Raw genomic sequence first — 222,572 nt, 5'->3', positions numbered from 1 at the left:
ATCACCGGCAAGGGCTTCGTGCCGAACGCGCCGCACGCCCAGCACTTCCACGGGTCCTTCGACGTCAACAAGGACTTCACCTGCCCGACGCCCGCGGCCGACGCGGACGGCGACGGCCAGGTGACGACGGAGGAGGGCCTGCCGACGTACGGCGACATCATCATCTCGCTGACGACGGAGGGCGACACGAGCCCGAAGAGCGGTCTGGCCGTCGACCGGATGCCCGTCGCGGACGCCAAGGGGCGTCTCACCTACGAGCGCACATTCCCGCTGCCGAACGGCTCGGGCCGCAAGCTGCGCAACCTCCACGTCGTCCAGCACGGCCTCGACGCCAACGGCAACGGGAAGTACGACCTCGCGGCCCTCGGCGAGTCGAGCTTCGCGCGCTCGGCCGGGGTGAAGGGAATCCCCGAGGAGGCGACGAACCCCGCGACGTGCGGCACCGTGAGCGGCGCCGCGGTCGGGGCGGCCCCGAGCGGTGGCGTCGACACCGGCAGCGGGTCGAGCGACGGGCTCGAGGCGAAGGGGGCCCTGGGCGGGGGCGCCGTCGCGATCCTCGCGGCCGGCGCGCTCGTCGCCTGCCGCCGGCGCCTCACCGGGGAGGGCTGAGCAGGCCCGGGCGGGCCCCCTTCGCGTCCCGTTGCTGCGGGGTGCTCAAGAAAAGATGCAACCTGTCCCATCCGACCTCGTGAGGACTCCGAACCCCTGTCACGACCGACCGACCCCAGGGGCCGGTCGACACCACGACAAGGGAGTCACGATGCGTACCCTGACCAAGGCCAGCATGGTCGTCCCGGCAGCGGCTGCGATGCTGCTCGCCAGCGCCACGGGCGCGAGCGCCGAGGACCGCTACTCGATGAAGCTGCTCGACACGATGGGCAACAACAGCGGGTCGTCCTCGACCGCCGAGGTCACCGTCGACGGTGACGAGATGACGATCAAGATCCAGGGCAGCGGCTTCACCCCCAACTCGCCCCACGCCCAGCACTTCCACGGGTCCTTCGACGCCAACAAGGACTTCACCTGCCCCACCGCCGCGGACGACGCGGACGGCGACGGCCAGGTGAACACCGAGGAGGGTCTTCCCCGCTACGGCGACGTCATGATCTCGCTGACGACGAAGGGCGACACGAGCGCCAAGAGCGGCCTGGCCGTCGACCGCATGCCGGTCGCCGACGCCGACGGCAACCTCAGCTACGAGCGCACCATCGCGCTGCCGGCCGGTGCCGGCGCGAAGCTGAAGAACCTCCACGTCGTCCAGCACGGCCTGGACGCGAACGGCAACGACAAGTACGACATGGAGGCGCTCGGCGAGTCCAGCTTCGCCAAGTCGCTCGGCGTCGACGGCATCCCGGAGGAGGCCACGAACCCGGCCACCTGCGGCACCGTGAGCGGCGCTGCGGTCGGCGCGGCCCCGACCGGTGGTGTCGACACCGGTGGCGGCACGACCGACGGCGTGGAGTCGAAGGGGGCGCTCGGCGCCGGTGCCTTCGCGATCCTCGCCGCGGGCGCGATCGTCGCCACGCGTCGTCGTCCGGCCACGGAGCGCTGAGCGAGCCGTGTCGAAGCACGCCACTGACCGCAGTCGCCGCGCCACCGGCGTGGCGGCTGCGGTCGCGGCCCTCACCCTCGGTGGCGGGGGGCTGGTCGCCTACGGTCTGAGCCAGCAGGAGACGCGTGACCCCGCCTGGGTCGCCTCGTCCGGCGGGTCGCACGAGGGTCATGGGATGTCGTCCTCGGCCGCCGAGCCGAGCGGCGCGAGCACCTCTGGGTCCTCGTCCGGCTCCGCGGGCTCCGCCGACCCCCACGCCGGGCACATGGGCATGGGCGGGTCCAGCTCGTCGGGCTCCTCGAGCCCCACCGCGGCGAAGAAGCCGGCCGCACGCTACGTCCGCCCCAGCGGCGAGACCCTCGCGCGCTCCCAGCCGACGAAGGTCCGCGTCCCCTCCCTCGACGTCTCGAGCACGATCGGCGAGCTCGGTCTGCAGCAGGACAAGCGGATGGAGGTGCCGCAGGACGGCACGAGCACCGGGTGGTACACGGGCAGCCCCACCCCGGGCGAGCTCGGCCCGTCGGTCCTCGCCGCCCACGTCACGTGGGACAAGAAGCCCGCGGTCTTCTTCGACCTCGGGGCGATGAAGAAGGGCCAGAAGATCGAGGTCGACCGCAAGGACGGCACGACCGCGATCTTCTCCGTCGAGGACGTCGGGCAGTACCCGAAGTCCGACTTCCCGACCGACGACGTCTACGGCACCGTCGACCACGCCGCGCTGCGGCTCATCACGTGCGGCGGGTTCTTCGACGGCGAGACCGGCCATCACGTCGACAACGTCGTCGTCTACGCGAAGCTCGTCGGCTCGCGCTGACGACGCAGGGACTCAGCCCCGGGGGGAGGCTGAGCCGGAGGGGACTGAGCCGCAGGGGGGCTCAGCCGGCAACCGGTCGAGATAGCTGTCGATCTCGGCCGCGGTGGGGGCGGTCGCCGGTCCGCGGCGGGTGACCTTGATGGCACCCGCGGCGTTGGACCGGCGGCACGCCTCGACCCAGTCGGTGCCCCGGGCGCGCTCCGCGACAAGGACACCGGTGTGGCAGTCGCCGGCGCCGTTGGTGTCCACCGCCCGCTCCGGGTAGCCCGCCACGAGGGTCGCCGGCAGGTCGCCCGAGGCGACGGCGCACCCCTTCGCCCCGTCACGCACGACCGCCACCGCTCCCGGCGCGAGGTGCGCGAGAGCCGCCTGAGCGGCCATCGTCATCTCGACCTCGCCGGTGAGCGCCTCGCCCTCCTCGGCGTTCGAGGTCCACACGTCGGTGAGCGCCAGCGCACGACGCCGCACCGGCTCCTCGAGCTCGGCGAAGATCGCCCCCGGGTCGAGCACGACGTGCACCTGCGCGGGCAGGCTCTCCAGCCAGCCGAGCAGCGGGTCGCGGGTGCGCCCGACGAGGCTGTAGCCGCTGACGCACACGAGGTCCCCCGCGACGGGCTGCGAGGTCTGGAGGGACTCGACGGTGATCTCGCGCTCGGCGAGCTGCGTCGTGACGAAGGTCCGCTCGCCGCTCGGCTCGAGCATGACGACGCAGATGCCGGTGTCCTCGCCGCGCACGACGGGCGCCGACACGCTCACCCCCTCGGCGGCGAGCGCCTCGCGCACGAGGTCGCCGTTGGGGCCCTCGCCGTGCGCGCCGGCGTGGACGCACGTCGCGCCCGAGCGGGCGGCCGCGAGCAGGATGTTGACCGCTCCCCCGGCGTAGCGCTCGTAGCCCGACGCCATGGAGTTCGCGCCCCGGCGCGGCAGCGCGGGCACCTCGAGCACGGCGTCGACGAGCGCCTGGGCGGTGTGGATGACACGCGGCGCCGTCATGACCTGCCTCCTCCGTCGGGGTGCCGCCACCGTAGCCGGGAGCGCGAGCCGCTCCGGTCACGACGTGCCGTGCCCTACCCTGGCGTGCGAGCGAAGGGGGATGTCGTGCGCACGATCGTGCTGGCCGGTGCCGTGGGGATGCTGCTGTGCCTCCCCCTGGCCGCTCCGTCGACCGCGGCCGAGGGCGACCCCGCGGGGGTGGCCTCCACCGCGGCGCCCACGCCCTCGACGACGACGCCCTCGTCACCCGTGGCGACCCCGTCCGCGTCGGGCACCGACGCGCAGAGCTCGACCCGGCTGCTCCTCGTCCTCGACGGGTCGCGCTCGATGCGCGGCAAGGACCCCGGTGGCGGCACCCGCATCGAGGCGGCGAAGAAGGCGCTGACGACGATGGTCGACCAGCTGCCCGACTCGGCCGTCGTCGGGCTGCGCGTCTACGGGGCGACCGCGAGCTCGAAGGACCCGCGCACGACCCAGTGCACCGATTCGCAGCTCACCGTGCCCGTCGGCCCCCTCGACCGCGACGCGATGAAGACCTCGATCGGCGGCTTCACCGGGCAGGCCGCGACGCCCATCGGGTACGCGCTGCAGGAGGGTGCCAAGGACCTCGGCGACACCGGCAAGCGCAACATCGTCCTCGTGAGCGACGGCCGCTCGAACTGCTCGCCGCCCCCGTGCCCGACCGTGCGCACGCTCGTGCGGGGCGGGGTGAGCATCCAGGTCGACACCGTCGGGTACGGCCTGGGCACCGAGGACGACGCCGCGCGCAGCGACCTGCAGTGCATCGCCGACGAGACCGGTGGCACGTACTACGACGCGAAGGACGCCGACGCGCTCAACGCCAGCCTCGTGCGCATCTCGCAGCGGGCCCTGCGCCCGTACTCCTTCTCCGGCACGCCCGTCGACGGGGCCGACGCCTACGACCAGGCCCCCGAGATCGGCCCCGGCCAGTACCTCGACACGTACACGAAGGACCAGGGCACGCGGTACTACGCGATCAAGCGCACGCCCGGCTCGACGCTCTCCTTCGCGCTGACCAACCTCGCCCGCGACGGGGCGGACGACGACGAGTACGTCTCCGAGGGCTACGAGGTCGAGCTGCAGACCCCCGACGCGCAGACCTGCGAGTCCGCCCGGCTGGGCTCCTCACGGCTCAACTACCGCTCCCGGCTCGCGGTCGGCGCCGACGCGCTGACGATCGTCGGTCCCGACCCCGCCGACGTCGCGTCGAGCTCGTCCTCCTACAGCTCGGCCATCTCCTCGAGCTCCTCGTCGTGGAGCTCGTCGACCTCGCAGGACGCGGCCTCCGCGAGCTCGGCCGGCTCGCCCGCACCCACCCCGAGCCCGCTCTCCCCGTCACCCTCACCGACCGACAGCGACGCGTGCCGGACCTCCGACCGGATCATCGCGGCGGTCGACCGGGTGGACGACGAGACCGACGAGGCCCAGGTCGAGCTGCTCGTCACCGAGGAGCCCGCGGCGCCCGACGCCCTCTCGCTGCCCGAGGCGCAGGACGAGCAGGCCCCGGCGCTCGTCCCCGCGACCACCCCGGAGCAGCCCGTCGTCGGCGGCCCGTCCTTCACGACCGCCACCGAGATCTCCCCCGGGACGTACACCGACGCGCTGCTGCCCGGCGAGCAGGTCTTCTACAAGATCAAGGCCGACCACGGCCAGCAGCCGGTGATCACCGTCGACATCCCCGCGCCGGGCACCCGTCTCACCCCCGACGTGACGACCGCGGTCGACCTCAAGGCGTGGTCGCCGACCCGACGCTGGCTCGAGATGAACTTCCCCGACCCGCCCGTGTCCGACTCCGTCTCCGAGGGCGACCGGGTCGTGCTGCACCGCTACGCCCCGCGCGTGCGCTACCGCAACCACTGGGCCTCCGGCTCCTCGGGCGCCATCTCCTCCTCCGTCGTGCGCGCGAGCGGCCAGCCGGGCTACTACTACTTCTCGCTCACCGCCGGCGCCTACAGCCCGGACGACGAGGGGCTCCAGGGACCGGTCGCGGTGCGGCTGCGCGCCGCGGTCGACGGCCAGGTCGAGGCCGGGCCCGCCCCGGTCGTCGACGAGAGCGCCGACGGCGGGGGCGAGGGCGCCACCGGGGAGCGGGCCGACGGCTCGGACGACGGCATCTCCTCCGGCACGATCGTGCTCGTCGGTGGCCTCGTGGCCATGCTCGGCGCCGCCGGGGTGCTCGCGGCGCTCGTCATCGGTCGCCGTCGCCGCTGACGACCTCGGGAGGCATCGTCCCCGCGGGCTCCCGACGCGTCAGTCGCGCTGCCAGGCGTAGGCCTGCTCGTCGGCGTCCCACCGGCAGGTGACCGGCACCGAGCCCTCGAGCGTCGTCGCCCGCTCGTCCTCCTGGGCCAGCGAGCAGCGCTGGCCGACGCGCTGCACGACGGTCCCGACCGTGTAGTTGCCCGTCGACGAGGTCGGCGTCGGGCTCGTCGAGGTCGCGGAGGAGGACGAGGACGTCGGCGACGAGGACGACGAGGTCGTCGAGGAGGTGCTCGGCGAGCCCGACGACGTGGGGTCGGCCTGGCCGCCGCGCATCCCGGCCAGCCCCACCCCGACCGCGGCGAGACCGCCGACGAGCACGAGCACCGAGGCGGCGACGAGCCACCCGCGGCGTCGGCCGGGCCGGGTCGGCGTCGCCGACGCACCTGTCGAGCCACCGCTCGAGGCACCGACGGGAGACGCCTCCGCTGCGCCGGCCGTCGGGGGCAGCGGCGGCAGCCGCACCGGCACCGACAGGCCGGCCATCCCCCCTTCGCCCCAGGCCAGTGCCGGGTCGTCGAGCAGCGCCCGGGCCTCGGCGGCCGAGGCCGGCCGACGCTGCGGGTCGACGGCCGTGAGGGCGGTGACGACGCGCGAGAGGGCGGGCGGGGTACCGCCGAGGAGCGTGGCCGCCTCGCCCCGGTCGTCGCCGCGCCGCCCGGTGAGCAGGACGGCGGCGACCATGCCCGCGGCGTAGAGGTCGCTGGCCACCGACGGGACCGCGCCGCGCTCGAGCTCGGGCGCGATGAAGCCCGGTGTGCCGACGACGACCTCGGTCGTCGTCAGCCGGGGCGCGCCCTCCTCGACGGCGATGCCGAAGTCTCCGAGGTAGAGGTGCGGGCGCGCGCTCCCGGTGGCGGCGAGCAGGAGGTTCGCGGGCTTGACGTCGCGGTGGACGATGCCCGCGGCATGGACCGCCTCGAGGCCCTCGAGCAGCTGGCGGAGCAGCTCGGCGACGAGGAGCGGGGGGAGCGGCCCGGCACCGACGACGAGGTCGCGCACCGACCCGCCGTCGACGACCGGCATCGTGAAGAGGACCTTGTCGTCCTCGCCGGCCCAGGCGATCGGGGCGAGCACGTGGGGGTGGCAGACCCGTACCGCGGTCTCGCGCACGAAGCGCAGCAGGCTCACGGCGTCGGACTGACGCAGCACCTTCGCGGCGAGGACCTCGCCGGTGCGGTGGTCGCGCACGCGCCACACCGTGCCCATGCCGCCGTCGCCGATGGCGTCGAGCAGCTCGTAGCGCCCACCGAAGAGCTCGCCCACCGTGCCCCCTTCGCCCGCGACCTGACCGACGTCACACTAGCCGCGGCAGCCCCCGGCGGACCGGCGAGGCACACTGATCGGCATGACCGACGCCCGCCGTTTCACCTCCGTCGAGCACGCCGCGAGCGCCCTCGCGGACGCCGGCTACATCGCCTCCGACGCCATCGCGACGACCGTCTACCTCGCGGACGCGCTCGGCAAGCCGCTCCTCGTCGAGGGGCCCGCCGGCGTCGGCAAGACCGAGCTGAGCAAGGCGGTCGCGACGGCGACCGGGGCCGAGCTCATCCGGCTCCAGTGCTACGAAGGGGTCGACGAGGCGCGCGCGCTCTACGAGTGGAACCACGCGAAGCAGCTGCTGCGCATCACCGCCGCCGGCGCGCACCACGACAGCACCGGCGCGGACGAGGCCGACTGGCAGCACGTGCGCGACGACATCTTCACCGACGAGTTCCTCCTCGACCGCCCGCTCCTCAAGGCGGTCCGCTCCGCGCACCCCACCGTGCTGCTCGTCGACGAGCTCGACAAGGCCGACGTCGAGATCGAGGGGCTGCTCCTGGAGATCCTCTCCGACTTCGCCGTCACGGTGCCCGAGCTCGGCACGATCACCGCACGGCACACCCCCTTCGTCGTCCTCACCTCGAACGCGACGCGAGAGCTCTCCGAGGCGCTGCGGCGCCGGTGCCTCTACCTGCACATCGACTACCCCGAGGCCGCGCTCGAGCAGCGCATCGTCTCGCTCAAGGTCCCCGAGCTCGACGCGACGCTCGCCGAGTCGGTCGTGCGGCTCGTCGGGGCGCTGCGCGAGATGCGGCTGCGCAAGTCGCCGTCGGTCGCCGAGACCATCGACTGGGCGCGCACCCTCATCGCCCTCGGCGGCGACAGCCTCGACCCCGAGCTCGTGCGCTCCAGCCTCGGCGTCCTGCTCAAGCACCAGGAGGACATCGACACCGCGACCGCGCGGCTGGACCTCACCCGTGCCCTCGCCTGACCTCGACGCGACGACGGGCGACCCGCTGACCCGGCGGGTCGTCGACCTCGCCCGCGCGCTGCGCCAGCACGGCGTCTCCGTCGGACCGTCCGAGAGCGTCGACGCGGCCGCCGCGTGCGCCGCCCTCGGCGTCACCGACCGCGAGCGTCTGCGCGCCGGGGTGGCCGCCGCGATGATGCGGCGCGAGGGCGACCGGGCGGTCTTCGACCAGCTCTTCGACATCTACTTCCCGGCGGCCGTCGGTGACCGGACCGAGGTCGGCGAGGTCGAGGCGGCCCGCGACCCCGCGAGCGCGCGCGAGGCGGCCGCCCGCCTGCGCGACGAGCTCGCCGACGCGCTGGCCGCCGACGACACGGCCGCCCTTGACCGGCTCGCCGCCCGCACGGTCGCCGAGCTCGGCGCCCTCGCCAACGAGGCGACGACCGGCAGCTACTCCGCGGCCCAGGCGCTCGAGCGGCTCGCCCCCCAGACCGCGATCGCGGCCGCCCTCCAGCGTGCCCGCGACGTCGGCCGGGTCGTCTCGGGCTCGGGCGAAGGGGGCGGTGGCGGCGGCTCCGGCAGCGGCGGCACGCAGGGCGGCGGGTCCGGTGGTGGGTCCGGCACGGGCGAGCAGGTGGAGTCGCTGACCGACCGCTTCGACCGCGACGAGATCCGCGGGCGGGTCGCGGGCTTCCGCCGACGGGTGGAGCGCGAGGCGACCCGGCGCAACGCCGAGGTCCGCGGGGCGGAGCGGATCAGCCGCTACGGCGTGCGAGACCCCCTGGCGCGCAAGGACTTCCTGCTCACCGGGACGACCGAGGCCGGCGAGCTGCAGGCGGCGATCCGACCGCTCGCCCGCAAGATCGCGGCGCGGCTCGCGGCCCGGCAGCGCCGCGCGTCGCGGGGGTCGGTCGACATCCGGCGCACCCTGCGGCGGGCGATGTCGACCGGTGGGGTGCCGGTGCGCCCGGCCTACAAGCACCGTCACCGCTCGCGCGCCGACGTCGTGCTCGTGTGCGACATGTCCGGCTCGGTGTCGGGCTTCTCGCGCTTCACGATGCTGCTGCTGCAGGCGCTGTCGACGCAGTTCCGGCGGGTGCGCTTCTTCGGCTTCGTCAACATCTGCGACGACATCACCGAGATCGTCACGAGCGCGCGGGTCGGCGAGGACATCCGCACCGAGGTCGCGCAGCGCGCGAGCATGTCGCGCTGGCACGGCAGCAGCGACTACGGCAGCGCGCTCACGGACTTCGTCGACCGCTGGCTCGACGCCGTCGGCCCCCGCAGCACGGTGCTCGTCCTCGGCGACGCCCGGACCAACGGCACCGAGCCGCACGTCGAGGCGCTGCGCACCATCGCCGCGCAGGCCCGCCACGTCGTGTGGCTCAACCCCGAGCCGCGGGCCCAGTGGGACAGCGGGGACTCCGTCGCCGGCCGCTACGGGCAGGTCGTCGACATGCACGAGGTCCGCAACCTCGACCAGCTGCGCCAGTTCGTCGCCCGCGCCCTCCCGGTCTGACCCGCCCCTCCCCCGTCGCCGACCCCTCCCCCTTCGCCGACCCCTCCCCCTTCGCCCCGGCCTCCCCCGTCGCCCGCCCCCCTCGCCCGGCCTCCGACAAAACCCTGCCAGCAGCCTTTCGACGTGGCGGGACCCTGTCGAAGGGGTCCTGGCACGTCAAGACCCAGCCAGCAGGGTTTTGTCGGAGGGGGGCAGGATCTCCACGAGATCTCCAGATCGACCTCCGAAGGCCTGCAGGTGGGGCTCCCTAGCCTGGGCTCATGCCGCTCGATCCTGTCCCCGCGCCACGTCGCGTCCTCGTCGTCGAGGACGACCCGACGATCAACCAGGCCCTGTGCGACCGCTTCGCCGCGGAGGGCTTCGCCGTCGAGCGGGCGGTCGACGGACCGGGCGCGGTCGACACCTTCGAGCGCACCGCGCCCGACGTCGTCGTCCTCGACCTCATGCTCCCCGGCTTCGACGGCCTCGAGGTGATGCGCCGGATCCAGCCGCTGCGCCCCGTGCCGGTGCTCGTGCTCACCGCCCGCGACGAGGAGGCCGACGTCGTCCTCGGTCTCGGGCTCGGTGCGGACGACTACCTCACCAAGCCCTTCCGGATGCGCGAGGTGCTCGCCCGCGTGCACGCCCTGCTGCGCCGGGTCGACCGCGCCCGCGAGCTCGCCGACCCGGGTACGCCGGTGCTGCGGCACGACGGCCTCGAGCTCGACCCGCGGACCCGTCGCTGCACCGTCGAGGGCACGGAGGTGCACCTCACGCCCACGGAGTTCGACCTGCTCGCGCTGCTCTGCGCCGACCCCGGCACCGTCGTGCGGCGCGAGCGGATCGTCGCCGAGCTGTGGGGCTGGGACGAGAGCCTGGGCAGCCGCACCCTCGACAGCCACGTCAAGGCGGTCCGGGCGAAGGTGGGCGCGCACCGTCTGCGCACCGTCCACGGCGTCGGGTACGCCCTGGCCGACGAGACGCCGTGATGGACCGTCACGAGCCCCTCGCGGGCGTCACCTCCATCCGGACCCGGCTCGCCGTGCTCGTCGGCGCGAGCGTCATCGTCGCCGCGCTCGTCGGTGCGCTGGGCACCGACGTCGGTGTGCCGCTGTGGATCTCGCTCCCGGTCACGATCGCCCTCGCGCTCGTCGTGACGCGCTGGCTCGCCACGGGGATGACGACGCCGCTGCGCGAGATGACGGCGGCGGCGAGCCGTGTCGCGGCCGGTGACTACGACGTGCGGGTCACCGACTCGGGGACCGCCGAGATCGGTGCCCTGTCGCGCGCGCTGTCATCGATGGCCCACGACCTCGGCGCCGCGGACGAGCACCGGCGTCGTCTCGTCGCGACCGTCGCCCACGAGCTGCGGACCCCCCTCGCGGCGCAGCAGGCCCTCCTGGAGAACCTCGTCGACGGCGTCACGGCACCCGACGACGCCGCGCTGCAGCAGGCGCTGCACCAGTCCGAGCGGCTCGGGGCGCTCGTCGCCGACCTGCTCGACCTCTCCCGCGACGACGGGCGCGGCGCGCCGATGACCCCGCAGCGCCTCCCCGTCCGCGAGCTCCTCGACCGCGCCGTCGGTGAGGCCGCGCTCCAGAGCCGCTCGGTCGAGCTCGTCGCGCGTGTCGACCCCGAGGACCTCGTCGTCACCGCCGACCGCGGTCGCCTGCAGCAGGTGCTCGCCAACCTCGTCGACAACGCCCTGCGCCACTCCCCCGAGGCGGGCACGGTCACCCTTCGTGCGGCGCTGGCCGGACCCGACCACTGGTCGCTCACCGTGGAGGACGAGGGGCCCGGCCTCGCGCCCGACCGCGCGGAGCGCCTCTTCGACCGCTTCGGCAGCGGTGGCGACGCGGCCGGCGGCACCGGGCTCGGCCTGGCCATCGTCGGCTGGGTCGCGGCGATGCACGGCGGCCGGGTCGAGGCCCTCCCGCCCCGAGAGGGCTGCTCCCCCGGCGCCCGGTTGCGCATGACCCTGCCCCTCGACCCCTCCGCCCGACTCCAGGAGCCCGTGATGAGCACACCCGACCCCGCCCTGCCCGCACCGACGGTGCCGACCGTCGCACCGCTGCCCGACGTGCTCGACCAGCCCCGCGGCTGGGTCCGCCGGTGGTGGCCGGAGCGCGACGAGCGCCCGCAGACGCAGGCCGTCGGGGTGGCGCTGGCCGTCGGCGCGCTCGCCGCCGTCGTGCTCCCGGGGCACGACCCCGGCCTCGGGCTGCTCCTCGTCCTCGTGGCGGGCGGGGTGAGCCTGTGGGTCGCCTCGCCGCGCCGGTCGCGCCCGCTCTCCTTCGTCGTCGCCGCGCTCGCGGTGCCGCTCGCCCTGACGACGGTGCTGCGGGCCGACTTCGGGCTCGTCGTCCTCGCCCTGCTCACCGCCGCGGTGCTCGCGATGCTCGCGTGCACCGGCGCCCGCTCCCTGCCGGGTGTCGCCGCGGGTGTCCTCGCCTGGCCGGCCGCCGCGCTGCGCGGCCTGCCCCTGCTCGACCGGACCCTGCGGGCGAGCGCACGCCGAGGACAGGTGTGGTCGACGGTGCGGGTGGCCGCGATCTCGCTCGTGCTGCTCCTCGTCTTCGGCGGGCTGCTCGCCAGCTCCGACGCCGTGCTCGGCTCCTGGGTCGACGCCGCGCTGCCGGAGATCGGGGACGACGCCGTCTTCCGGGTCTTCACCTTCGTCTTCTTCGCCGGCGTCACGCTGTGCGGTCTCTACGTCGCGATCAACCCGCCGGCCGTCGACGCGGTCGAGCCCAGCGCGGTCGTCGGCTACCGGGTGCCACCGCGGGAGTGGCAGGTGCCGCTCGCCGTCGTCATCGCCGTCTTCGTCGCCTGGCTCGCGGCCCAGGCCGCCTCGCTCGTCGGCGGCCACGAGTACGTGCTGCGCACGACCGGAGTCACCTACGCCGAGTCCGCCCGCGAGGGGTTCGCCCAGCTCGCCCTCGTCACCGCGCTGACGATCGGGCTCGTCAGCCTCGTACGCACGTGGGGTCGCGCGGAGCGCGCGGCCGACCGGCGCCTGCGCACCGGGCTCTGCACCGCCCTGTGCGTGCTCGCCCTGCTCGTCGTCGGCTCGGCCCTGCGCCGCATGGCGCTCTACCAGGAGGCCTACGGGTGGACCGTCACGCGGGTGGCCGCGGACCTGCTCGAGATCTGGTTCGGCGTCGTGCTCCTCGGCGTCCTCGTCTCGCTCTACGTGCCCTGGCGGCGGTGGTCGGGCCGCTTCGTCGTCCTCACCGGTGCGGCGACGATGCTCGTCCTCACGGTCGGCGACGTCTCCGCCTTCGTCGCCGGGCGCAACATCGCGCGCTACGAGGCGACGGGGCGGATCGACACCGAGTACCTCACGTCGATGAGCGCGGACGCCGCGCCGACGATCCACGCGAGCTCGCTGCCCCGAGACGTCAAGGCCTGCGCGCTGGCTCGGTGGTCCGACCCGGACGAGGGGGTGCCGGCGTGGAACCTCTCGCGGCACCGCGCCCAGGAGATCGCCCGCGTCTACGTCGGTGACCCGGCCGCCGCGACCTGCCCGTCCGGACCCCGCTGGTCCTAGTCCCCCACGGCCGTCGCACGTCGGGCGTAGCCTGACGCCGATGCGTCCAGCGACCTCGTCACTGGCGACCCTGAGCCGCCTCGTGCGCCCCACGCACGCCTCCGCGTGCGTGGGGTGGTCCGCGCACGCGGAGGGGGTCGACCGTCTCCTCGCCTCCTTCGCAGCGGTCCCCGCCGAGCAGCAGGTGCGGCTGGCCAAGAGCACCTCGAACCTCTTCCGCGAGCGCTCGCGCGCACGCGGGCCCGGCCTGGACACGAGCGGTCTCACCGGGGTCGTCGAGGTCGACCCGGCGACCCGCACCGCCGAGGTCCAGGGGATGTGCACCTACGAGACGCTCGTCGACGCGACCCTCGCGCACGGGCTCCTGCCGCTCGTCGTCCCGCAGCTGAAGACGATCACCCTCGGTGGTGCCGTCACCGGGCTCGGCATCGAGTCGACCTCCTTCCGCCACGGCCTGCCGCACGAGTCGGTGCGCTCGATGGACGTGCTCACCGGGACCGGCGAGGTCGTCACCGCCTCCCCCGACGGGACCGCCGACGAGCAGGCCCTGTGGCGCGGCTTCCCCAACTCCTACGGCAGCCTCGGCTACGCGGTGCGGCTGCGCATCGAGCTCGAGGAGGCACCCCCCTTCGTCGCCCTGCGCTCGGTGCGCCTGGACGACCTCGACGCCCTGCAGGACACCCTCGCCCGGGTGGCGGAGACCGGCGCGCACGACGGCGAACGGGTGGACGCGGTCGACGCCGTCGTCTTCGCCGCGGACGAGTGCTACGTCGTCCTCGCCCGGTGGAGCGACGAGCCGGGGCCGACGAGCGACTACACGGGTCGGCAGGTCTACTACCGCTCGCTCCAGCACCCGAGCGGCACGACCCACGACCGCCTCACGATCCGTGACTACGTGTGGCGCTGGGACACCGACTGGTTCTGGTGCTCGCGCGCCTTCGGCGCCCAGGACCCACGCGTACGGCGGCTGTGGCCGAGACGATGGCTGCGCAGCAGCGTCTACTGGCGTCTCGTCGCCCTCGACCGCCGGTTCGCGGTCGCCGACCGGCTCGAGCGCCGCGCCGGCCGCCCGCCCCGCGAGCGCGTGGTCCAGGACGTCGAGGTCGAGGTCGGTCGCACCGCGGACTTCCTGCGGTGGTTCGTCGCCGAGGTGCCGGTCGAGCCGGTCTGGCTGTGCCCGCTGCGGCTGCGCGAGAGCTCCGACGCCCCCGGCGCCGACCGCCCGTGGCCGCTCTACCCCCTTCGTCCCGGGCGCACCTACGTCAACATCGGCTTCTGGTCGACGGTGCCCGCCACCCCCGGCGACCCCAGCGCCTGCAACCGCGCCGTCGAGCAGGCCGTGGGGCGCATGGGCGGGCACAAGTCCCTCTACTCCGAGGCCTTCTACGACGAGGCGACCTTCGCCGCCCTCTACGGCGGTGATCACGCGCAGCGCCTCAAGACCCGCTTCGACCCCGGGTCCCGCTTCCCGACCCTCTACGACAAGGCGGTCCGACGACGATGACGACGCAGACGACGACCCGCGACCGGATGAGCGTCGCCGAGATCCTCCAGGCCTTCCTGCCCGCCGACGCACCGCTGCGGGTGTGCGCCTACGACGGCTCGGTCTTCGGCTCCCCGGACGCTCGCCTCGAGATCGAGGTCCTCTCCCCGCGCGCGGTGCAGCACGTCGTCACCGCACCGGGCGACCTCGGGCTGGCCCGGGCCTACCTCTCCGGCGAGCTGCGGCTCGGGGGCGTGCACCCCGGAGCCCCGCACGACCTCTTCGCCGTCCTCGAGCACCTGCGCAAGGAGGTCGCCCGCCGGCCCGACGCCCGCACCCTGGCCCGGGTGGCCCGCTCGCTCGGGCCGTCCGCCGTGCGACGCCCACCGGTCCCGGACCTCGAGGCACCGCCCGGCTGGCAGCGGGCCCTGCACGGGCTGCGCCGGCACACCCGGGCCCGCGACCTCGAGGCCGTCTCCTCCCACTACGACGTGTCGAACCGCTTCTACGAGCTCGTCCTCGGGCCGTCGATGACGTACACGTGCGCCGTCTACCCCGACGAGGGGGCGACCCTCGAGCAGGCGCAGGAGCACAAGTACCGCCTCGTGCACGACAAGCTCTCGCTCGCCCCGGGTGACCGGCTCCTCGACCTCGGCTGCGGGTGGGGCGGCATGGTGCGCCATGCCGCCCGTCGTGGGGTGCGCGCGCTCGGCGTCACCCTCAGCGCCGAGCAGGCCGCGTGGGCGCAGCGCGAGATCGAGCGCGAGGGTCTGGGCGATCTCGCCGAGGTGCGCCTGCAGGACTACCGCGACGTGCCCGAGCGGGACTTCGACGCCGTGAGCTCGATCGGGATGACCGAGCACATCGGGCGCGACCACTGCGGCGAGTACTTCGGCGAGGTCCGCGAGCTGCTGCGCCCCGGCGGGCTCTTCCTCAACCACTGCATCACCCGGCCGGTCACCGTCGGGCCGGCCCGCGCCGGCCGCTTCATCGACCGCTACGTCTTCCCCGACGGCGAGCTGAGCGCCGGGGGCACGGTCCTCGCGGCGATCCAGGACGCCGGCCTCGAGGTGCACCACGCCGAGAACCTGCGCCAGCACTACGCACGCACCCTCGCGGGCTGGTGCGCGAACCTCGTCGAGCACTGGGAGGAGTGCGTCGCCGAGGTCGGCGAGCCGAAGGCCCGGCTGTGGGGCCTGTACATGGGCGCCTGCCAGTACGGCTTCGAGACCGATGTCACCGAGCTCTTCCACGTCCTCGCCCAGCGGCCGCTGGCACCCCGTCGGCCGGCGCCGGTCCCCCTTCGCCCGTGGTGGGGCGGGTAGCCCGGCCTCGACGCGACGAAGGACCCGACCAGCCGGCCGGGTCCTTCGTCGTCGAGCCGTCGCTCAGGCGTCCTTGCCGAAGGTGGTGGGGTCCGGGCCGATCCGCCCGTCCGAGCGGTCGAGGCCCTCGATCGCCTTGAGGTCGTCGTCGTCGAGCGTCACCTCGGTCGCCGCGAAGTTCTCCGCGATGCGCGAAGGGGTGACCGACTTGGGGATGACGACGTGGTCGAGGGCGAGGTGCCAGGCGATGACGACCTGCGCCGGGGTCGCGTCGTGCTTGCGGGCGAGGTCGAGGATCACCTCGTCCTGGAGCAGCTCGCCGCCCTGGCCGAGCGGGCTCCACGCCTGCGTGACGACCGCGTGCGAGCGGTGGAAGTCGCGCAGCTCGCGCTGCTGGAAGTACGGGTGCAGCTCGACCTGGTTGATCGCCGGCATGATGCCGGTGAGGTCGCTGGCGCGCTGGAGGTGCTCGGGCTCGAAGTTGCACACGCCGACGGCCCGGGTCAGTCCCTCCTCGCGGACCGCGAGCAGCGAGCGCCACGCCTGCGCGTAGCGGTCGGCCGCCGGCACCGGCCAGTGCATGAGGTAGAGGTCGACCTGCGTCAGGCCGAGGCGCTCGAGCGAGCCGCGCAGCGCGGTGCGCACGGTGTCGACGTCGCCCTGGTCGTCGTTCCACAGCTTCGTCGTGACGAAGATGTCCTCGCGCGGGTAGGGCGCGTGCTCGAGCGCGCGGCCCACGCCGGCCTCGTTGCCGTAGATCCGCGCGGTGTCGATGTGCCGGTAGCCGGCACCGAGCGCGGCCGCGACCGGCGCCTCGACCTGGTCGTCGTCGACCTGGAAGACGCCGAAGCCGAGCTGGGGGATGTCGACGCCGCCGGAGGAGGGGTCGAGGTGCACGTTCTTCACATCAGCCATGTCCTCGACCCTAGGCGCTGGAGCCCCGGCCCGGCCCCCTCGCGCGGGCCGTTGTCCAGGTCATAGTCACCTCACGACCGGCGCCCGCACGACCCCGCTACAGTCCCCCTCATGGCCATCAGCAAAGTCCTCATCGCCAACCGTGGCGAGATCGCAGTCCGTATCGCCCGCGCGTGCAAGGACCACGGCATCGGCTCGGTCGCCGTCTACGCAGACCCCGACCGGGAGTCGCTGCACGTCACGGTGGCCGACGAGGCCTACGCCCTCGGCGGCACGACGCCCGGCGACTCCTACCTGCTGCAGGACAAGCTCATCGAGGTCGCCCGTCAGGCAGGCGCCGACGCGGTCCACCCCGGCTACGGGTTCCTCGCCGAGAACGCCGAGTTCGCCCAGGCCGTCATCGACGCCGGGCTGACCTGGATCGGCCCCTCCCCCGAGGCCATCGACGCGCTCGGCGACAAGGCCAAGGCCAAGCACATCGCCGTCAGGGCGGAGGCGCCTCTCGCGCCCGGCACGAAGGACCCGGTCAAGGACGCCGACGAGGTCGTCGCGCTCGCCCAGGAGTTCGGGCTGCCGGTCGCCATCAAGGCGGTCTACGGCGGTGGCGGGCGCGGCCTCAAGGTCGCCCGCACCCTCGAGGAGATCCCCGAGCTCTACGAGTCCGCGGTGCGCGAGGCGGTCACCGCCTTCGGCCGCGGCGAGTGTCTCGTCGAGAAGTTCCTCGACCGCCCGCGCCACGTCGAGACCCAGTGCCTGGCCGACCAGCACGGCAACGTCGTCGTCGTCTCGACCCGCGACTGCTCGCTGCAGCGCCGCAACCAGAAGCTCGTCGAGGAGGCGCCCGCGCCCTTCCTCACCGACGAGCAGAACGCCGAGCTCGTCCGCGCCTCGAAGGCCATCCTGCGCGAGGCCGGCTACGTCGGCGCCGGGACCTGCGAGTACCTCGTCGCCCAGGACGGCACGATCAGCTTCCTCGAGGTCAACACCCGCCTGCAGGTCGAGCACCCGGTGACCGAGGAGGTCACCGGCATCGACCTCGTGCGCGAGCAGTTCCGCATCGCCGACGGCGAGGAGCTCGGCTTCGACGACCCCGCGCCGCGCGCCCACTCCTTCGAGTTCCGGATCAACGGCGAGGACGCCGGCCGCGGCTTCATCCCAGCCCCGGGCACCGTCTCGGCGATGACGATCCCGCAGGGCCCGGGCGTGCGCTGGGACGCCGGCATCGTCGCCGGCGACACCGTCGCCGGCGCCTTCGACTCGATGATCGCCAAGCTCGTCGTCACCGGCAGCACCCGTGAGCAGGCCCTCGCGCGCTCCCGCCGTGCGCTCGACGAGCTGCAGGTCGAGGGCATGCCGACCGTCCTGCCCTTCCACCGCAAGGTCGTCTCCGACCCCGCCTTCGCCCCCGCGGACCCGCAGGAGGCCTTCTCCGTGCACACGCGCTGGATCGAGGAGGAGATGGTCAACGACATCGCCCCCTACGGCGGAGAGGTCGCCGAGGGCGAGGAGACCGGTGAGCGCCAGCGCGTCACCGTCGAGGTCGGCGGCAAGCGCCTCGAGGTCGTCCTGCCCGCCGGGCTCGCGCTCGGCGGCGGTGGCGGTGCCACCGCCAAGAAGAAGGCCCCCCGCCGCAGCGGCGGCAAGAGCGGCGGCGCCGCCGCCTCCGGCGACTCCCTCACCGCACCCATGCAGGGCACGATCGTCAAGGTCGCCGTCGAGGAGGGGCAGAGCGTCGCCGAGGGCGAGCTCGTCCTCGTGCTCGAGGCGATGAAGATGGAGCAGCCGATCACCGCGCACAAGGCCGGCACCATCACCGGCCTCGCCGCCGAGGTCGGGGCCACCGTGAGCAACGGCGCCGTCCTCGCCGAGATCAAGGATGCCGAGGGCGCCTGACCCTCCGCGGACGACGAAGGGGGGCGGTCACCGGATCGGTGACCGCCCCCCTTCGTCGTGCGGTGGTGCGACGGGCGCTCGCGCGCCGCCCGCTCAGCCGCGCAGCTCCTCGCCACCGGGCGGGGTGCCGTCGGTCTGCGTCTGGGGGTCGAACTCAGGCTGGGTGCCCGGCAGCGGGTCGGGGTCGCTCTGCGGCGGCGGCCCCGGGGTCGGCGTGCCGCCCGGCTGGGGCTCGGGGGTGACACCGGGCAGCGGGCTCGGCTCGCCGCCCGGGGTCTCGCCGGGCACCGCGGGGGCGTTCGGGTCGCCGGGCTGGGCATCGCCCTGCGCGGGCGGGACGGGGTTGGGTGCGGGGATCTGCTGGTCGCTCATCCGGGCCTCCTCATCGGTCCCGGCGGACGCTCCGCCGGGCCGCTCCCGACGCTACGCCGCGATCAGGCCTCGGTGGGGTGCAGGCGCCGGGCCGCCTCGGCGAGCGTGCCGCTCAGCGAGGGGTAGACGGTGAAGGTGGCGGCGACCTGGTCGACGCTCAGCCTGTTCTGGACCGCGAGGGAGAGCGGGAAGATCAGCTCCGAGGCGCGCGGGGCGACGACGACGCCCCCGAGCACGGTGCCCGCGCCGCGCATCGAGAACATCTTGACGAAGCCCTCCGAGATGCCGAGCATCTTCGCCCGCGGGTTGCGCGCGAGCGGCATCGTCACGGCCTCGACCTCCTCGCTGGCCTCGGCCTGCGCCGCGGTCATGCCGACCGTGGCGATCTCGGGGTCGGTGAAGACGTTGGCGCTCACGGCGCCGAGACGAAGGGGGGCCACCGCGTCGCCGAGCGCGTGGGACATGGCGATCCGGCCCTGCATGGCCGCGACGGAGGCGAGCGCGAAGACGCCGGTGCAGTCGCCGGCGGCGTAGACGCCGCGCACCGACGTGCGCGAGACGCGGTCGACGGCGACGTGCCCGGACTCGCTGAGCTCGACCCCGGCCTCCTCGAGCCCGAGGCCCGAGGTCTGCGGCACGGCACCGACGGCGATGAGCACGTGGCTGCCCTCGACCTCGCGGCCGTCGGTGAGGGTGACGACGACGCCGTCCCCGCGGCGCTCGGCGGAGGCCATCCGCGACCGGTTGAGCACAGTCATCCCGCGCCTGCGGAAGACGTCCTCGATGACGGCCGCGGCGTCCTGGTCCTCCCCGGGCAGGACGAGGTCGCGCGAGGAGACGAGGGTGACGCGGGCGCCCAGGCCGAGGAAGCCCTGCGCGAGCTCGGCACCGGTGACGCCCGAGCCGACGACGACGAGGTGCTCGGGCAGCTCGGTGAGCCCGTAGATCTGCTGCCACGTGAGGATCCGCTCGCCGTCGGGCTGCGCCGTGGGCAGCACGCGCGGGGTGGCACCGGTCGAGACGAGCACGACGTCGGCCTCGAGCCGCTCGTCCCCCTCGTCGGTCGTCGCGACGACGACGCCGGGCGACTCGAGACGGCCCGTGCCGGAGACGACCCGCACCCCGACCTCGTCGAGACGGGCCGAGATGTCGCTGGACTGGTGGGCGGCGAGGTCGAGCACGCGGCGGTTGACCTCGCCCAGGGCGGCGACCGTGTCGGTGACGGCGTCGCCCTCGCCGTCCTCGAGGTGGACGCCGAGGTCAGCCGCGGTCTCGAAGGCCGACATGTAGTCGGCGGTGGCGATGAGGGTCTTGCTCGGCACGCAGTCGGTGAGCACCGCCGCGCCGCCGATGCCGTCGCGGTCGACGATGGTCACCCGCGCACCGAGGTGCGCGGCGACGAGGGCCGCCTCGTACCCGCCGGGGCCGCCGCCGATGATCACCACAGAGCTGTCGCGCGTCGTCACGGCCCCCATCCAACCACCCCGGCCGGGGCGCGGCGGTGGCCGCTCAGCCCGCGATAGCCTGCCCCCCGTGCATGACGACCCCGCCGCCCTCGACCTCGACGACCCCGCGACCGACCCGATGGACGTGGCCCGTGCCGCAGCAGCGGTGATCGCGGAGCGCACCGGGGCGCCGCGTCACGACGTCGCCCTCGTCCTCGGCTCGGGGTGGGGCCAGGCCGGCGACCTCGTCGGCGAGACCCTCGCGAGCATCGAGCAGGACGAGGTGCCGGGCTTCGCCCGGGCCAGCGTCGCGGGGCACTCGGGCGTCATGCGCTCGGTCGCCATCGGCGAGACGGGGCGTCGCGCCCTCGTCTACGGCACCCGCACGCACTACTACGAGGGTCGCGGCGTCCGGGCTGTCGTGCACGCGATCCGCACCGCGGCCGCCGCCGGGTGCTCGACCGTCGTGCTCACCAACGGCTGCGGCGGGCTGCGCCCCGAGTGGGGCCCGGGCACCCCGGTCCTCATCAGCGACCACATCAACCTCACGGCGACCTCGCCGATCGAGGGCGCGACCTTCGTCGACCTCACCGACCTGTACTCGAGCCGGCTGCGCGCCGTGGCTCGCGAGGTCGACCCGGGTCTGGACGAAGGGGTCTACGTCCAGTTCCGCGGTCCGCACTACGAGACCCCGGCCGAGGTGCGCATGGCCGGCACCCTCGGCGGCGACCTCGTCGGCATGTCGACCTCGCTCGAGGCGATCGCCGCCCGCCAGGCCGGTCTCGAGGTCCTCGGCATCTCGCTCGTCACCAACCACGCCGCCGGTGTGAGCGACCAGCCGCTCTCGCACGACGAGGTCGTCGCCGCGGGGCAGGCCGCCGCGCAGCGCTGCGGCCGGCTGCTCGCCGACATCGTCGGCCGGATCTGACCGGGCCCGCCATGAGCTACACCGGGCGACACTCCGACGCCGCGTCCGCGGACTCCGACCTGCTCGACGCGGCCCGCGACTGGGCCGCCGACGACCCCGACCCCCAGACCCGCGCCGAGCTGCTCGACGTCGTCGACGTCGCCGCGTCCGGCGGTCCCGGCGCGGAGGCGGCCCTGGCCGACCTCGCCGACCGCTTCAGCGGGATGCTCGAGTTCGGCACCGCCGGGCTGCGCGGCGCCATCGGCGCCGGGCCCAGCCGGATGAACCGCTCGGTCGTCATCCGTGCGGCCGCGGGGCTCACCGCGACGATCGCCGCCGACCAGGCGACCCGTGCCGGCGCCGAGGAGGGGGGCTCCCCCTTCGCCCCGGCGGACGTGCCCGTCGTCGTCATCGGCTACGACGCCCGCCACGGCTCCGACGTCTTCGCGCGCGACACGGCCGCCGTCGTCACCGCCGCCGGCGGGCGCGCGATGGTGCTGCCGCGCACCCTGCCCACGCCCGTCCTCGCCTTCGCGACGCCGTGGACCGGGGCCGACGCCGGCGTCATGGTCACCGCGAGCCACAACCCGCCGCAGGACAACGGCTACAAGGTCTACCTCCACGACGGCAGCCAGATCGTGCCCCCCGTCGACGCCGAGATCGCCGGGCACATCGCCGCGATCCGCCGCACCGCCGACGTGCCGCTCGCGAGGGACGGGTGGGTGACCCTCGACGACGGGGTCGTCGACGCCTACCTCGACGCGATCACCTCGCTCGTGCCCGCCGGCTCGCCGCGGGACGTGCGCATCGTCCACACCGCGCTGCACGGCGTGGGCACCGAGACGGTCACCGCGGCGCTCGCCCGGGCCGGCTTCCCCGAGCCGGTCCTCGTCGCCGAGCAGGCCGAGCCCGACCCCGACTTCCCCACCGTCGCATTCCCCAACCCCGAGGAGGACGGCGCGCTCGACCTCGCGCTCGCCGCTGCCCGGGGTGCCGACGCCGACGTGCTCATCGCCAACGACCCCGACGCCGACCGGTGCGCGGTGGCGGTGCCGAGCCCCGACGTCGAGGGCGGCTGGCGGCTGCTGCGCGGCGACGAGCTCGGCGCGCTGCTCGGCAGCCACCTCATCATGCGTGGGGTGCCTCAGGGGCACGCCTTCGCCTGCTCGATCGTCAGCTCGCGCCTGCTCGCCGCCATGTGCGACGGGGTGGGCGTGCGCCACGAGGAGACGCTCACCGGCTTCAAGTGGATCAGCAAGGTCGACCGGCTCGCGTACGGCTACGAGGAGGCCCTCGGCTACTGCGTCGCACCGCAGTGGGTCAAGGACAAGGACGGCGTGAGCGCCGCGCTGCTCGTCGCCGAGCACGTCGCGATCCTCAAGTCGCACGGGCGCACCCTGCTCGACGTCCTCGACGACCTGCACCGGGAGTACGGCGTGCACGCGACCGACAGCTTCTCCGTGCGGGTCGAGCGGGTCGAGCAGGTCGCCCCGATCATGGAGCGGCTGCGCACCGCTCCCCCGGCCGCCGTCGCCGGTGTCGAGGTGACGCGGTGCGACGACCTCGCCGAGGGCGTCGACGGGCTGCCCCCGACCGACGCGCTGCGCTGGTACCTCGCCGACGGGTCGCGCGTCATCGTGCGTCCGTCGGGCACCGAGCCCAAGCTCAAGGTCTACCTCGAGGCGGTCGAGCAGGTGCGGGGCGACGACCTCGTCGGTGCGCGGTCGGTCGCGGACGAGCGGCTCGCCGCCCTGCGCGCGGACCTCACCGCCCTCACGGCGCTGTGACCGGCCGGGCCCACCACCCACCGCGCCGCCACGACGAGCCCGTGCGGCGCGGCCGCGTCGTCGTGCTCGCCGGCCCCTCGGGCAGCGGCAAGTCGCGCCTGGCCGACCGGCTCGCCGAGCGCTTCGGCTGGCCCGTCGTCCGGCTCGACGACTTCTACCTGCCCGAGGACCACCCGGACCTGCCCCGCAGCGCCGAGCTCGGCATCGCCGACTGGGACGACCCGCGGTCGTGGGACGGCGAGGCCGCGGCGGAGTGCATCGACCGGCTGCTGCGCGAGGGCTACGCCGAGGCGCCGGTCTACGACATCTCGACCTCGTCGGTCGTCGGGCGTCACGAGCTGCGCAGCCGCCCGGGCGACCTCGTGGTCACCGAGGGGATCTTCGCCGCCGAGATCATCCCCGAGCTGCGCGCCCGCGGCCTGCTCCACTCGGCGTGGTGCGTGCGGCACCGACGACTCGTGACCTTCGCGCTGCGGCTCGTGCGCGATCTCGCCGAGCGGCGCAAGCCGCCGCTCACGCTCGTGCGTCGCGGGCTCGTGCTGCTGCGCGAGGAGCCGGCGGTCGTCGCCGGGCACGTCGCCGCCGGCGCCCGGGCGGCCAGCCCCCGCACCGTCGAGCGGCTCCTCGTGTCGACCGCGCAGCGGTCGCGCTGAGCCCGCCCGCACGCGCCGTACCCTGGTGCGCATGAAGGCCTACTCCCCCGGCGACACCCTCACCGTCCAGGACGTCGCCGATCTCGTCGACCACGCCCTGCTCAAGCCCGAGCTGACGCCGCAGGAGGTCTCCGCGGCCGTCTCCGAGCTCGCCGCCCAGCGCATCTGGAGCGTCTGCGTGCGCCCGAGCGACGTCGCCCTCGCCGCGCAGACGATCGCGGCGGTCGAGGGCTCCCCCACGCGGGTGTGCACGGTCATCGGCTTCCCCCACGGCACGACGACGACGGCGACGAAGGTCGCCGAGTCGCAGCAGGCCCTCGCCGACGGCGCCACCGAGCTCGACATGGTGCTCAACATCGGCCGCCTGCGCGGCGGAGACGTCCAGGCCGTGCGCGACGACATCGCCGCGGTCGTCGAGGTCGGCCATGCCGCCGGCGTGCTCGTCAAGGTGATCTTCGAGACCGCGCTGCTCGACGAGCGGGCGAAGATCGACGCCTGCCGGGCGAGCGCCGACGCCGGCGCCGACTTCACGAAGACCTCGACCGGGTTCGCCGGCGGAGGGGCGACCCTCGCCGACGTGCGCCTCATGCGCGAGCACACCCCCGAGGGCATGGAGGTCAAGGCGTCCGGCGGCGTGCGCGACATCCCGACCCTGCTCGCGATGCTCGCCGAGGGAGTCACCCGGATCGGCACGTCGAGCACGCAGACCTTGCTCGCCGAGGCCGAGCGCTACGCCGCCTCGGGCGACCTCGTCGTGCCCCACCCGGGCCAGGACTGCGCCGTCCCCGCCGTCACCGGGTACTGACCGTCGCTGGTCGAGGTGCGAGCGCCCGCCAGGGCGTGAGCCTCGAGACCGTCGACCGAGCGACCACGGTCACCGCGCTCCCCTCGAGGCGCGGTGACCGTGCCCGCGCTCAGCGGCGGGCGGCGCGGATGGCGTCGCGGGCGCGGTCCACGAGCGCGACGGCAGGACCGAGCGCGAGATTGGCCGTCGCCGACTCCACCCCGGCGTGCGGGTGGGTGGGCGCGGCCAGCTCGGCCGCCTGCACGAGCGTGAGCATGCCCCGGCGCTCGCTCTCGGAGCAGTACTGGCGCACCCGGTTGAACTCGTAGCGCTGCTCGGCGAGCGCGTGGGTGATCACCGCGGTGCGCAGCAGCGCGAAGAGCGGGTCGAAGCGCGGGTCGTCGACATCCATCCCGTCGAGCTCTCCGAGCACCTGCTTCGCGGCGTTCTCCTCGTCGAGGCGGTCCTCGACGACCCCGTGCTCACCGGCGATCCGGCGAGCGACCGGGTGGAGCACCTCTTCCTCGACGGTCTCGTGCACCGAGAGCATCCGCACCACCGTCTCGAAGGCGTCGCGCTTGGCCTCTCCGGTGCTCGTCATCACCACGTGCATGAGGTCACGGACCTGCATGTGCTGCGCGACGAGCCGGTCGACGACGTCGGGCTTCGGCAAGACCCCGAAGGGCATGGCGACGTGCCCGTCTGCGTGCTCCTGGGGCGCCATCACAGACCGCCCAGGCGCTCGGCGCGCTGCGCGGCGTCCTGCGGGTACGGACCGGCCTGCGTCGACCGGTAGTCCTCGCCGCCGAACATCTCCCGATGCCGCTCGACGACGAGGTCGGAGGCGGGCGTCGTGCCGCTGTGCAGCGTCTCCTGCATCTTCACGAAGCGCTCGTGCTGGTCTCCGACGTACCCCGTGCCGAGCGTCGTGAGATCCATCTGCGTGTCGAGCAGGTGGCGCAGGTACTCCTTGTTCGGTTCGAAGGTCAGCACGTCCGGCAGCTCCGTCGGCAGCAGCTCCTCGGGGTCGCGGTCCTCGTGGGTGCGCACGAGGTCGCACGCGGCGTGCAGCTGGCCGATCTCCATCTGCAGGTGCAGCTCCCAGATCGCCTTGATCTTCGGGTCGACCTCCTGCTCGAAGAACGAGTGGTAGAGGTAGCACTCGTTGTACTCGTGCAGGAGCAGCTGCTCGAACCAGCTGAGGCTGCCGTCCCCGAGCGACTCGTAGTGCGTGACGTGCTCCTCCTCGACCATCCCGATCTCCTGGTAGAGCTGGCGGGCGATCGGCTCCATGTACTGCGGGCCGACGTTGGCGTAGAAGTTCAGCGTCTGCTGCTCGGCCGAGAGGATCGTCAGCTGGTGCAGCTTCGACAACGCGGCGGCGGTCTGGCCGTCCATGTTCTCGCGGACGTTGTCGAAGGGGTGACGGTGGTGCGCCCGCGTCGGCCGCCCCGGCATGACCTCGGTGAGCTCGTCGACGAGCTTCTCGGCCTTGCGGTGCTCGATCATCTCGTAGAGGTTCGCGTACCGGTAGAGGTGGTCGAAGTCCTCGAGGACGCCGAACTCGTAGGCCTGGCGCAGGTACGCGTCGGGCTCGTTGCGGGCCACCCACGACGTGAGGTCGGTCGCGACCTGCTCGTAGGCGATCGTCGTCTCGAGCACCGAGGACCACCCGGGCAGGAGCCAGTTGACGACCTTCTGCTGCTGGTGGTCGACGTAGCGCGACAGGGCGAGCTGGCGCTGCAGCTCCTTGTCGTTCGTGTGCCGGGTCATCTGGTGGCTGAAGCTCAGGGCCTCGACCTCGATGCCGTTCATGACGATGACGCGGCAGCGCGTGTACGGGTGGACGGTGTCGGGGTCGAAGGGCTCGACGTTGAGCTCTTGCCAGCTGCGGATCGAGTCCTCGGGCGCGATGCCCTTCTCGGCCAACGGGTTGAACGCCATGGGTCTCTCCAGTGACTTCGGGGGGCCCCGACCGTGCGATCGGGTTCCTTCGTCACCGTAGGAGCGGGCAGCCGGGCCGGGCCGCCCCGAGCTGGGCGCCCTTAGGGGTGGAATCCCTCGGCGGCGCGGGCGTAGGCCGGCTTGACCGTGCCCTCGATGAGCTCGAGACGCTCGTCGAAGGGGAGGAAGGCGGACTTCATCGCGTTGGTCGTCACCCAGCGCAGGTCGTCCAGGCCCCAGCCGGCCTGCTCGACGAGCGTGGTCATCTCCTTGGTCATCGACGTGTCGGACATGAGCCGGTTGTCGGTGTTGAGGGTGACGCGGTAGCGCAGGCGGGCGAGCGCGGTGATCGGGTGGGCGGCGATGCTCGGCGCGGCCCCCGTCTGCACGTTGCTGTGGGGGCACATCTCGAGCGGCACACGGGTGTCGCGCACGTACGCGGCGAGCCGGCCGAGACGCAACGAGGAGGGGTCCTCGACGGCAGCGCGGTTGGCCGCCTCCGGGTCGTCGGTGACCGTCCCGTCGCCGAGCGCGATGTCGTCGACGACGCGCACGCCGTGACCCAGACGGTCCGCGCCGCAGACCTGCAGCGCCTCCCAGATCGAGGGCAGCCCGAAGGCCTCGCCCGCGTGGATCGTGAAGTGGGCGTTGTGGGCCTTGAGGTGCTCGAAGGCGGCGAGGTGGCGGCTCGGCGGGAAGCCGGCCTCTGCTCCGGCGATGTCGAAGCCGGCGACGCCCTCGTCGCGGTAGCGCACGGCGAGCTCGGCGATCTCCAGCGAGCGTGCCGCGTGTCGCATCGCCGTGAGCAGCGAGCGCACGACGACCGGACGACCGGCGGAGGCGGCCTCGGCCTCACCGGCGCGCAGCCCGGCGTTGACGGCCTCGACGACCTCCTCGAGGGTCAGCCCACGCTCGAGGTGCTGCTCGGGGGCGTAGCGGGACTCGGCGTAGACGACGCCGTCGGCGGCCAGGTCGAGCACGCACTCCTTGGCGACCCGGAAGAGGTGCTCCCGGGTCTGCATGACGGCGACGGTGTGCTCGAAGGTCTCGAGGTAGCGCACGAGCGAGCCGGAGTCGGCGCTCGCGCGGAACCACTCGGCCAGACCCTCGACGGTGCCGTCGGTGACCGGCAGGTCGTGGCCGATCTCCGCGGCCAGCTCGAGGACGGTGGCGGGGCGCACGCCCCCGTCCAGGTGGTCGTGCAGGAGCACCTTGGGCAGCCCGTGGATGACCTCACGGGTCAGCGACGCGCTCACGCCTCGTCCTCGCGGTGCACCGAGCCCGGGCCGAAGGCCGGGGTGCAGATGGCGACGTACTCGGCGCCCTCGGGACCCACGGAGTAGCGCACGCGGCGTCCGGCCGGCGTGCGGACCGACTGCCCGGCGTGCACCTCCACCCGGCCGCCGTCGTGATCGACGACGACGGTCCCGGCGACGACGAGGGTGACCTCGTCGAAGTCCGGCGTCTGCGCGGGCTCCTCCCAGCCCGCCGGCGCCTTCATGTGGGCGACGGACATGCCCTCGTCCCCGGTGGCGACCCGGCCGACGTGCTCGGCGATGACCTTGCCGCCGGGCACGTCGATGACGGCCGGCTGCGTCGTGACGACGACCTCGCTCATCGGGTCACCCCGTCGGCGTCGACGCGGTCGAGGACGACGGACCCGCTCGCTGCGGCTGTGTCGCCGACCCGCCAGGCGCCCGCGAGGGCCTCCTGGGCACGCGCGAAGCGCTCAGGGGTGTCGGTGTGCAGGGTGAGCAGCGGCTGCCCCGCGCGCACCTGGTCACCGGGCCGGGCGTGCAGCTCGACGCCGGCGCCGGCCTGCACCGGGTCCTCCTTGCGCGCGCGACCGGCACCGAGGCGCCAGGCGGCCACGCCGACGGCGAGCGCGTCGAGCGACTCGAGGACGCCGTCGCGGTCGGCGACGACCTGCTCGGTCTCGCGGGCCCGCGGCAGCTCGGCCTGCGGGTCGCCGCCCTGGGCGGAGATCATCGCGCGCCACACGTCCATGGCGCGTCCGTCGCAGAGCGCGGCGCGGACCTCGACCTCGTCCTGCGGGCGCCCCGCCCCGGCGAGCATCTCGACGGCGAGGGCGACGGTGAGGTCGACGACGTCGGCGGGACCGCCGCCGGCGAGCACCTCGACGGACTCTCGTACCTCGAGCGCGTTGCCGGCCGTGAGGCCGAGCGGGGTCGACATGTCGGTGAGCAGCGCGACGGTGCGCACCCCGGCGTCCGTGCCGAGCGCGACCATCGTCTCGGCGAGCTCGCGGGCGTCCCCTTCGGTCTTCATGAAGGCGCCGCTGCCGACCTTGACGTCGAGGACGAGCGCCCCGGTGCCCTCGGCGATCTTCTTGCTCATGATCGAGCTGGCGATGAGCGGGATCGCCTCGACGGTGCCGGTGACGTCACGCAGCGCGTAGAGCTTCTTGTCCGCGGGGGCCAGCCCGGACCCGGCCGCGCAGATCACCGCGCCGACCTCCTCGAGCTGACGCATCATCGCCTCGTTGGTGAGGTCGGCGCGCCAGCCGGGGATCGACTCGAGCTTGTCGAGCGTGCCCCCGGTGTGGCCCAGGCCGCGCCCGGAGAGCTGGGGCACGGCGACGCCGAAGACGGCGACGAGGGGGGCGAGCGGGAGGGTGATCTTGTCTCCGACTCCCCCGGTCGAGTGCTTGTCGGCCGTCGGGCGGGAGAGCCCGGCGAAGTCCATCCGCTCGCCCGAGGCGATCATCGCGCCGGTCCAGCGGCTGATCTCGCGGCGGTCCATGCCGTTGAGCAGGATCGCCATCGCGAGGGCGCTCATCTGCTCGTCGGCGACGACCCCGCGTGTGTAGGCGTCGACGACCCAGTCGATCTGCGCGTCGCTGAGCTCGGCGCGGTCCCGCTTGGCCCGGATGACGTCGACGACGTCGTGCTGCTCGGTCATGGCTCTCCCTTCGCGTCCCGGCCCGTGCGGGCGGTGCGCTGGTCCTCGGCACCCCGCGGGCGCCCTGTCGTGCGATGCAGGTGTGGTCAGGTCGCGCGCTGCGCGGCGGCCTCGAGGTCGGCGGCGCCGAAGGCCTGCGGCAGCACCTGGGCCATCGTCAGGTCGCCCTCGGGCGTGCGCAGGACGCACTGCTCGCCGCCGTGCTCCCACAGCAGCTGCCGGCAGCGGCCGCAGGGCATGAGCGTGGACTCGTCGCCACCGACGCACCACACGGCGACCAGCCGGCCGCCGCCGCCGCGCACGAGGTCACCGACCATGCCGCACTCGGCGCACAGGCCGACGCCGTAGGACGCGTTCTCGACGTTGCACCCGGAGACGACGCGCCCGTCGTCGACGAGCCCGGCGACCCCGACGGCGAAGCCGCTGTAGGGCGCGTAGGCGCGACGCATCGCGGCGACGGCCTCCTCGTGCAGGCGCCCCCAGTCGACCTCGAGGGCCACTAGTGCCCCTCGCCGCGGCGGTAGATCATGCCGTCCGCCTTGGGCATCCGCAGCCGTTGGCTGGCGAAGGCGAGGACGAGCAGCGTCGTGAGGTGCGGGGCGAAGGGGGTGATGTCGGACGGCACCGAGTCGGTGACGAACCACAGCACGAAGACGACGACGGCGACGACGACGGCGATGCCGCCCTGGATCATCCGGCCGTTGCGCAGGACCTGCCACAGGCCGATGGCGAGCAGCAGCATCGTGATGAGGAGCAGCAGCCCGTGCAGGGCGGTGCCGCCGCCGCGCAGCTGCAGCGCGTCCATGAAGCCGAAGAGACCGGAGCCGGCGAGCAGGCCGCCGGGCCGCCAGTTGCCGAAGATCATCGCGGCGAGACCGATGTAGCCACGTCCGTCGACCTGCGACTCGCGGTAGATGTTCGTCGCGACCATCGACAGGAAGCCACCGCCGAGACCGGCGAGGGCGCCGGAGATGACGACGGCGACGTACTTGTGGAGGTAGACGTTGACGCCGAGCGTCTCGGCGGCCACCGGCGACTCACCACAGCTGCGCACGCGCAGGCCGAAGGGGGTGCGCCACAGCACGTAGAAGGTGATGACGAAGAGGGCCAGGCCGATGACTGTGAGGACCGACAGACCGGTCGTCAGCGCCTTGAGGATCGCCGCGACCTCGGAGACGAAGAACCACCCCTTCGTCTCGACCGCCGACAACGCGTCGCCGGCGCCCGGGATGCCGATCTTCGGCAGCTGTGGCAGGGGCGGGGACTGGACGTCGCTGCCGCCCTCGAGCTCGCCGAAGAAGCGGGCGGCCAGATAGCTTGCGGCGCCGACGGAGACGATGTTGAGGGCGACACCGGAGACGATGTGGTCGACGCCGAAGGTCACCGTCGCGAGGGCGTGGATGAGGCCCCCGACCGCGCCGCACAGGGCGGCGCCGACGATGCCCATCCACGGGCCGCCGTGGAGGGAGCCGAAGGCCCCGCCCCACGTGCCGAGGACCATCATCCCCTCGAGACCGATGTTGACGACGCCGGCCCGCTCGGACCACAGGCCGCCGAGACCGGCGAAGGCGATGGGCATCGCGAGCGCCAGCGCGGCGCTCAGGGTGCCCGAGGAGGCGATGTCGTTGCGGCCGGTGACGACGCGCACGACGGAGAGGGCGAGGACGAGGGCGAGGGCCATCGCGCCCCAGGCCCACAGGGGCAGACGGCGCTTCGGGGTCGCCTCCGGGACGACCTCGGTGCCGACGCTGAGGTCGCTGCTCACGCTGCGGCTCCTTCGGGGACGGAGGATGCGTCGAGGTCTCGCGCCACCTGGCGCTGCTCCATCCGCCGCTCGACGCGGTGGACGACCTCGTAGGCGATGACGACGGCCAGGAGGATCGAGCCCTGGATGATGTAGACGAGGGCCGGCGAGACCTGGGCCTCGAGCTGCAGGCCGTCGGAGGCCTTCTCGAGCCAGGACCACAGCAGCGCGGCGAAGGCGATGCCGACCGGGTGGTTGCGCCCGAGGAGCGCGACGCCGATGCCGACGAAGCCGACGCCGTCCTGGAAGCTGCTGCCGTAGGCGTGGTCGGCGCCGAAGAAGGCCGGCATCCCGACGAGACCGGCGACGGCACCGGACAGGACGATGGAGATGAGGACCATCCGCTTGACCTTGACGCCCGAGGCGACGGCCGCCGACTCGGACTGCCCCGTCGCCCGCAGGTCGAAGCCGAAGCGGGTCTTGTTGATGACGAACCAGTACAGGACGCCGACGAGCACGGCGAGGGCGACGAGGGTGTAGACCGTGTTCGCCGCCCCGGGCACGAGGGCGAAGCCGTCGAGCTGGTTGGACTCGGGGATCGGCGTCGTCGAGCGGGCGTTGCTGCCCTCGGCGCGCTGGCCCCAGCTGCGCAGCCCCCAGCCGACGAGACCGGCCGAGATCGTGTTGAGCATGATCGTCGAGATGACCTCGGACACCCCGCGGGTGACCTTGAGCCAGCCGGCGATGCCCGCCCAGATGCCACCGGTCACCATCGCGACGAGCATCGCCACGATGATGTTGAGCCAGCTCGGGAGCCACCCGTAGCCGGCGAAGATCGCGGCGGCGAAGGAGGCGATCCGGTACTGCCCGTCGACGCCGATGTTGAAGAGGTTCATCTTGAAGCCGATGGCGACGGCCACCGCGGCGATGTAGTACGTCGTCGCGCTGTTGATGATGTTGACCGTCGTGCGCGGACGCGGCTCCTTGAGCAGCGTCGACCACACCTGGCCGACGGGGTCGCCCACGGCAAGCAGCACGAGGCTGGTGATGACGAAGGCGACGACGACGGCGAGCGCCGGTGCGGCCAGGGTGAGCGCCAGACGACGCGGGTTGAGACTCATCGGGGCTCCTCGCCGGCTCCGGTCATGGCGCTGCCGAGCTCCTGGCTGGTGACGGTGTCGGGGTCGAAGGTGCCGGTCATGCGGCCGCGCAGGATGACCTGGATCGTGTCGGAGAGCCCGATGAGCTCCTCGAGGTCGGCGCTGATGAGGAGCACGGCGAGCCCCTCGCGACGGGCGGCGCGGATCTGGTCCCAGATCGCGGCCTGCGCGCCGACGTCGACGCCGCGGGTCGGGTGCGAGGCGACGAGCACCCGCGGGCTGTGGCTCATCTCGCGGCCGATGATGAGCTTCTGCTGGTTGCCGCCGGACAGCGAGCCGGAGGTGACGTTGATGCTCGGGGTGCGCACGTCGTACTCGCGCACGATCCGCTCGGTGTCCTTCTTCGCCGCGCGGGCGTCGACGAGACCGCCGCGGACGTTCGGTCGCTCGGTCTGGTGGCCGAGGACGCGGTTCTCCCACAGCGGCGAGTCCAGGAGCAGGCCGTGGCGGTGGCGGTCCTCGGGGACGTAGCCGACGCCGGCCTCGCGGATCCGGCGCACGTCCCAGTCCGAGATGTCCTCGCCGCCGAGGTGCACCTGGCCGGAGGTGGGCTCGCGCATCCCCATGATGACCTCGACGAGCTCGGCCTGGCCGTTGCCCTCGACGCCGGCGATGCCGAGGACCTCGCCGGCGTGGATCTCGAGGTCGACGTCGTCGAGCAGCGCCCGGCCGGTGCCCTGGGCCCCGGCGAGGCTCACGCCGCGGCAGGACAGGACCACCTCGTCGGTGACCGTGGACTCCTCGGTCGCGGGGGTCGGCAGCTCGGAGCCGACCATCATCTCGGCGAGCTCGCGCGAGGTGATCGAGCTCGGGTCGTCGACGGAGCCGACGGTGGTGCCGCGCCGGATGACGGTGATCGCGTCGGCGACCGAGAGCACCTCGTCGAGCTTGTGGGAGATGAAGATGACGGCCAGGCCCTCGTTCTTCAGCTCGCGCAGGTTGTCGAACAGCTCGTCGACCTCCTGGGGCACGAGGACGGCGGTCGGCTCGTCGAGGATGATCGTGCGCGCCCCGCGGTAGAGGACCTTGAGGATCTCGACGCGCTGGCGCGAGCCGACGCCGAGGTCCTCGACGAGGGCGTCGGGGTCGACCCCGAGGCCGTACTCGTCGCTGATCCGCCGGATCTCCGCCCGCGCCCGGCCGCCGATGCCGTGGAGCTTCTCTGCCCCGAGCACGACGTTCTCGAGCACGGTGAGGTTGTCGGCGAGCATGAAGTGCTGGAAGACCATGCCGATGCCGTGCTTGATGGCGTCGCTCGGCGAGCGCAGGTCGACGACCTGGCCGTCGACCTCGATGGTCCCCTCGTCGGGACGCTGCACGCCGTAGAGGATCTTCATGAGCGTGGACTTGCCCGCGCCGTTCTCGCCGACGACGGCGTGCACGGTGCCCCGGCGCACCGAGAAGGCGATGTCCTTGTTGGCCACCACGCCCGGGAAGCGCTTGGTGATGCCCTCGAGCCGGACCGCGACGTCGCCCGCTGCGGGCGCCGAGGGGGTCGGGCTGGTCGTCGTGGTGCTGATCGGGTGCCTCCTGATGACGAAGGGCCGCACGTGGGGTGGTCGTGGGCGGAGCAAGAGTAGCCGCTGCGTGGTGAGCGGACGGCCCGCCCCTCGCTGGTGCGCGAGGGGCGGGCCGGGTGCGTCAGGCGGGTCGCCCGACGGTGATCACTTGGTCGGGACCGTGACCTTGCCGTCGACGATCTCCTGCTTGTAGCCGTCGAGCTTGTCCTTGATGTCGTCGACCTTGCCACCGGTGGTCGAGTAGTCGACACCGCCGGCCTTGAGGTCGAAGATGACGTTGCCGGACTGCATGTCGCCCTCGGTCACGGCCTTGATGTGGTCGAAGACCGCGACGTCGACGTTCTTGACCATCGAGGTGAGGATGACGTCGCGGACGTCCTCCTCGGCGGTGAGCGCCTGGTCGGAGTCGACGCCGATCGCCATCTTCTTGGCGGCCTTGGCCGCCTTGAAGACGCCGGAGCCCGACCCGCCGGCGGCGTGGTAGACCACGTCGGCGCCGTTGTCGTACATGCCCTCGGCAGCGGTCTGGCCCTTGGCCGGGTCGGCGAAGCCGGAGCCGTCCTCGGCGAGGTACTTCGTGCTCACCTCGATGTCGGGGTTGACGGCCTTGGCGCCGGCCTCGAAGCCCGCCTGGAACTTGTTGATGAGCGGCACGTCGACACCGCCGATGAAGCCGACCTTGTTGCTCTTGGACTTCAGCGCCGCGGCGGCACCGACGAGGTAGGAGCCCTGCTCCTCCGCGAAGGTCAGCTGCGCGACGTTCTCGCCCGCGGAGTCCTCCGACGCGTCGTCGATGATCGCGAACTGGATGTCGGAGTTCTCCTTGGCGGCGCCGCCGACGGCCTTCGCGTAGATGTAGCCGACCGCGATGATGTCGGTGCAGCCGCTCTCGATGAGCTGGTTGAGGCGGTCCTCTCGGGCGGCGTCGTTCTCGCCCTGGGAGGCCTCGACCTCGGCGGTCTCGACCTTGAGCTCGTCCTTGGCCTTGTCCAGGCCCTTGGCGGCCGAGTCGTTGAAGGACTGGTCGCCGCGGCCGCCCACGTCGTAGGCCAGGCAGGCCTTGACGTCGGAACCGCTGCCGCCCTCGGCCGAGGTCGAGTCCCCGGTGGAGTCGGAGCCGCCGCAGGCGGCGAGGGACAGGGCGGCGACCGACGAGACCGCGGCAGCCTTGATCAGGGAGTGGCGCACAGTTGCTCTCCTTCGTCGAAACTCGTGCACTGACCGACAGGGGGCGGTCATCGGCGCCATGCTAGGTGCGGAACCTCACGAGCCCGACCGATCCGTCGAAACCGGCGGAGGTTGTTACCGAGTCGCGACGCAGGCGTGACCCGCGGGTGTCCTCAGTCCGGGTCCTCGACCCGGGTCCACTCCCCCGCCGCGGAGAGCGCGAGCAGCGCCGTCCCGGCGCGCACCGCGGCCTCGTCGACGACGAGGTCGCCCTGGTGCAGGTCGTACGTCGTGCCGCCCGGGGTGCGGGTGCCCAGGCGCGCCATCGCGCCGCTGCTCGCGTGGATGAGCCAGCCGAAGTCCTCGCCGCCGAGCGACTGGGGGGTCGGCACCGGGCGCAGCCCCGCGGTCATCGCCGCCCGTCCGAGCGAGGCGACGGCGCGGGGGTCGTTGACGACCGGGGGCACGCCGCGGACGTAGTCGACACGGGCGCGCACGCCGTACGGGTCGACGACCTCGTGGACGACCTGCGTGAGCAGCTCCTCCATGTCGTCCCACACCGCGACGTCGAGCATCCGCAGGGTGCCCTCCGCGTGACCGGTCGAGGGGATGACGTTGGCGGCGCCGCCGGCGTGGAGCTGGCCCCACACGAGCGCGACGCCCGAGCGCGGGTCCATCCGGCGCGAGAGGATCGCCGGCACCTCGGTGACGACCTTGGCCAGGGCGAAGGTGAGGTCCTCGGTGAGGTGGGGGCGCGAGGTGTGCCCGCCGCGTCCGCCGAGCGTGATCCGCACCTTGTCGGCGGCCGCCGTGAGCGGCCCCTCCTTGAGCCCGACCTCGCCGACGTCGATCGAGGGGTCGCAGTGCACCGCGTAGGCGATGTCGACACCCTCCATGACGCCGAGCTCGACGAAGCGCTCGGCACCGCCGGGCATCGCCTCCTCCGCGGGCTGGAAGACGAGCCGGACGCCCACGCGGCGCTCGGCCAGCTCGTCGGCGACGCTCGCCAGGGCCAGGCCCGCGCCGAGCAGGACGGTTGTGTGGACGTCGTGGCCGCAGGCGTGGCACACCCCGTCGACGGTCGAGGCCCAGTCCAGACCGGTCCGCTCTCGGATCGGCAGTGCGTCGATGTCGCCGCGCAGGGCGACCCGTCGTGCCGGGTCCGGGTCACCGAGGTCGACGACGACGCCGGTCGGACCGACGTCCTGGGGGACAAGACCGCTCGCGGCGAGACGCTCGCGCAGACGCTGCGTCGTGCGGTGCTCGGCGAAGCCCAGCTCGGGGTGGGCGTGGAGGTCTCGCCGGAAGGTGAGGAGCTCGGGGACGAGGTCGTCGACGACACGCAGCAGCGTCGGGGCGAGAGGTGCGGTCATGTCGGCTCACCACCCTACTCGGGGTGTGCGCGACGCCTCGGCGACCCCGCCCGCCGTGGACACCCCTGTCACACGAGCTCGTCGCGGCCGGCGGCCTTGAGCGACTCGACGACGCGCTTGACGTCCTGGGCGCGGGCCCGGGTCGTCACGAGGAGGGCGTCGTCGGTCTCGACGACGACGATGTCGTGCACCCCGACGAGCGCGACCATCCGCCCCGACTCGCTGACGACGATGCCGCTGGAGTCGACGGACTGCACCTGCCCCGGGTCGCCGACGACCGTCGTCCCGTCGTGCGCGCCGGGCAGGATCCCCGACAACGACCCGAAGTCACCGATGTCGTCCCACCCGAAGGTGCCGGGCACGACGGCGACGAGGCCCTCGTCGGCGGCCGGCTCGGCCACGGCGTGGTCGATGGCGATCTTCTCCAGGTCCGGCCAGAGCTCGTCGAGCCGCGCCGGGTCGGCGGCGAGCGCACGGGCGCCCGCGGCGAGCCCGGGGTGCCAGCGGCCGAGCAGGTCGAGCAGGGTGCCCGCCCGCACGACGAACATGCCGGCGTTCCACCGGAACTCACCGGTGGCGAGGTAGCGGGCCGCACGCTCGGCGTCGGGCTTCTCGACGAACTGGCGCACCCGGCAGGCGGTGCTGAAGCCGCGCAGCGGCCGGCCGGTCTGGATGTACCCGAAGCCCGTCGCGGGGTAGGTGGGGTCGATGCCGATCGTCACGACGTAGCCCTCACGCGCGACGTCGACCGCCTCGGCGACCGCACCGGCGAAGGCACCCTCCCCGGTGATGACGTGGTCGGCGGCGAAGGACCCGAGCACGGCCTCGGGGTCGCGCGCCTCGAGGACCGCGGCCGCCCAGGCGATGGCCGCCATGGAGTCGCGCGGGCTGGGCTCGGCGAGGAGCTGGTCCGGCGCGAGGTCGGGCAGCTGCGCGGAGACCGCCGCGGTGTGGGCGGCGCCGGTGACGACGACGACCCGCTGGCCGGCGAGGGGACGCAGCCGGTCGACCGTGGCCTGGAGGAGGGTGCGCCCGCTGCCGGTGAGGTCGTGGAGGAACTTCGGCGAGCCGGCCCGCGAGACCGGCCACAGCCGGGTGCCGGCACCGCCCGCGGGGACGACGGCCCAGAAGCCCGGGATCGGTCCGGTGGCGGTCTGCGGCTGCGCGTCCGGCGTGGCGCCGGTCTCCTCGGTCATGGCCGCGACGGTACCGGCTCCCCCTTCGCCCCCCGGCGGCGCCGACACGTCACCCGCCCGTCACCCGACACCTCCCCCGACGTCACCCCCTGGGCGCGCACGCCGAGGACCGTGGTCGGCGTGAGAGTGGCGATCGCGACCGAGTCCTTCCTGCCGAGCCTCAACGGCGTGACGACGAGCGTGTGCCGGGTGAGCGAGGAGCTCGCCGCCCAGGGCCACGAGACCCTCGTCATCGCGCCCGGCCCGGGCCCGGCGACCTACGCGGGGCGGCCCGTGCACCGGCTGCCCGGTGTCACCGTCCGCGGCTTCCGGGCCGGGGTGCCGACGACGGCGGTGCGACGAGCCCTCGACAACTTCGAGCCGGACGTGCTCCACCTCGCCTCGCCCTTCCTCGTCGGTGCCCGCGGGGTGCGCGACGCCGCGCTGACGCAGGTGCCGACCGTCGCGATCTACCAGACCGACATGCCCTCGTACGTCGAGCAGCACGGCCCGGGCGCGATCGGCCGCGGGGCCGGCTCCCTCGTCTGGCGGTGGCTGCGGCGCCTCCACGACCAGGTCGACCTCACCCTCGCCCCCTCCCGCCCCACCCTCGAGGACCTGCGCGCGCACGGGATCCCGCGCACCGACCTGTGGGGTCGCGGCGTCGACACCCGGCTCTTCGCCCCGAGGTGGCGCGAGGAGGAGGGCACGCTCGCGCTGCGCCAGGCGCTGGCCCCCGGCGGCGAGGTGCTCCTCGGCTACGTCGGACGGCTCGCCCCGGAGAAGGAGCTGCACCGGCTCGTCGAGCTGGCGCACCTGCCCGGCACCCGTCTCGTCCTCGTCGGCGAGGGGCCGAGCCGTAACGAGCTCGGGGCACGGCTCAGCGAGGCGGTCGCGAGCAGCGGGCGTCGCCCCAACCTGCCGCCCGCCTTCCTCGGACCGCGCACCGGCGACGCCCTCGCCCGGGCCTACGCGGCGCTCGACGTCTTCGTGCACACGGGGACGAAGGAGACCTTCGGCCAGACCCTGCAGGAGGCGGCGGCGACCGGTCTGCCGGTCGTCGCCCCGGCCGCGGGCGGCCCGCTGGACCTCGTCGCCGACGGGGTGAGCGGTGCCCTGTACGACCCGGCGGTGCCGGGCGCCCTCCGGGCAGCCGCCGCGCCGATCGTCGGGGACGCCTTGCTGCGGTCCCGGATGGGACGGGCCGGCGCCGAGCGCGTCGCGGACCGGTCGTGGTCGGCCCTCACCGGCCAGCTCGTCGGTCACTACGAGCGCGTGCTCGCCGGCGCAGAGGAGTCGGTCAGGTCCCGGTGAGCGCGAAGTCGGCGACCGGGCGCCACACCGAGTCCTCGCCGTGCCGGTAGAGGTGGAAGTCGGCGACCTCGAAACGGGCCTCGAAGTGCGCGAGCCCGTCGAAGGCCTCGTCGAGGTGGTGCTCGGCGACGGCGTGGGCGACGGTGACGTGCGGGTGGTAGGGGAAGTCGAGCTCGCGCTCGACGGGCCCGGAGCGCACGGCCTGCTCGAGCATCTCGCACCACGGGATGCCCGAGGCGACCTGGACGAAGACGACGGGGCTGATCGGGCGGAAGGTCCCCGTGCCGCGCAGCAGCATCTCGAAGGGGGCGAAGCGCTCGCCGACGAGCCGGAGGTGCTCCTCGAAGGCCGGCAGGGCCTCGTCCTCGACCTGCGTCGGGGGCAGCAGGGTCACGTGCGGCGGGATCGCGTAGGCGAGCGGGTCGCCGTAGTCCTCACGACGTGACTGCAGCTCGTCTCCCCAGGGCGGGGGGATCGAGATCGAGACGCCGTAGGTCGCCACCGCCCGGCCTCAGCGCTGCGCCGGGAGGACGCCGACCGCGTCGTACACGGCGTCACGGGTCGGACGGGCGATCTCGGTGGCCCGTGCGGCCCCCTTCGCGAGGATCCGGTCGAGCTCGGCCGGGTCGTCCATGAGCTCGCTCATCCGGGCCTGGAAGGGCTCGACCGCGGCGACGACCGCCTCGGCGACGGCCTTCTTGAGGTCGCCGTAACCGCGTCCGGCGTACTCCGCGACGAGCTCGGCGACCGGCCGGCGCGACATCGCCGAGTGGATCGTCAGCAGGTTCGACACCCCGGCCTTGGTCTCGGGGTCGAAGCGGATCTCGCCGTCGGTGTCGGTGACGGCCGAGCGCACCTTCTTGGCCAGGCGGGCCGGCTCGTCGCTCAGCAGGAGCAGGCCCTTGTCCGGCGAGGTCGAGCCCGACATCTTGTTCTGCGGCTCCTGGAGGTCCATGATCCGCGCCGACTCCTTGAGGATGTACGGCTCGGGCACGGTGAAGGTCTCGCCGAAGCGCGAGTTGAAGCGGGTCGCGAGATCGCGGGTGATCTCGAGGTGCTGGCGCTGGTCGTCGCCCACCGGCACGAAGTCGGGCCGGTAGAGCAGGATGTCGCTCGCCATGAGGACCGGGTAGGTGAAGAGCCCGACGTTGGCGTTCTGCCCCTTCGTCGTCTTGTCCTTGAACTGCGTCATCCGGCTCATCTCGCCGAAGCCGGTCTGGCAGGCGAGGATCCAGGCGACCTCGGTGTGCTCGCGCACGTGGCTCTGGCAGAAGAGCGCCGAGCGCTCGGGGTCGACCCCGCCGGCGATGAACTGGGCGGCCGTCACCCGCGTGCGACGACGGATGACCTCGGGGTCGGTCGGCACGGTCTGCGCGTGGAGGTCCGCGACGAAGTAGAAGGCGTCGGTGCGCTCCTGCAGCTCGACCCAGTTGACGAGCGCCCCGAGGTAGTTGCCGAGGTGGAGCGAGTCGCTCGTCGGCTGCATCCCTGACAGGGAGCGCGGCGGGGTGGCGGGAGTGGCGTCCGGCATGCGCTCATCATGTCAGGCCGCCCCCCGTGCACCGCCGCGGCTCCCGCCGGGTGGGTAGCGTCAGCGCGTGGACGTCGCCCAGAGCCTGCAGCAGCGCACCGGATCTCCCGCCGAGGGGGTGTGGTCGGCCCCCGGCCGGGTCAACCTCATCGGCGAGCACACCGACTACAACGACGGCCTGTGCCTGCCGATGGCGCTGCCGCTGCGCACGCGTGTCGCGGCCTCGCGTCGCGACGACGACCTCGTCGTCGCCTCGTCGCAGGGTTTCGGCCGGGTCGTCAGCACCTCGATCGGCGACGTCGGGCCGGGTCGGCCGAAGGGGTGGGCGGCCTACGTCCTCGGTGTCCTCTGGGCGCTGCGCGAGGCCGGTCACGACGTGCGCGGCCTCGAGCTGAGCATCGACTCCGACGTCCCCTCCGGCGCCGGGCTGTCGAGCTCGGCCGCCCTCGAGTGCGCGGTCGGCGCCGCCGCGAGCGACCTCTTCGACCTCGGGCTCCTCGGCTCCGACGAGCGCCGGGTCGAGCTCGCAGCGGCCTGCGTCCGCGCCGAGAACGACATCGCGATGGCCGCCACGGGCGGCATGGACCAGGCCGTCGCGCTCCGCTCGCGCGAGGGCGCCCTGCTGCTCCTGGACTGCCAGGACGGCTCCGTCGAGCACGTGAGGGCCGAGCTCGACAGCCACGTCGTGCTCGTCACCGACACCCGCAGCCCGCACCAGCTCGTCGACGGGCAGTACGAGGCACGGCGACGCGACTGCGAGGCCGCCGCCGCGGCGGCGGGCGTCGCGAGCCTGCGCGAGGTCGAGCCCGAGGACCTGCCCGCGCTGCTGGGTCGGGTCGACGAGGTCGTCGGCCGCCGCGCCCGCCACGTCGTCACGGAGAACGCCCGCGTGCGTCTCGTCGTCGACGCGCTGCGCTCCGGCGACCTCGACGCCGTCGGTGCTGCGCTGAGCGCCGGTCACGCCTCGCTGCGCGACGACTTCGAGGTGACCGTGCCCCATCTCGACGTGGCCGTCGAGGCGGCGGTCGCCGCCGGCGCGCTCGGCGCCCGGATGACGGGGGGCGGCTTCGGCGGGTCGACCGTCGCGCTCGTGCCCTCCGAGCTCGTCGAGCCGGTCCAGGCCCGTATCCGCGAGGACTACGTCTCCCGCGGGTGGGAGGAGCCGGCCTTCCACGTCGCCACCCCGTCCGGGCCGGCGACGCGGGAGGCCTGACTCCCCCCGGTCCCCCTGCTCTCCCCTTCCCCCGGGGTCCTAGTACGCCCCTCGGCCGCCGACGACGGCCTTGACGGTGCGCAGCAAGATCATCGCGTCCTGGGTGATCGACCAGTTGTCGGCGTAGTACAGGTCGAGCCGCACGGTGTCCTCCCACGACAGGTCGGAGCGGCCGGAGACCTGCCACAGGCCCGTCATCCCGGGGCGCACGCGCAGCCGCTGGACGATGTCTCCCTCGTAGGCGTCGACCTCCCGCGGCAGCGGGGGCCGGGGGCCGACGAGGCTCATGTGCCCGGCGAAGACGTTGAGCAGCTGGGGCAGCTCGTCGAGCGAGTAACGGCGCAGCACCCGACCGACGCGGGTGATCCGCGGGTCGGCCTTCATCTTGAAGAGGACCCCGCTGCCCTCGTTGCTCTCGGTGAGGCGCTGCAGAACGGCGTCCGCGTCCTGGCACATCGAGCGGAACTTGAAGCAGTCGAAGTGCTGCCCGGCGATGCCCACCCGCCGCTGCCGGAAGAGCACCGGGCCGCGGTCGTCGAGGACGATCGCGAGGGCGACGAGCAGCGTCACCGGTGACAGGAGCAGGAGCAGCAGGCCCGAGCCGACGACGTCGAAGATGCGCTTGCACACCCGCATCGGCAGGTCGCGCTGCGGCCGCTCGACGTGGACGAAGGGCAGACCGGCGACCGGTCGCACGTCGAGCCGCTGGCGCGAGATGTCCGACAGCGAGGGCACGACGATCATCTGCACGTTGCGGGACTCCAGGTCCCAGGCGGTGCGCCGGAAGTCGTCGGCGCACGGCAGCGCGCCGTCGGCGAAGACGATGGCGTCGACGTCGGTGCGCTCGAGGACCGCCGAGACCGCGGACGGGTCCCCGACGACCTCGACGCCGCCGAGGGTCTCCCCGCTCGGCGGGGGCGTCGGCGACAGGCCGCCGACGACCTCGTAGCCGAGCCACGACTCGCGGCGCAGGACCCGGGCGACGTCGTCGATGTGCCGGTCGGTGCCGGCGACGAGGACCCGGCTGCGGAAGTGACCGCGCACGTGCGCCCGCTGGATCGCCCGGCGCAGCGCGAGCCGGCCGACGAGCAGCAGCGTCGTGCCGATGCCGAAGAAGATGACGAAGAAGCCGCGCGAGAGCTCGGTCTGCACCATGTAGGCACCGATGCCGACGAAGGCCGCGGTCCCCAGGGACGCGGTGAGCACCCGCTGGTACTCCCACGAGCCGACCCCGGTGCGTCGTGGCGACTGCGCACCGAAGGCCCACAGGGCGAGCAACCACAGCAGGCTGAGCTGGGGCGCCACCTCTCGGGGGAAGTCACCGAGCTGCTCGGTGACGCCGATCGACGCCAGCCACTGCGTCTGCGAGCGCAGCACGAGAGCGGCCAGGGCGGCGATGCTGATCATCATGGTGTCGGCGGCGATCATCGCCGCGCGCGTCTTGACGAAGGCGTTGGTGCCCGCCCGAGGGACGGTCGTGCTCGCTGTGCCGGCCGGGGCGCTCGCGCGCCCCAGGACACCCAGGACGTCTGATCCGCCCTGGTCCAAGGTATGGCTCATCCAGGTCTCCCCACCCCAAGTCGCCTGGTCAGACCCCCCTGACCATGAATGACGACCTCTGTGCTGGCGCGATCAGCGCCGTGCTCGCCACACTAGGGCGGGCGAGCGGACCCGCGCCGGTCTTTGCAAAAATTTGGTCAACGTCATCCCCCGTAGCGGTCAAGGATCTGTTAGCGCAAGCCCCCCCTCGGGGTGCAGCCGGGTGATCAGACCGCCCGCAGCCGCCGCTGCAGCGGGGCGGGGAGGGCGAAGAGCCAGCCCATCCTCGCCCGGCCCGCCAGCCACCAGATCCCGAGCGGCGCGAGCACCCCGACGGCCGTGCCGACGACGAGGTGGGCACCGTCGGTCTGCACGCCCTCGTCGACGAGGACGGCCCGCACGAGCACCCCGACGAGGATGTGCGCGAGGTAGATCTCCATGCTGCGCTGCCCGACGAAGGCCAGCCAGCCCAGACCGGGCAGCCGGGCGAGCAGCGCGCTCGCCGCGAGCACGAGCACGAGGCCGCTCGTCGAGCCCAGGACGCCCCAGACGAGCGGGATCGCCGAGCGGTCCGGGCTCGCCGCGGTCGGCATGGCGAAGTTCCCGACCGCGACGACGCCGAGGTACACCACGCCGGCCGCCAGCGCCAGGACGCCCAGCCGCAGGACCGTCGACCCGCTGACGAGGTCGACGACGCGATCGCCCCGGACGAGCACCCCCGCGACGAAGAAGGGCGTGAGCGCGAGCCCCTGGACGACCACGGCGTTGGGCTCCCAGCCCCACACGACGAGCGCAAGGGCTGCGGTGGCCCCGAGCAGGGCGAGCCCGCGTCGCCGCGAGCGCCAGGGGTGGACGAGCGCGACGAGCACCGTGGCCGCGAGCAACCACGGGAGGAACCACAGCTGCCCCTCTGGCCGCCACAGGCGCAGCAGCTCGACCGGCGAGGCGGCCGTGCTCGCGAAGGGGCCGCCGAGCACCCTCGACCCGCGCTGCAGCAGGGTCCACAGCAGGTAGAGCCAGACGAAGAGCGCGCCCCGCTCGGCGAGGTAGCGCGCCGCGCCCCGACGGCTCACCCCCCGCTCGACGAAGAGCCCGGCGAGGAAGGCGAAGACGACGATGTGCACGAGGTAGAGCGCCGGCATGAGCGGCCCCTTCGCCCCCGTCTCGATGGCGTCGGACTGCCACACGCCGACGATGACGTGCGAGAGGACGATGAGGACGATGGAGATGCCGCGCGCGATGTCGACGGTGCGGTCGCGTCGCAGGCCGGCCGGGGGTCCCGTGGGGTAGGTGCTCGACATCGCCCGCCAGTATGGGGCACCCCGCGCGGCTCCTCCCACGACCTGTCCAGGCCCGGGCGGACGGGTCGGCCCGGGCCGCCGCCGCGACAGAGCCGAACGCCCCGGCGGCCCGCGAGGGGTCCGTGGGAAGATCGGGACGAGCCACCCATCACGACCCCGACGGAGGAGTCACATGAGCACGTCCAAGATCGTCTGGACGCAGATCGACGAGGCGCCGGCGCTCGCCAGCTACTCGTTGCTGCCGATCGTCCAGGCCTTCACCAGGGGCACCGGAGTCGAGGTCGAGACGAGCGACATCTCCCTCTCCGGTCGCATCCTCGCGCAGTTCCCGGAGCGCCTGCAGGAGGACCAGCGCGTCGAGGACAACCTCGCGCGCCTCGGCGAGCTGACGCAGGACCCGTCCGCCAACATCATCAAGCTGCCGAACATCTCGGCGTCGGTCCCCCAGCTCAAGGCCGCCATCCGCGAGCTGCAGGGCCAGGGCTACGACATCCCCGACTACCCCTCCGACCCGAGCACCGACGAGGAGCGCGAGACCCAGTCCCGCTACGCGACCGTCCTGGGCTCTGCGGTCAACCCCGTGCTCCGCGAGGGCAACTCCGACCGCCGGGCGCCCCAGTCGGTGAAGAACTTCGCCAAGAAGCACCCGCACCGCCTCGGCCCGTGGACCGCCGAGAACAGGGCGCGCGTCGTCTCGATGAGCGAGGGCGACTTCTACGGCCACGAGCAGTCGGTCGTCATGACCGCCGACGACACGCTGACGATCACCCTCATGACCCCGCAGGGCGACACCGTGCTCAAGGACGGCGTCTCGGTGCTCGAGGGCGAGATCGTCGACGGCACCTTCATGTCCGTCTCCGCGCTGCGCGCCTTCTACGCCGAGCAGATCGAGGCCGCGAAGAGCGAGGACCTCCTGCTCTCGCTGCACCTCAAGGCGACGATGATGAAGGTCTCCGACCCGGTGCTCTTCGGGCACGCCGTCTCGGTGTGGCTCGGCGAGGTCATGGACACCCACGCCGACGCCTTCCGTGAGGCCGGCGTCAACCCCAACCTCGGCCTCGGCGCGCTGCACTCCTCCATCGAGTCGCTCCCGCAGGAGACGCAGGAGGCGATCCGCGCCGACATCGACGCCGTCTTCGCGCAGCGCCCCGCGCTCGCCATGGTCGACTCCGACAAGGGCATCACGAACCTCCACGTGCCGAGCGACGTCATCATCGACGCCTCGATGCCGGTCGTCATCCGCGACAGCGGTCAGATGTGGGACGCGAAGGGGGGTCAGCGCGAGACCCTCGCGATGGTCCCGGACCGCAGCTACGGCCCGATGTACCAGGCCGTCGTCGAGGAGCACAAGAAGAACGGCGCGCTCGACCCGGCGACGATCGGCTCGGTGCCCAACGTCGGTCTCATGGCCCAGAAGGCCGAGGAGTACGGCTCGCACCCGACGACCTTCGTCGTCCCCGCCGCCGGCACCGTGCGCGTCTCGACGGCCGACGGCACCGTGCTCATGGAGCACGAGGTCGAGACCGGTGACATCTGGCGGATGGCGCGCGTGCGCGACATCCCCGTCCAGGACTGGGTCAAGCTCGCCGTCACCCGCGCCCGCGCGACCGGCGCCCCCGCGGTCTTCTACCTCGACGACGCGCGCGCGCACGACCGCAACGTCATCGCCAAGGTCGAGCGCTACCTGCTCGACCACGACACCGAGGGCCTTGAGATCGTCGTGCTCCCCCCGGTGGAGGCCATCACGTACTGCCTCGAGCAGATCCGGGCCGGCAAGGACGCGATCTCGGTCACCGGCAACGTCCTGCGCGACTACCTCACCGACCTCTTCCCGATCCTCGAGCTCGGCACGAGCGCGAAGATGCTCTCGGTCGTGCCGCTGCTCAACGGCGGCGGGCTCTTCGAGACCGGTGCGGGCGGCTCGGCCCCGAAGCACGTCCAGCAGTTCGTCAAGGAGAACTACCTGCGCTGGGACAGCCTCGGCGAGTTCTCCGCGCTCGGCGCCTCGCTCGAGCACCTCGCGACGACGCAGGACAACGCCAAGGCGCAGGTCCTCGCCGACACGCTCGACCAGGCCATCGCGACCTTCCTCGACGAGAACAAGTCGCCGGCGCGCAAGCTCGGCAGCATCGACAACCGCGGCAGCCACTACTACCTCGCCCTGTACTGGGCGCGGGCCCTGGCCGCCCAGGACGCCGACGCCGAGCTGCGCGAGCGCTTCACCCCGGTCGCGCAGGCGTTGGGCGACGGCGAGGAGCAGATCACCTCCGAGCTCATCGGCGCGCAGGGCGAACCGGTCGACCTCGGCGGGTACTACCGCCCCGACCCGCAGCGCGCGAGCGCCGCGATGCGTCCGAGCCCGACGCTCAACGCGGTCGTCGACGGGATGTGACCCGCACGCCCATCCGGACGGCGGGTCTGCGACGAACCTCCACCATGGAGAGATCTCAGACCCCCGTCCGGGTGGGCGCCCTGCACGGGCTGCTCGCAGCCGCCCTGGGCACCGGCGCGGCGCACCTCGTCGCCGCGCTCGTCGACCCCGCCGCCTCGCCGGTCCTCGCCGTCGGGTCCACGGTCATCGACGCCACCCCCACCCCCGTCAAGGAGTGGGCGGTCTCGACCTTCGGCACCGCCGACAAACCGATCCTCGTCGGATCCGTCGCCGTCGTCACCCTGCTGCTGGCCGCCCTGGCCGGCGTCCTGCACCGCACCCGGCCGGTGCTGGGCCTCGGGCTGCTCGCCGCGCTCACCGCGCTCGCGGGTGCTGCTGCGCTCAGCCGGCCCGCTGCCGGCCCCGCCGCCGTGCTCCCGTCGGTCGTCGCCGGAGTCCTCGGCTGCGCCACCCTCGCCTGGCTCGCCGGCCGTCGTGAGGCCGACACCTGGGCGGCCCCCGGCCAGCCAGCCCGCCGCGGGGTCCTCGCCGCCGGTGGCGCGGGCGTCGCCGCCGCGGCGCTCGGCGGCGGCGGTCAGGTCATCACCGCTCGCCGCCGCGTCCCCGAGATCGCGCTGCCGGAGCCCACGACCTCTCCCCGGCCGCTCCCCGCCGGCATCGAGGGCACGCACGAGGGGGTCTCCCCCTTCGTCACCCCGCGGGACGCCTTCTACCGGGTCGACACCGCCCTCACCGTGCCGCGGGTGGACCCGAAGGACTGGCAGCTCGTCATCGACGGCGACGTCGAGCGGCCCCTCACCCTCTCCTTCGACGAGCTGCTCGAGCTGCCGATGATCGAGAAGGACATCACGATGACCTGCGTGAGCAACGAGGTCGGCGGCGGCTACGTGGGCTCCGCCCGCTGGCTCGGCGTGCCCACCCGCACCCTGCTCGAGCGCGTCGGTGTGCGCCCCGGGGCCGACCAGGTGCTCAGCACGAGCGTCGAGGGGATGACGATCTCGACCCCCGTGCAGGCGCTCATGGACGACCGGGACTCGCTCGTCGTCGTCGGCATGGACGGGGCACCGCTCCCCCGCGAGCACGGCTTCCCCGTGCGCCTCGTCACGCCTGGGCTCTACGGATTCGTCGGCGCGACGAAGTGGCTGACGAAGATGACCCTGACGACCTACGCCGCCCAGAGCGCCTACTGGACCGACCGCGACTGGGCGACCGACGCCCCGGTGCTCACCCAGTCGCGCATCGACACCCCGAAGCCGCTCGACCCCATCCCGTCCGGGAGCACGGTCATCGGCGGTGTCGCCTGGGCCCAGCAGCGCGGCATCGAGCGCGTCGAGGTGAGGATCGACGACGGCGAGTGGCAGCGCGCCACCCTGGGTCCCGATGCAGGCATCGACTACTGGCGTCAGTGGTACATGCCGTGGAAGGCCACGTCCGGCCGTCACGACATCTCGGTCCGCGCGACCGACGAGACCGGCTACACCCAGACCACCCAGCGGGCCACGCCCTTCCCGAAGGGGGCCACCGGCCTGCACACGATCGCCGTCGTCGTCACCTGAGAGGGCTGGTCCGAAAAAGGTTGTGCCGCAGACCCATCCGATCCGCGCGCAGCGACGAAGACCAGGTGTCAGCTTGATCCCCTCAGAGAGGACCGCTCCCATGCGTCGCATCACCCGCACCACCGCCCTGGCCACCCTCGCCGCCCTCCCCCTCGCGCTCACCGCGTGCGGTGGCGGCGACACCGACACCGCCAGCGGCTCGAGCACCAGCTCCGGCATGAGCTCCTCGTCCTCCTCCCCCATGGAGTCCAGCTCCAGCTCGAGCGACGACATGGCCATGGGCGACGAGCCCTTCGGCCCCGGCTGCGAGTCGGTCCCGGCCGACGGCGCGGGCTCCTTCGCCGGCATGGCCAAGGACCCGGTCGCGACCGCCGCGAGCAACAACCCCGACCTCAAGACGCTCGTCGGCGCGGTCAAGGAGGCCGGCCTCGTCGACACGCTCAACAGCTCCGAGGACATCACCGTCTTCGCCCCGACGAACGACGCCTTCGACGCGGTCGACAAGGACACCCTCGACTCGGCGATGGCCGACCCGAAGGGTCTGCTCACCACCGTCCTCACGCACCACGTCGTCAAGGGCAAGCTCACCCCCGAGGACCTCGCGGGCACGCACAAGACGCTCGCCGGTGACGAGATCACCGTCGAGGGCTCCGGCGAGGACTTCACCGTCGGCGACGCGAAGGTCGTCTGCGGCAACGTCCAGACCTCCAACGCCACCGTCTACATCATCGACGGCGTCCTCATGCCCGAGATGAAGAAGTAAGAAAGCACGACCACGGCGGGGGATGAGTGATCATGGGTGCATGCGGGCGTTGTCGAGCGATGATGAGTCACCGGTCGACGACGCCCGCGCACCTGTGGTCCCCGACCTCGCCGCCCTCCTGCGTCGCTCCGCGACCGGTGACGAGTCCGCTTTCGCCGAGCTCTACGACGCGACGGCCTCACGGGTCTACGGCCTCGTCGTGCGCGTCCTGCGCAACCCGGCGCAGTCCGAGGAGGTCGCCCAGGAGGTCTTCCTCGACATCTGGCGCACCGCGAGCCGCTTCGACCCCGCGCGGGGCAGCGCGCTCGGGTGGATGCTCACCATCGCCCACCGCCGCGCCGTCGACCGGGTCCGGGCCAGCGAGGCGGCCGACCACCGCGACCACCGCTACGAGGTCGAGACTCACAGCCCGGCCTACGACTCGACCGCCGAGGTCGCCGCGGCCCGCCTCGAGGCGGCCCGTGTGCACCGCGCGCTGGGGGACCTCACCGAGGTCCAGCGCGAGGCCGTCACACTGGCCTACCTCGGGGGCTACACGCACACCGAGGTGGCCGCACTGCTGGACCTGCCGCTCGGCACCGCGAAGACGCGCATCCGAGACGGCCTGATACGACTACGAGACACGCTGGGGGTGACCGCATGAACGCCGAGCTGCACACGCTGACCGGGGCCTACGCCCTGGGCGCGCTCGACGACGCCGAGCGGTCCGCCTTCGAGGAGCACCTGCGCGACTGCGCGGCCTGCCGCGAGGAGGTCGCCTCCTTCGCCGAGCTCGGCCCGCTGCTCGCCTCCGACGAGGCCGTCTCCCCGCCGCCGAGCATGCGTGCCTCGGTCCTCTCCGGCATCACCCAGACCCGTCAGCTGCCCCCGCTCGTCGGCGACCAGGACGGTCGCGGCGACGACGAGACCACCTCCGACGACATCGGCCCGCAGCCGGCTCGGCACGCCGACGTCGTGCCGATCACCGCGACGCGTCGGTGGGGCCGCCGCGTCAGCGTCCTGGCCGCCGCAGCCGCGCTCGCCGTCGGTGGCACCGTCGCCTGGCAGGTCACCCAGACCGAGCAGAGCAGCCAGACCGACATGGCCCAGCTCGTCATGGACGCGCCCGACGCGCGGACCGCACGGGCGCAGGTCACGGGCGGGGGCACCGTCGAGGTCGTGCGCAGCGCGTCGATGGACGCCGCAGTCCTCGTGCCCACGGACCTGCCCGAGACGGACGCCGACAAGCGCTACCAGGCCTGGCTCGCCGACGACTCCGGCACGATGCACGCCTCGACGGTCTTCGCGTCGGGCTCTGCCCCGGTCCTGCTCACCGGCGACGCGTCCGGCGCCACCGGCGTCGGTCTGACGATCGAGCCGAGCAGCGGCTCGAAGCAGCCGACGAGCGACCCGATCGCCGTCGTCGCGCTCTAGGCGACCGGCTCCCACGAGGAGAGGTCGGCGCTGCTCCACGAGCTCGTGCCGACGAGCCACCCACCCTGCTCGCCCAGGACGACGGCGGCGGTGCGGGCGCCCGAGACGCACGTCGCGTCCTCGAGGTCGGCCTGCGAGGTGGTGCCGGACGCCACGGAGAGCCCGTCGCACCCGGTGACGACCGAGCCCACGAGGAGCCGCTCGCCGCTCACGGCGAGCGAGGTCACCCCCTTCGCCCGGCCGACGCCCTCCCAGCTGGCCCCGGTGTCGGTGGTGCGCCGCAGGGTGCCGTCCGAGCAGGCCGCCCACGCGCTCGTCTCGTCGACGGGCGCGAGGCCGACGGCCCGGGCCGACCCGCACGCGTCGACCTCCTCGCCACCGGGGACGAGGACATTCCCGTCACGCAGAGGGGCCCAGGTCTGGCCCGCCGACGTCTCCTGCCAGGTCTGACCGCCGTCGCCGGTGCTCTTGACGACCGTCTCGGGGCACCCGCGGTCGGCACCGACGGCGAAGCCCACCGAGGGCTCGGTGAGGCGCAGGCGGTAGACGACCTGCCCGTCGTAGCGGGTGCGCTCCCAGCTCGCGCCGCCGTCCTGCGAGCGCTCGACGACCGCCGCGTCACCGGTGCACCGGGCGACCGAGGCCCGCCAGAGGGTGTCGCCGACGGAGGTCGCGACGTACCGGGCCGCCGGTGCCGCGGGCTTCGAGGTCGTGCTCGGCGAGACAGAGGGCGAGGCCGACGTCGCGGTCGGCGCAGCCGCGGGCTCGGGCACCGCCGCGTCCGCCCCGCTGCCGGGCAGCAGCCCGAAGACCCAGGCGAGGAGCACGGCGTCGGCGAGGAGCATGACGACGAGGGCGAGCACGCCGAGCCGGCGCTGGGTCATGACCGGCCTCCGGCCACCGCTGGAGCCACGGCGCTCCCCCTTCGAGTCGGGCGCGGCGGGTCGCCGCGCAGGTGCCTGACGGCACCACCAGATCTCACCACATCCGGGCTCCCCCGGTCCTCGCAGCGTGACCCGGCTGCCCGTCCGGCCGCGCGAGCGGGCTAGAGTCGAGGGACATCCGACACCCACGACGAAGGGGTAGAAGTCCCAGTGAGCACCACGCCCGTCAAGGTCGCCGTCACCGGCGCCGCCGGTCAGATCGGCTACAGCCTCCTCTTCCGCATCGCGAGCGGCTCCCTCTTCGGCCCGGACACCCCGGTCGAGCTGCGCCTGCTCGAGATCACCCCCGCCCTCAAGGCCCTCGAGGGCGTCGTCATGGAGCTCGACGACTGCGCCTTCCCGACCCTGGCCGGCGTCGAGATCGGCGACGACCCCGAGGTCGTCTTCGACGGCGTCAACCACGCCCTGCTCGTCGGCGCGCGGCCCCGCGGCCCGGGCATGGAGCGCGGCGACCTCCTCGAGGCCAACGGCGGCATCTTCGCCCCGCAGGGCCAGGCGCTCAACAAGGTCGCGGCCGACGACGTGCGCGTCACGGTCACCGGCAACCCGGCGAACACCAACGCGCTCATCGCGATGAGCAACGCCCCCGACATCCCGCGCGAGCGCTTCGCGGCGCTGACCCGTCTCGACCACAACCGCGCGATCAGCCAGCTCGCGGCGAAGCTGTCGGTCCCGGTCACCGAGATCCGCAAGATGACGATCTGGGGCAACCACTCGGCGACCCAGTACCCCGACCTCTTCCACGCCGAGGTCGGCGGCCGCAACGCCGCCGAGGCCGTCGGCGACCAGGAGTGGCTGGAGTCGACCTTCATCCCCACCGTCGCCAAGCGCGGCGCGGCGATCATCGAGGCGCGCGGCGCGTCCTCCGCGGCGTCCGCGGCGAGCGCCACCGTCGACCACGCCCGCGACTGGGCGCTCGGCACGCCCGAGGGCGACTGGGTCTCGATGTCGGTCGCGTCCGACGGCTCGTACGGCGTGCCGGAGGGCCTCATCTCCTCCTTCCCCGTCACCGTCTCCGGTGGCGACTGGAGCATCGTCCAGGGCCTGGAGATCGACGACTTCTCGCGCGGCCGGATCGACGCGTCCGTCGCCGAGCTCGAGGAGGAGCGCGAGGCGGTCAAGGGCCTGGGTCTCATCCAGGGCTGACCGCCCCTCCCCATGACGAAGGGGGGTCCCCACCGGTGGTGGGGACCCCCCTTCGTCGTGCCTGCGGGTCAGGTGCGACGCAGCGCCAGGCCGACGACGAGGACGGCAGCGCCGAGCGCGACGAGCACGAGGACGTCGAAGCCGCGGGAGCGCACGACGAGCCCGCCGGCGACCGTCTCGGGCACGACGGCGCGGATCGCCGCGCCGAGCCACAGGCCGGAGGCGACGAGGATGACCGCCCAGCGCAGCTGACCGAGGGCGAGGACGACGAGCGCGACCGCCCCGACGGCCACGACGAGCCACCACGCGGACAGGCGCGGGGTCGCCGGGGGCCGCTGCTCGGGGGCGACGACACGAGGCTGGGTCTCGACCTCGATCTCGCGGGGCTCCTCGCTCACGACGGGCCGGTCAGAGCTGGCGCTCGGCGGCGGCGACGACGTTCGACAGCAGCATCGCGCGGGTCATCGGGCCGACGCCCCCGGGGTTGGGGCTGACCCACCCGGCCACCTCGGCGACGTCGTCCGCGACGTCTCCGGCGACCTTCGAGCGGCCGTCCTCGGCGACGACGCGGCTCACGCCGACGTCGAGCACCGCGGCACCCGGCTTGACCATGTCGGCGGTGATGATGCCCGGCACGCCCGCGGCGGCGACGACGACGTCGGCCTGGCGGACCTCTGCGGCGAGGTCACGGGTGCCGGTGTGGCACAGCGTCACCGTCGCGTTCTCGGAGCGCCGGGTGAGGATGAGGCCGAGCGGGCGGCCGACGGTGATGCCTCGGCCGACGACGACGACCTTCGCGCCGGCGATCGGCACGTCGTGGCGCCGCAGCAGCTCGACGCAGCCGACGGGCGTGCACGGCAGCGGTGCCTCGTGACCGAGGACCAGCCAGCCGAGGTTCGTCGGGTGCAGCCCGTCGACGTCCTTCGTCGGGTCGACGGCGGAGAGGATGGCGTTCTCGTCGAGCCCGGTGGGCTGCTGGACGATGAAGCCGGTGCACGCGGGGTCCTCGTTGAGCTCGTGGACGACGGCGAGGACCTCCTCGAGGGTCGAGCTCGCCGGCAGGTCGCGCCGGATGCTCGTCACGCCGATCTCGGCGCAGTCCTTGTGCTTGGCGCCGACGTACCACTGGCTGCCGGGGTCGTCGCCGACGAGCACGGTGCCGAGGCCGGGGACGACGCCGCGCTCGCGCAGGGCGGCGACCCGTCCGGTGAGCTCGCGCTTGATGTCGGCGAGCACGGCCTTGCCGTCGAGGAGAGTGGCGGTCACGGGGAGCATCCTTCCATCGCAGGGGTGTGGTCGGGGCAGGGCGTCATCGAGCGGCCACCACCCTAGGGCGGCGGCGCGGACGGGCCGCCCAGCCGGCGAGCGCCGCGGCGCCGAAGGTGATGAGCACGCCGAGGATCATCACGGCGCTCACCTCGTGACCGGCGCTGGGCCAGACGACGTCGATGAGCACGGCGGAGCCGAGCTGGCCGGTGAGCAGGGCGAGCCCGAAGAGCAGGACGCCGACGTGGGCGACCGCCCACGCGGCGATGGCGATGAAGGCGATGCCGGCGAGACCCCCGAACCACGCCCACCACGGCACGCCCTCGAAGCTCGTGGGCCGATAGCTGCCCCGCGAGTACTGGACGAGGGCGAGCAGGAGGAGCAGGGTCGTCCCGGCGACGAAGTTCTGACCGGTCGTGGCGAGGACGTGACGGCTCTCGAGGTTGACCCGGGCGTTGACGCCCTGCTGGAAGGCAACTCCCCCGCCGGCGAGGAGCGCGAGCACCACGGCGAGCACCGAGATGCCTCCGTCGCCGAAGGACCCGCTCACCGTCACGGCCACGCCGACGACGGCGAGGAGGGCTGCGAGCACCCGGACCGGCTGGACCGGACGACGGCCGCCGGGACCGACACCGAGCCGGTCGACGGCCAGGGCGTTGCTCGTCTGCCCGGCGACGGTCGCGACCGTGAAGATCGCGACGCCGACGAGCGGCACCGCGTACGTCTGCACGGCGACGAAGACCGCGCCGAGGGTCCCGCCGATGCACTGCCACCAGCGCAGCCGGCCGGCGCGCAGGGCCGCGGCGATCCGGCCGATGCCCGAGCGGACGGCGGGCAGGAGGGCGAGGAGGAGCAGGAGGGCCAGCCCGGATCCGAAGCTCCACAGCGCCGCCTGCACCGGCGCCCCGATCGTCGCGGAGATCTCGCCGTTCATCCGGGCCTGCAGGGTCGTCAGCAGGCCGCCGAGGCAGGCGAGGACGAGGGCGAGCGCGTGCTGGCGCCCGCCCTCCTCAGTGGGCAAAGTGCCGGGTCCCGGTGAAGTACATCGTCACGCCGGCGGCCTGGGCGGCCTCGACGACCTCGGGGTCGCGCATCGACCCGCCGGGGGCGACGACAGCCCGCACGCCGGCGTCGAGGAGGACCTGGAGCCCGTCGGCGAAGGGGAAGAAGGCGTCGGAGGCGGCGACAGCGCCGGAGGCGCGCTGCTCGCCCGCGCGGTCCACGGCGAGGTGGCAGGAGTCGACACGGTTGACCTGGCCCATCCCGATACCGACGGACGCGCCGCCGCGGGCGAGGAGGATCGCGTTGGACTTCACCGCGCGCACGGAGCGCCACGCGAAGTGCAGGTCGGCCAGGGTGGCGTCGTCGGCGGGCTCGCCGGACACGAGGGTCCACCGCGAGGGGTCGTCGCCGTGGCCCTGGGTCGGGCGGTCGCCCTCGGCCGGCTCGAGCACCGCGTCGATCGCGTCGCGCTGCTGCACGAGCAGGCCGCCGCCGATCGGGCGCACCTCGACGCCGCCGGTGCGCGGCGGCGGGCAGGTGAGCAGGCGGATGTTCTTCTTCGCCGTGAGGATCTCGAGCGCCTCGTCCTCGAAGGCCGGGGCGAGGACGACCTCGGTGAAGATGTCGGCGACGGTGCGGGCCATCTCGGCGCTCACCGGACGGTTCGTCGCGATGATGCCGCCGAAGGCGCTCACGGGGTCGCACTCGTGGGCCTTGCGGTGGGCGTCGGCGATGTCGTCGCCGACGGCGATGCCGCAGGGGTTCGCGTGCTTGATGACGGCGACCGTCGGCTGGTCGCCGTGGTCGTAGGCGGCGCGCACGGCCGCGTCGGCGTCGACGAAGTTGTTGTACGACATCGCCTTGCCGTGGAGCTGCTCGGCCTGGGCGAGCGCCGGGGCCGCTCCCCCTTCGATGCGGTAGATCGCGGCGGCCTGGTGGGGGTTCTCGCCGTAGCGCAGGACGTCGGAGCGGCGCCACGTCGCGCCGAGCCACGACGGGAAGCCGGTGCCCTCGCTGCTGTCGGTGACGACCGAGCCCATCCACGACGCGACGGCGACGTCGTAGGTCGCCGTGTGGACGAAGGCGTCAGCGGCCAGCCGCTGACGCTGCTCGAGGGTGAAGCCGCCCTCGGCGACCGTGCGCAGGACCTCGGCATAGCTCGTCGGGTCGGTGACGACGGCGACGCTCGCGTGGTTCTTCGCGGCGGCGCGCACCATCGTCGGCCCGCCGATGTCGATCTTCTCGATGCAGTCCTGGACGCCTGCCCCGGACGCGACGGTGTCGGCGAAGGGGTAGAGGTTGACGACGACGAGGTCGAAGGGGGCGATGTCCAGCTCTTCGAGCTGGGCCTGGTGCTCCGGCAGGCGGGTGTCGGCGAGGATGCCGGCGTGCACCCGCGGGTGCAGGGTCTTCACGCGGCCGTCGAGGCACTCCGGGAAGCCGGTGAGCGCCTCGACCTGCGTCACGGGCAGCCCGAGGCGCTCGATGGTCGCGGCGGAGCCGCCGGTGGAGACGAGCTCGACACCCGCGGCCACGAGACCGGCGACGAGCTCTTCGAGGCCGTCCTTGTCGTAGACGGAGACGAGGGCGCGGCGGACCGGGCGGCGGTCCTGCGCGGCCTGGTCGAAGGGGACCTCGGGCGTGGCGGTGGTGGACTCGGGCATGGCGTGCTCCTCGCGGTCGACGTCGGTGGTCCTGTCAGGTGTCCCTGTCAGCAGGAGGCGCACCCAGGCGGGCGATGCACCCCGACGTCACTCCCCGGTGGTGACCCACCTGCGCCAGTCGTGTCCGGCCAGGGTATCGCTCAGCGCGCGCCCCACCGAACCGAGCGGCCGTCGACGACGTAGCCCTCGGTGATGGCGCGGGCGAGCGTCGCGACGAGCATCTCGCGCTCGACGAGCTTGATCCGCTCGTGCAGCGAGGCCTCGTCGTCGCCCTCCTCGACCCGCACGGCGACCTGCTCGAGGATCGGACCGGTGTCCACGCCGCCGTCGACGAGGTGGCAGGTCGCGCCGGTGACGCGCGCACCGCCCGCCAGGGCGTCACGGACGCCGTGGGCACCCGGGTAGCTCGGCAGCAGCGCGGGGTGGGTGTTGACGACCCGGTCGGCGAAGTGCTCGACGAAGGTCGGGCCGAGGATCTTCATGAAGCCCGCGGTGACGACGAGGTCGGGGTCGTGCTCCTGCACGGCCTGGGTGAGGGCGCGGTCCCACTCCCCCCGGTCGGCGTGGTCACCGACCCTCAGCACGAAGGTGGGCACGCCCGCGCGCTCGGCGCGGCGCAGCCCCTCGACGTCGGGGCGGTCGGACCCGACGGCGACGACCTGCGCGCCGTAGGCGGGGTCGGCGCAGGCGTCGAGGAGGGCCTGCAGGGTGGTGCCGGAGCCGGAGACGAGGACGACGAGACGCACCTGACCAACCTAGCGGGGCCGGCATGCGCGCCCTTCACGCCGTCTCAGCGGCGCAGCCGCCGTGCCGTCTCAGCGGCGCAGCCGCCACCAGTCGTGGGCGAGGACGAGCGCCGCCCCGATGCCGAGGTCGACGACGAGCGCCAGGGCCAGGCGCGGCGCCGGCACCCCGATGCGGGCGAGGCGCTCGGAGCCGAGCGAGCCACCGGCGACGGCGTCGAGCAGCGCGACCGCGACGGCCGCGACGACGACGGCGCAGCCGACGACGGCGGCCTTGTCCACGGTCCGCGACAGCCGGGAGATCCGGGCGAGCGACTGACGGGCGAGCCAGGCGCCGAGGAGGACGGGGACGAGCACCGAGAGGCGCGCGACCCACGGCAGGGCACCGGGCTCGGGGTGGGCTGCGAGGACCGGCACCATCGGCAGCAGCGCGGTCTGCGACTCGGCCCACGTCGTCTCGGCGCCGAGCGAGACGGAGAAGCCGGGCCCGGCGAGCCAACCGAGGCCCCACAGGCCGAGGTTCGGCAGCGCGAGGACCTGGAGGGCGGCGAGGAGCGCTCCCCCGGCCACCCCGGCGTCGAGCTCGGAGTGCACGTGGAGCACCCGGCTGAGGTGCACGACGACCATGACGACGACGAGGAGAGAACCGGCGAGCACGAGCGCGCCGGCCGTGCGCAGACCAGGCACGACGGCGCGGCGCAGCGCGACCGGGAGCACCCCGAGCAGCCCCGCGCCGACCTCGTCGTCGCCGAGGACGAGACCGAGGAGCGGCACGAGCAGGACGGGCAGGAGCAGCGAGAGCAGTCGCACGTCGAAGGGGCCGGTCAGGCTCGCGCCCCACGCCGCGAGCGCGGCGAGGGCGTAGCCGGCCAGCCAGGCGCCGGCGACGCGGGTCCGGGGCTGCACGACCCGCTCGCGCCAGGTGAGCTCGGGGGCGAAGGGGGACCCCTCCACCTCCCGCAGCGCCCGGCGGGCCCCGGTCCGGGCCGCCCAGACGAGCAGGGCGAGCGCGAGGAGCGGCACGAGGGCGATCGTCGCGGTGCCGAGGCCGAGGCGGGCGCCGCCGAGGGCGAGCCACACGGCCGAGCCGGCACCGATGCTGCCGCCGACGGGAGCGGCGCCGCCCGAGAGCAGCACCGCCGTGAGGACGAGAGCGGTGACGACGACCCAGGTCGCGGCGGCCGTCAGGGCACCACGACCGAGCGCGGCGAGCTCGGGGCGCTGGTCGCCCGTCTCGTCGGCGGTGGCCGAGCGGATGCGGTCGATGACGGTCATCGCCCACATCGTCGGTCACGGTGCGCGTCGCACCGTGGAGGCAACGCCGGGCGCGGCGAAACACGGCGAAGGTTTCTCGTCGGGCGGCACGAGACCCGGCCCGGACATGAGGCAGCGCCGACCCGGGAGCAGGGGGGTGTCGACCGGGTCGGCGCTGGTGAGAGCAACACTAGGGCCTCTTGCCCGCTTGCGCCACGCAGACGCGAAATCTGCCGTTGAAAGATGGATCACCCTGCTCGACCGAGGTCAGAGGAGCGCCCTCGTTGCCGGTCGAGGTGCGACGAGCAGCCTCGAGACCACCCCTTGACTGGTCGAGGTGCGACGACGGTGCTCATTCGCTGGTCGAGGTGCGACGAAGGAGCCTCGAGACCACCCCTTCGCTGGTCGAGTTGCGACGAAGGTGCTCATTCGCTGGTCGAGGTGCGACGAAGGAGCCTCGAGACCACCCCTTCGCTGGTCGAGGTGCGACGAAGGAGCCTCGAGACCACCCCTTCGCTGGTCGAGGTGCGACGAAGGAGCCTCGAGACCACCCCTCGTGGCCTCGAGGCTCAGGCCTGGCGGCCTTTGCACCTCGACCACCAAAGCCCCCCTCGTCGGTCAAGGTGCGACGAAGGAGCCTCGAGACCACCGCACGTGGCCTCGAGGCTCAGGCCTGGGGGCCTTCGCACCTCGACCAGCAAAGCCCCCCTCGTCGGTCGAGGTGCGACGAAGGAGCCTCGAGATCACCGCAACCCCCTTCGCTGGTCGAGGTGCCCGTGCGCACGACGAAGGGGGACCACCCTCGCGGTGGTCCCCCTTCGGCAGAGGTGGTGCGGGAGGTCAGGCGCTGATCTGGGCCATGATCTCGCGCATGAGGGCCGCGGTCTCGGACGGCGTCTTGCCGACCTTGACCCCGGCGGCCTCGAGGGCCTCCTTCTTCGCGGCCGCCGTGCCCGAGGAGCCCGAGACGATGGCGCCGGCGTGGCCCATCGTCTTGCCCTCGGGAGCGGTGAAGCCCGCGACGTAGCCGACGACGGGCTTGGTGACGTGCTCGGCGATGTAGGCCGCGGCACGCTCCTCTGCGTCGCCGCCGATCTCGCCGATCATGACGATCGCGTCGGTGTCGGGGTCGGCCTCGAAGGCCTCGAGGCAGTCGATGTGCGTCGTCCCGATGACCGGGTCGCCGCCGATGCCGACCGCCGAGGAGAAGCCGAACTCCTTGAGCTCGTACATCATCTGGTAGGTCAGCGTGCCCGACTTCGAGACCAGGCCGATGCGGCCCGGGCCGGCGATGTCGGCCGGGATGATGCCGGCGTTGGACTGACCGGGGCTGATCAGGCCGGGGCAGTTCGGGCCGATGATCCGGGTGCCCTTGCCGAGGCTGTAGTTGTAGAACTCCGCGGAGTCCTTGACCGCGATGCCCTCGGTGATGACGACGGCCAGGCCGATGCCGGCGTCGATCGCCTCGACGACGGCGGACTTGGCGAAGGCCGGGGGCACGAAGACGACGGTGACGTCGGCGCCGGTGGCCTCCATCGCCTCGGCGACGGAGCCGAAGACGGGGACCTGCTTGCCCTCGGGGAAGTCGACGGTCTGGCCGGCCTTGCGCGGGTTGACGCCGCCGACGACGTTCGTGCCGGAGGCGAGCATGCGCGTCGTGTGCTTCATGCCCTCGGAGCCGGTCATGCCCTGGACGACGACCTTGGAGTCAGCGGTGAGGAAGATTGCCATTTGAGTCTCTTCGTCCTTACTTGGCGGCCAGCTCGGCGGCCTTGCGGGCCGCGCCGTCCATGGTCTCTTCGATGGTCACGAGGGGGTGGTCGAAGTCGGCGAGGATCTGCCGACCCTCGACGACGTTGTTGCCGTCCAGACGCACGACGAGCGGCTTGGTCGCCGAGTCGCCGAGGGTCTTCAGCGCGCCGACGATGCCGTTGGCGACCGCGTCGCACGCGGTGATGCCGCCGAAGACGTTGACGAAGACGGACTTGACCTGCTCGTCGCCGAGGATGACGTCGAGGCCGTTGGCCATGACCTCCGCGGAGGCGCCGCCGCCGATGTCGAGGAAGTTGGCCGGCTTGCTCGCGCCGCCGGTGTGGTCCTCCCCGGCGTAGGCGACGACGTCGAGGGTCGACATGACCAGGCCCGCGCCGTTGCCGATGATGCCGACGTTGCCGTCGAGCTTGACGTAGTTGAGACCCATCGCCGCGGCCTTGGCTTCGAGCGGGTCGGCGGCGTCCTTGTCCTCGAGCTCGGCGTGGCCGGGCTGGCGGAAGTCGGCGTTGCCGTCGAGGGTCACCTTGCCGTCGAGGGCGACGATGTTGCCGTCCTCGTCCTTGACGAGGGGGTTGACCTCGACGAGGGTCGCGTCCTCCTCGCGGTAGACGGTCCACAGCGACTTGAGGACCTCGGCGACCTTGGGGGCCGTCTCGGCGTCGAAGCCGGCGGCCTGCACGATCTCGGTGGCCTTCGCGTCGTCGATGCCGACGTTGGGGTCGACGGCGATCTTCGCCAGCGCCTCGGGGCGCTCCTCGGCGAGCTGCTCGATCTCCATGCCGCCCTCGACGGAGCACATGGCGAGGTAGCGGCGGTTCGCGCGGTCGAGCAGGATCGAGAAGTAGTACTCCTCGGCGATCTTCGCGCCCTGGGCGATCATCACCTTCTTCACGGTGTGGCCCTTGATGTCCATCCCGAGGATCGCCTGCGCGTGGACCTCGGCCTCCTGCGCGGTCTTGGCGACCTTGACGCCACCGGCCTTGCCTCGGCCACCGGTCTTGACCTGGGCCTTGACCACGGTGACGCCGCCGCTGCGGGCGCCGATCTGCTCGGCCGCGGCCAGGGCCTCCGCCGGGGTGGTGGCCACGGCGCCGGCCAGGACCGGGACACCGTGCTTCTCGAACACGTCACGTGCTTGGTACTCGAAGAGATCCACGAGCGTTATCCGTCCTCTTTCTCGGGCACAGGGGCATGGCTGTCGCACATGCCCCACGGGTGTAGTCCCGGAGCCTAGACCTCCCGCCGTCACCCGGGCACGCCCGGTCCTGCGGGTGGGACGCAGGCCCCGGCGAAGGGGGCGCCCACCCCCGTCGTCGGCCCGACCGCACGAGGACGCACGAAAACCCTCGACACACAAGGCCATCGGGGCAGGTCAGACGGTTACTGTCGATCTCGTCATGGAGCCGCAGCCACGCCTCGTCACGCACGAGTCGAGCACCCCGCCGACATCCGGGGATCTCGGGTCGTACGTCGTCGAGCGTGCCCGCGCCCTGGCCAGCCCGCACGCCGTCCTGGGGTCGATGGTCGAGGCGATGTGGGGACTGAGTCATCTCGCGGTATACCCGCTCGGGGCGCTCGCGCCGCGGCGGGGCGGAGCCGGTCATCGCTACCGCATGGAGCACCTCACCCCGCTCCAGCGCGGCATGGTCGTCTCCGGTGTGGCCGAGAGCGGCACGCCGATCCTCCTCATCCACGGGATGGTCGACAACCACTCGATCTTCGCGCTGCTGCGACGGGGTCTGCAGCGGCGCGGCTTCAGCCGGGTCTACTCGATGAACTACTCGGTGCGCACGTCCGACGTGCGCACCGCCGCGGCACAGCTGGCCGCGGAGATCGAGCAGATCTGCGAGGAGACCGGGTACGAGCGGATCCACGTCGTCGCGCACAGCCTCGGTGGGCTGATCGCGCGCTACTACGTGACCCGTCTCGGTGGTGACGACCGAGTGCACACGGTCGTCACCCTCGGCTCCCCCCACCAGGGCACGCACATGGCCCGCCTGCTCCCGCTGCGGATCGCCCGCCAGCTGCGGCCGGGCAGCCCCCTCTTCGAGGAGCTCGACCGACCGGTCCCGGGGTGCACGACGCGCTTCGTGTGCTTCTGGTCCGACACCGACGAGGCCGTGCTCCCGGCCCACCACGCCCAGCTGCGACACCCCGACCTCGCGGTGACCGACGTCCCCCTCACCGGCGTCGGCCACCTGTCCCTGCCGATCCTGCCCAGCGTGGCCCACCGGATCTCCACGACCCTGACCCAGCTCGACAACGACGGAGCGCCCACCGCGTCAGTGACCTCGATCACCCCGGCCTAGCGCCGACAACCGCATATCGCCACACGCACGGGTCCTCGCGGACTCGGGCGAGCCGCTGTCCACAGCCCGAGTTTTGTGTAACGAAGTGGTCACGCTAGGCTCGCCGAGATTTGTCCGCGACCCCCTGCGAGGACTTTCTCGATGTCAAGCTATTCCGGGCGCCACCGCACGCCCACCCGCGCCGAGCGACGCGCCGCCACCGGCCGTCGTCGCCTCCCCAAGGCCTTCGGTGCCGGATACGCCCTGCCCACCGCCGCTGCCGCGACGCTCGTCGTGACCGCCGGCGGGGCGACCGCAGCCCAGAGCACCGCGCTCGCCTCGGGCACGGCCGTCAGCGCCTTCACGGCCCCGGCTGCCCAGCACAGCGAGGCGCTCGCCGACCCGGCGCTCGCCGAGCGCTCGAAGGGCGAGGTCGCCCAGACCGTCGCCGGCTACACCGACCTGGCGCAGCGACGCCAGGAGAGCAGCCAGTCCGTGGCCGAGGGCCAGGGGCGGGCGCAGGAGCGCCAGCGCGTCGCCCGCGACAAGAAGCGCAAGGAGCTGGCCGCGCAGAAGCGCGAGGCCGCGAAGCAGCGTGCCGCAGAGAAGAAGGCCGCGGCCAAGGAGCTCGGCGTCTCCACCGAGGACGTCACGGTCGACGCCGCGGGCACCCCCGCCGTGGCCGACGGCGCCTGGGTCCTGCCGCTGACCAACCCCGTCTTCACCTCCGGCTTCGGCCCCCGCTGGGGTCGCATGCACGCTGGTGACGACTTCGGCGTGCCGATCGGCACCCCGCTGCGCGCGATGAGCAACGGCGAGGTCGTCTTCGCCGGGCAGCAGAGCGGCTACGGCACGATGGTCGACATCCGCTACACCGACGGCACGATCTCGCGCTACGGCCACATGAGCAGCCTCCAGGTCACCGTGGGCCAGAAGGTCTCCGCGGGCGAGCAGGTCGGCCTGTCCGGCAACTCGGGCCGCTCGACCGGGCCCCACCTGCACCTCGAGATCCACCCGGGCGGTGGCGAGCCCGTCGCGCCGCGCTCCTGGCTGGCCGCCAAGGGTCTGACCTACTGATCCGACCCGTCCACGGGGTCGTGGGCATGAGAGAGGGCCGCACCGATGACCGGTGCGGCCCTCTCTCGCGCCCAGGGACGGACGTGCCCGTCGCAGGTCTCAGGCGGGGCTCGACGCCGCCGCCGCGATGACGGCGGCGAGCTCGTCCGGGCGGCTCCACATCGGCCAGTGACCGGTCGGCAGGTCGACGACGTCGACGGTCGTCAGCCGGGCGACGTCGGCGAACATCGGGTGCCCGCCACGTGCCAGCTCGAGCACCTGCGCGCTCGGGATCGAGCAGCACACGAGGGTGGTCGGCACGTCGTGCCGGTCGTCGTGCGTGAGCTCGACCGCCTGGCGGAGCACCGGGGCCGGCTCGGGGACCGCCCTGGCCCGGAAGGTCTCGAGCACCTCCGGGCTCAGGCCCTCGAGGCTCGCCTGCTCGGCGAGGACGGCGAAGGGGGGCAGCTCCAGCTCCTCGACCCCCGGCGGCAGGTCCGGCGCGGCGGCGCTCCCGGACGTCGCCGGGCCGGAGTCGACCCACACGACCCGGCGCACGAGCTGCGGGTGCCGGTCGAGCACGCGGCTGACCGGCGCGTTCGCCCCGCTGTGGGCGACGACCACGGCAGCGTCCTGCGACGAGCCGCCGAGCCGTCCCAGCGCCGTGCAGATCGCGTCGACCTGGTCCTCGAGGGTCCGGGTGCGGCGCAGCGGGTCGCCGGGGTCGAGGCCGGGCAGCGTCAGCGCATGCGCCCGGGCCGCGGCCGGCCCCAGGTGCTCGAGCACGTCGTCCCAGGCCCAGGCGCCCAGCCAGTGGCCGGCGAGGAGGAGGACGGGGCTGGGTGTCGTCGGTGTCATGACCCCATCGTCTCGGGTGCAGTGGTCAACGGCATGTCACCATCTGTGTCATGGATCTGCGGCGGGTGACGCGATGAGGCGTGCCGAGCGGCTGCACGCCGTCTCGGAGATGCTGCGGCGGGCCGGACCGTCGGGCGTCTCCGCCGAGCGACTGGCCGAGGAGCTCGGGGTCTCTGTCCGCACCGTCAAGCGAGACGTGGCTGCGCTCGAGCGCAGCGGCGCGCCCGTCTGGTCACGTCCGGGCCCCGGGGGCGGGTACGGCATGGCCGCCGGCGCGTCGCTCGCGCCCGTCAGCCTGTCGCCGGCACAGGCGGTGGCGCTCATGGCCGCCGTGTCCGCCGCCCCGGACGCCCCGTACGCAGATCTCGCCGCGGCGGGGGTCCGCAAGATCGTCGACGTGCTCGACCCCCGGACCCGGGCACGGTCCCTCGAGCTGGCCGGCCGCGTGTGGGTCGACGCGCCCCCCTCCCCCGCCCGGCGGGTCAGGTCGGCACTGGAGGAGGCGATGGCCGAGCAGCGGGTCGTCCGCATCCGGTACACGTCGGCGCAGGGGGTCACGACGACGCGTGACGTCGAGCCCGTGCTCTTCGCATCCACGGCCGGCCGGTGGCACCTCGTGGCCTGGTGCCGGACCCGCGACGCGATGCGGTGGTTCACCGTGTCGCGGGTCGAGTCGGCCACCGTGACGCGGACCCCGTGCACCGGCCACACCGTCGCCGAGATCGGCGAGCCCCCGCCGCACGCCCGTCCGGTCCACGGCGGCGGGTGAGAGCCGCTGGGGCGACCCCGTCGTCCTCGACGCCCGGGTCTAGAGCTTGGTGAGCGGCGCGTAGCGCAGGAGCAGGCGCTTGACGCCGGTCTCGCCCCCGAAGTCGACGTGCGCCATCGACTTCTCGCCCTCGCCCTCGACGCGCACGACGGTGCCGAGCCCGAAGGCGTCGTGCGTCACCCGGTCGCCGGCGTCGAGCGCGATGACCGGCCGGTTGCCCGGCGAGCGCACGCCGGGACGGGCTGCGAGCCGGGCCACGGCGGGCTCGCCGCGGCGCGCGACCGGCGAGGTCGGCCCCGTGCGCTCCCACTCGAGGAGCTCCTCGGGGATCTCGGCGAGGAATCGGGAGGCGGGGTTGTACTGCGGGGTCCCGAAGGCAGAGCGGACGCTCGCCCGCGACAGGTGGAGCCGCTCCCGGGCGCGGGTGATGCCGACGTAGGCCAGGCGCCGCTCCTCCTCGAGCTCGCTCGCCTTGCCCAGGCTGCGCATGTGCGGGAAGGTCCCGTCCTCCATGCCGGTGAGGAAGACGACGGGGAACTCGAGCCCCTTCGCCGTGTGGAGGGTCATGAGGGTGATGACCCCTCGGTCCTCCACCTCGCCGTCGGGCTGGTCGGGGATCTCGTCGGCGTCGGCGACGAGGCTGACCTGCTCGAGGAAGTCGTCGAGGCTGATCTCCTCGCCGGTGGCGACCCGGGTCGCGTCGAACTCGCGGGCGACGGCGACGAGCTCGGCGAGGTTCTCCAGCCGGGTCTCGTCCTGCGGGTCACGGCTGGCGCGCAGCTCGTCGACGTAGCCGGAGCGCTCGAGGACCTCCGTCAGCAGGTCGCCGACTCCCTCACCGCTCTCGCGCACGCCCTGCAGCCCCTCGAGCAGCGAGGTGAAGCCACGGATCGCGGTGAGCGAGCGGGTGACGAGCCCCGGCGCGTCCTCGGCGCGGCCGAGGGCGGCGACGAAGGGGATCCGCTCGCGCTCGGCGAGCTGGGAGACCGCGGCCTCGGCCCGGTCGCCGATGCCGCGCTTGGGCACGTTGAGGATGCGGCGCAGGTTGACGGTGTCGGTCGGGTTGGCGATGACACGCAGGTAGGCGAGCGCGTCCTTGATCTCGCGCCGCTCGTAGAAGCGCGTGCCGCCGACGACCTTGTAGGGCAGGCCGACGCGGACGAAGACCTCCTCGATGGCGCGCGACTGCGCGTTGGTGCGGTAGAAGACCGCGACGTCGCCGGGCTTGACCCCATGCTCGTCGGAGAGGGTGTCGATCCGCGTCGCGATGAAGGACGCCTCGTCGTGCTCGTTGTCCGCGACGTAGCCGACGATCGCGTCGCCCGCACCGGACTCGGTCCACAGCCGCTTCGGGCGGCGCGACTCGTTGCGCTCGATGACGGCGTTCGCCGCGCGCAGGATCGTCTCGGTCGAGCGGTAGTTCTGCTCGAGCAGGATCGTGCGGGCGTCGGGGTAGTCCTGCTCGAACTCGGCGATGTTGCGGATCGTCGCGCCGCGGAAGGCGTAGATGGACTGGTCGGCATCGCCGACGACGACGAGCTCGCTCGGGCCGACCGCGTGCTCGGCCGGCTCGTGGTCGGGGCTGCCGCCGACGAGGGTGCGGATGAGCATGTACTGCGCGTGGTTGGTGTCCTGGTACTCGTCGACCATGACGTGGCGGAAGCGACGCCGGTAGTGCTCGGCGACGTCGGGGAAGGCCTGGAGGATGCCGACCGTCGTCATGATGATGTCGTCGAAGTCGAGCGCGTTGGCCTCGCGCAGGCGCCGCTGGTAGGCGGTGTAGACCTCGGAGAGCACCTGCTCCTGGTGCGTGCCGCCGGGCGCCTCGTCGTGCTCGCTGCCGACCCGGCGGGCGAAGTCCTCCTCGTCGACGAGCTCGTTCTTGAGGTTGCTGATCTGGTGGCCGAAGGAGCGCGGCGGGTAGCGCTTGGAGTCGAGGTCGAGGTCGCGCATGACGAGCGCGATGAGGCGCTGGCTGTCGGCGGCGTCGTAGATCGAGAAGCTGCTTCGCATCCCGACCTTCGTCGCCTCGCGGCGCAGGATGCGCACGCACGCCGAGTGGAAGGTCATGACCCACATCGCCTTGGCACGCGGGCCGACGAGGTCCTCGACCCGCTCGCGCATCTCGGCGGCGGCCTTGTTGGTGAAGGTGATGGCGAGGACCTGGCCCGGCTGGACCCCGCGGGCTGCCAGCAGATGGGCGATGCGGTGCGTGAGCACGCGGGTCTTGCCCGAGCCGGCGCCGGCGATGATGAGCAGCGGGGAGCCCTCGTGGAGCACGGCCTCACGCTGCTGCGGGTTGAGCCCCTCGAGCAGCTCGTCGGGGTCGCGCCCGCCGGGGTGGGCGGGGTGCGTCCCCGCCCGGGCCGGGCCCTCGTCGGTCATCGCCCAGGTGGGCACGCCGGAGTCGGTCACGGCGGTGGACCAGTCGCCGGGCATCGCGTCGGGGAGGTCGTCGAAGAGGCTGCTCATCTCGGGTCCAACCCTACGTCGCGGCGCGGACAGCCCCGCCCACCGCGGGCGGGCGGGGCTCCCCCTTCGCCCTACGGCCTGCGGACGGGCAGGCCCGCCTCGAGCCACGCGTCGAAGCCGCCGACGACATCGGCCGCACGGTGGATGCCGACCTCGCGCAGGGTCTGCGCGGCCAGCGAGGACGCGTAGCCCTGCTGGCACAGGACGAGCACCCGCAGGTCGGTCGACGCGATCGGCAGGCTGGCGCCCGAGGTGGGGTCGAGACGCCACTCGAGGACGTTGCGGTCGATGACGACCGAGCCCGGCCCCTCCGGCAGCTCGCCGGTGGTCTCGCGCTGCGAGACCGGCCGGATGTCGACGACGACGGCGCCGTCCTCGACCTCGCGCCAGGCCTCCTCGGGAGTCACCCGGTCGATCTGGGCCCGGGCGGCCTCGAGCCGCCCCTCGATGCCGGGAGTGCTCACCACGCCTCCCGGCGCTCGACACCGGCCGGGCGCAGCCGGCCGTCGACGAGGTCGTAGTGGGTCATCTGCTCCAGGGACGGCGAGTACGCGTGGATGCTCACGGCCTCGTCCTCGCCGAGGTTGACGACGTCGTGGACGTGAGAGGCCCCGAAGGCGCGCCCGTCTCCGGCGCCGAGGCGCTCCTCCTGCACCTGGGCGACGCGGGTGCGCTCGGTGAGCGCGCCCCGCACGACGGTGAAGGCGCCGACCGCGCTGCCGTGGTCGTGCCAGCCGGTCGAGGTGCCGGGGGGCCAGCGGATGAGCCAGACCTGCAGGTGCGGGGCGCCCGCGAGCTGGAGCCAGGTGCGCTCGTGGGGGTCGGCGTCGGGGCGCGCGGTCGCCTCGTCGGCGATGCCGGGGCGGCCGGCGAAGAGCCGCGCGAGGCGCAGCAGCTGGACGGGGGTGAGGTCGCGGGCGTCGGCCGCGAGATCAGCGGTGCTGCTGGGGACGGGCATGGTCTCTCCTGGGGTGCGAGGTGTGCGGGCGGGGGCGAGGCCCCGGACACATCGCGGCGGAGAGGCGCATGAGGTCGACGTGCCGGCGTCGGTGCAGCGGCGTCGTCGAGGTCATGCCCCGATCCCACCACCCATCTCCTACCAAGTCAGTAGGCGTTTCGCATCGTGGACGCACCCTTCGCCGCCACCGAGCACGCCGCGGCTCCTACGCTGCCCCCATGGCCAAGGGAGAGCACGGCGAGGACGTCCATCTCGAGGTCGGCGGGCGCGACGTGCGCATCTCCTCGCCGCAACGGGTGTACTTCCCCGAGACGGGCGCGACGAAGCTCGACCTCGCGCAGTACTACGTCGCGGTCGGCGACGGCATCCTGCGGGCGCTGCGGGAGCGGCCGACGATGCTCCACCGCTTCCCGAAGGGGGTGTCGGGCGCGAAGGTGCACCAGAAGCGGCTGCCCCAGGGGGCGCCGCCGTGGGTGGAGACCGTGCGCCTGCACTTCCCGCGCTACGGCCTGCACGCCGACGAGCTGTGCCCGACCGAGCTGGCGCAGATCGTCTGGGCGGTGCAGATGAGCACCGTCGAGCTGCACCCGTGGAACGTGCGCCGCGCCGACGTCGACCGTCCTGACGAGTGGCGCATCGACCTCGACCCGATGCCCGAGGCCGGGCTGGACCGGGTGCGCGAGGTGGCCGGCGTCGTCCACGAGGTGCTCGACGAGCTCGGCATCGTCGGCTACCCGAAGACCTCGGGCGGCGGCGGGCTGCACGTCTACGTGCGCGTCGAGCCGCGGTGGGTGTTCGGCGAGGTGCGGCGCGCGGCGCTCGCCTTCGCCCGCGAGGTCGAGCGGCGCGCGCCCCAGCTCGTGACGACGACGTGGTGGCGCAAGGACCGCGACCCCTCCGCCGTCTTCGTCGACTACAACCAGAACGCGCGGGACCACACGATCGCCGCCGCGTACTCCGTGCGCGGCAACGCACGGGCGACGGTCTCGACCCCGATCACGTGGGACGAGATCACCGACGTGGAGCCGCAGGAGTGCACCATCGCGACCGTGCCGGCCCGCTTCGCCGAGCTCGGCGACCTCCACGCCGGCATCGACGACGTCGCCTACGACCTCACCCCGCTCCTCGAGTGGGCCGAGCGCGACGAGGACGCGGGCGAGCAGGTGCCGCCCGACCCGGACGAGGACGACGCGTGACCCTCCTCCCCCACCCGGTGACGGGTGCCCCCTTCGCCAGCCCGGTCCCGCCGGGCACGGGCTGGCCCGGCGACCCGGCCACCGACCGGACGCCGGTCGCACGCACGCCCGCCGGCGTGCGCCGGCTCGCGGCGACGCCCGACCCGGCCGAGCTGGCTGCACGGATCACCGTGTGCCGTGCGTGCCCCCGGCTCGTCGACTGGCGCGAGGAGGTCGCGACGACCAAGCGCGCCGCCTTCGCCGACCAGCCGTACTGGGGCCGTCCGGTGCCCGGGCTCGGCCCGCTCGACGCCCGGGTGCTCGTCGTCGGGCTCGCGCCCGCGGCGCACGGCGCCAACCGCACGGGGCGCAACTTCACCGGGGACCGCTCCGGCGACTGGCTCTACGCGGCGCTGCACCGCGCGGGCTACGCGAGCCAGCCGCAGTCGTGGGCCGCCGGGGACGGCCTCGAGCTCACCGGCGTGCGCATCGTCGCGCCCGTGCGCTGCGCCCCGCCGGCGAACAAGCCGACCGGCGAGGAGCGGGCGACCTGCGCGCCGTGGTTCGAGGCCAGCCTGCGCATCAGCGAGCCGCACGTCGAGGCGATCCTGTGCCTCGGCTCGATCGGCTGGGACGCGACCGTCACCGCGCTGCGCGGCGCCGGGTGGCAGGTGCCGCGGCCCAAGCCACGCTTCGGGCACGGCGCCCGCGCGGCCGTCGCGACGCCGTCCGGCCGACCCGTCGAGCTCGTCGGCTGCTACCACGTGAGCCAGCAGAACACCTTCACCGGGAGGCTGACGCAGGACATGCTCGACGACGTCCTCGCGTCTCTGCCAGGGTGAGCCGCATGACCGACATCCGTGCCCTCGTCGCCACGTCCACCGGTGGGGGCGACGTCCTCGCCGTCGAGTCCCGGCTCGAGCCCTCCCCCGGACCCGGCGAGGTCGCGGTGCAGGTCGCGGCCGTCGGGGTGAACTTCATCGACGTCTACCAGCGCGAAGGGGTCTACCCGACGCAGACCCCCTTCGTCATCGGCAACGAGGGGGCGGGAGTCGTGCGCTCCGTCGGCGAGGGGGTCCACGACCTCACCCCCGGCGACCGGGTCGCGTGGCCCTTCACCCTCGGCTCGGCCGCCGAGGTCACCGTGCTCCCGGCGGCGCGGGTCGTCCCGGTGCCCGACGGCGTCGACCTCGAGATCGCCGCCGCCGCCCTGCTCCAGGGGCTCACCGCGCACTTCCTCACCCGCTCGACCTTCGAGGTCCGGCCGGGCACGCTCGCTCTCGTGCACGCCGCGGCCGGCGGCGTCGGCCGCCTGCTCGTGCAGATGATCACCGACCTCGGCGGCACGGTCATCGCCACCGCGGGCGGTCCGGAGAAGTGCGAGATCGCCCGCGACCTCGGCGCGCGGGAGGTCATCGACTACCGCGAGGCGAAGGGGGACGACCTCGCCTCCGAGATCGAGGGCGCCGCCCACCGCCTCGGTCGGGAGGACGGCGTCGACGTCGCCTACGACGGGGTCGGGGCCGCGACCTTCGACGCCTCGCTGGCCTCGCTGCGACCGCGAGGGCTCATGGTGCTCTTCGGCGGGGCGAGCGGCCAGGTGCCCCCCTTCGACATCCAGCGCCTCAACTCCGGCGGCTCGCTCTTCCTCACCCGCCCGACGCTCGCCCACCACATCGCGACGACCGAGGAGCTGCGCGGCCGCGCCGCCGAGCTGCTCGGCGCCGTCGCCGAGGGCCGGCTCGACGTGCACGTCGGCGGCCGCTACTCCTGGGACGACGCCGCGAGCGCCTACGCCGACCTCGAGGGCCGGCGCAGCACCGGCAAGCTGCTCCTGCTCCCCTGAGTCCCAGCACGCAGACGGGGACGAGATGCCGGGGGCGTCAGCGCTCCCCGATGACGAGGCACAGTCCGACGCGCGCGGTCACCAGAGGAAGGCGACGAGCGCGTTGACCACGGTGAGACCGGCCGCGGCGAGCATGAGCGGGCGGTGGCTCTCGCCACGGCGGGCGCGCGCGTTCGCGATCTCGGCGCAGGCGACGACGGCGAGCGCCACGAGCAGCTTCACGCCGATCTTCGTGTGGTTCAGGCTCGCGTCCTGCATCTCGAGGACGCCGACGAGCAGGAGCCCGATGAGCAGCTGGACCCGGGCAGCCCACACCTGGGTCGTGCGCCCGAGGGCCGCGACGAAGGGGGAGAGCACGATCGCCACCATCGCGATCATGTGCAGGACGTAGAGGACGAGGCGCAGGGCTTCCATACCGCGGAGTTTACGGGCCGGGGGTATCGCCGAGGTGCCCGGCCTCGCGCAGCAGGCGCACCGTAGGGACGAGCGGCAGCGCGTCGATCTCGTCGAGCGGCACCCAACGCGCCGCGGCCGTCGAGCCGCCCACGTCGTGCACGACCGGGGCGCTGGGCGCGGCCACCCGGGCCCGGTAGATCAGCCGCACGGCGTGGAAGTCCTCGAGCGCACCGCTCGGCGCCCGCCCCACCCAGTGCTGCGTCTGCACGTCGAGCAGCCCGCCGATCTCGGCGTCCTGGCCGCTCTCCTCCCACACCTCGCGCACGAGCCCGGCGACCGGGTCCTCGCCGGGGTCGAGCCCGCCGCCGGGCAGGGTCCAGCGGCCGGGGGCGGCGTGCACCCGAGAGGAGAGCTGGGTGAGCAGGAGCGCACCCCCCTCGACGACGACGGCGTAGGCGGCGACCCGCTGGTGCGGCACGACCTCCTCGCCCGGTGCGAGGTCGAGACCGGCGTCGAGCGGCGCGACCGCCGGCACGAAGGGGGTGACCTCGCCACGACGGGCGGCCACCTCGATCTCGACGGTCTCGGGCTCGCCCGCCGGTCGGCTCGCGCCGAGCCAGCGCGGGTCGTGCCACCCCACCGCTGCGAGCGCGGCCCGCGGGTCCTCGCCGTGGCGAAGGGAAACGAGCGCGGTCGGGTCGCACTCGTCGAGCAGACCGGCCGCTCCCCCGGCGTCGGCGCAGACCCGCAGCAGCACCCTGCTCATCGCGCCCCAGCCCGCTCGTACTCCGCGAGCACCTCGGGCAGGACGTGCGACCACACCTGCCGCGGCGGGACGGTCCGGTTGTGCGCCGCCATCCGTGCGCGCAGGGCGTCGTCGGTGACGAAGCGGGCGACGGCACGCGTCAGCCCCGCGTCGTCGGGCACGAGCAGACCGGACACGCCGTCGTCGACGACGTCGTCCACCCCCGAGCCACCCATGGCGACGACGGGCAGCCCGGCGGCGCGGGCCTCGAGCACCGCGATGCCGAAGGCCTCGAGCCGGGTCGGCGCGAGGTAGCCGTCGGCGTCGGCGTAGAGCGCGCGCAGGTCCTCGCGGGGCAGCCGCCCGCGCACGACGACCTGCCCGGTGGGCAGCTCCGCGACCCGGTGCTCGAGCCGGGCGCGCAGCGGGCCGTCACCGACGACCTCGAGCCGCGCCCGGTCCCCCAGCCCCGCCGCGACGAAGGCGTCGACGAGCTCGAGGGGGCGCTTGCGCGGAGCCAGCCGCATCGTCGAGACGAGCCGGATCGGCCCCCCGTCGCCCGGCGTCGACCCCCCTTCGCCGCCGGCTACCACGCCGTACTGGTCGTCAACGCGACCAGTACGGCGTGGTAGGTGGGTGCGCCACCGGTCGAGGTCGATCGCGTTGGGGAGCACCGACACCTGCGTGCCCGCGGGGGCGGCGGCGCGCACCTGGCCCGCGGCGAAGGTCGACACCGCCGACAGCGCCGCGCCCCGCCCGGTCCACCGCGCGAGCACCCCCGACGCGCGGTACAGCGCCGCCGCCCGGTGCAGCACGCAGTGCCACGTGATCGCCGTCGGCAGCCCGAGACCTGTGCTCACCCGAGCCGCGTCCCACGCGAAGGGGCTGACCACCCCCACGTGCACGTGCGCCACGTCGAAGCTCCCCGCCGCCAGCCGGCGGCGCAGCTCGGGCACCGCGAAGGGGTTGACCGGCACCCGCAGCAGCGGCTCGGCGAGGCGGTGCACCCGCACCGGGCCCTCCTCGACGTCGCCGCGGGACTGACCCGCCGCACCCGTCGTCGCCGTGAAGACCTCGACCTCGTGACCGTCGTCGACGAGATGCGCGGCGAGGTCGGCGACCTGCGACTCGATGCCCCCGACACGCGGGGGGTAGCAGTCGGTGAGCAGGGCGACCTTCACGGGTGCCAGGGTGCCACGGCCGGGTGTGGGAGGGTGTGGCCGATGACCTCGCAGCCCGCAGGCGGGGGCGGCCGCACGATCGTCGCCCTCCACGCCCATCCCGACGACGAGGCCCTCCTCACCGCCGGCACGATGGCCCGCGCGGCCGCCGAGGGCCACCGCGTCGTCCTCGTCGTCGCCACCGACGGGGCGCAGGGGCTGGCCGACGCCTCGGCCTACGGCGCGAAGGGGGACCACCTCGCCGCCACCCGGAGCCGCGAGCTCGCCGCGAGCGCCCGCGCGCTGGGCGTCGCCCGTGTCGTCGAGCTCGGCTACGCCGACTCCGGCAGCGACCCGCAGATGGAGCCCGACCCCGCGGGGGCCACCCGCTTCGCCCGGGTGCCCGTCGAGGAGGCCGCCGAGCGTGTGGCCGAGGTGCTGCTCGAGGAGCGCGCCGACGTCCTGCTCACCTACGACTGCCACGGCGGCTACGGCCACCGCGACCACGTCCACGTCCACCACGTCGGTGCCGCCGCGGCGCAGCGCTACCGAGAGGCGAGCGGGCTCCCCCTTCGCGTCCTCGAGGCGACGGTGCCCCGCGACACGATCTGCCGGGCCCTCGACCTCGTCGGGCGCGTCTACCGCTTCCCCGACGCCTTCGACCGCGCGTCCTTCGACCGGGCCTACTCGGCGCGCTCCGAGATCACCCACCGCATCTCCGTGCGCTCCCACATCCGCGCGAAGCGGGCCTCCATGCGCGCCCACGCGAGCCAGACGAGCGGCTCCGCGGGCGACGCCCGGACGCTCGGGATGCTGCTGCGCATCCCCCGCCCGCTCTACGACCTCGTCTTCGGCCGCGAGTGGTACCGCGACCCGGCCCTGCCCGCGGGCTCCCCCGTGCGCCGCGACCTCCTCGCCGACGTCGAGGCCGGCTCATGACGACCCAGGCCCCCGACCGCCGCCGCGTCCTCGTGCGCCGCGGGCTGCAGGTCACCCTCGGTCTCGGGCTCGCCGCCGTCATGCTCGTGTGGGGCCTGCCCTACTTCGCCAAGACGAGCTGGTCGGAGGTCTTCTCGGTGCTCGGCACCGTGCCGGCGACCTCCGCCCTGATCTACGTCGCCCTCGTCCTCGCCGGCCTGTACTGCTACACCTTCGTCATGGTCGGCGCCATGCCCGGCCTGAGCCACGGGCGAGCGCTCGTGCTCAACCTGTGCGGCTCGTCGGTGAGCAACCTCCTGCCCGGCGGCGGCGCCGTCGGCCTCGCCGCGACGTACACGATCGCGAAGTCGTGGGGCTTCTCCGCCGCCCGCGTCACGACGATGGCCGTCGTCACGGGCGTCTGGAACGTCCTCACCCGCGCCGCGCTGCCCGTCGTCGCGATCGCCGGGCTGTCCGTCGGCGCCACCGACCTGCCGACCTCGATGCGCGAGGCGTCGTGGGCGGCGATCGTCACCGGCGTCGTCGTGCTCGCGGTCTTCGCCCTCGCCGTCGCGACCGACCGAGGGGCCGCGCTCGTCGGCTCGGCCGTCGACCGCGCCATCCGCGTCGTGCGGCGTCGGCACGCCGACCAGGTCGAGCGGGCCGCGCGCGACCTGCGCTCGCGCATCGCCGAGACCTTGCGCACCGGCTGGCTGTCGATGACCCTCGGCATGGTCGGCTTCTTCGGGCTGTACTACGTGCTCTTCCTGCTCGTCACGCGCGCGACGGGCGTCGACCTGCCCTTCGGCCAGCTCTTCGCCGCGTACGCGATCGGGCGTCTGCTCACGGCCGTCGGCGTCACCCCGGGCGGGCTCGGGGTCACCGAGACCGGCACGGCCGCCGCCCTCGTCGCGTGGGGCGCCGACCCCGCCGCCGCGATGGCCGGCGTCGTGCTCTTCTCCGTCTTCACCCACCTCATGGAGGTGCCGCTCGGGGCCATCGGGTGGCTCGCGTGGACGGTCATGCCGCGCCGGGCGAGCACCGCCGACGACGACCTCGAGCCGGTCGCCTAGCCGACGAGGCGGCGGACCTGGCGCTGCTGGGCCTCGCGCGCCGTCGAGTCGTCGAGCGTCTCTGGCACGAAGGGGGACCCCGTCGCGTGCTCGGCCGCCCACCCGACGAGCGTGTCGGCGAGGACCGGGTTCGCGGGCAGGATCGGCCCGTGGAGGTAGGAGCCGATGACGTGACCGGTGATCGCGCCCTCGGTGCCGTCGGAGCCGTTGTTGCCCAGACCGCTGCGCACCCGCCCGAAGGGGGCCTGGCCGGGCCCGAGGGTCGTCGAGCCGGAGTGGTTCTCGTAGCCGACGACGTCACCGTGGTCGGTGCTCAGCACGACGGGGCCGATCATCCGCTTCGCGTTGCCCTGGGTCGTGACGTCGAGGATGCCCAGCCCGGGCAGGCGCTGCCCGTCGACGGTGATGAAGGCGTTGCCGAAGAGCTGGTACATGCCGCAGATCATGAGCATCGGCACGCCCTGGTCGGCGAGCTCGCGCAGCCGGTCGGCGATCCGCTCGAGGTCGTCCTCGACGGTCACCTGACCGGAGTCCTGCCCGCCGCCGCCGACGACGAGGTCGACGCGCTCCGGGAAGGGCCGGCCCGGGTGGTGCTGGTGGACGACCGGCACGTAGCCGTGCCGCCGGATCCGGGCGGCGAGGCAGCGGGTGTTGCCGAGGTCGCCGTAGATGCTCATCTCGCGCGGGTAGAGGTGGACGAGGTGGATCTCGCCCTTGCCCTCCCCGCCGGGGTCCGCCGGCAGCGACGAGCCGAGGGGCTCGCCGAGGATGGTGACGTCGAGATCGCTCATGCCTGACCTGCCTCGGGTGCGTCGGTGCCCATCTCGGGCACGTCGTAGCGCTCGCCGAGCATCCGGCGCAGGGCGAGCATCGCCGTGTATGTGCAGAAGACCCGCTTGGGCTCGTCGCGGTGCTCGGCGAGGAAGGTGCTCAGCCCCGCCTCGAGATCCGTGAGGGTGCGGCCCACCGCGACGTCGTCGTACTCGAGGCGCAGGGCCATGTCCCAGCCGCGCACGCCCGAGGTGAGCGCCACCCCCTTCGCCCGCAGCGGGGTGAAGTCGACGTCGTAGAGCCACGAGACGTCGCGGCCGTCGGCGTAGTCGTCGTTGATCGCGATCATCGACGCGACGGGCGTCGAGCCGTACGTGCCGAGCGCGACGGTGAAGCCCGCGGGGTTCTTGACGAGCACGAGCTCGAGCGGCTGGCCGTCGGCGTCGATGACCTCGCCCCGGCCGAAGGGGGGAGCCACGGTGCGCAGCGCGTGCAGGGTCGCGTCCTCGCGGAAGTCGTCGCCGAGGAGCATCCGGGCGGTCGTCGTCGCGGCGGTCGCGTTGATCATCGCGGCGAGCCCGCGCTGCTTGAGGGTGACCGGTCCGAGGACGCCGCCCTCGTGCTCCTCGCCCCAGCGCACGAGCAGCTGCTGCTCGTCGATCGGGGCGAGCAGGCCGTCGAGCGGCCCGGCCGGCGGCGGGGTGTAGGCGTCCTGCGCCCGGACGTCCTGCTCCTGCAGCTCGCCGAGCCGCGCGGCGATGCTCTCGTCGAGCCCGAACCACCTCACCTGCACGCCGTCGGCGAGCTCGGCGGCGATCCGGTTGACGTAGGAGTCGTCGCGGTTGAGCACGACGCCGGTCGTCGTCATGCCGGCGAGCTCGGTGAGCAGCCGCGCGGTGTGGTCGATCTCGGCGAAGCGGTCGAGCTGGTCGCGGGCGACGTTGAGCAGCAGGGCGTGGCTCGGGGCGACCGCCCGCGCGAAGTGCAGCGCGTGGGCCTCGTCGAGCTCGAGCACGGCGAGGTCGGCCTCGAGCCGGCCGCGCAGGGGCAGCTCCTCGAGCATCGCCGAGATGACGCCGCGGGTGAAGTTCGAGCCGGTGGGGTTGGTGAAGACGGTGCGCCCGTGGGCCCGCAGGAGCGCTACGAGCATCTTCGTCGTCGTCGTCTTGCCGTTCGTCCCGCTGACGACGACGACGCCGTCGCGCACCCCGGCGAGGGCGTGAGCGAGGAAGCCGGGGTCGACCCGCTCGGCGACGAGGCCGGGCAGCGCCGAGCCCCCGGACCCACCGCCCCTGATGCGGGCGGCGGTACGCGCGGCCTTGCCGGCGATGACGGCGGCGGTCGTCCTCAGCACGCGGTCAGTCTAGGAGGCGGGCCGGACGCCCGTGCGGCGCACCGGGGTCCGCGCGCCCGTGTCGCGCCCGGCAGGGTCAGGACGCACTGCGGTCGGAGAAGCCGTCGGAGCGCTCCTGCGGCGAGCGCTGCGCGATCTCCTCCATCACCGCGTCCGTGATCGCCCGGTAGAGCCGGGTCTTCACATGCTGGCGCTTGAGGCTCGCGACGTCGACCGGCGGGCCGAAGCGGACCGTCACCCGGTGCGGACGCAGCCCGCGCGCGCCGACGGGCTGCACGCGGTCGGTCCCGACGAGCGTGCACGGCACGACGACGGCGTCGGTCGCGTCCGCGAGCCGGCCGACCCCGGTCTTGCCCTTGTGCAGGCGGCCGTCGCGGCTGCGCGTGCCCTCGGGGTAGATGCCGAAGGCCCCGCCGGAGCGCAGGTGCTCCTCGGCGACCTCGAGCGACCGGGCGGCAGCCCGGGGGTCGTCCCGGTCGACCGGGATCATCCCGGCGAACTCGCTGAACCACAGCCGCTTGAGCCACCCCTTCGCCCCGGTGCCCTCGACGTACTCGGCCTTGCCGAGGAAGCCGACCTTACGGCCCGCGGCGAGCGGGATGACCATCGAGTCGACGAAGCTGAGGTGGTTGCTCGCGATGATGACGGCGCCGGTGGCGGGCACGTGCTCGCGCCCCTCGACGCGCATCCGCAGGTAGGCCTTGAGCGGCGGCCCGACGAGCACCTTGCGCAGGATCACCTCGGCGACATGGGTCGGCAGGTTGGCGGGCATGCGGCCAGGGTAGTCACCTAGGGTCGGCCGCATGTCGAGCCTTCCGCCTGTGGGACCGCCCCCGCCGCAGCAGCCCCCGCACCACCACCCCGGACCGCCCGCCCCGCCGCCCCAGCACCACCAGGCCCCGCACCACTCGTCCGGGTCGCCCGCACCGCAGCCGCCGCAGGGCGGCGCGATCATGCCCGTGCACGGCGAGCACTCCCGGACCATGGCGCCCCCTCCCGGCCACGGCGCGATCCTGCTCACCCTCCAGGGCAACGCCCTGACGACCGGTCTGACCCCCGCGGTCCATCTCGACGGGCATCGCGTGAGCGGCGCCTTCGGGCCCACGCTGTACCCCCTTCGCCCGGGCCGTCACCGCGTCGACGTGCACACCCAGTGGCTGCGTCGCTACGGCCAGGCCGGCATGGAGGTCGACGTCCGCGAGGGCCAGGTCGTCCCCGTCTTCTACGCCGTGCCGTGGCACCAGTTCACGACGGGCTCCATCGGGCACGAGACGCAGAAGCGCAAGGGCGTCGGCGTCCTCGTCGCGATGCTCGCCGTCGTCGTCCTCGTCGTCGCGCTCTGCGTTGGCGGCCCGATCCTGCTCAGCTGAGCGAAGGGGGACCCGCCTCGCCCGTCGGGTCGGCGGGCGGGGCGTCGAGCCCGGCCGCGCTGCGCGCGACCCAGCCGTCCCAGTCGGTGCCGAGGTCGGCGCCCACTCCCCCGCGGTAGCGCACGGCTCCCCCGCCGATGTCGCCGACGACGACCGACCCCTCGGGCTGCACGTGCACCATGAGCGACTCGGTCTCGCCGTCCGGGCCCGGGAAGCGCACGAGGTTGCCGATGTGGCGGGTCCGGGTGAGGAAGCCCAGCTCGTCGCCGTCGCGGCGGGCCGCGGCCCCCAGCTCGGCCTCGGTGAGGAGCACGTCGACGTCGGGCGCGGCGGCCTGCGCCGCCCCGTCGGGCAGCTGGAAGCGGCCGAGGTAGACCTCGCGCTCCGCGGCGTCGAGACGCACGAGGCTTACGAGGTGGAAGCCGTGCGTCGTGACGACCTCGCGGCACCACAGGTCGTCCTCGACGTGCCGCAGGAGGTACCACGTCTCGCCCATCGACCCCACGACACGCAGCGACAGACGGATCTCGCGCGAGCGCAGGGCCAGGGCCGCGACCACCTGGTCGTCGAGCACGACGTGACCGACCGCGTCCTCGCCCGTCGTGTCGAGCTCGACGTCGACCGCGTCCCGAGCAGCGGCGGAGCGCAGCGCCCCGAGCGCGGCCGCCTGCTGTGCCTCCTCGGTGAGGTTGGCGAACCACAGCCCGTGCGGCGTGGAGTCGGCCGGCTCGTCGCAGTAGGCGTAGAGCTCCTCGTCGGTGAGCACCGCGAGGTCGACCGGCTCGTCACCGGCCCGGGCGAGCGCGACCACCGCCGCCACGGCCTCGTCGGTGCTGGTGGTCTCGCTGGTGAGCGTCATGGCGTCCTTCGGGTCGGTCACGGCCACGGCAGGGGGTTGGGCAGGGAGGGGAGCGGGATCGGGTTCTTCGCGACGTCCTTGATCGTGTCCCACGTGCCGCTGGCGATCTCCGACGGCGACGGCCCGGGCAGGTCGAAGTCGGTGTCGGGCAGCAGGTCGGCGAGGACGAGCGGGTTCATCGGTGCCATGAGGCCGACCCGACCGATCCGGATGACGTCCTCGGAGATGCCCGTCTGCTCCGCGAGCCAGCCGTCGAGCGTGGGCATGTGCTCGTGGCGCAGCTGCTCGAGCGTCAGCCCGACCGAGACGAGCGTGCCGTAGGGCGGGAAGAAGGCGGCGACCGACGAGCCGCCGCCGAGGATCACCTTGTTCCAGATCTCGTGGGGGTTGGCCCTGCCGTTCCACGCGTCGGAGAAGACGCCCTTCATCTCCCACAGCGCGACACCGGCGCCGACATAGGGCAGCGCCTTGAGGAACTTCGCACCGATGCCGAGCACGGGGAGCAGCGAGCGACCGAGCGGCACGAGCTTCGGCGCCCACTTCGCGACGAAGCGGCTGATGACGCCACCGGTCGCGGCGAGCCAGGCCTTGAACTTCGGGGAGATCTCGCGGAAGGCGTCGACGAGATCGGCGGCGATCATCGAGAACTTCACCGCGAGGTTGTTGAAGACGCCGGTGATGCCGTCGAGCACCCCGGTGACGAGGTCGCGGACCGGCTGGGTGACGCGGTCCAGCGCGTCCCAGATGCGGTCGAGGAGCGACTGGCCCTGCCCGGTGCGACCCGGCGGGAGGGGCGGCAGCGGGACCGGCGGCGTCGGCGCACCGGGGGCGCGCCCCCCGACCGAGGCGGACGCGTCGTCCTGGTCCTCGGCCTGGTCGTCGAGGCGCTGCCCGTAGTCGCGCATCGCCTGACCCGCGTGGGTGAGGCGCGGCACGGTCGCGCGCCAGGAGCGCTGGAAGTGCTCGAGGTCGGGCCCGGCCCACACGTCGTCGAGGACGTCGACCCGGGCCTGGCCCTCCTGGCGCACGTCCTCGACCCTCGACCCGAGATCCATGAGCTGCGTGGCGATCGAGCGCACCCGCTCGACGTCCATCCCCTCGGTGACCGTCATCTGCATCCCCCTGCCCGTCGCGTCGGCGGCTCCGCCCCTGTCTGCTCGAAGACTAGGGGCGCGACGAGCCGCCCGACCATGGGGAGTACTGCCCTCCTGCCCCGATACGCTCACCGCCCATGACAGCTCATCCGCGACCGGGCAGCGCCGTCGTCGTGCATGCCGTGAGCGGGGCGAGCGGGGGCCAGGTGCGCTGCCGCGTCGACGGCCACGAGGTGCAGCTGCTGCCGAGCGTCGGCAGCGGGTCGAGCACCCTCGTGCCGGTCACGCCGGGTCGGCACACGATCGCCTGCTACGGCATCTACCAGCTCGTCGCGCGCTACGGCGAGGCCGAGCTCGTCGTCGACGTCCCGCCGGGCGGGCAGGTCGACGTGCACTACGCGCTGCCCCGGACCTCGGAGGCGAAGGGGATGATCGGCCTGGTCCCGCAGCAGCGCTCGGCGGCACCGCACGCGCGGACGGTCCTGACGAACGTCGCGATGGCGGTCGTCGTCGTCCTCGTGTGCGGCGGCGGCGCCGCGCTGTGGCAGCTGCTGCAGGACCGGGCCTAGACCCGGCGCAGCGCCGCGCTCACTCCCACTCGATGGTGCCCGGCGGCTTGCTCGTGACGTCGAGGACGACTCGGTTGACCTCTTCGACCTCGTTGGTGATGCGGGTGGAGATCTGGGCGAGCACGTCGTAGGGGACGCGGGTCCAGTCCGCGGTCATCGCATCCTCGGAGGAGACCGGACGCAGGACGACCGGGTGGCCGTAGGTCCGGCCGTCGCCCTGGACGCCGACGGAGCGCACGTCGGCGAGCAGCACGACGGGGCACTGCCAGATCTCCTTGTCGAGACCGGCCTGCGTGAGCTCCTCGCGGGCGATCGCGTCGGCGCGACGCAGGATGTCGAGGTTGGTCTCGGTGACCTCGCCGATGATGCGGATGCCCAGACCGGGCCCGGGGAAGGGCTGGCGGTCGACGATCGGGTCGGGGACGCCGAGCTCGCGGCCGACCTGGCGCACCTCGTCCTTGAAGAGCGCGCGCAGCGGCTCGACGAGGCTGAACTGCAGGTCGTCGGGCAGCCCGCCGACGTTGTGGTGGCTCTTGATGTTCGCCGCGCCCGAGCCGCCGCCGGACTCGACGACGTCGGGGTAGAGCGTGCCCTGGACGAGCCACTTCACGGGGTGCTCGGCGTCTCCGCGGTCCTCGACGACGTCGCGGGCGGCCTGCTCGAAGACCCGGATGAACTCTCGGCCGATGATCTTGCGCTTCGCCTCGGGCTCGGTGACCCCGGCGAGGGCACCGAGGAACTGCTCCTTGGCGTCGACGACGACGAGGTCGACCCCCGTCGCCGCGACGAACTCCTGCTCGACCTGCTCGGCCTCGCCCTGGCGCAGCAGGCCGTGGTCGACGAAGACGCACGTCAGCTGGTCGCCGACGGCGCGCTGGACGAGCGCGGCCGCGACGGAGGAGTCGACACCACCGGAGAGCGCGCACAGGACGCGGTCCTCGCCGACCTGCTCGCGGATCGCCGCGACCTGGTCGTCGACGACGTTGCTCGCGGTCCAGTCGGCGGAGAGACCGGCGCCGCGGAGCAGGAAGTTCTCGAGGACCCGCTGCCCGAAGGTCGAGTGCATGACCTCGGGGTGCCACTGCACGCCGTAGAGACGACGCTCGTCGTCCTCGAAGGCGGCGACGGGGGCGCCGGAGGTCGTCGCGGTGACCCGCATGCCCTCAGGCGCCTCGATGACCGAGTCGCCGTGGCTCATCCACACCGACTGGTCCTCGGGCTGGCCGTTGAAGAGGGTCGACTCACGGTCGGCGATGCGCGCCCGGGTGCTGCCGTACTCGCGCAGCCCGGTGCGCTCGACGGTCCCGCCGAGGGCCTGGACCATCGACTGGAAGCCGTAGCACATGCCGAAGACGGGGACCCCGGCCTCGAGCAGCTCGGCCTGCAGCTCGGGCGCGCCCTCCTCGTACACCGAGCTCGGGCCGCCCGAGAGGATGATCGCGGCCGGCTCCTTCGCGAGCAGGTCGGCGGCGCTCGTCTCGTGGGGGACGACCTCGCTGTAGACCTTCGCCTCACGCACCCGACGGGCGATGAGCTGGGCGTACTGGGCGCCGAAGTCGACGACGAGGACAGGGTGCTGCTTCAGCGATTCCGTCACGCGCCCAGGCTACCGGGGCGCGAGGGCGCTCCTCGCTCCCCCTTCGCCCGCCCCGCGGAGAGCTGCTCAGCTGGTGAGCGGCGCGACCTCGCGCACGACGCGGCGCTCCTCGACGAAGGCGACGAAGGGGATGCACGCGAGGAGGAGGATCGCGACCATCCGCCCGATCCCCCAGCCCACCTTGAGGCCGAGGTTGGCCGTCGCGGCGGCGAAGACCATGAAGATCAGGCCGTGGACGGGGCTCCACCACGTGAGCACGTCGTTGCCCATGCCGTACTTGAGGACCATCTCGAGGATGAGGACGAACATCGCCAGACCGGCGACGATCGCGCTCACCCGGAAGAAGGACAGCGCGCTCGCGACCTGGCGGGGGCTCGCCCCGGTGCCGGTCCTGCTCGTCTGGGTCATAACTCTCCTGTCTGCACGACCGCGCGCTCCTGCGCGGGCGTCTCGTCGCGTCGGGCCTCCTGACGCATCATCCGCCACCACATCCAGATGACGAAGGCGGCGATGACGTACCACTGGGCCGCGTAGCTGGCGTTGCGCCAGTCCAGCGAGGTGTCGGGCAGGGGCGGGGGCACCCGCTCCAGCCCGTCGGGCGGGGTGGCGCCGGACCCGCCGCGCTCGTCGACGACGAAGCCGAAGCCGTTGTACAGCTCGCCCGGCCAGTCGTTGACGAGGGCGGCGAGGTCGACGGTCGAGGCGGTGCCGGGGGCGAGCCCGGTCGCGGTGTCGGGGGCCTCGCCCGGCGCGAGCGAGGCGACGACGTCGACGGTGCCGGTCGGGGGCGCCGGGGGCTCCTCCCCCTTCGGCAGCCAGCCGCGCACGACGGGCAGGTTGGCCCCGGTCTGCTCGACGACGAGCCGCTCGACGGCCCAGCCGCCCTCGCGCCCGTCGAGCAGCCGGCCGACGACGACGAAGCCGCTGCCGGGCTCGTACTCGCCGGTGACGTCGACGCGCTGGCCGGACCCGTCGTCGGGGAAGCCCTCGTGGGGCGCGATGACGTCGGCGATCGGCTCGACGGGACGCTCCTGCACCTCGCGCACGGCCTCCTCGCGGGCCCGGTCGTGGGCGACGGCCCACTGCCAGCGCCCGGCGGTCACGGCGAGCGCGGCACCGAGGAGCGCGAGGACCAGCAGACCCAGCCACTTCGGGCGGGTCGCGGTCCTGAGCACCCGCCCAGGTTACGTCCCGCCCCTGAGGGCTCCCTGCACGGGCTCAGACGCTCGCGGTGCGCCAGTCGTCGGCGGGGCCGACGACGTCGACCTCCTCCGGCGGGGGCGCGACCCGGGGCATGCCGAGGTCGACCTGGCGCGACTCGACGTGGGTGAAGGCGGTGACGGCCGGGGTGCGCGCGGGCACCGGGTCGAGCCGGCGGTAGCCCTCGCCCTGGGCCGGTCGCGGGTCGTCCTCGCCGCGGTTGGGCCACAGCGCGAAGGCCCGCTCGGCCTGCGCCGTGATCGTCAGCGAGGGGTTGACCCCGAGGTTGGCGCTCACCGCGGAGCCGTCGACGACGCTGATCCCGGGGTAGCCCCACAGCCGGTGGTAAGGGTCGAGGCCGCCCGACTGCGCCGTGTCGCCGATCGGTGCCCCGCCGAGGAAGTGCGCGGTGAGCGGGATGTCGAAGGCCTCGCTCCACGTGCCCCCCGGGTAGAAGGGGATGCCGATGCGCTCGGAGAGGCGGTGAGCCAGCGCCCGGATGCCGCGATGCCCGGCCTCGATGTACGTCGGGTTGGGCTCTCCGTGACCCTGCGTCGAGGTGAGCCGGCGACGGCCCCCCTTCGTCGTCAGCGAGGTCGTCAGCGAGTTGTCGAGCGACTGCATGACGAGACCGATGACCGTCGAGTCGGCGAAGTGGGTGCCGGGCGGCGCCCAGGCCCGCAGCGCGGGCAGGTTGCGGGGCAGCTCGGCGAGCAGCCGCAGCCACCGGGGCGTGCGCCCGGTGCGCGGCGGGGCGAGGAGGGTGGTCAGCAGACCCATCGCGTCCGAGCCCCGCCCGTAGCGGCAGTTCTCGACGTGCGTGTCCGCGTCGGGGTGGAAGGAGCTCGTGATCGCGACGCCGCGGGTGAGGTCGTGCTCGCCCGTCGGCGGGGTCGCCGCGAGCGCCCCGACGAGGGCCTCGGAGTTCGTGCGGGTCAGCTCGCCGACCCGGTCGCTCGTCGCGCTCAGCTCGCCCTCGGCGCGCATCTCGTGCAGCAGGTGCTGGGTCCCCCACGTGCCCGCCGCGAGGACGACGTGGCGGGCGGTGGTGACCCGCGCCGAGCGGTCGCCCCGGTCGTCGGTCGCCTCGTGGCGCACGCGGTAGGTGGGGGTCCCCCCTTCGCTCCCGGGCACGAGACCGAGCCGGGTCACCGTGCGAAGGGGGGTCACCCGCGCCCCGAGACCCTCGGCGAGGGCGAGGTAGTTCTTCACGAGGGTGTTCTTCGCGCCCACCCGGCAGCCGACCATGCAGTTGCCGCACTCGGTGCACGTCGTGCGCTGCGGCCCGGCCCCGCCGAAGTATGGGTCGGGGATCGTGCGGCCCTGCTCCTCGGGGCGGTTGCCCTCGCCGAAGAGGACGCCGACGGGGGTCTTGCGGAAGGTGTCGCCGACCCCGAGGTCGTGCGCGGCGTCACGCATCGCCTGCTCGACCGGGCCGTCGCACGGGTTGGTGACGACGCCGAGCATGCTCTGGCCGGTCGCGTAGTGCGGCGCGAGCTCGGCCTCCCAGTCGGTGATGTGCCCCCACTGCCGGTCCTCGAAGAAGGCCCGCGGCGGCACGTAGAGGGTGTTGGCGTAGTTGAGCGAGCCGCCCCCGACGCCTGCCCCGGCGAGGATCATCACGTCCTTGAGCAGGTGGATGCGCTGCACCCCGTAGCACCCGAGGCGGGGCGCCCAGAGGAAGTTCTTCAGGTCCCAGCTCGTGCGGGCGAAGTCCTCGTCGGCGAAGCGGCGTCCGGCCTCGAGGACGAGGACGGAGTAGCCCTTCTCGGCGAGCCGCAGCGCGGCGACGGACCCGCCGAAGCCGGACCCGACGACGAGGACGTCGACATCGGGCTCGACGGCGGGGCCGGCCGCGCTCTCGAGGGCGCTCACGACAGCCCCACCGACTTCAGCGCGCGCAGCCCGAGCGTCATGACCTTCGCGTACCGGCGCTGGTCCAGCCCCATCGACGGCGCGATCGGCAGGACGTGCTGGGCCGTGACGTTCTGGCTCTCGGTGTACTTGAGGATCCCCTCGGCGCCGTGCCGGCGGCCGACCCCGGAGTCCTTCATGCCGCCCATCGGGGCGCCCATCGACGCCCAGGCGGCGGCGTAGGCCTCGTTGACGTTGACCGTGCCGGTGCGGATCCGCGCGGCGACCGCGCGCCCGCGCCGCACGTCACGCGTCCACACCGAGGCGTTGAGGCCGTAGTCGGTGTCGTTGGCGAGCGCGACCGCCGCGTCGTCGTCGGCCACGCGGTAGAGCGAGACGAGCGGCCCGAAGGTCTCCTCGTCGCGGCAGGTCATCGCCGAGGTCACCCCGTCGAGGACGGTCGGCTCGAAGACGAAGGGGCCGACGTCGGGCCGGGCGGACCCGCCGGCGAGGACGCGAGCCCCCTTCGCCACGGCGTCGCGCACGTGCTCGGTGACGGTGTCGAGCTGGGCCTGCGAGACGAGGCTGCCCATGTCGTAGCCGTACTCGAGCGAGGTGCCGAGGCGCAGCGCGCGGACCGCCTCCACGAAGGCGGGCACGAAACGGTCGTAGATGCCGTCGTGGACGAGGACGCGCTCGGCCGAGATGCACAGCTGGCCGGCGGAGGAGAAGCACGCCCGCACCGCTCCCTCGACGGCCCGGTCGAGATCGGCGTCGTCGGCGACGTAGACGGAGTTCTTGCCGCCCAGCTCGAGGCTGTAGGACACGAGGCGCTCGGCGGCCGAGCGCGCGACGGAGCGACCGGTCGCCGTCGACCCGGTGAAGCAGACGTAGTCGCCGGCGTCGACGACGGCCTGCCCGGTCGACCCGCCCGGCCCGAGGACGACCTGGAGGACGCCGTCGGGCAGCCCGGCCTCGCGGAGCAGCTCGACGCCGGCGAGCGCGGTGAGCGAGCCCTGCTCGTCAGGGCGCAGGACGACGGCGTTGCCCGCCATGAGCGCGGGGATCGCGTCGGTGACGGCCAGGCTCAGCGGGTAGTTCCACGGCGAGACGATGCCGACGACGCCCTTCGGGTGGTGCAGGGTGCGCGCCTGGCTGAGCAGCGGCAGGGCGCCGAGGTGGCGGGTCGGCGCGAGGTAGCTCTCCGCCCGCGCGGCGTAGTGACGGGCGGCGATCGCGCAGTCGAGGACCTCCTCGAAGGCGTGGAGGCGCGCCTTGCCCGCCTCGAGCTGGACGAGGTCGAGCAGCTCGACCTGACGCTCGAGGACGAGGTCGTGGAAGCGGCGCATGACCCGCCGGCGGTCGTCGTGCGTCGTCGCCGCCCACCGCGGCTGGGCCGCGCGCGCGGACGCGAAGGCCCGGGCGACGTCCTCGGGGGTCGAGATCGGCAGGGCCGCCAGCGGCGCACCGGTCATCGGCGAGGTCCGCGTGAAGGTCTGCGCGCGCGGCGCCGCGACGACGCGTGCGGAGAGGCAGCGGGCTCGTGCCGGGTCGACGGCGTAGGCCGCGGTGGGGTCGAGCTCGGGATCGGCGATGATCTCGGACGTCATTACTCCACGGTAATGCCGTCGCCGCGCTTGCGCCTGTGCTCTGCTCACCCGCACCGGCCCGAGGACGACAAAACCCTGCTGGCTGCCTCTTGATGTGCCAGGACCCTGTCGAGAGGGTCCTGCCACGCCGAAGGGCAGCCAGCAGGGTTTTGTACGCCAGCCGGCATGGGCCGGGGCGAAGGGGGTCAGCTCGGCTGGTGCGGGGCGACGACGACGCCGATCCGCTGCAGCTCCTTGACGTCGGTGTACCCGGTCGTCGCCATCGCGCGGCGCAGGGCGCCCATGAGGTTCGTCGTGCCGTCGGAGTGGCGGCTCGGCCCGAAGAGGACCTCTTCGAGGTTCGCGACGGAGCCGACCTCGACCCGCGAGCCGCGGGGCAGCTCGCCGTGGTGGGCCTCGGCGCCCCAGTGGTAGCCGCGGCCGGGGGCGTCGGTCGCGCGCGCCAGCGCGGCGCCGAGCATGACGGCGTCGGCGCCCACGGCGATCGCCTTGACGATGTCGCCGCTCGTGCCCAGGCCGCCGTCGGCGATGACGTGCACGTACCGGCCGCCGGACTCGTCGAGGTAGTCGCGGCGGGCAGCAGCGACGTCGGCGACCGCGCTGGCCATCGGCGCGTGGATGCCGAGGGTCTGCCGGGTCGTGTGGGCCGCTCCCCCGCCGAAGCCGACGAGCACGCCGGCCGCACCGGTGCGCATGAGGTGCAGGGCCGCCGTGTAGCTGCCCGCGCCGCCGACGATGACGGGGACGTCGAGCTCGTAGATGAAGCGCTTGAGGTTGAGCGGCTCGGCCCGGCTGCTCACGTGCTCGGCCGAGACGGTCGTGCCGCGGATGACGAAGAGGTCGACCCCGGCCTCGACGACGGTCCGCCAGTGCTGCTGGGTGCGCTGCGGGCTGAGCGCGCCGGCGACGGTCACGCCGGCCTCGCGGATCTCGCGCAGCCGCTCGGTGATGAGCTCGGGGACGATCTCGGCGGAGTAGATCTCCTGCATCCGCGCCGTCGCGACGGCGGGGTCGAGGGTGGCGATCTCGGCGAGGACCGGCTCCGGGTCCTCGTAGCGGGTCCACACCCCTTCGAGGTCGAGGACGGGCAGCCCGCCGTGCTTGCCGAGGGCGATCGCGGTGGCCGGCGACATCACCGAGTCCATCGGCGCTGCGATGACCGGCATCTCGAAGTGGTAGGCGTCGATCTGCCAGTCCAGCGAGACCTCCTCCGGGTCGCGCGTGCGCCGCGTGGGGGTCACCGCGATGTCGTCGAAGGAGTAGGCCCGACGGCCGCGCTTGCCTCGCCCGATCTCGATCTCGTTCACCCGGTCAGCGTACGGGTAGCCCGATGGGCGGGTGCGCGGGGAGCAATCGGGCGCACCGCTGCGTTACACATGGACGAAGCGTCCTCGACCCGAAGGAGAAGACCATGGCCAGGCTCGGCAGGATCACAGTGCTCGCCACGGCGGCAGAGGCCGCCCGTCAGTGGGCGAAGAACAACCCCGACAAGGCCGGCGCCTACATCGACAAGGCGGGCGCCGCCGTCGACAGGGGCACCAAGGGCAAGTACTCGCGCCAGATCACCTCGGCGACCGGCAAGGCGAAGGGCGCGGTCGGCGGCGGGCACCGCGGTGGCACCACCACCGCACCTCCCGCCCCGGGCACGACGCCCCCGCCCTCCTCGCAGACGCCGCCGCCCCCGGTGAGCTGACGCCACGTCCGACGAAGGGGCGACGCACCACGGTGCGTCGCCCCTTCGTCGTGCGTGGTGACCCGTCAGCAACAGGACCCGTGAGTGCCTGGCCCTCCCCATGCCGGGGCAACCGCACCAGGAGTCCCGTTACTGCCGAGTAGCTGCGTCAGGCCTGCGCGCACGACCGCGCCCCGCGTCAGACCTCGGTGTCGCGCAGGACGCGCAGGGCGTTGCCGTGGGCGAGCGCCTCGAGGTCGGCCCGTGACCACCCGCGCTCGGCGAGCGCACCGAGCAGGTGGGGGTAGCGCGCGACGTCGTCGAGATCGGCGGGCAGCACGTCGACGCCGTCGAAGTCGCCGCCGAGACCGACGTGCTCGATGCCGACGACCTCGCGCAGGTGCTCGAGGTGCGCGACGACGTCCGCCGCGGTCGCCGGCGCCGGCGCCTCGCCCTGAAAGCCCCCGAGCCGCCACTGCGCCCAGTCCTCGCGCAGGAAGTACGGCACGAAGTTCGCCATGACGACCCCGCCGTTGTCGGGCATCCGCTCGAGGACGTCGTCGGGCACGTTGCGAGGGTGGGAGCACAGCGCGCGCGCGTTGCTGTGGCTGAAGAGGACCGGCCGGCTCGTCTCGTCGAGCGCGTGGTGCATGGTCTCGGCGCTCACGTGGCTGAGGTCGACGGCGACGCCGAGGGCGTTCATCGTGCGCACGACCTCGCGCCCGAAGTCGGTGAGGCCGCCGTGGACGCGCTCGTCGGTCGCGGAGTCCGCCCACGCGGTGTTGTCGTTGTGCGTGAGGGTCATGTAGCGCACGCCGCGGGCGGCGAAGGCCGCGAGGTGCTCGAGCGACCCGTCGATGCTGTGCCCGCCCTCCATGCCAAGCAGCGCCGCGTGACGCCCCTGCTCCCACACCCGCTCGACGTCGGCGGCCGTGCGGGCGAGCTCCATCTCCTCGTAGCGCGCGCACATGGCCTCGACGAAGTCGACCTGCTCGTGGGTCGCGGTCACCGCGGCCTCGCCCGGCAGCTCGCAGGGCACCCAGACCGACCACAGCTGGGCCGCGAGCCCGCCCGCGCGCATGCGCGGCAGGTCCGTGTGCAGCTCGGGCTGGTCGAGCGCGATGTCGCAGCGGTCGAGGTCGTACCCGGCGATCTCGCGGTGGTGCCACGGGAGGTCGTTGTGACCGTCGAGGACGCGGATGCCGGTGATGTCGGGGCTCTCCATGCCCGGCAGTCAACCAGCCGTCGAGCATGCTGGGCGCATGGACCTCGCCCCCGCCGGACCGCTCGACGCCATCACCGACGTGCCCGGCGTGCGCGTCGGCCACGCGACCCGTGACGAGCCGGGCTGGCTCACCGGCACGACCGTCGTCGTGCCCCCGATCGGCACCGTCGGCGGGGTCGACGTGCGCGGCGGCGGTCCGGGCACCCGTGAGACCGACCTGCTCGACCCCCGCCACACGGTCGACCTCGTCGACGCGGTCGTCCTCGGCGGGGGCAGCGCCCTCGGGCTGGCCGCCTGCGACGGCGTGAGCGCCGGCCTGCTCGCCGACGGGCGGGGGTGGCCGGCCGGCCCGGGCCCCGGCGAGGTCGTGCCGATCGTGCCCGGCGCCATCGTCTTCGACCTCGGCCGCGGGGGCGTGTGGGGTCATCACCCGGGGGCCGCCGAGGGCCGGGCCGCGTACGACGCGGCGACCACCGGCCCTGTCGACGAAGGGGTCGTCGGCGCCGGCACCGGGGCCCGCGCCGGGGGTCTCAAGGGCGGGGTGGGCACGGCGAGCGCCGTCCTCGCCGACGGCTCGACCGTGGCCGCTCTCGTCGTCGTCAACGCCGTCGGCTCCCCCGTCGCCCCCGACGGCCGGCTCCTCGGCGCGCGCCTGCTCGGGCCGCAGGAGGCGGCCGAGCTCCCCGAGCCCGACCCGGCGCGGGTCGACGCCTACTGGGCGGCGCTCGAGCAGGAGCAGACCGCTCTGCGGGCCGGCACCGCGACGACGATCGCGGTCGTCGCGACGGACGCGAGGCTCACCAAGCCCGCGGCCTCGATGCTCGCCCGGGTCGCCCACGACGGCATGGCCCGGGCGATCTCACCGGTGCACACCGCCTTCGACGGCGACACGGTCTTCGCCCTCGCCACCGGCGAGGGGCCCACCCCCTCGCCGCTCGACCTCGTCGTCCTGCAGACCGAGGCGGCCCGTTGCGTGACCCGGGCGATCGTGTCCGCGATGCTCGCGGCGACCTCGGTCGACCGCAGCGCCGACGGCGGCGCGGTCCTGCGCTCCTACCGGGACGCCCTCGTCGGCTGAGCCGCGCTCAGCGCGCCCGGCTCAGCGGGCGGAGTAGTTCGGCGCCTCGACGATGCCCTGGAGGTTGTGCGGGTGGCTCTCCTTGAGCGAGGCGGAGGTGATCCGGACGAACTTCCCCTTCGCCTGCAGCTCGGAGACCGTGCGGGCGCCGACGTAGAACATCGACTGGCGCAGCCCGCCGAGCATCTGGTGGGTGACCGCCGAGACGGCGCCGCGGTAGGCGACACGCCCCTCGACACCCTCGGGGACGAGCTTGTCGTCGCTGTCGACCTCGGCCTGGAAGTACCGGTCCTTGGAGAAGGACTTCTTGCCGCGGCTGCTCATCGCGCCGAGGCTGCCCATGCCCCGGTAGGACTTGTACTGCTTGCCGTTGACGAAGATCAGCTCGCCGGGGCTCTCCTCGCAGCCGGCGAGCATCGAGCCCACCATGACCGAGTCGGCGCCGGCGACGATCGCCTTGGCGATCTCGCCGCTGTGCTGCATGCCGCCGTCGGCGATGACCGGCACGCCGGCGGGCTTGCACGCGAGCGAGGCGTCGTAGACCGCGGTGATCTGCGGGGCGCCGACGCCGGTGACGATGCGGGTGGTGCAGATCGAGCCCGGCCCGACGCCGACCTTGACCGCGTCGACGCCCGCGTCGACGAAGGCCTGGGCGCCCTCACGGGTCGCGACGTTGCCGCCGATGACCTGCACGTGACGGGTCGCCGGGTCGGACTTCAGGCGGCCGACCATCTCGAGCAGCATCCGCACGTGGCCGTGGGCGGTGTCGGCGACGAGCACGTCGGCCCCGGCCTCGATGAGCGTCGTCGCGCGCTCCCACGCGTCGCCGAAGTAGCCGATGGCGGCACCGACGAGCAGACGGCCGTCGGCGTCCTTGCTCGCGAGGGGGAACTGCTCGCTCTTGACGAAGTCCTTGACGGTGATGAGACCGGCGAGACGACCCTCGTCGTCGACGATCGGCAGGCGCTCGCGCTTGTGCTGGCGCAGCAGGGTCGTCGCGTCCTCCTGCGAGATGCCGACGGGGGCGGTGATGAGCGGCATCTTCGTCATGACGTCGCGCACGAGCGTCGTGGCCCACTCGGCGACGGGGGTGAAGCGCAGGTCGCGGTTGGTGATGATGCCGATGAGGTGCTCGCCCTCGTCGACGACCGGCAGCCCGGAGACGCGGTACTCGCCGCAGCGCTGGTCGAGCTCCTCGAGCGTCGCGTCGGGCCCGATGACGACGGGGTTGGAGATCATCCCGGTCTGGGTCCGCTTGACGAGGTCGACCTGGTAGGCCTGGTCCTCGATGGAGAGGTTGCGGTGCAGCACGCCGATGCCGCCCTGCCGCGCCATCGCGATCGCCATCCGCGACTCGGTGACGGTGTCCATCGCGGCGGAGAGCAGCGGCGCGTTGAGCGAGAGCTCACGGGTCAGCCGCGTCGTCGTGTCGAGCTCGTCGGGCGCCAGGTCGCTGAAGCCGGGCAGGAGGAGCACGTCGTCGTAGGTGAGCCCCACCTTGGCGAAGGGGTCCGCCTGCGCCGCCGCCTGGGCGGCGAAGTCGTCGTGGCGAGGGTCGGAGGAGGAGCCGAGAGCCATTGGACAAGTCTAGGCCGCATCGGCAGGTGGTCCGGACACCCCCACGACCGGGCTCGACCACGTCCGCGGGGCGGTCCCGTGACGTCCGCGAGGCGGTCGCCCCTAGCGCGATCGCGCCGACCCGCAACCCGGCATGACCATCTCTTGACGAAGACCCCCGATTTCTTGGGCGAATCCTGACGTCGAGGGGTGTTGGACCTGGGCGCCCTCTCCGTAGCGTTCCGTGCCACGAGGGCAGCCCGCCCAGGGGTCGACATGACCAGGGCCGCCCTAGATCAGCAGAGCAGAACGGGGTACCGCGATGGCCGACCTAGGACACCTGCCAGGACCGGTGGCGGACCTGTGGGAGTGGCAGTACGAGGGCCGGTGCCGCAGCATCGACACCGACGTCTTCTACCACCCGGAGGGCGAGCGAGGGGCTGCCCGCCGGCTGCGCGAGACGGCGGCCAAGGAGATCTGCGCGACCTGCCCGGTCATCGCGGCCTGCCGCGCGCATGCCCTCGCCACCCGCGAGACCTTCGGCGTGTGGGGCGGCATGACCGAGGACGAGCGCGAGCACCAGCTCGCCCGCGCCGCCCTCGCCGGCTGACCCGGCGGCGACCGCGGCACGCGCCGACCCGCCTACGCTGGTCCGCGTGAGCACGCACGAGTCCGTCTACATCCGCGACGACGTCATCCGGCTCGGCCAGCTGCTCAAGCTCGCCGGGCTCGTCGACGACGGCGCCACCGCCCGCGAAGTCATCAGCGAGGGCCGGGTGAGCGTCGACGGCGAGGTCGACACGCGACGCGGCGCCCAGATCCGCCCCGGCCAGGTCGTCGCGCTCGACGGCCAGGAGGTCACCGTCGTCCAGGGCGAGCCGGAGATCGACGTCCCCTGGTGACGCCACCGACCCGGTCGAGGTGATGGGGCGAGCCCTGGCTCATGGGATCATCTCGACGCGGTGCGGGTCGCTCAGGAGCCGGCGAGCATCCAGTCGAGCGCGTCCGCGACGTGGATCTCCGTCGTGTCGTGCAGGGGCACCGGGCAGTCGTCGGGCTCGATGAGCAGCCCGAGCTCGGTGCCGGCGAGGACGACGGCCTCGGCGCCGCGGTCGACCATGCCCTCCATGACCTGACGCACCCGCTTGCGCGAGGCGTCCTTGATGACGCCGTGCACGAGCTCGTCGTAGATGAGCGCGTCGACCTCGGGGCGCTCGCTCTCCTCGGGGAGGATCACCTCGAGCCCGCGGGCCGACAGCGGCCCCGTGTAGAAGTCGGCGCCCATCGTCGTCGCCGTGGCGAGCAGGCCCACGCGGCTCTGGCGCTGCTCCTCGACCCGCCGGGCGGCGGACTCGGCGATGTGGAGCAGCGGGATGTCGACCGCGGCCGAGACCCGGTCGGCGACGGCGTGCATCGTGTTCGCCGCGATGAGCAGGCCCTCCGCTCCCCCGCGCTCGAGCGAGCGGGCCGCGTCGACGAGGACCTCGGCCATGCCGTCCCAGTCGCCGGCGTGCTCGAAGTCCGTCACCGGCGCGAAGTCGACGCTGTGCAGGAGCACCCGCGCGCTGTGCAGACCACCCAGGCGCGCCTCCACCCCTTCGTTGAGCAGCCGGTAGTACTCAGCCGTCGCGGACCAACCCATGCCGCCGATGACACCCAGGAGCCTCATAGCGCTCACCCTAACCACGGGTGCGCGCGTCCGAGTGGCGTACACCCTGCGCACCGTCCTCGCCAGGCGATCTAGGCTCGTGCGACGTGAAGGTCCTGCTCCTCGAGAACATCCACGAGTGCGCCACCGCCGCGCTCACCGACGCCGGCTTCGAGGTCGAGACGCGCTCCGGCGCCCTCGACGAGGCCGAGCTGATCTCCGCGCTGGAGGGCGTGGAGATGCTCGGCATCCGCAGCAAGACGCAGGTCACCCGGGAGGTGCTCCAGGCCCGGCCGGAGCTGCGGGCCATCGGCGCCTTCTGCATCGGCACCAACCAGGTCGACCTCGACGCGGCCGCCGCGCACGGCACCGTCGTCTTCAACGCGCCCTTCTCCAACACGCGCAGCGTCGTCGAGCTCGCCATGGCGGAGATCATCGCGATGGCCCGTCACCTCACCGACAAGAACTCCGCGCTCCACGCGGGCGTCTGGGACAAGTCGGCGAAGGGGGCGCACGAGGTCCGCGGGCGCAGCCTGGGGATCGTCGGCTACGGCAACATCGGCAGCCAGCTCTCCGTCATCGCCGAGGCCTTCGGCATGCACGTCAGCTACTACGACGTCGACGACAAGCTGCCGCTCGGAAACGCGCGTCGCTGCGACAGCCTCGAGGAGCTGCTCGAGACCTGCGAGACGGTCTCGCTCCACGTCGACGGACGCGACGGCAACGCCGGGGTCTTCGGCGCCGAGCAGTTCGCCCAGATGCGACCGCGCAGCCTCTTCCTCAACCTGTGCCGCGGCTTCGTCGTCGACCTCGAGGCCCTGCGCGAGCATCTCGTGAGCGGTCACATCGCAGGCGCGGCGGTCGACGTCTTCCCCGAGGAGCCGAAGAAAGCGGGCGACCCCTTCGTCTCGATCCTCCAGGGTCTGCCGAACGTCATCCTCACCCCGCACGTCGGCGGGTCCACCGAGGAGGCGCAGTACGACATCGGGCGCTATGTCAGCGGCAAGCTGCGCGACTACGCCCACACCGGTGCGACGACGATGTCGGTCAACGTGCCCTCCGTCGCGCTCACGCAGTCGCCCGGAGACACCCGCATCCTCCACCTGCACCGCAACGTCCCCGGCGTCCTCGCCCGGGTCAACACGCTGCTCTCCGAGGGCGGGGCAAACATCGACAGCCAGCAGCTCTCGACGCGGGGCGAGTACGGCTACGCCGTCACCGACCTCGCCGGCTCCCTGCCCGGAGACGTCGAGCAGCGGCTGCGCGAGCTCGACGAGACCATCGAGGTCCGCGTCATCACCTCCTGAGGCCTGCCCGTCCGGCGCGTCGGACGGCGCCTCGACAGGGCGAAGGGGTGAGACCCGCCAGATCTCGTCGGGTCGGGACCCACCCGCAGTCCGACGCGCGGAGCCGCTCAGCGAGCGGCAGAGACGGGCTCGGGCAGCACCGGGGCGCGGCGCGCGCGGGCCTGGAGCAGCTGGGCCGCGGCCAGGCCGGTCATCGCGATGCCGGCACCGACGAGGTCGGTCGCCGAGGGCTGGTCGCCCTGCAGCACCCAGGCGAGCAGGATCGCCAGCGGCGGCACCGCGAGCACCCACGAGACGACGGTCGCGCTGGGGTTGCGGTGGAGCAGCGAGTAGAAGATCCCGTAGCCGACGAGCGTCGAGACGACCGCCGTCCATGCCGTCGACAGCAGCGGGCGCCAGCCGAGCCCGGAGAGGGCGTCGACGACGGTCGCCGGGCCGTCGACGAGCAGGGACAGCGCGAGCAGCGGCAGCGGCACGACGAGCGAGGACCAGACCGTCAGACCGAGGCCACCGGGCACCCCCTTCGCCCGCACGACGACGTTGCCGACCGCCCAGGACAGGCCGGCGAGCAGGGTGACGGCGAAGGGGAGCAGGCCGGCCGCTCCCCGGCCGAGGGCGACGACGGCGAGTCCGACGACGGCCACGCCCACACCGATCGCCACCGCCGGGGCGACCCGCTCGTGGAGGACGACGGCCGCGATGACGAGGGTGAGGGGCACCTGAACCTGCAGGACGAGCGCGGCCATCCCGCTCGGCATCCCGAGGTGCAGCGCGAGGTAGAGCATCGAGAACTGGCCCAGGCTCACGGTGAGCCCGACCGTGGCGAGCACCCGCCACGACACCGCCGGGCGCGGGACGAGGAAGATCGCCGGCAGCAGCACGAGGACGAAGCGCATCGCGGCGAAGAGCAGCGGCGGGACGTCCTGCAGACCCCACTCGATGACGACGAAGTTGCTCCCCCAGATGAGGGCCATGAGGGCGGCGAGCCCGGTGTCACGAGGGGTCATGGGTGCCAGTCTGCGCGCGACGACCTCGTAGCACCAGCAAATGATCTGTGTGCTGACCGTGTACCGTCGCTGCATGATCGATCTCGACGCCGTCCGCGCGCTGCGCGCCGTCCGGGACCACGGCACCGTCGTCGCCGCGGCGGAGGCGACCGGCTACACGACGAGCGCGGTGTCGCAGCAGGTCAAGCGGCTCGAGCGGGCCGTCGGCCTGCCGCTCCTCGAGCGCGTGGGGCGCGGCGTCATCCTCACCGAGCACGGCCGACGGCTCTGCGACTCGGGCGGTGAGGTCCTTCGCGCCGTCGAGCAGGTCGAGGCCGGGCTGCAGGCCGCCGCCGACCGCGTCGTCGGCGAGCTGAGCGTCGCGGCCTTCTCGACGGCGCTGCGCGGGCTCGTGGCCCCGGTCGTCCGCGACGTCCTGCGCACCTGGCCCGACCTGCGCCTGCGCCTCAGCGAGAGCGAGCCGTGGCAGACCGTCGAGCTCGTCGCCGCCGGTCGGGTCGACCTCGGCATCACCCACTCGTGGGGGACGGTGCCGCTGTCGATCCCCGAGCACGTCGACGTCCGCCCGCTCCGCGTGGACCGGGCCGACCTCGTCGTCCCGGCGGGTCATCCCCTCGCCACGGCCCATGAGGTCCGCGCCGCCGACCTCGTCGACGAGGGCTGGGTGGCGACGCCCGAGGGGACGATCTGCCGCGAGTGGCTCGTCCACATGCATGCGCTGCACCGGGCTCGCCCGCGGGTCGTGCACGAGTCGGCCGAGTTCGACGCCCAGCTGGCGCTCGTGCGCGCCGGTCTCGGGGTCGCCCTCGTGCCGCGCATGGGCCGCTCCGAGCTCACGGCGGACCTCGTCGCGGTGCCCGTCGTCGACCCCGTGCCGACCCGCGAGGTGCTCGCGCTCTCGCGGGTGTCGATGCGCGAGTCCCCCGCCGTCCGCGTGCTCCTCGACGCCCTGACCTGCTGAGCCGGGCTCTCCTGCCCGCTGCGCGGCGACGAGCGGGGAGGTGCCGGAGCCGGTAGGTTCCGCACACGCGGGTGCAGGGCCCGCGATGTCGGCAGGGGGTCGTCATGAGCAGGTCCGTCCGTGCGCTGCAGGTGCTGCTCGCCGCGCTGCTGCCCCTGCTCGTCCTGGCGCCCGCCGCTGCGGCCGAGCGCGTGCCGGTGCCGCCGGCGCCCTCCTCGGCCACCCGCTTCGCCGACCCGGACGACGTGCTGACCTCGGGTCAGCGCAGCCGGCTCGCACGCTCGCTGCGCGAGACCGCCCGCTCCGAGCCGCAGGTCGTCGTCCGGGCACTCGTCGTGCGCACGACCGGTGACGAGGGCGTCGAGGCGTATGCCCGTCGGGTGGGGACGAGCTGGCGGGCCGGCGTCGGACGCGGGGTGCTCGTCGTCGTCGCGACCCAGGACCGCCGCATCCGGGTCCAGGTCGGCAGCCGCGAGCGGGCCCGGCTCACCGACCGCGAGGCCGCGCGCATCATCGGGCAGGTCCGACCTGCTCTGCGTGACGGGCGCTGGGAGACCGCGGTGGCCCGGGCCGTCGAGCTCGCCGCGGCCGAGGCCGGCAGCCCCGCCCAGCGCACCGGCGCCGACACCGAGAGCGACTGGGTCGAGCACGACGAGATGCTCGGCGGGCCGTGGGACGTCGGCGACGACGGGGTCGCGACGGGGCAGGACCTCTTCGGCGTCCCCTTCGCCTTCGTCGGGGGCCTCGTCGTCGTCCTCGGGCTCGTGGCCGTGGTGACAGGCGGTCGCGGGTCCTCGCGGCACCGCTCGAGCGCGGCCGGCGTCGCGCTCGGCATGTCGCACCACCATCACCATCACGGCGGGCACATGGGTGGCGGCTTCGACAGCGGGAGCGGCTTCGGCGGGGGCGGCGGAGGGGGCGACGGCGGGTCCTCGGGGTCCTTCTGACGAGGCGGGAGGGCCCGAACCCTCCCCCGCGCGGTCTCGGCCCCGAGATCCCAGCTCTCCCCGGAGCTACCCGGCAGTAACTGGACCCCTGGTGCGGTTGACCCCGTATATGCGGGCCAGCACCCCCACGGGTCCCGTTGCTGCCGGGTCACCGGGACGACGAAGGGGGCGACGCACCGTGGTGCGTCGCCCCCTTCGTCCGGGGTGAGGTCGGGTCAGTGGTGGTGACCGTGACCCGCGGCAGCGGGCTCCTCGTCCTCGGGCTTGTCGACGACGAGCGTGTCGGTGGTGAGGACCATCGACGCGATCGACGCGGCGTTGACGAGCGCGGAGCGGGTGACCTTGACCGGGTCGATGACGCCGGCGCCGACGAGGTCGCCGTACTCACCGGTCGCGGCGTTGAGGCCCTGACCCGGCTCGAGCTCGGAGACCTTCGAGACCGCGACGTAGCCCTGGAGGCCGGCGTTCTCGGCGATCCAGCGCAGCGGCTCGACGGCGGCCTTGCGCACGATGCTCGCGCCGGTCGCCTCGTCGCCCTCGAGGGTGAGGGTGTCGATGACGGAGACGGCGTGCACGAGGGCGGAGCCGCCACCGGCGACGATGCCCTCCTCGATCGCGGCGCGCGTCGCGGAGATCGCGTCCTCGATCCGGTGCTTCTTCTCCTTGAGCTCGACCTCGGTGTGGGCACCGACCTGGATGACGCAGACGCCACCGGCGAGCTTGGCGAGGCGCTCCTGGAGCTTCTCGCGGTCCCAGTCGGAGTCGGTGCGCTCGATCTCGGCCTTGATCTGGTTGACCCGGCCCTCGACCTGCGAGCTCTCGCCCTGGCCGTCGATGATCGTCGTGGCGTCCTTGGTGATGACGACGCGACGGGCCTGGCCGAGGTCCTCGAGACCGGCCTGGTCGAGCTTGAGGCCGACCTCCTCGGCGATGACCTGGGCACCCGTGAGGATGGCCATGTCCTGCAGCATCGCCTTGCGGCGGTCGCCGAAGCCGGGGGCCTTGACGGCCGCGACGTTGAAGGTGCCGCGCATCTTGTTGACGACGAGCGTCGACAGCGCCTCGCCCTCGATGTCCTCGGCGATGATGAGCAGCGGCTTGCCCGACTGCACGACCTTCTCGAGGACGGGGAGGATGTCGGCGACCGTCGAGATCTTGCCCTGGTTGATGAGGACGTAGGCGTCCTCGAGGACGGCCTCCATGCGCTCGGCGTCGGAGACGAAGTAGGGGCTGATGTAGCCCTTGTCGAACTGCATGCCCTCGGTGAAGTCGAGCGAGGTCTCGGCGGTCGAGGACTCCTCGACCGTGATGACGCCGTCCTTGCCGACCTTGTCGAAGGCCTCGGCGATGATCCCGCCGATGGTCTGGTCCTGCGCGGAGAGCGAGGCGACCTGGGCGATCTCGTCCTTGCCCTCGACCTCGCGGGCGGTCTCGAGCAGACGCCCGGAGACGGCCTCGACCGCCTTGTCGATGCCGCGCTTGAGGCCGGACGGGGCGGCGCCCGCGGCGACGTTGCGCAGGCCCTCCTTGACCATGGCCTGGGCGAGGACGGTCGCGGTCGTCGTGCCGTCACCGGCGACGTCGTTGGTCTTGGTGGCGACCTCCTTCGCGAGCTGGGCGCCGAGGTTCTCGTAGGGGTCCTCGAGCTCGATCTCGCGGGCGATCGTCACACCGTCGTTGGTGATCGTGGGGGCGCCCCACGACTTGTTGATGACGACGTTGCGACCCTTGGGGCCGAGCGTCACCTTCACCGCGTTGGCGAGCTGGTCGACGCCACGCTGGAGGGCGTCACGGGCGGAGTCGTTGAACGCCAGTTCCTTGGCCATGTCAGTCCTTACTGTTGATCGAAGGGGGGAGGTCAGCGCGACGCCCCGGGGAGCCCGGGCGGGCCCGCACCCGGGGCGTCAGCGTGCTGAGAGGTGGGTCAGCCGACGATCGCGAGGACGTCGCGCGCCGAGAGGATGAGGTACTCGGTCCCGCCGTGCTTGACCTCGGTGCCGCCGTACTTGCTGTAGATGACGCGGTCGCCGACGGAGATGTCCATGGCGACGCGCTCACCGGCGTCGGACACGCGGCCCGGACCGACGGCGACGACCTCGCCCTCCTGGGGCTTCTCCTTGGCGGTGTCCGGGATGACCAGGCCGGAGGCCGTGGTCTGCTCGGCCTCGAGCGACTTGACGATGATGCGGTCCTCGAGCGGCTTGAGCGAAACCGACACGTTGGCTCCTTCGATGGAAGTTACTTCGCTTGTCTTCAGTGGTCAGAGCCGCTCGCCGTCGCGGGGGTCGACCGGCTCTGGTCCTGGCACTCACCAGTGGAGAGTGCCAAGCAGAAATCTAGGCCGCTCGTTAGCACTCGGTCAACCTGAGTGCCAGCAGGCGGTCAGCGCGGGCCGTGGTGGTGGGAGCTGAGGACCTGGCGGCCCGTCGCGGTCGGTGCGTAGTAGACGCTGCTCCCCCGCCGGCTCGGCTCGAGCAGGCCGGCCCTCGTGAGCCACCGCAGGTGCTGGCCGGCGGCCGAGGTGGAGACGCCCAGGTGGCGACCGAGGGCGGTGCTCGTCGTCTCCAGGCCCACCGAGGACAGCGCCGCCGCGCGGGCCGGCCCGAGCAGGGCGGAGAGGTCGGGGCGGTGCGGTGCGGCCCCGAGCGGCACCGGACGCGCCGGGTAGAGGACGTAGGGCTGCGCCCCCTCGTGCACCGGGCAGGCCGGGAAGGGCGCGAAGAGGGTCGGCACGAAGACGAGCCCTCGCCCGTCGACGTCGGCCTCGAAGTTCGGCCCGTTGGGGTTGCGGCAGACGACCTGCGTCGCCGTGACCTCGAGATGGGGGCTCAGCTGGTCGAGAGCCGGCAGCAGCCCCGCGGTCACCGCGACGTCGGAGCGCACGGCGATGTCCTCGCGCAGCGCGGCGCTGATCCGCTCCCACCACGGCGCGAAGCTGTGGGTCCAGTACGCCTGCATCGCGGCGACGACCTGGCGGTGCACGGCGACGTCCGAGCCCTGCAGCGCCACGGGGCGACGGTCGGGGAAGAGCACGTCGAGCTCGGCCCCGACGACCGCTGGGTCCATGCGGGCCAGCTCGCGCATCTCGGCGGTGAAGTCCGGTGCACCCGCGTGCGGCCGCGGGTTGAGGAACTCCGGGGTCGACATGTCGTCGGAGACGAGCGCGGCGAGGGTCTGCAGCACGGGCAGCGGCGTCGTCGCGAGCACGTGCCGACGCCACTCGCGCAGGTGCGGGTAGTCCTCCGGCCGACGGATGACGCGCAGCGAGAGGCAGGCCTCGGTGAGGGCGGAGATGCCGAAGCGCGACGTCATGAGCTCGGTCGGCGTGAGCCGGTACACGAGCTCGTCCGGCGCGGGCAAGGCCTTCAAGGGATTCACTTCATCTCTGCACGAAGGGGTGTGCTCCGTCAGAGCATGTCACCTGGACGAATCGCACCGAGACCACAGCCAGATCCGGGCGTGACCACATCACGACGTCACGCCGGTCTGCGCGGAAGGAGCCTCCCGAGCTGAGCTCGACGGCGTGACCCCGCTGGTGCGGGCGCGCGCAGGAGATCAGCCACCCGTCTGCCCGGCGCAGGGACCGTTGGCAGCCCCCGGAGGGACGAAGGGGGACCTCACTGGCGAAGGGGCCAGAGGGGTCCCCCTTCGCATGGGGTCTGGCCGATCGGAGGAGGTCCCAGGGGGCCGCGCCGACGACGGGTCCCCTTCGCGCAGCGCGCACGACCACGGCACGGCCTGGGGAGGCCGGGCCGAGCGACGCACCGCGCGAAGGGGGGTGAGAGGGTGGGGCGGTGGACGTCACGACGGTCAAGGCCCTCGCGGGTCCCCAGGGGCACGAGCTGCTGAGCTCGCTCCCCCCGTACGACGAGTCGCAGGTGCTCGCGGTGCAGGGCCGGCTGCGGGCGCAGGGGCACTCCCCCGAGCTCGTCGCCGCGGCGCTCACCCAGCACCGGCTGCGCCACCGCGCCCGGGACAAGTTCGGCGAGTTCGCCGACGGCATGCTCTTCACCCCCGACGGCCTCGAGCAGGCCACCCGGCTCGAGGTGGCCGCCACCCACGCCGCCCGCTTCGCCGCCGCCTCGCTCGCGACCGTCCACGACCTCGGCTGCGGCATCGGCTCGGACGCGATGGCGATGAGCTCGCTCGGCGTCACCGTCCAAGGCCTGGACCGGGACCCCGTGACCGCCGCCGTCGCCGACAGCAACCTGCGACCGTGGCCGGACAGCCGCGCACGCGTCGGCCTGGCCGAGGACCTGCAGCCCCCGGCGGACCCGATCCACGCCCGGGTCGGCATCTGGCTCGACCCCGCGCGGCGCACCCCCGGGGTCGCCGACGCGCAGGGGCGCACCCGTCGGGTCTTCCGGCTCGAGGAGCTCTCGCCGTCGTGGGACCTCGTCCTCGAGCTGGCCACCGCCGTGCCGGCGACCGGGGTGAAGATGTCGCCCTCTCTGCCGCACGACGTGCCCCCGCTGGGCACCGAGGCGCAGTGGGTCTCCTACGACGGCACGGTCCTCGAGTGCTCTGTGTGGTGGGGCCCCCTCGTGCGCACCGCCGGGCGCAGCGCGCTCGTCATGCGGCACGGGGCGCCGAGCGTGCGGGTCGACCAGTCGCACGCCGACGAGGACCCGCCCGCCGTCGCCTCGCTCGGGGGGCTCGGCGCGCACCTCTACGAGGCCGACCGCGCGGTGGTGCGGGCCGGTCTCGTCGGCGCGCTGACCCGAGAGGTCGGCGGGGCGGAGGTCGAGCCCGGTCTGGGGCTCGTGACGAGCGAGAGCGCGCACGACGTCCCCTTCGCCCGCGGCTACCGGGTCGTCGAGGCGATGCCCTACAACGTCAAGGTGCTGCGCGCCTGGCTGCGCGAGCGCGGCATCACCGGTCTGACCATCAAGAAGCGCGGGATCCGGGTCGACGACGAGCAGCTGCGACGCGGGCTGCGCATCGGCCGCGGGGCCGGCGACGGGGCCCAGGCGGTCGTCGTGCTGACGCGAGTGGCCGGCGAGAGCGCGGCGGTCGTCGTCGAGCCGCTCGCGTAGCGTGACCCGGGTGACGCACCGCTACCTCCTCACCCCCGCGACCCTGGCGGTCTTCGCCCTCGCCGCGTGCTCGGGGGACTCCCCCGTCTCGAGCAGCACCGGCACGAGCAGCACGTCCTCCAGCAGCGCGTCCTCCAGCGGCACCTCGAGCAGCACCTCCCCCAGCAGCGCCTCGAGCCCGAGCAGCAGCACCACCTCGAGCCCCTCGAGCGCCACGAGCAGCACGTCGAGCACCCCGGTCGTCTCGTCCTGCGTGAGCCGCACCGTCGCGGCGATGACGCCGACCCAGCACGCCGGCCAGCTGCTCATGGTCGCGCTCACCCCCCAGATGGGCACGAACGGCCTCGACGCACAGCTCGCCGACGGGCTCGGCAGCATGCTCTACCTCGGCGGCTGGACCGGCCGGGCGAACGTCGCCGCGACGAGCGAGCACCTGCAGGACTCCGCGGTGCGCGTCGGCGGCACCCGCGTCGGTGTCCTCGTCGCGGCCGACCAGGAGGGCGGCGAGGTCCAGCAGCTCACCGGCGAGGGCTTCTCGACCATCCCTTCCGGGCGTGAGCAGGGTGCCCTCGCACCGGCCGAGCTCACCCGGCAGGCGAAGGGGTGGGGAGCCGAGCTCGAGCAGGCGGGGGTCAACGTCAACCTCGCCCCGACGACCGACACCGTCCCCGCCGAGATCGGCCGGGGCAACGCCCCCATCGGGCAGTACGGGCGCGAGTACGGCTCGACCCCCGCGGCCGTGACGCGGGGCGCGACGGCCTTCGCGAAGGGGATGCACGCGGCGGGTGTCATGCCGACGACGAAGCACTTCCCCGGTATCGGCCGGATCACCGGCAACACCGACGCGACGGCCTCGGGCATCACCGACTCCACGGCGACGACGTCGGACCCGCACCTCGCCCCCTTCGCCGCCGCGATGCGGGCTACGCCGACGCTCGTCATGGTCGGGTCGGCCCGCTACCCGAAGATCGACGCCGACAACCAGGCGCCCTTCAGCCGGGCGGTCGTCACCGACCTGCTCCGCGAGCAGATGGGCTTCGACGGCGTCGTCGTCACCGACGACGTCGGGGTGGCCAAGGCGGTCGCGGACGTGCCCGTCGGCCAGCGCGCGACCCGCTTCATCGCCGCCGGGGGCGACGTCGTCCTCACCGCCGACGCGACCCAGACGCAGACGATGACCTCCGCGATCGTGCGCCGGGCGGCGTCCGACGAGGACTTCGCCGAGCAGGTGCAGGCCTCGGTGACGCGCGTCCTCACTCTGAAGGAGGACATGGGCCTGCTGCGCTGCGGCTGACCCCGTCCGCGCTCGCCCCTCCGCCGGCCCCCCCCTTCGCCGCCGGCTGCCGACCCGGCTACCACGCCGTACTGGTCGTGATCACCCCACCTACGGCGTGGTAGGTGGGGGCGCAGCCGAGCACGAAGGGGGCGCGGCGGGGCGCGAAGGGGGTGGCGGCCTCAGTGGGCGTGGTCGTGGTCGACGTGCACCGGCAGCCCGGACTGCACGTCGGTCACCGGCATCGAGGAGTCCGCGGGGAGCGAGAGGTCGCTCGCCGGGCGGCCCTTGATCATCATCTGCGCGCCGAGGCTGGCGACCATCGCGCCGTTGTCGGTGCACAGCCCCGGGCGCGGGATGCGCAGCTCGATGCCGGCCGCGTCGCAGCGCTCCTGGGCCATCGCGCGCAGCCGCGAGTTGGCGGCGACACCTCCGCCGACCTGCAGCGCGGCGACGTCGTGCTCGGTGCACGCGAGGACGGCCTTGCGGGTGAGCACGTCGACGACCGCCTCCTGGAAGGACGCGGCGACGTCGGGCACGGAGATCGCGACGCCGTCGGCGCGCTGGTGCTCGACCCACCGCGAGACGGCGGTCTTGAGACCGGAGAAGGAGAAGTCGAAGCGGTGGCGCTGCATGTCGCGGCCGGTCGTCAGCCCGCGGGGGAAGTCGATGACGACCTGCCCGTCGCGCGCGGCCCGGTCGACGTGCGGCCCGCCGGGGAAGGGCAGCCCGAGCACCCGTGCGACCTTGTCGAAGGCCTCGCCGGCCGCGTCGTCGATCGTCGACCCGAGGCTGCGGATGTCGTGCGTGACGTCGGGGACGAGCAGCAACGAGGAGTGCCCGCCCGACACGAGCATCGCGAGGGTCGGCTCGGGCAGCGGCCCGTGCTCGACGATGTCGACGGCGACGTGGCTGGCGAGGTGGTTGACCCCGTACAGCGGGATGCCGAGGGCGACGGACAGGGCCTTCGCCGAGGCGACGCCGACCATGAGCGCGCCGGCCAGACCGGGCCCGGAGGTCACGGAGATGCCGTCGAGGTCCTGCAGGCGCACACCGGCCTGGGCGCACGCACGCTCGAGGGTCGGGACCATCGCCTCGAGATGGGCGCGGCTGGCGACCTCGGGCACGACGCCGCCGAAGCGGGCGTGCTCCTCGACCGAGCTGGCGATCGCGTCGACGAGCAGCTCCTCGCCGCAGACGATCCCGATGCCGGTCTCGTCGCACGACGTCTCGATGCCGAGGACGAGCGGGGTGGAGGTGGTGGGCGGGGTCATCGGCTCTCCGGTCCGTCGGGCGGCGAAGGGGTGTCGAGGTCGAGCCCGAGGACGAGCGCGTCGACTCCCCCGGGGTAGTAGCCGCGTCGGCTGCTCAGCAGCCTCATCCCGGCGGCCTCGTACATGGCACGGGCCGCGACGTTGTCGGCGCGCACCTCGAGCAGCAGGCGGGCGGCGCCGCCGGCCCGCGCCCGGGCGACGAGCTCGTCGAGCAGCGACCGACCGAGCCCGCGGCGGCGGCCGCGCGGCGCGACGGCGATCGTCATGACGTCACCCACCTCGCCGCCGTGGTCCAGACCGGCGTAGCCGAGCACGCCCTCGTCGTCCTCGACGATGACGTAGTCGCGCCGCGGACGCGCGGCGAGCTCGCCCCACCAGGACTGCTCGGACCACGCGTCGTCGGGGTAGATCTGCTGCTCGAGCGCGGCGAGCGCGGGGATGTCTCGCCACCCGACCGCGCGCCACGTCGGCGTCGTCGCGGTCGCGCTCACTGCTGGGTCGCCCCCGCGGGCCCGGCGGAGGGGGTGCCGGGCGTCTGCTCGTCCTGGCGCTGGGCGCCGATCGCCGAGCGTGGCACCGACGGGGTGGCGTCGGGGCGGCGGAGGTACAGCGGGTCGGTGGGCTGGTCGAGACCGAGGCGGTGGCGGGCCAGGGCGACCCCGCCGAGCGCTGCGGCGGAGACGTCGAGCGGGCCGTCGGCGTTCGCCAGCGCCTCGGGGTAGAGCGAGGGACCACGACCGGCGGTGGGCAGGACGCGCTCGCCCTCGGGCAGGTCGACGGCGCGGCTGACGAGCGGACCGCGCGTCAGCTGCCAGGGCAGCGCGCTCTCGTCGCCCGCGGCCTGCGCGTAGACGCTCGCGTAGACCTCCTTGCGTCGGGCGTCGGTCGCGACGAGCAGCGGGCCCCGCCCCCCGGCGAGGTACCACTCGTGGGCGATCGCGTCGTGCGAGGGGACCCCGAGGACGGGCACCGAGCGGGCGAGGGCGAAGGTCCGCGCGGTGACGATGCCGACCCGCAGGCTCGTGAAGGGACCGGGCCCGGTGCCGACGGCGACGAGCTCGACGTCGGCCGGCGTCGCACCGGCGGCGGCGAGCGCCCGCTGCACGAGCGGCGCGAGGAGCTCGGTCGTCCCCCGGGGGTCGACGACGTGCTCCTGCGCCAGCAGGCCGCCGTCGAGGTCGAGCAGGGCGACGGCGACGGCCGAGGTCGAGGTGTCGAGCGCGAGGAGCATCAGACCTCCGCGGTGAGGGATCGGACGAGGGCGTCGGCGGGCGCGCCTGCCCACCGGCCACGGCCGGTGAGGGTCAGCGTGCGCGCCTCGGTCTCGGAGTCGGCGGCGAGGGTGATCTCGAGACGGTCCTCGCTGAGGTCCTCGACGAGGCCGCTGCCCCACTCGACGACGGTGACGCTGTCGGTGAGGTCGGTGTCGAGGTCGAGGTCGTCGAGCTCGGCGGCGCCCCCGAGCCGGTAGGCGTCGACGTGCACGAGAGCCGGCCCGCCGACGAGGCTCGGGTGCACACGGGCGATGACGAAGGTCGGCGAGGTGATCGGCCCGCGCACGCCCACCCCGTCGGCCAGGCCCTGGGTCATCGTCGTCTTGCCGGCACCGAGGCCGCCGGTGAGCACGACGAGGTCGCCGGCACGCAGCGACTCGCCGAGGCGTCGGCCGGCCTCTCGGGTGCTCTGCGGGGTCGGCAGCGAGATCGAGGTCATGCGCTCGCCTCGACGCCCGCCCCGGTGTCGCGCACCTCGACCCCCGAGGCCGAGCGGCCGCTGCGGGCCCGGGCGGCGACGCCCCGCTCGACGAGCGCGAGGAGCTCGCCCGTCACGACGTCGGGCCGCTCCATCGGCAGGAGGTGACCCGCGCCGGGCACGACGACGTGCACGCTCCGCGGCACGAGGTCGACGATGGCCTCGCTGTGCGAGGGAGGAGTCAGCTGGTCACGGCTGCCGCCGAGCACGAGCACCTCCGTGCGCGCCAGCCCGGGGAGCGCGTCGCGGACGTCGAGCTCGTCGAGCTGGGGCAAGAAGGCCGCGATCGTCGCCAGCGGGGTCGAGAAGATGACGTCGGAGAAGTACGACAGCGTCTCGTCGTCGGCCCGCTCGCCGAAGCCGTAGCGTTGGACCGCCGTGCGCTCGGCGTCACGCCCGACGCGCCGCAGACCGCCCCAGACGCCGTCGCGCGAACCGAGGCGGCGCAGCAGGCCCGGGCCGAGGCGCACGACGAGGCCGTCGAGCAGGGGCCCGAAGCCGACGCTCACGAGTCCGCCGCCGCCCGCGCTCGTCGACACCAGCCCGACCGCGCGCACCCGCTCCTCGACGAGCGCGGGCTGCTGCTGGGCCAGGCTCATGATCGTCATGCCGCCCATGGAGTGCCCGACGAGCACGACCGGGCCGCTCGGCACGACGGCCTCCAGGACGCTGCGCAGGTCGCGGCCGAGCTGCTCGATCGTGCAGTCCGAGAGGTCGCCCTGCCCGGACAGCCCGTGGTTGCGCTGGTCGTAGGTGACGACGCGGTAGCCCTCGAGCACGAGGCGCCGGCGCTGGTGCGCCCACGTCGTGAGGTCGATCGTGAATCCGTGGACGAGGACGACGGTGGGACGACCGCGGCGGGTCGACCCCTTCGGCTCGTCGACCTCGACGTGCAGGACGGTGCCGTCGGTCGCGAGGACCGACTCGACCCGACCGGGGGTGAAGCCCCACGGGTGGGTGCCGTCGGGGTGCGAGGTGCGGACCGGGCCGTGGCCACGGCGAGCGGCGATCGCCCCGGCGCCCGCGGCGATGACACCGGCGCCCAGCGAGGCCCCGAGCGCGGTCTTCGTGCGTCGCGAGGCCATCACGACCGCTCCCCCGAGCCGGCCCCGCCGAGGTAGACCCGCGGCACGCGGGCGCCGATGCGGGTGACGACCTCGTAGTTGATCGTGCCGGCCGCCTCCGCCCAGTCCTGCGCGGTCGGCTCGCCGTCGACGCCGCGGCCGAGGAGCACGACCTCGTCACCGGGCTGCGCGTCGCTGCCCGGGCCGAGGTCGACGACGACCTGGTCCATGCACACGCGTCCGGCGATGCGCAGGCGGTCTCCCCCGACCTGGATCGGGCCGGCGTTGCCCGCGTGGCGCGGGATGCCGTCGGAGTAGCCGAGCGGCACGAGGCCGAGGCGGGTCGCCCGCGAGGTCGTGTACTCGTGGCCGTAGGAGACGCCCTGGCCGGCCGGGGCGTCCTTGACCGACACGAGGCGGGCGGTCAGCCGCATCGCCTCGCGCAGCCCGAAGTCCTCGGGCGACCCGAGGTCGGGCACCGGCGACAGCCCGTAGACCGCCAGACCGGGACGCACGAGGTCGAAGGCGGCGGAGGGGTTGGTGAGGGTCGCCGCGGAGTTCGCGAGATGACGAAGGGGGATCCGCAGCCCGAGCCGCTCGGCCCGCGCGCACGTCGTCTCGAAGACCTCCTGCTGCGCGCGCACCGTCGGGTGCTCGGGGGCGTCGGCCCAGGCGAAGTGCGACCAGATGCCCTCGACCTCGACGACCTGCTCGGTCGCGAGCTCGGCCGCCCGGCGCAGGACGTGCTCGAGGTCCTCGCCCCACGACCCGCCGCGGCCCAGGCCGGTGTCGACCTTGAGGTGGGTGCGGGCGGTCAGGCCCGTCTCGCGAGCGGCACCGGCGATCGCCTCGAGGGCCCACGGGGAGCCGGCGGACAGGGTGATGCCCGTCCGGACCGCCTCGGTGAGGTCGTCGCCCGGGGCGAAGAGCCAGGTGAGCAGGGGCGCATCGACACCGGAGCGGCGCAGCCCGAGGGCCTCCGCGAGCTGGGCGACGGCGAGGTAGCGCGCCCCGCCGGCGATCGCGGCCCGGGCCGAGGGGACGAGGCCGTGACCGTAGGCGTCGGCCTTGACGACGGCCATGACGCCGGCCTGACCGGCCCGGCGGTCGAGCTCGACGACGTTGTCGCGGATCGCGTCGAGGTCGACGCTCACGCGGCTCGTGCCGAGGTAGGGCGGGGCTGACGAGGTGGGCTCGAGCGGGGCGGTGGACATGGTCGTCCCATCCTAGGTCGGCTGCCCCGGGCGACCGCGCAGGCTGCTCAGCGGGTCCGGCGCCACTCGTAGGGGGTCGTCGCCGTCACCCGCACGAGGCCCGAGCGCTCGAGGACGGGCCGGGACCCCTCGGTCGAGTCCGAGTGGATCCAGCGCACGCCGCGCCGCATCGCCGAGCGGGCCCGCTCGGCGGTGAGCGCCCGGTAGACGCCCTGGCGGCGCCACTGCGGCAGGGTGGCCCCGCCCCAGATGCCGGCGACCCCGGAGTCGCCCACCGGCTCGAGCCGGCCGCACGAGATGACCTGGCCGTCGTGCTCGGCGACCCACATCTCGAGGTCGTCGCGCCCCGACATCACCCTTCGCACGATCTCGTCGGCGATCCGGCGCGCGTCCTGCGGCGAGCTGTCGAAGACGGCCGCCGCGCACGCCTCGGCCGCGCGCAGCCCCCCTTCGTCCTCGACCCGACGGATGGTCACGCCGTGCGGCAGCGGCAGGTCGAGCGCGAGCGCGCTCGCCGCGCCGATCATCACCGACTCGACCTCCTGCGGCTGCAGGCCGTGCGCGCGCAGCGCCTCGTCGAGGCCCGGGGCCTCGTCGTGGCCGCGTGTCTTCCACTCGACGACGTCGACCGCCGGGTCGTCGAGGAGCGGACGCACGACCCGCGCGACGAGGTCGGCGATGCCCTCGGCGTCGAGACCGCCGAGGTCGCGGTAGGTGACAAAGCCTCGCTCGGCGCCGTAGCGCCCGACGAGGACCGGGCCGACCCGCTCGACGCGGTCGGCGGAGGGCACCTCGCCCTCGGCACGCAGGTGCTCGTCGTAGAGCGCGAGGAGCGCGGCCCGGTCGAGGGTGGCGGCGGCGAAGGGGGTGTCGGTCACCCCGGCGATGCTGCCAGGAGGCGCGCGAGGGTTCGACCGATTTCTTCGGCGACGGCGAGGGCCCGGACGGGCCCGCCGCCGCTCGCGTCGTGCGCGGCCTCGCCGTGGACGAGCGCGCCGAGGGCGCCGGCAGTTGCGGGGTCGAGCCCGGCGGCGAGCAGGGTGCCGACGAGACCGGTGAGGACGTCGCCGGAGCCAGCCGTCGCGAGCCAGGCCGGGGCGCTGGACTGGACGAGGACCGGACCGCTCGGGGGCACGACGAGGGTGCTCGCGCCCTTGAGCAGGACGGTGGCGCCGGTGAGCTCGCCGATCCGCCGGGCGTGCGTCACCGGGTCGGCCTCGACGTCGGCCCGCTCGACCTCGCCGCCCCCGAGCCGCGAGAGCAGCCGCGCGGCCTCGCCGGCGTGCGGCGTGAGCAGGGTCGGGGCGTCGCGGACCCCGGTGACGAGATCGAGACCGCCGGCGTCGAGGAGGACCGGCAGATCGGAGTCGAGGGCCTCTCGCGCGACGTCGAGCTGCGCCTTGGCCCCCTTCGCCCGGGACGCGACGTCGAGACCGGGGCCGATCGCCCAGGCCTGCACCCGTCCGGGCCCGTGGGTGGCCTCGGGCACGGAGGCGCGCACGAGCGCCTCGGGCTCGGGGGTGCCGACGTAGCGCAGCATCCCTACGCCCGCGGTGACCGCCGCCGTCGCGGAGAGCACCGCCGCCCCGGTGTAGGACTCGCCGCCGGCGACGAGCCCGAGGACGCCGCGGGAGTACTTGTCGTCGCCGCGCTGCGGGACCGGCCACAGGGCCGCGACGTCGTCGGGGTCGAGCGAGGTGACGGCCGGCTCGCCGGGCGCCCGGACACCGATGTCGATGACCGTGAGCAGGCCGGTCGTCGACTCGGTGGGCGGCAGCAGGTGCACCGGCTTGGGCGCGACGAAGGTCACCGTCTCGTCGGCGAAGACCGCGTCGGGCACGACTGGTCCGCCGTCGACGGGCTGCCCGGAGGGGGCGTCGACGGCGATGACGTAGGCGCCGGGGTAGATCGCGTCGACCCAGTGCCTGGCGAAGAGCGGGACCCCCGGGCGCCCCCCGAGGCCCGTGATGCCGTCGAGGACGACGTGCGCGGCGGAGATCGTCGCGAGCGCCTCGGGACCGTCACCCGCGTGGAGCTGTGCGCCGGCGGCGGCCGCGGCCTCGGCGGCCTCCTGCTGGGCCGGCACCGCGGTGGTGTCGTGGACGACCGCGGCGACGTCGAGCCCCTTCTTCGCGAGCCGGTGCACGGCCCACAGGGCGTCGGCGCCGTTGTTGCCGGGGCCGACGAGCGCGACGACGCGCTGGCCGCCCTGCTCGCGCAGCCGGTGGCGGGCCACCTTCGCCAGCGCCTTCGCGGCGCGACGCATGAGCTCGCCGGACTCGAGGAGCTCGGGCTCCCCCTGCTCGGCGGCGCGGACCTGGTCGGCTCGGTATCCGTGGATCACCCCGCCGACGCTATCCCCCTTCGCGCCGTGCGACCGCCCCCCGCCCCGACGCGACCGGCCCCGCTGCGACGCGAGCTACCACGCAGTACTGGTCGTCATCGTGACCAGTACTGCGTGGTAGCTCGCGGGAGAGCCCGCGTCACTCGACGGTGACGGACTTCGCGAGGTTGCGCGGCTGGTCGACGTCGAGGCCCTTGGCCGTCGACAGGTGCAGGGCGAAGACCTGCAGCGGGATGACCGTGAGCAGCGGCTGGAGCAGCGGCGAGGTCTTCGGCACCCGGATCACCTCGTCGGCGAAGGGCACGACGTCCTCGTCGCCCTCCTCTGCGATGACGAGCGTGCGCGCCCCGCGCGCCCGGATCTCCTGGATGTTGGAGACGACCTTCTTGTGCAGGCCGTGGGGGGTGTCCGGACCGGGCACGACGACGAAGACCGGCTGGCCGGGCTCGATGAGCGCGATCGGGCCGTGCTTGAGCTCACCGGCCGCGAAGCCCTCGGCGTGGATGTAGGCGAGCTCCTTGAGCTTGAGCGCGCCCTCCATGGCGATCGGGTAGCCGACGTGGCGCCCGAGGAAGAGCACCGAGCGGGAGTCGGCCATGAAGCGCGCGATCTCCTCGACGCGGTCGGTCGACGCGAGCAGGGTCTCGATGTGCTCGGGCATCTCGTGCAGCTCGGCCATGACCTGCTTCGCGTCGTCCGCGTAGGTCTGGCCGCGCAGCTGGGCGAGGTAGAGGCCGAGGACGTAGCAGGCGGTGATCTGGGCGACGAAGGCCTTCGTCGACGCCACGGCGATCTCCGGGCCGGCGTGCGTGTAGAGCACGGCGTCGGAGCCGCGCGGGATCGTGCTGCCGTGGGTGTTGCAGATCGAGATCGTGCGGGCCCCGAGGTCCTTGGCGTGCTTGACCGCCATGAGGGTGTCCATCGTCTCGCCGGACTGGCTGATCGACACGACGAGGGTGCGGGCGTCGACGATCGGGTCGCAGTAGCGGAACTCGTGGGCCAGCGAGACCTCGACCGGGATCCGGGTCCAGTGCTCGATGGCGTACTTCGCGACCATGCCCGCGTAGGCCGCGGTGCCGCAGGCGACGACGTAGATCCGGTTGACCTCGCGCAGCTCCTCCTCGGAGATGCGCAGCTCGTCGAGGACGAGCCGGCCGTCCTCGTCGGTGCGACCGAGCAGCGTGTCGCGCACGGCGGCCGGCTGGTCGTGGATCTCCTTCTCCATGAAGGTCTCGTACCCGCCCTTCTCGGCGGCCGCGGCGTCCCACGTGACCTCGTAGTCCTTGCCCTGCGCGGGCGTGCCGTCGAAGCCGACGATCGAGTAGCCCTGCGGGGTGATCGTGACGATCTGGTCCTGCTCGAGCTCGACGGCGTGCTTCGTGTAGCCGATGAAGGCCGCGACGTCGGAGCCGAGGAAGTTCTCGCCCTCGCCGACGCCGACGACGAGCGGGCTGTTGCGGCGGGCGGCGACGACCGTGTCGGCGTCGTCGGCGTGCACGGCGAGGAGGGTGAAGGCGCCCTCGAGCCGGTTGACCACGTCACGCATGGCCTCGGTGAGGTCACCGGTGGCGGCGAAGGCACGGGCCAGGAGGTGGGCGGAGACCTCGGTGTCGGTCTCGGAGGTGAAGGTGACGCCCTCGGCGAGCAGCTCGTTCTTCAGCGCGTGGAAGTTCTCGATGATGCCGTTGTGCACGACGGCGAGCTTGCCGTCGGGACCGCCGCGGTGCGGGTGCGCGTTGGCGTCGGTCGGGCCGCCGTGGGTGGCCCAGCGGGTGTGCCCGATCGCGGTGCGCGACGTCGGCACCGTCGCGCCCTCGAGGGCGGCGGTGAGGTTGGCGAGCTTGCCGGCGCGCTTGGCGGTGAAGACCTCGTCCTGCGACACGAGCGCCACGCCCGCGGAGTCGTACCCGCGGTACTCGAGGCGCGCGAGCCCCTCCATGACGACGCCGAGCGCCTTGCCGTCGGTGTCCGGGCCGACATATCCCACGATTCCACACATGGGCCGAAGCGTATCTGCCACGGCCTGAAGGGGTCTCATCACGACGCGCGGGCGGGACGCGCCGCCGTGCCGACGCGGCCGGTCAGCCGTCCCGGCCCGCCGGTGGGGCACACTGACCGCGTGTCACCGGCGCCCGTCCCCTCCCCGTATGTCGAGCTCGACCGACGCGACTGGGCGCGACTTCGCGAGAACCACCCGCTGAGCCTCGACGAGGCCGACCTCGCCCGGCTGCGCGGGCTCGGCGACCCGATCGACCTCGAGGAGGTCGAGGAGGTCTACCTCCCCCTGTCGCGGCTGCTCACCTTCTACGTCTCGGCGACGACCCGGCTGCACCGCATCACCTCGACCTTCCTCGGCGAGCGCCCCCCGCAGTCCCCCTTCGTCATCGGCGTCGCCGGCTCGGTCGCCGTCGGCAAGTCGACGACCGCCCGCATCCTGCGCGAGCTCATGCGGCGCTGGCCCGACACCCCGCACGTCGAGCTCATCACGACCGACGGCTTCCTGCTGCCCAACGCCGAGCTCGAGCGACGGGGCCTGCTGCAGCGCAAGGGCTTCCCCGAGTCCTACGACCGGCGCGCGCTGCTGCGCTTCATGGCCTCGGTCAAGGCCGGTCACCGCGAGGTCCGCGCCCCTGTCTACTCGCACCTCACCTACGACATCGTCCCCGGCGAGCACGTCGTCGTGCGCCAGCCCGAGGTGCTCGTCGTCGAGGGGCTCAACGTCCTGCAGCCCCCCATGGCGCGCGGCGACGGCCGGCCCGGCATGGCCGTCTCGGACTACTTCGACTTCTCGGTCTACGTCGACGCGCACGTCGAGGACATCCGGGCCTGGTACGTCGAGCGCTTCCTGCACCTGCGCGAGACCGCCTTCGCCGACCCGGCGAGCTACTTCCACCGCTACGCGGCCCTGTCCGACGACGAGGCCCGCGAGCGCGCGCTGCAGATCTTCCGCGACATCAACGAGCCCAACCTCGTCGACAACGTCCTGCCGACGCGCAGCCGAGCCACCCTCGTGCTGTCCAAGGACCGCGAGCACCAGGTCCGTCGGATCCGCCTGCGCAAGCTCTGAGGGCGGGCGAAGGGGGACCCGGCCCCGTCGGGTCCGCGTCCGCCGGCCGGCCGGTCGCGGGGCTAGACCGCGGCTGCGAGGACCGAGGCGACCATGCCCGTCGGGCGGCGCGAGCCGGTCCACACGGCGCGCAGCTCGCGGGTGAGGTCGACGCCGTCGACGCGCACCTCGACGAGCTCGCCGCTCGCGAGCAGTCCGGCGACCGCGAGCTCGCTGAGCACCGCGGGCGACTGCGCCGACAGGGCGGCGATGCGCACGGCCGTGCTCGTCGTCAGCTCGAGCGCGGGCCGCACCGCGAGGCCGTGCTGCTCGAGGGCGTCCTCGAGCGCGACCCGCGTGCCCGACCCGGCCTCGCGGACGAGCAGCGCGGTGGCGGCGAGCTCCGACGCCGTGACCGGGAGGCGACGTCGTCGCGCCCACGGGTGCCCCGGAGCCACGACGACGACGAGCCGGTCGCTCGCGACGACCGTGCTGTGCAGCCCGCTCGGCACCCGCCCGTCCTCGACGAAGCCGATGTCGGCCTCGCCGCCGCGGACCGCACGGGCCACCTCCGTGGAGTTCGCCGCGACGAGGGCGACCTCGACGTCGGGATGGGCGGTGCGCAGCGGCACGAGCCACCGCGGCAGGAGGTACTCCGCGATCGTCATGCTCGCGGCGACGGTGACGGCGCTGCGGCCCGACACGAGGGTGCGCTGGGCGTCGGAGAAGCGGGCCGCCGCGGCGAGCAGGTCACGTGCCCAGTCCACGACGAGAGCGCCCTGCGCGGTGAGCACGGTCCCGGACGGCGTGCGCTGCAGCAGGGTGACCCCGGTCCGGCGCTCGAGGCGCAGCAGCGAGCGGCTCGCGCTCGGCTGACCGGTGCCCACCGCGGCGGCAGCCGCGCCGATGCTGCCCGTCTCCGCGACGGCGACGAGCAGCTCGAGCACGGCGAGGTCGGGCCAGGTGGTCACGCGGCCACCGTAGCCCTCGCCCATGCCCCGTGGACATGGGTCCATGGCAGACCGGGGCCTGGCGCACCCCCGGCCACGAGACGAGCGTGGGGTGCATGACCCAGGCAGTGCTCGTCCCGGACCGCGCGCCGACCGACCCCTGTCACCGCACCGGTGCCGGACCCGGGCTCCTCCTCGCGGTGTCGGTCGCGCTCCTCGCGCACGGGCTGCACGCCGCAGTACCTACGGCGCACCCGTCCCTCGTGGCCGTCGCCGTCGGTGCGGCCGCGGGCCTCGGCGGTCTCGTCCCCGGTGCCGCGGCCCCCGGGGTGGCCGTCGCGGGCCGCACGGTGCTGCGCTGGGCGGTCGTGCTCCTCGGGCTCCAGCTGTCGCTCGCCGAGGTCGCCGGCCTGGGCCCCGGCGTGCTCGTCCTCGCCGTCGTCGTCGTGACCGGCGGCGTGGTGGGCACCCTCGCGATGGGTCGCGCGCTCGGGGTGCCGCCGGCGATGCGCCTGCTCCTCGCGTGCGGCTTCTCCATCTGCGGCGCGGCCGCCGTCGCCGGCGTGCGCGATCTCGCCGACGCCGACGACGAGGAGGTCTCGGCGGCCGTCGCGCTCGTCGTCGTCCTCGGCACCACGACGATGCTGCTCCTCCCTCTCGGCCTCGCCCTCACCCCGCTCGACGTCCGGACCCGCGGCGTCGTCGTCGGCGCGTCGGTCCACGAGGTCGCCCAGGTCGTCGTCGCCGGGGGCCTCGTCGGCGGCGCCGGCCTCGGGGCCGCCGTGATCGCCAAGCTCGCCCGGATCGTCCTCCTCGCGCCGACGCTGCTCGCCCTGCGCCTGACGACCGCACGGCGGGGCGCCGCGGACGCGGCCCGCCCGCCGCTGCTGCCGTGGTTCGTCGTCGGATTCCTCGTCCTGGCCGCCGGGCGCAGCCTCCTCGACGCGCCCCCGCCCGCGCTCGCCGTCGCCGCCGAGGTCCAGGGCGTGGCCATGGCGGGCGCGATGTTCGCCCTCGGCTGCGGCCTGCGGCGCGAGACCCTGCGCCGGGTCGGGGCCCGTCCGGTCCTCCTCGCCGTCGTCGCGACGCTCCTCGTCCTCGCCCTCGCGCTCACCGGCGCCCTGCTCCTGGGGTGACACCCGGCGCCCCCGAGCACGACGAAGGGGGACCGCTCGGCGGTCCCCCTTCGTCAGCTGCGAGCCGGGCTCGGTGCCGGCTGCGAGCCGGTCTCAGTACCAGTGCGGGTCGTTGTTGCTCCAGAACTGGTAGGCCGCGCAGGGCGAGCCGTAGGCGTCCTTGATGTACTTCATGCCCCAGCGCATCTGCGTCTCGGGGTTCGTGCGCCAGTCCGGGCCGGCGGTCGCCATCTTCTCCGCGGGCAGCGACTGCGGGATGCCGTAGGCGCCCGAGCTCGCGTTCGTCGCGTCCCACTCGAAGTCGCTCTCGCCGATCCACAGCGACTGCAGGCAGCCCCACTGGTCGTCGGAGAAGCCGTGGTCGCGCATGATCTCGATCGCGTAGGGCTTGGGGTTGGCCTGGACCGCCTTGAGCCGGTCGGTCTTCGCCTTCGCGGCGGCCTTGCGCTTGGCGAGCGCCTTCTGCGCGGCGGCCTTCTTCTTCGCCGCAGCCTGCTCCTTGGCCTTCTTCGCCTCGGCGATCCGCTCCTGCTCACGGCTCTCGCTGCGGCTGGCGGCCACGGAGCGGCGCTCGTCGGCGAGGCGCTGGGCGTCGGCCGACCCGGTGCTGTCGGTGAGCGCGGTGAAGGCGTCGCCCACGGGGGCGGCGCGCCCGGTGAGGGCGACGTCGGACTGCGGCGCGGCGGTGGCCGGTGTCTCACCGGTGCCGACGGCTGCGCCGACCGAGGCGATGAGGGCGACGGCGATGCCCGACCCGACGACGGGTCGCTTCATCGCGGCGGCCGACGGCATGCGCCGACCGCGGGTGCGCGTCACTCCGTGCCGCGGGGTGTAGTCCGTGCTCAACAGGTCCTCCCTCATGCAGCGACCACCCGCGCTCGCGGGTGGTCGGCTGCCGTGCCGGTGGGCGTCCTCGTCGTGCGGGACGCTCCGTTACCGTTTCGAGACCTTACCGTCAGCCCCGGGGAGGACTCAAATCGGCTAGAGCTCGCCGCCTTCGAGCAGGTCCGTCACGAGCGCGGCGATCGGGCTGCGCTCGCTGCGGGTGAGGGTGACGTGCGCGAAGAGGGGGTGGCCCTTGAGCCGCTCGATGACCGCGGCGACCCCGTCGTGACGCCCGACCCGCAGGTTGTCGCGCTGGGCGACGTCGTGGGTGAGGACGATCTTGCTGTTCTGACCGATGCGCGACATCACGGTGAGCAGGACGTTGCGCTCGAGGCTCTGCGCCTCGTCGACGACGACGAAGGCGTCGTGGAGCGAGCGCCCCCGGATGTGCGTGAGCGGCAGGACCTCGAGCATCTCGCGGTCGATGATCTCCTCGACGACCTCGCGCGAGACGAGCGCGCTGAGGGTGTCGTAGACCGCCTGGGCCCACGGACCCATCTTCTCGTCGCCGGAGCCGGGCAGGTAGCCCAGGTCCTGGCCGCCGACGGCGTACAGCGGGCGGAAGACGACGACCTTGCGGTGCTGACGGCGCTCCATGACCGCCTCGAGGCCCGCGCACAGCGCGAGCGCGCTCTTGCCGGTGCCGGCGCGCCCGCCGAGGCTGACGATGCCGACGTCGGGGTCGAGGAGGAGGTCGAGGGCGATCCGCTGCTCCGCGCTGCGGCCGTGCAGCCCGAAGGCGTCCCGGTCGCCGCGCACGAGGCGGACCTGGCGGTCGGCGGTGACCCGCCCGAGCGCTCCCCCGCGCGGCGAGATGAGCCGCAGGCCGGTGTGGCACGGCAGGTCGCCGAGGTCGTCGTGGCTCATACGGCCGTGCTCGAAGAGCTCGTCGACCTGCTCGACCGTCACGTCGAGGTCGGTGATGCCGGTGAAGCCCGAGTCGATGACCGACTGCTCGGCGCGGTACTCCTGGGCGTCGAGGCCCAGGGCCGAGGCCTTGACCCGCATCGGCAGGTCCTTGCTGACGACGGTGACGCGACCGCCGTGCACCGACAGGTCCTGCGCGACGGCGAGGATGCGCGTGTCGTTGTCACCGAGGCGGAAGCCCGCGGGCAGCACCCCAGGGTCGGCGTCGCCGAGCTCGACCCGCAGCGTGCCGCCGTCGTCGCCGACGGGGATCGGTGCGTCGAGACCGCCGGCCTCGACCCGCAGGTCGTCGAGCAGGCGCAGCGCGGTGCGGGCGAAGTAGCCGAGCTCGGGGTGGTGGCGCTTGGCCTCGAGCTCGGTGATGACGACGACCGGGAGGACGACGTCGTGCTCCTTGAAGCGCAGCAGCGCCCGCGGGTCGGACAGGAGCACGGAGGTGTCGAGCACGTAGGTGCGGGTGGCCTCGTCCTGGTCGGGGAGCGGGACCGGGTCAGCCGCGAGGCGCTCGGACGGGGCGAGGTGGGTCATCATGGCCACTGCGATCTCCTCCGCACGCTCGCGCCGACCGGCGCCAGCGCGCCGTCAGTATCGGTGCGAGTGCCGGGACCGGGCCGCGGGCTGGAGCCGGGGCCGGGTCCGGCCCCGTCCTCGAAGCGAGTGCTCCATCGAAGGCCTCCCGGACGGGTCCCGCGGGAGTGCGGTGCCCGTCAGTCGTGACAGTAGGTCGACGACCTCGGCGACCGACCCCACGACACGGGCGTGTCGCGAAGTTCACCGGGTGCTGACGCGGGGTTCACGAAGGGGGTCGCCCCACCCGTCCCACGGGGCTCACGCGCCCCGTGCGCACCACCGGGTCAGGACCCGAAGCGGCGCTGGCGCTCCCCGTAGGCGCGCAGCGCGCGCAGGAAGTCGACCTTGCGGAAGTCGGGCCAGTAGGCCTCGCAGAAGTAGAACTCGCTGTGGGCGCTCTGCCACAGCAGGAAGCCCGAGAGCCGCTGCTCCCCGGACGTGCGGATGACGAGGTCGGGGTCGGGCTGGCCGGCCGTGTAGAGGTGGTCGGCGATCGTCTCGGTCGTCACCGAGCGGGCGACGTCCTCGAGGCTCTCGCCGCGCTCGGCGGCCCGGCGCAGCATCTCGCGGACCGCGTCGGCGATCTCCTGGCGACCGCCGTAGCCGACGGCGACGTTGACGTGCAGGCCCTCGACGTCGGCGGTCTGCTCGGCGGCCCGGCGCAGGGCCGCGGCGGTCTCGACGGGCAGGAGGTCGAGCGCGCCGGCCGGGTGGACCCGCCAGCGGGCGCTCGCGGCGATGTCGCCGACGACCCCCTCGATGATCCGCAGCAGCGGCTGCAGCTCGTCCTGCGAGCGCGTGAGGTTGTCGGTGGAGAGCAGCCACAGCGTGACGACCTCGACACCGGCCTCCTCGCACCACTGGAGGAAGTTGGCGATGTTCGCCGCCCCCGCCCGGTGGCCGTCGTCGGTGCGAGCCCCGCGGGCCCGGGCGAAGCGACGGTTGCCGTCGACGATCATCCCGACGTGGCGGGGCACCCCGACACGGGCGACCTCCTTGGCGAGGCGGGCCTCGTAGGCGGCGTAGAGGGGATTGCGCACCCGCTCTCGCCTCCCTTCGTGGTCGATGACGCGAGCCTCGCGCGGACCGGGTCAACCTATCGCGCGGGTCTTCGACGACGCCGCCTCCCCTGGCCGGACGTCCGACCGTCGCGCGGGCCAGCCGTCTCACAGCCAGGTCCGATACCGTCTCCCCATGACCTTCGACGGCGAGCTGCGCGGACGCGCCCAGGAGATGGCCCGTGACGTCTCCGAGCACGTCGACGAGATCGTCGACGCGGTCAAGCCGCACCTGCGCGGCTGGCTCCACCTCGTCATGGCGCCGCTGGCGCTCGTCGGCGGGATGATCCTCATGACGACCGCCCCGACGATGCAGGGCCGGGTCGCGGCCTTCGTCTTCACCATCACCGCGGGCCTGCTCTTCACGACCTCCGCGGTCTACCACCGCGGTCGCTGGTCGACGAAGGTCGGCGCGGTGCTGCGCCGCTGGGACCACGCGAACATCTTCCTCATCATCGCGGGCAGCTACACGCCCTTCGCGATGTTGCTCCCACGCGACCAGGCGATCACCCTGCTGAGCATCGTGTGGTCCGGCGCGATCCTCGGCGTGCTCTTCCGCGTCTTCTGGATCGGCGCCCCGCGCTGGCTCTACGTGCCGGTCTACATGGCGCTGGGGTGGGTCGCCGTCTTCTACATCGGCCCGCTGCTCACCCACGGCGGGGTGCTCATCATGAGCCTCATCATCACCGGCGGGCTGCTCTACACCCTCGGTGCCGTCGTGTACGGCCTCAAGCGGCCCAACCCGTCACCGCGGTGGTTCGGGTTCCACGAGATCTTCCACGCCTTCACCATCCTCGCCTTCGTCGCCCACTTCGCGGCGGCGGCGCTGGCCCTCTACGGACCGGTCGCCCAGGGCGCCTGAGACCTCCCTCTCGGCGCGACGCCCGCGCTCCTGGGCCTGACGGTCCGCCTCGGCCAGCCGCATCCGGCGCAGCCGCGTGAACATGCTGCGCATGAGCAGCCACAGCCCGACGGCGAGGAAGAAGAAGGCCACGAAGGCCCACCAGCCGGGGCCGACCTCGGTGCTCGGAGAGCTCATCGCCAGTCCTTCACGGTCGGCTCCACGCGGTCGTCACGCAGGAGGGTCGGACGGCCCGTCGCGAGCTCGTCGGCGCGCTGCGGGTCGATGCCCGCGAAGAGGTCGTCCTCGGTGTCGTCGGTCGGCACGTACGACATCGCCAGCTCGAAGTCGTCGGTCGGCCACACCTCGGCCTGGATGTCGTTGGTCACCGCGAAGAAGCTGCCCCCCGGGTCGACCTGCGTCGCGTGGGCGCGCAGCGCGTCGTCGCGCACGTCGAAGTACTCCGACGCGGGCACGCGCGTGGTGATCCGCCGGTCGGTGCGGTCCTCCCAGCGCGCGAGCCAGTCGGCGAAGGGGGACTCCATCCCCCGGTCGAGCAGCGCGCGGTGGTAGGTCTGCAGGCGCTCGCGGTGGAAGCCGGCGTTGTAGTACATCTTCAGCGGCTGCCACGGCTCGCCCGCGTGCGGGTAGCGCTCGGGGTCACCGGCCGCGAGGAAGGCCTCGACGGAGACCCGGTTGGTCATGATGTGGTCCGGGTGCGGGTAGCCGCCGTTCTCGTCGTACGTCGTCAGCACGTGCGGGCGGAAGCGACGGATCTCGCGCACGAGCGCCTCGACCGGGGCGTCGAGCTCCTCGAGCGCGAAGCAGCCGGCGGGCAGCGGCGGACGCGGGTCGCCCTCGGGCAGACCGGAGTCGACGAAGCCCAGCCACGTGTGCTCGCAGCCGAGGATCGCCTGAGCACGGGCCATCTCGTCGCGACGCACCTGCGCGAGGTCACGGGTGATGTGGGGGTTGTCCTTGAGCGCGGGGTTGAGCACGTCGCCGCGCTCCCCGCCGGTGCACGACACGACGAGCACCCGGTGACCCTCGGCGACGTACTTCGCAGTGGTCGCGGCACCCTTGCTCGACTCGTCGTCGGGGTGGGCGTGCACGGCCATCAGGCGCAGTGGTTCCACTCTTCACTTCCTCGGTTTGGGACGATGGTCTCGATTCTCTCACCACCAGGAGCACCCGCATGAGCACCGCCCCCGTCGACACCCCCGCCCAGCAGGGGCGCTCGCCCCGCTTCTGGTGGGTGCTCGGCAGCGTCCTCGTCGCGGCCAGCGTCGCCCTCGTCGTGTGGTTCGGCCTGTCGGGGACGAAGGGGGCGGTGACCGCCACCGACGTCGCCTTCACCCGCGAGCCGCGCGAGGTGACGATGGTCTTCGACGTCGACCGCCCCGTCGGCACCGTCGTCACCTGCCACGTCAAGGCGCTCGACTCCGACTACGCCACCGTCGGGTCCACCGACGTCGAGATCCCGGCGAGCCAGGAGCGCTCGACCCGCGAGAGCGTCGTCGTGCGCACGACGACGCAGGCGGTCACCGCGACCGTCGACGGCTGCCGACCCCTCTGAGCAGGCCCGACGGGCCGGGGGTACACCCCTTCGTGGCTGGGGTTGTCACCCCCGACGGGGTAAACTCGTGCGAATACCGAAGACGAGGTCTGGACCACGCGGTCCAGGCCTTCGTGCATACGGCCCCGGTGAGCGGGGTCATCGTGAGTGAGGAGCGAGACCGTGAGCGAGACCGCCACCACGGCGTCATACCTGACCAAGGACGCGTACGAGCGTCTCCAGGCCGAGCTGCGCGAGCTCTCCGGCCCGGGCCGGACCGAGATCGCCAAGCGCATCGAGGCGGCCCGCGAGGAGGGTGACCTCAAGGAGAACGGCGGCTACCACGCCGCCAAGGAGGAGCAGGGCAAGATGGAGGCCCGCATCCGCCAGCTCACCCAGATCCTCAACACCTCGGTCGTCGGCGAGGCTCCCGCGGACGACGGGGTCGTCGAGCCCGGCATGGTCGTCACCGTGCGCATGTTCGGCGACGAGGAGAAGTTCCTCCTCGGCTCGCGCGAGATCGCCGGCGACAGCGACCTCGACGTCTACTCCGAGCAGTCGCCGCTGGGCGCGGCCATCAACGGCAAGAAGGCCGGCGACACGGCGACCTACGAGGCGCCGAACGGCAAGAGCGTCGACGTCGAGATCGTGTCGGCCACGCCCTACGCGGGCTGAGCCGAGCCCGGCTGCGCCGGGGCATGACGAAGGGGTGGCCCCACCAGCTGGTGGGGGCCGCCCCTTCGTCGTGCTCGCGGCTAGCGCGGGCCGAGCCATTCGCCGGTCGCGACCCACGTCGGGTCGCCGATGACGTCGTCGTCACACCGGGTGATCTCGAGGGGGTCCCACGCCACGAGGTCCATGACCGGACGTCCGGGACCGGTCCACGAGATGTCGCCCGTGCGCACGTCGTCCCAGAAGCCCTCATCGGTGTCGACGGCCGCGGGCATCGTCTCGAGCTGGCCGAAGGGGGGACGGCCGATGTCTGCGGGCTCCCACTCGCCGATGCCGACGACGGGGACGTCACCGACGAGGTGGGCCTCGTGCGCCGGGGCCCAGTGCGCCTCGCCGGCACGGCCGATCTCGGTGACCGGTCCGCCGTGGTCGCGACCGCCGCCGTCACGAGCCCGGCCGATCTCGGTGACCGGTCCCCCGTGGTCGCGCCCGCTGGCGTCGTGACCACCGCCGTCGGTGGGGCGGTCACCGCCCTGGACCGGTCCGCCGTGGTCGCGGCCACCGCCGCTGCCGCTGCCGCGGCCACCGCGGTGCCCGAGGTCGCCGGTGCCGCCGGACGGGCTGCTCGAGGAGCGGCGCTGGTCGTCGGACTCCATCGACAGCAGCTTCGCGTAGGCGCGGATGCCCTGCGCGGCCTCGTCGACCTGACGGTGCGCCCGGCGCCAACGCTTGGCGAAATCCTCGAAGTCCGGCCCGTCCCAGGCCGCTCGCAGCTTCTCCAGGTGCGCCGACCCACGGCCCCCGACGTCGTCGATGAGGTCGCCCTGGCGCCGCAGCGCCACGGCGACGTCGTCGAGCACCTCGGCATCTGCACCGTGACTCACCCGCTGGCCCATTGCACCTCCCTGACGTGACTGCCCTCAGGGTAGGCCGCGGTGCCGACAGGGGTCGATGGGGAGCACTGCCCACCCCCCTTCGCCCAGGTCGGGTCCAGGCGCGGGTGAGATGATGAGGCCATGTTCGGTTTCCGATCGACTCCCGCCATGCCCACCTCCGAGACCGCCCTGCCGGGCCGGGCCGAGTACGGCTACCCCCTCCCCACCACCCACCGCGTCCTCGACGTCAGCCCGACCGGCCCGTGGCCCGAGGGCACCGAGGTCATGTACATCGCGATGGGCTGCTTCTGGGGCGCGGAGCGGATCATGTGGCGTCTGCCCGGGGTGCTCACCACCGCCGCCGGGTACATGGGCGGCTTCAGCCCCTACCCGACCTACGAGGAGACGTGCACCGGCCAGACCGGGCACACCGAGAGCGTCCTCGTGGCCTACGACCCCGCGACGATCGCCCCCGAGCAGGTCCTCAAGGCCTTCTGGGAGAACCACGACCCGACGACGGCCAACCGTCAGGGCAACGACGTCGGCACCCAGTACCGCTCGGCGATCTACTGGACGACGCCGGCGCAGCAGGCCGCCGTCGAGGCAACCCACGCGTCCTTCCAGCGCGAGCTCACCGAGCACGGCCACGGCGAGATCACGACCGAGGAGCGCCCGGCGAGCGAGGTCGGCACCTTCTACTACGCCGAGCCCTACCACCAGCAGTACCTCGACGCGAACCCCGGCGGCTACTGCAACCACGGGCCCAACGGGCTGACCTGCCAGGTCGGCCTCGTGCGCCAGGACCAGGTGCCCGCGCAGGTCGACGTCGAGCCGCCCGCCTGACCGGCCCTGGCGGGCTGTCGGTGCGGGGCCCTAGGTTGACCGGGGTCAGCGACGACCCGAGTCAGGAGTGCCCGTCATGCCCCACGGAGACATCACCCACATCGACATCCCGGTGAGCGACCTGGCCCGGGCCAGCGAGTTCTACAGCGGCCTCTTCGGCTGGCAGATCGCCGAGGTCCCCGGCTACGAGGGCTACCCGATGTGGCAGGCGCCGAACAAGATCAGCGGCGGTGGTCTCGCCCCGCGCGGCGAGGGCTTCACCCAGCCCCGCAGCTACATCGAGGTCGACTCCATCGAGGAGACCCTCGCGAAGGTCCGCGAGAGCGGCGGCGCGGTGGTCATGGAGAAGTCCCCGATCAGCGAGACGAGCTGGTGGGCGGTCTTCACCGACCCCGACGGCAACGTCGTCGGCGTCTACGAGGGCGCCACGGACACCAGCGCGGGCTGACCGCCGGGCGCGACCCCGCTCAGCCCCGACGCCACCACCGGCGCCGGGGCGCGGGGGCCACGGCCTCCGCCGCGCCCTCGGTGGCGCCCGAGGGTGCCGCGGCCCGCCGGTCGCGCAGCTCCCGCCACTGCCCCACGACCTCGTCGACGTCGACGGTCGGGGCGAGCACCGGCGGGATCGGGCCGACGACGGGTCGTCGACGCTCGTCGACGACCCGCGCGTTGTAGTCGCGCAGCACCGCTCGGACCGCGTCCTCGCTGGTCAGGTCGAGCAGGCTCTCGGGGTACCCGGCGCGCTCGCGGCGCAGCTGCAGCGCCGGCGGGAGCACGTCGGCGGTGTCGAGCCCCTCGGCGGCCATCTTCCGCTTCGCCCACCAGTCCGGGTCCGGGTCGTCCAGACCCGTCAGCGGGCGACCGGCCCCCGGCAGGTCGTCGAAATCGCCCCGTTCGGTGGCCTCGCGGATCTGCTTCTCCACCCACGACTCGTAGCGCTGCATCCCTCGATGATGCGCCGGTCGAGGCCCCGACGGGGCTCAGAGCGCAGCTGCGACCTCGGTGCCCTGCTTGATCGCCCGCTTCGCGTCGAGCTCGGCGGCGACGTCCGCGCCGCCGATGACGGTGACGTGGACCCCCTTCGCCCGCAACGGCTCGACGAGGTCGGTCACCGACTCCTGCCCGGCGCACACGACGACGTGGTCGACCTCGAGCACGCGTGGCTCGCCGTCGACGACGAGGTGCAGGCCGGCGTCGTCGACCCGCTCGTAGGTGGCCCCGACCACCTGGTGCACCCCCTTCGTCTTCAGCGCGGCCCGGTGCACCCAGCCGGTCGTCTTGCCCAGACCGGCGCCGATCTTCGAGGTCTTGCGCTGCACGAGGTAGACCTCGCGCACCGGGACCTCGGGCACGGGGTCGACGAGACCGCCGCGGGTGCCGGACTGCGCGTCGATGCCCCACTCGCGCTGCCAGGCGTCGAGGTCGAGGGTCGTCGACTCCCCCGTCGTCAGGTACTCGGTGACGTCGACGCCGATGCCGCCGGCGCCGATGACGGCGACCCGTCGACCGACCTCGACCTCGCCGCGCACGACCTGCGGGTAGGTGAGCACCTTCGGGTGGTCCATGCCCTCGATCTGCGGCACGCGTGGCTCGACACCGGTCGCGAGGACCACCTCGTCGAAGTCGGCGAGGGTGTCCGCGTCGGCGCGCGTGCCGAGGTGCACCTTGACGCCCGCGAGGTCGAGCTGGGTGCGGTAGTAGCGGATGGTCTCGGCGAACTCCTCCTTGCCGGGGATGCGCATCGCGAGGGCGAACTGCCCGCCGATGTCGTCACCTGCCTCGAAGAGCTCGACCCGGTGACCGCGCTGCGCCGCGGTGACGGCGCTCGCCAGCCCGGCCGGGCCCGCGCCGACGACGGCGACGTGCTTGACCGTGCGGGTCGGGCCGATGACGAGCTCGGTCTCGTGCGCGGCGCGCGGGTTGACCAGGCAGCTGGCCGTCTTGCGCTCGAAGGTGTGGTCGAGGCAGGCCTGGTTGCAGCCGATGCACGTGTTGATCTCCTGGGCACGACCCTCCTGGGCCTTGATCGCCCACTCGGCGTCGGCGAGGAAGGGCCGGGCCATCTGCACGAGGTCGGCCTTGCCCGCGGCGAGCACCGACTCGGCGACGTCGGGCATGTTGATCCGGTTGGAGGTGACGACCGGCACCCGCACGTGCTCGCGCAGGCGCGCGGCGACGTCGACGAAGGCGGCCCGCGGCACCGAGGTCGCGATCGTCGGGACCCTCGCCTCGTGCCAGCCGATGCCCGTCGAGATGATCGTCGCGCCGGCCGCCTCGATCTCCTGGGCGAGCGCCACGACCTCCTCCCACGTCTGGCCGTCGGGCACGAGGTCGAGCACGGAGAGGCGGTAGAGGATGACGAAGTCGTCGCCCACCGCGGCCCGAGCCGTCCGCACGATCTCGACGGCGATCCGCCGCCTGTTCTCTGCCGACCCTCCCCAGCCGTCCTCACGGTGGTTGGTGCGCGGCGCGAGGAACTGGTTGATGAAGTAGCCCTCGGAGCCCATGATCTCGATGCCGTCGTACCCGGCCTCCCGGGCCAGCTCCGCGGCCCGGCCGTAGGACCGGATCTGCCGGCGCACCCCGCGCTCGGAGAGCGCCCGCGGCACGAAGGGGGTGATCGGGCTCTTGATCGCCGACGGGGCGACCTTGAGCGGGGAGTAGGCGTAGCGACCCGCGTGGAGCAGCTGCAGCGCGATCTTGCCGCCCTCCTTGTGCACCGCCTGCGTGATCTGGCGGTGCCGGCGCGCCTCGCGGTGCGTCGTCAGCTTCGACGCCCCGGGGTAGAAGGAGCCCTCGAGGTTGGGCGAGAAACCGCCGGTGACGATGAGGCCGGCTCCCCCCTTCGCCCGCTCGGCGTAGAAGGCCGCGAGCCGCTCGAAGTCCCGCCCCCGGTCCTCCAGACCGGTGTGCATCGAGCCCATGATCGTGCGGTTGGGCAGGGTGGTGAAGCCGAGGTCGAGCGGCTCGAAGAGGTGCGGGTAGTCAGTCATGGGTCCTTCTCGTCAGGCGTGCCGGAGGTCATGAGGAGCGGAACGCCGTGCAGCAGCAGTTCGTTGGCATCATCGACCCCGAGGATGTCAGCGTGCCTACTCTGGCCGGACCAGCCCCGAAAGGAAACCGATGACCAGCGTGACCCGTCTCGCAGCGCGCACCGCGACGGTGTCCGGCGCGACCGCCGCGGGGCTCGCCACGCTCGCCGGGCTCGGGTACGCGCTCATCCAGGTCGAGGCGAGGATCGCGCGCAAGATCGTCGGTCAGCCCTTCGAGGGGGCCCCGGACGACGACGGCCTCTACGGCGCCGCGCCCGGTGAGCCCGTCGAGCTGCTCGTGCTCGGTGACTCGACGGCTGCGGGCATGGGCGCCGACCACCGCTTCCAGACGATCGGCGGGATCCTCGCGACCGGTCTCGCGGCCATCATGGGCCGCCCCGTGCGGTTGACCAACGAGGCCGTCATCGGCGCCGAGTCCAGCGACCTCACCGGTCAGCTGTCGAAGGCGCTCGGCCGGGTCGACTCCCCCGACGTCGCCGTCGTGCTCGTCGGCGCCAACGACGTCACCCACCGCATCGACCGGAGCACGTCGGTCGGGCACCTCGAGCGCACCGTGCGCTACCTGCGCACCCTCGACGTGCCCGTCGTCGTCGCGACCTGCCCCGACCTCGGGACCGTCGAGCCGATCCCCTTCCCGCTGAGCGCGCTGCTGCGGCGGTGGAGCCGTGAGCTCGCCGCCGCGCAGACCGTGGCCGTCGTCGAGGCGGGGGCGCGCAGCGTGTCCGTCGGCGGCCTGCTCGGCGCGGAGTTCGAGGCGAGCCCGGCCGTGATGTTCAGCCAGGACCGCTTCCACCCCTCGCCGGCCGGGTACGCCCGCGTGGCGAGCGCGCTGCTGCCCTCGGTCGCGGCCGCCGTCGGTGCGTGGCCGGCCGGCGCGAGCGGCGACACCGAGCCGGAGGCGGCCCGGGGCGAAGGGGTCGGCACGATCGACGACGCCGCCGGGCGGGCCGTGCACCGGCCCGGCACCGAGGTGAGCGCGGCGACCGTCGACGGTCGTCAGGCCGGGCCCCGCGGCCGCTGGGCGATGCTGCGCCGCCGTCTGCCCGGCCCCGTGCACGACGGCGCGATCTGAGCGCTCCGCTCGTCGGCGGCGCGAGGTCGGGCACCCCCGCGGGTGAGCGTGCCCACGGCCCCCTCGTCAGGGGCTGAGCGGGCGCTTAGTATCGGTGGGGCCGTGGCGCGACCGCCCGGCTCCGCTGACACCTGGAGGACCAGTGACCGACGCCGTCATCGTCTCGACCGCCCGCTCCCCCATCGGACGCGCCTTCAAGGGCTCCCTCAAGGACGTGCGACCCGACGACCTCTCCGCGCAGGTCGTCGCCGCGGCGCTCGACGGCGCCGGGATCGACGCCTCGCACATCGAGGACCTGCACTGGGGCTGCGCCGAGCCCAGCCACAAGCACGGCTCGAACATGGCCCGCGTCGTCGCCGTCCTCGGCGGGCACGACCACCTGCCCGGTACGACGGTCAACCGCTTCTGCGCCTCGTCGGTGCAGACCACGCGGATGGCCTTCCACGCGATCAAGGCCGGCGAGGCCGACGCGATCATCTCCGGCGGCGTCGAGTGCGTCTCGCAGTACCAGAGCTTCTCCGGGGCCGGTGGCTCCGACGAGGAGGCGATGAACCCGCTCTTCGCCGACGCCCGGGCCCGCACCGCGCGCATCGCGGCGGAGAACTCCCCGTGGACCGACCCGCGCGAGGAGGGCCTCGTCCCCGACATCTACATCGCCATGGGTCAGACGGCGGAGAACGTCGCGACCCTGCGCGGCATGGACCGCCTGCGGATGGACGAGTGGGGCGTGCGCAGCCAGAACCGCGCCGAGCAGGCCATCGCCGACGGCTTCTTCGCCCGTGAGATCGCCCCCGTCACCCTCGCCGACGGCACGGTCGTCTCGACCGACGACGGCCCGCGCGCCGGCGTAACGCTCGAGGCCGTGCAGTCCCTCAAGCCGGTCTTCCGCGAGGACGGCGTCATCACCGCCGGCAACTGCTGCGCCCTCAACGACGGCGCGGCCGCGCTCGTCGTCATGAGCGACACGAAGGCCGCCGAGCTCGGCCTGACCCCCCTCGCCCGCGTCGTCTCCACCGGCGTCTCCGCGCTCTCGCCCGAGATCATGGGGATGGGCCCGGTCGAGGCGAGCCGGCGCGCGCTGGCCCAGGCCGGCATGTCGATCTCGGACATGGACCTCTACGAGATCAACGAGGCCTTCGCCGTGCAGGTGCTCGCCAGCGCCGACGACCTCGGCATGGACGAGGACAAGCTCAACGTCCACGGTGGCGCGATCGCGCTGGGTCACCCCTTCGGCGCCACCGGTGCCCGCATCACCGCGACCCTGCTCAACGGGCTGCGCGAGACCGACGGCACCTTCGGCCTCGAGACGATGTGCGTCGGCGGCGGTCAGGGCATGGCGATCGTCTACGAGCGCCTCTCCTGAGCCCACCCGCAGGCACGACGAAGGGCCCGGATCCGATCGGATCCGGGCCCTTCGTCGTCGTGGTCGAGGTGCGACGGCCCCTGGCTGGTCGAGGTGCGACGGCCCCGCTCTCGCTGGTCGAGGTGCGACGGCCCCCTGGGGCCGGAGCCTCGAGACCACCGGACCTTACGCCGACCACCCGAGCCGCAGCGCGGCGAGCCGCTCCGCGAGACCCCGGACCTCCCCTTCGGCGCACCGGTCGTGGACGACGACCCGCAGCTGGTCCATGAGGACAGCAGGACCGAGATCCGGCGGGATGTCGCCGGCGAGCTCGCCGAGCAGCTCGCGCACGCCCGCAGACGCAGCGACCGCGCGGTCCAACGGCAGCTGGTGCCACCGTCGGACCGCGCGGTCGAGCTCGGCTGCCACGTCGTCCGGGATGGGCGAGCGGGGCAGCACCGAGGTCACTCCGAGCGCAGGCGGCCGAGGAGCCGCAGGATCTCGAGGTAGAGCCACACGAGCGTGGCGAGCAGACCGAGCGCGAGGGTCCAGGAGTAGGACTCCGGGGCGTTGGTGCGCAGGGCGGTCTCGATGCTGTCGAAGTCGAGCATGAGGGTCACCGAGGCCAGGCCGACGGCGAAGACCGAGATCGCGATGCCGATCGGGCCGGAGCCGCCGATGCCGAAGGGGGTGTCGGTGATCAGCGCGAAGCCCAGGTTGATGAGCGCGAAGACGAAGTAGCCGAGCATCATCATCGAGACGACGGCGCGGAACTTCTGGGTCACCTTGACCAGGCCGCTGCGGTAGAGGAAGAGCATCGCGCCGAAGACGCAGACGGTCGCCAGGACGGCCTGGAAGACGATGCCCTGGTGGATCGGCACGTTGGTTGCGCCGGTCACCTGGTAGTCGAAGATGCGGGAGTAGCTCTGGCTGATCGCGCCGACGAAGAGGCCCTGGAAGGCGGCGTACGCCACGGCGACGGCCGGGTGCACGGCCTTCTTCGAGAACATGAGGTAGAGCGCGATGCCGAGCCCGCCGACCAGGCCGACGCCCCAGATCATGGGGCCGAAGGCCGGGGAGAGGAACCACGCGGGGACCGCGACGGCGATCATGACGGCGAAGAGCGCGCCGGTCTTCATGATGACGTCGTCGATGGTCAGCGCACGACCGCCGCCGCCACCGCCCCAGCCACCGCCCTGCACCGGGGGCTCCTGCGGGAAGCCGGGCTGCGCCTGGCCGTAGCCGCCCTGCTGGGGGTAACCCTTCTGCGGGTATCCCTGCTGGGGGTACTGGGTCTGCTGGTAGCCGCCCTGCTGGGCCCGGGCGTCGTCGCGGAATCCGACGTACCCGTTGCGAGCGTCCTGCTCGACGCGGCCGAGGATGGGGTTGGACATGGGTCGGGCCTTCCTGTAGGTCCGTGAGGTCTTACCAAGACTAAGGGTCCCCGTACCCGCGGCATTCCGCGGGATGCCAGGTGTTGCGGTGCCGTGACCCCCGCCGGCCCTGGACAGACCTCGGCCGACGTCGCGCCGGAGCTCGTCGGCCGTGCCACGCTCGTCCTCCCCGAGCAGAGACGAGGACGTCATGACTACTCCCCCCAAGGGCGTGCAGGAGGCGGCGCAGCGTGCCGTGCGATGGATCGAGGACGGCAAGGCCGGCACGGGCTTCACCGTCACCGGCCGCGACCGGGCCCACCAGCTGGCGAAGGGGGATGACGTGCCCGAGGCCGACCTGAAGAAGATGCACGCGTACTTCGAGCGGCACGCCGGCGACGCCGACGCGCAGGGCTGGTCGCAGGGCGAGGACGGATTCCCCTCCCCCGGCCGCGTCGCGTGGGACGCCTGGGGCGGCGACGAGGGTCGTCGGTGGGCCGCGAAGGAGGTCGGGGACTGACTCCCCCTTCGCCCCGCTCCTCCCCGCTCCCCTCCGATGCGAGCTACCACGCAGTACTGGTCGCGACCGCGACCAGTACTGCGTGGTAGCTGGCGGGGTATCGGGCGTCAGACGCCGTCGAGCGCCTGGACGAGGTCGGCGAGCAGGTCGGCCTCGTCCTCGATGCCGACGGACAGGCGCACGAGGTCGTCCGGCACCTCGAGCATCGAGCCCGCGGTCGACGCGTGGGTCATCGCGCCCGGGTGCTCGATGAGCGACTCGATGCCGCCGAGCGACTCCGCAAGGGTGAAGATCTCCGTCCGCGCGCACAGCCGCTGCGCGGCCTCGGGCCCACCGGCCATGCGCACCGAGATCATGCCGCCGAAGCGGCGCATCTGCCGGGCCGCGACCTCGTGGGCCGGGTGCTCCGGGAGCCCCGGGTAGAGGATCGAGGAGATCTCCGGGCGCGACGAGAGCAGGTCCACGACGGCCTCGGCGTTGTCGCAGTGCCGCTCCATGCGCACGCCGAGCGTCTTGATGCCTCGCATCGTCAGGTAGGCGTCGAAGGGCCCGGGCACGCCGCCCGAGCCGTTCTGGATGAAGGCGATGTCGCTGTCGAGCTGCTCGTCGTCGGTGACGAGGAGCCCGCCGACGACGTCGCTGTGCCCACCCATGTACTTCGTGCTCGAGTGGAGCACGACGTCTGCCCCGAGCGAGAGCGGCTGCTGCAGGTACGGGCTGGCGAAGGTGTTGTCGACGACGAGCCGCGCCCCTGCCTCGTGGGCCAGCTCCGCGCTCGCGGCGATGTCGCCGATGGTCAGCAGCGGGTTGGTCGGGGTCTCGAGCCAGAGCAGCTTGGTCGTCGGGCGGATCGCCGCGCGGATGGCGTCGAGGTCACCCACCGGTGCCGGCGTGTGCTCGACGCCCCACTGCGAGAAGACCTTGTCGATGAGGCGGAAGGTGCCGCCGTACGCGTCGTCGGGGATGACGAGGTGGTCGCCCGGGCGCAGCGTGGCGCGCAGGAGCGCGTCGGTCGCCGCCATGCCCGAGGCGAAGGCGCGCCCGTGGCGTCCCCCTTCGATCGAGGCCGCGTTGGCCTCGAGCGCCTGACGGGTCGGGTTACCGGTGCGGGCGTACTCGAAGCCGCCGCGCAGCCCGCCGACGCCGTCCTGGGCGAAGGTGGAGCTCGCGTAGATCGGGACGTTGACCGCCCCGGTCAGCGGGTCCGGGGAGTACCCGGCGTGGATGGCCCGGGTCGAGAAGCCCTGGCTCGCGTGCGCGTCGAGCGCGCTCTCGTGCTCTCCCATGATCAGCCCTTCGTCCGCGCGGAGATGTGCCCGAGGAGGTCGGCGCGGGTCACGACCCCGATCGGCTTGCCGCCGTCGACGACGAGCAGGGCGTCGTCGTGCTCGAGCGCCTCGACCGCGGACGCGGCGCTCTCGCCGGTCCCGATCTGCGTCAGCTTGCGGCTCATGTGCTTGCTCACCGGGTCGGCGAGCGTGGCGCGCCCCTCGAAGACGGCGTCGAGCAGCTCGCGCTCGGTCACCGCACCGGCGACCTCGCCGAGGACGACGGGCGGCTCGGCGTTGACGACGGGCATCTGCGAGACGCCGTACTCGCGCAGGATCTCGATCGCGTCGCGGACCGTCTCGGTTGGGTGCGTGTGGACGAGGGCCGGCATGTCGCCGCTCTTGACGCGCAGGACGTCGCCGACGGTCGTCGCGTCCTCCTCGCCGCTGGTGAAGCCGTAGCTGGCCATCCACTCGTCGTCGAAGATCTTGCCGAGGTAACCCCGGCCGCCGTCGGGGAGGATGACGACGATCTTCGCGTCGGGCTCGCGCTCGGCGACGCGCAGCGCGCCGACGACGGCCATGCCGCAGGACCCGCCGACGAGGAGGCCCTCCTCGAGGGCGAGACGGCGGGTCATCGCGAAGGACTCGGCGTCGCTCACGGCGATGACCTCGTCCGGGACGGACGGGTCGTAGGCGCCGGGCCACATGTCCTCGCCGACGCCCTCGACGAGGTAGGGGCGCCCGCTGCCGCCGGAGTAGACCGAGCCCTCGGGGTCGACGCCGACGACCTTGACGCGGCCCTGCGAGATCTCCTTGAGGTAGCGCCCGGTGCCGGTGATCGTGCCGCCGGTGCCGATGCCCGCGACGAGATGGGTGATCTCGCCGTCGGTCTGCGCCCAGATCTCCGGGCCGGTGGTCTCGTAGTGGCTCGCCGGGCCGTTGGGGTTCTCGTACTGGTTCGGCTTCCAGCCGCCGGGGGTCTCGGCCGCGAGCCGGTCAGAGACGGAGTAGTAGCTGTCCGGGTGCTCGGGGGCGACGGCCGTCGGGGTCACCCGCACCTCGGCGCCGTACGCGCGCAGGACGTCGATCTTGTCCTGGCCGACCTTGTCGGGGCACACGAAGATGCACCTGTACCCGCGCTGCTGCGCGACGAGGGCCAGGCCGACCCCGGTGTTGCCCGACGTCGGCTCGACGATCGTGCCGCCAGGCTTGAGCAGCCCCTCGGCCTCCGCCGCGTCGACCATCTTCTTGGCGATCCGGTCCTTGATGCTGCCACCGGGGTTGAGGTACTCGACCTTGGCGGCGACGAGGGCGGACCCGGACGGGACGACGGCGTTGAGCCTGACCAGCGGGGTGTTGCCGATGAGCTCGGAGATGTGGTCTGCGATCTGCATGTCCACATCGTGGCACGAGCCCCTACCGGCCCTCGCACCCCCGACGGGACTCGAACCCGCACCCGGGGCGATTTTAAGTCGCTTGCCTCTGCCAGTTGGGCCACGGGGGCGAGACCCAGCCTAGATGGAAGGGCTCTAAGCCACTTTCCCGCCCAAGGCGGGAAGATTCGACCTCGGGCAAGAACATTTCCTTCCCGAGGTCGAGCTTTCCCGCCCTGGGCGGGAAAGGTGGGACGTGGAGCAGCTCAGGCGGGGGCGCTGGCGGCGGAGAGGGCGATCCCGTCGAGGATGTCCTTCTCGCTGGTGACGACCGGGATGCTCGGGCCGGTCACCTCGACGACGCGGGCGACGAGGTCGTGCCAGATGAGGGCACCGGCGCCGATGACGTCGACCCGTCCGGGGTGCATGTACGGCATGGCGGCCCGGGTGTCGCGGTCGGCCGAGACGATCTCCGCGGCGGCGACGAGCACCTGCTCCGGGGTGAGCCGGGCGAGGTGGATCCGGGCGGAGTCGTAGCGCTCGAGGCGAAGGGCGTGCGCCGTCACCGTGGTGATCGTGCCGGCGAGCCCGATGATCGCGCCGAGACCGCCGACGCCGACGCGGGTCTCGGCCCGGTCGAGCGCCTCGGCGATGTCCCAGCGAGCCGCCTCGACCTCGCTGGGCTGGGGCGGGTCGGAGAAGAAGTGCCGCTCGGACAGGCGCACCGAGCCGATGTCCAGCGAGATCTCCTCGTAGACCGCGTCGGTGCCGCGGACGAGCTCGGTCGAGCCGCCGCCCAGGTCGACGACGAGGTAGGGCCCCTCGACCCCGGCCTCGGCGAGCCCCGCCGTCGCACCGGCGAAGGACAGCTGCGCCTCCTCGGTGCCGGAGACGACCTCCGGGCTCACCTCGAGGCCATGCGCGGCGAAGGCCTGCTGCACGCCCACGACGAAGTCCGACGCGTTGCTCGCGTCTCGCGACGCCGAGGTGGCGACGAAGCGCATCGCCTCGACACCGTGCTCGGCGCAGGTCCTCGCGTACTCGTCGGTGACCGCCAGGGTGCGCCGCAGCGCCTCGGGGTCGAGCATCCCGGTGCGGTCCACCCCATGGCCCAGCCGGACGACCTCGGTGCGGCGCACGACGTCGACGAGGGCGGAGCGGCCGTCCTCGTCCGGCTCCCCCACGTCGGCGACGAGCAGACGGATCGAGTTCGTGCCGCAGTCGACGGCGCCGACCCTCATCGTGACTCCTCGTCGGTGGTGTGCTCGGCGGCATCGGGGCCGGTCACCCCGGCGGCACCCGGCACGACGCCGCAGCAGCCGTTCTCCCACCACGGCGGCAGCATGGCCAGCGCCTCGTCGCCGGGGAGGTTCACCCCTTCGCCCACCGCCATCGAGTGCGCGACGACGACGTGGAGGCACTTCACGCGGGTCGGCATGCCGCCCGCGGAGATGCCGGCGACCTCGGGCACGTCGCCGAGCTCGCCGCGGCGGGCGAGGTAGTCCTCGTGGGCGGCCCGGTACGAGGCCGCGTAGTCCTCGTCCTCGAGCAGCCTGGCGCTCATCCGCGCCATGACGCCCTGGCTCTCCAGCGTCGAGATGGCGCCGGTGAGCCGGGGGCAGGTCGCGTAGAAGGACGTCGGGAAGGGCGTGCCGCCGGGCAGGCGGGGCGCCGTGCGCACGACCGCGGGGCAGCCGCAGGGGCAGCGGGCCGCGATCTCGACGACCGCGCGCGCCTGTCGCCCGAGCTGGGCGGTCACGGCGTCGAGGTCGGCCTGGGTCACGCGGTCGAGGTCGTTGCCGTGCTCGTCGTAGGTCGCCATCTAGCGGCCGGCCCCCGAGCGTGCGTCGGCCGCCTCGACGGAGGTGCCGAGGCGCTCGTACCAGGGGCCGTGGTCCTCGCCGGTCGCGGTGCCCGTCTCCGGGTCGACGTCGCTGGCGGCGGGGTCGGCGTCGATGACGGTGTACGACTTCTCGCCGACCTTGACGAACTTGAGCCGCTCACGGGCCTGCGCCTCGACGTACTCGTCGGTCGACCACAGCTCCTTCTGGCGCTGCAGCGCGGCGACGTCGCGCTCCTGGGTGGCGACCTGGGTCTCGAGCGCGTCCATCCGCGAGCGCTGGTCGAGATAGCTCTTCGCCGTGGGCAGCAGCATCATCGTCATGAGGAAGCCGACGGACACGAGCGCGACCCATCGGCGCGGGGTGAGGGCGACGCGGCGCCGCGGGCCCTGGGTGGTCGAGGTGGCCCGACCACGACCGGACGCACGAGCGCCCGCCCCGCCCTGGCCGCGGCCAGGGGGGCGGGTCGGGCGCGGGGTGCGCCCGGCGGGCCCCGAGGAGCCCGCCGGACGGCGACCGGTCGGTCGAGCCACGCGTCAGCCCTGGAAGCGCGGGAAGGCGCCGGCGCCGGCGTAGACGGCGGCGTCGTCGAGCTCTTCCTCGATGCGCAGGAGCTGGTTGTACTTCGCGACGCGCTCGGAGCGCGCGGGCGCCCCGGTCTTGATCTGGCCGCAGTTCGTCGCGACCGCGAGGTCGGCGATGGTGACGTCCTCGGTCTCGCCGGAGCGGTGGCTCATCATGCAGCGGTAGCCGCTGCGGTGCGCCAGGGCGACGGCGTCGAAGGTCTCGGTCAGCGTGCCGATCTGGTTGACCTTGACGAGCAGGGCGTTGCCCGCGCCCTCGGCGATGCCGCGGCCGAGGCGCTCGGGGTTGGTGACGAAGAGGTCGTCGCCGACGAGCTGGACGAGCGAGCCGAGACGTTCGGTGATGGCCACCCAGCCCTCCCAGTCGTCCTCGTCGAGCGGGTCCTCGATGGACACGAGCGGGTAGGCGTCGACGAGCTCGGCGTAGTACTCCACCATGTCCTTCGCGGAGCGCTTCTTGCCCTCGAAGGTGTACTTGCCCTTCTCGCAGAACTCGCTGGCCGCGACGTCGAGCGCGAGCGCGATGTCCTTGCCGGGGGTGAAGCCGGCCTTCGTGATGGCCTCGACGATGAGGTCGAGCGCGTCGCGGTTGCTGCCGAGGTTCGGCGCGAAGCCGCCCTCGTCGCCGAGACCGGTCGACAGGCCCTTGTCCTTGAGCACGGCCTTGAGCTGGTGGTAGACCTCCGTGCCCCAGCGCAGCGCCTCGCGGAAGGAGGGGGCGCCGATCGGCGCGATCATGAACTCCTGGATGTCGACGTTGGAGTCCGCGTGGCTGCCGCCGTTGAGGATGTTCATCATCGGCACGGGCAGGACGTGCGCGTTCGGGCCGCCGAGGTAGCGGAAGAGCGGGAGCTCGCTGGACTGCGCCGCGGCGTGGGCGAGGGCCATGGAGACGCCGAGTATGGCGTTGGCGCCGAGGGTGCCCTTGTTGTCGGTGCCGTCGATGGCGAGCATCTCGTTGTCGACGATGCGCTGGTCGCTGGCCTCGTAGCCGAGGAGCTGGGGCATGAGCTCCTCCTCGACCGCGCGGACCGCGTCCTGGACGCCCTTGCCGAGGTAGCGCTTCTTGTCGCCGTCGCGGCGCTCGACCGCCTCGAAGGCGCCGGTGGAGGCACCGCTGGGCACGGCCGCACGGCCGATGCTGCCGTCGTCGAGGGCGACCTCGACCTCGACGGTCGGGTTGCCGCGCGAGTCGAGGATCTCGCGGGCGCCGATGGCTTCGATGGTGGCCACGTCTGTCACTCCTGTCGGATGGGCGAAGGGGGCAGGTGCTCCCCCTGCGAGCCTAGGGCCGAGGGTATCGAGCGGCCCAGCCGGTCTCGGGCGCACACGCCGGACGGCCCCCTCCCGATCCCGCGTGCTACGAGCGTCGACTGGCGCTGACGGGGCTAGGCCTCGCGGCGGGCGGCGCGGTCGGCGCGCTCCTGGGCCTTGATCTGGGCCCACTGCTCCTCGACCTCGGCGGGGGTGCTCGCGCTGGAGTCGCCGAAGACGTGGGGGTGACGGCGGACCATCTTCGCGACGAGGGTCGCGGCGACGTCGTCGATGTCGAAGGGGGCGTCGGCCGCGGTCGGTCCCGGCTCGGCCTCGGTCGCGACCCGGGCGTGGAAGAGCACCTGGAGCAGCAGGTCCCCGAGCTCGTCGCGCAGGTCCTCGTAGCGGTGGCTGCCGTCGGCGAGGCCGGCGACCGCCTCGGCGACCTCCTCGGCCTCCTCGAGCGCGTACGGCACGAGCGACTCGTGGGTCTGCTCGGCGTCCCACGGGCACCCGCCGGGGCTGCGCAGGCGGTCCATGACGGCGACGGCGTCGAGCAGCCGGGCGCCCGGCACGTCCCAGGACCCGACAAGCACCTCGATCTCCGGCGGATCCGCGAGCGCCGACAGCTCCGAGGCGAGCGCGTCGGACAGCCCGGGGTCGCCGTCGGCCGACCCGACCCAGACGACCTCGCGCCCGCCGTGCGTCGCCGCGACGAGCCGGCGGGCGAGGACGGGAGGGGTCACCCCTTCGTCGACGCTCTCGACGGGCAGACCGGCCGAGCGCACCGCGCCGGCGAGCGCCTCGTCGTCCGAGCGGCACCACCGCGAGGACGCGCCCTCGAGGCAGCGCCACGCATCACGGCTGAGCAGGCCCGGGGCTACCCGGGGGCTGCTCGCCAGGAGGACGACGCGGGCGGTCACGCTCAGGGAGCGGGCGTGGGCTCGGGGGCCCCGGGCGCCTGCTGCTGCGGTGCCTGCTGCTGGGCGTCCTGCTCGGGCAGCGGCTCGAGCCAGTCCGGCGAGCCCTGGGTGAGGCCCTGGTCGGCGCTGAAGGTGCCGTAGCGCGGGTTGACCCTGACGTCGGCGTCGCCGAGCAGCTCCGCGACCTGCTGCGACTGCTCGGGGGTGAGCTGCTCGCGCACGCTCTGCGCCCGGATGAACTCGACGGTGCCCGCCGACGGCTCGATGCCGAGGTCGCGCAGGACGCGCTCGACGGTCGCCCTCGTCGGCACCTGCGCCTGGGCACCCTGGGCCGCCTCGATGATCTGCGGTGCGAACATCAGCGTCGAGAGCACGTCGCGCGTCGTCAGCTGCTGCTGACCGCCCTGCTCGCGGATGAAGGCGTTCGTCCCCTTCGTCGCCTCCTGGACGTCGCCGACGGTGACCGTGTGGTCGCCCACCGTCGCGGCGGCCTCGGACGGCCAGGTCTGGCCGACCTCCTCGACCTGCTCGGAGCCGCAGCCGGCCAGGCCGACGGCGAGGGCCAGCGCGAGGGGCGCGAGGGCGAGACGGGGGCGTCGGGTCACGACGAGGTCCTTTCGGGTGCTGCGCGTCGGGGGCTCTGCGCCCCAGTGTCCATCACATCATCGAGCATCACCGTACGGATCAGCTCGGCGGCCCAGTCGAGCACCGCCTGGTCGCGAAGGGGGGACCCCCCGATCCGCGCCGTCGTCGGGCGGGGCACGAGGACCGTGCCGGTGCCCTCCTTGTACAGCGATTTCGGGTAGACCCGGGCCAGGCGCAGCTGCTGGGACTCCCGCAGCCGGATCGGCGCGAGGCGGACGTTCTGCCCCTGGGCGACGACGTCGGTGAGGCCCGCGCGACGCACGACGACGCGCAGCCGGGCGACCGCGACGAGGTTGCGCACCGGCTCGGGCAGCGGCCCGTAGCGGTCGACGACCTCCTCGACGATCTCGTCGATGTCGGTCTCGGTCTGTGCGCCGGCGAGCTTCGCGTAGGCCTCGAGCCGCAGCCGCTCCCCCGGGATGTAGTCGTGCGGCAGGTGGGCGTCGACGGGCAGCTCGATGCGCACCTCGGCCGGGGCCGCCTCGCCCTCGCCCTTGAAGTCGGCGACGGCCTCGCCGACCATCCGCACGTACAGGTCGAAGCCGACGCCGGCGATGTGACCGGACTGCTCGCCGCCGAGCAGGTTGCCCGCGCCGCGGATCTCGAGGTCCTTCATCGCGACCTGCATGCCGGCCCCGAGGTCGGTGTTGGCCGCGATGGTCTGCAGCCGGTCGTGCGCCGTCTCCGTCAGCGGCGCCTCGCTCGGGTAGAGGAAGTACGCGTACGCCCGCTCGCGCCCTCGGCCGACACGGCCGCGCAGCTGGTGCAGCTGGCTAAGGCCCAGGCGGTCGGCCCGGTCGAGGATGAGGGTGTTGGCGTTGGAGATGTCCAGCCCGGTCTCGACGATCGTCGTGCACACGAGGACGTCGAAGCGGCGCTCCCAGAAGTCGAGGACGACCTGCTCGAGGCGGTGCTCGCCCATCTTGCCGTGGGCGGTCTCGACCCGGGCCTCCGGCACGAGCTCGCGGATGTGCGCGGCCGTGCGCTCGATCGAGCTCGTGTTGTTGTGGACGTAGAAGACCTGACCCTCGCGCATGAGCTCGCGGCGGATCGCGGCGGCGACCTGCTTGTCCTCGTGCGGCCCGACGAAGGTGAGCACCGGGTGGCGCTCCTCGGGCGGCGTGGCCAGGGTCGACATCTCGCGGATGCCGGTGACCGCCATCTCCAACGTGCGCGGGATCGGCGTCGCCGACATCGCGAGGACGTCGACGGCGGTGCGCATCGCCTTGAGCTGCTCCTTGTGCTCGACGCCGAAGCGCTGCTCCTCGTCGACGACGACGAGTCCGAGGTCCTTGAACTTCACCTCGGAGCCGAGGAGGCGGTGGGTGCCGATGACGAGGTCGACGGACCCGTCGGCGAGCCCGGCGATGACCTCCTTCGCCTGCTTGTCGCTCTGGAAGCGGCTCAGCGAGCGCACGACGACGGGGAAGCCGGCGTACCGCTCGGAGAAGGTGTTGAGGTGCTGCTGGACGAGCAGGGTCGTCGGCACGAGGACGGCGACCTGCTTGCCGTCCTGGATCGCCTTGAAGGCGGCGCGCACGGCGATCTCGGTCTTGCCGTAGCCGACGTCGCCGCAGATGAGGCGGTCCATCGGGACCGCCCGCTCCATGTCGGTCTTGACCTCCTCGATCGTCCCGAGCTGGTCGGGCGTCTCGACGTGGGCGAAGGCCTCCTCGAGCTCGCGCTGCCACGGGGTGTCGGGGCCGAAGGCGTGCCCCTTCGTCGCCATCCGCGCGCTGTAGAGGCGGATGAGCTCACCGGCGATCTGCTTGACGTACTTGCGCGCCTTGGACTTCGTCGCCTTCCAGTCGCTGCCACCCATCTTGTTGACCGTCGGGGTCTCGCCGCCGACGTAGCGGGTGATCTGGTCGAGCTGGTCGGTCGGCACGAAGAGCCGGTCGCCCGGCTGACCGCGCTTGCTCGGTGCGTACTCGAGCACGAGGTACTCGCGGGTCGCGCCCTGCACGGTGCGCTGGATCATCTCGACGAATGCGCCGACGCCGTGCTGCTCGTGCACGACGTAGTCGCCGGGCTGCAGCTCGAGGGGGTCGACCTGCTTGCGCCGCTTCGAGGGCATGCGCCGCATGTCGCGCGTCGATCCGGTCGACCCGCTCGAGCCGAGCAGGTCGGCCTCGGTGAGCATCGCGAGGCGGTCCTCCTCGGCGACGAAGCCGGTCCCGAGCGAGGCGACCGCGACCGCGACGACGCCGGGCTCGAGCGAGGTGCCCTCACGGGTGGGGATGTCGTGGTCGCGCAGGACCTCGCGGACGCGGTCGGCCAGACCGGTGCCGTCGGTCGCGACGAGCACCCGCCAGCCCGCGTCGTGCCAGGTGCGCAGCTGCTCGACCGCGGCGTCGGTGTTGCCGCGGAAGCGCGGCGGCTCCACCGCCGGCACGTGGAGGGCGACGTGCTCGTGCTCGACGGCGTCGGCCATCTGGTCGGCGAGCTCGGTGTCGGCGGCGAAGGGGGTGAGCGTCCACCAGCCGAGGCCGAGGTCGACCGCGTGGTCGCGGGCCTGCGCGAGGGTCCAGTGCGAGGCGGTGCCGAGGACCCCTTCGAGGTCGACGGGCACAGCGTTGCCGCTCGCGGCGTTCGCCCACGAGGCCTGGAGGAACTCCTCGCTCGTCGAGACGAGGTCGTGAGCACGGGTGCGCACGCGCTCGGGGTCGCTGACGACGACCCGTGCGCCCTTGGGCAGCACGTCGAGGACGGACTCCATGCCCTCGACGAGAGCGGGCGCGAGGGACTCCATGCCCTCGACGGCGATACCCTCGGCGACCTTGTGGAGCATGTCGGCGACGCCGGGCAGCTGCTCGGCGAGCTCGGCCGCCCGGGCCCGCACGGCCGGCGTGAGCAGCAGCTCACGGCACGGCGGGGCCCACACGGCTGGGGCCTCGCCGAGGCTGCGCTGGTCGGCGACCTTGAAGTGGCGGATGGACTCGACCGTGTCGCCGAAGAGCTCGACCCGGACGGGGTGCTCCTCCGTCGGGGGGAAGAGGTCGAGGATCCCGCCCCGCACCGCGAAGTCGCCGCGCCGCTGCACGAGATCGGTCCGGGTGTAGGCCGCGGCGGCCAGGGCGTCAACGAGCTGGGCGAGGGGGCGCTCGTCGCCGACGGCGATGCGCACGGGCTCGAGGTCGCCGAGCCCCTTCGCGATCGGCTGCAGGACGGCTCGCACTGACGCGACGACGACCTGCACCGGGCCGTGCTCGGCGTCGTCCGGCGAGGGGTGGGCCAGCCGGCGCAGCACGGCGAGGCGGCGCCCCACCGTGTCGCTGCGGGGGCTGAGCCGCTCGTGCGGCAGCGTCTCCCAGCTGGGGAAGGTGAGGACGGAGGGCTCGTCGAGCAGGCAGCGCAGGGCGCTCGCGAGGTCGTCGGCCTCACGAGCGGTGGCCGTGACGACGAGGAGGGGGGCCACCCCCGTCGCCCCGGGGTCGACCGGACGGCTCAGGAGGGACACGACCGGGGCCCGCAGGCCCGGGGGCACGGAGAGGTCGACCTCGTCGGTGCGGTGTGCGTGGGACAGCAGCTCGGTCACGACCGGGAGGTCGGCGACGGCTGCGCGAAGGGGAGTCAGGGTCTCGCTCATACCGGGGTCCAGTCTGCCGCACGCCCGGCCCTGCAGCGCCCGTGCGGTGTGGCAGGGTCAGGGCATGGGGTGCCGGGCACGCACAGGGACGACCGAGAGCACGGCGAGCGGCGTGCGCCGCTGGCCGGCCGCAGCCGCCGTGATGATCGCCCTCGGGGCGGGCCCGGCGTGCGCCGCGGCCGCCGCCGCTCCCCCACCCGTGAGCGCCGCACCCGCCGCCCCGACGACCGAGCCGATGGACCTGCGCGAGCAGGTCACCGACGAGGCCGGCGTCCTCGGGGACCTCGGCCAGTACGACGAGGCCCTGCAGCGGGCCCGTGACGCGGGCATCCAGCTCTTCGTCGTCTACGTCGACTCCTTCGACGGCACCGAGGGCTCGGCCTGGGCGCAGCAGACCTACGAGCGCTCGGGCATGGGCGGCGACGACGTCCTGCTCGCCGTGGCCGTCGAGGACCGGCGCTACGGCACGTGGGCGAGCGAGGAGTCGGGCCTGTCCGAGAGCGACGACCAGCAGGTCCGCTCGCAGGACATCGAGCCGGCCCTCGGCCGGGACGACTGGGGCGGGGCGGTCGTCGCGGCCGCCGACGGGTATGCCGACGCCCTCACCGGCAGCAGCATCCCGGGCTGGCTGCCCTTCGCGGGGATCGCGGGCGCCGCGGGCGTGGGCGGGCTGCTGCTCAGCCGCCGCCGCTCGCGGACCGGCGCCACGGGCGGCCCGGGCGTCGGCGCTCCGCCGGAGCAGGCCGAGCCGCTCGAGTCGGTCCGGTCGCGGGCGGGGACCGCGCTCGTCGACCTCGACAACGCCCTGCGCGCCTCGGCCGAGGAGCTGACCTTCGCGCAGGCGCAGTTCGGCACCCAGGCCACCCTGCGCTTCGAGCAGACCCTCGCCGCGGCCCGCGCCCAGGCGAGCGAGGCCTTCGGCGTGCAGCGCGAGCTCGACGACGCGCAGCGTCAGGGCACCCTCGACCCCGCCCGGGCCCGCGCCGGCTACGAGCGCATCCTCGCCCTGGCCGCCGACGCCGACGCCCGGCTCGACGCCGAGGAGGAGGAGTTCGTCCGGCTGCGCGACCTGCAGTCGCGGGTGCCCGAGGTGCTCGCCGACCTCGACGTGCGCGCCGGCGAGGTCGAGGAGCGCATCCCCGTCGCCGAGCAGGAGCTCGCCGGGCTGCGCGCCACCCACCCGCCCGAGGCCCTCGTCTCGGTCGGGCACGACGTCGAGCAGGCCCGTGGCCTCGTCGCCTCGGCCCGCGAGCTCGTCGCCACCGGGCGCGAGCACCTCGCCCAGGGCGACAACCGACCCGCCGCCGTCGCTGCCGCCCGAGCGGCGGAGGACGCCCTCGGGCAGGCGGTGGCCGCTCTTGACGCCGTCTCCGGCGCGCAGGGCGTGCTCGCCGACGCGGCGGGGCACCTCGACCGGGCGCTCGCCTCGATCACCTCCGACGTCGCCGACGCCGAGCGCCTCGGCGCGCACGACCAGCTGACGACCACCGCGCTCGCCGCGGCCCGCACGGCGATCGACGACGGGGTGCGCGCCCGCTCCGGCGGCGACCCCCTCGCCGCCCTCAGCGCGCTGACGAGCGCCGAGCGCGACCTCGACGCCGCGCTCGCCCCGCACCGCGAGGCCGACGAGGTGCGCCGGCGCGCCGCGGACCTCGTCGCACGCCGGGCGCAGACCGTGCGCGCGCGGCTCGACTCGGTCCAGGCGACGATCTCGCGCACCCGGGGCGCCGTGTCCGTCGAGGCCCGCACCGACATCGACCAGGCCTACCAGCTCCTCGCGCAGGCAGAGCAGGCCACCGCCACGGACGCCGACCGTGCGGACGACCTCCTCGGCCAGGCCGAGCGCCTCGGCGAGCGGGCCCTGTCCACCGCCCGGAGCGACGTCGACGACTGGCGCAGCGGCGGCCGGGGCGGCTACGGCGGGGGCTTCGGGGGCGGCAGCCGTGGGCTCGACCCCACCTCGATCATCCTCGGCGGCATCCTCTCCGGGGGCTTCGGAGGCGGCAGCCGCGGGGGCGGCTGGGGCGGCAGCTCCGGCGGCTTCGGAGGAGGCTTCGGCGGCGGGGGTGGCGGAGGCGGCGGCTTCGGCGGGGGTGGTCGCTTCTGACCCGCTCCCCCGGCCCGCCGGCGCGGCACCCCCTTCGCCGGACGACCACGACGACCCACCACCTCGAGCGCACCACACCCATCCGCAGCACCACCACCGGCGCGACCGCGCCGAGACAGGAAGGCCAACGATGACCCAGAAGCAGACCCTCCTCGGCCGCGTCGCCCAGCTGGCGAAGGCGAACATCAACTCGATGCTCGACCGGGCCGAGGACCCCGAGAAGATGCTCGACCAGCTCGTGCGCGACTACACGAGCTCGATCGCCGAGGCCGAGGAGGCCGTCGCGCAGACCATCGCCGGGGTGCGCCTGGCCGAGGCCGACCTCGAGGAGGACCGCGCCGCGGCCACCGAGTGGGGCCGCAAGGCCGGCGCCGCGTCGAGCAAGGCCGACCAGCTGCGCGGGGCGGGCGACACCGCCGGCGCCGACAAGTTCGACGGGCTGGCCCGGGTCGCCCTGCAGCGCCAGATCCAGTTCGAGGGAGAGGTCACCGAGGCCGAGCCGCGCATCCAGGCGCAGAACGCGACGGTCGAGCAGCTCAAGGGTGGGCTGACCCAGATGCGCACGAAGCTCGAGGACCTCAAGGGCCGTCGCGACCAGCTCGTCGCGCGGGCCCGCTCGGCCGAGGCCCAGGAGCGGGTGCAGGGCGCGATCCGCTCGATCGACGTCATGGACCCCACGAGCGAGCTGTCCCGCTTCGAGGACAAGATCAAGCACCAGGAGGCAATGGTCGCCGGCCGCGCCGAGGCCCAGTCGACGAGCATCGAGGACCAGTTCGCCGAGCTCGAGGACCACTCGCACGACGCCGAGATCGAGGCCCGCCTCCAGCAGCTCAAGGGCGGCGCCTGAGCCACCCCTCGTCCGGGCTGCGCCCGGACGAGGTCAGGGGCGCGGGGCGTGGACGACCTGCTGGGCGTCGGTGAGCCCGCGGTGCACGAGCAGCTCGACCGCGTCGGCGGCGTCGTCGAGCAGGAAGGGCAGCTCGGGCCGCTCGGTGCTCGAGAAGTCCTTGAGGACGAAGCTCGCCGGGTCCATGCGGCCCGGCGGGCGGCCGATCCCGACCCGCACCCGCAGGTAGTCCTTCGTCCCGAAGGAGCTCGTGATCGAGCGCAGGCCGTTGTGGCCCCCTTCGCCGCCGCCCTGCTTGAGCCGCACCTCTCCGAAGGGGATGTCGAGCTCGTCGTGGACGACGACGAGGTGGTCGACGTCGACGGAGAAGAAGCTGGCGAGCGCCTTCGTCGGGCCGCCGGAGACGTTCATGTACGCGGTCGGCACGCCGAGCACGACGCGCGGCCCGAGGCCGCCGCCGGGCGGCGCGAGGCGGGTGGACTCGGCGCGGGCCCCGGCCTTGTGGGCCCGCAGGCTCGTCCCCGCCCGCCGGGCCAGCTCCTCGACGACCATCGCGCCGACGTTGTGGCGGTTGCCCGCGTACTTCTCCCCGGGGTTGCCCAGGCCGACCACCAGCCACGTCTGCTCGCTCACGAGGCGCAAGCGTAGACACATGACGAAGGGGGAGCCGAACCCGCTCGGGCTCGGCTCCCCCTCGTCGAGGTGCGTGTCGGAGGATCAGGCCTCCGGGTTGCCGTCCTCGGGGGACTCCATGGGGGCGTCGCCCTCGGCGAGCTGCTTGTCGCTCGGCGAGCCCTCGGTCTCGTCCTCGGACTCGTCGCGCTCGACACCGGCCTCGGCCTCGGCCTCGGCGAGCTCGGCCTCGAGGGCCTCGGCGGAGATCTGCTCGGTGATGTTGACGACGAGCGTCTCGGGGTCGGTGACGAGGGTGGAGCCCTTGGGGACCTCGACCTCGGAGGCGAGGACCTGGGTGCCGGCCTCGAGGCCCTCGACGGAGACGACGATCGACTCGGGGATGCTCGTGACGTCGGCCTCGACCTCGAGGGTCTGGGCGTCGACGGTGACGATGGTCTCCGGACCGGCCTCGCCCTCGACGTGCACGGGGACCTCGACGGTGACCTTCTCGCCCTTCTTGACGACGACGAGGTCGACGTGCTCGATCCACGGCTTGAGGACGTGGCGCTGCACGTCCTTGGCCAGGGCGTACTCCTGCTGGCCGTCGACGACGATCGTCAGCAGCGCGTTGGCGTTGTACTTCAGCGCCATCATCGTGTCGTGACCCGGGAGGGTGATGTGGCGGGGCTCCTCGCCGTGGCCGTACATGACGGCGGGGATCTTGTCGGCGCGGCGGATGCGGCGGGCCGCGCCCTTGCCGAACTCGGTGCGGATCTCGGCGTCGATGCGGATCTCGTCGCTGGACATGCGGGGCTCCTTCAGCTGGGGGACGACCCGTGTCAGCGGGTCGCGTCATATCGGGCGGTGGGCCTCGACGTGGGGCGCAGCACGGACGGCAGCAGGACACGGAGGTCCACCGCGTCGATCACGGATCGCTGCGACTGTGCAACGTCCCTCGCCGAGGCAACCCGGTGATCCTAGTGGACCTGCGCGGAGGGGCCAAAACCGACCGGGTGGTCCTGCGCCGTCTCGTCGGCCTCGCTCACGGCGACGTCGGTCGCACCGGCCTCGCTCGCGGGAGCCGGCGGCTCTCCCTCGCCGAGCTTGACCGCCGCGACCCCGGCGAGGATGGCCAGACCGCCGAGGACCTGGATCGGTGCCATGGCCTGGCCGACGAGCACCCAGGCGAAGACGATGGCGAAGAGCACCTCGCTGAGGCCGACGAAGGAGGCGATCGTCGCCCCGAGCATCCGGGCGGCGGCGATGCCGCTGACGTAGGCGACCGCGCCGGCGACGACGGCGAGCTCGGCGATGGCGACCCACCACGGGGCCGACCAGCCGGCGAGGTCGACCCGGCCGGTCGGGGCGGCGAGCGGCAGCACGCCGACGAGGGCCGCGGCACCCAGGCTCAGCGCACCGATGACGAGTCCGGCGCCGGCGTAGGTCATCGGGGGCAGCGCGTCCTCCTCGTCGGAGGAGAGGAGGAAGAAGAAGACGAGCCCGACGGCGGCGAGCAGGCCCCACATGACGCCGACGAGGTCGACCCGGGCCCCGGAGAAGACGTCGAGGACGAGCACGAGACCGAGCACCGCGGCGGCGACACCGACGACGGTCAGCCGGCTCGGGCGGCGGCCGTGGCGCAGCCACATCCAGCCGACGATGAGGACAGGCGCCAGGTACTCGAGCAGCAGCGCGACGCCGACCGAGAGGTGGTCAACGGCGTTGAAGTAGGCGAGCTGGCAGCCGGCGACGGCGACGACGCCGTACGCGGCGACCTTGGGCAGGTTGCGGCGCAGCAGGGCCCAGCGGCCGCGCAGGGCGACGAGCGCCGGCACGAGCATGAGCAGCGCGGCACCGGTGATGCGCGCGGTGACGATCGCCCCGGGCGTCCAGCCGGCCTGCATGAGCGAGGCGCCGAAGGTGCCCGACGAGCCGAAGGTCGCCGCCGAGAAGAGGGCCACCGCGAGACCGGCGACGAAGGGGGTGGGGCGCTGGGTCACGGGGACCTCCTCGAGTGATCGTCATGAGTGACATAGACTGATGGTGATGACGATATGCGTCCCCGACGTCAGGAGTCAAGATGTCTTTTGGTCATGACACCAACGATGCGCTGCGCGGCACCGCGGCCCTGGTCAACACCGCCGTCGGGGCCTTCCCCGACGCCGACGGCAACACGCTCTCGAGCGTCGCGCAGCTCGAGGACTTCTTCGGGCACTGGGGCTGGACCGGGCGGCGGGTCGGCGACGAGGCCGAGCTCGAGCAGGTGCGGGCGCTGCGGCCCCGGTTGCGCGAGGTGTGGCTGGCCGCCGACGACCCGGAGCGCGTCGTCGACCTCGTCAACGCGCTGCTGCGCGACGGCCAGGCCCTCCCCCAGCTCGTCGACCACGACGGCTACGGCTTCCACATCCACGCGACCTCGCCCGACGCGCCGCTCGCCCGACGCATGCAGGTCGAGGCGGCGATGGCCTTCGTCGACGTCATCCGGGCCGACGAGCTCGGCCGGCTGCGCATCTGCGCGGCCGACGACTGCGACGACGTCGTCGTCGACCTCTCGCGCAACCGCTCGAAGCGCTACTGCGAAGGGGGCTGCGGCAACCGCCTCGCCGCCGCCGCCTACCGCTCCCGCCAGGGCGACTGACTCCCCCTTCGCCCGGGCACCCCCACCCCGGCTCGCCCGCCCACCCTCCCGAGGGTGAGCACGAATCGCCGCTACGACGACTGCGTAGCGGCGATTCGCGCTCACCGGGAGTTGCTGTGGACAGCCCGTCGGCGCCCACCGGGCTTCTCGGCACCATCGAGGGCATGCCCCGCGCACCGCGGCCGCTCCCCAGGTCACTGGGACGGGCCTTCACGAGCGCTGATGCCGGCGTCGCCGGCGTCGCCGACCAGAGGCTGCGCCGAGGTGACCTCGTCGCGGTGACCCACGGGGTCCACAGCCTCGATCGCCTCGACGGCGACGCCCGGCTCGCCGCCGTCGCACTCGGGCTGCCCGCCCCCTTCGCCTACTCGCACCTCACCGCCGCACGGATCTGGGCTCTGCCCCTCCCGACCTGGACCGACGCCGACGAGCGGCTCCACGTCATCAGGCCCACGGCGCAGGCTCAGGTGCGCCGACCCGGCATCACCGGGCACCGTGGTCTCGAGACGCGGGCCACGACGTCAGTGCGCGGGCTGCCCGTCACGACCCGTGCTGAGACGTGGGCGGACCTGGGTGCCGTGGGCCTGACCCGCGACGACCTGGTCGCCGTCGGCGACTGCGTCGTGCGCGGTCGGCCCGAGCTGCTCGCTGGCTTGCACCGGGTCGCCCGCACGCGGCGTCTCGGATCGGCTCGTCTGCGCGACGCGGCTGCGCTCGTCCGCGTCGGGTCACGCTCGGTGATGGAGACGAGGACGCGGCTCGCGCTCGCTCAGGCAGGCCTGCCGGAGCCGCTCCTCAACGCGCGGATCTGCACCGACGACGGCGAGGAGGTGGCCTGCTGCGACCTGGTCTGGCCGGATGCGAAGGTCGTGGTCGAGTACGAGGGCGACCACCACCGGACAGATCGGACCCAGTGGCGGCTGGACATCACCCGGGTACGACGGCTCGAGTCCCTCGGCTGGCGCGTCCTGCGGATCACTGCGGACGACCTCCGGGGGTCTCGCCTCGCAGACCTCGTGTCGCTGCTGCGGGGCCTGCTCGGCTGAGCGGCCGGGTGAGCGCGAATCGCCGCTACGTCCTGGCCGTAGCGGCGATTCGTGCTCACCTCTGCGAGGTGGGGCGAAGGGAGGTCAGGCGCGGCCCTCGAAGAGGGAGGTCACCGACCCGTCCTCGAAGACCTCACGGATGGCGGCCGAGATGAGCGGCGCGATCGACAGGACGGTCAGCCCCTCGAAGTGCTGCTCGGGCGTCAGCGGGAGGGTGTTGGTGACGATGATCTCCTCGGCCGAGCACGCGGTCATCCGCTCGACGGCCGGCGGGGAGAAGATCGGGTGGGTCGCGGCGATGACGACGCCCGCGGCGCCCTCGGCCATGATCGCGTCGGCGGCCTTGGTGATCGTGCCGGCGGTGTCGATCATGTCGTCGACGAGCACGCACAGACGGCCCTCGACCTCGCCGACGACGCGGTTGGCGACGGTCTCGTTCGGGCGCGAGATGTCACGCGTCTTGTGGATGAAGGCCAGCGGCGCCCCGCCGAGCTGGCGCGACCACTGCTCCGCGACCTTGATCCGGCCGGCGTCCGGGGAGACGACGGCGAGCTGCCGGTCGCCGTACTTCTCGCGGACGTGGCGGGCGAGGATCGGCATCGCCATGAGGTGGTCGACGGGGCCGTCGAAGAAGCCCTGGATCTGGTCGGTGTGCAGGTCGACCGAGATGAGCCGGTCGGCACCGGCGGTCTTGAAGAGGTCGGCCATGAGCCGGCCGCTGATCGGCTCGCGCCCCTTGTGCTTCTTGTCCTGACGCCCGTAGCCGTAGAAGGGCTGCACCACGGTGATCCGCTTCGCGCTCGCGCGCTTGAGGGCGTCGACCATGATGAGCTGCTCCATGATCGCCTCGTTGATCGGCGTCGCGTGGCTCTGGATGACGAAGGCGTCGCAGCCACGCACCGACTCCTCGTAGCGCACGTAGATCTCGCCGTTGGCGAACTCGTAGGCGCTCGTGGGCACGAGGTCGGTGCCCAGGGAGGCCGCGACCTCTTCTGCGAGCGCGGTGTGGGTGCGCCCGGAGAAGACCATGAGGTTCTTCTCGGGGGTCTTCTGGATGCCGGTCACGGTGCCTCGACTTTCGTGCGGTGCTGCAGGGGGTGTGCGGAGGGGGTCAGCTGGTGTGCGGGGCGGACTGCGCCGCCTGCGCCGCCTGGGCGGTCGCGGTGCCGGCGCGGCGACGCTCGACCCAGCCGTCGACGTTGCGCTGCTGGCCGCGGGCGATGGCGATCTGGCCGGGCTCGACGGCCCCGGTGATCGCGGACCCGGCGGCGACGTAGGCGCCGTCGGCGATGTCGAGCGGTGCGACGAGGACGGAGTTGCTGCCGACGAAGGAGTGGGCCCCGACGTTCGTGCGGCCCTTGCTCACCCCGTCGTAGTTGGCGAAGATCGTGCCTGCGCCGATGTTGGCCCCGTCGCCGATGACCGCGTCGCCGCAGTAGGTGAGGTGCGGGACCTTGGCCCCGTCGCCGATCTTCGCGTTCTTCGTCTCGACGAAGCCGCCGATCTTGCCCTTCGCACCGAGCTCGGTGCCGGGGCGCAGGTAGCTGTACGGGCCGACGGTCGCGCCGGCGCCGATGACGGCGAGGTGGGCCTCGGCACGCTTGACCTCGGCGCCGTCGTGGACCTCGGTGTCGACGAGTGTGACGTCGGGGCCGACGACGACGTCCTCGCCGATGCTCGTCGCGCCGAGCAGCTGGGTGCCCGGGCGGATCACGGTGTCGGCGCCGATCGTCACGTCGACGTCGATCCACGTCGTCGCGGGGTCGACGATCGTCACGCCGGCCCGCATGTGCCGCTCGCAGACCCGGTCGTTGAGCACCCGGCCGAGCTGGGCGAGCTGGGTGCGGTCGTTGACGCCCTCGGTCTGCCACAGGTCCTCGAGGACGTGCGCGATGACGTGGCCGCCCTCCTCGCGGGCGAGCGCGATGACGTCGGTGATGTACTTCTCGCCCTGCGCGTTGTCGGTGCCGACGCGCGGCAGCTGACGACGCAGCACGTCGAGGTCGAAGGCGTAGATGCCGGAGTTGATCTCGCGGACCGCGCGCTCGGGCTCCGTCGCGTCCTTGAACTCGACGATCCGCTCGACCGAGCCGTCGGCGCCGCGGATGATCCGGCCGTACATCTTCGCGTCCTCGAGGACGGAGGTCATGACGGTCGCGACCGCGCCGGCCTCGACGTGCGCGGCGGTGAGGGCGGAGATCGTCTCGGCGGTGAGCAGCGGGACGTCGCCCATCGTCACGACGACGGTGCCCGTGAGGTCCGCCGGCAGGGCGTCGAGACCGCACTCGGCGGCACGGCCGGTGCCCTTGACCTCGTCCTGGTCCGCGACGATCACCGGCGTGCCCGACGAGGCGTTGCGCTCCTCGACGTAGGCCGCGACCCGGTCGCGCTGGTGGCGGATGACGACGACGGTCGAGTCGGCACCAGCACCGCTGGCCGCCCGCATCGCGTGCCCGAGGAGGGTGTCGCCGCCGATCGGGTGGAGGACCTTCGGGGTCTTGCTCTTCATCCTCGTGCCCTCGCCGGCGGCGAGGATGATGACGGCGGACGGGCGGGCGTCACTCACGTGCTGCTCCCAGCTGCTCGGGTCAGGGATGTCCCGTCGGGACCTCGACACTCTACCCAGGGGCGAAGGGAGCGGCCGAACCGACGAGGTCAGGCGCCCCCCCTTCGCCCCTCAGAGCGGGGCGAGGAAGGCGCGGACCCGCTCGAGCAGCAGCGCGGCCGCGTCGGGGTCGTAGGCGTCGAGCGAGGAGTCGGCGAAGAGGTGCTCGTCGCCGGGGTAGACGAAGAGCTCGGCCCGCTCGCTCGACGCGACGAGCTCGCGGGCGGCGGGCAGGTCCTCGTCGAAGAACTCGTCCCCCTCTTTGCCGTGCACCTGCACGGGTACGTCCTGCGGCCACCGCTCCCCGTACTCGGCCACGGGCATGCACGAGCAGAGCAGCAGGGCGCCGCGGGCGCCGGGTCGCGTCTGGGCCAGCTGCTGGGCGATCGTCACGCCGAAGGAGAACCCGGCGTAGACGAGCGCCTCCCCCAGCCCGTCGACGGCGTCGGCACCCCGGCGGCGCACGACGTCGAGCCCGGCCTCGCGGGCGTACCCGAAGCCCTCCTCGATGCTCGCGAAGGTCCGCCCCTCGAAGAGGTCGGGCGTGTGCACGGTGTGCCCCGCCTCGCGCAGGGCGTCGGCGAAGGCGACGACGCCCGGCGTCAGCCCCTGGATGTGGTGGTAGAGCAGCACCTCGGTCATGTGACGTCCTCCTCGACGAATGATCCACTGATGTGGAACGTTCGACGACGGTAGTCTCGTGCGGCATGGAGGACAACCCCCCGGGCCACGAGCTCGCCGACCGGATGGCGCTCACGCAGCCCGCCCAGGTGCGTGCGCTCGCCCACCCCCTGCGCACGACGATCCTCCAGCTGCTCCTCGAGCGCGCGGCGTCGGTGACCGAGCTGGCGAGCGCCCTGGACCGCCCGAAGAGCACCGTCGCCCACCACGTCGCCGTCCTCGTGCGCGCCGACCTGCTCCGGGTCGTGAGCACCCGGCGCGTCCGGGCCGTCGAGGAGCGCCTCTACGGGCGGACAGCACGACTCTTCTACGTCGCCCCCCAGGGCTCGTCGGGCGAGGAGATGCCGCGGGACTTCAACGACTTCGAGGTGGCGGCCGCCGAGTCGGGACCGGCCTTCGAGCGCGGCGAGCTGTGGGGCTTCGTCCGGCACGCGCGCATCGCGCCCGAGCAGGCATCGGCCTTCTGGCAGCGGATGAGCGAGCTCGTCGACGACTTCGACCGCCTCCCGCGCTCCGGCGAGACGACGTACGGCTTCGTGGTCGGGATCTACCCGACCGACCACCCGCGACTGCCCCCGCCGACCTGACCGGGACCCCGGGCGAAGGGGGGACGCCCCGGGCGCGACGCGCCCGCACCTGCGCTCCCCGGGCAGGAGTCGAACCTGCGTCGCTTGTCCTGATTCAAAGTCAGGCGGGCCCTGCCGGCAGACCAACCGGGGAACGCCGCCGTGCGGCGGCGCCCCCAGGGTAGTTGACGGGTCGCCGACCCCTCAGACCTGCTGGATCTCGACGCGGTTGCCCACCGGGTCGTCGGTGTGGAAGCGCCGGACACCGGGGATCGCCTCGTCCCACCGCACGGGCCGGCCGGCGACCTCGACGGCCGCAGCCACCTCGTCGACGTCCTCGACGAGCAGGCACGGGTGCGCCTTGCGGGCGGGCGCGAAGCCCTCCTCGACACCGCAGTGCAGCTGCTGGTCGCCGACGGCGAACCAGACCCCTCCGCGGGCGGCGAGGACGGGCGGCTTGGGGACCTCGGGCAGACCGAGCACGGAGCCGTAGAAGGCGCGCAGGTCGTCCTCGCTGCCCCGCGGGCAGGCGATCTGCACGTGGTGGAGGCCGACGGCGACCATCAGGCGACCTTGTGGCCGACGGCGAAGACCCGTCGGAAGGGCAGGAGCACCCCGGCCGGGGTGCGGGGGTAGGCCTGGGCGACGCGCTCGCCGTACTCGGCGAGGAAGGCCGAGCGCTCCTCGTCGTCGGTGAGGACGTCGAGGATCGGGCGCAGCCCGGTCCCGCTCACCCAGTCCAGGACAGGGTTGTCCTGCTCACCGGCCGGGTCGAGGACGTGCGTGTACGTGGTCTCCCACGCGTCGACCTCGAGACCGCGCCCGGCGAGGATCTGCAGGTAGGTGCTCGGCTCCCCCGCACCGAAGCGCTTCGTCGCGGCCTCGAGCTCGGCCGCCCGTGGGTGCGCGACCGCCATCTCGCGCATGATCGCGTGCGTCGGCGAGGCGAAGTTGCCCGGCACCTGCAGCGCGAGCCAGCCGTCGGGGGCGAGGGCGTCGGCCCAGCCCTCGACGACGCGCAGGTGGCCCGGCACCCACTGCAGCGTCGCGTTGCTCACGACGACGTCGGGCGCCTGGCCCAGCGACACGAGCGTCCACGTCGACAGATCGCCCTCGACCCACTCGACGCGGCCGTCGAGGTCTTTCGCCCGGGCCGACTCGAGCATCGAGGTGCTGCTGTCGACCCCGACGACGCGGGCCCGGGGCCAGCGCTGCGCGAGGGTGAGGGTCGCGATCCCGTTGCCGCACCCGAGGTCGGCGACGAGCCGCGGCTCGCGCGCGCCCACCCGGGCGGTGAGATCGGCGAAGGGTCGTGTCCGCTCGCTCGCGAACTTCTCGTACAGCGTGGGGTCCCAGCTCGGCATCGTCAGCCTCCTGCGTCGTCTGCCCCGATCCTAGGAGAGATGTCTCTCGACGTGAAGATACTTGGCAGGCCGTATTCTTGACGGGTGCCCGAACGTCACCCCATCCACGACGACGTCGACGAGATCGTCGACGCCTGGCGTCGTGAGCGCCCCGACCTCGACCCCGAGCCGATGCACGTCATGTCGCGCATCTCGCGGCTGGCCCGCCGGCTCGACCTCGACCGGTCCAGCGCCTTCGCCCGCCACGGGATGGACGGCTGGGAGTTCGACGTCCTGTCGACGCTGCGCCGCGCCGGCCCGCCCTACGAGCTCTCCCCCGGTGACCTCGTGCGGGCCACGCTCGTCACGAGCGGCACGATGACCAACCGGATCGACCGGCTCACCGCCCGCGGCTGGGTCGAGCGCGCACCGTCCCCGCGGGACCGTCGCAGCGTCATCGTCCGGCTCACCGACGACGGGCGCACCGCCGTCGACGCCGCCCTGGCCGACCTGCTCGAGCGCGAGCGCGACATCCTCGCCGACCTCGGTCCGGGCGACCAGGCCGACCTCGTCGCGCAGCTGCGCCGCCTCCTCGCCCCCTTCGAGGGCTAGGACGACGGGGGGTCAGCCGACGACGTCGGCGGCCTCCAGCCACTCGAGCTCGAGGCTCTCGCGCTCCTGGGCAGCCGCTCGCAGGGTCTCGTGCAGCTCGCGCAGGCGCTGGTGGTCCCCGGCCTGCTCGGCCATCTGCGCGTGGACCTTCGCCTCGCGCTCCTCGATCTTCGCCAGCTGCTTCTCGACCCGTGCCATGACCTTGCGCGCCTCGCGCACCTCGGCCGGGCTCGGCCCGTCGACCACCGGGGCCGACGCAGCGGCCGGGGCGGGTGCCGTGGACCCGCGCATCGCCGCGGCCGGTCCGGCGGCGCCGCGCAGCTGCAGGTACTCCTCGACCCCGCCGGGCAGCTGACGCACCCGCCCGTCGCCGAGGAGCGCGACCTGGTGGTCCGCGACGCGCTCGAGGAGGTAGCGGTCGTGGCTGACGACGACGAGCGTGCCGGCCCAGCCGTCGAGCAGGTCCTCGAGCTGGGTGAGCGTCTCGATGTCGAGGTCGTTCGTCGGCTCGTCGAGGAGCAGGACGTTCGGCTCGGACATGAGCAGGCGCAGGATCTGCAGGCGGCGTCGTTCGCCGCCGGAGAGGTCGCCGACACGCGTCTGCTGACGCCCGCCGCTGAAGCCCAGGCGCTTGGCGAGCTGAGAGGCCGAGACCTCCTTGCCGTCGAGCATCGTCACCTTGCGGATCTCCTCGACCGCCTCGATGACGCGGTGCTCGCGCAGGCGGTCGAGCTCGCGCACCTCCTGCGAGAGGTGAGCGACCTGGACGGTGACGCCCTCCTTGCGCTTGCCGGAGTCGAGCGGGATCTCCCCGCCGATCACGCGCAGCAGCGTCGACTTGCCCGCGCCGTTGACGCCGACGACGCCGACGCGCTCCCCCGGCGCGAGATGCCAGGTGACCCGGTCGAGCAGGGTGCGCTCGCCGACGGTGACGGTGACGTCGAGGAGGTCGACGACGTCCTTGCCCAGTCGGGTCGACGCGAAGCGCACGAGCTCGACGTCGTCGCGCGGCGGCGGCTCGTCGGCGATGAGCGCGTTCGCGGCGTCGATGCGGAACTTCGGCTTGGAGGTGCGCGCGGGCGGGCCGCGGCGCAGCCAGGCGAGCTCCTTGCGCAGGAGGTTGTCGCGCCGCTCGGCGGTCACCGCGGCGATCCGCTGGCGCTCGGCCTTGGCGAGCACGTACGCGGCGTACCCGCCCTCGTACTGCTCGACGCGCCCGTCGATGACCTCCCACGTCCGGTCGGCGACGGCGTCGAGGAACCACCGGTCGTGGGTGATCGTCACGAGCGCCTTGCCGCGCGCGGCGCGCTGCCGGGTGAGGTGGTCGGCGAGCCAGGCGACCCCCTCGACGTCGAGGTGGTTGGTCGGCTCGTCGAGCATGAGGACGTCGGGGTCCTCGACGAGGGCGGCCGCGAGCGCGACGCGGCGGCGCTCGCCGCCGGACATCGGGCCGATCGTCGCGTCCAGACCGCCGACCCCTTCGCCCTCGTGACCACCGAGGAGGCCATCGAGGACGTCACGCACCCGGGGGTCGCCCGCCCACTCGTGCTCGGCGAGACCGCCGAGGACGACCTCGCGCACCGTGGCGGAGGGCGAGAGGACGTCGGCCTGCGACAGCAGGCGGACCGTCGTCACCGAGTTGCGCGTCAGCCGGCCGTCGTCGAGCTCGAGCTCACCGGCGAGGACGCGCAGGAGGGTCGACTTGCCGCCGCCGTTGCGCCCGACGACGCCGATGCGGGCGCCCTCGTTGATGCCCAGCGTGATCCCGTCGAGCAGCTGCGCCGTCCCGAGCGCCAGACGGCCGCGCTCGAGGGAGAGGAGGTTGGCCATCAGGTGAGTCGGGGGGCGGGGATGACGTGAGCGCCGGCGACCGGGCCGATCGCCCGGATGACGTCGGCGGCCGCGCCCGAGGCGGTGAGCGAGACGGCGAGGTCGATCGCCCCCTCCTGCCCGGCGGCGAGCAGCGCGACGGTCGGGCCGGACCCGGAGACGATCGCGCCCAGGGCACCGAAGGACATCGCGGCGTCGATGACGTCGCCGATCTGGGGCTGCAGGCGCACGGCGGCGGCCTGGAGGTCGTTGGACAGCACGGCGCCGAGCGCCTCGGGCTCGCCCTGGCGCAGCGCGGCCATCATCGCCGGGCTCGGCTCCGGCTCGGGCACGTCGTGACCGGCGGAGAGCTCGTCGAAGGCTGCGTAGACCTCGGGCGTCGACAGCCCCCAGGCCGGCGTCGGCACGAAGACCCAGTGGTAGCTGCCCCGCGCGAGCACGGGGGTGACGAGCTCGCCGCGGCCGGAGCCCACGGCCGTTCCGCCGTGCAGGAGGAAGGGGACGTCGCTGCCGAGCTCGGCGGCGATCGGGTCCAGGCCCGAGCGGCCGAGGCCGAGGTCCCACAGGGCGTCGCAGGCGACGAGGGTGGCGGCCGCGTCGGCGGAGCCGCCGGCCATCCCGCCCGCGACGGGGATGTCCTTGTGGATCGAAACATGCACCGGCTCGACGGCGGCGCGCTCGGCGAGGATCATCGCAGCGCGCAGCGCGAGATTGCTCTCGTCGGTGGGCACGAGCTCGGCGTCGCGACCGCGCACGCTCACGCCCCACTCGTCGGCGGTCGCGACCGTGACCTCCTCGAAGACGCCGACGGCCTGGTAGACGGTCGACAGGGTGTGGAAGCCGTCGGGGCGCAGCGCCCCCACGCCGAGCTCGAGGTTGACCTTCGCGGGCGCCCGAGCGGTGACGGCGGAGGCCGTCTCGAGCACCGAGGTCATGCGGTCACCCTAGTGCGGGCGGCGGCCAGGGCCGCGAACTGCTCGACGTCGAGCTGCTCGCCACGGGTCCGGGGGTCGATGCCCGCCTCGACGAGGGCGGCCTCGGCGGCGTCGGCCGAGCCGGCCCAGCCCTTGAGTGCCGCGCGCAGGGTCTTGCGGCGCTGGGCGAAAGCGGCGTCGACGCACGCGAAGACCTCGGCGCGGCTCACCTCGACCGCCGGTGGCTCGCGCCGGTCGATGCGCACGAGACCGGAGTCGACGTTGGGCACCGGCCAGAAGATGCTCCGCGAGACGGTGCCGGCCAGCCGCACGTCGCCGTACCAGGCGGCCTTGACGCTCGGCACGCCGTACGTGCGCGACCCGGGCCGGGCGGCCAGCCGCTCGGCGACCTCGAGCTGGACCATGACGAGCACCCGCTCGATGCTCGGGAAGGTCGCGAGCAGGTGGAGCACGACGGGCACGGAGACGTTGTAGGGCAGGTTCGCCACGAGAGCGGTCGGCGCCGGTCCGGGCAGCTCGGCGACCCTCAGGGCGTCGCCGTGGACGACCTCGAGGTCGTCGGCCCGCGACGGTGCCATCGCCGCGACGGTCTCGGGCAGGGCCCGGGCCAGGCGGGGGTCGATCTCGATGGCGACGACCCGGCGCGCCTGCTCGAGCAGGGCGAGGGTCAGGGAGCCCAGACCGGGCCCGACCTCGACGACGACGTCCTGCGCGCCGACGTCACCGGCCCGCACGATGCGGCGCACGGTGTTGGCGTCGACGACGAAGTTCTGCCCCCACTGCTTGGTGGGGGCCACCCCGAGCCGCCCGGCGAGCTCGCGGATCGCCGCGGCGCCGAGGAGCTGCACGTCCGAGCCGGTCATGCCCCGAACCCTACGGCCTGCGCGGGCGTGGGCCGTCCTGCGTGGTCCGAGGGCCGCTGCGTCGCGCCCGGAGCGGCGGCGGGGACGCGGCGACCCCCGCCGACCGGGTGGTCGACGGGGGTCGCTGCGGTGGTGCTGCGGTCAGGCCGCGTGGGCGCAGCCCCAGGGCTGCAGGCCACGGTCGGCGTAGACGCGGTTGGCCACGGTGATCTGCTGCTCGCGGCTGGCGAGGTCGGCGCGCTGGGCGAAGTCGCCACCGCCGGCACCGAGCCAGGTCTGGATGTCGAACTGCAGGCCGCCGTAGTAGCCGTTGCCCGAGTTGATCGACCAGTTGCCGGTCGACTCGCACTGGGCGATCCGGTCCCACATCGCAGCGTTCGAGGTGTCGAGACCCGCGCCGCTGCTCTTCGTCGTCGTCGGCGCCGGGCTCGGCGTCGAGGGCTTCGGGGCGGGGGTGCTCGGGGCCGAGGGCTCCGGCGCGGGCTCGGGGGCCGGCGCCGGCTTGGGCTGCGGCTTGGGCTTGGTGCCCTGGAGCACGACGCGGTCGACGGGGTTCGCGGTGACCGTGCTGCCCGTGCGCTTGGTGAAGACGGGCTTGCCGTTCTTGTAGGTCACCGTGTAGCGGTTGGTGCGCGACCCGGCGCTGCCCTCGGTCTTGACCTTCGTCGTGCCGACCGTGAGCGAGGAGTCCTTCTCGACGACCGTGTCGAAGGGGATGGCCACGGTGCGACTCGTGCCCTTGCGGTCGACCTTGTCGACGCGGATGGTCATGCCGTTGGTGACGTCGGCCCACTTGCCGGGCTTGATCTGGTCGTTGCCGTCGACCGTGACCTCCATGCCGCGCAGCGCCTGGCTGACGTTCTGGCCGGTAGTCGTCTTGGCGGACTTCTTGCCGCCGACGACGAGGGTGACGTCCTTCGGGGTGGCCATGGAGAAGGCGAGGCCGTCACGGCCGACGCTCCTGCTGCGCGAGGCGGACAGGATCGCGCCCTCGCCGCGCAGACCGAGCTGGTCCATCGCCTCGCCGACGGTGCTCGCCGTCGTCCAGTAGGTCTTCTTCTCGCCGTCGACGGTGATCGTCAGCTGGCGGGCGTACCGCACGACGATCTCCTGGCCGTCCGCGACGGGGGTGTCGAGCGACGGGGTGACCTGGTCGCGCTCGCCGAGGTCGACGCCCTGCTTGTCCAGGACGTCGGCGACCGTGCCGCCGAAGGCGTGGGCCGAGCTCTGCTGGCCGTCGACGTCGAGCGCGACGGACTTGTCCATGACGGCGACTCCGGAGACGCCGAGCACGAGAGCGCCGACGACGCCGGCCTGGGTGATACGGCGAACCGCGGTTGAAGACAAGAGTGATCCTTCGTCGTGCGTCCCGGGCACCGGTGCAGCGCCTCCCGCACGAGCACGCCCGTGCTGAGCACGGGCGTGGACCGACGGTGGTCGAGGCGCTGTCAGGGGAACCGGCCCCGGCCATCAGTCATCTACGGTGCACTGCGAGCCGGTCGAAGGTCAAGTTTTGATAACGGGAGCGCGACGAACGGCCACCTCACCAGGGTCCGTAGACCGTCTCCGAGGTGTCCGAGAGGGTCGCGCAGAGGGTCGCGACGTCCACCGAGAGCAGGTCGGCCATCCGCCGCACGGTGTGCGGCACGAGATAGCTGGCGTTGGCCGACCCGCGGTAGGGCGACGGGGTGAGGTAGGGCGCGTCGGTCTCGACGAGGAGCCGGTCGAGCGGGGTGATCGCGACCGCGTCGCGCAGGCCCCGGGCGTTCTTGAAGGTCACGGTCCCGGCGACGGAGAGGTAGTAGCCCCGCTCCGCGCACTCGCGGGCCATCGCGACGTCACCGCTGAAGCAGTGCAGGACGGTGCGCTCGGGCGCGCCCTCCTCGGCGAGGATGCGCAGGACGTCGTCGTGGCTGTCGCGGTCGTGGATCTGCAGGGCCTTGCCGGTGCGCTTGGCCAGGTCGATGTGCCAGCGGAAGGAGTCGTGCTGCGCGGCCACCCCGTCCTCGCCGGTGCGGAAGTAGTCGAGCCCGGTCTCGCCGATCGCCCGGACGCGGGGGTGGGCGGCGAGCGCCTCGATCTCGGTCTGGGCCTCGCCGAGCGCGCCCTGGGCCGCGAGGCGAGGAGCCTCGTTGGGGTGCAGGGCGACGGCGCCGAGCATCGCCGGGTGGTCGTCGAGGACCGACACCGTCCAGCGGGCGCTCTCGAGGTCGCACCCCACCTGCACGACGCGGTCCACGCCGACGCTCGCCGCGAGCGCGAGCGCCCCGGCGACGCGCTCGTGCCCGTCGGCCACGAGCGGCTCCGGCAGGTCGTCGCGGACGATGTCGAGGTGCGTGTGGTTGTCGACGACGGGCACCGGGAGCGGGTCGGGGACGGGCGCGGGCTCGCCGTGCGAGCGGTCGTGAGGGGCCATCGGGCTCAGGCGCCCTCGACCTCGGCGAGCTCCTCGCTGACCACCGACTCGTCGAGCTTGGTGAAGACCGGGGTCGGCTTGGCGACCGGGGCTCCCACGCGCACCGGCCGGGACCCCCACGCGGGGGTCGAGCTGTACTCACCCGTGATCACCGGGTAGGTGCGACCCTCGTCGCCGGCGTCGAGACCCGTGACCTCGCGCAGCTCGGGCATCGGCATGAAGGCGCCCTCGCCGCCGATGACGCCGTGGACGACGTTCGACGAGTGCGGCAGGACCGGCGCGAGCATCGTGTTGAGGTCGCTCACGCACTGCACGAGCGTGTGCAGCACCGTCGCGAGCCGCTCGCGCTGGTCCTCGCCCTTGAGCCGGAAGGGCTCGGTGTCCGTGACGTACTTGTTGACCTCGCCGACGGCGCGCATCGCGGCGGCGACCGCGGCCTTGATCCGCTGGCGCTCGAGCAGCGAGCCGACCTCGTCGAAGGCGGCGAGCGTGCGCTCGCGGATCGCCTCGTCGACCGGCTCGAGGGTGCCCGGCGCAGGGATCTCGCCGAAGCTCTTGGCGATCATCGACGCGGTGCGGTTGACGAGGTTGCCCCAGCCGGCGACGAGCTCGGAGTTGTTGCGCTGGACGAAGTCGGCCCAGGTGAAGTTCGCGTCCTGGCTCTCCGGGCCGGCCGCGCAGATGTAGTACCGGATCGCGTCCGGGCCGTACTTCTCGAGGACGTCGCGGATGTAGATGACGTACCCGCGCGAGGTGGAGAACTGCTTCCCCTCCATCGTGAGGTACTCGCTCGAGACGACCTCCGTCGGCAGGTTGAGCACGCCGAAGTCGCCGGGCTCTCCCCCCTTCGTCCCCCGGCCGGCGTACGCGAGGAGCTCGGCGGGCCAGATCTGGGAGTGGAAGGTGATGTTGTCCTTGCCCATGAAGTAGTACGACTCCTGGGCGTCGGGGACCGCGCCGTCGACCCACCACTCGCGCCACCGCTCGGGCTCGCCGATGCGGCGCGCCCACTCCACCGACGCCGAGAGGTAGCCGACGACCGCGTCGAACCACACGTAGAGCCGCTTGCTCGGGTTGTCGCGCCAGCCGTCGAGCGGCACCGGGATGCCCCAGTCGATGTCACGCGTCATCGCGCGCGGACGGATGTCCTCGAGGATGTTGAGGCTGAACTTGATGACGTTCGGGCGCCACGTGCCCGACGCCTCGCGCTCCTCGAGCCAGGCCCGCAGGGAGTCGGCGAGCGCGGGGAGGTCGAGGAAGAAGTGCTGCGTCTCGACGAACTGCGGGGTCTCGCCGTCGATCTTGCTGCGCGGCGAGATGAGGTCCTCGGGCTCGAGCTGGTTCCCGCAGTTGTCGCACTGGTCGCCGCGGGCGTCCTCGTAGCCGCAGATCGGGCAGGTGCCCTCGATGTAGCGGTCGGGCAGGGTGCGCCCGGTCGACGGCGAGATCGCGCCCTTCTGGGTCTGCTCGACCATGTAGCCGTTCTCCCAGCAGCGCTCGAAGAGCTCCTGGGCGACCGCCGTGTGGTTGGCCGTCGTCGTGCGGGTGTACAGGTCGTAGGAGCAGCCGAGGTCGGTGAGCTCGCCGGCGATGATCGCGTGGTTGCGGTCGACGAGGTCGCGGGCCGTCGTGCCCTCCTTGTCGGCGAGGACGAGGATCGGGGTGCCGTGCTCGTCGGAGCCGCTCACCATGAGCACGTCGTGCCCCGCCATGCGCATGTACCTGCTGAAGACGTCGGACGGGACGGCGAAACCGGCGACGTGGCCGAGGTGCCGGGGGCCGTTCGCGTAGGGCCAGGCGACAGCGGAGAGGACCTTCATGACGGCAATCCTAGGCGGCGCCCCTCCCCCGGGATGACGCCGTCTGCGCGTAGCGTTCTGGCACCAGACGCGGGACCGCACCGGCGCCGCCCGACCTCGAGGTGACCTCGTGATCGCTGCTCTCACCGGCATGGGGCTGTCCGCGGCCGCCGGGCTCAACGCCTACGTCCCCTTCCTCGTCATGGCCCTGCTCGCGCGCTTCACCGACGTCGTCGCCCTCCCGGCGGGCTGGGAGTGGATGCAGTCGTGGTGGGCGATCGGCATCGGCGCGGTGCTCCTGCTCACCGAGATGACGCTCGACAAGATCCCTGCGGTGGACTCGCTCAACGACGCCGTCCAGACCGCCATCCGCCCCGGGATGGGCGGGCTCATGGGTGCCGCGGCCGCGAGCGCCCAGGACCTCGACGGCTCGGCCTTCATGCAGGAGAACCCCTGGGTCGGCGTCGTCCTGGGCATCGTCGTCGCCGCCGTCGTGCACGGCACGAAGGCGGCCGCCCGCCCCGTCGTCAACGCCGGCACCGCGGGCCTGGGAGCCCCGGTGGTCTCGACCGCCGAGGACGGCGCCGCGATCACCGTGAGCCTGCTCGCGGTCTTCGCGCCGGTGCTCGTCGTCGTCGTGCTCGTCGTGCTCGCCGTGATGGTCTGGTGGGTCGCCCGGGCCTGGCTGCGGCTGCGCCGCCGGCGGGCCGGGCGGCGGGTGGCCGTCTAGGCGAAGGGGGGCGGCTCAGACCGCGCGCAGCGAGCGCTCGGTCGTCGCGAAGGCCTCGACGATCGTGCGCATGACGGTGCGGGCGTAGTCGCCGCGGATGTCCTCGGGGTAGGACATCGCCGCGCTGAGCACCCCTTCGCCCGCGGCCAGGACGGCCCGCGCGCGGACCTCGGGCTGCGGGGCGCCGAGCCGCTCGAGCATGACGGCGATGAGCTCTTCGGTCGTGTCCCGCGCCGGGCACACGACTCGGGCTACCTCGGGGTGCCGGTTGGCCTCGGCGGCGAGCTCCTGGCGGGCGAGGAGGAGCGCGGGATGGGCCAGCCAGCTGGCGAAGAGCTCGATGACCTCGCCGACGACCTGCTCGTCGGTGAGAGGACGCGCGTCGAGACGGTGGGCCAGGCCGGTGACGCTCTCGTCGAAGATCGCCATGACCCGCTCGGTGACCGCCACGGTGAGGGCGAGCCGGGTGCGCAGGTAGCTCGACGTGCTGCCCGGTGGCAGGCCCGCCTCCGCGTCGACGGCTCGGTGCGTCAGGCCGCGCAGACCACCGCGCGCGGTGACCTCGATCCCGGCGTCGACGATCTCGCGCATGCGCGGTGACAGCGCCGCGTGGCGCGCGGAGGAGATGTCTGTCGGGGTCACGGGGCCGCCCTCCTGCCTCAGGTGCTCGACCTCGTGACGATACGTGGACCTGTCGGCCTGCGTCCCGCGTTTGTCCAGACTCACCCCTGAGGGTGGTCGACATCTCACAGGTCGGAGAAGTCGACCTTCTTCGCGTCCTTGGGACGCTCCGAGGGCAGCGGGGTCGTGCGCCACTTCGAGAAGACGATGCTCGTGCGCGTCTGCACGTCTCCGGTCTCGTAGCGCAGGAAGCGGTAGGGGTCGTCCTTCGTCACCCACACGGTGCGCACGACGTCCTTGGTCTCGTCGGTCGCCGGGCGGACGAGCACGCCGTACACCTGCTCGCCGTCGAGCTCGCGCTGGTCGAGGATGGCGTAGCGCATGTCCTGCTTCTCGAGCTCGCCGGCGAAGAAGCTGTCCCGGATGACGCGGTTCGGGGTGTACGCCTCGACGTATCGCTTCTGGCTGTACGTCCGCACCCACCGGCCCTCGTTGCGCACGAGCTGAGACTGCAGGTCGATGTCGAAGGGCTTGCGGACGTCGCCGTCCTCGAGGCGCAGGTAGAGCTCGCCGTTGCCGAGGTCGCGCTGCTCGAGCGAGGAGCCGTCGGGCATCGAGATCGTCAGCTCGCTCCTGTTGCCGCCCGTGCTCCCGCTGCTGCGGACCGTCATCGGTCCCTCGACGCCGAGGTCCTCCGCGAGAGGGTAGACGGCGGAGATCGTCACCGACCTCGCCCCTCCCTCCAGGGCGTTGCTCTTCGCGCTCTCGAGGACCTGGCTGGCCAGGGGCAGGGTCGCGGGCTGCTGGCCGACCGGCGCCGTGTCCGCGCTCGGGGCCGTCGTCGTCGTCGACGGGGCGACGTAGGTCGGCTCGGCCTGGGGGCCCCCGCCGCCGAGGACGGAGCACGCAGAGAGCACGACGGTGGTGGCGCCCGCCGCAGCGAGCACCACCACCGTGCGTCGGCTCATCGTCGTCAGCGACGCGCGCGCGACGCGACCCGCAGGTCCTTGTTGAGCTGCGAGATGACGTCGAGCGGGATCTCCTTGGGGCAGGAGGCCGCGCACTCGCCGATGTTCGTGCACCCGCCGAAGCCCTCGTGGTCGTGCTGGGCGACCATGTCGACGACACGGGCGCTGCGCTCGGCCTGGCCCTGCGGCAGCTCGCCGAGGTGGGTGATCTTCGAGCCGAGGAAGAGCATCCCCGACGCGTTGGGGCAGGCGGCGACGCAGGCGCCGCAGCCGATGCAGGTCGCGGAGTCGAAGGCCCGGTCGGCCTGGACCTTCGGGACCTGGGTCGCGGCGGCGTCGGGAGCCGCGCCGGTGTCGACGGAGATGAAGCCGCCGGCCTGGATGATGCGGTCGAAGGCCCCGCGGTCGACGACGAGGTCGCGGATCACCGGGAAGGCCGAGGCCCGCCACGGCTCGACGGTGATCTCCTCGCCGTCGCGGAAGCTGCGCATGTGCAGCTGGCAGGTCGTCGTGACCTCCGGCCCGTGCGCCTGGCCCGAGATCATCAGGCCGCACATGCCGCAGATGCCCTCACGGCAGTCGCTGTCGAAGGCCACCGGCTCCTGGCCGGCGTCCTGCAGCTGCTCGTTGAGCTCGTCGAGCATCTCGAGGAAGCTCATGTCCTCGGAGATCTCGTCGACCGTGTAGGTCTCGAAGCCGCCCTTGTCCTGCGGGCCGGCCTGGCGCCAGATCTTCAATGTCAGTCGCATTACTTGTAGCTCCGCTGCTTCATCTCGATGAACTCGTAGACGAGGTCCTCCTTGTGCAGGACCGGCTCGAGATCGGTGTCGTCGCCCCGGGTGGCGTACTCCCACGCCGCCACGTAGGCGTACTCGTCGTCGTGACGCAGGGCCTCGCCGTCCTCCGTCTGCGACTCGGCGCGGAAGTGACCGCCGCAGGACTCGCGGCGGTGCAGCGCGTCGATGCACATGAGCTCGCCGAGCTCGAGGAAATCGGCGACGCGGCCGGCCTTCTCGAGGCTCTGGTTGAGCTGCTCGTTGGTGCCCAGGACCTTGACGTTGGTCCAGAACTGGTGCTTGAGGTCTCGGATGAGGCCGATGGCCTTCTTCAGGCCCTCCTCCGTGCGCTCCATGCCGCAGTACTCCCACATGATCGCGCCGAGCTCGCGGTGGATCGAGTCCACGGTGCGCTCGCCGTCGCAGCTGAGGAAGTGCTGGATGCGTCGCTCGACGTCGGCCCGGGCCTCGACGACCTCCGGGGAGTCCTCGGTGATCGGCTGGTAGGGCCCGTCGGCGAGGTAGTTGCGGATGGTGTTCGGCAGGACGAAGTAGCCGTCGGCCAGCCCCTGCATGAGCGCGGAGGCGCCGAGACGGTTCGCACCGTGGTCGGAGAAGTTGGCCTCGCCGGTGACGAAGAGACCGGGGATCGTCGACTCGAGGTCGTAGTCGACCCACAGCCCGCCCATGACGTAGTGGACGGCCGGGTAGATCCGCATCGGGGTCTCGTACGGGTCCTCGCCGGTGATCCGGGCGTACATGTCGAAGAGGTTGCCGTACTTGCTCTCGACCGCGTCACGGCCCAGCCGCGAGATGGCCTCGGCGAAGTCGAGGTAGACGCCGCGGCGGACCTGGCGCTCCTCGCCGTCCGGGCCGACCTCGGTGACCGACGGGCCGACGCCGCGGCCCTCGTCGCACATGTTCTTGGCCTGGCGCGAGGCGATGTCGCGGGGCACGAGGTTGCCGAAGGAGGGGTAGATCCGCTCGAGGTAGTAGTCGCGGTCCTCCTCGGGGATGTCGCGGGGGTCCTTGTCGCAGTCCGCGGCGTCCTTGGGCACCCAGATCCGGCCGTCGTTGCGCAGCGACTCCGACATGAGGGTCAGCTTCGACTGCTTCGTGCCGTGCTGCGGGATGCACGTCGGGTGGATCTGCGTGTAGCAGGGGTTGGCCATGTGGGCGCCCTTGCGGTGGGCTCGCCACGCGGCGGTGACGTTGGAGCCCATGGCGTTGGTCGAGAGGTAGAAGACGTTGCCGTAGCCGCCGCTGGCGAGGACGACCGCGTCGGCGAGGTGGGTCTCGATCTCGCCGGTGACCATGTCGCGCGCGATGATGCCGCGGGCCTTGCCGTCGACGACGACGAGCTCGAGCATCTCGTGGCGGTTGTACATCTCCACGGTGCCCTTGGCGATCTGGCGCTCGAGGGCCTGGTAGGCCCCGATGAGCAGCTGCTGACCGGTCTGGCCGCGGGCGTAGAAGGTGCGGGAGACCTGGACGCCGCCGAAGGAGCGGTTGTCGAGCAGACCGCCGTACTCGCGGGCGAAGGGGACGCCCTGGGCGACGCACTGGTCGATGATGTTCGGGCTGACCTCGGCCAGGCGGTAGACGTTGTTCTCGCGGGCGCGGTAGTCACCGCCCTTGACCGTGTCGTAGAAGAGCCGGTAGACGGAGTCGCCGTCGCCCTTGTAGTTCTTCGCCGCGTTGATGCCGCCCTGGGCCGCGATCGAGTGCGCGCGGCGCGGGGAGTCCTGGTAGCAGAAGGACTTCACGTGGTAGCCGGCCTCGCCGAGGGTCGCCCCGGCGGACGCGCCGGCCAGACCGGTGCCGACGATGATGACGGAGAGCTTGCGGCGGTTGGCCGGGTTGACGAGCTTGTTGCTGAACTGGTGACGCTCCCACCGGGTCTCGATGGGACCGTCGGGGGCCTTCGTGTCGGCGATGGGCTCGCCGGTGCGGTACAGGCCGTCGATGAGGTCAGTCATGGTGTGTGGGTCTCTCCCCCGGTCAGAGGTTCGTGAAGTAGAGGTAGAAGGGCGGGATGAGGAACCCGACGACGACGAGCGCGGCCAGCGCGGCGGCGATCGTCTTGGCCCGGGCCCGCGCCGCGACGCTGCTCGTGAGGCCGAGCGTCTGCTGGGCGCTCCACACGCCGTGGAAGAGGTGCATCCCGAGCGCGATCATCGCCAGCGTGTAGATCGCGACGACCCACAGCAGCGAGAAGCTCGCGGACACCATGACGAAGGGGCTGTCCTTGATCGCCGCCGCGTCGGCCGAGCTGTTGAAGTTCGGCTTGACGAGCGTGAAGTGGATGAGGTGGAAGACGACGAAGAGCAGCAGCGCCACCCCGCCCCAGCGCATCGTGCGGCTGGCCAGCGAGGAGCTGACGGCCTTGCGCACCGCGTAGCGCTGCGGTCGCGCGGCGCTCGCGCGCTTCCACAGCGCGAAGGCGGAGTAGGCGTGGGCGACGAGGGCGACGATGAGCACGACGCGCACGAGCCACAGCAGACCGCCGTAGGGGAGCATCGGCTCGCCGAAGGTGCGCAGGTGGTGCGCGTACTCGTCGAAGGCCTGCTGCCCGGCGAGCACCTTGAGGTTGCCGTACATGTGCAGGAGGACGTACAGCACGAAGACGATCCCCGAGACCGCCATCATGATCTTCAGGCCGATGGTGGAGCGGGTCACCCCCCGCTGCGCCGGCGCGTGCGTTGTCGAAGAAGCCACGGCGTCAAGATACCCCGACGTGAGCGGGCTCACGGACCCGGCGACGCCCGTCGCGGTGTGACAAATCCCCGGTTACCGGCGTGTAATGAGCAACGCCGGTGGCGCGTAATTCGCCGACTCAGCCCGCTGCCGCGGCCCGTGCCGCCCCGGGGAGGGCGGCGAGGACGGTCTCGACGGCCTCGTCGTCGTGGGCGCCGCTGACGAACCACGACTCGTAGGCGCTCGGGGGCAGGTGCACCCCGGCGTCGAGCATCGCGTGGAAGAAGCGCCCGAAGGCGGCCGTGTCCTGGCCCTGCGCGTCGGAGTACCGCTCGACCGGGCCGTCGGTGAAGAAGATCGAGAACATCGACGAGGCCCGCTGGAGGGTGTGGGGCACGCCCGCCTGCGTCAGGGCGTCGGACGCGGCCGCCCCGATCGTCTGCGACACCTCGGCGAGGTGGTCGTAGAGCGACGGGGTGCACCCGCGCAGGGTCGCCAGGCCGGCAGCCGTCGCGACGGGGTTCCCCGACAGGGTGCCCGCCTGGTAGACCGGGCCGTCGGGCGCGAGGTGGGCCATGAGGTCGGCCCGGCCGCCGAAGGCGGCTGCCGGGAAGCCGCCGCCCATGACCTTGCCGAAGGTGAAGAGGTCGGGGGCGCCGGACGGGTAGCCGCCGGGGTGCTCTCCCCCGGCGCGGGTCTCGTGGCCGTACCAGCCCGACGGGCTGCAGCGGAAGCCGGTCATCACCTCGTCGCTGATGAGCAGCGCGCCGTGCGCGGCGGTGATCCGGCGCAGGCCCTCGGTGAAGCCGGGAGCGGGCGGCACGACCCCCATGTTGCCGGCGGCGGCCTCGGTGATGACCGCCGCGATCTCCTCGCCGCGCTCGGCGAAGGCGGCCTCGACGGCGGCGAGGTCGTTGTACGGCAGGACGATGGTCTCCCCCGCCGCGCTCGCCGGAACCCCGGCGGAGTCCGGCAGGGCGAAGGTGGCCACCCCCGAGCCCGCGTGGGCGAGGAGGGCGTCGACGTGCCCGTGGTAGCAGCCGGCGAACTTCACGACCGCGCTGCGACCGGTGGCCCCGCGCGCGAGGCGCAGCGCCGACATCGTCGCCTCGGTGCCGCTGCTCACGAGACGCACCTGCTCCAGCGGCTCGACCCGCGCGACGATCTCCTCGGCGAGGGCGACCTCGTTCTCGCTCGGCGTGCCGAAGGAAAAACCACGGGACGCGGTCTGCGCGACGGCGTCGAGGACGTCCGGGTGCGCGTGGCCGAGGATCATCGGCCCCCAGCTGCTGATGAGGTCGACGTAGCGCGTGCCGTCGACGTCGGTGAGCCAGGCCCCCTTCGCCGAGGCGACGAAGCGCGGGGTGCCGCCGACACCGCGGAAGGCGCGCACGGGAGAGTTGACCCCGCCCGGCGTCACCGCCCGGGCGCGCTCGAAGAGTGCGGCGGACTGGCTCGTGTCGCTCATGCACCCAGTCTCGCCCACGGACGACGACGCACGGCTGCGGGGTGCCGCTCGCTCAGTCGTCGATGCCGATCTCGTGGTGGTCCGGCGCGAGGTGGTCGCGGATCGCGGCCATCGCCTCGCCGAGCACCATGAGCTGCTCGTGGTCGAGGACGTCGACGAGCCGCGCACGCACCGAGGCCGCGTGCCTCGGCGCGAGCTCGAGGAGAGCACGCATGCCGGCGTCGGTGAGCATGATGTCGACACCGCGGCCGTCGTCGTGCGAGCGCTCGCGCCGCACCCACCCGCGGCGCTCGAGCCGGCCGGCGGTGTGGGTGACGCGGCTGCGCGACTGGATGATCGTGTCGGCGAGCTCGGACATCCGCATCCGGCGCCCGGGTGCCTCGGAGAGCATGGAGATGAGCTCGTACTCGGTGAGCTGGCAGGTGCCGCCGAGGTCGTCGTCGAGCGCCTCCTCGAGCAGCCGTGACCCGCGCAGGTAGGCCCGCCACGCCAGCTGCTCGTCGTGGCGCAGCCAGGGGTCTCGGGCCGGGCTCATCTGCGCATCATGCCAAGTCGCGACGCAGCACGTCCGCCACCTCGAGGGCGAAGTACGTGAGCACGATGCCCGCGCCCGCCCGTCGGATGTGCATGACGGACTCCATGATGCTGCGCTCGCGCTCGATCCAGCCACGCTCCGCGGCGGCGACGAGCTGGCTGTACTCGCCGGAGATCTGGTAGGCGGCGACGGGCACGGGCGACATCGCCGCGGCGGCGGCGATGACGTCGAGGTGCGGGCCGGCCGGCTTGACCATGACGATGTCGGCGCCCTCGGCGATGTCGAGCTCGAGCTCGCGCACCGACTCGGTCGCGTTGGCCGGGTCCTGCTGGTAGGTCGCCCGGTCACCGGTGAGCGAGGACTGCACCGCCTCGCGGAAGGGCCCGTAGAGAGCGGAGGTGTACTTCGCCGAGTACGCGAGGATCGACACGGAGGTCAGGCCCTCGCGGTCGAGGACCCCGCGCACGAAGCCGACCTGGCCGTCCATCATCCCGGACATGCCGAGGACGTGGCTGCCGGCGCGGGCCTGGGCGAGGGCCATGTCGGCGTAGCGCTCGAGGGTCGCGTCGTTGTCGACGACGACCGAGCCGTCCGGGCCCTGGGCGAGCACCCCGCAGTGGCCGTGGTCGGTGAACTCGTCGAGGCAGAGGTCGGTCATGACGACGAGGGAGTCGCCGACCGCGTCGACGACCGCGCGCGTCGCGACGTTGAGGATGCCCTCGGGGTCGTCGGCGCCCGAGCCGCGGGCGTCCTTGTGCTCAGGCACGCCGAAGAGCATGATCCCGCCGATGCCGGCGGCGACGCACTCACGGGCGAGCTCGACGAGGCTGTCGACCGTGTGCTGCTGCACCCCGGGCATGCTCGAGATCTCGACCGGGGCGTCGATGCCCTCGCGCACGAAGGCGGGCAGGACGAGGTCGGCCGGGTGCAGCCGGTGCTCGGCGACGAGCCGGCGCATCGGGGCCGAGACGCGCAGCCGGCGCGGCCGTACGAGGATCGGGTCGACCTCCCCGGAGGGGGCGCTCATCCCTTCGCCTTGGCCCGGCGCCGCGACGTGGACTGCACGCGCTCGCTCGGACGGCGCACGGGCTCGCCGTCGGCGACGGCCGTCGCGATGAGGCCGCGGGCGTGCTCGGCGAGGTCGTCGACGAGGGTGACGGCGCTGGCCTCGCTCGCGACGACGTCGACGCGCAGCCCGAGCTCTTCGGCGGTCTTCGCGGTCGCGGGGCCGATGCACGCGACGACGGTGCTCGGGTGCGGCTTGCCGGCGATGCCGATGAGGTTGCGCACCGTCGACGACGACGTGAAGGCGACGGCGTCGAAGGCGCCGGCCTTGATCGCGTCGCGGATCGGCGCGGGCGGCGGGGCGGCGCGCACGGTGCGGTAGGCCGTGACGTCGTCGACCTCCCAGCCCATGTCCTGCAGCCCGGCGACGAGCGTGTCGGTCGCGATGTCGGCGCGGGGCAGGAAGACCCGGTTGATCGGGTCGAGCACCTCGTCGTACGGCGGCCACTCGGCGAGCAGACCGGCCGCGGACATCTCGCCCTCGGGGACGAGGTCGGCGACGAGACCCCAGTCGAGCAGGGCCTGGGCGGTCGTGCCGCCGACGGCCGCGATCTTCAGACCGGAGAAGGCGCGGGCGTCGAGCCCGATCTCCTCGAACTTCTCGCGCACGGCGCGCACGGCGTTGACCGAGGTGAAGCCGACCCACTCGTAGCGGCCGGTGACCATGCCGCGCACGGCGCGCTCCATGGCCTGCGGGGTGCGCGGCGGCTCGACGGAGATCGTCGGCACGACCTCGCTCGTCGCGCCGTAGTCGCACAGGCGCTCCTGCATCGAGCCGGACTGCTCCTTCGTGCGCGGCACGAGCACCTGCCAGCCGAAGAGCGGCTTGGTCTCGAACCACGACAGCTGCTCGCGCAGGTCGACGGGCGGGCCGACGATGGCCAGCGCCGGCACCTCGAGACCGGCGAGCAGACCGGGCGCGTCGGCGAGGGTGCCGGTGACGGTGGCCTGACGGGTCGTCGTGCCACGCTCGGTGACGGCGACCGACGTCGTCACGGGGCGACCGCTCTCGCGCAGCGCGACGAGGGCGGCGCCGAGGTTGTCGGGGGTGCCGAGCAGCACGACGGTGACGTCGGGCGCGACGGAGCCGGACAGGTCGGGGACCCGGCCGCTCGTCACCGAGACGACGTGGATGCTCGTCGCCGCGCCGGTGGTGAGGGGGACGCCGGCGTAGGTCGGCACGGCGCTCACCGCGGAGACGCCCGGCACGACCTCGTAGTCGATGCCGGCCTTGGCCAGGGCCTTGGCCTCCTCGGCCAGGCCGTTGAAGGTCGCGGGGTCGCCGTCCATGAGGCGCACGACGTGGCCGCCCTTGTGGGCCTTCGCGGTCCGCACGACGAGCTTGGCGCGGGAGGCGTGGGTCAGCTGCTGGCCGTGCTCGCCGTGACCGGCGTCGACGACCTCGACGCCCTCGGGCAGGTGCGCGGCGACGAGGTCGTCGCGGGCGGAGGTGTCGATGATCACCGCGTCGGCCCGACCGAGGTGACGCACCGCGGCGAGGGTGAGCAGCGAGGGGTCGCCGGGCCCGGCCCCGACGAAGGTGACGCTCGCGGGGCGTCGCGAGGCGGCGCTGGCGGGGTCGGGCTGCTGGGTTGCGCGGGGGCTCACTGTGCACTCTCCGTGGAGCTGGTGGGGTGGTCGGTGGACGAAGGGGTGGTCGGCCCGACGTCGGCGATGTCGCCGGCGCCGTCCGCCAGGAAGATCTCGGCGAGCTCGCGCCCGATGCGATCGGCCTCGTGGGCCGGGCCGGTCAGCGAGCGCCGCAGGTCGTGCTCGCCGTCGAGCGAGGCGACGACGGCGCGCATGGAGATCACCGCGCCGTCGACGTCGTCGACGACCTCGGCCAGGGCCCCGACCGGCGCGGCGCAGCCGGCCTCGAGACGGGCGAGGAGGGCGCGCTCGGCGGTGACGGCCGCGCGGGTGTCCGGGTCGTCGAGCGGCGCGAGGGCCGCGATCGTCGCCTCGTCGTCCTCGCGGCACTCGACGGCGAGGGCGCCCTGGCCCGGCGCGGGGAGCATCTGGATGGGGTCGAGGTGCTCGGTGACGACGTCGGTCATGCCCAGACGCGTGAGCCCGGCGGCGGCGAGGACGACCGCGTCGACCTCGCGCCCGACCATGTCCAGGCGGCGCCCGACGTTGCCCCGGATGTCGCGGAAGTCGAGACCGAGGCCGAGGGCCGCGAGCTGGGCCCGACGGCGGGGCGAGCCGGTGCCGACGACCGAGCCCTCCGGCAGCTCGCCGAGGGTGAGCCCGTCGCGGGCGACGAGGCTGTCGCGGGGGTCGACCCGGGGCGGGATCGCGGCGATGGTCAGGCCCTGCTCGGGTGCGGTCGGCAGGTCCTTGAGGGAGTGCACGGCGACGTCGACCCGGCCGTCGCGCAGGGCGTGGCGCAGCGCGGAGGCGAAGACCCCGGTGCCGCCGAGCAGGCTCAGCGGAGCGCTCGTGACGTCACCCTCCGTCGTGATCTCGACGATCTCGACGTCGTGCCCGGCCGCGCGCAGCGCGTCGGCGACATGGCCGGTCTGCGTCGTCGCGAGGGCACTGCGACGGGTCCCGATCCGCAAGGTCACGACAGCTCGCTCCCGTGCAGGTCGAAGAGGGCCCGGATCGCGTCCTCGTACTCGACGATGCGCCCGTCGATGGCCATCTCCTTGACCCGCACCGTCGGGCGGTGGAGGAGCTTCTCGACGACCCGGTGGATGGCGAGGTGGACCTCGGCGCGCTCGGCGTCGGTGAGGTCGGGCGTGCGCTGGTCGACCCGCTCGAGCTCACGGGTGACGACCTCGGCGGCCGCGGCGCGGATCGCGGTGACCGTCGGGGCGGCGACCTGCGCGGCGCGGTCGCTGAGGTGGCGGTGCACGGCGTCGGCGACGACACCGCGCGCGGCGCTCACCTCGGGCAGCTCGGTGCCGCGGCCGAGGGCCTGGCCGAGCTCGGCGAGCCCGAGACGGGTGACACCGCGCAGCCCGCCGACCTCGACGGCCACGTCGTGGGGCATCGCGAGGTCGAGGTAGACCTGCGCGCGACCGGAGCGGGCGACCTGCGCGTCGGCGGCGGCGGCGAGGTCGACGACGAGACCGGTCGAGCCGGTGCACGAGATGACGACGTCGGCCTGGGCGAGGGCGGCCTCGATCTCGGCGATCGGGCGGGCCTGCGCGTCGAGCCGGGCGGCGAGCGAGACGGCCCGCTCGTGCGTGCGGTTGACGACGGTGATCGAGCCGGCGCCGAGGCGCGAGGCGGTCGTCGCGGCGAGCGAGCTCATCGAGCCCGCCCCGACGACGAGCACGTCGAGCCCCTCGACCGCGCCGAGCAGGTCACGGGCGAGCTCGAGACCGACCTCGACGAGGGAGCGTGAGACGCGGTCCAGGCCGGTCTCGGTGCGCACGCGCTTGCCCGTGCGCAGGGCCTGCTGGAGCAGGTGGTTCAGAGCCGGGCCGGCCGCGCCGCTGTCCTGCCCGACGGCGAGCGCGTCGCGCAGCTGCGCGACGATCTGGGCCTCGCCGACGGCCATGGAGTCCAGCCCGGCGGCGACGTTGAAGACGTGGGCGACGGCGGCCTCGCCGTACTGGAGCTCGAGGTGCTCGACGAGGTCGTCCTGGGTGACCCCGGTGACACCGGTGAGGGCGGTGGTGAGATCGGCGACGGCGCCGTGGAAGGCGCTGACCTCCGCGTAGACCTCGGTGCGGTTGCACGTCGAGACGACGACGACCTCGCTGATGTCCGGGCTCTCGAGGGCCGACTCCGTGAGCCGGGCCGCGACGTCCTGGCCGAGCGAGACCCGCTCGAGCAGCTGGATGGGCGTGCGGTGGTGGTTGAGACCGAAGACGACGGTGCTCATCGGGCGACCTCCAGGTCCGCACCGGGGCCGGTGCGGCGCTGCTCGTGGTAGGCGAGGATCTGCAGCTCGGTCGCGAGGTCGACCTTGCGGACCTGCACGTGGTCGGGCACCGAGATCACGCCGGGGGCGAAGTTGAGGATCGAGGAGAAGCCGGCGGCGACGAGCTGGTCGGCGACGTCCTGCGAGGAGGCGGCGGGGGCGGCGATGACGCCGATCGCGGCCTGGCCGCCCTCGGTGAGGCTCGGCAGCACCTCCATCGGCTGCACGACGAGGTCGCCCACCCGCTGGCCGACGAGCGCGGGGTCGCGGTCGAGGACGGCGACGACGGTGAAGCCCTGGGGCGCGAAGCCGCCGTACGAGGCGAGCGCGCGGCCGAGGTTGCCCATGCCGATGATGGCGACCGGCCAGTCCTGGGTGAGGCCGAGGGCCCGCGAGATCTGGTAGCGCAGGTGGCCGACGTCGTAGCCGACGCCGCGCACGCCGTAGGAGCCGAGGTGGCTGAGGTCCTTGCGCAGCTTCGCGCTGCTCACCCCCGAGCTCGTCGCGAGCTCCTCCGAGGAGACCGAGCCGACGCCCTGCGCCACGAGCCCGTCGAGTGCCCTGAGGTACCCGGGCAGGCGCGCCACGGTCGCGTCGGGGATCCCGCGCTTGGCTGCGCTGGTGGCGGTCACGATCGACTCGCTGCTCCTCTCTGCGCCGCGAGCACAGGTGGCGCGAGCGGCGACCAACTCAGGCTAACGGCTTGTGAACATTTGCACAAAGTCACGACGACCCGTGGTCGTGGCCACGCCCGAAGGGGTGGGCGGGCTCCCCCTTCGGGCCCGTCAGGACCGCTCGAGGGCCGCCCGGAGGCGGGTCTCGTCGACCCGCCAGTAGTCGTGCTGCGCCCCGTCGACGAAGGTCACCGGGACCTCCTCCGAGTACCGGGCGAGCAGCTCGGGGTCGCGGTCGACGTCGACGACCTCGACGTCGAGGTCGTGCTCGGCGGCGACCCGGCGCACGGTCTCGAGCGCGACGACGCACAGGTGGCACCCCTCACGGGTGACGACGGCCAGGCGACCGGCAGGAGCCCAGGCCATCAGAAGAAGACCGAGCGACGGGTCATGAGCACGGAGTACAGCGTCTGCTGGATCGTCTCGCGCACCTGGTCGGTGAGGTCGAAGACGAGCGCGGGGTCGTCGGCGGCCGTCGGGCCCAGGCTCGCGGTGTCGACGGGCGGGCTGAACTCGATGATCCACTTGCTCGGCAGCGGCACGAGGCCGAGCGGGCCGAGGAGCGGGAAGGTCGGCGTGATCGGTGCGTACGGCGCGCCGAGCAGCCGGGCGAGGGTCTTGGCGTTGCCGACCATCGGGTAGATCTCCTCGGCCCCGACGACCGAGCACGGGATGATCGGCACCTCGCTGCGGATCGCCGCCGCGACGAAGCCGCCCCGGCCGAAGCGCTGCAGCTTGTAGCGCTCGCGGAAGGGCTTGCCGACACCCTTGAAGCCCTCGGGCCACACCCCGACGAGCTCGCCGGAGGTCATGAGGCGCTCCGCGTCCGGGTTCGTCGCGAGCGTCGCGCCGGTCTTGCGCGCGAAGTCGCCGACGACGGGCAGCGCGAAGACGAGGTCGGCCCCGAGCATGCGCAGGAAGCGGTGCTGCGGGTGCGCGTCGTGGATCGCCAGCTGGGTCATCACCGAGTCGAGGGCGATGGTGCCGGAGTGGTTGGAGACGACGAGCGCGCCGCCGGTGGCCGGGATGTTCTCGATGCCGCGGACCTCGACGCGGAACCACCGGTCCTTGAGCAGGCGCAGCACCGGGAAGGCGGTGTGCAGGGTGAAGTCCTCGTCGAAGCCGAAGTCGTCGACGCTGTAGTCGCCCTGGACCCGGCGGCGCAGGAAGGACAGGACCTCGCCGAGTCGGCGCTCCCACTCCTCGCCCGCCGCGTTGCTCACCGCCCCGCCGATGGTGCGCGACGCGACCTGGCCGGCCGAGAGCGCGACGGAGAGCAGCTCGGCGACGCCCGGGGCGAGCGCGGTGCCGCTGCTCGGGGTGCCCTCGGCGGGTGCCGACGCGGGCGAAGGGGTCGTCGGCGCGGTGGCCACGCGCGGCCTCGGGGTCGTCGTGCGCCGGGGGCGACGGGTGCCCGTGCCCTCGCCGTCGACGACGCGCAGGGCCGGGGCGCCCGCGGCGCGGGTGGTGCTGCGCGTCGTGCGGGCCGGTCGCGACGCCCCCTTCGTCGTCCCTGACGTCGGGGCGGAGCCGCCGACCGCGGCGGCCGGGCGGCTCGCCCGGCGGGAGGCGGTCGGGCGCGAGGCCGACGACGCGGTGGTCTTCTTCGTCGGGGGCGCCGTCGTCTCGCTGCCGGCGAGCAGGGGGGTCGAGCGGCGTCGGGCCCGCTCGCCGCCGGCGCGCTCGGCCGCCGCGGCGACCGCGGAGCGCGGGGCGGCGGTCTTCGTGGTCGACGCCTTCTTCGCGGTGGGCTTGGGGGCCGTGGTCTTCTTCGCGGCGGCGGTCTTCTGCGTGGTGGCCTTCGTCGCGGCAGCGGTCTTCCGCGTGGTGGTCTTCTTCGCGGCGGCAGTCTTGCGCGTGGTGGCCTTCGTCGCCGCCGTCTTCTTCGCGCTCTTCGCGGGCGTCGCAGCCCGAGCGGTCTTCTTCGTCGTGCTCGACGGTGTGCGCTGCGCCATCAGTCCTTCTTCCCGGGGCGGTCGATCACGGCCATGGCGCGCTCGGCGGCCTCGGCGGCCCGCCAGCTCGAGCGGGTGCCCCCGCCGGGCAGCACCATCCGGTGCCGCAGGGTCTGCGCGAAGGACTCGAAGGCCTCTCGCGTCGTGTACCGCGGCTCGAAGTGCAGCTCGCGGCGCATCTTCGTCGTGTCGAGACCGCGCCCGAAGGCGAGCAGGTCGAGCTGGTCGACGCTCGCGTCGACGACCCCGGCGCGCTGGAGCGCCCCCGCGACGAGACCGGTGCCGATGCGGGGCACGGGGACGAAGGGGCGACCGGCGATGTTCGCGGCCTGGCTGGCGGTGATGATCCCGTCGCCGGCGATGTTGACGCTGCCGACGGCGGGTGCGGTCACGGCGTGCGCGAGGGCGTCGGTGACGTCGTCCTCGTGGACGAACTGCAGACGCGCGTCGTAGCCCAGCGGCAGCGGGACGACCGGCAGCGAGAAGTGGTCGGTCATCGCCGTGCGCACCCGGGGCCCGATGACGTTGGCGAAGCGCAGCATGGTGATCTCGACGTCGGGGCGGCGGCGGGCGAAGCCCCGCACGTAGCCCTCGACCTCGACCGAGTCACGGCCCCAGCCCCCGGAGGGCAGCCGGCGTGCCGAGTACTCCTCGCGGAACATCGCGGGGTCCTTCGGGCTCGACCCGTAGATCGCCGCCGTCGACTTCACGACGAGACGACGCAGCGCGGGCGCCTTCTGGCAGGCCGCGAGGAGCTGCATCGTCCCGATGACGTTGATCTCCTTCTGCGTCGTGCGCCCGCCGCTCGCCGCCGGGGTGGCGATGACCGCCATGTGCACGACCGTGTCGACGTCGTGGTCGGCGATGATCCGCGCGATGAGCGGGCTGCGGATGTCGGCCCGGACGAACTCGGCCCGGCCGATGCCGTGGTGCGGGGGCACGACGTCGACGCCGATGATCCGCCCCACGGACTCCTCCGCGCTCAGCCGGCGGGCGTAGGCGCCTCCGAGGTGGCGGGACACCCCGGTGATGAGCACGGTGCTCGCCACGGATCACTCCTTCTGGTCGACGTCGCGTCGAGCGTAACCAGCGGCACGCCGCGATGTGCGCCGCGCGCGGGCACGGGCTGGGTGAGTCGTCCCACCCCAGGTGCGCGAAGGGGCCCCGACCGGCGGTCGGGGCCCCTTCGGGCGCTCACTTCTTGTTGCGGCGCTGGTGACGCGTCTTGCGCAGCAGCTTGCGGTGCTTCTTCTTCGCCATCCGCTTGCGGCGCTTCTTGATGACAGAACCCATGCAACGTCCTTCGTGGTCGGTCGGCCGCCGTGAGGCGACCTCTGGTGCTCCTCGGCCGGCGGCGGTGCAGGCGCGCGATGTGCTGCAGCACGCCGTGCCGACCGGTAGTCGTGAGAGTCGGTCGCCAAGCCTATCCGGCCCCGCTCCGTGCCCCAAACGTGGGGCCGCGACCGGTCCCCCTTCGCTCAGGCGGTCTCGACGAAGGAGGAGTCGAGGTAGTCGTTGACCGCGTCCTGCGGGACGCGGAAGGAACGACCGACGCGCACGGCGGGCAGCTCGCCGTTGTGGACCATCCGGTAGACGGTCATCTTCGAGACCCGCATGATCGAGGCCACCTCGGCAACAGTGAGGAATCGGACCTCACTGAGTCGGTCGTCGGACATCTGGCCACCTCGGTCTCTGCACGGTCGTAGCGTTGGCGCACGTCACCAACGGACGGCTACGTCCTGTGCAGGGTAACCATAGGGGCACATGTGACGGCTGGGAAGTGGGTGTGAGAAATCGGTGGGCCCATGTCCACCCGACACGCCGTGGAGCGCCGAGAAAGTCCCGGTGGGATCGGGCGGTCAGTCGACCCAGACGTCGAGACCGTGCGCGGGGAAGACCGCCTCGCGGGTCGCCATGATCGCCCGGTCGACGTCGCTGTGCGGGTTGTAGCCCATCGACCACGGCTGCACCCAGATGGGCAGCTCGCCCGCGGGCAGGTCACCCATCGTGCGCGGCGGCTCCGAGCCGGCGACCTGCAGCACGTGCTCCGCGTACTCCTGCGGGACGCTCGTCGCGGGGTCGACCGGGGCGTGGGCCGCGATGGCGGTGAGATGGGTCCAGGCCCGGGGCACGACGCTGACGAGGTCGTAGCCGCCGCCGCCGAGCGAGATCCACCGCCCCTCGCTCACCTCGTGCGAGAGACGGTGCATGAGGACCATCGCATGCCGCTGCGCGTCGAGCGAGAGCGCCATGTTCGACAGCGGGTCCGCCTCGTGGGTGTCGCAGCCGTGCTGGGTGATGAGCACCTGGGGCTGGAAGGCCCGCACGACGGGGATGATCGCCGAGGAGATCGCCCGCAGCCACGGGGAGTCGCGCACGCCGGGCGGGAGCGCGACGTTGACCGCGCTCCCCTCCGCGGCCGGGCCACCGGTGTCGGCCGGCCAGCCGGTGCCCGGGAAGAGCGTGCGACCGGACTCGTGCACCGAGCAGGTGAGCACGCGCGGGTCGTCGTAGAAGATCTCCTGCACGCCGTCGCCGTGGTGCACGTCGACGTCGACGTAGGCGACCCGCTCGACGCCCTGGTCGAGCAGCCACTGGATGGCGACGGCGATGTCGTTGTAGATGCAGAAGCCCGAGGCCCGGTCGCGCATCGCGTGGTGCATGCCGCCGGTGAAGTTCACCCCGTGCTCGGCCTCTCCGCGCCACACCCGCTGCGTGACCGCGAGCGTGCCGGCGACGATCCGGGCGCTCGCCTCGTGCATCCCGGCGAAGGCCGGCACGTCGTCGGTGCCGATGCCGAAGGTGGTGTCGGCGAGCGAGGGGTCGGCCGCGAGCTGCTCGACCCGGCGCACGTAGGCGGGGTCGTGGACCGTCAGCAGGGTCTCGTCGTCGACGACGCCGGGGTCGATGACCTCGACGTCGTCGAGCACGCCGAGGGAGCGGGCCAGCCGCGCCGTGAGGTCGATGCGCAGGGGCGCCATCGGGTGACCGACGCCGAAGTCGTACCGCGTGAAGTCCTGCCCCCAGACCACGCACGCCTGTGTGCTCATGCGCGGCACGCTACCCGCACTAGGCTCGGCCCGGATCACGCACCTATGGAAGCGGAGGACGCCGTGGGCAGGCTGCGGCTGCACAACGAGGACATCCTCGTCATCGGGCTGGGTCGCTTCGGCGGCGCTGTCGCCACCGAGCTGCACCGGCTCGGCAACAGGGTGACCGCCGTCGAGCTCGACCACGAGCTCGCCGAGTCCTACCTCGGACGGGTCGGCAAGATCGTCCAGGGCGACGCGACGTCGGTGACCTTCGTCGAGGAGCTGCGCCCGCAGGACTTCTCGGCCGCCGTCCTCGGTGTGGGGTCCTCGGTCGAGACCTCGGTGCTCGCCGCGGTCAACCTCATCGACGCGGGCTGCCCGAAGGTGTGGGCGAAGGCGGTGAGCCCCGAGCACGCGCGCATCCTCGACCGGATCGGCGTGCAGCAGGTCCTCTCCCCCGAGATCGAGTCGGGGCGCCGGACGGCTCACCTCATCGGCGGCAAGCTCATCGACTACATCGAGTTCGACGACGGCTTCGCCATCGTCAAGATGCTGCCGCCGCAGGAGACCATCGGCTTCACGCTCGAGCAGTCGGCGATCCGCAGCAAGTACGGCGTGACCGTCGTCGGCGTGAAGTCGCCGGGCGAGGACTTCACCTACGCCAAGCCCGACACGAAGGTGCACTCGGGCGACACGCTCATCGTCAGCGGCCCGACGACCCTCATCGACCGGATGGCCGCACGGCCGTAGGGATCTCGCGTCAGCCGACGCGGGACGACGAGGACGAAGGGGGTGTCAGCCCCGGTCCTCGCCGAGCGGGAGGACCATGGCGATCTCCTCCTCGCTGTCGCCCTGGACGCGCATCGGACGACGCTTGTCGGAGGGGCGGAAGCCGAAGCTGCTCGCGAAGGCGACGGCGCGGGCGTTGTCCGTGCCGACCCAGTAGAAGACGTGGGTGAGACCGCGGCCGGTGGCCTCCTTCGCGGCCTCGCGCACGAGCGAGGCGGCGACGCTGCGACCGCGCCAGTCGGGGTCGACCCACAGGCCGAAGAGCTGGCCGACCTCGTCGGAGCCGGACTCCGGGGCGGCGCCCAGGCTCACGACGCCCACGGCGTCTCCGTCGACCTCGGCCAGCAGCCGCTGGCTGCGGGTCATCCGCTCGCGCCAGAAGTCCTCCGGCTCGTCGGACTCCTCGGCGTGCGTCGCGACGAAGGCATCCGGAGATTCTTCGAGCGCGGCCAGACGGACCTGACGGTAGGTCTCCCACTCGTCCTCGGTCAGCGCGCGCACGGTGATCTCGCTCATGGGCCCTACTCTGTCATGCCGCGACGAAGGGGGCCTGGGCAGTCACCGGAAGTTCACATGGCGGGCGGCGAGAGCCGGTGCGCCATGGTGATCTCGCAGATGTGCGGGTGCGTGCGCGACGCCCCGCCCTCCCCCGTCGGCTCGAAGCCCAGGCGCGAGTACGCCCGCGCCGCACGGGCGTTCGCCTCCGCCACCTCGAGGAGCACCCGTTGCAGACCGGCACCGCGCGCGTGCTCGAGGAGGGCGCCGACGAGCTCGTCGGCGACCCCGCGCCCTCTGGCGTGCGGTGCCACCCACATGCCGACGAGCCAGCTCTCGTCCGGCGCCTGGTCAGGGGCGTGCCACAGGGTCACCAGACCCACGGGCAGGACGTCGCCGGTGGCACCGGTCTCGTGCGCGACCCAGGTCGTGCCGGCCGCGCGCTCGCGCCACAGGGACTCCGGGTAGTCGCGCTCGCGGGCGTAGGTGCTGCCGAAGGCGAGGGGCGCGTCGAGCAGCATCGCCAGGCGCAGCGCACGCAGGTCGGCCCAGTCCTCCTCGCGGGTGCGCCGGACCGTCATCGACCGGCGGAGCGGTCGGTGCAGGCGCGCACGGCCCGGGCGAAGGTCTCGCGCAGGCCGCCCGCCTCGAGCTCGCGCAGCGCGGCTGCGGTCGACCCGCCCGGCGAGGTCACCTGGGCGCGCAGGAGCACGGGCTCGAGGTCGCTCTCGCGCATCATCGACCCGGCGCCCAGCGCGGCCTGGACGGCGAGGTCGGTCGCGATCGCCCGCGGCAGGCCGCCCGCGACGCCGGCGTCGACGAGCGCCTCGACGACGAGGTAGAAGTAGGCCGGCGCCGAGCCGGAGAGCGCGGTCGCGACGTCCTGCTGACCCTCGGGCAGCACGACCGAGCGACCCGTCGGGGCCAGCAGTGTGCGCACCGCGTCGAGCTGGTCGTCGGAGACGTCGTCGCCCACGGAGAGCACGGTCATGCCCTGACCGACGCGGGCCGGCGTGCTCGGCATGCCGCGCACCGCGGCCACGCCGTCGAGGAGCGCGCCGCGCAGGTCCGCGAGGCTGATGCCCAGCGCGAGGCTCACGACGACCGACCCCGGGCGCAGCGCGTCGTGCAGCGGGCGCAGCAGGTCGAGGACGTCGTAGGGCTTGACGGTGACGAGGTGCACGTCAGCCTCCGCCGCGGCCTCCTCGGCGCCGACCGCGCGGACGCCGTCCCGGGAGTCGAGCTCGGCCGCCTGGTCCGCACGCCGGACGACGGCGAGGACCTCGGGGTCGTGCGGCTCCCGGGCGGACAGCAGCCCGTCGAGGATCGCGCCCCCCATCGAGCCGACGCCGTAGATGGCCGCACTTCGCTGCTCAGTCACCCGGGCAGCGTAGTGGCGGCCCGCTCACCCCTGCCCGCCGAGGACCCCGACGAGCCGGCGCAGCGTCGCGGGGCGCTCCGCGAGGTCGGCGAGGTAGTCGTACCACTCGCGCCCGTAGGGCACGAGCACGCGCACGGTCTGCCCGGCGTCGGCGGCGAGGACCTGCCGCTCGGGCTGGGCGCCGAGGTACATCTGGTACTCGATGTCGTGCGCCCGGCCGCGGTGCTCGGCGAGCGCGTCGGTCACCTCGAGCAGCGCCGGGTCGTGCGTGGCGACCATGGGGCGCGGGCCGGCGGCGATGAGCGTGCTGAGGCAGCGCACGTAGGCCAGGTCGGCCTCGTGACGGTCCGACCACGCCGTCCGGGCGCTCTCGCGCGGTCCCCCGCGCACGAGCCGCACGGGGATGCCGAGGTCGCTGAGCCGGGCGCAGTCGTGCTCGCCACGATGACGGCGGGCGAGCACCGAGACCCGCAGCGGGAGCGGCTGGGAGCTCGCGGCCCACATCGCCTCGACGCACCCGTGCAGGTCGTCCTCGTGCTCGGTCGCTGCGGTGCGCAGGGTGACGCCGACCCCGCCGTCCGCGGCCCGGCCGACGACCTCCTCGAGCGCGGAGCGCACGGTGCTCGTCGGGTGCGACCCCAGACCGAGGGCGGCGGGCACGAGGACGACGCCGAGCGGAGAGGTGGCGCGAGCGTCCCCCTTCGCCGCGGTGGCCGCAGCGACCGCCTGGAGCGCCCGGGCGAGGGCCTCGCGGCGCGTGGCCTCGTCGACCACCGGGCGGCACAACGGCTGGATCGAGGCGCGCCGACCGGTCGTGCCGAGGCCGAGGGCGACCTCGACCGCCTGGTCGACCTCCGGGCCGGCGACGAAGCGGTCGCGGGCTGCGACGAGCGGCGCCGAGCGCTCGAGCCGACGACGCACGGGCGCGGTGGTGAGGACGTCGAGCACGGCGCCGCGGGCCGGGTCGAAGCCCACGGGCGTCACGCCGGCGGCTCCGTGTCGGACACCGTCGGCTCGACGCCGGCCGGCACGTGCAGGCGGTAGGCCGCGGGCTGCACGCGCCACGTCGTGCGCAGCACCGGGTCGAGCAGCTCGCCGTCGGCGTTGACCCCGAAGTGGCGACCGGTCATCGACTCGACGCGCACCTCGGATCCGCGCAGCCGACGCACGCCCTCGAGGCTCCCGTGCCGTCCGGACTTCAGGCGCAGCGCGTAGCGCAGCCGCTCGGCGCGGGTGCGCGCCTCGGCGATGACGACGTCGCCCAGGCCGTCGCCCGGCGCCGCCCCGGGGGCGAGCTCGGCTCCCCCGCCGATGCTCGTGCCGTTCGCCATGCCGACCTGCATGAGTCGCGTCTGCCCGTCGCTGACGACCGTGCCGTCGACGGTGACCCGCAGCTTCCACCCGCCCTTGCGGGCGCCCGCCATGACGCTGCCGACGACGTACCCGAGGGGGCCGAGGCCGACCCGGCCGAGGCGCTCCTTCCACGGCTTGGCGAGCCGCCCGGCCTCGTCACCGGCGCCGACGTGCACCGCGTTGACGATCACGCGGTCGGCGTCGTCGCGGATGACGTCGATGGGGCGCAGCGGCCCGTCGAGGACGATGCCCGCCGCCGCCCGCACGTCGGTGGGGATCGAGACCGCCCGGGAGAAGTCGTTGCCCGTGCCGAGGGGCACGAGGCCGACGACGGGAGCGGTGTCGTCCTCGGGGTCGAGCCGGTCCTCGAGGCACAGGGCTGTGAGCACCGCGTGCAGCGACCCGTCGCCCCCGCAGACGACGACCTCGGCGTCCTCGCGCGCGGCGAGGGCGCTCGTGAGGTCGTCCATCGACGAGGTCCGCACGACGTCGACGTGCGCCCGCTCGGCGAGCACCTGCCGCGCCGTCTCGACGACGTCGTCCTGGCTCGTGCCCGCGGCGTCGTTGACGATCATGAGGAGTCGGCGCATGAGCGCAGCCTAGGGGCGCCGCCGGTACAGGCCCATGGCACCTCGACCCCGACCATGGGAAGGAAGCGTCGACCTCGGGAAGGAACAGTTCCTTCCCGAGGTCGCACTTTCCCGCCCTGGGCGGGAAAGCTGGGGCGGGGGTCAGGCGGTGCGGCGGCGCAGGGTGAGCGAGCCGACGACGAGCGCCGCGACGACCCACCCGAGCATGACGACGACGGGCTCGGCGAGGTCGGACCAGGGCTGCGCCTGCGTGGCGATGACCCGTCCGGCGTCGACCGCGTACGACAGCGGCAGGACGTCCGAGACGAGCTCCAGCACCCGCGGCAGCTGCGCCCTCGGCACGAGCAGCCCGCACAGGAGCAGCTGCGGCAGGACGAGCGCGGGCATGAGCTGCACCGCCTGGAACTCCGTGCGGGCGAAGGCGCTGGCGAGCAGGCCCAGCGCCGTGCCGAGCAGGGCGGAGAGGACGACGAGGCCGACGAGGGCCCACGCCGGCCCCGCGACGTCGAGCCCGCAGACCCACAGCGCGAAGGCGGTGACGACGACCCCCTGGACGAGCGCCATGAGCCCGAAGGCGAGCGCGTACCCGGTCATCAGCTCGGCCTTGCCCAGCGGGGTGGTGAGCAGGCGCTCGAGGGTGCCTGAGGTGCGCTCGCGCAGTGTCGTCACCGAGGTGACGACGAACATGACGACGAAGGGGAAGATCCCGACGAGCATCGGGCCGACCCGGTCGAAGAGCGGGCCGCCCTCGTAGACCCAGGCGAGCAGCCCGATGAGCACGCACGGCACGAGGAGCATGAGGGCCACGGTTCGGTGGTCGCCGCGCAGCTGGGCGAGCACCCGGGCCGCCGTGACGACCGCGCGCCGGGGGCTCATCGTGCGCTCCCCTGCTCGACGAGGGCGAGGAAGGCGCCCTCGGCGTCGTGGGCACCGGTGCGCTCGAGCAGCCCGGCCGGGGTGTCGTCGGCGAGGAGCGCGCCGTCGCGCAGCAGGAGCAGGCGGTCGCAGCGGGCCGCCTCGTCCATGACGTGGCTCGAGACGAGCAGCGCGGCGCCGTCGGCGGCGAGCCGGTGGAAGAGCTCCCACAGGTCACGGCGCAGCACCGGGTCGAGGCCGACCGTCGGCTCGTCGAGCAGGAGCAGCTGCGGGTCGCCGACGAGCGCGCCGGCGAGCGAGGCCCGGCTGCGCTGGCCGCCGGAGAGGGTCGCGACGAGCCGGTCGGCGTGCGAGCCGAGGTCGACCTGGGCGATCGCGCGCTCGGCGGCCCCTGCTGCGTCGCGCACGCCGAGCAGCCGGGCGAGGTGCACGACGTTGGCCCGGACGGTGAGGTCCGGGTAGACGCTGGGCGCCTGGGTCACGTAGGCCACCCGGTCGCGCAGGTCAGGTGACCCGGCGGGTCGGCCGAGCACCTCGACCTCTCCCCCGGCGACCCGCTGCACCCCCGCGACGGCACGGATGACCGTCGACTTGCCCCCGCCGCTCGGCCCGAGGAGACCGACGACCTCGCCGCGGCCGACGGCGAAGGACAGGTCGGCCAGGACGGTGCGCCCGCCCCGGGCGACGCGGAGGTGGCGCACCTCCACCGCGCTTTTCATCATGTGATGAAAAGTAGCACCGCCCCCGGTCGCTGTCAGCCCCCGACGAGGTGCCGCTGCAGCACCGGGGCGAGCCGGGCGACGAGCTCGTCGACCTCGACGTCGACGAGGGCCGGCACCTCGAGGACGTAGCGCAGCAGCCCGACGCCGACGACCTGCGCGGCGGCCAGACCGGCGCCCAGGGCGGCGTCGTCGGCGCCTCGCCCCGTGCGCGCGGCGAGCTCGCCGGCGACCCGCCCGAAGATCTCGCGCACGACGAACTCCTGCACCATCCGCGACGCCCCCTCGAAGCCCACGGCCGCACGGATGACCCCCTGGAAGCGCATCCGCCCCTCGGGCGGGTCCCACACGGAGAAGAAGGTCCGGGCGAGCGCCTCGCCGACGTGCTCCTGCGGGCCGGCGAGGACGTGCGAGACGAGCGCCGCGGGGTCGGCCGGCATGCCGATGACCTCGGCGAAGAGGGCGCTCTTGCCCTCGAAGTAGTGGTGCACGAGCGCCGGGTCGACCCCGGCCTCGCGCGCGATGCCGCGAAGGGAGGTCGCGTCGTACCCCTTCGCCGCGAAGTGCTCGAGGGCGACGGCGAGGATCTCGGCGCGGGTGTCGGCGTCACCGCCGCGGCGGCCGCGCCGCGCGGGCGGTCGCGCGCTCATCCGACGAGCTGGCCGAGGTGCTCCCGGGCGAAGCGCAGGGACTCGGCGAGATCGCTCTCGCGCTCGGACTGCGGGCGACGACGGGTGCCGACCTCGAGGACGACCGCCCCCTCGAAGCCGCTCGTCGTGAGCTCGCCGAGGACCTCCGCGCACGGCTGCCCGCCGCGCCCCGGCACGAGGTGCTCGTCGCGGATCGTCTCGCCGCTGCCGTCCGCGAGGTGCAGGTGCGACAGGCGAGGGCCGAGGTCACGGACCATCTGCAGCGCGTCCGAGCCGGCCGAGGCGGTGTGCGAGAGGTCGAGCGTCACGTGGTCGTAGGGCTGGGGCACGGGGTCCCAGTGGGGCAGGTAGGCCTCGACCTGACGGCCGCGGGCCGTCCACGGGTACATGTTCTCGACGGCGAGGACGATGTCGCGGTCGTGCTCGCGCTCGGCGACCCCGTCGGCGAAGGCGCGCGCGTACTCCTTCTGCCACCGGAAGGGCGGGTGGAGCACGACGACGGGCGCCCCGACGTCGTGCGCGAGGTCGATGGACCGGTCGACCTTCGTCCACGCGTCCGGCCCCCACACCCGCTGCGTGAGGAGCAGGGTCGGCGCGTGGACGGACACGACGGGCAGCTCGTGGTGCTCGGACAGACCGCGCAGCGCGGCCGCCTGCTGGCTCACCGGGTCGGTCCACACCATGACCTCGACCCCGTCGTAGCCCAGCCGCGCTGCGGTCTCGAAGGCCGAGGACGTCGTCTGCGGGTACACGGACGCCGAGGACAGCGCCACGGGGATGCGCGGCATCTGCCGAGCGTAGACCGGCAGCCCCCGGCTCAGGTGTCGAGGTGGTCGAGGTAACGCAGGATGACCCCTTCGCGCAGGGCCCACGGGCAGATCTGCAGGCTGTCCACGCCGAGCAGCCCCATGGCGGCCTCGGCGACGACCGCACCACCGAGGAGCTGGTGGGCCCGAGACGCCGAGACGCCGGGCAGCCCGGTGCGCTCGGCCGAGGTCATCGGCGTGATCGTCGCGATCGTGCGGGTGACGTCCTCGAGGGTGAGGACGCGGCTGACGTAGGGGCCCTCGGCCGAGGGGGCGGCGCCGGCGATGCGCGCCAGGGAGCGCATCGTCTTGCTCGTGCCGACGACCCGGTCGGGGGCGCCCGCCTTGGCGAGCGGGCGGATGTGGCGGGCCAGCTCGGCCCGGACCGCCTTGCGCGCGGCACGCACCTCGGCGGGCGAAGGGGGATCCCCCGCGAGCAGCTCTCGGGTCACCCGACCGGCGCCGAGGAGGAAGGACAGGGCGACGTCGGGGTCCTCGTCGGTGCCGACCGCGACCTCGAGCGAGCCGCCGCCGATGTCGAGGACGAGGAGCTTGCCCGCGGACCAGCCGGCCCACCGCCGCGCGGCGAGGAAGGTCAGGCGCGACTCGTCCTCGCCGGAGAGGACCCGCAGCTCGACCCCGGTGCGCTCGCGCACGTGGGCGAGGACCTCCTCGCCGTTAGGTGCCTCACGGATCGCGCTCGTCGCGAAGGCGAGGGTCTCCTCGACGCCCTGCTCGTCGGCCACCTCGAGGCACTCGGCGACGAAGCGGGTGAGGCGCTCGGTGCCCGAGTCGCGCACGCGGCCGTCGTCGAGGACGTGCTCGGCGAGCCGGAGCTCGATCTTGTGCGACGTCGCCGGCAGCGGTTGCGCGCCGCGGTGCGCGTCGACCACGAGCAGGTGGACCGTGTTGGATCCGACGTCGATGACCCCGAGGCGCATGGGTCGACACCCTACGGGCCGTAGGGTGATCCGCGATGAGCGAGCACGCAGGCGAGACGCCCCTGGGCACCCCGCGGACCTGGGTCGAGTTCGACGACCCCGGGCAGGAGGGCCAGCGCCTGCGCTGCGACCTCACCTGGCTCACCTCGCGCTGGACCTGCATCTTCGGGCAGGGCTGCTGCGGGATCGACGCCGATCACCCCGACAACGGCTGCTGCACCCTCGGCGCGCACCTCACCGACGACGACGACGTCGAGCGGGTCCGGGCGGTCGCGAAGCGGCTCGGCGAGGACGAGTGGCAGCTGCACCCCGGATCGACCCGCCTCACGGCGTGGACCGAGCGCGAGGACGGCGCCCGCAAGACCAAGGTCGTCGACGGCGGCTGCATCTTCTTGAACCGCCCGGGCTTCCCCGCCGGGGCGGGCTGCGCCCTGCACCAGCACGCGGTGCTCGAGGGTGTGCCGCCGCACACCGTCAAGCCCGACGTGTGCTGGCAGCTGCCGATCCGGCGCACCTACCGCACCGTCGAGCTGCCCGACGAGACGAGCTATCTCGAGGTGAGCATCGGCGAGTACGACCGGCGCGGCTGGGGCCCCGGTGGCCACGACCTCGACTGGTACTGCTCGGGCAGCCCCGACGCGCACGTCGCGGCCGACCCCGTCTACGTCACCGAGCGCGACGGTCTCGTCGAGCTCATGGGAGCCCCTGCCTACGCGGCCCTCGTCGAGCACTGCGAGGCCCACCTCGCGCTCGTCGACGCGGTGCGCGCCCCCTCCGGGCGCACCTCGCCGCAGGGCCGAGCCCTGCTCCCCCTCCTCGTCCACCCGGCGACGCTGGCGGCCGACGCGAAGGGGTGAGCTCCCCTTCGCCCGGGGCCGCCGGGGCTGTCGGGCCGCCCACGTAGGTTGACCGGCATGGCAGCGACGAAGTCTCCCGGGTACCGGTGCTCCGAGTGCGGGTGGACCACCGTGAAGTGGGTCGGCCGCTGCGGCGAGTGCCAGGCCTGGGGCACGCTCGTCGAGATCGGCGCGGCCACCGTGCGCACAACCGCGGCCCGGCGGGTCGAGCGGTCCGCGCAGCCGATCGCGCAGGTCGCCGCCGAGGACGCGCAGTCGTGGAGCACCGGGGTCGGCGAGTTCGACCGGGTGCTCGGCGGGGGCATCGTGCCCGGCTCGGTCGTCCTCGTCGCCGGCGAGCCGGGCATCGGCAAGTCGACGCTGCTGCTCGACGTCGCCGCGCGTGCAGCGGCCCACCGGCCCGTCCTCTACGTGAGCGGCGAGGAGTCAGCGGCGCAGGTGCGGGCCCGGGCCCAGCGCATCGGCGCCCTCGCCGACGAGCTCTACCTCACGAGCGAGACCGACCTGGGCACCGTCCTGGCGCACCTCGACGAGCGCGCCCCGGCGCTCGCGGTCGTCGACTCGGTGCAGACCCTCGCCTCGGGCGAGGTCGACGGCGCGGCGGGCAACGTCAGCCAGGTGCGCGAGGTCGCCGGAGCCCTCATCCAGCGGGCGAAGGCCGCGGGCATCGCGATGCTGCTCGTCGGCCACGTGACGAAGGACGGCTCGATCGCCGGGCCGCGGATGCTCGAGCACCTCGTCGACGTCGTCGTGCAGTTCGACGGCGACCGCCACTCGCGGCTGCGGCTCGTGCGGGCGGTGAAGAACAGGTACGGCCCGACCGACGAGGTCGGGTGCTTCGACCTCACCGACACCGGCATCCACGGGCTCGAGGACCCGAGCGGGCTCTTCCTGTCCTCGCGGCACGTCACCGTGCCGGGCACCTGCGCGACCGTCACCCTCGAGGGGCGCCGTCCGCTCGTCACCGAGATCCAGGCCCTCGTCGCCCCCTCCGAGATCCCCACCCCGCGCCGGGCGAGCGTCGGGCTGGACTCCTCGCGGGTGGCGATGATCATGGCGGTGCTCGACCGCCGCGCCGGGGCCCCCGTCGGGCGTGCCGACACCTACGTGAGCACCGTCGGCGGGGTGCGCATCACCGAGCCGTCGAGCGACCTCGCCGTGGCCCTGGCCATCGCGAGCGCCGTCCAGGACCGGCCTCTGCCGCACACCCTGCTCGCGCTCGGCGAGGTCGGGCTGTCGGGCGAGGTGCGACCGGCCGTCGGGGTGTCCCGCCGTCTCCTCGAGGCCTCGCGCCTGGGCTTCACGACGGCGCTCGTGCCGGTGGGGGCGCTCGCCGACAGCACGCCCCCGCCCCGGATGGAGGTCGTCGAGGTGAGCGACCTCTCGAGCGCCATCGAGCAGGCCCGCTCGCGCTCGTCGGCGAGCGCACCCGCGGGGACCTAGACTCACGCTCGTGTCCGACCACGACGACGACCTGCTCCGGGCGACCCTGGCCGCGGTCGCGCCCGGCACCGAGCTGCGCGACGGCCTCGAGCGCATCCTGCGCGGCAACACCGGGGCCCTCGTCGTCCTCGGTCACGACCGGGTCGTCGAGCAGATCGCGACCGGCGGATTCCCCCTCGACATCGAGTTCTCCTCGACGCGTCTGCGTGAGCTGGCCAAGATGGACGGCGCGATCGTCCTCGACCGCGGCTCCAACCGCATCCTGCGGGCCGGCACCCAGCTGCTGCCCGACCCGAGCATCGAGACCCAGGAGTCCGGCACCCGGCACCGCACCGCCGAGCGGGTCGCCCGCCAGACCGGTCACCCCGTCGTCTCGGTGAGCCAGTCGATGCGCATCATCGCGCTCTACGTCGGCGGACGTCGCCACGTCGTCAAGCCCGCCTCCGAGCTCGTGTCGTACGCCAACCAGGCCCTGCAGACCCTCGAGCGCTACAAGGCCCGGCTCGACGAGGTGACGAGCACCCTCTCGGCGCTCGAGATCGAGGACCTCGTCACGGTCCGCGACGTCGCCTCGGTGCTGCAGCGCCTCGAGATGGTGCGCCGCATCAGCGAGGAGATCGAGAGCTACGTCGTCGAGCTGGGCACCGAGGGTCGTCTGCTCACCCTCCAGCTCGAGGAGCTCACCGCCGGCCTGCAGGACGACCTCATGTGGGTCGCGCGCGACTACGCGCCGAGCGCCTCGAACCCGCCGACGGTCGAGGAGATGATGGCCTCGCTCGCCGCCCTCGACCCGACCGCGCTGCTCGACCTCGGCGCGTGCGCGAAGACCCTCGGCTTCTCCATCGTCGGCGAGAACCTCGACGCGACGGTCAGCCCCCTCGGCTTCCGCATCCTGTCGAAGGTCCCCCGTCTGCCGGGCCTGATCATCGAGCGGCTCGTCCACCAGTTCGGCGGGCTGCAGCGCCTGCTCGCCGCGGGCATCGACGACCTCATGACCGTCGAGGGCGTCGGCGAGGGCCGCGCCCGCCTCGTGCGCGAGGGGCTGTCTCGCCTGGCCGAGACCTCCATCCTCGAGCGCTACGTCTGACCCGGTCGAGGCCGAGGTCCGTCGTGAGCACCGCTGAGACCGAGCTGGCGCACGTCCACCGACGGGTGCTGAGCTGGTTCGACGAGCACGCCCGCGACCTGCCGTGGCGGGCAGCCGGCACGACGCCCTGGGAGGTCTTCGTCTCCGAGGTGATGTCGCAGCAGACCCCGGTCGCCCGGGTGGTGCCGATCTGGCAGGAGTGGATGCGTCGGTGGCCGACGCCCGCCGACCTGGCATCCGCTGCTCCCGGTGACGCGGTACGGCTGTGGGGGCGGCTGGGCTACCCGCGCCGCGCGCTGCGGCTGCGCGAGGCGGCGGTCGCCATGGTCGAGCGGCACGACGGCGAGGTGCCGACGAGCCCGCAGGACCTCCTCGCCCTGCCCGGTGTCGGCGCCTACACCGCGGCCGCCGTGGCGTCCTTCGCGCACGGCCTGCCCGAGGTCGTCGTCGACACGAACGTGCGCCGGGTCCTCGCCCGGGCGCTCGAGGGGCGTGCCCAGGCCGCCCCCGCTCTCACCGCGCACGAGGCCCGGCTCGCCGCGGGCGCGATGCCGCCCGAGACGGACGACGCCAACGCGTGGAACGCCGCGGTCATGGAGCTCGGGGCGCTCGTGTGCACGGCCCGCTCCCCGCGCTGCGAGGAGTGCCCGGTGAGCGACCTGTGCGCGTGGCGCCGGGCGGGGTCACCGGCCCATGACGGACCCGTGCGGCGTGGTCAGTCATGGCACGGCACCGACCGGCAGGTGCGCGGGCGGGTCGTGCAGCTGCTGCGGGAGAGCGTCGGCTCGGTGAGCCGCGAACAGGTCGCGCAGGTGTGGCCGCAGGACCCGGCGAAGGTGGACCGCTGCCTCGCCGGGCTCGTCGAGGACGGGCTCGTCGAGCCCGACGGCGAGGGCTACCGGCTGCCGGTCTGAGCCGGCTGCCCGGGCAGCCCGAGCAGCTCGAGGGTCTCGCGCAGGGCCTCGTCCTCGTCGCCGTCGGAGCGCAGGGTGCGCGCGGGCTCGTCCGCCCCGAAGGGCTCGAGCGTGTCGAGCTGGGAGCGCAGCATCGACGCCTTCATGTAGTGACCCTCACGGGTCTCCAGCCGCCGGTACAGCTCGTCCTCGGGCACGTCGAGGAGGAAGAACTCGACGTGCTCGCGGCCCTCGCGCAGGAGGTCGCGGTAGGAGCGCTTGAGCGCCGAGCACGCGATGACCGCGCTCTCCCCCTTCGCCTCGCGGTCGCTGATCCACTCCCCGATCGCCCGCAGCCACGGCCAGCGGTCCTCGTCGGTCAGCGGGTGGCCGTCAGCCATCTTCGCGATGTTGGCCTCGGGGTGCAGCCGGTCGCCCTCGAGGAAGGCCCAGCCGGTCGCGGCGACGACCCCCTCGGCGAGGGTGGTCTTCCCGGCGCCGGACACCCCCATGACGACGACGTGACGGATCGGCTGCGCGTCGGTGCTCATCGCGCCAACCTACCCAGGACCTCAGAGCTGACGGAGCATCCGGGTGTTGCCCAGGGTGTTCGGCTTGACCCGCTCGAGGTCGAGGAACTCGGCGACGCCCTCGTCGTAGGAGCGCAGCAGCTCCGCGTAGACCTCCGGGTCGACCGCGCGGCCCTCGATCTCGGTGAAGCCGTGCCGGGTGAAGAAGTCGGTCTCGAAGGTGAGGCAGAAGATCCGCTCGACCCCGATCTCGCGGGCGTCCTCGAGCAGCGCGCGCAGCAGCGCCCCGCCGACGCCGTGCCCGAGGTGGTCGCGCGAGACGGCGAGCGTGCGGATCTCGGCGAGGTCCTCCCACATGACGTGCAGCGCCCCGCAGCCGACGACGACGCCGTCGATCTCGGCGACGCGGAACTCCTGGATGCCCTCGAAGTAGGCGACGGCGTCCTTGCTCACGAGCACCCGGCTCTCGGCGAGCGGCGCGACGAGGTCGCGGATGGCGCGGACGTCGGGGGTTCGGGCGCGACGGATCTCGGGCTGGCTGGGCACCGGCCCAATGTACGCGCGGCCGGGGCCGTCCTCGGCGCCGCAGGGCGCGACGAAGGGGGCGCCCCGACACCTGGCCGGGACGCCCCTTCGCGTCAGTGATCGTCTCGTCGAGCGGGGCTCAGCGGACCTTGTACTTCGGCTGGCTCTGAACGTTGAGCTCGTCCATGATCTGCTTGTCGATCTTCTTGGTCGACGGGTCGACCCACTTGAGGACGTCGAAGCCACGGGCGATGTCCGAGGAGTACATGTGGCCGTTGTAGTAGTACGTCGACCACGTGCCGCCGGTGCCGGCGCCCTCGGGGAGCGGACCGCGCTCGAAGTAGCCGAGCTCCTCGGGGTTCTCGGAGTCCGTGAAGTCCCAGATGCTCACGCCGCCCTGGTACCAGGACTGGACCATGAGGTCACGCCCGGCGACGGGGATGATCGAGCCGTTGTGCGCGACGCAGTTCTCCGTCGGGCCCTGGTGGCGGTCGATCTTGTAGTACGACTTGAAGTCGAGACGGCCGTACTTCGAGATGTCGTAGATCGCGTTCGCGCCACGGTTCGGGCCGATGGCCGCGTTGCAGGTGGCGGCGCCGCCACCACCGAGCTCGTCAGTGAAGATCACCTTGGAGGCGTCGGCGTTGAAGGTGGCCGAGTGCCAGAAGGCGAAGTTCTCGTCGTCACGGACGCGTTCGATGACCCGCGGCTTCTCGGGGTTCTCGATGTCCATGATGATGCCGTCGCCCATGCACGCACCGGCCGCGAGGTCCTTGTGCGGCAGCGCGGTGATGTCGTGGCAGCCGGTCGTGGCCGAGCGGCTCGCGATCGGGGTCGGGCCGGGGCCACCGGGGTTGCCGCCGTCGGGGAAGAGGTTCGGCGTGGCGATGACCGCGGCCGAGGTGGGGTTCTTCGTGTCGACCTTGACGATGGAGATGAGGTCGTGCGGCGTCTTGCAGTCCGGGAAGGTGTCACGCGGCGAGTAGCTCGACACGTAGAGGTAGTCGGTCTTGTTGTTCTTGCCCTTGCCCGGGACGAGCGTGTGCGTGTGCGACCCGCAGGCGGTCTCGACGGACTTGATGTACTTCGGGTTCTTCACGTCGGAGATGTCGAAGATCTTGATGCCCTCCCAGCTCTCCTTGATCGTCGCGGACTGCGACGTCGAGGCGCAGGAGTCGTCGCTGCGCGAGGAGTCGGTCGAGAGGTAGAGCAGGTCGCCGGAGACGGAGATGTCGTTCTGGCTGCCGGGGCAGCTGACCTGGACGATCGTCTTGGGCTTCTTGGGGTTACGGATGTCGATGATCGAGAAGCCGTCGTAGTTGCCGACGAAGGCCTTGTCGTCCTGGAAGGCCAGGTCGGTCCCGACCCCCTGCGCCAGCACGCCCGACGGGGCGATGTTGGCGAGGTGCTTGACGTTGGCGCTGCGCCCGATCTCATCGGTCTTGAGGTCGGTGCCGGACACGCCGACCCGGTCATCGGGTCCGACGGCTAGTGCGGCGCCGGCGCCCGAGGTGACCAGGGCTGCTGCCGCAGCGATGGCCAGTAGTGGCTTACGCATGTTTCCTCCGCTCGGTGGCTCCCGAACGAGGGTGGCGGCCCTTGGACGGGTCTTCAAGGTTCGCTCAGCCTCTCCTGACCTGTGAGTCGGCCGAAAGGTGACGAAGGTCAGGGATGGGTCAGCGTTGGGTCAAGACCCCCGGTCGCGCGGCGTGAAGATGCCGCCACCCCTTCGCAGAGCACCCCCGCCCCGGTTACCGTCGGCTCGTGCGCAGCCTCCGAACGACCGCGATCGCGTCCGCCCTCGCCCTGGCTCTCGCCGGCTGCTCGGGCGGCGACACCGAGCCCGTGCCGACGGCGTCGGCGACCTCCCCCGACGCGCCCGTCCTCGAGCCGGGCTCCCCCGGTCAGCCGAACTCGACGCTCACCGGCAGCGACGCGATCGCCACCCCGTCGGTCTCGCACAACGACGCCGACGTCACCTTCCTCACCGACATGATCAGCCACCACGCGCAGGCCATCGTCATGAGCGACATCGTCAAGGGGCGGCTCACCGACAGCAAGGTCAAGGGCATCGCCAGCCGCATCGCCGACGAGCAGAAGCCGGAGATGGAGGGCATGGCGACGACCCTGCGCTCGTGGGGCGAGGAGGTGCCGCCCGAGGCGAAGAACCCCAAGCTCGTCACCCAGCACGGCTCCCACCACTCGATGCCCGGCATGGCGACGCAGCAGCAGCTCACCGCGCTGGAGAACGCGAGCGGCACCGAGCTCGACCGTCAGTACCTCGACCTCATGGTCGCCCACCACAAGGGCGCGCTCACGATGTGCGACACCCACGGGGAGAAGGGCATGGACGAGCGCACCGGCGAGCTCGCCGACGACATCAACGTCACGCAGACCAAGCAGATCGAGCAGATGCAGCAGATGCGCAAGCGGCTCTGAGCCGGCGCACCCGCAGACGAGGACGACATGAGCGACACCGCTGCCGACCGTTTCCGCACCGCCGCCGAGCGCTTCTCGGCACTCGTGGGCGGCACCACCGACTGGTCGGCGCCGACGCCCGTGGACCAGTGGCGGGCGCGCGACGTCGTCGAGCACCTGACGACCTGGCTGCCGGGCATGCTCGCCGGCTGCGGGGTCGCCCTCGACCCGGGGCCGTCGGCGCAGGACGACCTCACCGCCGCGTGGGAGCACGTGCGGGGGCAGGTGCAGGGCCTCCTCGACGACCCGGGGCGGGCCGGGCAGGAGGTCACCCAGGAGCACCTGGGCACCCTGCCGCTCGAGCGCCTCGTCGACACGTACTACACGCCCGACGTCGTCATGCACTCCTGGGACCTCGCGCGCTCGAGCGGTCAGGACGACACCATCGACCCGGCCTTCGTGCGAGACGCGCACGCGGGGATGCTCTCCATGGAGCCGATGATCCGGGGCTCGGGGCAGTACGGCGAGCAGCAGCCCGAGCCGGAGGGCGCGAGCGAGCAGGAGCGCTTCCTCGCCTTCATCGGCCGCGACCCCCGCTGGTCTCCCCCGACCTGACCCTGAGTGGTCTCGAGGCTCCTCCGTCGCACCTCGACCAGGGAAGGGCCTCCCCCCCACCTGACCCGAGCGGTCTCGAGGCTCCTTCGTCGCACCTCGACCGGCGAGGGGTCCCGAGGACGACGAAGGGGGCGACGCACCGTGGTGCGTCGCCCCCTTCGTCATGGGGTCAGGCGGGGATCACTCCGAGCCGGGGTCGCTCTCGCCGCCGACCGTGATCGGCAGGTCGATGGCGGTGGCCTTCGGCGCACCGGTGAAGGTGAACCGCGCCTCCTTGCCCTCTCCCTCGACGTCGACACCGACGATCTCGCCGGAGCCGATCTCGCCGTAGAGGATCTTCTCGGACAGCACGTCCTCGATCTCGCGCTGGATCGTCCGCTTGAGCGGGCGGGCGCCGAGGACCGGGTCGTAGCCGCGCTTGGCGAGCAGGGCCTTGGCCGCGGGCGTGAGCTCGATGCCCATGTCCTTGTCCTTGAGCCGCACGTCGAGCTTGGCGATCTCCAGGTCGACGATCTCGACGATCTCGTCCTGGCTCAGCTGCGGGAAGACGATGGTGTCGTCGACGCGGTTGAGGAACTCCGGACGGAAGTGCTGCTTGAGCTCGTCGGTGACCTTGGCCTTCATCCGCTCGTAGTCGGTCCGGCCGTCGTTGCCGGGGGCGAAGCCCATGGTGCCCTTGGAGATGTCCCGGGTGCCGAGGTTGGTCGTCATGATGATGACGGTGTTCTTGAAGTCGACCATGCGGCCCTGGCTGTCGGTCAGACGGCCGTCCTCGAGCACCTGCAGCAGGCTGTTGAAGATCTCCGGGTGCGCCTTCTCGACCTCGTCGAAGAGGACCACCGAGAAGGGCTTGCGGCGCACCTTCTCCGTGAGCTGACCGCCCTCGTCGTAGCCGACGTACCCGGGCGGGCTGCCGAAGAGACGGCTGACCGTGTGCTTCTCGGAGTACTCCGACATGTCGAGGGTGATGAGGCTGTCCTCGTCGCCGAAGAGGAACTCGGCGAGCGCCTTGGCGAGCTCGGTCTTGCCGACGCCCGTGGGGCCGGCGAAGATGAACGAGCCACCGGGGCGACGCGGGTCCTTCAGACCGGCGCGGGTGCGACGGATCGCCTGCGAGAGACCCTTGATCGCCTCGTCGTTGCCGACGACGCGCTTGTGGAGCTCGCCCTCCATGTTGAGCAGCCGCGAGGACTCCTCCTCGGAGAGCTTGAAGACGGGGATGCCGGTCGAGGCGGCGAGCACCTCGGCGATGAGCTCCTCGTCGACCTCGGCGACGACGTCCATGTCGCCGGCCTTCCACTCCTCCTCGCGCTTGGCCTTCTCCCGCAGCAGGGTCTTCTCGTCGTCCCGCAGACGGGCGGCGAGCTCGAAGTCCTGGCCGTCGATGGCCGACTCCTTCTCCATCCGCACGCCGGCGATCTTCTCGTCGAACTCCTTGAGGTCCGGCGGCGCGGTCATCCGACGGATGCGCAACCGCGCGCCCGCCTCGTCGATGAGGTCGATCGCCTTGTCCGGCAGGAAGCGGTCGTTGACGTACCGGTCGGCCATCGTCACGGCGCCGACGATCGCGGCGTCGGTGATGGTCACCTTGTGGTGCGCCTCGTACCGGTCGCGCAGGCCCTTGAGCATCTCGATGGCGTGCGCCAGCGAGGGCTCGGCGACCTGGATCGGCTGGAAGCGGCGCTCCAGTGCCGAGTCCTTCTCGATGTGCTTTCGGTACTCCTCGAGCGTCGTCGCGCCGATGGTCTGCAGCTCGCCGCGGGCGAGCATCGGCTTGAGGATGCTCGCGGCGTCGATCGCGCCCTCGGCGGCACCCGCACCGACGAGGGTGTGGATCTCGTCGATGAAGAGGATGATGTCGCCGCGGGTCTTGATCTCCTTGAGCACCTTCTTCAGGCGCTCCTCGAAGTCACCGCGGTACCGGCTGCCCGCGACGAGCGAGCCGAGGTCGAGGGTGTAGAGCTGCTTGTCCTTGAGCGGCTCGGGCACGTCGCCACGCACGATGTCCTGGGCCAGGCCCTCGACGACGGCGGACTTGCCGACGCCGGGCTCGCCGATGAGGACGGGATTGTTCTTCGTGCGGCGCGAGAGCACCTGCATGACCCGCTCGATCTCCTTCTCACGCCCGATGACCGGGTCGAGACCGCCGTCACGGGCGGCCTGCGTGAGGTTGCGACCGAACTGGTCGAGCACGAGCGAGCCCGCGGGCTGGCCCTCGGCGGGACCTGCGCCGACGCCGGCACCGGCCGCGGCGCCCTCCTTCGAGCCACCCTGGTAGCCCGAGATGAGCTGGATGACCGTCTGGCGGACGCGACCGAGGTCGGCACCGAGCTTGACGAGGACCTGAGCGGCCACCCCTTCGCCCTCACGGATGAGGCCGAGGAGGATGTGCTCGGTGCCGATGTAGTTGTGACCCAGCTGGAGCGCCTCGCGCAGCGAGAGCTCGAGGACCTTCTTGGCCCGCGGGGTGAAGGGGATGTGACCGCTGGGGGCCTGCTGGCCCGGGCCGATGATGTCCTGCACCTGCTCGCGGACCTGCTCGAGCGAGATGCCGAGGGACTCGAGCGCCTTGCTGGCGACCCCCTCGCCCTCGTGGATGAGTCCGAGGAGGATGTGCTCGGTCCCGATGTAGTTGTGGTTGAGGAGGCGGGCCTCCTCCTGGGCGAGCACGACCACGCGCCGGGCTCGGTCTGTGAACCGTTCGAACATGGGGACACCCCTTCTGGCTTGGCTGCCTGAAATGCTAACTGGCTCTGCCCCAGATCCCCGGTGCGTCCGCACCCAGGAGGGGGTCGAGTCGATCTGCACTGCACAACGTCACCGGGTGCTCCCCTGTTCCGCCGGGGGACGGCGGGTCCGCGTGTTCGCTGTCAGCGGACAGGACCGGCGAGCCGGGCGGCCGCCAGACGCCCGGTCCCGGAGGCCACCCGGCGCACGAGGACGAGCCACGGCACGAGAGCGACGGCGAGCGCGAGGCCGGCGACGAGGTCGAGCCGGGCCGCGAGGACCAGCGACTCGACGGTGGGCTGCTCGTCGACGAGCCACAGGCCCGCGGTGTCGACGACGACGACCACGAGCCAGGCGGCCCACCACCAGGCGAGGAGCCGGCGCGGCCGCTCGCCGACCGCCCGGAGCACGTCACGGACGTACCGGAAGGGGAACCACCAGCAGACGACGGGCGTCACCCATGCCCACCAGGCCCATCGCCGGGACAGCGCGTGCGTCGTCGGCGCCATCGCGTCGCAGACGCGTCGAGAGCGCGCGAGCCATGCCGAGGTGCACGCCCACAGGGCGACCAGCAGGCACGCCTCGACGGCAGCGGGCACCCAGCTGTCGACCGTCGTCACCGCCACCATCGGCTCGCCCCCGCCGTCGACGACCCACCGCTCGATCGCGCGGAGCGAGACGAGGCGGGCGACGGCCGCGCCCACCCGGGCAGCGGTCCACAGGACCGCGAGCGACACCACGGCGGCGAGGAGGACCCGACCCGGAGGGCGGACCGTGTGGCCGGGCAGAGGTCGCGCGAGCGGCACCCCGAGCGGCGGCGTGGTCGACATGGCGCGAAACCTAGCGGCTGAGCGGGCATCCCGCGCGAGATCCTCCACAGCCCCGTCGTAGCGTCTGACCATGCGCACCGTCTTCGACGTCAGCGACCCGGCGACCGACGCCTACGACCTGCTCACCTCGGTCGTCGTGCCCCGCCCGATCGCGTGGATCAGCACCGTGGGCGCGGACGGGGTCGGCAACCTCGCACCGCACTCCTTCTTCTCCGTCGCGTGCGCGCGACCGCCGGTCATCAGCTTCACCTCCGTGGGGCGCAAGGACACGCTGCGCAACGTGCTCGCGACCGGCCACTTCGTCGTGAGCGTCGTCGGCGAGGACCAGCGCGACCTGGCGAACGCGAGCAGCGCCCCCTTCGACCCCGAGGCCGACGAGGCGCAGGAGCTCGGCATCGCCCTCGAGCCGAGCGACCTCGTGCCCGTGCCCCGCGTCGCCGGGTCCGCGGCCTCGGTGGAGTGCCGGCTGCACTCGAGCATCAAGCTCGGCGACAGCCATCTCGTGCTCGGCAGCGTCGTCGCCGTCACCGTGCGCACCGACGCCCTCGAGGACGGGCGCCCGACGATGGAGGCGCTGCGGCCGATGTCGCGCCTGGGCCGCGACGAGTGGGGCCTGCCGCCCGAGGTCATCCGGCTCGAGCGTCCCGGCAGCGCCTGAGCCCGCTCAGGTGCTGGTCTGGCAGACCGTGCACCAGTAGAGCTTGCGACCGGCGAGGTCGCGCATGCTCACCGGTGTGCCGCACACCCGGCAGGGCTCGCCGGTGCGCCGGTAGACGTACGAGGTGCGCTCGGTGAGATGAGGGGTCTCCCCCTTCGCCATCGCCTCCTCGACGACCTCGACCTGGTCCTCGCGGGTGACGATGCGCCCGGTGACGACGCCGAGCGGCATGAGGCGGCGCAGGTCCGCCCAGATCGCGTCCCACGTCTCGCGGGCCAGACCACGACCGGGCGTCGCCGGGTCGACGCGGCGACGGAAGAGGACCTCGCAGCGGTAGACGTTGCCGATCCCCGCGACGACGGACTGGTCCATGAGCAGTGCGGCGACCTCCTTGCGCGAGCGGGTGACCCGCTCCCACCCGCGCTCGCCCGACTCCTCGCGAAGGGGGTCCGGCCCGAGCCGGTCGCGGATGCCCGCCTCCTCCTCCGGCGTGATGACGGCGCACACCATCGGGCCGCGCAGGTCGGCGACGTGGCCCTCGCCCTCGATGCGGCAGCGCACCTGCCCCACGACCGGCTTCTCGCCGACGAAGGCGACCTCGTCGATGGTGAAGGTGCCGATGAGACCGAGGTGCACGTGGAGCACCCGCGGCTCGGGCGACCCCGAGGGCTCGACCTCGACGAAGAGCTGCTTGCCGTGCGAGCGGGCCTCGCGCACCACTCCCCCGTCGAGCAGCTCGGCGCCCGCGGCGAAGCGGCCCTGCGGCGAGCTGACCTGGACCTCGCTGCCGGCGAAGGCGGCGTCGAGCGCGCCGGCGATGCGCGCCAGGGTGTGACCCTCGGGCACCTCAGCCGGCCTTCTTCTTCGGGGCCGACTTCTTCGCGGTGCTCTTGCTCGTGGTGGTCTTGGCCGCGGTCTTCTTCGCCGGGGCCTTCTTCGCGGCACTCTTCTTCGCGGTCGTCTTCTTCGCGGTGGTCTTCTTCGCGCCCGAGCCCTTCGCGCCCGACTCGCTGCTGTCCTTCGACCCGCCGTCGGAGCCCGTGGCCGAGGACTCGCCCCGGCGGGTCTTGGCCCGCTCGACCGACTTCGCGAGCGCCGCGAGCAGGTCGACGACCTCTCCCCCTTCGTCCTCCTCCTCGGGGGCGGCCTTGACCTCACCGCCCTCGACCTTGGCCCGGACGAGCTCCTTGACGGCGAGCGCGTAGTCGTCCTCGTAGTCGTCGGGCTCGAAGTCGTCGGCGAGCTGGTCGATGAGGACCTGCGCCATCGACATCTCCTTCTCGGTGGCCTTCTCGTCCGCGCCGAGGTCGCCGAAGGCGCCGGCGTCGCGGACCTCGTCGGGCCACAGCATCGTCTGCATGACGATCATGCCCTCGCGCACGCGGAGCACGGCGAGGGTCATCCGGGTGCGGATCGCGACCGTCGCGACGGCCATGCGGTCCTCGCCCTCGAGCGCGTCGCGCAGCAGGACGTAGGGCTTGACCGCGGACTTGTCGGGCTCGAGGTAGTACGTCTTGTCGAAGTAGATGGGGTCGATCTGGTCGCTCGGCACGAACTTCTCGACGCTGATCTCCTTGCTGCTGCGCGTCGGCAGGTCGGCGAAGTCCTCGTCGGTGAGGACGACCATCTCGCCGTCCTCGGTCTCGTACCCCTTCGCGATGTCGTCGTAGGCGACCTCGTCGCCGTCGATGCTGCAGACGCGCTTGTAGCGGATGCGCCCGCCGTCGGCGACGTGCACCTGACGGAACTGCACGTCGTGGTTCTCGGTCGCGGAGTACAGCCGCACGGGGACGTTGACCAGCCCGAAGGAGACCGCACCCTTCCAGATCGCTCGCATGGGTCCAGCATGCCCTCCCGGGCCGCCTCGAGGTCACGATCGCGTCACCGCGATGGCGAAGGGGGAGCCACGCGCCCCGTCGTCCGCCTAGCATCCGGCGAGCCCTCGTCGGCCCTCCCCTCCACACGAAACGGACGCCCCATGCCCCGTCACCTCCGCAGCGCCGCCGCCGGCCTGCTCGCCGCCGCCGCCGCTCTCGCCACCGCGGGCAGCGCGACCGCGGCCCCTGTCGTCCCCGGTGCACCCCGCGTGGCTGGGGGCTCTGCGTCGGCCTCGATCGCCGGGATCCCCTCGAGCTGCTGGGCCGTCGCGTCCTACCTGCAGGAGGACCGGACGTACTCGGAGATGGGTCTGAGCGGCAGCCGCGTCACCTTCGCCTACCCCACGAAGGAGACCGGCAAGCTCAGCTACGTGCCGATCGCGCAGGTCGTGCGCACCACCGTGGAGACTCGCACGGGCATCCGGCACGACGGCTACTCCGTGAGCCCCGGCGGCACCGTGCAGCACGTCGTGCGCGACTGGTCCGACGGCAACGTCATGCGCACGACCCGTCGCACCGTGCAGAGCGGCTGGACCAGGGCTCGGGCGCTCTCCGCAGGCTCGGGGGTCGTCTACGCCGTCATCGGCGACAAGCTGCGCCGCTACGACGTCTCGAGCACCGGCTCGCTCGTCGACGGCGTGACTCTCTCCACGGCCTTCGGCGACGTGCAGACGATCGCCCTGTCGGCGTGGTCGAGCTACGGCGACACCCTCGTCGCCTCCACCTCCAGCGGCAGCCTCGAGCGGGTCAAGACCTCCTTCGCCAAGGACACCGCGACCCGCACGGTGATGCGCCCCTCCGGCTTCGCCGGCTTCAAGGCGGTCTCGACCGGCAACTGCGGCGGTACGGGTGAGGCCATGCTCGGCGTCTCGGCTGCGGGCAAGATCTACGCCTACTACGACCGCGACGGCTTCCTCAAGGACGCCTACCAGCCGAGCGGTCGTCTCGCGAGCACGCAGATCGCCGACCTGCCGACCTACAGCAACTGACGCGACCAGCCGGCACGAACGGGTCGAGGTGATCCGCGGCGACCTCGTCGGCGTGGATCACCTCGACCCGTGCTGCGTCAGCTCGGCAGGCGCGGCGGCGGGGTCCGGTAGGTCGCCGGGGTCCGCGACAGCGTGATCGGGTGGGCCACGGTGGGCACCGGCGCCCGACCGGGCTCGGCGACCTCGTGGACCGGGGCCAGCCCGAGCCGGTCGGCGAGCGCGAAGGCCTGCCCGAGGTCGTTGATCGGGCCGCACGGCACGCCGAGCTGCGAGAGCACCTCGAACCAGTGGTCCGCGGGCTGCTCGCGCAGCACGTCCTCGAGCTCGGCCACGAGCACCTGACGGTGGGCGACGCGGTCGCTGTTGCGGGCGAAGCGCTCGTCCTGCGCGAGAGCGGGCCGGCCCACCCCCTTCGCCAGCAGCCCGAAGAGCTTGTCGTTCGCCGCGGCGACGGCGAGCGGGCGGTCCGCGGTCCGCAGGACCTCGTACGGCGCGATGCTCGGGTGGACGTTGCCCATCGCCTGCGGCACCTGGCCGGTGACCGCGTGCGCAGAGGACTGGTTGACCATCGCCGAGAGCAGCGAGGACAGCAGGTTGACCTCGACCCGCTGGCCCTCACCCGTGCGGTCACGGTGCCGCAGCGCTGCGAGGATGCCGGTCACCGCGTGCAGCCCGGTGATGACGTCGACGAGCGCGACACCCACCTTCGTCGGGCCCGACTCGGGCGACCCGGTGACCGACATGAGCCCGCCGACCGCCTGCACGACGAGGTCGTACCCGGGCAGGTGCGCACCCTCGCCGGAGCCGAAGCCGGTGACGGAGCACACGACGAGACCGGGGTGGCGTGCGAGCAGCTCGTCGGGCCCCAGACCCAGGCGGTCCATCGTGCCGGCGCGGAAGTTGTCGACGACGACGTCGCAGCTCGCGACGAGCGCCAGCGCCTCCTCCCGGCCCTGGGGGCTGCCGAGGTCGACCGCCCGTGACTCCTTGTTGCGGTTGACCGAGAGGAAGTACGTCGACTCCCCCTCGTCGGACCACGGCGGGCCCCACGAGCGGGTCTCGTCGCCCACCCCGGGGCGCTCGACCTTGACGACCTCGGCCCCGAGGTCGGCGAGGAGCATCGTCGCGTACGGCGCGGCGAGCACCCGGCCGAAGTCGGCGACGCGGACCCCCGCGAGGGCCCCGGGGACGAGCTCATCGGTCACCGGAAGGCTGCCTCGCCGGTGAGCGCCCGGCCGATGATCAGCTGGTGCACCTCGCTCGTGCCCTCGTAGGTGAGGACCGACTCGAGGTTGTTCGCGTGCCGCATCACCGGGTGCTCGAGGGTGATGCCGGCCGCGCCGAGGATCGTGCGCGCCTCGCGGGCGATGGCGATCGCCTCGCGCACGTTGTTGAGCTTGCCGAGCGAGACCTGCTCGTGGCGCAGCTGGCCCTCGTCCTTGAGCCGGCCGAGGTGCAGGGCGAGGAGCATGCCCTTGCCGAGCTCGAGGGTCATGTCGGCGAGCTTGGCCTGGGTCAGCTGGTAGGCCGAGAGCGGGCGGTCGAAGATCGACCGGTCCGCGCTGTACGCGAGGGCCGACTCGAGGCAGTCGCGCGCGGCGCCCAGCGAGCCGAAGACGATGCCGAAGCGGGCCTCGTTGAGGCAGGACAGCGGTCCCGACAGCCCGGTCACCTCCGGCAGCACGGCGTCGGCGGGCAGCCGGACCCCGTCGAGCACGAGCTCGGAGGTGACGCTCGCCCGCAGCGAGACCTTGCGCTTGATCTCCGGCGCGCTGAAGCCCGGGGTGTCGGTCGGCACGACGAAGCCGCGGATCGTGCCCTCGGCCTGCGCCCACACGACGGCAACGTCGGCGATGGACCCGTTGGTGATCCACATCTTCGCGCCGTCGAGGACCCAGTCGTCCCCGTCGCGCACGGCCCTCGTGCGCATGCCGCCGGGGTCGGACCCGAAGTCGGGCTCGGTGAGGCCGAAGCAGCCGATGGCCTCGCCGGAGGCCATCCTCGGCAGCCACTCCTGCTTCTGCTCCTCCGACCCGTGCTTCCAGATGGCGTACATCGCCAGCGAGCCCTGCACGGAGACGAGGGAGCGCAGGCCCGAGTCCCCCGCCTCGAGCTCCATGCACGCGAGGCCGTACGCGGTCGCGCTCGTGCCGGCGCAGCCGTAGCCCTCGAGGTGCATGCCGAGCACCCCGAGCGAGCCCAGCTCGCGGGCGAGGTCACGGGCGGGGATCTGCCCCGACTCGAACCAGCCCGCGACCTCCGGGCGGATCCGGTCGTCGACGAAGCGGCGCACCGTGTCACGGATGTCGCGCTCCTCCTCGCCGATGAGGTGGTCGGTCCCGAAGAGCCCGAGGGGGGTCTGGGCGCGGGTGCTCACTGGTGGTGCTCCTTCGTCTGGGTCACGGGGGTCAGCTCTTGTCCTCGAGCGCGCGCTCCGAGCCGTCGTGCAGCGGGATCGGGCCGGTCTCGCTCATCGTCTTCGCGTCGATCTCCTTCGCGGCCGGGTGGACCTTCACGAGCTCGTCCTTCTTGTCGACCATGAGCGAGGTGAGCGCGCACGCCATGTTGGCGGGCATGTCCTCGCGCACGACGAGCACGTTCGGCACGGCGATCGTCGGGACGTCCTCGTCGAGCTCGTAGGTGGCGGCGGGGATCGTCGCCTCCTCGTAGACCTCGTTGACGGCCTGCATGTCCTTGAGCTGGTCGGTCACGTCGATGAACTTCACCTTGTCACCCATCGAGGTGAAGAGGTCGGTGACGGCGGGGGTCGGCAGACCGCCGGACCACACGAGGCCGTCGATCGAGCCGTCCTTCATGCCGTCGACGGTCTTCGTGAGGTCGAGGCGCTGGCGCTTGACGTCGCCGAGGTCGAGACCGGCGGTCTCGATGAGGCGGTTGGCGATGACCTCGGTGCCCGACTTGGGCGAGCCGGTCGAGATGCGCTTGCCCTTGAAGTCCTCGACGGAGTCGATGCCCGAGGACTCGCTGACCACGACGTGGGTGTAGTTGGAGTAGATCCGACCGAGGGTGCGGATGCTCTGCTTCTCCTTGAAGTCGCCCTTGCCGTCGACGGCGTCGGCGGCGGAGTCGGCGAGCGAGAAGCCGATGTCGTAGTCGCCGGCGACGACCTGCTCGATGTTCTGCACGGAGGCGCCGGTCTCGGCTGAGGTGGCCCGCAGCTCGGTCTCGTCGTTGACGAGCTTGGCCAGCCCGCCGCCGACGACGTAGTAGACGCCGGTGGAGTTGCCGGTGGCGATGTTCAGACGGCCCTGGCCCGCGTCGCAGCTCGACTCGTCCGCGCCGTTGGAGGCGCTGCGGTCCTGCTGGCCTCCGCACGAGCTGAGCAGCAGGGCGGCGACGGCGGCGGCGCCGGTGATGGTGGTGATGCGCATGTCAGGACTTCTCTCTGTTGGGTGATCGACGGTGATCGGGTGTCGGGAGGTCTCAGGTGGCCGGAGCCGGCTCGTCGGCGCGGTCGCCGGTCGGGGCCGGTCGGCCCCTGCCGGATCGGATCCGCACGACGTGGATGAGCAGGGCCAGCGCGAGCAGCGCGAAGCCGATGGCGATGGAGAGCGGCACGAGGTAGAGCAGCAGCAGGGCCGCCGGCACGCACAGGGCCCGCTCGAGCTTCGTCGTCGGCCCGAGCACCCAGCCCGTCGTGGCGATCGCGAGTGCCGCGACCGCGCACCCGGCGACGACGAAGGCCCAGGCGATGTCGAGGAGGTCTCCCTCGGCGATGAGCAGCGCGCCGTTGTCGGTGACGACGAAGGCCATCGGGGCGAGGAAGGCCGGCAGCGTGTACTTGCAGGCCTGCATCATCGTGGGGATGACCCGTCCTCCGGTGATGGCCGCCGACGCGACGGCCGCCAGGGCTGTCGGCGGCGACACCTCCGACAGGACCGCGTAGTAGAAGATGAACATCGCGACCTGGGGGGCCTCCACGCCGAGCGTGATGAGCGCCGGCCCGATGATCACCCAGCTGAGGATGAAGGACGCGGTGACCGGCACCGCGAGACCCAGCACGAGGATCGCGACGGCCGAGAAGAGCGCCGACAGGACGATGAGCGAGGCCTGGTTGAAGGACAGCGCGTCCGCAGCCGCGACGAGCAGCTCCGAGAGGATCTGGCCGAGACCCGTCTTGGCGATGACCGAGGTGATGACGCCCGCCGCGGCGCAGACCGCGATGACCGGCAGCGCCGAGCGGATGCCCGAGCTGAGGGCCATGAAGAGGCGGGTGGCGTAGTCGCGCAGCGAGACGCCGAGCGGCATGCGCTCGAGCTCCGCGTCGTAGTCGTCGAAGCCGGTGACGACGCGACGACGGGACAGGACGGCCTCGGCGAGCCCGAAGAGGGCGGCGACGCCGGTCGCGTAGACGACCGCCTTGAAGGGCGGGACGTCGATGGCGAGGAAGAAGACGATGACGCCGAGGCTGATGAAGTGGTAGCCGGAGCGGGCGAGGAGGCGAAGGGGGTTGCCGATGGCCAGCTCGACCCGCCGGGCGCCGAAGCGTCGGGCGTCGATCTCGACGGCGAGGAAGATGCCGAGGTAGTACAGCAGGGTCGGGACGATCGCCCAGATGAGGACCTCGACGTAGGGGACGCTGAGGTACTCGGCGATGATGAAGGCCGCGGCGCCCATCGTCGGCGGCGAGAGGATCGCGCCGATGCCGGAGGCGGCGAGCATGCCACCGGCGGCCTCACGGGGGTAGCCCGCCCGCTTGAGGATCGGCCAGGCGAAGGAGCCCAGAGTCACGGCGGTCGCCGTGCCCGACCCGGAGACCGTGCCGAGCAGGAAGCCGGAGGTCGCGACGGTGCGGCCGGGGGCCGAGCCGGAGCGGCGGAAGAGCGAGAAGCTGAACTCGACGAAGAAGCGTCCGGCGCCCATCTTGTCGATGACCGCGCCGTAGATCGTGAAGAGCACGATGTAGGTGGCGGCAACGTCGAGCGGCACCCCGAAGAAGCCTGACGCCTCGTTGTAGAGCGCGTTGACGATCTGGGAGAGGTCGAGGCCGAGGTGGCTGATCCGCCAGTCGACGGGCAGGAAGCCGCCGTAGTACGCGTAGGCGAAGAAGGCGACGCAGACCGCGGGCAGGACGAGGCCGGTCGTGCGGCGGGTGGCCTCGAGCACGAGGAGCATCAGCAGGGCGCCGGCGACCACGTCGAGCGTGACGAGCGAGCCCTGGCGGTCGAGGAAGCCCTTGTACCCGCCGAAGCCGATCTCCGACAGCGGGATGGGCAGCACCGGGTAGAGGGCGACGAGGAGCGCGACCGCGGCGAGGACCCAGTCGACGACGCCCGGGTTGTCGGAGCGGTCCGTGGCCCCTGACGTGCGTGCCGCTCCGGGGTCGACGTCGCTGCCCTCGGCCCGTCCGCGCATGCGGTAGGTGAGGAAGACCAGCGGCAGGGTCAGCCCGAGGAACCACACGAGGTAGTACTGGCTGCCCAGCTCGAGCGGTGCGAAGACCTGACGGATGACGAAGATCGCGACGCCGAAGCACCACAGGACGACGAGGCGCTCGAGCCCCCGGGACAGGGTCCGGGAGGGCTTCTCCTCGTCGTACTCGGCGGTGAGTGCATCGACGTCGGGGGTGCCCGGCTCGGGATCCCGACTCGTGGTAGACGACGTTGTCATGCCCGGTACCGTAGGAGCGAGCCAGGTCGGGTCATCTCGCCGGCCGCGAGACTTCACACAGATCTGACCTTCGTCACCCGGGGCTGGGCACGCCCGACCGGGGGGTGCGGGGAGCGCGAGGAGGCGCCATGAGGGTCCTGCTCGTCGAGGACGACGACCGGGTGGTCGCGGCCCTCACCCCCGCCCTGCGCCGGGCCAACCTCGACGTGCGTCGCGCGCCCACCGCCGCTCGCGCCCTCGAGGCCGTGGGCGAGGCGGACCTCGTCCTGCTCGACATGGGCCTGCCCGACCAGGACGGGCTCGTCCTGTGCCGTCACCTGCGCGAGACCACCGACATCCCGATCATCGCGGTGACGGCCCGACGCGACGAGGCCACGGTGGTCAACGCGCTGCGCGCCGGGGTCGACGACTACGTCACCAAGCCCTACCGCCTCGCCGAGCTCATGGCTCGCATCGACGCCGTCATGCGGCGCTCGCTCGTCCACCTCCCCGACCCCGTCGAGCAGGTCGGCGAGATCCGCCTCGACCACGGCTCGCGGCAGGTGTGGGTCGGCGAGGAGGAGATCCGCCTCACCCGCAAGGAGTTCGACCTGCTGCGGATGCTCGTCCAGGCCGAGGGCGCGGCCGTCACCCGCGAGGCCCTCATGTCCTCGATCTGGGAGACCGCGTGGGTGGGTGCGTCCCGCACCCTCGACGTCCACGTCTCCGCCCTTCGCTCCAAGCTGGGCTGCCCGGCGATGATCGAGACGGTCCGCGGCGTCGGGTACCGCATCGCGGCGAAGGGGTGAGCCGTGCGGCGACGCATGCTCATCGTCTCGCTCGTGCTCGTCGGCGCGATGCTCGTGGCGCTCATGACCCCGCTCGTCGTCACCCATGCCGCCGAGCGCACCCAGGACCTCTTCGCCGAGCGGCTGGGTGACACGACCCGTTTCGCCGTCGTCGCCGAGGACGCGCTCGAGGAGGACACCTTCACCGGGCTGTCGGCCGACCTGCAGCGCTACACCGAGGTCTACGGCGGCTCGGTCGTCGTCGTCAACGCCAACCGCGAGGTCGTCGCCCAGGCCGGGCCCGGTGGCGACGACCCCCGGGTGCGGGCCGCGACCGCCGAGGCGCTCGACGGCGCCGGGGCGCAGCCCCCGCCGACCGCCTGGCCCTGGCGGGAGGACTCCATCGTCATCGGCTCCCCCGTCGGCCGCGACTCGCAGGTCCTCGGCGCGGTCGTCCTGTCGGCACCGACGCAGGGCGTGCACGAGGACCTCTCGCGCGGCATGACGTGGCTGGCCGTCCTCGGCCTGGTCACCCTGCTCGTCACGAGCTACGGGGTCGTCATCCCCTTCGTCGGCTGGGTCCTGCGGCCGGTGCGGCGGCTCGACGAGGCCGCCGTGCGCCTCTCCGACGGAGACCTCACCTCGCGGGCCACCGAGGACGGTCCGCCCGAGCTGCGCCATCTCGCGCGCTCCTTCAACGTCATGGTCGACAGCGTCGAGGCCTCGCAGCGCCAGCAGCGCGAGCTCGTCGCCGACGCCGCCCACCAGCTCGGCAACCCGCTCACCGCGCTGCGGCTGCGCGCGGAGGGTCTGGCCGACGAGGGCGCCGAGCCGGGCTCCGTCGGGCTCGTCCTGGAGGAGGCTGACCGGCTGAGCGCCACGGTCGAGTCCTTGCTGCACCTCAGCCAGGTCGGCGCGGTCCCCGTCACCCCGACGCCGCTCGACGTGGCCCAGGTCGTCCGCGGGCGGTGCGAGATGTGGGCGCCGGTCTTCGACCCCTTCGACGTCGACGTGCCCGCGCAGGCCCTCGCGCTCGCGACGCCCGAGGTCCTCGACGTGGCCCTCGACGCGCTCCTGGACAACGCGGCGAAGTTCGCCCCCGCCTCTCTCGTGCGCGTCGCCGTCGACGAGGTGAGCGACCCGGAGGGCCGATGGGTGCGCGTCAACGTGCGCGACCACGGCGCCGGGCTGCATCCGGAGGACGTGCCGAAGGTGGGGGCCCGCTTCTTCCGCGGGCGCACCCACCAGAACGTCGCGGGCACCGGTCTGGGTCTGGCGATCGTCCAGGCGCGGCTGGCCGACGTCGGCGGCCGGATGCACGTCACCGCGCCCGAGAGCGGCGGTCTCTCGGTCGTGCTGCTCCTGCGGGCTGCCGGCTAGGCACGCTGCTCGCGGAAGTAGCGGGCCGCACCGGGGTGCAGGGGCAGGGGCGAGGTGAAGATCGCGGCGCCGACGTTCGGCTGGGGGACCCCCGGTGCGATGCGGTCGATCGCGGCCTGGTCCTCGAACACGACGCGGGTGATGGCGTATGCGAGCGCCTCGTCGAGACCGGGCCGCACGACGAGGTAGTTCTTGACGCTCACCGTCTCGACGGCGGGCACGTCGTACGTGGAGGCGGGCACCCCGCCCGGGGTGAACTCCGCGCCGTAGCGCCGCGACAGCGGGCGGACGAGGTCTCCGAGGTCGACGAGGCGGATGTCGCGGCGCTCGGCGAGCTCGACGACCGCGGTGTTCGGCAGGCCGCTCACGAAGAAGAAGGCGTCGAGCTCGCCCTGGGCGAGCGCGTCGGCCGAGGGCTGCAAGCTCTCCTCGACGGGGTCGAGGTCGTCCTCGCGCAGCCCGACCGACGACATGAGCCGCCACGCGACGACGCGGGTGCCCGACCCCGGTGCCCCGATGCTCACCCGGCGGCCGCGCAGGTCGCGCAGCTCGCTGATCGAGGAGCCCGCGCGCACGACGAGGTGCACGAAGCTGTCGTAGGTCCGGGCGAGGGCGGCGAGGTCGAGCGGCTCGTCGGTGCTGCCGCGTCCGGCGAGCGCGTCGGCCGCGACGTCGCCGAGCGAGAAGCCGAGGTCGGCCCGTCCGCGGTGCACCTCGCGCAGGTTGGTCACCGAGGCGTCCGTGCGCAGGGTGCGCACCGACACGCTGGGCAGGCGGCGGTGGAGCACCTCGGCGAGGGCCTCGCCGTACAGGTCGAAGACCCCACGGCGGTTGCCGGTCGCGATGGTGACGCTCGTGGCCGCGACCTCCTGCCACGACGGCCCGAGGCACCCGGCGGTCCCGGGCAGGAGCACTCCCCCGAGACCGGCGAGCACCGCGCGACGGGCCGGGAGCCCCGACGTCTCGCCCGCACCCGCACGCACCATGGCGCCAGCATCTCACCGGCCGTGCGGCACGATGACGACATGCGTCCGATGCTCGCCGTCACCGCCGACCACGTGCCCCGGGGTGAGGCGTGGGTGCACGAGGTGAAGTGGGACGGCATGCGGGTGCTCGCCGAGGTCCACGACGGGCACCTCACCCTGCGCTCGCGGACCGAGCGCGACGTGACGACCGCCTATCCCGAGCTCGCCGGGCTGGCCGACCTCTACGACGACCTGCTCCTCGACGGCGAGGTCGTCGCGCTGCGTGACGGCGTCCCCTCCTTCGCCGCGCTCGCCGACCGGATGCACGTGACCTCCGCCCGCCGGGCCGAGCAGCTCGCCGCCGCCGCCCCCGTGACCTTCATGGCCTTCGACCTGCTGCGCGTGCTCGGTCAGGACATCACCGCCCAGCCCTGGAGCGCGCGCCGCGCGCTGCTCGAGCAGCTCGACATCGACACCGCCCGGTGGCAGGTCCCCCCGGTCTTCGACGACGGGGAGCAGCTGCTCGCCGCGACGGCGGAGCAAGGGCTCGAGGGCATCGTCAGCAAGCGGCGGGACGCGCCGTACGTCGCCGCCCGCCGCTCCTCGGACTGGCAGAAGATGCCGCACCGGCGCACGACCTCGGTCGTCGTCGGCGGGTGGCGGCCGGAGATGTCGGGCGCCGACCGTCTCGGCGCGGTCCTCGTCGGGGTGCCCGGGCCGGAGGGCCTGCACTTCGCGGGGCGGGTCGGGTCCGGGCTCGGCGGACGGGCGGGCGACCGGCTGCGCGAGCTGCTCGACCCGCTCGCCGCGACCGGGTCCCCCTTCGCCGAGGAGCTGCCGCGGCTCGACGCCCGCGGGGCACGTTGGGTGACCCCGCGGGTCGTCGTCGACGTCGCCTCTCTCGGCCACACCGACGGCGGCCGGATGCGCCAGCCCGCCTTCCAGCGCGTGCGACCCGACCTCGACCCGGAGGACCTCGATGCCTGACCCGCAGGTGACCCGCGTCGAGGTCGAGGGCCGCACCCTGCGGCTCACCTCGCTCGACAAGGTCATGTACCCGGCGACCGAGACGACGAAGGGGGAGGTCCTCGCCTACTACGCGCAGGTCGCCCCGGTCCTCCTGCCGCACCTCGCCGACCGGCCGGTGACCCGCGTGCGCTGGCCGCACGGCACCGCAGACGCGTCCTTCTTCGAGAAGAACGTGCCCTCTGGTGCGCCCAGCTGGCTGCCGCGGGTGCAGGTCGACGACGTCACGTACCCCCTCGTGCCCGACCAGGCGACCCTCACCTACCTCGTCAACCTCAACGCGCTCGAGCTCCACGTGCCGCAGTGGACCGTCGTCGACGGCGAGCCGCAGCACCCGAACAGGCTCGTCATCGACCTCGACCCGGGCCCGCCCGCCGGGCTGCACGAGTGCGCGCGCGCGGCGCTCGTCGTCCGGGAGCGGCTGGAGCGCCTGGGGATGGAGCTCTACCCGGTCACCTCCGGGAGCAAGGGGATGCAGCTGTACGCCGGGCTCGGCGGCGACCTCAGCTCGGCGCAGGTGCGCGACCTCGCCCAGCAGCTCGCGCAAGAGCTGACCGGCGAGCACCCGGACCTGCTGCTGTGGCGGATGACGAAGACGCTGCGCCCGGGCAAGGTCTTCCTCGACTGGAGCCAGAACGTCGCCGCGAAGACGACGATCAGCCCCTACTCGATGCGTGGCCGCGACGACCCGTGGGTCGCCGCCCCCCGGACGTGGGACGAGGTCGAGGAGGGCGCCGAGGACCCCGAGGCGCTGCGCCAGCTCGAGACCTACGAGGTGCTCGAGCGCCTCGACCGCGACGGCGACCTCCTCGAGGACCTGCTGGGCTGAGCCGCTCGGTGGTCGAGGTGCGACGCAGGAGCCTCGAGACCACGACGTCGGCAGATGGTCTCGAGGCTCAGGCCCTGGGGGCCTTCGCACCTCGACCAGCAAGGGCCTCAGACGCGGGGGCAGCCGCCGCAGGGGTGCATGGCGGGCAGGGCGTAGAGCAGGCAGCACGACTCGCGTCGGGGCAGCGGGCCGCCGAGCAGGCGGTGCAGCGCTCCGCGCCACATGTCGCGACCCATCCCGAGGCGCTGACGAGAGGACATGCGGTGCGCCGAAGGGAAGGCCGTCGCGATCTCGGCCGCGGCGACGAGGTAGCCGGCCTGCGCACGGCGGACCCGCTCCCCCAGGTCCGCGACCTCGGCGGACTCCCCCTTCGCCACCCGCACCGCGACGGGGTAGCCGAAGGTGGGCTCGAGCCGGACGGCCCAGCGGGCGGGGTCGGCGTCGAGGACCCAGGTGCCGCGCACGGCGGCCGTGGCGACGACCTGGGCAAGGGGGTCGAGGTGGTGCTGCAGGACGAAGGCCGACGGCATCCCGGGCGGGGCGACGCCGGACTGCGCCCGGGTGATCTCGGCGTAGCGCTCGACCCATCGTCGGGTGAGGTCCGGGTCGTGCAGGGGCGCGTCGAGGGGCAACCAGCCCGGCCCCCGGGCCGCCGGCCCGTCGGGGACGACGTCGAGATAGGCGAGGTGCCCCCGCAACGACAGCAGACCGGCGGCGAAGTCAGGCTCCGCGCCGGTCTGCTGCTGCTGATTCGTCAGCTGGTGGCCTTCTCGTAGGCCTCCTTGACCTCCGCGCTGATCCGTCCGCGCTCGCTGACCTCGTAGCCGTTGGCCCGGGCCCACTCGCGGATCTCGCTGGTGCCGCTGCTGCTGCTGCTCGAGCCGCTGTCGCTGCTCTTGCGACGGGTGCTGCGACGCCCGCCCGACCGGCGACCGGCGCCGACGTAGGCCGCCATCGCGTCGCGCAGGGCGGCGGCGTTGCGCTCGTTGAGGTCGATCTCGTAGGTCGCCCCGTCGAGACCGAAGGTCACGGTCTCGTCGGCGGGACCGCCGTCGATGTCGTCCTCGAGGATGACTTGGACTCGCTGAGCCATGGATTTCCACCGATCATTCTCGTGCGTCAGCACCCGAACGGGCGCCGACCATTTATGTGGGGCACGAGCAATGTATTACCGATGAGGCCGAAAAGCCATTTCCTGACAAACGTGCAGGTGGGAGCGTTCAGGCTTTCGGGTCGTCCGTAGACGCATTTGTCGAATTGTCGTCGGACGACGCCGAGCCGTCCGCCGAAATGGCCCCGTCGTCCTCGGGACGCTCCTGAAGGTCCTGCGTCGATCCGGCCTCGGACTCCGCGCCCCGCGCCACCGTGCCGCGGTTGGGGTCGTTGCGCTCGTGCTCCTTGCGCCACGACGCGAGCGCCTTCCGCTCACGGCGGTCGGCCTCGATCATGTACCTGATGATCCAGTAGAAGAGGAATGCCACCCCGACGGTCGGCAGGAGCGTCGCGAGATAGGGCGAGATCGCGTCGAACATCACGCCTCCGGCTTGAGGTGCGGGAAGAGCAGGGTCTCGCGGATCGAGGCCCCGGTGAAGAACATCACCATGCGGTCGATGCCGATCCCGATCCCGCCCATCGGCGGGGCGCCGTACTCGAGCGCGCGCAGGAAGTCCTCGTCGAGCTGCATCGCCTCGGGGTCGCCCGCGGCGGCCGCGAGGGACTGCGCGGTGAGCACCTCGCGCTGCACGACCGGGTCGACGAGCTCGGTGAAGCCGGTGCCGCGCTCGACCCCGGCGATGATGAGGTCCCACGCGTGGATGAGACGCGGGTCGTCGTCGTGGCGGCGGGCCAGCGGCTGCGCCTCGGCCGGGTAGTCGTGGACGAAGGTCGGCGCGAGGATGCCCGGCTCGACGATCTCGCCGAAGAGCTCGATGACCACCTTGCCCGCCGGCCACGCCGGGTCGATCTCGACGTCGTGCTCGGCGGCGATCGCGACGAGCTCGGCGAGCGGGGTGTCGGGGGTGATCTCGCGGCCGACGGCCTCGCCGAGGGCCGGGTAGACCGACAGCCAGCGCCACTCGCCGTCGAGGTCGACGACCCCCTTCGGCGTCTCGACCTGGCGCGAGCCGAGGGCGTCGGCCACGGCGAGGTAGATCCGGCGGGTGAGCTCGGCGACCGTGCGCTGGTCGCCGTAGGCCTCGTACGCCTCGAGCATCGTGAACTCCGGGCTATGCGTGGAGTCGACGCCCTCGTTGCGGAAGATCCGGCCCATCTCGTAGACCCGGTCGACCCCGCCGACGACGGCCTTCTTGAGGTTGAGCTCGAGCGCGATGCGCAACGACATGTCCTGGTCGAAGGCGTTCATGTGCGTGCCGAAGGGGCGGGCGGCGGCACCGCCGTGGACGAGCTGGAGCACCGGGGTCTCGACCTCGACGAAGCCGTCGGCGTCGAGGGTGGCCCGGACCGCGCGCAGGACGGTGGCCTTGGTGCGCACGACGTCACGAGCCTCCTGGCGCACGACGAGGTCGGCGTAGCGCTGGCGCACGCGGGCCTCCTCGGAGAGCTCCTTGTGCAGCACCGGGAGCGGGCGCAGCGCCTTGCTCGCCATCGTCCACCCGGTCGCCATGACCGACAGCTCGCCACGGCGGCTGCGGATGACGCGACCGGTGACGGCGACGTGGTCACCGAGGTCGACGTCGGACTTCCACGCGGCGAGGGCGTCCTCGCCCACCTCGGCGAGCGAGAGCATCACCTGGAGACGGTCGCCGACGCCCT

At 73.2% G+C, this 222,572-nt stretch carries 215 protein-coding genes, 2 tRNA genes and 1 riboswitch (2 of these 218 cut by a window edge); of the genes, 72 read left to right on the top strand and 145 right to left on the bottom strand.

Annotation, left to right across the window (positions count from 1 at the left end):
* The 3 genes from ABIB53_RS07240 to ABIB53_RS07230 form a co-directional block, all read left to right on the top strand.
* A protein-coding gene (locus ABIB53_RS07240) for a GVDTG sorting domain-containing protein (protein WP_354587672.1) crosses the window boundary here: on the top strand, positions 1 to 609 show its 3' portion. The gene continues 183 nt to the left of window position 1, outside the view; only the last 609 of its 792 coding nucleotides appear in the window; the start codon falls outside the window, past its left edge; it ends in the stop codon at positions 607 to 609.
* A 151-nt stretch (positions 610 to 760) separates the two neighbouring features.
* Entirely contained in the window at positions 761 to 1,552 is a 792-nt protein-coding gene (locus ABIB53_RS07235) for a GVDTG sorting domain-containing protein (protein ID WP_123091147.1), read from the top strand.
* Between the two features lie 7 nt (positions 1,553 to 1,559).
* Positions 1,560 to 2,366 (top strand): class F sortase, encoded by an 807-nt coding sequence (locus ABIB53_RS07230; RefSeq protein WP_354587671.1) that lies wholly within the window; start codon positions 1,560 to 1,562, stop codon positions 2,364 to 2,366.
* Positions 2,367 to 2,378: 12 nt separating this feature from the next.
* Here ABIB53_RS07230 and ABIB53_RS07225 read toward each other — a convergent pair whose 3' ends face one another.
* On the bottom strand, positions 2,379 to 3,359 hold the full coding sequence (locus ABIB53_RS07225) for a PfkB family carbohydrate kinase (protein WP_354587670.1): 981 nt from the start codon (positions 3,357 to 3,359) through the stop codon (positions 2,379 to 2,381).
* A gap of 105 nt (positions 3,360 to 3,464) precedes the next feature.
* On the opposite strand from ABIB53_RS07225, the gene ABIB53_RS07220 reads away from it, so the two are divergent.
* Positions 3,465 to 5,591, top strand: coding sequence for a VWA domain-containing protein (locus ABIB53_RS07220; protein ID WP_354587668.1), 2,127 nt, complete (start codon positions 3,465 to 3,467; stop codon positions 5,589 to 5,591).
* 39 nt (positions 5,592 to 5,630) lie between these two features.
* Here the strand turns inward: ABIB53_RS07220 and ABIB53_RS07215 are convergent, their stop codons facing one another.
* Positions 5,631 to 6,905 carry a serine/threonine-protein kinase gene (locus ABIB53_RS07215; protein ID WP_354587667.1) on the bottom strand — a complete coding sequence of 425 codons (1,275 nt, stop codon included), beginning with the start codon at positions 6,903 to 6,905 and terminating at the stop codon, positions 5,631 to 5,633.
* Between the two features lie 82 nt (positions 6,906 to 6,987).
* Between ABIB53_RS07215 and ABIB53_RS07210 the strand changes: the two genes are divergently transcribed.
* The 6 genes from ABIB53_RS07210 (at position 6,988) to ABIB53_RS07185 (ending at position 15,728) form a co-directional block, all read left to right on the top strand.
* Positions 6,988 to 7,893 carry an AAA family ATPase gene (locus ABIB53_RS07210; RefSeq protein WP_354587666.1) on the top strand — a complete coding sequence of 302 codons (906 nt, stop codon included), beginning with the start codon at positions 6,988 to 6,990 and terminating at the stop codon, positions 7,891 to 7,893.
* Positions 7,880 to 9,391: a VWA domain-containing protein gene (locus ABIB53_RS07205; protein ID WP_354587665.1), complete on the top strand. Its 1,512-nt coding sequence runs from the start codon at positions 7,880 to 7,882 to the stop codon at positions 9,389 to 9,391. The genes ABIB53_RS07210 and ABIB53_RS07205 overlap by 14 nt, the downstream gene beginning before the upstream one ends.
* 260 nt (positions 9,392 to 9,651) lie before the next feature.
* Positions 9,652 to 10,359 carry a response regulator transcription factor gene (locus ABIB53_RS07200; protein WP_123091151.1) on the top strand — a complete coding sequence of 236 codons (708 nt, stop codon included), beginning with the start codon at positions 9,652 to 9,654 and terminating at the stop codon, positions 10,357 to 10,359.
* A complete protein-coding gene (locus tag ABIB53_RS07195) occupies positions 10,359 to 12,920 on the top strand; it encodes a DUF4153 domain-containing protein (RefSeq protein WP_354587664.1) in 2,562 nt (853 codons plus the stop codon). Before ABIB53_RS07200 ends, ABIB53_RS07195 begins: the two co-directional genes overlap by 1 nt.
* 40 nt (positions 12,921 to 12,960) lie before the next feature.
* Positions 12,961 to 14,424 carry an FAD-binding oxidoreductase gene (locus ABIB53_RS07190; protein WP_354587663.1) on the top strand — a complete coding sequence of 488 codons (1,464 nt, stop codon included), beginning with the start codon at positions 12,961 to 12,963 and terminating at the stop codon, positions 14,422 to 14,424.
* Positions 14,421 to 15,728 carry a class I SAM-dependent methyltransferase gene (locus tag ABIB53_RS07185; protein WP_354587662.1) on the top strand — a complete coding sequence of 436 codons (1,308 nt, stop codon included), beginning with the start codon at positions 14,421 to 14,423 and terminating at the stop codon, positions 15,726 to 15,728. Before ABIB53_RS07190 ends, ABIB53_RS07185 begins: the two co-directional genes overlap by 4 nt.
* A 63-nt stretch (positions 15,729 to 15,791) precedes the next feature.
* Here the strand turns inward: ABIB53_RS07185 and ABIB53_RS07180 are convergent, their stop codons facing one another.
* Positions 15,792 to 16,643 (bottom strand): aldo/keto reductase, encoded by an 852-nt coding sequence (locus tag ABIB53_RS07180; protein WP_123091154.1) that lies wholly within the window; start codon positions 16,641 to 16,643, stop codon positions 15,792 to 15,794.
* A 111-nt stretch (positions 16,644 to 16,754) separates the two neighbouring features.
* Here ABIB53_RS07180 and ABIB53_RS07175 point away from each other — a divergent pair, with 111 nt between their 5' ends.
* Positions 16,755 to 18,536, top strand: coding sequence for an acetyl/propionyl/methylcrotonyl-CoA carboxylase subunit alpha (locus ABIB53_RS07175; protein WP_354587661.1), 1,782 nt, complete (start codon positions 16,755 to 16,757; stop codon positions 18,534 to 18,536).
* A gap of 93 nt (positions 18,537 to 18,629) precedes the next feature.
* Here the strand turns inward: ABIB53_RS07175 and ABIB53_RS07170 are convergent, their stop codons facing one another.
* Both ABIB53_RS07170 and ABIB53_RS07165 read right to left on the bottom strand, forming a co-directional pair.
* On the bottom strand, positions 18,630 to 18,908 hold the full coding sequence (locus ABIB53_RS07170; RefSeq protein ID WP_123091156.1) for a hypothetical protein: 279 nt from the start codon (positions 18,906 to 18,908) through the stop codon (positions 18,630 to 18,632).
* Between the two features lie 62 nt (positions 18,909 to 18,970).
* On the bottom strand, positions 18,971 to 20,494 hold the full coding sequence (locus tag ABIB53_RS07165; protein ID WP_123091543.1) for an NAD(P)H-quinone dehydrogenase: 1,524 nt from the start codon (positions 20,492 to 20,494) through the stop codon (positions 18,971 to 18,973).
* Here ABIB53_RS07165 and ABIB53_RS07160 point away from each other — a divergent pair.
* Genes ABIB53_RS07160 through deoC form a run of 4 tightly spaced genes read left to right on the top strand, consistent with a single transcriptional unit; the run spans position 20,493 to position 24,505 of the window.
* Positions 20,493 to 21,281, top strand: a complete 789-nt coding sequence (locus tag ABIB53_RS07160) for a purine-nucleoside phosphorylase (protein ID WP_123091542.1) — start codon at positions 20,493 to 20,495, stop codon at positions 21,279 to 21,281. The genes ABIB53_RS07165 and ABIB53_RS07160 overlap by 2 nt on opposite strands.
* Before the next feature lie 11 nt (positions 21,282 to 21,292).
* Positions 21,293 to 23,047: a phospho-sugar mutase gene (locus ABIB53_RS07155; protein ID WP_354587660.1), complete on the top strand. Its 1,755-nt coding sequence runs from the start codon at positions 21,293 to 21,295 to the stop codon at positions 23,045 to 23,047.
* Complete coding sequence (locus ABIB53_RS07150; RefSeq protein ID WP_236571948.1) at positions 23,044 to 23,700, top strand: uridine kinase family protein; 657 nt, start codon at positions 23,044 to 23,046, stop codon at positions 23,698 to 23,700. Before ABIB53_RS07155 ends, ABIB53_RS07150 begins: the two co-directional genes overlap by 4 nt.
* A 31-nt stretch (positions 23,701 to 23,731) precedes the next feature.
* Positions 23,732 to 24,505 carry a deoxyribose-phosphate aldolase gene (gene deoC / locus ABIB53_RS07145; RefSeq protein WP_123091158.1) on the top strand — a complete coding sequence of 258 codons (774 nt, stop codon included), beginning with the start codon at positions 23,732 to 23,734 and terminating at the stop codon, positions 24,503 to 24,505.
* 109 nt (positions 24,506 to 24,614) lie between these two features.
* Here the strand turns inward: deoC and ABIB53_RS07140 are convergent, their stop codons facing one another.
* The 12 genes from ABIB53_RS07140 to ABIB53_RS07085 form a co-directional block, all read right to left on the bottom strand.
* A complete protein-coding gene (locus tag ABIB53_RS07140) occupies positions 24,615 to 25,172 on the bottom strand; it encodes a hemerythrin domain-containing protein (protein ID WP_354587659.1) in 558 nt (185 codons plus the stop codon).
* Positions 25,173 to 25,207: 35 nt separating this feature from the next.
* On the bottom strand, positions 25,208 to 26,428 hold the full coding sequence (locus tag ABIB53_RS07135) for a hypothetical protein (protein WP_354587658.1): 1,221 nt from the start codon (positions 26,426 to 26,428) through the stop codon (positions 25,208 to 25,210).
* A gap of 101 nt (positions 26,429 to 26,529) precedes the next feature.
* Positions 26,530 to 27,684 (bottom strand): adenosine deaminase, encoded by a 1,155-nt coding sequence (locus ABIB53_RS07130; protein ID WP_354587657.1) that lies wholly within the window; start codon positions 27,682 to 27,684, stop codon positions 26,530 to 26,532.
* A complete protein-coding gene (locus ABIB53_RS07125; protein WP_354587656.1) occupies positions 27,681 to 28,046 on the bottom strand; it encodes a cupin domain-containing protein in 366 nt (121 codons plus the stop codon). Before ABIB53_RS07125 ends, ABIB53_RS07130 begins: the two co-directional genes overlap by 4 nt.
* Complete coding sequence (locus ABIB53_RS07120) at positions 28,043 to 29,350, bottom strand: thymidine phosphorylase (protein ID WP_354587655.1); 1,308 nt, start codon at positions 29,348 to 29,350, stop codon at positions 28,043 to 28,045. Before ABIB53_RS07120 ends, ABIB53_RS07125 begins: the two co-directional genes overlap by 4 nt.
* Positions 29,351 to 29,436: 86 nt before the next feature.
* Complete coding sequence (locus ABIB53_RS07115) at positions 29,437 to 29,850, bottom strand: cytidine deaminase (RefSeq protein ID WP_163562350.1); 414 nt, start codon at positions 29,848 to 29,850, stop codon at positions 29,437 to 29,439.
* A complete protein-coding gene (locus tag ABIB53_RS07110) occupies positions 29,850 to 31,115 on the bottom strand; it encodes an ABC transporter permease (RefSeq protein ID WP_224766918.1) in 1,266 nt (421 codons plus the stop codon). The genes ABIB53_RS07115 and ABIB53_RS07110 overlap by 1 nt, the downstream gene beginning before the upstream one ends.
* Complete coding sequence (locus ABIB53_RS07105; RefSeq protein WP_354587654.1) at positions 31,112 to 32,215, bottom strand: ABC transporter permease; 1,104 nt, start codon at positions 32,213 to 32,215, stop codon at positions 31,112 to 31,114. The genes ABIB53_RS07110 and ABIB53_RS07105 overlap by 4 nt, the downstream gene beginning before the upstream one ends.
* Positions 32,212 to 33,678 (bottom strand): ABC transporter ATP-binding protein, encoded by a 1,467-nt coding sequence (locus tag ABIB53_RS07100; protein WP_502914632.1) that lies wholly within the window; start codon positions 33,676 to 33,678, stop codon positions 32,212 to 32,214. The genes ABIB53_RS07105 and ABIB53_RS07100 overlap by 4 nt, the downstream gene beginning before the upstream one ends.
* Positions 33,679 to 33,918: 240 nt before the next feature.
* Complete coding sequence (locus ABIB53_RS07095) at positions 33,919 to 34,962, bottom strand: BMP family lipoprotein (protein WP_201465777.1); 1,044 nt, start codon at positions 34,960 to 34,962, stop codon at positions 33,919 to 33,921.
* 152 nt (positions 34,963 to 35,114) lie between these two features.
* Positions 35,115 to 36,314, bottom strand: coding sequence for an amidohydrolase (locus tag ABIB53_RS07090; RefSeq protein WP_123091165.1), 1,200 nt, complete (start codon positions 36,312 to 36,314; stop codon positions 35,115 to 35,117).
* A 68-nt stretch (positions 36,315 to 36,382) separates the two neighbouring features.
* Positions 36,383 to 37,510: a mannose-1-phosphate guanylyltransferase gene (locus tag ABIB53_RS07085; RefSeq protein ID WP_354587652.1), complete on the bottom strand. Its 1,128-nt coding sequence runs from the start codon at positions 37,508 to 37,510 to the stop codon at positions 36,383 to 36,385.
* 120 nt (positions 37,511 to 37,630) lie between these two features.
* Between ABIB53_RS07085 and ABIB53_RS07080 the strand changes: the two genes are divergently transcribed.
* Positions 37,631 to 38,803, top strand: coding sequence for a glycosyltransferase family 4 protein (locus ABIB53_RS07080; RefSeq protein WP_354587651.1), 1,173 nt, complete (start codon positions 37,631 to 37,633; stop codon positions 38,801 to 38,803).
* Here ABIB53_RS07080 and ABIB53_RS07075 read toward each other — a convergent pair.
* Positions 38,790 to 39,305: a 2'-5' RNA ligase family protein gene (locus tag ABIB53_RS07075; RefSeq protein ID WP_068273373.1), complete on the bottom strand. Its 516-nt coding sequence runs from the start codon at positions 39,303 to 39,305 to the stop codon at positions 38,790 to 38,792. The two genes, ABIB53_RS07080 and ABIB53_RS07075, sit on opposite strands and share 14 nt — an antisense overlap.
* 9 nt (positions 39,306 to 39,314) lie before the next feature.
* Positions 39,315 to 40,334 carry a tryptophan--tRNA ligase gene (gene trpS / locus ABIB53_RS07070; RefSeq protein ID WP_354587650.1) on the bottom strand — a complete coding sequence of 340 codons (1,020 nt, stop codon included), beginning with the start codon at positions 40,332 to 40,334 and terminating at the stop codon, positions 39,315 to 39,317.
* A gap of 67 nt (positions 40,335 to 40,401) precedes the next feature.
* On the opposite strand from trpS, the gene galK reads away from it, so the two are divergent.
* A complete protein-coding gene (gene galK / locus ABIB53_RS07065) occupies positions 40,402 to 41,547 on the top strand; it encodes a galactokinase (RefSeq protein ID WP_354587649.1) in 1,146 nt (381 codons plus the stop codon).
* A gap of 39 nt (positions 41,548 to 41,586) precedes the next feature.
* Here the strand turns inward: galK and ABIB53_RS07060 are convergent, their stop codons facing one another.
* Both ABIB53_RS07060 and ABIB53_RS07055 read right to left on the bottom strand, forming a co-directional pair.
* Complete coding sequence (locus tag ABIB53_RS07060) at positions 41,587 to 43,107, bottom strand: sugar transferase (protein ID WP_354587648.1); 1,521 nt, start codon at positions 43,105 to 43,107, stop codon at positions 41,587 to 41,589.
* A gap of 206 nt (positions 43,108 to 43,313) precedes the next feature.
* Entirely contained in the window at positions 43,314 to 44,387 is a 1,074-nt protein-coding gene (locus tag ABIB53_RS07055) for an acyltransferase family protein (protein WP_354587647.1), read from the bottom strand.
* A 172-nt stretch (positions 44,388 to 44,559) separates the two neighbouring features.
* On the opposite strand from ABIB53_RS07055, the gene ABIB53_RS07050 reads away from it, so the two are divergent.
* The 5 genes from ABIB53_RS07050 (at position 44,560) to ABIB53_RS07030 (ending at position 50,511) form a co-directional block, all read left to right on the top strand.
* Entirely contained in the window at positions 44,560 to 46,779 is a 2,220-nt protein-coding gene (locus tag ABIB53_RS07050) for an NADP-dependent isocitrate dehydrogenase (protein WP_252974434.1), read from the top strand.
* 44 nt (positions 46,780 to 46,823) lie between these two features.
* On the top strand, positions 46,824 to 48,335 hold the full coding sequence (locus tag ABIB53_RS07045) for a molybdopterin-dependent oxidoreductase (RefSeq protein ID WP_354587646.1): 1,512 nt from the start codon (positions 46,824 to 46,826) through the stop codon (positions 48,333 to 48,335).
* A 100-nt stretch (positions 48,336 to 48,435) separates the two neighbouring features.
* A complete protein-coding gene (locus ABIB53_RS07040; protein ID WP_354587645.1) occupies positions 48,436 to 49,098 on the top strand; it encodes a fasciclin domain-containing protein in 663 nt (220 codons plus the stop codon).
* A 40-nt stretch (positions 49,099 to 49,138) separates the two neighbouring features.
* Positions 49,139 to 49,741 carry an ECF RNA polymerase sigma factor SigK gene (gene sigK, locus ABIB53_RS07035; RefSeq protein ID WP_201465762.1) on the top strand — a complete coding sequence of 201 codons (603 nt, stop codon included), beginning with the start codon at positions 49,139 to 49,141 and terminating at the stop codon, positions 49,739 to 49,741.
* Complete coding sequence (locus ABIB53_RS07030; RefSeq protein WP_354587643.1) at positions 49,738 to 50,511, top strand: anti-sigma factor; 774 nt, start codon at positions 49,738 to 49,740, stop codon at positions 50,509 to 50,511. Before sigK ends, ABIB53_RS07030 begins: the two co-directional genes overlap by 4 nt.
* Here the strand turns inward: ABIB53_RS07030 and ABIB53_RS07025 are convergent.
* Positions 50,508 to 51,395, bottom strand: a complete 888-nt coding sequence (locus ABIB53_RS07025) for a WD40/YVTN/BNR-like repeat-containing protein (protein ID WP_354587641.1) — start codon at positions 51,393 to 51,395, stop codon at positions 50,508 to 50,510. The two genes, ABIB53_RS07030 and ABIB53_RS07025, sit on opposite strands and share 4 nt — an antisense overlap.
* Before the next feature lie 210 nt (positions 51,396 to 51,605).
* On the opposite strand from ABIB53_RS07025, the gene ABIB53_RS07020 reads away from it, so the two are divergent.
* Positions 51,606 to 52,601: a malate dehydrogenase gene (locus ABIB53_RS07020; protein WP_123091177.1), complete on the top strand. Its 996-nt coding sequence runs from the start codon at positions 51,606 to 51,608 to the stop codon at positions 52,599 to 52,601.
* 68 nt (positions 52,602 to 52,669) lie between these two features.
* On the opposite strand, the gene ABIB53_RS07015 is transcribed toward ABIB53_RS07020, so the two are convergent.
* The 8 genes from ABIB53_RS07015 to sucC form a co-directional block, all read right to left on the bottom strand.
* Positions 52,670 to 52,999: a DUF3017 domain-containing protein gene (locus ABIB53_RS07015; protein ID WP_123091178.1), complete on the bottom strand. Its 330-nt coding sequence runs from the start codon at positions 52,997 to 52,999 to the stop codon at positions 52,670 to 52,672.
* Positions 53,000 to 53,009: 10 nt separating this feature from the next.
* Positions 53,010 to 53,867, bottom strand: coding sequence for a bifunctional methylenetetrahydrofolate dehydrogenase/methenyltetrahydrofolate cyclohydrolase (locus tag ABIB53_RS07010; protein ID WP_191564098.1), 858 nt, complete (start codon positions 53,865 to 53,867; stop codon positions 53,010 to 53,012).
* A 43-nt stretch (positions 53,868 to 53,910) separates the two neighbouring features.
* On the bottom strand, positions 53,911 to 54,888 hold the full coding sequence (locus ABIB53_RS07005) for a DMT family transporter (RefSeq protein WP_354587638.1): 978 nt from the start codon (positions 54,886 to 54,888) through the stop codon (positions 53,911 to 53,913).
* The gene (gene purH / locus ABIB53_RS07000; RefSeq protein WP_123091180.1) at positions 54,878 to 56,533 is read right to left on the bottom strand and encodes a bifunctional phosphoribosylaminoimidazolecarboxamide formyltransferase/IMP cyclohydrolase; all 1,656 of its coding nucleotides are present in this window, start codon (positions 56,531 to 56,533) and stop codon (positions 54,878 to 54,880) included. Before purH ends, ABIB53_RS07005 begins: the two co-directional genes overlap by 11 nt.
* A 54-nt stretch (positions 56,534 to 56,587) precedes the next feature.
* Positions 56,588 to 56,665: riboswitch (ZMP/ZTP riboswitch) on the bottom strand.
* A gap of 8 nt (positions 56,666 to 56,673) precedes the next feature.
* Positions 56,674 to 57,279 carry a phosphoribosylglycinamide formyltransferase gene (purN, locus tag ABIB53_RS06995; protein WP_123091181.1) on the bottom strand — a complete coding sequence of 202 codons (606 nt, stop codon included), beginning with the start codon at positions 57,277 to 57,279 and terminating at the stop codon, positions 56,674 to 56,676.
* A gap of 69 nt (positions 57,280 to 57,348) precedes the next feature.
* Positions 57,349 to 58,551, bottom strand: a complete 1,203-nt coding sequence (locus ABIB53_RS06990; protein WP_354587636.1) for a cell division protein PerM — start codon at positions 58,549 to 58,551, stop codon at positions 57,349 to 57,351.
* 819 nt (positions 58,552 to 59,370) lie between these two features.
* Positions 59,371 to 60,261 carry a succinate--CoA ligase subunit alpha gene (sucD, locus tag ABIB53_RS06985; protein WP_068273342.1) on the bottom strand — a complete coding sequence of 297 codons (891 nt, stop codon included), beginning with the start codon at positions 60,259 to 60,261 and terminating at the stop codon, positions 59,371 to 59,373.
* 16 nt (positions 60,262 to 60,277) lie between these two features.
* Entirely contained in the window at positions 60,278 to 61,459 is a 1,182-nt protein-coding gene (gene sucC, locus ABIB53_RS06980) for an ADP-forming succinate--CoA ligase subunit beta (protein ID WP_068273341.1), read from the bottom strand.
* Positions 61,460 to 61,700: 241 nt separating this feature from the next.
* Between sucC and ABIB53_RS06975 the strand changes: the two genes are divergently transcribed.
* Both ABIB53_RS06975 and ABIB53_RS06970 read left to right on the top strand, forming a co-directional pair.
* Complete coding sequence (locus tag ABIB53_RS06975) at positions 61,701 to 62,612, top strand: esterase/lipase family protein (RefSeq protein ID WP_354587634.1); 912 nt, start codon at positions 61,701 to 61,703, stop codon at positions 62,610 to 62,612.
* A 141-nt stretch (positions 62,613 to 62,753) separates the two neighbouring features.
* A complete protein-coding gene (locus ABIB53_RS06970) occupies positions 62,754 to 63,668 on the top strand; it encodes a M23 family metallopeptidase (protein ID WP_354587633.1) in 915 nt (304 codons plus the stop codon).
* 99 nt (positions 63,669 to 63,767) lie between these two features.
* On the opposite strand, the gene ABIB53_RS06965 is transcribed toward ABIB53_RS06970, so the two are convergent.
* Positions 63,768 to 64,505, bottom strand: coding sequence for an alpha/beta fold hydrolase (locus ABIB53_RS06965; RefSeq protein WP_354587631.1), 738 nt, complete (start codon positions 64,503 to 64,505; stop codon positions 63,768 to 63,770).
* A 73-nt stretch (positions 64,506 to 64,578) separates the two neighbouring features.
* On the opposite strand from ABIB53_RS06965, the gene ABIB53_RS06960 reads away from it, so the two are divergent.
* Entirely contained in the window at positions 64,579 to 65,274 is a 696-nt protein-coding gene (locus ABIB53_RS06960) for a helix-turn-helix transcriptional regulator (protein WP_201465742.1), read from the top strand.
* Between the two features lie 39 nt (positions 65,275 to 65,313).
* Here the strand turns inward: ABIB53_RS06960 and pcrA are convergent, their stop codons facing one another.
* From pcrA to ABIB53_RS06940, 4 genes are all read right to left on the bottom strand, one after another.
* On the bottom strand, positions 65,314 to 67,746 hold the full coding sequence (gene pcrA, locus ABIB53_RS06955; RefSeq protein ID WP_354587630.1) for a DNA helicase PcrA: 2,433 nt from the start codon (positions 67,744 to 67,746) through the stop codon (positions 65,314 to 65,316).
* Positions 67,747 to 67,817: 71 nt separating this feature from the next.
* Positions 67,818 to 68,210 (bottom strand): rhodanese-like domain-containing protein, encoded by a 393-nt coding sequence (locus tag ABIB53_RS06950; RefSeq protein ID WP_068274254.1) that lies wholly within the window; start codon positions 68,208 to 68,210, stop codon positions 67,818 to 67,820.
* Complete coding sequence (locus tag ABIB53_RS06945; protein WP_354587629.1) at positions 68,207 to 68,704, bottom strand: cupin domain-containing protein; 498 nt, start codon at positions 68,702 to 68,704, stop codon at positions 68,207 to 68,209. The genes ABIB53_RS06950 and ABIB53_RS06945 overlap by 4 nt, the downstream gene beginning before the upstream one ends.
* Complete coding sequence (locus ABIB53_RS06940) at positions 68,679 to 68,819, bottom strand: putative leader peptide (RefSeq protein ID WP_354587628.1); 141 nt, start codon at positions 68,817 to 68,819, stop codon at positions 68,679 to 68,681. Before ABIB53_RS06940 ends, ABIB53_RS06945 begins: the two co-directional genes overlap by 26 nt.
* Before the next feature lie 103 nt (positions 68,820 to 68,922).
* Between ABIB53_RS06940 and ligD (ABIB53_RS06935) the strand changes: the two genes are divergently transcribed.
* Genes ligD (ABIB53_RS06935) through ABIB53_RS06925 form a run of 3 tightly spaced genes read left to right on the top strand, consistent with a single transcriptional unit; the run spans position 68,923 to position 71,725 of the window.
* Positions 68,923 to 69,900, top strand: a complete 978-nt coding sequence (gene ligD / locus ABIB53_RS06935; protein WP_354587627.1) for a non-homologous end-joining DNA ligase — start codon at positions 68,923 to 68,925, stop codon at positions 69,898 to 69,900.
* Complete coding sequence (locus ABIB53_RS06930) at positions 69,897 to 70,721, top strand: uracil-DNA glycosylase (RefSeq protein WP_354587626.1); 825 nt, start codon at positions 69,897 to 69,899, stop codon at positions 70,719 to 70,721. Before ligD (ABIB53_RS06935) ends, ABIB53_RS06930 begins: the two co-directional genes overlap by 4 nt.
* Before the next feature lie 5 nt (positions 70,722 to 70,726).
* Positions 70,727 to 71,725 carry a quinone oxidoreductase family protein gene (locus ABIB53_RS06925; RefSeq protein ID WP_068273331.1) on the top strand — a complete coding sequence of 333 codons (999 nt, stop codon included), beginning with the start codon at positions 70,727 to 70,729 and terminating at the stop codon, positions 71,723 to 71,725.
* 78 nt (positions 71,726 to 71,803) lie between these two features.
* Here the strand turns inward: ABIB53_RS06925 and ABIB53_RS06920 are convergent, their stop codons facing one another.
* Genes ABIB53_RS06920 through ABIB53_RS06910 form a run of 3 tightly spaced genes read right to left on the bottom strand, consistent with a single transcriptional unit; the run spans position 71,804 to position 74,047 of the window.
* Positions 71,804 to 72,139: a hypothetical protein gene (locus ABIB53_RS06920; protein ID WP_068273328.1), complete on the bottom strand. Its 336-nt coding sequence runs from the start codon at positions 72,137 to 72,139 to the stop codon at positions 71,804 to 71,806.
* Positions 72,140 to 72,149: 10 nt separating this feature from the next.
* The gene (locus ABIB53_RS06915; RefSeq protein WP_354587625.1) at positions 72,150 to 72,887 is read right to left on the bottom strand and encodes an NUDIX hydrolase; all 738 of its coding nucleotides are present in this window, start codon (positions 72,885 to 72,887) and stop codon (positions 72,150 to 72,152) included.
* The gene (locus ABIB53_RS06910) at positions 72,884 to 74,047 is read right to left on the bottom strand and encodes a glycosyltransferase family 4 protein (RefSeq protein WP_354587624.1); all 1,164 of its coding nucleotides are present in this window, start codon (positions 74,045 to 74,047) and stop codon (positions 72,884 to 72,886) included. The genes ABIB53_RS06915 and ABIB53_RS06910 overlap by 4 nt, the downstream gene beginning before the upstream one ends.
* 42 nt (positions 74,048 to 74,089) lie before the next feature.
* Between ABIB53_RS06910 and ABIB53_RS06905 the strand changes: the two genes are divergently transcribed.
* On the top strand, positions 74,090 to 74,965 hold the full coding sequence (locus tag ABIB53_RS06905) for a PIG-L deacetylase family protein (protein ID WP_354587622.1): 876 nt from the start codon (positions 74,090 to 74,092) through the stop codon (positions 74,963 to 74,965).
* Positions 74,962 to 76,017, top strand: coding sequence for a lysylphosphatidylglycerol synthase transmembrane domain-containing protein (locus ABIB53_RS06900; protein ID WP_354587620.1), 1,056 nt, complete (start codon positions 74,962 to 74,964; stop codon positions 76,015 to 76,017). The genes ABIB53_RS06905 and ABIB53_RS06900 overlap by 4 nt, the downstream gene beginning before the upstream one ends.
* Here ABIB53_RS06900 and ABIB53_RS06895 read toward each other — a convergent pair.
* From ABIB53_RS06895 to ABIB53_RS06885, 3 genes are all read right to left on the bottom strand, one after another.
* Positions 76,014 to 76,808 (bottom strand): type 1 glutamine amidotransferase, encoded by a 795-nt coding sequence (locus ABIB53_RS06895; RefSeq protein WP_083968532.1) that lies wholly within the window; start codon positions 76,806 to 76,808, stop codon positions 76,014 to 76,016. The two genes, ABIB53_RS06900 and ABIB53_RS06895, sit on opposite strands and share 4 nt — an antisense overlap.
* Complete coding sequence (locus tag ABIB53_RS06890; RefSeq protein ID WP_354587619.1) at positions 76,805 to 78,142, bottom strand: MurT ligase domain-containing protein; 1,338 nt, start codon at positions 78,140 to 78,142, stop codon at positions 76,805 to 76,807. The genes ABIB53_RS06895 and ABIB53_RS06890 overlap by 4 nt, the downstream gene beginning before the upstream one ends.
* A gap of 76 nt (positions 78,143 to 78,218) precedes the next feature.
* Positions 78,219 to 78,914 (bottom strand): lysophospholipid acyltransferase family protein, encoded by a 696-nt coding sequence (locus ABIB53_RS06885; RefSeq protein WP_354587618.1) that lies wholly within the window; start codon positions 78,912 to 78,914, stop codon positions 78,219 to 78,221.
* 31 nt (positions 78,915 to 78,945) lie between these two features.
* Between ABIB53_RS06885 and ABIB53_RS06880 the strand changes: the two genes are divergently transcribed.
* A complete protein-coding gene (locus ABIB53_RS06880) occupies positions 78,946 to 79,512 on the top strand; it encodes a hypothetical protein (protein ID WP_354587617.1) in 567 nt (188 codons plus the stop codon).
* Here the strand turns inward: ABIB53_RS06880 and ABIB53_RS06875 are convergent.
* The gene (locus ABIB53_RS06875) at positions 79,505 to 80,371 is read right to left on the bottom strand and encodes a hypothetical protein (RefSeq protein ID WP_354587616.1); all 867 of its coding nucleotides are present in this window, start codon (positions 80,369 to 80,371) and stop codon (positions 79,505 to 79,507) included. The two genes, ABIB53_RS06880 and ABIB53_RS06875, sit on opposite strands and share 8 nt — an antisense overlap.
* 17 nt (positions 80,372 to 80,388) lie before the next feature.
* Complete coding sequence (locus tag ABIB53_RS06870; RefSeq protein ID WP_354587615.1) at positions 80,389 to 81,483, bottom strand: WXG100 family type VII secretion target; 1,095 nt, start codon at positions 81,481 to 81,483, stop codon at positions 80,389 to 80,391.
* Between the two features lie 119 nt (positions 81,484 to 81,602).
* Here ABIB53_RS06870 and ABIB53_RS06865 point away from each other — a divergent pair, with 119 nt between their 5' ends.
* Positions 81,603 to 82,034: a hypothetical protein gene (locus ABIB53_RS06865; RefSeq protein WP_354587614.1), complete on the top strand. Its 432-nt coding sequence runs from the start codon at positions 81,603 to 81,605 to the stop codon at positions 82,032 to 82,034.
* Between the two features lie 19 nt (positions 82,035 to 82,053).
* Here the strand turns inward: ABIB53_RS06865 and guaA are convergent, their stop codons facing one another.
* From guaA to ABIB53_RS06835, 6 genes are all read right to left on the bottom strand, one after another.
* Complete coding sequence (gene guaA / locus ABIB53_RS06860; RefSeq protein WP_068273307.1) at positions 82,054 to 83,631, bottom strand: glutamine-hydrolyzing GMP synthase; 1,578 nt, start codon at positions 83,629 to 83,631, stop codon at positions 82,054 to 82,056.
* Between the two features lie 66 nt (positions 83,632 to 83,697).
* Positions 83,698 to 84,039 carry a DUF3817 domain-containing protein gene (locus tag ABIB53_RS06855; protein ID WP_068273305.1) on the bottom strand — a complete coding sequence of 114 codons (342 nt, stop codon included), beginning with the start codon at positions 84,037 to 84,039 and terminating at the stop codon, positions 83,698 to 83,700.
* Positions 84,036 to 84,806 carry an SURF1 family protein gene (locus tag ABIB53_RS06850; protein ID WP_354587613.1) on the bottom strand — a complete coding sequence of 257 codons (771 nt, stop codon included), beginning with the start codon at positions 84,804 to 84,806 and terminating at the stop codon, positions 84,036 to 84,038. Before ABIB53_RS06850 ends, ABIB53_RS06855 begins: the two co-directional genes overlap by 4 nt.
* A 43-nt stretch (positions 84,807 to 84,849) precedes the next feature.
* Complete coding sequence (locus tag ABIB53_RS06845) at positions 84,850 to 86,706, bottom strand: GMC family oxidoreductase N-terminal domain-containing protein (protein WP_354587612.1); 1,857 nt, start codon at positions 86,704 to 86,706, stop codon at positions 84,850 to 84,852.
* Positions 86,703 to 88,295 (bottom strand): succinic semialdehyde dehydrogenase, encoded by a 1,593-nt coding sequence (locus tag ABIB53_RS06840; RefSeq protein ID WP_354587611.1) that lies wholly within the window; start codon positions 88,293 to 88,295, stop codon positions 86,703 to 86,705. Before ABIB53_RS06840 ends, ABIB53_RS06845 begins: the two co-directional genes overlap by 4 nt.
* 185 nt (positions 88,296 to 88,480) lie before the next feature.
* Positions 88,481 to 89,602, bottom strand: coding sequence for a GuaB3 family IMP dehydrogenase-related protein (locus ABIB53_RS06835; RefSeq protein WP_068273296.1), 1,122 nt, complete (start codon positions 89,600 to 89,602; stop codon positions 88,481 to 88,483).
* Positions 89,603 to 89,706: 104 nt separating this feature from the next.
* Between ABIB53_RS06835 and ABIB53_RS06830 the strand changes: the two genes are divergently transcribed.
* Positions 89,707 to 89,988: an antitoxin gene (locus ABIB53_RS06830; RefSeq protein ID WP_354587610.1), complete on the top strand. Its 282-nt coding sequence runs from the start codon at positions 89,707 to 89,709 to the stop codon at positions 89,986 to 89,988.
* A 178-nt stretch (positions 89,989 to 90,166) separates the two neighbouring features.
* On the opposite strand, the gene ABIB53_RS06825 is transcribed toward ABIB53_RS06830, so the two are convergent.
* Positions 90,167 to 91,192: a dipeptidase gene (locus tag ABIB53_RS06825; RefSeq protein ID WP_354587609.1), complete on the bottom strand. Its 1,026-nt coding sequence runs from the start codon at positions 91,190 to 91,192 to the stop codon at positions 90,167 to 90,169.
* A 37-nt stretch (positions 91,193 to 91,229) separates the two neighbouring features.
* Here ABIB53_RS06825 and ABIB53_RS06820 point away from each other — a divergent pair, with 37 nt between their 5' ends.
* Positions 91,230 to 92,270, top strand: coding sequence for a P1 family peptidase (locus tag ABIB53_RS06820; protein ID WP_354587608.1), 1,041 nt, complete (start codon positions 91,230 to 91,232; stop codon positions 92,268 to 92,270).
* 21 nt (positions 92,271 to 92,291) lie between these two features.
* Here the strand turns inward: ABIB53_RS06820 and guaB are convergent, their stop codons facing one another.
* Positions 92,292 to 93,848, bottom strand: coding sequence for an IMP dehydrogenase (gene guaB, locus ABIB53_RS06815; protein ID WP_354587607.1), 1,557 nt, complete (start codon positions 93,846 to 93,848; stop codon positions 92,292 to 92,294).
* Positions 93,849 to 94,149: 301 nt separating this feature from the next.
* On the opposite strand from guaB, the gene ABIB53_RS06810 reads away from it, so the two are divergent.
* Positions 94,150 to 94,437, top strand: a complete 288-nt coding sequence (locus ABIB53_RS06810) for a WhiB family transcriptional regulator (RefSeq protein WP_068273287.1) — start codon at positions 94,150 to 94,152, stop codon at positions 94,435 to 94,437.
* A gap of 46 nt (positions 94,438 to 94,483) precedes the next feature.
* The gene (locus ABIB53_RS06805; protein ID WP_068273282.1) at positions 94,484 to 94,729 is read left to right on the top strand and encodes an RNA-binding S4 domain-containing protein; all 246 of its coding nucleotides are present in this window, start codon (positions 94,484 to 94,486) and stop codon (positions 94,727 to 94,729) included.
* Positions 94,730 to 94,800: 71 nt separating this feature from the next.
* On the opposite strand, the gene ABIB53_RS06800 is transcribed toward ABIB53_RS06805, so the two are convergent.
* On the bottom strand, positions 94,801 to 95,496 hold the full coding sequence (locus tag ABIB53_RS06800; RefSeq protein ID WP_123091201.1) for an aspartate/glutamate racemase family protein: 696 nt from the start codon (positions 95,494 to 95,496) through the stop codon (positions 94,801 to 94,803).
* Positions 95,497 to 95,582: 86 nt separating this feature from the next.
* Between ABIB53_RS06800 and serA the strand changes: the two genes are divergently transcribed.
* Complete coding sequence (gene serA, locus ABIB53_RS06795) at positions 95,583 to 96,782, top strand: phosphoglycerate dehydrogenase (protein ID WP_229300642.1); 1,200 nt, start codon at positions 95,583 to 95,585, stop codon at positions 96,780 to 96,782.
* A gap of 107 nt (positions 96,783 to 96,889) precedes the next feature.
* Here the strand turns inward: serA and ABIB53_RS06790 are convergent, their stop codons facing one another.
* The gene (locus tag ABIB53_RS06790) at positions 96,890 to 97,789 is read right to left on the bottom strand and encodes an EamA family transporter (protein WP_354587606.1); all 900 of its coding nucleotides are present in this window, start codon (positions 97,787 to 97,789) and stop codon (positions 96,890 to 96,892) included.
* 73 nt (positions 97,790 to 97,862) lie between these two features.
* Here ABIB53_RS06790 and ABIB53_RS06785 point away from each other — a divergent pair, with 73 nt between their 5' ends.
* Positions 97,863 to 98,750 (top strand): LysR family transcriptional regulator, encoded by an 888-nt coding sequence (locus ABIB53_RS06785; protein WP_354587605.1) that lies wholly within the window; start codon positions 97,863 to 97,865, stop codon positions 98,748 to 98,750.
* A 104-nt stretch (positions 98,751 to 98,854) separates the two neighbouring features.
* Positions 98,855 to 99,697 carry a TPM domain-containing protein gene (locus ABIB53_RS06780; RefSeq protein ID WP_354587604.1) on the top strand — a complete coding sequence of 281 codons (843 nt, stop codon included), beginning with the start codon at positions 98,855 to 98,857 and terminating at the stop codon, positions 99,695 to 99,697.
* A gap of 215 nt (positions 99,698 to 99,912) precedes the next feature.
* Here ABIB53_RS06780 and groL read toward each other — a convergent pair whose 3' ends face one another.
* The 3 genes from groL to ABIB53_RS06765 form a co-directional block, all read right to left on the bottom strand.
* Positions 99,913 to 101,523 carry a chaperonin GroEL gene (groL, locus tag ABIB53_RS06775; protein WP_123091205.1) on the bottom strand — a complete coding sequence of 537 codons (1,611 nt, stop codon included), beginning with the start codon at positions 101,521 to 101,523 and terminating at the stop codon, positions 99,913 to 99,915.
* 98 nt (positions 101,524 to 101,621) lie between these two features.
* A complete protein-coding gene (gene groES, locus ABIB53_RS06770; RefSeq protein ID WP_068273266.1) occupies positions 101,622 to 101,915 on the bottom strand; it encodes a co-chaperone GroES in 294 nt (97 codons plus the stop codon).
* Between the two features lie 164 nt (positions 101,916 to 102,079).
* On the bottom strand, positions 102,080 to 103,066 hold the full coding sequence (locus ABIB53_RS06765) for an ArsR/SmtB family transcription factor (RefSeq protein WP_354587603.1): 987 nt from the start codon (positions 103,064 to 103,066) through the stop codon (positions 102,080 to 102,082).
* A gap of 425 nt (positions 103,067 to 103,491) precedes the next feature.
* Here ABIB53_RS06765 and ABIB53_RS06760 point away from each other — a divergent pair, with 425 nt between their 5' ends.
* Positions 103,492 to 104,733, top strand: a complete 1,242-nt coding sequence (locus ABIB53_RS06760; protein WP_123091207.1) for a class I SAM-dependent methyltransferase — start codon at positions 103,492 to 103,494, stop codon at positions 104,731 to 104,733.
* A gap of 21 nt (positions 104,734 to 104,754) precedes the next feature.
* Here the strand turns inward: ABIB53_RS06760 and ABIB53_RS06755 are convergent, their stop codons facing one another.
* Entirely contained in the window at positions 104,755 to 105,042 is a 288-nt protein-coding gene (locus ABIB53_RS06755; protein ID WP_354587602.1) for a hypothetical protein, read from the bottom strand.
* Between ABIB53_RS06755 and ABIB53_RS06750 the strand changes: the two genes are divergently transcribed.
* The gene (locus ABIB53_RS06750) at positions 105,008 to 106,027 is read left to right on the top strand and encodes a glycoside hydrolase family 3 N-terminal domain-containing protein (protein ID WP_229300632.1); all 1,020 of its coding nucleotides are present in this window, start codon (positions 105,008 to 105,010) and stop codon (positions 106,025 to 106,027) included. The two genes, ABIB53_RS06755 and ABIB53_RS06750, sit on opposite strands and share 35 nt — an antisense overlap.
* Before the next feature lie 161 nt (positions 106,028 to 106,188).
* On the opposite strand, the gene tsaD is transcribed toward ABIB53_RS06750, so the two are convergent.
* From tsaD to glmS, 9 genes are all read right to left on the bottom strand, one after another.
* Positions 106,189 to 107,280 carry a tRNA (adenosine(37)-N6)-threonylcarbamoyltransferase complex transferase subunit TsaD gene (tsaD, locus tag ABIB53_RS06745; RefSeq protein ID WP_068273258.1) on the bottom strand — a complete coding sequence of 364 codons (1,092 nt, stop codon included), beginning with the start codon at positions 107,278 to 107,280 and terminating at the stop codon, positions 106,189 to 106,191.
* Positions 107,277 to 107,771, bottom strand: a complete 495-nt coding sequence (rimI, locus tag ABIB53_RS06740) for a ribosomal protein S18-alanine N-acetyltransferase (protein ID WP_201465676.1) — start codon at positions 107,769 to 107,771, stop codon at positions 107,277 to 107,279. Before rimI ends, tsaD begins: the two co-directional genes overlap by 4 nt.
* Positions 107,768 to 108,511: a tRNA (adenosine(37)-N6)-threonylcarbamoyltransferase complex dimerization subunit type 1 TsaB gene (tsaB, locus tag ABIB53_RS06735; protein ID WP_354587601.1), complete on the bottom strand. Its 744-nt coding sequence runs from the start codon at positions 108,509 to 108,511 to the stop codon at positions 107,768 to 107,770. Before tsaB ends, rimI begins: the two co-directional genes overlap by 4 nt.
* Positions 108,511 to 108,993, bottom strand: coding sequence for a tRNA (adenosine(37)-N6)-threonylcarbamoyltransferase complex ATPase subunit type 1 TsaE (gene tsaE, locus ABIB53_RS06730; protein ID WP_354587600.1), 483 nt, complete (start codon positions 108,991 to 108,993; stop codon positions 108,511 to 108,513). Before tsaE ends, tsaB begins: the two co-directional genes overlap by 1 nt.
* Positions 108,990 to 110,117, bottom strand: a complete 1,128-nt coding sequence (locus ABIB53_RS06725; RefSeq protein WP_354587599.1) for an alpha/beta fold hydrolase — start codon at positions 110,115 to 110,117, stop codon at positions 108,990 to 108,992. Before ABIB53_RS06725 ends, tsaE begins: the two co-directional genes overlap by 4 nt.
* Positions 110,117 to 111,310, bottom strand: coding sequence for an alanine racemase (gene alr / locus ABIB53_RS06720; protein ID WP_354587598.1), 1,194 nt, complete (start codon positions 111,308 to 111,310; stop codon positions 110,117 to 110,119). Before alr ends, ABIB53_RS06725 begins: the two co-directional genes overlap by 1 nt.
* A 47-nt stretch (positions 111,311 to 111,357) precedes the next feature.
* Positions 111,358 to 112,188, bottom strand: coding sequence for a GNAT family N-acetyltransferase (locus tag ABIB53_RS06715; RefSeq protein ID WP_354587597.1), 831 nt, complete (start codon positions 112,186 to 112,188; stop codon positions 111,358 to 111,360).
* Entirely contained in the window at positions 112,185 to 113,654 is a 1,470-nt protein-coding gene (locus ABIB53_RS06710; protein ID WP_354587596.1) for a bifunctional ADP-dependent NAD(P)H-hydrate dehydratase/NAD(P)H-hydrate epimerase, read from the bottom strand. The genes ABIB53_RS06715 and ABIB53_RS06710 overlap by 4 nt, the downstream gene beginning before the upstream one ends.
* A gap of 139 nt (positions 113,655 to 113,793) precedes the next feature.
* A complete protein-coding gene (glmS, locus tag ABIB53_RS06705; protein ID WP_123091215.1) occupies positions 113,794 to 115,653 on the bottom strand; it encodes a glutamine--fructose-6-phosphate transaminase (isomerizing) in 1,860 nt (619 codons plus the stop codon).
* 120 nt (positions 115,654 to 115,773) lie between these two features.
* On the opposite strand from glmS, the gene coaA reads away from it, so the two are divergent.
* Positions 115,774 to 116,721, top strand: a complete 948-nt coding sequence (coaA, locus tag ABIB53_RS06700) for a type I pantothenate kinase (RefSeq protein ID WP_224766887.1) — start codon at positions 115,774 to 115,776, stop codon at positions 116,719 to 116,721.
* A 62-nt stretch (positions 116,722 to 116,783) separates the two neighbouring features.
* On the opposite strand, the gene ABIB53_RS06695 is transcribed toward coaA, so the two are convergent.
* Positions 116,784 to 117,671, bottom strand: a complete 888-nt coding sequence (locus ABIB53_RS06695) for a LysR family transcriptional regulator (protein ID WP_240341619.1) — start codon at positions 117,669 to 117,671, stop codon at positions 116,784 to 116,786.
* Between the two features lie 95 nt (positions 117,672 to 117,766).
* On the opposite strand from ABIB53_RS06695, the gene ABIB53_RS06690 reads away from it, so the two are divergent.
* A complete protein-coding gene (locus tag ABIB53_RS06690) occupies positions 117,767 to 118,786 on the top strand; it encodes a YeiH family protein (RefSeq protein ID WP_354587594.1) in 1,020 nt (339 codons plus the stop codon).
* Between the two features lie 93 nt (positions 118,787 to 118,879).
* Here the strand turns inward: ABIB53_RS06690 and ABIB53_RS06685 are convergent, their stop codons facing one another.
* The 3 genes from ABIB53_RS06685 to ABIB53_RS06675 form a co-directional block, all read right to left on the bottom strand.
* Complete coding sequence (locus tag ABIB53_RS06685) at positions 118,880 to 119,632, bottom strand: aggregation-promoting factor C-terminal-like domain-containing protein (protein ID WP_354587592.1); 753 nt, start codon at positions 119,630 to 119,632, stop codon at positions 118,880 to 118,882.
* A gap of 135 nt (positions 119,633 to 119,767) precedes the next feature.
* A complete protein-coding gene (gene phoH2, locus ABIB53_RS06680; RefSeq protein ID WP_354587936.1) occupies positions 119,768 to 121,126 on the bottom strand; it encodes an RNA 5'-3' helicase PhoH2 in 1,359 nt (452 codons plus the stop codon).
* Between the two features lie 326 nt (positions 121,127 to 121,452).
* Positions 121,453 to 122,208 carry an isoprenyl transferase gene (locus tag ABIB53_RS06675; RefSeq protein WP_068273231.1) on the bottom strand — a complete coding sequence of 252 codons (756 nt, stop codon included), beginning with the start codon at positions 122,206 to 122,208 and terminating at the stop codon, positions 121,453 to 121,455.
* A gap of 154 nt (positions 122,209 to 122,362) precedes the next feature.
* Between ABIB53_RS06675 and trhA the strand changes: the two genes are divergently transcribed.
* The gene (trhA, locus tag ABIB53_RS06670) at positions 122,363 to 123,088 is read left to right on the top strand and encodes a PAQR family membrane homeostasis protein TrhA (protein ID WP_123091219.1); all 726 of its coding nucleotides are present in this window, start codon (positions 122,363 to 122,365) and stop codon (positions 123,086 to 123,088) included.
* Between the two features lie 173 nt (positions 123,089 to 123,261).
* Here the strand turns inward: trhA and mca are convergent, their stop codons facing one another.
* Positions 123,262 to 124,185 (bottom strand): mycothiol conjugate amidase Mca, encoded by a 924-nt coding sequence (mca, locus tag ABIB53_RS06665; protein ID WP_251718771.1) that lies wholly within the window; start codon positions 124,183 to 124,185, stop codon positions 123,262 to 123,264.
* A 77-nt stretch (positions 124,186 to 124,262) separates the two neighbouring features.
* Between mca and ABIB53_RS06660 the strand changes: the two genes are divergently transcribed.
* Together ABIB53_RS06660 and greA are read left to right on the top strand one after the other, a co-directional pair.
* Complete coding sequence (locus ABIB53_RS06660; protein ID WP_068273226.1) at positions 124,263 to 124,643, top strand: DUF4307 domain-containing protein; 381 nt, start codon at positions 124,263 to 124,265, stop codon at positions 124,641 to 124,643.
* Positions 124,644 to 124,805: 162 nt separating this feature from the next.
* Entirely contained in the window at positions 124,806 to 125,297 is a 492-nt protein-coding gene (gene greA, locus ABIB53_RS06655) for a transcription elongation factor GreA (protein ID WP_068273224.1), read from the top strand.
* A gap of 80 nt (positions 125,298 to 125,377) precedes the next feature.
* Here the strand turns inward: greA and ABIB53_RS06650 are convergent, their stop codons facing one another.
* Positions 125,378 to 126,178 carry a WXG100 family type VII secretion target gene (locus tag ABIB53_RS06650; protein WP_354587591.1) on the bottom strand — a complete coding sequence of 267 codons (801 nt, stop codon included), beginning with the start codon at positions 126,176 to 126,178 and terminating at the stop codon, positions 125,378 to 125,380.
* A gap of 159 nt (positions 126,179 to 126,337) precedes the next feature.
* On the opposite strand from ABIB53_RS06650, the gene msrA reads away from it, so the two are divergent.
* Positions 126,338 to 127,012, top strand: coding sequence for a peptide-methionine (S)-S-oxide reductase MsrA (msrA, locus tag ABIB53_RS06645; protein WP_354587590.1), 675 nt, complete (start codon positions 126,338 to 126,340; stop codon positions 127,010 to 127,012).
* 76 nt (positions 127,013 to 127,088) lie between these two features.
* Positions 127,089 to 127,460, top strand: a complete 372-nt coding sequence (locus ABIB53_RS06640; protein WP_354587589.1) for a VOC family protein — start codon at positions 127,089 to 127,091, stop codon at positions 127,458 to 127,460.
* Positions 127,461 to 127,479: 19 nt separating this feature from the next.
* Here ABIB53_RS06640 and ABIB53_RS06635 read toward each other — a convergent pair whose 3' ends face one another.
* The gene (locus ABIB53_RS06635) at positions 127,480 to 127,956 is read right to left on the bottom strand and encodes a DnaJ family domain-containing protein (RefSeq protein ID WP_251718702.1); all 477 of its coding nucleotides are present in this window, start codon (positions 127,954 to 127,956) and stop codon (positions 127,480 to 127,482) included.
* Positions 127,957 to 127,992: 36 nt separating this feature from the next.
* Positions 127,993 to 130,005 carry an oxidoreductase gene (locus ABIB53_RS06630; protein WP_354587588.1) on the bottom strand — a complete coding sequence of 671 codons (2,013 nt, stop codon included), beginning with the start codon at positions 130,003 to 130,005 and terminating at the stop codon, positions 127,993 to 127,995.
* A gap of 139 nt (positions 130,006 to 130,144) precedes the next feature.
* Here ABIB53_RS06630 and ABIB53_RS06625 point away from each other — a divergent pair, with 139 nt between their 5' ends.
* Positions 130,145 to 131,137, top strand: coding sequence for an SGNH/GDSL hydrolase family protein (locus tag ABIB53_RS06625; protein ID WP_372430369.1), 993 nt, complete (start codon positions 130,145 to 130,147; stop codon positions 131,135 to 131,137).
* Between the two features lie 142 nt (positions 131,138 to 131,279).
* Complete coding sequence (locus tag ABIB53_RS06620) at positions 131,280 to 132,500, top strand: acetyl-CoA C-acetyltransferase (RefSeq protein WP_354587587.1); 1,221 nt, start codon at positions 131,280 to 131,282, stop codon at positions 132,498 to 132,500.
* A gap of 165 nt (positions 132,501 to 132,665) precedes the next feature.
* On the opposite strand, the gene ABIB53_RS06615 is transcribed toward ABIB53_RS06620, so the two are convergent.
* Together ABIB53_RS06615 and ABIB53_RS06610 are read right to left on the bottom strand one after the other, a co-directional pair.
* Positions 132,666 to 132,908, bottom strand: coding sequence for a hypothetical protein (locus ABIB53_RS06615; protein WP_229300599.1), 243 nt, complete (start codon positions 132,906 to 132,908; stop codon positions 132,666 to 132,668).
* 35 nt (positions 132,909 to 132,943) lie between these two features.
* The gene (locus ABIB53_RS06610) at positions 132,944 to 133,873 is read right to left on the bottom strand and encodes a Bax inhibitor-1/YccA family protein (RefSeq protein ID WP_354587585.1); all 930 of its coding nucleotides are present in this window, start codon (positions 133,871 to 133,873) and stop codon (positions 132,944 to 132,946) included.
* A gap of 190 nt (positions 133,874 to 134,063) precedes the next feature.
* On the opposite strand from ABIB53_RS06610, the gene ABIB53_RS06605 reads away from it, so the two are divergent.
* Positions 134,064 to 134,372, top strand: a complete 309-nt coding sequence (locus ABIB53_RS06605; RefSeq protein WP_354587584.1) for a hypothetical protein — start codon at positions 134,064 to 134,066, stop codon at positions 134,370 to 134,372.
* A gap of 107 nt (positions 134,373 to 134,479) precedes the next feature.
* Here the strand turns inward: ABIB53_RS06605 and ABIB53_RS06600 are convergent, their stop codons facing one another.
* From ABIB53_RS06600 to mfd, 10 genes are all read right to left on the bottom strand, one after another.
* The gene (locus ABIB53_RS06600) at positions 134,480 to 135,658 is read right to left on the bottom strand and encodes a cystathionine gamma-synthase (RefSeq protein WP_123091228.1); all 1,179 of its coding nucleotides are present in this window, start codon (positions 135,656 to 135,658) and stop codon (positions 134,480 to 134,482) included.
* A 2-nt stretch (positions 135,659 to 135,660) separates the two neighbouring features.
* The gene (locus ABIB53_RS06595; protein WP_354587583.1) at positions 135,661 to 137,037 is read right to left on the bottom strand and encodes a cystathionine beta-synthase; all 1,377 of its coding nucleotides are present in this window, start codon (positions 137,035 to 137,037) and stop codon (positions 135,661 to 135,663) included.
* A gap of 35 nt (positions 137,038 to 137,072) precedes the next feature.
* Positions 137,073 to 137,147, bottom strand: a tRNA-Leu gene (locus tag ABIB53_RS06590).
* Between the two features lie 135 nt (positions 137,148 to 137,282).
* Positions 137,283 to 138,257: a Ppx/GppA phosphatase family protein gene (locus tag ABIB53_RS06585; RefSeq protein WP_354587582.1), complete on the bottom strand. Its 975-nt coding sequence runs from the start codon at positions 138,255 to 138,257 to the stop codon at positions 137,283 to 137,285.
* Positions 138,254 to 138,838, bottom strand: a complete 585-nt coding sequence (locus tag ABIB53_RS06580) for a DUF501 domain-containing protein (RefSeq protein ID WP_354587581.1) — start codon at positions 138,836 to 138,838, stop codon at positions 138,254 to 138,256. Before ABIB53_RS06580 ends, ABIB53_RS06585 begins: the two co-directional genes overlap by 4 nt.
* Positions 138,839 to 139,390 (bottom strand): FtsB family cell division protein, encoded by a 552-nt coding sequence (locus tag ABIB53_RS06575; protein ID WP_191681600.1) that lies wholly within the window; start codon positions 139,388 to 139,390, stop codon positions 138,839 to 138,841. It lies immediately after the preceding gene.
* Between the two features lie 3 nt (positions 139,391 to 139,393).
* Complete coding sequence (gene eno, locus ABIB53_RS06570) at positions 139,394 to 140,674, bottom strand: phosphopyruvate hydratase (RefSeq protein WP_252975060.1); 1,281 nt, start codon at positions 140,672 to 140,674, stop codon at positions 139,394 to 139,396.
* A gap of 155 nt (positions 140,675 to 140,829) precedes the next feature.
* Positions 140,830 to 141,618, bottom strand: coding sequence for a MazG nucleotide pyrophosphohydrolase domain-containing protein (locus ABIB53_RS06565; RefSeq protein WP_354587580.1), 789 nt, complete (start codon positions 141,616 to 141,618; stop codon positions 140,830 to 140,832).
* Between the two features lie 2 nt (positions 141,619 to 141,620).
* The gene (locus tag ABIB53_RS06560) at positions 141,621 to 142,223 is read right to left on the bottom strand and encodes a hypothetical protein (RefSeq protein WP_354587579.1); all 603 of its coding nucleotides are present in this window, start codon (positions 142,221 to 142,223) and stop codon (positions 141,621 to 141,623) included.
* Positions 142,220 to 145,852 carry a transcription-repair coupling factor gene (mfd, locus tag ABIB53_RS06555; protein WP_354587578.1) on the bottom strand — a complete coding sequence of 1,211 codons (3,633 nt, stop codon included), beginning with the start codon at positions 145,850 to 145,852 and terminating at the stop codon, positions 142,220 to 142,222. Before mfd ends, ABIB53_RS06560 begins: the two co-directional genes overlap by 4 nt.
* 64 nt (positions 145,853 to 145,916) lie before the next feature.
* On the opposite strand from mfd, the gene ABIB53_RS06550 reads away from it, so the two are divergent.
* Both ABIB53_RS06550 and ABIB53_RS06545 read left to right on the top strand, forming a co-directional pair.
* The gene (locus ABIB53_RS06550) at positions 145,917 to 147,959 is read left to right on the top strand and encodes a TPM domain-containing protein (protein ID WP_354587577.1); all 2,043 of its coding nucleotides are present in this window, start codon (positions 145,917 to 145,919) and stop codon (positions 147,957 to 147,959) included.
* Positions 147,960 to 148,089: 130 nt separating this feature from the next.
* Positions 148,090 to 148,806, top strand: coding sequence for a PspA/IM30 family protein (locus ABIB53_RS06545; protein ID WP_123091238.1), 717 nt, complete (start codon positions 148,090 to 148,092; stop codon positions 148,804 to 148,806).
* A gap of 33 nt (positions 148,807 to 148,839) precedes the next feature.
* On the opposite strand, the gene pth is transcribed toward ABIB53_RS06545, so the two are convergent.
* The 3 genes from pth to ABIB53_RS06530 form a co-directional block, all read right to left on the bottom strand.
* Entirely contained in the window at positions 148,840 to 149,460 is a 621-nt protein-coding gene (gene pth, locus ABIB53_RS06540; RefSeq protein WP_191565153.1) for an aminoacyl-tRNA hydrolase, read from the bottom strand.
* A 63-nt stretch (positions 149,461 to 149,523) separates the two neighbouring features.
* Positions 149,524 to 150,228, bottom strand: a complete 705-nt coding sequence (locus tag ABIB53_RS06535) for a 50S ribosomal protein L25/general stress protein Ctc (RefSeq protein WP_123091240.1) — start codon at positions 150,226 to 150,228, stop codon at positions 149,524 to 149,526.
* A 170-nt stretch (positions 150,229 to 150,398) separates the two neighbouring features.
* A complete protein-coding gene (locus tag ABIB53_RS06530; RefSeq protein WP_354587576.1) occupies positions 150,399 to 151,421 on the bottom strand; it encodes an EamA family transporter in 1,023 nt (340 codons plus the stop codon).
* Positions 151,422 to 151,501: 80 nt separating this feature from the next.
* Between ABIB53_RS06530 and ABIB53_RS06525 the strand changes: the two genes are divergently transcribed.
* Positions 151,502 to 152,059: a CGNR zinc finger domain-containing protein gene (locus ABIB53_RS06525; RefSeq protein WP_354587575.1), complete on the top strand. Its 558-nt coding sequence runs from the start codon at positions 151,502 to 151,504 to the stop codon at positions 152,057 to 152,059.
* Positions 152,060 to 152,223: 164 nt separating this feature from the next.
* Positions 152,224 to 153,105: a DUF559 domain-containing protein gene (locus ABIB53_RS06520; RefSeq protein ID WP_354587574.1), complete on the top strand. Its 882-nt coding sequence runs from the start codon at positions 152,224 to 152,226 to the stop codon at positions 153,103 to 153,105.
* A gap of 84 nt (positions 153,106 to 153,189) precedes the next feature.
* On the opposite strand, the gene ABIB53_RS06515 is transcribed toward ABIB53_RS06520, so the two are convergent.
* From ABIB53_RS06515 to ABIB53_RS06505, 3 genes are all read right to left on the bottom strand, one after another.
* Positions 153,190 to 154,170: a ribose-phosphate diphosphokinase gene (locus tag ABIB53_RS06515; protein ID WP_123091244.1), complete on the bottom strand. Its 981-nt coding sequence runs from the start codon at positions 154,168 to 154,170 to the stop codon at positions 153,190 to 153,192.
* Between the two features lie 46 nt (positions 154,171 to 154,216).
* Positions 154,217 to 155,671 (bottom strand): bifunctional UDP-N-acetylglucosamine diphosphorylase/glucosamine-1-phosphate N-acetyltransferase GlmU, encoded by a 1,455-nt coding sequence (glmU, locus tag ABIB53_RS06510; protein WP_123091245.1) that lies wholly within the window; start codon positions 155,669 to 155,671, stop codon positions 154,217 to 154,219.
* A gap of 111 nt (positions 155,672 to 155,782) precedes the next feature.
* Positions 155,783 to 156,352, bottom strand: a complete 570-nt coding sequence (locus ABIB53_RS06505; protein ID WP_354587572.1) for a dienelactone hydrolase family protein — start codon at positions 156,350 to 156,352, stop codon at positions 155,783 to 155,785.
* A 65-nt stretch (positions 156,353 to 156,417) separates the two neighbouring features.
* On the opposite strand from ABIB53_RS06505, the gene ABIB53_RS06500 reads away from it, so the two are divergent.
* Positions 156,418 to 156,978, top strand: a complete 561-nt coding sequence (locus tag ABIB53_RS06500; RefSeq protein WP_354587571.1) for an ArsR/SmtB family transcription factor — start codon at positions 156,418 to 156,420, stop codon at positions 156,976 to 156,978.
* Positions 156,979 to 157,032: 54 nt separating this feature from the next.
* On the opposite strand, the gene ABIB53_RS06495 is transcribed toward ABIB53_RS06500, so the two are convergent.
* The 3 genes from ABIB53_RS06495 to ABIB53_RS06485 form a co-directional block, all read right to left on the bottom strand.
* Positions 157,033 to 157,111 (bottom strand) — tRNA-Gln (locus tag ABIB53_RS06495).
* Between the two features lie 50 nt (positions 157,112 to 157,161).
* Entirely contained in the window at positions 157,162 to 157,521 is a 360-nt protein-coding gene (locus tag ABIB53_RS06490; RefSeq protein ID WP_068273171.1) for a VOC family protein, read from the bottom strand.
* Positions 157,521 to 158,321 carry a methyltransferase domain-containing protein gene (locus ABIB53_RS06485; protein WP_354587569.1) on the bottom strand — a complete coding sequence of 267 codons (801 nt, stop codon included), beginning with the start codon at positions 158,319 to 158,321 and terminating at the stop codon, positions 157,521 to 157,523. Before ABIB53_RS06485 ends, ABIB53_RS06490 begins: the two co-directional genes overlap by 1 nt.
* A gap of 84 nt (positions 158,322 to 158,405) precedes the next feature.
* Here ABIB53_RS06485 and ABIB53_RS06480 point away from each other — a divergent pair, with 84 nt between their 5' ends.
* The gene (locus ABIB53_RS06480) at positions 158,406 to 158,912 is read left to right on the top strand and encodes a MarR family winged helix-turn-helix transcriptional regulator (RefSeq protein WP_275898487.1); all 507 of its coding nucleotides are present in this window, start codon (positions 158,406 to 158,408) and stop codon (positions 158,910 to 158,912) included.
* Positions 158,913 to 158,924: 12 nt separating this feature from the next.
* On the opposite strand, the gene ABIB53_RS06475 is transcribed toward ABIB53_RS06480, so the two are convergent.
* From ABIB53_RS06475 to metG, 6 genes are all read right to left on the bottom strand, one after another.
* Positions 158,925 to 160,742 carry an ABC-F family ATP-binding cassette domain-containing protein gene (locus ABIB53_RS06475; protein ID WP_354587568.1) on the bottom strand — a complete coding sequence of 606 codons (1,818 nt, stop codon included), beginning with the start codon at positions 160,740 to 160,742 and terminating at the stop codon, positions 158,925 to 158,927.
* Positions 160,742 to 161,677, bottom strand: coding sequence for a 4-(cytidine 5'-diphospho)-2-C-methyl-D-erythritol kinase (locus ABIB53_RS06470; RefSeq protein WP_354587567.1), 936 nt, complete (start codon positions 161,675 to 161,677; stop codon positions 160,742 to 160,744). The genes ABIB53_RS06475 and ABIB53_RS06470 overlap by 1 nt, the downstream gene beginning before the upstream one ends.
* Positions 161,674 to 162,540: a 16S rRNA (adenine(1518)-N(6)/adenine(1519)-N(6))-dimethyltransferase RsmA gene (gene rsmA / locus ABIB53_RS06465; RefSeq protein ID WP_123091252.1), complete on the bottom strand. Its 867-nt coding sequence runs from the start codon at positions 162,538 to 162,540 to the stop codon at positions 161,674 to 161,676. Before rsmA ends, ABIB53_RS06470 begins: the two co-directional genes overlap by 4 nt.
* 141 nt (positions 162,541 to 162,681) lie before the next feature.
* The gene (locus tag ABIB53_RS06460; RefSeq protein ID WP_354587565.1) at positions 162,682 to 163,887 is read right to left on the bottom strand and encodes a resuscitation-promoting factor; all 1,206 of its coding nucleotides are present in this window, start codon (positions 163,885 to 163,887) and stop codon (positions 162,682 to 162,684) included.
* A 196-nt stretch (positions 163,888 to 164,083) separates the two neighbouring features.
* Positions 164,084 to 164,956 (bottom strand): TatD family hydrolase, encoded by an 873-nt coding sequence (locus tag ABIB53_RS06455; protein ID WP_354587564.1) that lies wholly within the window; start codon positions 164,954 to 164,956, stop codon positions 164,084 to 164,086.
* A gap of 5 nt (positions 164,957 to 164,961) precedes the next feature.
* Positions 164,962 to 166,776 (bottom strand): methionine--tRNA ligase, encoded by a 1,815-nt coding sequence (metG, locus tag ABIB53_RS06450; protein WP_201465595.1) that lies wholly within the window; start codon positions 166,774 to 166,776, stop codon positions 164,962 to 164,964.
* Between the two features lie 109 nt (positions 166,777 to 166,885).
* Between metG and ABIB53_RS06445 the strand changes: the two genes are divergently transcribed.
* On the top strand, positions 166,886 to 167,485 hold the full coding sequence (locus ABIB53_RS06445; protein ID WP_068273149.1) for a DUF4126 domain-containing protein: 600 nt from the start codon (positions 166,886 to 166,888) through the stop codon (positions 167,483 to 167,485).
* Positions 167,486 to 167,500: 15 nt separating this feature from the next.
* On the opposite strand, the gene ABIB53_RS06440 is transcribed toward ABIB53_RS06445, so the two are convergent.
* The 18 genes from ABIB53_RS06440 to ABIB53_RS06355 form a co-directional block, all read right to left on the bottom strand.
* On the bottom strand, positions 167,501 to 168,127 hold the full coding sequence (locus ABIB53_RS06440) for a TetR/AcrR family transcriptional regulator (RefSeq protein WP_354587563.1): 627 nt from the start codon (positions 168,125 to 168,127) through the stop codon (positions 167,501 to 167,503).
* Between the two features lie 104 nt (positions 168,128 to 168,231).
* Positions 168,232 to 169,074, bottom strand: a complete 843-nt coding sequence (locus tag ABIB53_RS06435; RefSeq protein WP_354587562.1) for a hypothetical protein — start codon at positions 169,072 to 169,074, stop codon at positions 168,232 to 168,234.
* 5 nt (positions 169,075 to 169,079) lie between these two features.
* Entirely contained in the window at positions 169,080 to 169,823 is a 744-nt protein-coding gene (locus ABIB53_RS06430) for a succinate dehydrogenase/fumarate reductase iron-sulfur subunit (RefSeq protein WP_123091257.1), read from the bottom strand.
* The gene (locus ABIB53_RS06425; protein ID WP_123091258.1) at positions 169,823 to 171,829 is read right to left on the bottom strand and encodes a fumarate reductase/succinate dehydrogenase flavoprotein subunit; all 2,007 of its coding nucleotides are present in this window, start codon (positions 171,827 to 171,829) and stop codon (positions 169,823 to 169,825) included. Before ABIB53_RS06425 ends, ABIB53_RS06430 begins: the two co-directional genes overlap by 1 nt.
* A 22-nt stretch (positions 171,830 to 171,851) precedes the next feature.
* The gene (locus ABIB53_RS06420; RefSeq protein WP_354587561.1) at positions 171,852 to 172,568 is read right to left on the bottom strand and encodes a succinate dehydrogenase cytochrome b subunit; all 717 of its coding nucleotides are present in this window, start codon (positions 172,566 to 172,568) and stop codon (positions 171,852 to 171,854) included.
* A 118-nt stretch (positions 172,569 to 172,686) separates the two neighbouring features.
* Positions 172,687 to 174,015 (bottom strand): glutamate-1-semialdehyde 2,1-aminomutase, encoded by a 1,329-nt coding sequence (hemL, locus tag ABIB53_RS06415; protein ID WP_201465587.1) that lies wholly within the window; start codon positions 174,013 to 174,015, stop codon positions 172,687 to 172,689.
* Between the two features lie 52 nt (positions 174,016 to 174,067).
* Positions 174,068 to 174,550: a MarR family winged helix-turn-helix transcriptional regulator gene (locus tag ABIB53_RS06410; protein ID WP_191681020.1), complete on the bottom strand. Its 483-nt coding sequence runs from the start codon at positions 174,548 to 174,550 to the stop codon at positions 174,068 to 174,070.
* A gap of 7 nt (positions 174,551 to 174,557) precedes the next feature.
* The gene (gene hemB, locus ABIB53_RS06405) at positions 174,558 to 175,577 is read right to left on the bottom strand and encodes a porphobilinogen synthase (protein WP_354587560.1); all 1,020 of its coding nucleotides are present in this window, start codon (positions 175,575 to 175,577) and stop codon (positions 174,558 to 174,560) included.
* A complete protein-coding gene (locus tag ABIB53_RS06400; RefSeq protein WP_354587559.1) occupies positions 175,574 to 177,223 on the bottom strand; it encodes a bifunctional uroporphyrinogen-III C-methyltransferase/uroporphyrinogen-III synthase in 1,650 nt (549 codons plus the stop codon). Before ABIB53_RS06400 ends, hemB begins: the two co-directional genes overlap by 4 nt.
* On the bottom strand, positions 177,220 to 178,185 hold the full coding sequence (gene hemC / locus ABIB53_RS06395; protein WP_191681017.1) for a hydroxymethylbilane synthase: 966 nt from the start codon (positions 178,183 to 178,185) through the stop codon (positions 177,220 to 177,222). Before hemC ends, ABIB53_RS06400 begins: the two co-directional genes overlap by 4 nt.
* Positions 178,182 to 179,453: a glutamyl-tRNA reductase gene (locus ABIB53_RS06390; RefSeq protein ID WP_068273122.1), complete on the bottom strand. Its 1,272-nt coding sequence runs from the start codon at positions 179,451 to 179,453 to the stop codon at positions 178,182 to 178,184. The genes hemC and ABIB53_RS06390 overlap by 4 nt, the downstream gene beginning before the upstream one ends.
* Entirely contained in the window at positions 179,450 to 180,124 is a 675-nt protein-coding gene (locus tag ABIB53_RS06385; protein ID WP_354587558.1) for a redox-sensing transcriptional repressor Rex, read from the bottom strand. Before ABIB53_RS06385 ends, ABIB53_RS06390 begins: the two co-directional genes overlap by 4 nt.
* Positions 180,125 to 180,277: 153 nt before the next feature.
* On the bottom strand, positions 180,278 to 180,532 hold the full coding sequence (locus tag ABIB53_RS06380) for a glutaredoxin family protein (protein ID WP_068273119.1): 255 nt from the start codon (positions 180,530 to 180,532) through the stop codon (positions 180,278 to 180,280).
* The gene (locus ABIB53_RS06375; RefSeq protein WP_354587557.1) at positions 180,532 to 182,121 is read right to left on the bottom strand and encodes a lysophospholipid acyltransferase family protein; all 1,590 of its coding nucleotides are present in this window, start codon (positions 182,119 to 182,121) and stop codon (positions 180,532 to 180,534) included. The genes ABIB53_RS06380 and ABIB53_RS06375 overlap by 1 nt, the downstream gene beginning before the upstream one ends.
* On the bottom strand, positions 182,121 to 183,170 hold the full coding sequence (locus ABIB53_RS06370; protein WP_354587556.1) for an NAD-dependent epimerase/dehydratase family protein: 1,050 nt from the start codon (positions 183,168 to 183,170) through the stop codon (positions 182,121 to 182,123). The genes ABIB53_RS06375 and ABIB53_RS06370 overlap by 1 nt, the downstream gene beginning before the upstream one ends.
* A gap of 145 nt (positions 183,171 to 183,315) precedes the next feature.
* Positions 183,316 to 183,414: a 30S ribosomal protein bS22 gene (locus tag ABIB53_RS06365; protein WP_003792170.1), complete on the bottom strand. Its 99-nt coding sequence runs from the start codon at positions 183,412 to 183,414 to the stop codon at positions 183,316 to 183,318.
* Between the two features lie 185 nt (positions 183,415 to 183,599).
* A complete protein-coding gene (locus ABIB53_RS06360) occupies positions 183,600 to 183,797 on the bottom strand; it encodes a helix-turn-helix domain-containing protein (RefSeq protein ID WP_068273117.1) in 198 nt (65 codons plus the stop codon).
* A gap of 183 nt (positions 183,798 to 183,980) precedes the next feature.
* A complete protein-coding gene (locus ABIB53_RS06355) occupies positions 183,981 to 185,171 on the bottom strand; it encodes an acetoin utilization protein AcuC (RefSeq protein ID WP_354587555.1) in 1,191 nt (396 codons plus the stop codon).
* Positions 185,172 to 185,216: 45 nt separating this feature from the next.
* On the opposite strand from ABIB53_RS06355, the gene ABIB53_RS06350 reads away from it, so the two are divergent.
* Positions 185,217 to 185,903 carry a potassium channel family protein gene (locus ABIB53_RS06350; protein ID WP_191681011.1) on the top strand — a complete coding sequence of 229 codons (687 nt, stop codon included), beginning with the start codon at positions 185,217 to 185,219 and terminating at the stop codon, positions 185,901 to 185,903.
* A gap of 45 nt (positions 185,904 to 185,948) precedes the next feature.
* On the opposite strand, the gene ABIB53_RS06345 is transcribed toward ABIB53_RS06350, so the two are convergent.
* From ABIB53_RS06345 to ABIB53_RS06300, 10 genes are all read right to left on the bottom strand, one after another.
* Positions 185,949 to 186,458: a GNAT family N-acetyltransferase gene (locus tag ABIB53_RS06345; RefSeq protein ID WP_123091270.1), complete on the bottom strand. Its 510-nt coding sequence runs from the start codon at positions 186,456 to 186,458 to the stop codon at positions 185,949 to 185,951.
* A 53-nt stretch (positions 186,459 to 186,511) separates the two neighbouring features.
* Positions 186,512 to 187,018, bottom strand: a complete 507-nt coding sequence (locus ABIB53_RS06340) for a GNAT family N-acetyltransferase (RefSeq protein WP_083968510.1) — start codon at positions 187,016 to 187,018, stop codon at positions 186,512 to 186,514.
* Positions 187,015 to 187,818 carry a pyrroline-5-carboxylate reductase gene (gene proC, locus ABIB53_RS06335; RefSeq protein WP_354587554.1) on the bottom strand — a complete coding sequence of 268 codons (804 nt, stop codon included), beginning with the start codon at positions 187,816 to 187,818 and terminating at the stop codon, positions 187,015 to 187,017. Before proC ends, ABIB53_RS06340 begins: the two co-directional genes overlap by 4 nt.
* A 24-nt stretch (positions 187,819 to 187,842) precedes the next feature.
* The gene (locus tag ABIB53_RS06330; RefSeq protein ID WP_354587553.1) at positions 187,843 to 188,802 is read right to left on the bottom strand and encodes a hypothetical protein; all 960 of its coding nucleotides are present in this window, start codon (positions 188,800 to 188,802) and stop codon (positions 187,843 to 187,845) included.
* Positions 188,799 to 189,761: a diacylglycerol/lipid kinase family protein gene (locus ABIB53_RS06325; RefSeq protein WP_354587552.1), complete on the bottom strand. Its 963-nt coding sequence runs from the start codon at positions 189,759 to 189,761 to the stop codon at positions 188,799 to 188,801. Before ABIB53_RS06325 ends, ABIB53_RS06330 begins: the two co-directional genes overlap by 4 nt.
* A 141-nt stretch (positions 189,762 to 189,902) precedes the next feature.
* A complete protein-coding gene (locus ABIB53_RS06320) occupies positions 189,903 to 190,637 on the bottom strand; it encodes an ABC transporter permease (protein WP_123091275.1) in 735 nt (244 codons plus the stop codon).
* Positions 190,634 to 191,359 carry an ABC transporter ATP-binding protein gene (locus tag ABIB53_RS06315; RefSeq protein WP_192826136.1) on the bottom strand — a complete coding sequence of 242 codons (726 nt, stop codon included), beginning with the start codon at positions 191,357 to 191,359 and terminating at the stop codon, positions 190,634 to 190,636. Before ABIB53_RS06315 ends, ABIB53_RS06320 begins: the two co-directional genes overlap by 4 nt.
* A gap of 32 nt (positions 191,360 to 191,391) precedes the next feature.
* The gene (locus tag ABIB53_RS06310; RefSeq protein ID WP_354587551.1) at positions 191,392 to 192,006 is read right to left on the bottom strand and encodes a TetR/AcrR family transcriptional regulator; all 615 of its coding nucleotides are present in this window, start codon (positions 192,004 to 192,006) and stop codon (positions 191,392 to 191,394) included.
* Complete coding sequence (locus ABIB53_RS06305; RefSeq protein ID WP_354587550.1) at positions 192,003 to 192,794, bottom strand: sugar phosphate isomerase/epimerase family protein; 792 nt, start codon at positions 192,792 to 192,794, stop codon at positions 192,003 to 192,005. The genes ABIB53_RS06310 and ABIB53_RS06305 overlap by 4 nt, the downstream gene beginning before the upstream one ends.
* A 29-nt stretch (positions 192,795 to 192,823) precedes the next feature.
* On the bottom strand, positions 192,824 to 193,753 hold the full coding sequence (locus ABIB53_RS06300) for a Ppx/GppA family phosphatase (protein ID WP_123091278.1): 930 nt from the start codon (positions 193,751 to 193,753) through the stop codon (positions 192,824 to 192,826).
* Positions 193,754 to 193,788: 35 nt separating this feature from the next.
* Between ABIB53_RS06300 and ABIB53_RS06295 the strand changes: the two genes are divergently transcribed.
* From ABIB53_RS06295 to ABIB53_RS06280, 4 genes are read left to right on the top strand one after another with little or no spacing between them, the layout of a single operon-like run.
* Positions 193,789 to 194,610, top strand: a complete 822-nt coding sequence (locus tag ABIB53_RS06295; RefSeq protein ID WP_354587549.1) for a DUF3109 family protein — start codon at positions 193,789 to 193,791, stop codon at positions 194,608 to 194,610.
* 57 nt (positions 194,611 to 194,667) lie between these two features.
* A complete protein-coding gene (gene radA / locus ABIB53_RS06290; RefSeq protein WP_123091280.1) occupies positions 194,668 to 196,053 on the top strand; it encodes a DNA repair protein RadA in 1,386 nt (461 codons plus the stop codon).
* A 10-nt stretch (positions 196,054 to 196,063) separates the two neighbouring features.
* Positions 196,064 to 197,140, top strand: coding sequence for a DNA integrity scanning diadenylate cyclase DisA (gene disA, locus ABIB53_RS06285; RefSeq protein ID WP_123091281.1), 1,077 nt, complete (start codon positions 196,064 to 196,066; stop codon positions 197,138 to 197,140).
* 23 nt (positions 197,141 to 197,163) lie between these two features.
* Complete coding sequence (locus tag ABIB53_RS06280) at positions 197,164 to 198,054, top strand: iron-sulfur binding domain-containing protein (protein WP_354587548.1); 891 nt, start codon at positions 197,164 to 197,166, stop codon at positions 198,052 to 198,054.
* Here ABIB53_RS06280 and ABIB53_RS06275 read toward each other — a convergent pair.
* The 3 genes from ABIB53_RS06275 to ABIB53_RS06265 form a co-directional block, all read right to left on the bottom strand.
* Positions 198,036 to 198,584: a gluconokinase gene (locus ABIB53_RS06275; RefSeq protein ID WP_191680699.1), complete on the bottom strand. Its 549-nt coding sequence runs from the start codon at positions 198,582 to 198,584 to the stop codon at positions 198,036 to 198,038. The two genes, ABIB53_RS06280 and ABIB53_RS06275, sit on opposite strands and share 19 nt — an antisense overlap.
* A 21-nt stretch (positions 198,585 to 198,605) precedes the next feature.
* A complete protein-coding gene (locus tag ABIB53_RS06270; RefSeq protein WP_068273082.1) occupies positions 198,606 to 199,109 on the bottom strand; it encodes an amino-acid N-acetyltransferase in 504 nt (167 codons plus the stop codon).
* Between the two features lie 118 nt (positions 199,110 to 199,227).
* Positions 199,228 to 200,646 (bottom strand): LVIVD repeat-containing protein, encoded by a 1,419-nt coding sequence (locus tag ABIB53_RS06265; protein ID WP_191563150.1) that lies wholly within the window; start codon positions 200,644 to 200,646, stop codon positions 199,228 to 199,230.
* Positions 200,647 to 200,852: 206 nt separating this feature from the next.
* On the opposite strand from ABIB53_RS06265, the gene ABIB53_RS06260 reads away from it, so the two are divergent.
* Both ABIB53_RS06260 and ABIB53_RS06255 read left to right on the top strand, forming a co-directional pair.
* A complete protein-coding gene (locus tag ABIB53_RS06260; RefSeq protein ID WP_123091285.1) occupies positions 200,853 to 201,527 on the top strand; it encodes a DUF305 domain-containing protein in 675 nt (224 codons plus the stop codon).
* 27 nt (positions 201,528 to 201,554) lie between these two features.
* Positions 201,555 to 202,121 carry a maleylpyruvate isomerase family mycothiol-dependent enzyme gene (locus tag ABIB53_RS06255; protein ID WP_354587546.1) on the top strand — a complete coding sequence of 189 codons (567 nt, stop codon included), beginning with the start codon at positions 201,555 to 201,557 and terminating at the stop codon, positions 202,119 to 202,121.
* A 180-nt stretch (positions 202,122 to 202,301) separates the two neighbouring features.
* Here the strand turns inward: ABIB53_RS06255 and ABIB53_RS06250 are convergent, their stop codons facing one another.
* Together ABIB53_RS06250 and ABIB53_RS06245 are read right to left on the bottom strand one after the other, a co-directional pair.
* On the bottom strand, positions 202,302 to 204,830 hold the full coding sequence (locus ABIB53_RS06250) for an ATP-dependent Clp protease ATP-binding subunit (protein WP_201465558.1): 2,529 nt from the start codon (positions 204,828 to 204,830) through the stop codon (positions 202,302 to 202,304).
* Between the two features lie 161 nt (positions 204,831 to 204,991).
* Positions 204,992 to 205,678 (bottom strand): DUF4328 domain-containing protein, encoded by a 687-nt coding sequence (locus ABIB53_RS06245; protein ID WP_354587545.1) that lies wholly within the window; start codon positions 205,676 to 205,678, stop codon positions 204,992 to 204,994.
* Positions 205,679 to 205,748: 70 nt separating this feature from the next.
* On the opposite strand from ABIB53_RS06245, the gene ABIB53_RS06240 reads away from it, so the two are divergent.
* On the top strand, positions 205,749 to 206,336 hold the full coding sequence (locus ABIB53_RS06240; RefSeq protein WP_354587544.1) for a flavin reductase family protein: 588 nt from the start codon (positions 205,749 to 205,751) through the stop codon (positions 206,334 to 206,336).
* Positions 206,337 to 206,342: 6 nt separating this feature from the next.
* On the opposite strand, the gene ABIB53_RS06235 is transcribed toward ABIB53_RS06240, so the two are convergent.
* Both ABIB53_RS06235 and ku read right to left on the bottom strand, forming a co-directional pair.
* On the bottom strand, positions 206,343 to 207,182 hold the full coding sequence (locus tag ABIB53_RS06235) for an Fpg/Nei family DNA glycosylase (protein WP_354587543.1): 840 nt from the start codon (positions 207,180 to 207,182) through the stop codon (positions 206,343 to 206,345).
* 1 nt (position 207,183) lies between these two features.
* Entirely contained in the window at positions 207,184 to 208,173 is a 990-nt protein-coding gene (gene ku / locus ABIB53_RS06230) for a non-homologous end joining protein Ku (RefSeq protein ID WP_354587542.1), read from the bottom strand.
* Positions 208,174 to 208,314: 141 nt separating this feature from the next.
* On the opposite strand from ku, the gene ABIB53_RS06225 reads away from it, so the two are divergent.
* A complete protein-coding gene (locus ABIB53_RS06225; RefSeq protein ID WP_354587541.1) occupies positions 208,315 to 209,202 on the top strand; it encodes a hypothetical protein in 888 nt (295 codons plus the stop codon).
* A 77-nt stretch (positions 209,203 to 209,279) separates the two neighbouring features.
* Here ABIB53_RS06225 and ABIB53_RS06220 read toward each other — a convergent pair whose 3' ends face one another.
* From ABIB53_RS06220 to ABIB53_RS06205, 4 genes are read right to left on the bottom strand one after another with little or no spacing between them, the layout of a single operon-like run.
* The gene (locus tag ABIB53_RS06220) at positions 209,280 to 210,407 is read right to left on the bottom strand and encodes a CaiB/BaiF CoA transferase family protein (protein WP_229300558.1); all 1,128 of its coding nucleotides are present in this window, start codon (positions 210,405 to 210,407) and stop codon (positions 209,280 to 209,282) included.
* Positions 210,404 to 211,579 carry an acyl-CoA dehydrogenase family protein gene (locus tag ABIB53_RS06215; RefSeq protein ID WP_123091294.1) on the bottom strand — a complete coding sequence of 392 codons (1,176 nt, stop codon included), beginning with the start codon at positions 211,577 to 211,579 and terminating at the stop codon, positions 210,404 to 210,406. Before ABIB53_RS06215 ends, ABIB53_RS06220 begins: the two co-directional genes overlap by 4 nt.
* 31 nt (positions 211,580 to 211,610) lie before the next feature.
* The gene (locus ABIB53_RS06210; protein WP_354587539.1) at positions 211,611 to 212,594 is read right to left on the bottom strand and encodes a TAXI family TRAP transporter solute-binding subunit; all 984 of its coding nucleotides are present in this window, start codon (positions 212,592 to 212,594) and stop codon (positions 211,611 to 211,613) included.
* A gap of 52 nt (positions 212,595 to 212,646) precedes the next feature.
* The gene (locus ABIB53_RS06205) at positions 212,647 to 214,833 is read right to left on the bottom strand and encodes a TRAP transporter permease (RefSeq protein ID WP_354587538.1); all 2,187 of its coding nucleotides are present in this window, start codon (positions 214,831 to 214,833) and stop codon (positions 212,647 to 212,649) included.
* Between the two features lie 128 nt (positions 214,834 to 214,961).
* On the opposite strand from ABIB53_RS06205, the gene ABIB53_RS06200 reads away from it, so the two are divergent.
* Both ABIB53_RS06200 and ABIB53_RS06195 read left to right on the top strand, forming a co-directional pair.
* Positions 214,962 to 215,621 (top strand): response regulator transcription factor, encoded by a 660-nt coding sequence (locus ABIB53_RS06200; RefSeq protein ID WP_123091296.1) that lies wholly within the window; start codon positions 214,962 to 214,964, stop codon positions 215,619 to 215,621.
* Positions 215,622 to 215,624: 3 nt separating this feature from the next.
* Positions 215,625 to 216,980 (top strand): sensor histidine kinase, encoded by a 1,356-nt coding sequence (locus ABIB53_RS06195; protein WP_354587537.1) that lies wholly within the window; start codon positions 215,625 to 215,627, stop codon positions 216,978 to 216,980.
* Here the strand turns inward: ABIB53_RS06195 and ABIB53_RS06190 are convergent.
* Positions 216,977 to 217,966: a TAXI family TRAP transporter solute-binding subunit gene (locus tag ABIB53_RS06190; protein WP_354587536.1), complete on the bottom strand. Its 990-nt coding sequence runs from the start codon at positions 217,964 to 217,966 to the stop codon at positions 216,977 to 216,979. The genes ABIB53_RS06195 and ABIB53_RS06190 overlap by 4 nt on opposite strands.
* 39 nt (positions 217,967 to 218,005) lie before the next feature.
* Here ABIB53_RS06190 and ligD (ABIB53_RS06185) point away from each other — a divergent pair, with 39 nt between their 5' ends.
* Together ligD (ABIB53_RS06185) and ligD (ABIB53_RS06180) are read left to right on the top strand one after the other, a co-directional pair.
* Positions 218,006 to 218,932: a non-homologous end-joining DNA ligase gene (gene ligD / locus ABIB53_RS06185; protein ID WP_354587535.1), complete on the top strand. Its 927-nt coding sequence runs from the start codon at positions 218,006 to 218,008 to the stop codon at positions 218,930 to 218,932.
* Complete coding sequence (ligD, locus tag ABIB53_RS06180; protein ID WP_354587534.1) at positions 218,925 to 219,800, top strand: non-homologous end-joining DNA ligase; 876 nt, start codon at positions 218,925 to 218,927, stop codon at positions 219,798 to 219,800. Before ligD (ABIB53_RS06185) ends, ligD (ABIB53_RS06180) begins: the two co-directional genes overlap by 8 nt.
* Before the next feature lie 107 nt (positions 219,801 to 219,907).
* On the opposite strand, the gene ABIB53_RS06175 is transcribed toward ligD (ABIB53_RS06180), so the two are convergent.
* From ABIB53_RS06175 to lysS, 4 genes are all read right to left on the bottom strand, one after another.
* Entirely contained in the window at positions 219,908 to 220,498 is a 591-nt protein-coding gene (locus tag ABIB53_RS06175; protein WP_354587533.1) for a (2Fe-2S)-binding protein, read from the bottom strand.
* 56 nt (positions 220,499 to 220,554) lie between these two features.
* Positions 220,555 to 220,893 carry a histone-like nucleoid-structuring protein Lsr2 gene (locus tag ABIB53_RS06170; RefSeq protein WP_123091302.1) on the bottom strand — a complete coding sequence of 113 codons (339 nt, stop codon included), beginning with the start codon at positions 220,891 to 220,893 and terminating at the stop codon, positions 220,555 to 220,557.
* Positions 220,894 to 221,020: 127 nt separating this feature from the next.
* Positions 221,021 to 221,332: a hypothetical protein gene (locus tag ABIB53_RS06165; RefSeq protein WP_229300551.1), complete on the bottom strand. Its 312-nt coding sequence runs from the start codon at positions 221,330 to 221,332 to the stop codon at positions 221,021 to 221,023.
* Positions 221,332 to 222,572, bottom strand: the 3' portion of a protein-coding gene (gene lysS / locus ABIB53_RS06160; RefSeq protein ID WP_354587935.1) for a lysine--tRNA ligase. 211 nt of this gene lie beyond the right edge of the window; 1,241 of the gene's 1,452 nt are visible here — the last part of the coding sequence; the start codon falls outside the window, past its right edge; the stop codon is at positions 221,332 to 221,334. Before lysS ends, ABIB53_RS06165 begins: the two co-directional genes overlap by 1 nt.

This window comes from Janibacter sp. UYMM211, from assembly GCF_040547045.1.
GTDB lineage: Bacteria > Actinomycetota > Actinomycetes > Actinomycetales > Dermatophilaceae > Marihabitans > Marihabitans melonis.
The sequence above is the reverse complement of the archived record's forward strand: the minus strand, read 5'-3'. Positions and strand labels throughout refer to the sequence as shown.

Bases quoted from the DNA above. Each gene is read 5' to 3' on its own strand.
- ABIB53_RS07235 (WP_123091147.1), top strand. From the start codon at position 761: ATGCGTACCCTGACCAAGGCCAGCATGGTCGTCCCGGCAGCGGCTGCG.
- ABIB53_RS07225 (WP_354587670.1), bottom strand. From the start codon at position 3,359: ATGACGGCGCCGCGTGTCATCCACACCGCCCAGGCGCTCGTCGACGCC.
- ABIB53_RS07210 (WP_354587666.1), top strand. From the start codon at position 6,988: ATGACCGACGCCCGCCGTTTCACCTCCGTCGAGCACGCCGCGAGCGCC.
- ABIB53_RS07200 (WP_123091151.1), top strand. From the start codon at position 9,652: ATGCCGCTCGATCCTGTCCCCGCGCCACGTCGCGTCCTCGTCGTCGAG.
- ABIB53_RS07195 (WP_354587664.1), top strand. From the start codon at position 10,359: ATGGACCGTCACGAGCCCCTCGCGGGCGTCACCTCCATCCGGACCCGG.
- ABIB53_RS07190 (WP_354587663.1), top strand. From the start codon at position 12,961: ATGCGTCCAGCGACCTCGTCACTGGCGACCCTGAGCCGCCTCGTGCGC.
- ABIB53_RS07185 (WP_354587662.1), top strand. From the start codon at position 14,421: ATGACGACGCAGACGACGACCCGCGACCGGATGAGCGTCGCCGAGATC.
- ABIB53_RS07180 (WP_123091154.1), bottom strand. From the start codon at position 16,643: ATGGCTGATGTGAAGAACGTGCACCTCGACCCCTCCTCCGGCGGCGTC.
- ABIB53_RS07175 (WP_354587661.1), top strand. From the start codon at position 16,755: ATGGCCATCAGCAAAGTCCTCATCGCCAACCGTGGCGAGATCGCAGTC.
- ABIB53_RS07170 (WP_123091156.1), bottom strand. From the start codon at position 18,908: ATGAGCGACCAGCAGATCCCCGCACCCAACCCCGTCCCGCCCGCGCAG.
- ABIB53_RS07160 (WP_123091542.1), top strand. From the start codon at position 20,493: ATGGACGTGGCCCGTGCCGCAGCAGCGGTGATCGCGGAGCGCACCGGG.
- ABIB53_RS07155 (WP_354587660.1), top strand. From the start codon at position 21,293: ATGAGCTACACCGGGCGACACTCCGACGCCGCGTCCGCGGACTCCGAC.
- deoC (WP_123091158.1), top strand. From the start codon at position 23,732: ATGAAGGCCTACTCCCCCGGCGACACCCTCACCGTCCAGGACGTCGCC.
- ABIB53_RS07140 (WP_354587659.1), bottom strand. From the start codon at position 25,172: ATGCCCTTCGGGGTCTTGCCGAAGCCCGACGTCGTCGACCGGCTCGTC.
- ABIB53_RS07135 (WP_354587658.1), bottom strand. From the start codon at position 26,428: ATGGCGTTCAACCCGTTGGCCGAGAAGGGCATCGCGCCCGAGGACTCG.
- ABIB53_RS07125 (WP_354587656.1), bottom strand. From the start codon at position 28,046: ATGAGCGAGGTCGTCGTCACGACGCAGCCGGCCGTCATCGACGTGCCC.
- ABIB53_RS07120 (WP_354587655.1), bottom strand. From the start codon at position 29,350: ATGACCGAGCAGCACGACGTCGTCGACGTCATCCGGGCCAAGCGGGAC.
- ABIB53_RS07105 (WP_354587654.1), bottom strand. From the start codon at position 32,215: ATGAGTCTCAACCCGCGTCGTCTGGCGCTCACCCTGGCCGCACCGGCG.
- ABIB53_RS07090 (WP_123091165.1), bottom strand. From the start codon at position 36,314: ATGACCGCACCTCTCGCCCCGACGCTGCTGCGTGTCGTCGACGACCTC.
- ABIB53_RS07085 (WP_354587652.1), bottom strand. From the start codon at position 37,510: ATGACCGAGGAGACCGGCGCCACGCCGGACGCGCAGCCGCAGACCGCC.
- trpS (WP_354587650.1), bottom strand. From the start codon at position 40,334: ATGCCGGACGCCACTCCCGCCACCCCGCCGCGCTCCCTGTCAGGGATG.
- ABIB53_RS07060 (WP_354587648.1), bottom strand. From the start codon at position 43,107: ATGAGCCATACCTTGGACCAGGGCGGATCAGACGTCCTGGGTGTCCTG.
- ABIB53_RS07055 (WP_354587647.1), bottom strand. From the start codon at position 44,387: ATGTCGAGCACCTACCCCACGGGACCCCCGGCCGGCCTGCGACGCGAC.
- ABIB53_RS07050 (WP_252974434.1), top strand. From the start codon at position 44,560: ATGAGCACGTCCAAGATCGTCTGGACGCAGATCGACGAGGCGCCGGCG.
- ABIB53_RS07045 (WP_354587646.1), top strand. From the start codon at position 46,824: ATGGAGAGATCTCAGACCCCCGTCCGGGTGGGCGCCCTGCACGGGCTG.
- ABIB53_RS07040 (WP_354587645.1), top strand. From the start codon at position 48,436: ATGCGTCGCATCACCCGCACCACCGCCCTGGCCACCCTCGCCGCCCTC.
- sigK (WP_201465762.1), top strand. From the start codon at position 49,139: ATGCGGGCGTTGTCGAGCGATGATGAGTCACCGGTCGACGACGCCCGC.
- ABIB53_RS07030 (WP_354587643.1), top strand. From the start codon at position 49,738: ATGAACGCCGAGCTGCACACGCTGACCGGGGCCTACGCCCTGGGCGCG.
- ABIB53_RS07025 (WP_354587641.1), bottom strand. From the start codon at position 51,395: ATGACCCAGCGCCGGCTCGGCGTGCTCGCCCTCGTCGTCATGCTCCTC.
- purH (WP_123091180.1), bottom strand. From the start codon at position 56,533: ATGCCCGAGTCCACCACCGCCACGCCCGAGGTCCCCTTCGACCAGGCC.
- ABIB53_RS06990 (WP_354587636.1), bottom strand. From the start codon at position 58,551: ATGACCGTCATCGACCGCATCCGCTCGGCCACCGCCGACGAGACGGGC.
- sucD (WP_068273342.1), bottom strand. From the start codon at position 60,261: ATGGCAATCTTCCTCACCGCTGACTCCAAGGTCGTCGTCCAGGGCATG.
- ABIB53_RS06975 (WP_354587634.1), top strand. From the start codon at position 61,701: ATGGAGCCGCAGCCACGCCTCGTCACGCACGAGTCGAGCACCCCGCCG.
- ABIB53_RS06970 (WP_354587633.1), top strand. From the start codon at position 62,754: ATGTCAAGCTATTCCGGGCGCCACCGCACGCCCACCCGCGCCGAGCGA.
- ABIB53_RS06965 (WP_354587631.1), bottom strand. From the start codon at position 64,505: ATGACACCGACGACACCCAGCCCCGTCCTCCTCCTCGCCGGCCACTGG.
- ABIB53_RS06960 (WP_201465742.1), top strand. From the start codon at position 64,579: ATGAGGCGTGCCGAGCGGCTGCACGCCGTCTCGGAGATGCTGCGGCGG.
- pcrA (WP_354587630.1), bottom strand. From the start codon at position 67,746: ATGAGCAGCCTCTTCGACGACCTCCCCGACGCGATGCCCGGCGACTGG.
- ABIB53_RS06945 (WP_354587629.1), bottom strand. From the start codon at position 68,704: ATGCCCGTCCCCAGCAGCACCGCTGATCTCGCGGCCGACGCCCGCGAC.
- ABIB53_RS06940 (WP_354587628.1), bottom strand. From the start codon at position 68,819: ATGACCTCGACGACGCCGCTGCACCGACGCCGGCACGTCGACCTCATG.
- ligD (WP_354587627.1), top strand. From the start codon at position 68,923: ATGGCCAAGGGAGAGCACGGCGAGGACGTCCATCTCGAGGTCGGCGGG.
- ABIB53_RS06925 (WP_068273331.1), top strand. From the start codon at position 70,727: ATGACCGACATCCGTGCCCTCGTCGCCACGTCCACCGGTGGGGGCGAC.
- ABIB53_RS06920 (WP_068273328.1), bottom strand. From the start codon at position 72,139: ATGGAAGCCCTGCGCCTCGTCCTCTACGTCCTGCACATGATCGCGATG.
- ABIB53_RS06915 (WP_354587625.1), bottom strand. From the start codon at position 72,887: ATGAGCAGGGTGCTGCTGCGGGTCTGCGCCGACGCCGGGGGAGCGGCC.
- ABIB53_RS06905 (WP_354587622.1), top strand. From the start codon at position 74,090: ATGACCTCGCAGCCCGCAGGCGGGGGCGGCCGCACGATCGTCGCCCTC.
- ABIB53_RS06900 (WP_354587620.1), top strand. From the start codon at position 74,962: ATGACGACCCAGGCCCCCGACCGCCGCCGCGTCCTCGTGCGCCGCGGG.
- ABIB53_RS06895 (WP_083968532.1), bottom strand. From the start codon at position 76,808: ATGAGCGATCTCGACGTCACCATCCTCGGCGAGCCCCTCGGCTCGTCG.
- ABIB53_RS06885 (WP_354587618.1), bottom strand. From the start codon at position 78,914: ATGCCCGCCAACCTGCCGACCCATGTCGCCGAGGTGATCCTGCGCAAG.
- ABIB53_RS06880 (WP_354587617.1), top strand. From the start codon at position 78,946: ATGTCGAGCCTTCCGCCTGTGGGACCGCCCCCGCCGCAGCAGCCCCCG.
- ABIB53_RS06875 (WP_354587616.1), bottom strand. From the start codon at position 80,371: ATGACGCTCACCAGCGAGACCACCAGCACCGACGAGGCCGTGGCGGCG.
- ABIB53_RS06870 (WP_354587615.1), bottom strand. From the start codon at position 81,483: ATGACGGTCACCGAGGGGATGGACGTCGAGCGGGTGCGCTCGATCGCC.
- ABIB53_RS06865 (WP_354587614.1), top strand. From the start codon at position 81,603: ATGACAGCTCATCCGCGACCGGGCAGCGCCGTCGTCGTGCATGCCGTG.
- ABIB53_RS06855 (WP_068273305.1), bottom strand. From the start codon at position 84,039: ATGACCCAGACGAGCAGGACCGGCACCGGGGCGAGCCCCCGCCAGGTC.
- ABIB53_RS06840 (WP_354587611.1), bottom strand. From the start codon at position 88,295: ATGACGTCCGAGATCATCGCCGATCCCGAGCTCGACCCCACCGCGGCC.
- ABIB53_RS06830 (WP_354587610.1), top strand. From the start codon at position 89,707: ATGGCCAGGCTCGGCAGGATCACAGTGCTCGCCACGGCGGCAGAGGCC.
- ABIB53_RS06825 (WP_354587609.1), bottom strand. From the start codon at position 91,192: ATGGAGAGCCCCGACATCACCGGCATCCGCGTCCTCGACGGTCACAAC.
- ABIB53_RS06820 (WP_354587608.1), top strand. From the start codon at position 91,230: ATGGACCTCGCCCCCGCCGGACCGCTCGACGCCATCACCGACGTGCCC.
- guaB (WP_354587607.1), bottom strand. From the start codon at position 93,848: ATGGCTCTCGGCTCCTCCTCCGACCCTCGCCACGACGACTTCGCCGCC.
- ABIB53_RS06810 (WP_068273287.1), top strand. From the start codon at position 94,150: ATGGCCGACCTAGGACACCTGCCAGGACCGGTGGCGGACCTGTGGGAG.
- ABIB53_RS06800 (WP_123091201.1), bottom strand. From the start codon at position 95,496: ATGAGGCTCCTGGGTGTCATCGGCGGCATGGGTTGGTCCGCGACGGCT.
- ABIB53_RS06790 (WP_354587606.1), bottom strand. From the start codon at position 97,789: ATGACCCCTCGTGACACCGGGCTCGCCGCCCTCATGGCCCTCATCTGG.
- ABIB53_RS06785 (WP_354587605.1), top strand. From the start codon at position 97,863: ATGATCGATCTCGACGCCGTCCGCGCGCTGCGCGCCGTCCGGGACCAC.
- ABIB53_RS06780 (WP_354587604.1), top strand. From the start codon at position 98,855: ATGAGCAGGTCCGTCCGTGCGCTGCAGGTGCTGCTCGCCGCGCTGCTG.
- groL (WP_123091205.1), bottom strand. From the start codon at position 101,523: ATGGCCAAGGAACTGGCGTTCAACGACTCCGCCCGTGACGCCCTCCAG.
- ABIB53_RS06750 (WP_229300632.1), top strand. From the start codon at position 105,008: ATGACGCCGACCCAGCACGCCGGCCAGCTGCTCATGGTCGCGCTCACC.
- ABIB53_RS06755 (WP_354587602.1), bottom strand. From the start codon at position 105,042: ATGAGCAGCTGGCCGGCGTGCTGGGTCGGCGTCATCGCCGCGACGGTG.
- tsaD (WP_068273258.1), bottom strand. From the start codon at position 107,280: ATGACCCCGCCCACCACCTCCACCCCGCTCGTCCTCGGCATCGAGACG.
- tsaB (WP_354587601.1), bottom strand. From the start codon at position 108,511: ATGCTCCTCGCGCTCGACACCTCGACCTCGGCCGTCGCCGTCGCCCTG.
- tsaE (WP_354587600.1), bottom strand. From the start codon at position 108,993: ATGACCTCGATCTCGCTGCCGACCCCGCAGAGCACCCGAGAGGCCGGC.
- ABIB53_RS06725 (WP_354587599.1), bottom strand. From the start codon at position 110,117: ATGGCCTCGCGACGCACGAAGACCGCGCTCGGGGCCTCGCTGGGCGCC.
- alr (WP_354587598.1), bottom strand. From the start codon at position 111,310: ATGTCCACCGCCCCGCTCGAGCCCACCTCGTCAGCCCCGCCCTACCTC.
- glmS (WP_123091215.1), bottom strand. From the start codon at position 115,653: ATGTGTGGAATCGTGGGATATGTCGGCCCGGACACCGACGGCAAGGCG.
- ABIB53_RS06690 (WP_354587594.1), top strand. From the start codon at position 117,767: ATGACCCAGGCAGTGCTCGTCCCGGACCGCGCGCCGACCGACCCCTGT.
- phoH2 (WP_354587936.1), bottom strand. From the start codon at position 121,126: ATGACCCACCTCGCCCCGTCCGAGCGCCTCGCGGCTGACCCGGTCCCG.
- trhA (WP_123091219.1), top strand. From the start codon at position 122,363: ATGACCTTCGACGGCGAGCTGCGCGGACGCGCCCAGGAGATGGCCCGT.
- mca (WP_251718771.1), bottom strand. From the start codon at position 124,185: ATGGCCGTGCACGCCCACCCCGACGACGAGTCGAGCAAGGGTGCCGCG.
- ABIB53_RS06660 (WP_068273226.1), top strand. From the start codon at position 124,263: ATGAGCACCGCCCCCGTCGACACCCCCGCCCAGCAGGGGCGCTCGCCC.
- msrA (WP_354587590.1), top strand. From the start codon at position 126,338: ATGCCCACCTCCGAGACCGCCCTGCCGGGCCGGGCCGAGTACGGCTAC.
- ABIB53_RS06640 (WP_354587589.1), top strand. From the start codon at position 127,089: ATGCCCCACGGAGACATCACCCACATCGACATCCCGGTGAGCGACCTG.
- ABIB53_RS06635 (WP_251718702.1), bottom strand. From the start codon at position 127,956: ATGCAGCGCTACGAGTCGTGGGTGGAGAAGCAGATCCGCGAGGCCACC.
- ABIB53_RS06630 (WP_354587588.1), bottom strand. From the start codon at position 130,005: ATGACTGACTACCCGCACCTCTTCGAGCCGCTCGACCTCGGCTTCACC.
- ABIB53_RS06610 (WP_354587585.1), bottom strand. From the start codon at position 133,873: ATGTCCAACCCCATCCTCGGCCGCGTCGAGCAGGACGCTCGCAACGGG.
- ABIB53_RS06605 (WP_354587584.1), top strand. From the start codon at position 134,064: ATGACTACTCCCCCCAAGGGCGTGCAGGAGGCGGCGCAGCGTGCCGTG.
- ABIB53_RS06600 (WP_123091228.1), bottom strand. From the start codon at position 135,658: ATGGGAGAGCACGAGAGCGCGCTCGACGCGCACGCGAGCCAGGGCTTC.
- ABIB53_RS06595 (WP_354587583.1), bottom strand. From the start codon at position 137,037: ATGCAGATCGCAGACCACATCTCCGAGCTCATCGGCAACACCCCGCTG.
- ABIB53_RS06585 (WP_354587582.1), bottom strand. From the start codon at position 138,257: ATGAGGGTCGGCGCCGTCGACTGCGGCACGAACTCGATCCGTCTGCTC.
- ABIB53_RS06580 (WP_354587581.1), bottom strand. From the start codon at position 138,838: ATGGCGACCTACGACGAGCACGGCAACGACCTCGACCGCGTGACCCAG.
- mfd (WP_354587578.1), bottom strand. From the start codon at position 145,852: ATGAGCGAGACCCTGACTCCCCTTCGCGCAGCCGTCGCCGACCTCCCG.
- ABIB53_RS06550 (WP_354587577.1), top strand. From the start codon at position 145,917: ATGGGGTGCCGGGCACGCACAGGGACGACCGAGAGCACGGCGAGCGGC.
- ABIB53_RS06545 (WP_123091238.1), top strand. From the start codon at position 148,090: ATGACCCAGAAGCAGACCCTCCTCGGCCGCGTCGCCCAGCTGGCGAAG.
- pth (WP_191565153.1), bottom strand. From the start codon at position 149,460: ATGTGTCTACGCTTGCGCCTCGTGAGCGAGCAGACGTGGCTGGTGGTC.
- ABIB53_RS06535 (WP_123091240.1), bottom strand. From the start codon at position 150,228: ATGTCCAGCGACGAGATCCGCATCGACGCCGAGATCCGCACCGAGTTC.
- ABIB53_RS06525 (WP_354587575.1), top strand. From the start codon at position 151,502: ATGTCTTTTGGTCATGACACCAACGATGCGCTGCGCGGCACCGCGGCC.
- ABIB53_RS06520 (WP_354587574.1), top strand. From the start codon at position 152,224: ATGCCCCGCGCACCGCGGCCGCTCCCCAGGTCACTGGGACGGGCCTTC.
- ABIB53_RS06505 (WP_354587572.1), bottom strand. From the start codon at position 156,352: ATGACCGAGGTGCTGCTCTACCACCACATCCAGGGGCTGACGCCGGGC.
- ABIB53_RS06500 (WP_354587571.1), top strand. From the start codon at position 156,418: ATGGAGGACAACCCCCCGGGCCACGAGCTCGCCGACCGGATGGCGCTC.
- ABIB53_RS06490 (WP_068273171.1), bottom strand. From the start codon at position 157,521: ATGGTCGCCGTCGGCCTCCACCACGTGCAGATCGCCTGCCCGCGGGGC.
- ABIB53_RS06485 (WP_354587569.1), bottom strand. From the start codon at position 158,321: ATGCCGAGCTGGGACCCCACGCTGTACGAGAAGTTCGCGAGCGAGCGG.
- ABIB53_RS06475 (WP_354587568.1), bottom strand. From the start codon at position 160,742: ATGGCCAACCTCCTCTCCCTCGAGCGCGGCCGTCTGGCGCTCGGGACG.
- ABIB53_RS06470 (WP_354587567.1), bottom strand. From the start codon at position 161,677: ATGACCTCGGTGCTCGAGACGGCCTCCGCCGTCACCGCTCGGGCGCCC.
- rsmA (WP_123091252.1), bottom strand. From the start codon at position 162,540: ATGACCGGCTCGGACGTGCAGCTCCTCGGCGCCGCGGCGATCCGCGAG.
- ABIB53_RS06455 (WP_354587564.1), bottom strand. From the start codon at position 164,956: ATGGCCCCTCACGACCGCTCGCACGGCGAGCCCGCGCCCGTCCCCGAC.
- metG (WP_201465595.1), bottom strand. From the start codon at position 166,776: ATGAAGGTCCTCTCCGCTGTCGCCTGGCCCTACGCGAACGGCCCCCGG.
- ABIB53_RS06435 (WP_354587562.1), bottom strand. From the start codon at position 169,074: ATGAGCCGACGCACGGTGGTGGTGCTCGCTGCGGCGGGCGCCACCACC.
- ABIB53_RS06430 (WP_123091257.1), bottom strand. From the start codon at position 169,823: ATGCGACTGACATTGAAGATCTGGCGCCAGGCCGGCCCGCAGGACAAG.
- ABIB53_RS06425 (WP_123091258.1), bottom strand. From the start codon at position 171,829: ATGACTGACCTCATCGACGGCCTGTACCGCACCGGCGAGCCCATCGCC.
- hemL (WP_201465587.1), bottom strand. From the start codon at position 174,015: ATGAGCGACACGAGCCAGTCCGCCGCACTCTTCGAGCGCGCCCGGGCG.
- ABIB53_RS06410 (WP_191681020.1), bottom strand. From the start codon at position 174,550: ATGAGCCCGGCCCGAGACCCCTGGCTGCGCCACGACGAGCAGCTGGCG.
- hemB (WP_354587560.1), bottom strand. From the start codon at position 175,577: ATGAGCGCCCCCTCCGGGGAGGTCGACCCGATCCTCGTACGGCCGCGC.
- ABIB53_RS06390 (WP_068273122.1), bottom strand. From the start codon at position 179,453: ATGAGCACCGTCGTCTTCGGTCTCAACCACCACCGCACGCCCATCCAG.
- ABIB53_RS06380 (WP_068273119.1), bottom strand. From the start codon at position 180,532: ATGGCCTGGGCTCCTGCCGGTCGCCTGGCCGTCGTCACCCGTGAGGGG.
- ABIB53_RS06375 (WP_354587557.1), bottom strand. From the start codon at position 182,121: ATGGCGCAGCGCACACCGTCGAGCACGACGAAGAAGACCGCTCGGGCT.
- ABIB53_RS06365 (WP_003792170.1), bottom strand. From the start codon at position 183,414: ATGGGTTCTGTCATCAAGAAGCGCCGCAAGCGGATGGCGAAGAAGAAG.
- ABIB53_RS06360 (WP_068273117.1), bottom strand. From the start codon at position 183,797: ATGTCCGACGACCGACTCAGTGAGGTCCGATTCCTCACTGTTGCCGAG.
- ABIB53_RS06355 (WP_354587555.1), bottom strand. From the start codon at position 185,171: ATGAGCACACAGGCGTGCGTGGTCTGGGGGCAGGACTTCACGCGGTAC.
- ABIB53_RS06350 (WP_191681011.1), top strand. From the start codon at position 185,217: ATGGAAGCGGAGGACGCCGTGGGCAGGCTGCGGCTGCACAACGAGGAC.
- ABIB53_RS06345 (WP_123091270.1), bottom strand. From the start codon at position 186,458: ATGAGCGAGATCACCGTGCGCGCGCTGACCGAGGACGAGTGGGAGACC.
- ABIB53_RS06340 (WP_083968510.1), bottom strand. From the start codon at position 187,018: ATGACGGTCCGGCGCACCCGCGAGGAGGACTGGGCCGACCTGCGTGCG.
- ABIB53_RS06325 (WP_354587552.1), bottom strand. From the start codon at position 189,761: ATGCGCCGACTCCTCATGATCGTCAACGACGCCGCGGGCACGAGCCAG.
- ABIB53_RS06320 (WP_123091275.1), bottom strand. From the start codon at position 190,637: ATGAGCCCCCGGCGCGCGGTCGTCACGGCGGCCCGGGTGCTCGCCCAG.
- ABIB53_RS06315 (WP_192826136.1), bottom strand. From the start codon at position 191,359: ATGATGAAAAGCGCGGTGGAGGTGCGCCACCTCCGCGTCGCCCGGGGC.
- ABIB53_RS06310 (WP_354587551.1), bottom strand. From the start codon at position 192,006: ATGAGCGCGCGACCGCCCGCGCGGCGCGGCCGCCGCGGCGGTGACGCC.
- ABIB53_RS06305 (WP_354587550.1), bottom strand. From the start codon at position 192,794: ATGCCGCGCATCCCCGTGGCGCTGTCCTCGGCGTCCGTGTACCCGCAG.
- ABIB53_RS06300 (WP_123091278.1), bottom strand. From the start codon at position 193,753: ATGCGCCTCGGGGTCATCGACGTCGGATCCAACACGGTCCACCTGCTC.
- ABIB53_RS06295 (WP_354587549.1), top strand. From the start codon at position 193,789: ATGAGCGAGCACGCAGGCGAGACGCCCCTGGGCACCCCGCGGACCTGG.
- radA (WP_123091280.1), top strand. From the start codon at position 194,668: ATGGCAGCGACGAAGTCTCCCGGGTACCGGTGCTCCGAGTGCGGGTGG.
- ABIB53_RS06275 (WP_191680699.1), bottom strand. From the start codon at position 198,584: ATGAGCACCGACGCGCAGCCGATCCGTCACGTCGTCGTCATGGGGGTG.
- ABIB53_RS06265 (WP_191563150.1), bottom strand. From the start codon at position 200,646: ATGCGTAAGCCACTACTGGCCATCGCTGCGGCAGCAGCCCTGGTCACC.
- ABIB53_RS06255 (WP_354587546.1), top strand. From the start codon at position 201,555: ATGAGCGACACCGCTGCCGACCGTTTCCGCACCGCCGCCGAGCGCTTC.
- ABIB53_RS06250 (WP_201465558.1), bottom strand. From the start codon at position 204,830: ATGTTCGAACGGTTCACAGACCGAGCCCGGCGCGTGGTCGTGCTCGCC.
- ABIB53_RS06245 (WP_354587545.1), bottom strand. From the start codon at position 205,678: ATGTCGACCACGCCGCCGCTCGGGGTGCCGCTCGCGCGACCTCTGCCC.
- ABIB53_RS06240 (WP_354587544.1), top strand. From the start codon at position 205,749: ATGCGCACCGTCTTCGACGTCAGCGACCCGGCGACCGACGCCTACGAC.
- ku (WP_354587542.1), bottom strand. From the start codon at position 208,173: ATGCGAGCGATCTGGAAGGGTGCGGTCTCCTTCGGGCTGGTCAACGTC.
- ABIB53_RS06225 (WP_354587541.1), top strand. From the start codon at position 208,315: ATGCCCCGTCACCTCCGCAGCGCCGCCGCCGGCCTGCTCGCCGCCGCC.
- ABIB53_RS06210 (WP_354587539.1), bottom strand. From the start codon at position 212,594: ATGCGCATCACCACCATCACCGGCGCCGCCGCCGTCGCCGCCCTGCTG.
- ABIB53_RS06205 (WP_354587538.1), bottom strand. From the start codon at position 214,833: ATGACAACGTCGTCTACCACGAGTCGGGATCCCGAGCCGGGCACCCCC.
- ABIB53_RS06200 (WP_123091296.1), top strand. From the start codon at position 214,962: ATGAGGGTCCTGCTCGTCGAGGACGACGACCGGGTGGTCGCGGCCCTC.
- ABIB53_RS06190 (WP_354587536.1), bottom strand. From the start codon at position 217,966: ATGGTGCGTGCGGGTGCGGGCGAGACGTCGGGGCTCCCGGCCCGTCGC.
- ligD (WP_354587535.1), top strand. From the start codon at position 218,006: ATGCGTCCGATGCTCGCCGTCACCGCCGACCACGTGCCCCGGGGTGAG.
- ligD (WP_354587534.1), top strand. From the start codon at position 218,925: ATGCCTGACCCGCAGGTGACCCGCGTCGAGGTCGAGGGCCGCACCCTG.
- ABIB53_RS06170 (WP_123091302.1), bottom strand. From the start codon at position 220,893: ATGGCTCAGCGAGTCCAAGTCATCCTCGAGGACGACATCGACGGCGGT.
- ABIB53_RS06165 (WP_229300551.1), bottom strand. From the start codon at position 221,332: ATGTTCGACGCGATCTCGCCCTATCTCGCGACGCTCCTGCCGACCGTC.